Here is a 228,062-nt window from a genome sequence, read left to right on the forward strand (position 1 = left end):
CGCGTCCACCCGCCCTTTCCGACTCGCCCGCCGCCCGGTGACGGCACGTCAGCCCCATCGTGCACCACACCCGGCCGTCCGCCGTCCCGGCTCACGGCTCCGACGCCCGGATCGGCCCCGGGGCGGCTGCCACCGGGGCCGACGTGCACGATCGGGCCGTCGGCTATTTCCCGCCCGGTCCGTTCGCCGAGGCCGCGAGGTCGTTGAGCGCGGCGTTCACCACCTGCCAGCAGATGCCGAGGGTGTCCCGGTCCGGGCGGTGCGCTTCGCGGGACTCCTGGTCCGGGTGGACGAAGTTCCGGTAGTGGCGCAGCACATGGCTGAACTTCTGGGCGTCGCCGTCGATCCACCCTGCTTTGTGGCAGAGGTCGATCAGGGTCTCGAACCTCACGTTCCGCGGTGCCGTGTTGCCCAGCAGTGTCCGGTCCCGTTCCACCACGGTCTGGAGCAGGACGCCCTCCATCAGGCTGCCCAGCATGACGATGGCCGCCACGTGCGCGCCGTGGGCGTAGCAGGTGCGCGCCTCGTCCAGGCGCCGTTGCAGCAGCAGGACCATCGCGGGGTCGTGGACGATGTCGGTCATCGCCGCTTTGAGTTCGGTCGCCCCGTACTCGGAGGGATGGGCCAGTGCCGGATCGCACACCAGCAGCCGGGGGCCGCTGCCGCGCGACTCCAGTCGGAGTCCTTCGTGCACCAGGAAGGAGTTGATCGCGGCGATCACCTCTGTCAGGAGTTCGGGTTCGTCGAGGTATTCGCGGGCGTCGGCCAGGCGGAGCAGCACCTTCTCGATCTCGTCCGGCGGTCGCGTCGTTCCATCAGCAGTTCGAGGGCCCACTCCCGCCGGTACTGACCGTCGTACGCGGGGACGTCCTGCCAGCCGGCCCGGCGCAGGAAGCCCTCGATCTCGTAGCCCTTCCGGTAGTAGAGGTCGTCGTCGCCGGTGACCACCCTGGCGAGTTCGGCCACGGTGTTCTCGTCGAGCGGCAGGGTGCGGTCGGTAGTCATCGGGTTCCTTCGTCAGGAGTGCGGTCGGAGTGGCCGGGGCGGTCGGAGTCGAGGTCGGCCGGGCGGCCGGCCGGCTCCTCCCCTGGTCGTCGGCCTGGTCGTCGGCCTGGTCGTCGGTCTCGGGCAGGATCAGCGGCTGCCAGGGTGGCGGCTGTTCTCCGGCGGGTGCCTCACCGTGGCGGGGCCGGTAGGTCGCGGGGGTGATGCCCAGCCGGTCGAGTTCCTGCCAGAGGCCGAGCAGCGCCTGGTCGGGGTCGAACGGAATTCGCTCTCCGGGACCCGCCAGAAACGCCAGCCGACGCGCTGCAGTTCGCGGTCGCGTTGCTGGTCGTGCCGGAGCTGTTCCAGCGTGGAGTGGTAGTGGTCACCGTCGCACTCGACGCCGAGCCTGCCGCGGGCGCCGATCACCACCAGGTCGATCCGCTTGTTCCCCGCGGGGTACTGCGGGACGACGTGGTAGCCGCGTTCCTTGATCCGCAGGTAGACCTGTTGCTCGAACAGCGAGTCGAAGGGCTTGCGCGGCACGTCGGGGAGCACGGTGCCGAGGTCGTCGGCCTCCGCCAGCGCGGCCGGCGGGTTCTGCATGTAGCCGAGCAGGCTCAGCCGCAGGTCTCCCGGCTTCATCCGGTCCGGGGGAACGGAGTAGAACAGGATCATCTGGTCCTGGGCCCGGCTGGCGGCCACGTTGTACGCCTGCTGCTCGCTGCGCAGTCCTCCGGCGATCTTGCGGACCTTGTCGACCACCATCGACAGCAGGATGACGTGGCGCTCGTCGCCCTGGAACATCGCGGGGGTACCGACCCGGATGCGGTGCTTCTCCCGGACCGGTGCGGGGATCCGCTGCTCGATCAGCTGCTCCAGCAGTTTCACCTGGCCGCCGTAACCGCCCTGGAGCACGATCACCCCCATGGTCCGGCCCTCGTAGGCGGGATCGGTGGTGAGCGCGGTCAGCCGGTCGACGATCGCCTCGGCCTCCGGGGGTTGCGGATGCGGTGGTCCCGGCCTTCGGCGACCCCGTCGGCCACATAGTGGGTCAGCAGCGGGTCGAGCCGTTCACCGCCGTACTGCCGCAGCGGGATCAGCCCGGGCGGGTTGTAGAACATCGCCGAGGACCAGCCGATGATCTCCGGCATGCAGCGGAAGTGCTCCTGGAGCCGGATCGTCGAGGGGAAGAAGGTGGACAGCAGCTGATAGAGGTTGGACTGTGGTGTGTAGAGCTGCCGCAGGTGCCGCGGGACGTCCGGGAGGTGCGCGGTGAGCCGGTCCTGGATCTGCTGGATGCGGCCGAAGCCGGCCACCGCCGGGGTGCACTGCTTGTCGTCGCCGACCACAATGATCCGCGGGGCAAGCCACAGCAGGAACAGCGCGTCCATGCCCGCTTGGCTGGCCTCGTCCACGATCACCACGTCGAAGGCGTCCTGGCGCGGTTCGATCATCTCGGCGACCCGGGAGATCGGCATCACCCAGGCGGGTACGGCTCCCTGCGCGACCTGCATGGCGCTGCGGGCGGCCGCCCCGAACTGAGCGGCGATCTTGCCCTTGCCCTTGCCGTACGACGCCATGTGGCTGCGGTACGCCTGCAGGGCGGAGCGCTGTTCCGGGGTCATCCGCTGCAGGCAGTGCAGTCTGCCCTTGGCGGCAGCCAGGTCCCCGGTCAGTTCCTCGAGCTTGGCCTCGCACTCGGTGAGTTCCGCGTCGAGCCGTTGCTCCCGTCCGGGGGCCCGCTCCTCGTGCACGAAGCGGCAGGCTCCCGCCCATGCCCACGCGTCGGCGAGGCGCGCCGTCCGGTCGTCCCACGCGGGGTCGTGGCACTCGCGCGACCATCCGGTTGGCCAGCGCGGGGGACGCCGCGCGCAGGGCGTCTAGCAGTTCCGCGCAGCGCCGTGCCTGCCGCTGCCTGGTGTGGGCCGTCGTGTAGGCGTCGAGTTCCTTGCTGTAGCGGTCGAGGTCCCGGTCGGCGAGGGCCTGGGCCATGGCCAGCGACTCGGGGGTCGGGGGTGGCTCTCGCTCCCGCCCCGCAGGGAGCGCTCCCAGACGGTGAGCCGGGCGGCGGCGTCCTCGGCGCGCTGGCGGCCGGCCAGGGCGGACACCGCGGAGGTGAAGTGGTCCCACTGCCGAGGGGTCGTCAGGTCGAGGTAGACGCCGCGTCCGACCAGTAGGTCGTCCACCCGTTCCCGGAGGCCACCGAAGGCCGCTACCGACTCCAGGTGCCGGTAGCGCTCCCGCAGGGTTGCCAGGCGTACTTCCAGCGGCCCGTCTTCCAGCGGAGCGTCGACCTGCGCCCAGCGCACGGCGATGGTGGCCAGGGTGCGATGGGCCTGCAGGTGGGCGTGCACGGCGTCGAGATCGGCGGCGTCGGCGGGCGGGCGCCCGTCGACCCGACAGGTGTCGAGCAGTTCCCGGACCTGGCGCTGGGCCTTCGGGACGATCAGACCGCGTAGACCGCGCCGGCCGGCCAGGTGCGCGCGCAGTTCGGGGACGGCCGCACCGATCAGGCTGGCCTGCTCGGCGGTGAGGGTCTCCGGCAGGACGACAGTCCGGACACCTGCCCGGGCGAGTCCGTCGGCGACGGCGGCGAGCGCCGTCCCGGCCTCCGCGACCCGGTCCCACAGGTCGCTTCGGCGGCGGGCCAGCCGGTCGGCGAGGGCACGCCGGGACCATTCGGCGCCGCCCCAGCGCGCGGCCTCCCATGGCGCGCCGATCCGGTGCAGCAGGGCCCGGCCGGAGGCGAGCAGTTCGACCAGGTGGTCGGTGGTCGGGGTGTCGAGCGCGGTGAGCCGGTTGCGCAGGTCGGCGGCCTCGTCCGGGAGGCCGGTGTCCGGTGACTCGTCCGCCACGGCGGTGGCCACCTGTCCGGGGGTCGGCAGGGTCGCCGGGGAGGGCGGCAGCGGTCCGGCGGCCAGGTCCGCGGTGCCTTCCCGGAGGAGGACCAGCAGTTCCTCCGCTTCGAGCGCGGTGAGCGGCGGTGCGGACGGCGCGTGGTCGGAGAGGCTGCCGATCCACGACAGGGCGGGAGCGGCGTCCTGGACCTGCCGGACGATCGCGGCGAGGGTGCCGGAGTATCCGGGCGCGCTCCGGGCGTAGACGGTCCGCGGCGAGTTCGCCCGCGCCGTCCTGCGGGCACCGCGAGCTCTTCGCAGTACGCACCTGGTCGCGGACGGCCGGCGGCGCTTGCGCGCAGCACGGTCAGGGCGTGGTCGCGGGGCTGGTGCGAGTACCCGCTGGCCCTGCGCGAGCAGCGCGCTGAGCAGGTTGGCGATGGTGTGGGTCTTGCCGGTTCCGGGCGGGCCCTGGACCACCACGCCGGTGTCGCGCTGGAGGCGGTCGAGCACGGCCCGCTGCTGGGCGTTGGTCTTGCCGGGAAGAGCGGTTCCTCGTCGAACAGGCCGCGGGCGGAGTCGGCGCTCCACTCAGCCGGGCCTGCGGGCCGATGGTCATGACCAATTGGGCCAGGCCGAGCGGTGCCTGGCGTTCGCCACCACGGTCTGGGCGATCCGTTCGTAGCAGCAGCGCAGCACCGCGTTGCGGTTCATCGGGCGCAGCATCAGCGCGGGCGCGAAGGTCAGGCGGAAGGCCACTTCCGGTGGCGGCGGGCGGGCGCCAGCCGCGTGGAAGGACACCGGGCGGGGCAGCACCAGTTTGCCACCTGGTCAGGCACTCGAGCGCTTCCTCGCTCAGCGGGTGCACCGGGTCGGCCGACAGTTCCTCGGCCAGGGCCGTGGAGCGTTCGGGCACCAGGCCGTCGTCGCTGTCGAGGAAGTCCTGGTCCTCCAGGCGCATCTCGCCGTCGCCGGACAGCTGCAGCGGTGATCCGTGCGGTGCGCCGGTCCACCTCGGTGACCGCCGGGGGTGAAGACGTGCCGGTGCAGTACCGCCCACGCGGGTCGCTCCACGTCAACAGGCCGGTTCCCAGGACCAGTTCGACCTGGTCGTCCTGCTGCACCAGGCGCTGGTGCCAACGATAGATGGTCTCGTACAGCTCCGCAGCGGCCGGTCCGCGCGTTCGCGTTCGGCCCACCGCCGCCAGCGGGTCAGCCAGTTTCCGTACGAGCGCAGCACTCGTCCGCGACGCGCCGCTCGAGCGTCGCCCCGGTGTCTTGCCACTGCCCGCGGTCCGCGGCCGGCTGGCGCTCCGGGCCCTGCTCGGCGAGCGGCGGGTCCGTGTCCGGGTTCTCCACGTCCCTGGAGTCCAGCCAGCCGAGCAGTTGGCGGGATCTCGGCGGGGCGCTCTGCGGGACGTGGTCGAGGACGAGCAGCGGTCGGTCGGGTTGCCCATTGGGCGGCGTCACCGCCGCGGCAGGTCGCACAGCCACAGCTGTCCCCAGGAACGGGTGTCCCTCGAACGCTGCGTCCGCTCTGCACCACTTCGCGCAGGAATCGCGAGCAGCGCGGCCGTGCGGCCGATGACTTCCGGGTTCCGTGCATGCAGGTGTGGAACGTCCACCATTCTCCCTCTGGGCGGCGTCACCGCCGCCGGCAGGTCGCACAGCCACAGCTGTCCCCAGGAACGGGTGTCCCTCGAACGCTGCGTCCCGCTCTGCACCACTTCGCGCAGGAATCCGAGCAGCGCGGCCGTGCGGCCGATGACTTCCGGGTTCCGTGCATGCAGGTGTGGAACGTCCACCATTCTCCCCTCGGTCGGTGACGAACGTTCCAGGATGGCGAGCGGCCCGGCCGGAAGCAGCTCTCGGGAAAGTGGCTCGATCCACCCTGTGCAATGGCTTGGACACGTTGCGTTTCCACCTGTTGCGCCATTTCCCGCCCGGACTGGGGCCGGGCAGCTCGGGAGACCACGGGTGCCGGAGTTCGAGGAGTTCGTCGCTTTCCGGGAGCGGCACCTGTTGCGGCCGGCGTTCCGCCGACCGGCGGGGATGCGCACCTGGGGAGGACCTGGTGCAGGAGGCGCTGGGGCAGGTCTTCCTGAAGTGGCACCGGATCGCCGGCTGGAGAACCCGAGCGGGTAGGCGCAGACCGTGCTGGTCAACACCTTCCCGTCGTACCGGCAGCGGCGAGCGGGTCACGGGTGCTGCCGGACAGCGGCGTGGACGACCCGGACCCGACGCTGCGGTTGACGCTGCTGCGGGCGCTGGCGGAGCTATCGCCGGCGGGCCGGGCGGTGCTGGTGCTGCGGTTCCGGGAGGACCGCGGCGTCGAGGAGACCTCCGGGGTGCTGCGGATCGGCGACAGTGCGGTGCGCACCCGGACCAGGCGGGCGTTGGTGCGGCTGCGGGCGGCGCTCGGCGACGACCTGGACGCCCCGATGGGGCGCCCGGCTCCGGTTCCCGCTTCCCGCCCTCCGCTTCCCGCTCCTCGCTCCCCGCTCCCGCTCCCCTCCCCGCTCCGGCGACGATTCCCAGAAGGCGGTGCGCACCGTGCCACTGACGACGAACTGACCGTGGCCCTCTCCCAGGTGCTGGGCGACGCGGCCGAGTTGACGCCGAACGGTACACAGGCAGCTGAGCAGCGACGCGAGCGGTCGTCGCGGGAGTCCTGGCGTGCCCGCAACTGTCGGAGCAGCGGTTCAACCAGCTGCCGGTACTACTCCCGGGCGGGACGATCCGGCCGGTGGGCGGCTCATGGCCGGGAAACCGCGACCCGCACCGGCTGGGGACAGTGCTGACCTTCGGCGACGGGTCCGGTGCGAGCCTGATCGAGGTCACTGTGCAGTACACCGCCGACCGGATCGACCAGTTGGGCTACCTGGACGCGTTCCAGACGCCGATGGACTCCTGCGCGCGGACGGTTCTCCCGGACGGCTCGCTGCTGGTGATCGACCAGCTCCGCAGCCGGATCACCGACGGCGGCCTGGAGTGGCGGGCGTTCTGGGCCGCGCCGGGCGGCCGCCAGGTGCACGTGACCGAGTCCAGCGGCGAGCCGAGCCAGGTGAGGCGGCCCACGCCGCCGCTGACGGACGCCCAGCTCATCGCGATGGTCACCGCCCGCGCAGTGGGGCGAGGCGTTCGCCGCGCTGACGCCGGTGACCGGCGCCCCGGACGGCGCCGCCGCCGAACTGGCCGCCGACCTTCGCCGAGACCGCGAACGCCCTACTGGACCGGCTGGCCGGGCTGCCCCCGGCCGGGACCGCGTACGACACCGCACCCGGCGACCCGGCGCTGGGCCCGGACACGGTGAAGGCGGTCGCGCTCTTGCCCGGCTGGCGGTCCTGATCCTGGCCGGGGGACACGCGTGGGCCGCCCCCGTCGGGTGGGCGGGGGCGGCCTCGGCGTGCCGTCAGCTCTGCTTGATCGCGAGACGTCGAACTCCAGCACCACTTGTCGCCGACCAGCACGGCGTTCCAGGTGATGCCGAACTCCTTGCGGCTGATGGTGACCGAGCCCTCCAGGCCGACCCGGAGGTTGCCGTAGGGGTCGACGGCGTTGCCGGTGTACTCGAAGTCGATGCTGACCGGCTTGGTGGTGCTCTTGATGGTGAGGTCGCCGGTGACCCGGTACTCGCTGTCGGACTTCTGCTCGACCTGGGTGGTGCGGAAGGTGATGTCGGGGAAGTTCGGCGCGTCCAGGAAGTCGTTGGTGCGCAGGTGCTGGTCGCGCTGCTCGACGCCGGTGTCGATGCTCTGGGCCTTGATCACCACCTGGCCGGTGGACTTGGCCGGGTCGGCGCCGTCCAGGTGCGCGCCGCCCTCGAACTGGTGGAAGGCGCCGCGCACCTTGGTGACCATGGCGTGGCGGGCGACGAACCCGATCCGGGTGTGGGTCGGGTCGAGGACGTAGTCCCCGGTGAGCTCGGGCAGGCTGACGGTCATGGTCTGCGCTCTCTTCTCGCGGCGGTGCGTGGGCGGGGGCCGGCGGCTGCTCGCCCGGTCCCCCGCAAACGCTAGGCGTTCGGCCGCCGCCGACCCCCTGTGACACGCGGTCGGCGGGCCGGCGACGGACCGCTGAAAGGTCGCCGGCGGCTCGTCGGTGGGCTCAGCCGAAGCGGCCGTTGACGTAGTCGGCGGTGCGCTGGTCGGCCGGGTCGGTGAAGAGGCGTTCGGTGGGGCCGGACTCGACGATCCGGCCGGGGGTGTCGTGGTGGCGAGGAAGAACGCGCAGGACTGGGAGACGCGTTGGGCCTGCTGCATGTTGTGGGTGACGATGACGATGGTGACCCGGTGGCGCAGTTCGGCGATGGTCTCCTCGATCCGGCGGGTGGAGGTCGGGTCGAGGGCGGAGCAGGGTTCGTCCATCAGCAGGATCTCCGGGGAGACCGCGAGCGAACGGGCGATGCACAGGCGCTGCTGCTGGCCGCCGGAGAGCGCGCCGCCGGGGGTGCCCAGGCGGCTGCTGACCTCGTCCCACAGTCCGGCCTGCCGCAGGCTGGACTCGACCAGGTGGTCGCGCTCCTCGCGGCCCGCCCTGATGCCGTTGAGCCCGCTGAGTTGTCGTACAGCGACATGGTGGGGAACGGGTTGGGGCGCTGGAAGACCATGCCGATCCGGCGGCGGACCTCGGCGGGGCGGCGGCCGGGGGCGTAGACGTCCTCCCGGCGAGCAGCACCTCGCCGGCCAGCGCGGCGCCGCGCACCATCTCGTGCATCCGGTTGAGGATGCGCAGGTAGGTGGACTTGCCGCAGCCGGACGGGCCGATCAGCGCGGTGATCTCGCCGGCCCGCATCGCGAACGAGACCCGTTCGAGGACCTTGCGCTGCCCGAACCAGGCGGTGACCTCGCGGGTCTCCAGCCCGGACAGCGGGCGCCCCGGCGGCGCGGCGGCCACCGGCGGCAGCGGCACCGTGGGCGGATCGTCCTGGTCTCCGAACTTCTGTACGGGGAAGGGGGGTTGGGCGGTCTCGGTCATCGGGGGCGGTCCTTTCCCGGGAAGCCGGAGGGTGTCAGTAGACGTTGGGGAGCAGCGCGGCGGCGTTCTCGTACACCGACCAGAGCAGGGTGGCGACCACCGGCGCGAAGCACAGGTAGGCGGCGGCGCGGCGCCAGCGGCGGGCCGTGACGACGGCCGTGACGACGGCCAGCAGCAGGGCCAGCGACCAGAGTTGGAGCGCGGACAGGGCGCCCTTGTCGGCGGCCAGCGCCTTGTCGGCGCGGTGGTGGCGGGCCGCTTCGCGCCGGCCGGTTCGGGGTCGCCGTCCAGCCGGGCGCCGACCAGCACGGTGCTGGTGGGGACCCAGTCGGAGTCGCCGGTGACCAGCACCAGCCGGTTGGGCGCGGTGTCCTGGATCGGGTGGTCGCCGTCGCCGTAGGTGTTGACGGTGTAGTGGAAGCTGCCCTGGCCGGTGGTGACGTCGATCCGTCGCCGACCTCGAGCCGCCGAGGTCGGCGAACGGCGCGCCGAACGCGGTGGAGCGGCCGAACAGGACGGCCACGCCGGGCTGTCCGGGCAGCACGGTGTCGCGCCGGTGCCCGGGGCCGCGCATCAGGTCGCGGCCGGTGGTGCCCTCGACCACCACGGCCTGGCGCAGGCCGAGCGCCGGGATGTCGAGGACGGCCAGCGGCGCGCCGTCCTCGTGGGGCCGGTCGGTGCGGTGGCGTTGGCCAGCCGGTCGCGCAGGGTCGCGTAGGCGGTGGACTGGTGGCGGGCCTCCTGGAGGCCGGACAGCGCGAACAGGTAGCCCGCGAAGCCGAGCAGCAGCACGGCCGCCAGCGTCACCGCCCGGGCGACGGCCGGCAGCGGCGCCACCGGGCCCGCCGGGGCCCGGCTCGGAGCCGGACCCGTCGGCGTTCTTCCCCGGCACCGGTACCGGCGCGGACGCGGACGCAGGCGCGGGCGCGGGCGGCGGTACCGGTACGGCGCGGAGGGCCGTTCGAGGGCGGGCGCGGTCATCTGCGGGTCTCCTCGACTGCGGCGGATGCGGCGGATGCGAAGTGTGCGGCGGATGCGAAGCGTGCGGCGACTGCGACACCTGCGGCAGGCCCAGCGGGTACGGCAGGCACCACCGGTACGGCGGACCCCACGGGTACGGCAGGCACCACCGGTACGGCGTCCGCGGGCGGGTGGCGGTCCTCGCGGCGGGGTTCACCGGCTGCCGCCCGCCGGCCGGTCGCGGCGGCGCCACCAGGCGGCCAGCAGCGGGGGAGCGGCGGCGACCACGCCGAGCAGTTCGAGCGCGGTGAGGGTGGAGAGCAGCCAGTCCTGCGGCCGTCCGCCGAGCGCGACCACCGCGGCGGGCGCGGCGCCGCCGGTGCCCCCGCCGGTGCCGGAGCCGCCGCTGCTGGCGTCGAGCACCTCGCCGGTCTGCGGGTCGATCACCGGCTGGGCGGCGTCGGCCCCGCCGGTGCCCGTCCCGCCGGTGTCGCCCGTACCGCCGGTGCCGCCGCCCGTCCCGCCGGTGCCGGTGCCGCCGCTGCCGGAACCGCCTTTTCCGGAGCCGGAGTTGGCGCTGCCGGTCTTGACCGGCTGGCCGTTCTGCACGGTGCAGTCCAGCGGGCTGCCCTTCCTGTCGCAGGGGCTGGGCTGCGGGGCGTTCTTGAGCACGGTCAGCTCGCCGGCGGAGTTGAACGTCGGGTTGGGGCAGTTGGTGAGGGTGTTCGGGTCGACGGGGCTGGCGTTGCCGGGGATGTGCTGGGTCTGGAGCAGTCCGCCGCGCACCAGGTTGCGCGGGATCGGCGAGTAGCCGAGGTCGTCGGCCTCGCCCTGTCCGGCGCACAGCACGTACGCGAGGTAGCGGCTGAGCGCGCTGCCCTTGGCGTCGTTGAAGCGCGGCGGCACCGGGCGGGAGGCGTTCGCCCGGGGCACGATCAGGTAGCTGTAGGAGGAGATCGGGTAGGAGCGGGCGTCACCGTTGTTGTAGACGCCGTCGAGGTTCTGCTGGAGGTAGTCCGGGTCGTCGGGCGAGGTGCCGTCGTCGACGCCGCGGATCTTCGCGGCGGTCAGCGCCACCGCGACGTTGGAGGCGGTCGGCAGGGTGTAGTACCCGGCCGGGTTGAGCACCTTGACGACGGGCCAGTTGCTGCGCTTGGCGAAGGCGTACTCGTCGTAGCCGATCGCGCCGATGCCGGTCGGCGACTGGATGTAGCCGGCGACCACGTCGGAGCCGTTCTGCGCGGTCATCCGGCCGGACGGCGGGAAGAACTCGGTGTAGTCGCCGCAGCCGACGCCGTTGACCTTGGTGCAGTACGCGTCCCACTCGGCCTGGTGGGTGTGCTCCATCCAGCGGGTGAACTGGGCGGTGGCGCCGGAGCCGTCGGAGCGCACCACCGGGGTGATCGGGATCTTCGGCAGCGCCTTGCCGTAGTCGGCGGTGATCTTCGGGTCGTCCCAGGAGGTGATCCGGTTGGTGAAGATCCCGACGACGGTGTCGGGCGACAGCCGCAGGTCGGTGATCTTCTTGCCGCCGAGCTCCAGGTGGTACATCAGCGCGGTGCCGCCGGCCGTGATCGGGACGTAGGAGAAGCCGTACTGCGGGTTCTCCGCGCCGCCCAGGCCGCTGCCCTGCTTGCCCGGGTCCACCCCGCTGTCACCCTTGCTGCGGAACGGCACGTCGGAGGCGGTGAAGTCGTCCTGGCCGATGGACCATTGGACGCGCCCGGCGGCCGAGCCGACCGGGTTGAAGTCGATCTCGATGCCCATCGGGCCGACGTCGCGCCGCCACTGGTCGATGGCCGGCCCGGCCCAGCTGGAGCCGTCCGCGTTCAGCGAGGTCGCGGCGTGCGCGGGGGTCGCCCCGAGCAGCGCGGTGGGCAGGGCCAGCGCGGCGGTGAGCAGCGCCGAGGCCAGGTGACGGAGTCGCACGGGACGGGTCTTCCTTCTGTGACGTGTCATCGGTCCTCCACCGCCGGCGCGGTCGTGACCAGGACGGGTGCGGCCGCGGGTACGGGGACGGCTGCGGGTGCCGGTACGGCTGCGGGTACGGCCACGGGCGCGGTGTCCGCGGTGCGGGCCCGGCGCGGCGGGCGGCGGGTGGGCCGGTCGGCGGGGGCGCGGTGGCGGCCCAGCACCCGGGCGGTGACGAACAGCACCAGCACCACGGCCATCAGGGTCAGCGCGCCGGCGAACGCCCGGGCCACCATGTCGGGGTAGGGCTGCTTGACGTAGTTCCAGACGTACAGCGGCAGGCTGGCCTGGTTGCCGTGCAGCGGGTCGAGGTTCATCCGGGCGGTGAACCCGGCGGTGAGCAGCACCGGGGAGGTCTCGCCGACGCCGCGGGCCATGCCGAGCACCACGGCGGTGGTCAGTCCGGGTCGGGCGGTGGGCAGCACCACGTGCCACACGGTGCGCCACTGGGAGGCGCCGAGCGCGTAGGACGCCTCCTTGAGGGTGCCGGGGACGAGCCGGACGACGACCTCGGCGGCGCGGGTGACGATCGGCGTCATCATCACGGTGAGGGCGAGTGAGGCGGCCAGTCCGCTCTTCTCGGCGCCCAGGGTGAGGATGACCACGCCGAGCACGAACAGGCCGGCCACGATGGACGGCAGCGCGGTCATCGCCTCGACCAGCACCCGGACCGGCTTGACCACCCGGGCGCCGCGCCGGGTGTTCCCGGCCTCGACCAGGAAGACGGCGGTGAGGATGCCCAGCGGCACCGAGAACAGGGTGGCCAGGCCGAGCTGTTCGAGCGAGCCGACCACGGCGTGCAGGCAGCCGCCGGAGGTGATCGGCGACAGCGGGGCGGTGGTGCGCATGGTCTCGGTGAAGAAGTTCCAGTGCCGGGCGGCGTCCAGGCCGCGGACGGCGACGTAGCCGATCTGCTCGACGATGACGGCGAGCACCAGCAGGCCGGAGCTCCAGGCCAGCGCGGTGGCCAGCCGCTCGCGGACGGTCAGGGCGTCCCACTGGAGCCGCCCGGCGGCGGTGTACACCGCCAGGAACAGCAGGTACCAGCAGAGCAGGAAGCCGAACGCGCCGCTGAACGGCAGCACCCGCTCGTACAGCGCCCAGTCCAGGGCGAGCGAGCCGGTGGCGGCGCCCAGCAGGGTGAGCACCTCCTCGCGGGTGGTGCCGCCGAGCCTGATCCGCCGCTGCTCGGGCGGGGCGACGGTGTCGGCGGTGGCGGTCTCGACGGTGGCGGGAGCGGCGTCGGCGGTCTCGGCGGCGGCGGTCTCGGCGGCGGCGGGAGCGGCGTCGGTGGGAGCGGTGTCGGGGGTGTGGGGTGCATCGGGGTCCTCCGGTCAGTCCGAGGTCGAGGCGCCGGACCGGGACCGGCTGATGACGAACCCGGCGGCCACGTTGACCAGCAGGGTGAGGGCGAACAGCACCAGGCCGGCGGCCATCAGCGCGGACAGCGAGAGGCCGTCGGACTCGCTGAAGCGCAGCGCGATCAGCGAGGAGATCGAGCCGCCGCCGTTCTCCAGCACGTGCCAGGAGATCCGGAACACCGGGGAGATGATCAGCGCGACGGCGATGGTCTCGCCCATCGCCCGGCCGAAGCCGAGCATCACCGCGCCGATCACGCCGCCGCGCCCGAACGGCAGCACCACGGTGCGCACCATGCCCCAGCGGGTCGAGCCGAGCGCGTAGGCGCCCTCCCGTTCGCCCGCCGGGGCCTGCGAGAACACCTCGCGGCTGAGCGAGGTGATGATCGGGATGATCATCAGCGAGACCACCGTCCCGGCGATGAACGTCGAGGAGGTGTACGAGGTCGGGGTGTCGCCGGTGCGCACCTCCAGGAACGGCAGCGGCCCGCCGAGGTGGTTGGCCAGCCAGCGGCACAGGCCGACGAACCGCGGCTGGAGGAAGAACAGGCCCCACAGCCCGTACACGATGCTGGGGATGGCGGCCATCAGGTCGACCAGCGAGACCAGCGCGGGCCGCAGCCGCACCGGCGCGTACTCGGAGATGAACAGCGCGGCGGTGAGCGAGACCGGCACCGCGATGCACAGCGCGATCACCGCGATCAGGATGCCGTTGGGCAGCACGGCGGCGATGCCGAAGGTGTGCGCGGCGGTGCGCCAGTTCTGCTCGGTGAGGAAGGACCAGCCGACGGCGCGCAGCGCCTCGGTGCCGCGCATCAGCAGGAAGAAGGCGATCAGCCCCATCAGGACGAACACCGACAGGCCGGCGGCGCGCAGCACGCCGCGGAAGGCCCGGTCGGCGGGCGAGGCGGGGGCACTGATCGGGCGGGGCCGGTCGGGGTCGGGCGTCGGCGGTGGGACGCGGGTGTCCGTCGGCTGGACGGCGGCTGTCATGGTGTCAACTCTCGGCGCGGTGAGGGTTCCTGGGGTGTTCCGGACGGGCCGGTGGTCGCCGGACGGGCGCGCGGGGCGCCCGTCCGGCGGGGCGGGGTCGGCCGCGGCGGGTCAGCTACGGCGGGTCAGCCGCGACCAGAGCCGCCCGGTGCCGCGCCGGAGGTTCGCGCCGGCGGCGGTGCCGCCGAGGAACAGCGCGGCGGGTCCGCCGACCAGCAGGACGGCGCCGGTGGCGAGGATCACGGGCAGCAGCAGCCGGGCCATCCCGGCCCGGTCGGCGGCGGCCTGCCCGACCGGGGCGGCGGCCAGGCCGGGCGAGGGGCTGCCGCCGGGCGTGCCGGGGGCGGCGGCGCTCTGCGCGGTGGTGCCGCCGGGGCCGTCCGCACCGCCCGTCCCGCCGCCGGCGGTGGTGTCGCCGACGCTGCCGTTACCGTTGCCGCCCGAACTCCCGCCGGAGCCGCCGCCGTTGGAGCCGGACCCGGAGCCGGAGCCGTCCCCGGTGCCGGTGTCGGCGGGCTTGCTCGGCGTGCCGCCGTCCTGCGCGGCGACGTGGGCGGCGGCGGCCTTCGCCTGGGCGAGCTGGGCCTTGGTCAGGCCCGCGTACCCGAGGGCGAGCTGTCCGGCGGCCCGCCCGTAGACCTGGCCCTTGGCGGGGTCGGTGACGTCGCGCACGAAGGTGCTCACCGCGGCGCTCCTGGCCTGGCCGAGGCCGTCGGTGGGCAGCATCGCGTACTGCACCATGGTCAGCGGGTACGCCTTCGGGTCCTTGGCGTAGGCGGAGCCCGCGTCGCCGTACGGGAGCTGCTGGGTGCCGGTGGCCTCGTCGAACGGCATGTCGTCGGCGGCGGCCTGCATCGCGGTGATCGTCGGCGTGGTGAACCCGCCCGCCGGGTTGGGCAGTTCGGCCTCGGGCAGGCTCATCGCCTGGGCGTTGCCGCTGTCCATGACGGCGAACAGCGCCCGGCTGCCCGGGGCCATGGCGCGGCACTTCTCGTGCTGGCCGTCCGCGTTGACGTAGGGCAGCTGGCAGGACAGGCGGTTCTCCAGCACCATCCGCAGCACCTGGCCGAGGCCGCCCAGCACGGGGTTCCACTCGTACTGCTTGTGGTTGTTCTGGCCGGTGTAGTCCAGCGCCTGGAACGAGTCGACCGGGTAGCCGGTGAAGTTCGACGGCAGGAACTTCGTGTTGACGTGGGTGCCCCACGGGTCGGGGCGCCCTGGAGGAACTGCGCGGCGTCCGGGTCGGCGACGATCCACTCGGTCAGCCGGTGCACCAGGTCGGTGGTCCCGCCGACCACCACCGGCTCGGTGTTGGCGAGGTTGCCGCAGCCGGGCCAGGTCACGCCGGGCGAGACGTCGGCGTTGAGCTCGCGGAACTCCTCGTCGTCGAACATGCAGAGCGGGTTGCCCCGGACGGTGTCGGTGTCGTCGTCGTTGTAGTAGCGGTAGGTCTGGGTGAGCATCTTGGCCAACAGCCGCTGGTTGAGCCGCACCCGGCGGACCTGCCGGTGGGTGGCGCTGTCGTCGACGACGAAGACCACCGAGATGGCGCTGTTGGCGAGCGGCGCGTAGACGTACGGGCGGGTCGGCGGGTCGGTGCTCGGCAGCGAGGTCAGCGCGACGTCCGCGCCGGACCTGCGCAGGAAGGCCGCCCGGGCCTGCGGCTCGCCGTTGCCGACGGAGTACTGCACCCGCAGCGGGTCGCGGGCCAGGCAGCTGCCGGTGCGCCACTGCTGCACGGCCCGGTCGGCCATCTCCAGGCCGATCGCGGAGAAGTCCGCGTCGCCGGCGGTGCAGGCGTCGGGGGTCGGCGCGAACTCCAGCGGGACGGTGACGTGCCGCTTCCAGGCGCAGGACTCGCCGGAGAGGAAGCTGGTGCCGCTCGGGCGGAGCAGGAACGAGGCGTCCGTGGCGGTGTCGAAGGTGAAGTCCATGTCGATCGAGTGGTCGTCGCAGTTGATCACCACGTCGGGGTAGCTGGTGGCGCCGATCGAGTCGCCGCCGTAGTTCGGTTCGATCACCAGCGAGCACCTGTGGGTGGCGTCGCAGCCGAGGCCCTGGCTCTGCGCCGCGGTCCAGAGCTCGATGTCCGCCTCGCCGGTGCCGTCCGGGTGGGTCGCCGCGATCACCATGTTCGACGGGAACTCCGGGGCCGGTCCGGCCGCGGGCGGCTCCTGCAGGAAGCCCCCGGCCGGGTCACCGCCGTACAGGGTGGAGCCGTAGCAGTCGGTGACCTTCGGGTCCTCGCCCCGGCACTGGTAGATCCGGACCGGGTAGTAGGCGTCCCGGGCCAGCGGGGCGATGACCTGGACGGGCTGGCCCATGTAGTCGACGGTCGGCGTGAGGCCCGTCCAACTGACGTGCACCACCTGGTTCCTGAGGTCGTTGACCTGCGAGACGGTGACGGTCCCCCGCGGGCCGTCGGTCCAGGTGTTCGGGTCGAACCGGGCCGGTCCCTCCACCGTCTTCCCCGAGGCCGCCAGGGCGGGCTGGACCCCCGGTCCGCCGAGCGGCAGGAAGACTACGGTGGCGGCCACCGCCCAGGCCAGCACGGCCGCCAGGTAGGTCCGCGACGGACGCGATCCGGTTCTCGGCCCCCAAGGGCGGGTTCTCATCGGCGCAGCACCTCCGGCGACGGCGCGCCGAATCGGGCACGCACGGGTGACAGGGAGCGGAGCCGCCGTCCGGCCGCCCCGACGCCATTCGGCCAGTCCCGCCTGGCCGCTCGCTGTCCACCAGGTGTACGAGACCCCAATTAGTGCTCGAATCAAGCCAATTGGCGTACCGTCAGAAACGCGGACCGCCCGTCCGGAATCAGCCGCAGGGGCGTCGGACGGGCGGGGGCGCTGCGCCTGCCGCCCGGCGTCAGTCCTTCCCCTCCCCTGCGCCGCCCCCTGCGCCGCCCCGTCCGCCGCCCCGTCGGGGCCGGTCTCGTCCCGGTGGGTGAGGGCCAGGGCGCTGCCCGCGATGCCGATGACGATCAGTGCGACGGCGATGCTGACCCAGCCGGCGTTCTCCCAGTAGACGTCGTCCAGGTCGATCAGGTTGGCGGTCTCGTCGACGACCAGGGCGGCGCCGATGCCGTAGGCCAGGCCCATCCAGGTCCGCCAGCGCGCCGACCGCTCGACCAGGCCCAGCGCGCCGACCACCATCAGGATGAGGATGCCCCAGACGTAGTGGTGGATGTGGACGCCGCCCGCCGAGACGTTGCCCACCCCGGCGGCGTCGATGTGGATCAGCCAGGTCAACAGCCGCAGGAAGCCGAACGTGAGGGTGAAGCCCCACCACGCCAGCACCAGGCCGCGCCGGGTCGGGGAGACCTCCCGCCAGCGGCGGGGGCGGCGCCCGCTCCGCTTCGACGCGGGCGGCCGGTCCCGCGCGTGCTGCTGCGCGTGCTCCTGCCCGGGCTCCCGCTCGTGCTGCTGTCCGTGCTCCGGGGATGCGTCCACCCGGCGACCCTAAGCCCGTCGCACCGCCGCACCGAACCGGCACGCCACGGGCCGCCGCCGTCCCGACCCCTCCCGGCGCCCCCTCCCGCCGCCCCGTCCCGTCCGTTCCGTCCGTTCCGTCCGTCCTGTCCGTCCGGTCCGTCCCGCGGAGGCATGATCGACCGGGTCGGGGGCAGTCGAGTGTCCGGCAGACGATCGACGCACACCGACGAGGAGGCAGCTGTGACCAGCGGACTGTGGGGCTACGAGGGCGCCGAGGGCTACACCGCGGGCTCGGACCTGACCGGCTACCGGGTCGAGGCCACCGACGGCCACATCGGCAAGGTCGACAAGCACACCGAGGACGTCGACGCCGGTTACATCGTGGTCGACACCGGCCCGTGGATCTTCGGCCACGAGGTGCTGCTCCCGGCCGGCACCATCACCCGGATCGACCACGAGGACCGGGCGGTGTACGTGAACCGCTCCAAGGACGAGGTGAAGAACTCGCCCGCCCGCGACGCGGGCCACCACACCGACGATCCGGCCTACCGCGACCAGCTCGGCGGCTACTACAGCGGCGGAACCATCTGACCCCGCCCGTCCCCCACCCGCCGGGGCCCCGCGCGTACCACGCGCGGGGCCCCGGCGCTGCCGTGCCGTCGGGCCGACCTGACGAATCGGTCGGGCGGAGCGTCAGGAGGCGGGCGTGTAGGCCACCGTGAAGGAGCCGACGCTCTGGCCCGCCGCGAAGAAGGTGGTGTGCAGCTTGGTGTCGAGGTACTGGGCGCCCGCGGCGTCCAGGACCAGCGAGGTGGCGGTCAGGTTCTGCGTGGTGCCGCTGTAGGTGATGGCGTTGTCACCGGCCGGGTCGAACAGCGCCACCGGGGTGGTCGAGCCGTCCGGGACGGCGGTCAGCGTCCAGTCCTCGAAGGAGAAGGCCAGCTGGTAGAAGGAGACCGCGCTGCCGGTCTTCGCGTCGACGAACAGCAGGCCGCCGCCGAGCTGGACGCCGCCGAAGAAGTCGCGCAGGCCGCCGGTGCCGTCGGTCACCGGGAAGCTCGCCGACAGGCCGGTGGTCGCGTTGTAGCCCGCGGTGGCGGTGGGCAGCGGCACGGCCACGATGCCGGCCTGGGCGGCCTGCTGGAAGAAGGCGTTGCTCTCGTTGATCACCGCGTTGCCGGCCGCCGGGGCGGCGGAGGCGGAAGTGGCGGAGGCGGCGGTGGCGACGAGGGCGAGGCCGGCGGCCGCGGCGGCGATCCGGACGGTGAGACGGGACATCGTGGCTCCTTCGGACGGGGTGCGCGGTGGCACCCGGTGCATGGTGGCGCGTGGTGCGTGGCGGCGCGGGGCGCGGGACGGTGCTGCGCGGTGGCGCGTGGTGCGTGGTGCGTGCTGACACGTGGTGCTTGATGGTGCGTGCTGACGCGTGGCGCGTGATGGTGCGTGGTCGTACCTGGTGCCGCGAAGGGCCGCCGCCCGTCCCGGGTGTGGCCGGGACGGGCGGCGGGTGGTGCGGGGGTGACGGACCCGGGGCGGGAGCGTCAGATGGTCGAGCCGCAGGACGCGGCGGCCAGGTTGAGGTAGCCGTAGCTGGTGATGCTGGCGCGGCCGGCGGTGGAGCAGATGTAGCCGGTCGGGCCGAAGATCGCGCGCAGGGCGGTGCTCTGGGTGGTGGCCGGGCTGGCGTTCCACTCGCCGGCGCGGACCACGTTGTAGAGCACCCGGCCGTAGGTCGGGTTGGCGAACGCGGCGTTCAGGGTGCCGGTGCCGGTCAGCGGGGCGACGCCGTTGATGTTGCGCAGGGTCAGGTTGCCCTTGTCGTCGGTGGCGGTGGTGTGACCGTTGGCCTGGCCCACCCAGTGGCCGACGGAGTACGGGAAGATGACGTTCGGGTCGTTCAGCGCGGCGTCGGTGCCCTCGTTCTCCTCCGGGCCGCTGACGACGCAGGCGCCCAGGACCGGGTTGCCGATGGCGCCCAGGAAGAAGGAGCGGGTGCCGGAGCTGAGCTGCGGCAGGTAGGGCTTGATGGTGCCGGCGGTGCCGCCGAAGTTCGACCAGTTGGTCTTGCCGGCCTTGCAGGAGTAGATGTCGTTCAGGTCCTGGGTGGTCAGGTTGGTCGGGGCGTTGCCGCCGGACTTCGCCGACCAGGTCACCGCGTCCTTGGCGAACGCCACGAACAGGATGGTGGCCGGGTCGGTGCCCTGCCGGGTGCGGGAGGAGCGCGCGAAGTCCAGGGTGGTGCTGGTGGTGGCGTTCAGCGTGGAGATGCCGGCGCCGGAGCCGTTCGGGCGGGTGATGCTGCCGGCGCCGGCCTTCGGGGTGATGGTGGCCGAACCGGTCGCGTCCCAGCTGTACAGGTGCGGCAGGGTGGAACCCGCGCCCAGGGTGGCGTTGTAGTCGACCGAGAACTGGTTGAGCAGAGCCTGCGTGGTGTCCGAGCCGGCACCGACGATGTCCTGGGCAGCCGGGGTGACACCCGTGGCCGGGTCAGCCATCGCCGGGACGGCGACGGTGGCGAGAGCGGCGGCGGTCATCGCGGCGGCCGCGAACGCCTTGGCAGCGGTGTGACGCATGGTCCTGTTCCTCCATCAAGGAAAGTCCTAGCAGGACCGGGCCTGGCGGGGCCCGGTGCCGGAGAGCTCCGCGGCTTCCCGGCGGAGTGATCCTCGCCGCGACCGCCCGCCGTCCGGAAGCACCGCCTCCCCCGGCCGACCCGCCGCCGACGCTCCGCCGTTTCTCTCGAAACTCCTGCTCAGCAAGGTGGTTGACGGCCCGTCGACCACCCTTCGCACCACGGAGGCGTTCTTCTCCAGGTGTGCCCACGGGGTCACCCCGGCCATCTCCGCTTCACTCCCGCTGCACCGGCCCCGCGCAACCCGCACCACCGGCCCGCATCCGTCCGGGCGACACCCGGCCCCGCGCCGGAGGCCGAAGACAACTCTGGCCGACAGTAGGCGGGTTGACGGCCGAGCGGCCATGCCGTCCACTTCCGCGAGCAGCCCCGCCCGGGGGGTGGGAGGAAACCTCCACCACCCTCGGGGGTACGCCAATCGGCCCCAGCCACAAGGGGGTTGGGGGAGCCCCGGTACGCCTACCAGCCGGGCGACAGGGCCGAGCCGCCACCCAGGCGGCGCAACCGCTGGACGTGGTCGGCGCCCTGGAGGAAGGCGGTCACGCTCTGCCGGCACTGGTCGCGGCGCAGGTAGCCCCGGGCGCTGCGGGCGATCGCCTCGCCGCCGCCCGCGCCGACCCGGGTGGTACGGGCGGGCAGGTGCGCCGTCCAGACCCAGAGCCGGTCCTCGCGCTGGCCCAGGACGAACCGCAGGGCCGCCCGTTCGGCCAGCAACTCCCCTATTCCGGCGGCCAGTTCGCGGTCGTTGCGGTAGGCGCGGACGGCCGAGGCGAGCCGCCTGCCGTTCGCGGCCACCAGCGACCAGCCGACCCGGCCGTCCGCCCCGCGCACCGGCACCAGCCGGGGGCCGCGGCCGGTCTCCACCGTACTCACGAACCGTCCCCGGCCCGGGGTCCGGGCCCGCCGCCGGGCCCGCCGCCGGGTCCGACGCCGGGTCCGACGGGGGCGGGGGCCTCCGCCGCCGCTTCCGCCTCCGCCGCTGCCGCCTCCCCCGTCTCCGACATCCGGGCCACCAGCGCCATGAACCGCCGGAACGCGTTCTGGCAGGTCGCGTAACGCTCGTACGCCCGGCTCGACTTGACCAACGGATTACCGCGCGGCCCGGGCACCACCCAGGTCCAGCCCAGCCCGTCGCGGACATGGGTGATCCGCGCCACCAGCGCCGGCCCCAGGGCGACCAGCTCCGCGAACGCCCGCTCGGCGTCGACGGACGACTCGTGGACGGAGGAGGACACCGCCACCACCCGGCCGTTCATCGCCTTGAGCTGCCACTGGAACCGCCCGTTCGGCGCCCGCTCCGTGAACAGGCCCTCCCCGCGCACCGCCGCTACCCCCGGATTGTCTGCCGGACCACGGCCGTTCCCCGGCCGCGCCACCGAACACCCTGCCGCCCCGCGTGGACCACGGACCGGACGCACATCGTCACGCCGCGAACGCTATGTGTGCACAGAGGAGGTCCGGAAGTGGAATCCCTCCCACGCCGACGCTGTTCGCCCCGAAGTTCTCCCTCGTTAATGCGGGACGCTCCGGACCGGACCCCTTGCGCGCCGCGCCCCGCCGCCGTCCGGCCCTTCCCGTTCACGCGCCGGGCCCCGACGGACCAGCCGTACGCGGACGCTACCGCGGCGATACGCCGGTCCAGCAGCATGACCGCGGGGGCCGGGAGCGATCACCCCGCCGGTACGACGTCGGCCGCCCGCCGGATCACAGCAGCGGACAAGGACAGGTGGAATCATGAAGAAGCTCCTCAAGCGGGCCGCCCTCACGACGGCGGTCACCGCGCTCGCGGCCACCGGAGTCGCCGTCACCCCCTCGGTGGCCCAGGCGGCCACCTACAACGGCGTGTGCGGTTCCGGCTACGGCGTCATCGACACCCTGCCGCTGCTCGACGGGACGGTCTTCCTCACGTACAACAGCTCCAACGGCTACAACTGTGTCGTGACGGTCCGTAACCACCCCAGCTCCTACCTGCTGGAGATGGAGGCGTCGATCAAGAAGAGCGGCACCACCCAGTGGAAGCAGGACCTGGACTTCTACACCACCTACGCCGGTCCCGTGTACCTGTACGCGCCGGGGACGTGCATCGACTGGCAGGGTGGCATCAACGGCGAGATCAACAACCAGCTCCACTCCCACTGCAGCTGACCCACCGCAGCTGACTCCGCTCGCCGCGCACCGCGTCCCGTCCTCCGAGTGGGCGGCGCCCGGCGTTCGCCGCCGTGAGGTCCACCGCCTGCTGCTCCGCAGGCGGGGACGGAACCGAGGGGCCGTCACCTGACCGGGTGACGGCCCCGGCGCGTTCCGGGAACCGGACGTCCAACCGCCGGGCAGCCGCAGGCACCCGGCACTGCTTCCGCCCCGGCCCTGCCGCGCCCCCCGGGGCAGGGCCGTCCGGGCCGGACCGCCTCGCACTCCGCCTACGCCGAGCTGTTCGGCCCCGCCCGTTCGACCTGGCCACCTTCCCCGACGACGAGGGCCACGACGCACTCGTCCTCGTACTCGTCCTCGTGCACTCGATGTCCCCGACTCGCTCCGGCCGGCACCAGCCGGGCCATCGAGCGGACCGTCGCCCGGCTCGGCGGACTCCGCCGGTTCCACCGCCACCGCGTACGCACGAGCACCCACTTCGCGGCCTCCGTCACCACCGCATCGCCGCCGCCCTCGGCTGCCGCCGCGGACCGCCGACTGACATGACTTCGTGCCCGGTTGCGGCCGTCACCGACTGCCTGCCGCCCGGGGGCCTCCGGGCCGCACGGCGTCCTTCGCGGGCTCGTTCCCGGCCGGGCTGCGGCATCGGGTGCTGGACGACTGGACGGCGTACGGCTTCTCGGCGCACCGGGTGCGCGCCCGGTGGGCCACCAGCGGCCACCAGCAGTCACCAGCGGCCACCGGAAGGTTTCGTTCGGATGCCGAATGTTGCGGTGGTGCTACGCCGCGCAACCGCCCGGGCCGGGGCCCCCGCCGGGGACGGTCCCCCGTTCGCGCGCCGTCCCGCTGCGGCTCCCGGGGGCGCTACTATCCGTGCCATGAGCGCTGCAGAACTCGAACCCGACCCCGCACCGACGCTGTCGGAGATCGCCCGGGCGGCCGGCGTCTCGGCGCCGACAGTTTCGAAAGTGCTGAACGGCCGGGCCGACGTCGCGCCCGCCACCCGGGCCAAGGTCGAGGAGATCCTGCGCCGCACCGGCTACCAGCGCCGCCGCACCGCCGCGCCGCCGTCCCGGCTGCTCGACCTGGTCTTCCACCAGCTCGACAGCGCCTGGGCGATGGAGGTGATCCGGGGAGTGGAGAACGTCGCCCGGGACGAGGGGCTGAGCGTGGTGCTCTCCGAGTCCGCGGGACGGCTCACCCCGGGGCAGACCTGGGTGGACGGCGTGCTGGCCCGCCGACCGGCCGGGGTGGTGCTGGTGCTGTCCGAGCTGGACGCCGCCCAGCGCGACCAACTCACCAGCCGCGACATCCCGTTCGTGGTGCTGGACCCGGCCGGCGACCCGGCCGAGGGAGTGCCCGCCGTCGGCACCGGCAACTGGCAGGGCGGCCTCGCCGCCACCCGCCACCTGCTCGACCTGGGCCACCGCCGGATCGCGATGATCTCCGGACCGTCCGGCATGATGTGCAGCCGCGCCCGGATCGACGGCTACCGCACCGCACTGGGGACCGCCCGGCTGCCGGTGGACCCGGAGCTGATCCACGAGGGCGACTTCCACCACGAGGCCGGGTACGCCGCGGCCCGCGCCCTGCTCACCCGGCCCGACCGGCCCACCGCGATCTTCGCGGGCAACGACCTGCAGGCCCTCGGCGTGTACGAGGCCGCCCGTGAACTGGGCCTGCGGGTGCCGGAGGACCTCTCGGTGGTCGGCTTCGACGACCTGCCGCTGGCCCGCTGGGTCGGGCCGCCGCTCACCACGGTGCGTCAGCCGCTGGTGGAGATGGCCGAGACCGCGGCCCGGCTGGCCGTCGGCCTGGGGCGCGGCGAGCACCCCTCCGCCACCCGGGTCGACCTCGCCACCAGCCTGGTCGTCCGCGCCAGCACCGCCCCGCCGCCCGCCGACGCCTGAGCGGCGCCCCGCCCACCCTCGCTCACCCGCACTCGCCCGCGCGCGGTCCGGACCCTCCGGGCCGCGCGCGGGTGGTTGACGCCCTCGCCGGGCTCCCCTACCGTCGTCCGGGTCGCGCCGTAACATTCGGCCGGAGTTCGAAATTTTCGATCCGTCAGGAGGGGGCACCATGGTCGAGCCCGCGCCCGACGCCGCAGGCCCGCCGCCGTCGGCCGGCACCCTCACGCTGACCTTCGACGACGGCCCGCACCCGGACTCCACGCCCGAGCTGCTCGCCGCGCTCACCGCCGCCGGGCACCACGCCACCTTCTTCCTGTGCGGCGCGCAGGCCGAACGCCACCCCGAACTGGTCCGCGCCCTGGACCGGGCCGGCATGGCGATCGGCAACCACAGCTGGTCGCACCCCTCCCTGCCGGGCCTGCCGCGTTCCGCCGCCCGGGACGAGATCGAGCGCACCAACCGGCTCCTGACCGCGCTCACCGGCCGCCCGCCGACGCTGTTCCGACCGCCGTACGGGGACACCGACCCGGCGATCCGCTCGCTCGCCGCCGCAGCGGGCCTGACCGAGACGCTCTGGGAGGTCGACACCCGCGACTGGGACGGCCCGCCGCCCGCCGAGATCGCCGCCGCGGTGGCCGCGGCCCGCCCCGGCGACACCGTACTGCTGCACGACCACGGCAACCGCAACACCGTCACCGCGCTGCCCGGCGTCCTGGCCGCCCTCACCGCCCGCGGCCTGCGCTCGACCCCGCTGCCCCGCTGACCCTCCCGCCGCCTTCCGGCCCCTCCCCCGCACTCCGGTGGCCGGGCGCACCCGCCCAGCACCACGCGCCCGGCCACCGGTGAACCCGCCGCACCGCACCACGCGGCCGGAGGGCCCCGGCCTGAGCGGTGGAGGCGCGTCCGGTCAGGCGGTCTCGGCCAGCCAGAGGCCCGCCGGGTCGGAGTGCAGGCTGCGGACGGTGACCAGGGCCGCGCCGAGGACGGGGCCGCGGCGGCCCAACGGCGAGGCGCGCAGGGCCTCTTCGGGCCAGGGGCGGACCCGGATCAGCGCGGCCAACTCGGTCCGCATCGCGGGCAGCAGCCAGTGCGCCAGGTCGGCGTAGCCGCCGCCGAGGACCAGCGAGTCGGGGTCGACCAGGTTGACCGCGGCGGCCAGCGCGGTGCCCAGCGCGGTGCCGGCGTGCCGGAGCGCGCGCCGGGTCGCCGGGTCGCCCTGCTCCGCACGGCGGGCCAACTCGGCGATGGGGTCACCGTTCTGACGTCCCGTCAGGCTCGTCGCACCGGGCGGCCCGCTGGAACCGTCCGGCCGGTCCTGCCGGTCCGACCGCTCCAGCCGGTCCGGCTCGTCGAACCTGTCGGGCCCGTCCAGTGCGTCCAGTTCGTCCAGTTCGTCGGTGAACCCGGCGGAGCGGAGCACCGCGGCCAGGCCCGCGTACGGTTCGAGGCAGCCGCGGGCGCCGCAGGAGCAGGGGCGGCCGTCGGGGCGGACGGTGAGGTGGCCGAGTTCGCCCGCGAAGCCCTGGACGCCGCGGAACAGGCGCCCGTCCAGGACGAGCGCGCCGCCGATGCCCTCGCCGGCCGAGACGTGCACGAAGGTGCCGCTGCCGGTGCCCTGCCAGAGTTCGGCCAGCGCGCCGAGGTTGGCCTCGTTCTCGACGGCGGGGGCGCTGCCGGGGCCGGGCCACAGCTCGGTGACGTCGACCTGGTGCCAGCCCAGGTTGGGGGCGTGCTCGACCTGGTTGGCGGGGCTGCCCAGCGGGACGCTGCCGGGGACGGCGAGCACCCGGCCGACCACCCGCAGGCCGAGCGCGGTGGCCTCGCGTTCGGCCCGGTCGGCGAGTTCGGCGAGGTCGGCGAGGGTCTGCTCGGCGGAGCGGCCCGCGTTCGCGGCGGGGCGGTGCAGTTCGACCCGGACCTCGCCGCGCAGGTCGAGGACGCAGGCGCTGAGGTGCTCGACGCCGATCTCCAGGCCCAGCCCGGCCGGTCCGTTCCCGTTCGGCACCAGGGCCCGGCCGGGGCGGCCGACCCGGCCGCTGCGCTCCAGTTCGCCCTCCAGCAGCAGGCCGCCGCCGATCAGTTCGTCGACCAGGCTGGAGACGGCGGTCCGGGTCAGCCCGGTGCGGCCGGCCACGTCGGCGCGGGAGAGCGGGTGGGCGGCGGCGACGGTGCGCATCACCAGGGCGAGGTTCTGCCGCCGCATGTCCTGCTGGGAGGCGGGGCCGCGCCTGGTCGCGGGGTCGCCGTCAGGCGGCTGCTGCTGCCCGTCCTCTGTCACGTCCGCCCTGTCCCTCCGCGCCGCTGTCCGCCGCACCGTCTGTCCGCCGCCTGCTGTTCACTGCTCGTCCGGTGGACCCGTCCGGTGGGCCCGGCCGGGCCGTGGTCGCCGCCGCCCGGTGGACCCGTCCCCGCCGGCCGCCCCGTCCCGTCCGGTCGGGGTGGCCGCCCGGTGGGGTGCGGCCACCCCGACCGGACGGTCCGGTTCCGGTCACCGCGGGCCGTCCCCCTGGAGGGCGGCCGTCTGCGAAATGGTAGTCCCGATCCGTTCGAGTGCCGCGTCGTCCCGGGCCAGGGCGGGCAGCACCGGGCCGTCGGCGGTGCCCCAGCGGCGGGCGACGGCGTCGGCGCGCTCGCCGGTGAGCAGCGCGGCGGCCTGGGCGGCGGCGCCGAGGGCCACCAGTTCGCGGGCGGCGGGCAGTTGGACGGGGCGGCCGGAGAGCCGGCGGACGGTGTCCTGCCAGGCCCGGCCCCGGGCGCCGCCGCCGATCAGCAGGATCGGCCGTTCGGGGTCGGCGGCGCCGGGGCCGTCGACGGCGAGGACGTCGTCGAGGGCGGCGAGCAGCGAGTACGCGGCGCCGTCGTAGGCGGCCTGGAGGAGTTGCCCGGCGGTGGTGTCGTGGCGCAGGCCGTGCAGCAGGCCGCTGGCGTGCGGGAGGGCGGGGGTGCGTTCGCCGTCGAGGTAGGGCAGCAGGACGGCGCTGCCGCCGGGTTCGACGTCCTGGCGGTCGCGGCCGAGCAGGGCGGCGATCCGGTCGACGGCGAGGGTGCAGTTGAGGGTGCAGGCGAGCGGGAGCCAGCCGTCGAGGGCGTCGGCGAAGCCCGCGACGGTGCCGGTGGGGTCGGCGGGGCGGTGGCGGGCGACGGTGTAGACGGTGCCGGAGGTGCCGAGGCTGAGCACGGGGGTGCCGGCGGTGAGGCCGAGGCCGAGGGCGGCGGCCATGTTGTCGCCGGTGCCGGCGGCGACGAGGGTGCCGGGGCGCAGCGGTCCGCCGGGGCGGGCGTGGCCGGCGGGCGTTCCGGCGGGGATGACGGCGGGGAGCAGGGCGGGGTCGAGGCCGAGGTGGTCGAGGACGGCGGGGTGGTAGCCGTCGGGGGTCCACCAGCCGGTGCCGGAGGCGTCGCCGCGGTCGGTGGTGGCGGTGCCGGTGAGCCGTTCGGTGAGGTAGTCGTGCGGGAGGCGGACGGCGGCGGTGCGCGCGGCGTGCTCGGGTTCGGTGGCGCGCAGCCAGGCCCATTTGGCGGCGGTGAAGGAGGCGCCGGGGACGCTGCCGAGTTCGGCGGCCCACCGGTCCGGGCCGAACTTCCGCACCAGTTCGGCGGCCTGGGGTGCGGAGCGGACGTCGTTCCAGAGCAGGGCGGGGCGGACGGGGGCTCCGGCGGCGTCCAGGGTGACCAGTCCGTGCTGCTGGCCGCCGACGGCCAGGGCGTGGGCGCGGTCGGCCCAGCCGGTGGCGGCGACGGCGGCGGTGAGGGCGTCCCACCACTGGGCGGGGTCGCTCTCCTGGCCGTGGCGGGAGTCGACCCGGTGGGGGGCGCGGCCCTCGCCGAGGACGCGGCCGGTCTCGGCGTCGACGGCCAGTGCCTTGGTGGACTGGGTCGAGCTGTCGACGCCGATCACCACCTGCGGGTGTGCCATGGGGGCGTGCTCCTGTCTGCGGTCGTCCGGTGCCGGTGTGCGGCCGTCCGGGGCGGGGTTCCCTCGGGTCCGGGTTCCCTCGGGTCCGGGTTCCCTCGGGTCCGGGTTCCGTCGGGTCCGGGTTCCGTCGGGCGGGGGTTCCGTCGGGTGTTACGCGCGGGGGCTTCCCTCCCGGGCTCGGCCATATTAATTTGTCTTTCGGCCTGACGAATAGACCCCGATCCGGGTTACCGTCGGTTCCGGCCCCGATTCGCGTCGGGCCGCCGGTCGATCCCTCGGTCGATCCACCCGGTCGATCACCAGCGTTTGGAGTACGAGATGAGCCAGCTCACCCCCACCCCCGCCGACAAGTTCACCTTCGGCCTGTGGACGGTCGGCTGGCAGGGCCGCGACCCGTTCGGCGACGCCACCCGTCCGGCCCTGGACCCGGTCGAGACGGTGGAGAGGCTCGCCGGGCTGGGCGCGTACGGCGTGACCTTCCACGACGACGACCTGGTCCCGTTCGGCTCCTCGGACGCGGAGCGGGAGGCGGTCGTCAAGCGCTTCCGCGCCGCCCTGGAGTCCACCGGCCTGCGGGTGCCGATGGCCACCACCAACCTGTTCACCCACCCGGTCTTCAAGGACGGCGCGTTCACCGCCAACGACCGCGACGTGCGCCGCTACGCCCTGCGCAAGACCATCCGCAACATCGACCTGGCGGTCGAGCTGGGCGCGAGCGTGTACGTCGCCTGGGGCGGCCGGGAGGGTGCCGAGCACGGCGCGTCCAAGGACGTCCGGGTCGCCCTCGACCGGATGAAGGAGGCCTTCGACCTGCTCGGCGACTACGTCACGGAGCAGGGCTACGACCTGCGCTTCGCGATCGAGCCCAAGCCGAACGAGCCGCGCGGCGACATCCTGCTGCCGACCATCGGCCACGCCCTCGCCTTCATCGAGCGCCTGGAGCGCCCCGAGCTGGTCGGCGTCAACCCCGAGGTCGGCCACGAGCAGATGGCGGGCCTGAACTTCCCGCACGGCATCGCGCAGGCGCTGTGGGCGGGCAAGCTGTTCCACATCGACCTGAACGGCCAGTCCGGCATCAAGTACGACCAGGACTTCCGGTTCGGCGCGGGCGACCTGCGGCAGGCGTTCTGGCTGGTCGACCTGCTGGAGTCCTCCGACTACCAGGGCCCGCGGCACTTCGACTTCAAGCCGCCGCGCACCGAGGACATTGACGGCGTGTGGGCCTCCGCGGCCGGCAACATGCGCAACTACCTGCTGCTCAAGGAGCGCGCGCTGGCCTTCCGCGCCGACCCGCAGGTGCAGGAGGCGCTGCGCGCCGCCCGCCTCGACCAGCTCGCCCTGCCGACCGCCGCCGACGGCCTGTCCGCGCTGCTCGCCGACCGCTCCGCGTTCGAGGACTTCGACGTCACCGCCGCCGCCGAGCGCGGCATGGCCTTCGAGCACCTCGACCAGCTGGCCATCGAGCACCTGCTCGGCGCCCGCTGAGCCGGGGCGGCGGCCGGGGCGGCAGCCGGGGCGGCCGGAACGGCCGGTAGCCCGAACGGCTCCGGTCGGCCCTCCGTCACTGGGGGCCGACCGGAGCCGTTCCTGCTCAACTCCCTTACTTGACAACCCTACTGACGGAGCATCACCCGGCTGCACCGACGCCCCCCGACCGGACGGGGACGGGCTCCCGCGAGGCCGGCCCGCGCGGGAGCCCGCCCCCGGCGTTCGTTCAGCGCGGGAGCGCCCCCGGCCGGTAGTCGTGCAGCCAGCCCGTCGACCGGGCGTAGCCGCGGGCGAACACCAGCGGCATCACCGCGTCCCGCACCCGGGCGGCGAACGGGCCCGCGGTCTTGGCGTCCCGGTTGGCCGCCGCCGTGCGGGCGAGCTTCCCGGCGCGGGCCGTCCGTTCCCGGTCGAACGCGGCCAGGGCGGTGGCCCGGTCGGGCCCGGCGTGCAGCGACCGGGCCAGCGCCACCGCGTCCTCCAGCGCCATGGACGCGCCCTGCCCGGCGCCCACCGGGTGCGCCGCGTCGCCGACCAGCACGTGCCGCCCGTCCTGGCGGCGCGGCACCGGCGGCAGAACGTGGAACAGTGTCGCCGCCTCGACCCGGGCCGCGCCGAGAATCCGCCGGGGCACCTCCTCGGTCGCGAAGACCTCGGCCACCTCCGCCGCCCCGAGCGCGGGCCCGCCCGGCGGCACGGGGCCGACGAGCTGCGCGGACCACCACACGGTGCCGTCCGGCGCGGGCAGGTGCAGGAACGTGCCGCGACGCCCGAAGGTCAGGTTGAACGTCCGGCCCGGGCCCGCCTCCGGCACCCCCTCCGCGACGCCCGCGACCCCGTACAACCCGGCGTACGAGGGCTCCGGCCCGCCCGGGTCGAGCACCTGCCGGACGGTCGAGCGCAGCCCGTCCGCCCCGACCACCAGGTCCGCACCGGCCACCGCCGCCGCCACCGGACCGCCCGCCGGACTCCCCTCCGTCCCGTCGCCCGGCCCGGGCAGCCGTTCGCCGAGCACGATCCGCGCGCCCGCCCGGACCGCCGCCGCCCGCAGCGCCGCGACCAGGTCGGCCCGCATCAGCGTGACCGCGCGCAGCGGGTCGTCCGCCGCCCGGCCGCGCGGCACGTCGCCCAGCAGCCTGCCGCGCCCCGACCACATCAGCTGCCGGTCGACCTCGAAGCCCGCCGCCCGCACCTCGTCCAGGCAGCCAAGCGACTCCAGCGCCCGCAGCCCGTTGACGGCCAGGCCCAGGAACGCGCCGACCCGGCCGGCCGGGTCCGGGTACGCCTCGTACACCGTCACCTCGGCGCCGATCCTGCGCAGCGCGATCGCGCTCGCCGCGCCGGCCACCCCCGCGCCGATGACTACCGCCTTCATGGGCCCACCCCTCGCTGAATCATCATTCAATGAATAGTCATTCATCGAACTGGACGTCAGTATGCTGTCGGCACTGACGGCGGGTCAAGGCTGCGGGTCAAGGCTGCGGGTCAAAGCGGGTCAAGGGAGGTTGGACGCGATGGGCGTGCGCAAGGAGCAGGCGGCGGGGACCAGGGCGGCGCTACTGGAGGCCGCCCGGCAGCAGTTCGTCGAACGCGGCTACCTCAACACGAAGATCACCGACATCACCGCGGCCGCCGGCCGGGCCACCGGCTCGTTCTACGCGCACTTCGCCGACAAGGACGAGTTGCTGCACGCCCTGCTCGACGACGTCCGCACCCAGGCCCGCGGGCAGGTCGTCGTCCAGGTCCACCCGCGCGAGCACGACCTCGGCGACCGGGACCAACTGCGCGCCCACCTCGGCGCGTCCTGGCAGGCCATGCGCGACCACCTCCCGGTCACCATCGCCCTGTTCGAGTCGATCGTCGCCGCGGGCCCGCGCTCCGGCCGGGCCTGGCAGCGCCTCACCACGGACACCGACGTCCTCCGCGACCACCTCGAATACCTCCGCGAGCAGGGCCGCCCCCTCCCCGGCGACCCCGCCCTGCTCGCCCCCGCGATGGGCGCGATGCTCGGCCTGCTCTCCTACGCCCTGCTCACCGCCGACCACCCCGCCCACGACGACACCGAAGTCGTCGACACCCTCACCGACCTCCTCCTCCACGGCCTGGCCGGCCGCCCCGCACCACCGGAGCAGCCGGACCAGCCGGGCCGACCGGCATCCGGAACGGCGAGCTGACACCCGCGCCCCTCAGCACTTCCCCCTCAGCACCTCCCGGACGACCCGACCGGCGCGGGCACCGCATCGACCAGCCGGTCGAGTTCGGCCTCCGTGTTGTAGTAGTGCGGCGAGGCGCGGACGAGCGACGCGAGGCCCCGGGGCCCGAGGTCCCAGCGCGCGTACTCGGCGAGGGAGACCGAGACGTTGATCCCGCTGTCGCGCAGCGCGCGGGCGACGTCCTCGCTGTCGCGGCCCTCGACGGTGAAGGTCACCAGAGCGCACTGCCGCGCGCCCCGGTCGTGCACCCGTACCCCGGGCAGTGTCCGCAGGCGGGCGCGCAGGGCCGCGCCCAGCCGGGTGACCCGGTCCCCGATCGCGTCCGGGCCGAGGGCGAGGGCGTACTCGGCGGCGACGCCGAGGCCGATCCGGGCCGCGCAGTTGCCCTCCCAGCTCTCGAACCGCCGGGCGTCGGCGCGGACTTCGTAGGCGTCCGCCGAGGTCCAGGTCGCCGCGTGCAGGTCCAGGAACGGCGGTTGCAGCTGTTCGCGGATTCGCGGCGAGCAGTACAGGAAGCCGGTGCCGCGCGGGCCGCGCAGGAACTTGCGGCCGGGCGCGGTGAGCAGGTCGCAGCCGATCTCGCTGACGTCCAGCGGGAGTTGGCCGACGGACTGGCAGGCGTCCAGCAGGTAGACGACGCCGGCCTCCCGGGCCACCCGCCCGATCTCGGCGGCCGGGTTGACCAGTCCGCCCTGGGTGGGCACGTGCGTGACCGCGATCAGCCGGACCCGCTCGTCGATCATCGCGCGCAGCGCGTCGACGTCGAGCTGCCCGTCGGCGTCGTCGGGCACGACCTCGACCCGCACCCCGTGGCGGCGGGCCGTCTGGAGGTACGCGATGGCGTTGCTCGCGTACTCGGCGCGGGCGGTCAGGATGCGGTCGCCCGGCGCCCAGGGCAGCGCGTGGAACGCCATGTCCCAGGCCCTGGTGGCGCTCTCCACCACCGCGACGTCCTCCCGCCCGGCCCCGACCAGCCGGGCCAGCGCGTCGTACGTCCGCTCGATCCGCCCGGCTCGCGCGTCCGCCGCCTCGTACCCCCCGATCTCCTCCTCCAGCCGCAGGTGCTCCACCACCGCGTCCACCACCACCCGCGGTTGCAACGCCGCCCCGGCGTTGTTGAGGTGCACCACCCGCCCGACCCCCGCCGTCTCCCGCCGCACCCGCTCCACGTCGATCCCCGCCACCGGCGCCCACCCCTCCCGGAACCGCGCCCGCGCGTCCTCGCCCCGGGCGGCGCGCGAAACTCTTCGGCGCCCGGGGGTAACGCGCCGCCGGTGGCGGCCGGTTCCCGTCGCGGCGGGGCATCGGGGCTGGGGTGCCGGGCGGCAGGGCGTGGGCGGGGAGGGCGGACCGGAGGGCGGACCGGAGGGCCCGGGACGTCGACGTCCTGACGGACCGTCCGGCGGGCGGTGCTACGCTCGGGGCACCGCCCGCCGCCGCACCGCGCGCCTCTTCTCGCACCTGCTCGCGCCCGGCCGGCCGGTCGTTCCCTCGGTGTCGACGCCCCGGTCCGCTGTCCTGCCGACCGCCGGGCCGACGCCGCCTCGGTCACCGCCCGCGCCAAGGCCCGTGCCGGTGGCCGCCGTTCCCTCTCCCCCGTCCCGGAGGTCCGTGCCGTCATGCGTCCCACCCTGTTCACGATCGAGCGGCCCGGCCCCGGGCTGCTGAGCACCATGGCCCGGCCGCGCGGCGGCGACTGGCTCGCGGAGGAGGTGGCGGGGCTGGCAGCGCTGGGGGTGACGGAGGTGGTCAGCGCGCTGACCGTCGCGGAGCGCGCCGAGCTCGGGCTGGACGCGGAGCCGGAGTTGGTCCGGGCCGCCGGGCTGCGCTTCACGGCGGTGCCGATCCCGGACCGCGCCGTCCCCGTTCTGGCCGAAGTCCGGCCACTGATCGACGAGTTGGTGCGACGGCTGGGCGCCGGCGGCCACCTGGCGGTGCACTGCCGGGCCGGGATCGGACGGTCCTCGTTGCTGGCGGCGGCCGTGCTGGTCCGCTGCGGCACGGAGCCGGATGACGCGTGGGCGCGGATCGCCCGGGCCCGCGGCCTGCCGGTACCGGACACCGCCGAACAGCGGGCCTGGACCGACCGACTGACCAACTGACCGGCCGACCAACAGACCGACTGACCAACTGACCGGCCGACCAACAGACCGGCCGACCAACTGACCGGCCGACCAACAGACAAGCAGACCAATTGACAGATCGACCAACCGACAAGCCGATCAATCGACCGACCGGCACTCGTACCGGCCCGCCCGACGGGTGGGGTGGCGGCGTTCGGGTGGGCCTGGCCGTGTCGCGGGGCGGCGGGTCGGGGCGGGGGCGGGGGCGCGTCTACCGTCGGGGTTCGGTCACCGTGCGCGGGTGGTGGCGTTGTGCCCCTGGGAGGGTTGATGTCTTCGTCCGGCAGTACGTCAGCGTCGGCGTCGGAGCCCGGTCCGGCAGGAGCGTCCGGGCCGCCGTCCCGGGGGCGGCTGTGGCGGCTGGGCGGGTGGTGCGCCCGGCATCCGGTGGTGGTGCTGGTGGGGTGGCTGCTGGTGCTGGTGGGGGCGCAGGTCGCGAACCACGCCGTGGGCGGCGCGTACTCGGACGACTTCTCGCTGCCGGGCACCCAGGCGCAGGACGGCGCGGACGTGCTGTCCGCGCACGAGCCGGCCGTGGGCGGGACGGGCGCGCAGGTGGTGCTGCACGACGGGCAGCCGCTGACGCAGTTCCAGGCGCAGGTCGACCAGGCGGTGACCTCCCTGCAGCACCTGCCGCACGTGCTGTCGGCGCAGAACCCGCTGCCGCCGCCGGGGCAGGCCCCGCAGCCGGGCGGGCCGCTGGCCGCGGACGGGCTGACGGGGTACGTCACGGTGCGTTTCGACGGCGTACTGGCGACCTTCGGCGACGACTACCTGGACCGGGTGGACGCGGCGGTGGCGCCGCTGCGGCAGGCGGGCGTGGAGGTCGAGTACGGCGGCCCGCTGGGCGAGTTGGCGCGGCCGGAGCCGAGCGACCTGGTGAGCGAGCTGATCGGGTTCGGGGTCGCGGTCGTGGTGCTGCTGGCCGGGTTCGGCAGCGTGGTCGCGGCGGGGCTGCCGCTGGTGAGCGCGCTGGTCGCGGTGGTGCTGGGCCTGGGGCTGCTGGGTCTGCTGGCGGCGCTGACCACCTTCGCGACGGTCGCGCCGACGCTGGCGACGATGATCGGGCTGGGCGTCGGCATCGACTACGCGCTGTTCCTGCTGACCAGGCACCGGCAGAACCTGATGGACGGCCGGGACCCGGGGGCGGCGGCCGGGCACGCGGTGGCGACCAGCGGCCGGGCGGTGCTGATCTCCGGCACCACGGTGGTGGTCGCGCTGGCGGGCCTGTCGGTGTCGGGCATCTCGTTCATGGCGAAGCTGGGCCTGGCGGCGGCCGTGACGGTGGTGACGGCGGTGTGCGGCGCGCTGACGCTGCTGCCCGCGCTGCTGGGCGTGGTCGGCCGCCGGATGGACCGCTTCACGGTGCGCCCGCCGGTGGCCGAGGGCACCGGCCCGGGCGGGGCGTCGGCGAGCGGCCTGTGGCACCGGTACGCGCGGCGGGTCGAGCGCCGGCCGTGGTGGTACCTGGCGGCGGGCCTGGTCACGGTGCTGGTGCTGGCAGTGCCGCTGCCGTCGATCCAGCTGGGGCACGTCGGGGACGGCGCCGACCCGACCTCGTTCACCGACCGGCGGGCGTTCGACCTGATGTCGGCGGCGTTCGGCCCGGGCTCCAACGGCCCGCTGACGGTGGTGGTCGACCAGAGCGCGGTCGCCGCGTCCGACCGTCCGGCGCTGGCCACCGCCGTCCAGCAGGCGCTGACCGGCGTGCCGGACACGGCGGGCACCGCGCCGCTGCAGACCAGCGCGGACGGCGACGTGCTGTTCACCACCGTCACGCCCGCACAGGCCCCGCAGAGCCGGCGGACCACTGACCTGGTCGGCCACCTCTCCGACACGGTGCTGCCGGACGCGGTCCGGGGCACGCCCGCCACCACGTACGTCACCGGCACCACCGCCGCCCAGGTCGACTTCCTGGACCTGATCGCCGCCCGGCTGCTGCCGATCATCGCGGTGGTGGTCGCGCTGGCCTTCCTGATCATCCTGCTGGTGTTCCGGGCCCCGCTGGTCGCGCTGAAGGCGGCCGTCCTCAACCTGGTGTCGATCGCCGCCTCGTACGGGGTGCTGGTCGCCGTGTTCCAGTGGGGCTGGGGCGGGCCGGCGCTCGGGGTGGCGGGCAAGGTGCCGATCGAGAGCTACGTCCCGATGATGATGTTCGCCATCGTCTTCGGCCTGAGCATGGACTACGAGGTGTTCCTGCTCTCCCGCGTCCACGAGCACTGGCGGCGGACCGGCGACAGCCGCGGCGCGGTCGCGCACGCCCTGGAGACCACCGCGCGGGTGATCGGCTGCGCGGCCCTGATCATGGTCAGCGTGTTCGCCGCGTTCGTGGTCAGTGACGACGTGGTGGTCAAGATGATGGGCCTGGGCCTGGCCGTCAGCGTGCTGATCGACGCCACCGTGGTCCGCCTGCTGATGGTCCCCGCCGCGATGACGCTGCTCGGCGAAGCCGCCTGGTGGACCCCGCGGCTGCTGGACCGACTCCTCCCGGACATCGACGCCGAGGGGAGTAACGTCTCTTCCAGGTAAAGAGATTGATGCACCATCAGCACTGCGCCGGACGCCCCTTCCGCTCCACCCGCCCCGCCCGCCCCACCGCTCCCGCCGGTCGGCCGCCGGTGCGGAAGCGGTCCGTCCGCCCCCTTGTCAGGTGCGGCGTTCCTGCCTACCTTCGTGCCCCAGGACTTCGGCCCGACCGGGCCGGGCGGTCCACGGCGCCGGGCGCAGACCCGCGGCCGCGCCGGACGCGCGACAAGACCTGGAGGCGTCACATGCCCGTTGCCACCCCACCGCGATCCGCGACGCCGGCCCGCTGGCCGTGGACGACGAGACCCTGGTGTTCGAGGACGACGACCGCACCGACCACGGCCCCACCGCCTGTCTGTCCGACCCGTGGGTGACCGCGACCACCCGCGTGGCCTGCGACTTCAACTCCTGACGGTGACCGGCCCCATCGCCGGCCGCCGCCCCTGGTCCGACGACACCTGGTCGTACCTGAACGATCCGCGGATGCCGGCGATGGAGCACGGCTGGAAGCTCCACGTCTCCGCCCGCCCCGGCACCCTGGACGCCGTCCTCGCGCTCGTCCTGCCGGTGCTGGCCCGACACGTCTGCCACGCCAAGTGGGCCCGCGACCCCGAGGTGCTGCGGACCCTCAACTCCGGCGCCCGGGACGCCGCCTCGGTCGGCAAGGCGATCACCGTCTATCCGCCGCCGGACGAACTCCTGCCGCTCGCCACCGAGTTGGCCACCGCCCTGCGCGGCCGGGAGGGGCCGCCGGTCACCGGCGACCGCCGCCTCGACCCCGACGCGCCCGTCTACTACCGCTACGGGCCGTTCACCGGCGACTACCGCACCGGGCGCAGCGGGCGCCTCGAATCCGTGATGACCGGCCCCGACGGGCGCCTCTTCGACGGCCTGGCGGGCACCGCGTACCGCTGCCCGCCGTGGGCCGCGGACCCGTTCGCCCGCCCCGCGGACGCCACCCCGGCCGGGATCGGCGAGTCGTCCGGGCGGGTGGACGGGCCGTCCGGGCCGGCGGGGGCACAGGCGGGGCGGCCCGGGTTCGGCGGCGGGCGCTACCGGGTGACCGGCGGGATCGCCCGCAAGGCGCAGGGCAACGTCTACCGGGCCCTGGACCTGGCCGGCGGGCTGGCCGTGGTCGTCAAGCAGGCCCGCGCCCACGTCGCCGAGGACGCGGACGGCTCCGACGCCCGCGACCGGCTGCGCAACGAGCACGCCGTGCTCACCGCGCTCGACGGCGCCCCCGGCGTCCCGCGCGCCGTCGACTACTTCCGCCACCGCGCCGACGAGTACCTGGTCACGACCAGTTGCGGCAGCCGCGACCTGCGCCGCGAGGTGCAGGACCACGGCCCCTTCGCCGCGGCCGGACCGGACCACCCGCGCGCGCCCGGCCCGCTCGCCGTCCGGCTGCTGCGGGTGCTGGACGGCGTCCACCGGCGGGGCGTGGTGGTGCGCGACCTCAAGCCCGACAACGTCGTCCTCGACGCCGAAGGGCGCTGCCACCTGGTCGACTTCGGCATCAGCGCGCACCACGGCACCGGCCCGGACGGTTCCACCCCCGGCTACAGCGGGCCGGTGCACCGGCCCGGCGTCCCGGCCGAACCCGCCGACGACTACCACGCGTTGGGCATGACCCTGCACTTCGCCGCCACCGGCCTGGACCCGGTCGTCCTCGACCCCGACCCGGCCGTCAACCGCGAACGCACCCTCGCCTGCCTGGAGTTCGCCCTACCCGGCCACGCCCACCGCCGACTCCGGACCCTGATCGGCGAGTTGACCAGCCCCGACGCGGAGACTCGGGCCGCCGGCGCGGAGCGGCTGCGCCAGGGCAGTCTGTCGTCCACCGGCCACCACCCTTACCGGCCGGCGGAGTTCACCCCGAAGGCCGCCGCGTCCGACCCGTCGCGCCCTCCCGAGCCCGCACCCCGCACCGCGCCGACGGCGGTGGCGGCGTTGACGGTGGGGCGTTGGCGGTGGGGGTCCCGCCCGACCGGGACCGGCTGGCGGAGATCGTCGAGCACACCGTCGCCCGCTGCGTCGCCCAGGCCCACCGGATAGCCGACCCGGCGCGCGCCGACCGCTCCGGCGTCCCCACCCCGCTCGACGTCTACGGCGGGAGTTCCGGTCTCGGTCTGGAACTCCTCCAGCACCTGCACCGCCCCGGCGTCCCGGCCGCCGTCGCCGCGCTCGCCGACTGGACGGCCCGCCAGAACCGCACGCTCCCGCCCGGGTTCTACTGCGGGCGGGCCGGTGTCGACCTGTTCCTGACCGCCGCCGGGGCCGCCGCCGGGACCCCGCCCCCGGAACGTGCGACGGACCGGCCGGACCTGCGGAACCTGCCGGGTCTGCCGGACCTGCCGGACCTGCCGGAGCAACGCCCCGGCGGCGGACCGCCGGAGGCCGACCTGATCGACGGCGTCGCCGGGACCGGCCTCGGCCACCTGCTCCTGGCCCGCCTCCTCGCGACCGCCACCGCCACCGCCGCCGCCGCCACCGCCGCCGACCGGCACCTCGCCGCCGCCACCGCCTGCCGCGACCGACTGACCACCGGCCGCGCCCGCCTCACCCCGCCCGCCGTACCGCGCCCCGGCGACGCCGCCCTCACCCGGGGGATCGCCCACGGCGACGCGGGCGTCGCCCACTTCCTGCTCGCGCACGCCCGCGCCACCGGCGACCCGGACTCCCGGCGCCACGCCGCCCGGGCCTGCGCACGCCTCGCCGAGGCCGTCCCCGCACTGCTCACCGCCGCCGCCCGACCCGGCGCCACCCGACGCTACGGCTCCTGGTGCCGAGGGCTGGCCGGGATCGGCGCCGTGCTGGCCCGCGCCGCCGAACAGCTCGACGTCCCCGCCCACCGCGCCCTCGCCGAACGGTGCGCCCGCGCCTGCCTGGCGCTGGCCCCGCGCATGCCACTGGTCACCCAGTGCTGCGGCCTCGCCGGAGTGGGCGACCTGATGCTCGAACTCGCCCCCGGAGCAACGGAGTTCCACACCGCCGCAGGAACTGTCGCCACCCTCGTCCTGGCCCGCTCGGCCGGCCCCGCCACCCACCCGGTCTTCCCCGACGCCGGCCTGCTCCGCGAGTCCTTCGGCCACGCCACCGGCACCACCGGCGTCCTCTCCTTCCTCCGCCGCCTGCACTCCCCCGGCGGCCCCCCGCTCGGCGTCTTCCCCTGACATCCGCAGAACGCCGGAGCGGCTGGTGCCGCCGCTACGCCGGGGCCGGACCAGCCCCCTGACCGGACGTCACCCCGCGTCTCCGGCCGCCGCCGCCATCATCCGCAGCAGGGGTGTGACGTCCCGCTCGAAGGTGAACTCCCGCAGCAGGGTGGCCCATCGGCCGTCCGCCCAGCGCCAGACGAAGGTGTAGCGGGCCGGCACGCCGTCCTCGCAGCGGTGCACGACGACCGTGCCCTGGTCGCCGTGCCGGGTGGTGGCCAGGAACCGGACGTCCTCGGTGCTGCCGCCGACCGCCTCGCCGCGGGCGGCCAGGGCCCGGAACCGGGCCATGAAGTGCGCCTTCGTCAGCCGCGCCACCTGGCCCGCCTCGTCGATCCGGAGGTTCTCGAACTCCTCGTCGTACAGCGCCTCCAACGCCTCCAGATCCGTCGCCGCGCCCGCCGCCAGGTACTCCCGCATCCGCGCGACCAGCGTCCCGTCCAGCTTCTCGTCCATCGTCCCGCCCCGCTCCCGCTCGTTCCCGCTCGTTCCCGCCCACGCTCTCCCGTGCCGGTGCCTCCATCGTGACGGCCCTCACCGGCAGATCGCTCTCGGCACGCTCTCGGTCCGCTGTCACCGCACCGCCGTCGCGCCGTCACGCGGTCGCGGCCGTCCCGCCGATCCGGTTGCCCCGCACGGCATTTCGTGCCCCTCGCCGGGGGCACGTACGGTCCCGTTCCATGGAGAAGTGGACGCACGCGACAGCGGAAGAACTGACGGCGGCCCTGCGGTCCGGGGAGGTCAGCTCGGTGGAGCTGACCGAGGACGCGATCGGCCGGATCGAACGGGAGGACGGGGCGCTGAACGCGATCTGCGTGCCGGACTTCGAGCGGGCCCGGGACGCCGCCCGGGAGGCCGACCGGGCCCGGGCGCGGGGGGAGGAGCGGCCGCTGCTGGGCATCCCGGTGACGGTCAAGGAGTCGTACAACGTGGCGGGCCTGCCCACGAGTTGGGGCATGCCGCAGTTCCGGGACCACGTCCCGGCCGAGGACGCCCTGCCGGTGGCCCGGGTCAGGGCGGCGGGCGCGGTGGTGCTCGGCAAGACCAACGTGCCGCTCGGGCTGCAGGACATCCAGACCTTCAACGAGATCCACGGCACCACCACCAACCCGTGGGACCGCACCCGCACCTGCGGCGGCTCCTCCGGCGGCTCGGCCGTCGCCCTGGCCGCCGGGTTCGGCGCGCTGTCGCTGGGCACCGACCTCGCCGGTTCGCTGCGCACCCCCGCCCACTTCTGCGGCGTCTACGCGCACAAGCCCACCCTGCACTTGGTGCCCACCCGCGGCATGGTCCCGCCGTCGGCCCCCGCGCTGCCCGCCGACATCGACCTGGCCGTCGCCGGGCCGATGGCCCGCTCGGCCCGCGACCTGTCCCTGCTGCTCGACGTGATGGCCGGGCCCGACCCGCTGACCGGCGGCCTGGCGCACACCCTGCGCCTGCCGGCCGCCCGGCACGACCGGCTGCGCGACTTCCGGGTCCTGGTCCTGGACGAGCACCCGTTCATCCCGACCGGCGCCGACGTCCGCGCGGGCCTCGCCCGGGTCGCCGACGCGCTCACCGCGGGCGGCGCCCGGGTCGAGCGGCACAGCCCGCTGCTGCCCGACCTCGCCGACGCCGCCGAGCTCTACACCCTGCTGCTGTTCTCCGGCCGCACCGCCCACTTCCCCACCGGCCTGCAGAGCGAACTGGCCGCCCGCGCGGCCGGGTTGAGCGAGGACGACCACAGTCTGGACGCCGCCCGGCTGCGCGGCATGACGCTCTCCCACCGCGACTGGCTGGCCGCCGACCACCGCCGCGAACTGCACCGCCACGGCTGGCGGGAGTTCTTCGCCGAGTTCGACGCCGTGGTCGCCCCGATCACCCCCACCCCGGCCTTCCCGCACGACCACGACCCCGACCTGATGCGCCGCCGGATCACCGTCGACGGCACCGACCACCCCTACTTCGACCAGCTGGTCTGGGCCGGGCTCGCCACCATGCCGGGCCTGCCCGCCACCGCCGTCCCCACCGGCCCCTCCGCCGGGGGCCTCCCGGTCGGCGTCCAGCTGATCGGCCCGATGTACGAGGACCGCACCCCGCTGCGCCTGGCCGAACTCCTGGAGGAACGGCTCGGCGGCTTCCGTGCACCGCACTAAGCCAGCGCGCCGAGCCACCGGCGGACCGCCCGCCGGACCCCCGCCGCCCGCCGCCCGCCGCCCGCCGCCCGCGTGCGCAACGGGTCGGCGGGCGGAACGGCGTCACGGCGGAGCCGTCAGCGGGCGGCCTGGTACGCGCGTCCGGCGGCGGTGGCGGTCGTCCCGTCGGTGAACAGGCCGCTGCTGAGCTTCGCCGGGTCCGCGCCGAGGCCGAACCAGGCGTAGCGCTGGAGGTAGGGCAGCGCGTCGAGGGCCTTGGTGGAGGCGGTGACGAAGGCGGCCTGCTGGTCGGCGGTCGGAAAGCGGGTGCCCTGGGAGAAGTCGATCAGGGCGTACTCGGTGAGCCAGATCGGCTTGTGGTAGCGCTGGTGGACCGCCTCCAGGTAGGAGGTCAGCTGCTGGACGGCCTGCGGGGTGCGGAAGTCACCGCCGTACCAGTGCAGCGTGATGAAGTCGACCCGGTAGCCCTTGGCGGCGGCGCCGGTCATGAAGCGGTCCAGCCAGCCGCCGGGCGTGTCGGCCCCGTACGCGACGGCCGGGCTGCCCAGGGTCTGCCCGGCCTGCATCAGCTTCGGCCACAGCTCCAGCGCCTGGTCGACCGTCATGTTCGACTGGGCGGCCATGTCGGGCTCGTTGAACCCGAGCAGGTAGGGGCCGTTGGCGCGGGCCTGGGCGAGGGCGGCGTCGGTGACCGAGGACGCGCCCCAGATCATCGGGACGAAGGAAGCCGAGGCGGGCGTGGTGATGCCGGGGTGCTGCGGGGCCCAGGTGTAGTACCAGCCCGCGCCGGAGGCGGCGAGCGCCTGGTTCACCCCGGTGAAGGACCACACGCCGACGCCCTTGCGCGCGGAGGTGGCGACGGGGTTCTGCTGCGCCGGGGCGGCCGCGGGGGACGACGCGGACACGGACGCCGACGCCGACGCGGAGCCGGACGGCGAGGACGAAGGCGAGGACGAGTCGGACGGCAAGGACGAGTCGGACGGCGAGGGCGAGTCGGACGGCGAGGGCGACGGTGACGTTCCGTCGAGGACCGGCAGCGCCGTCGCCTCGGCGGCCGTGGGCGGCGCGACGGCCCCGGCCGGTACGGGCGCCGCCGCCGGGGCGGCGCCCTGCCCCGGCACCAGCTCGGCCCCGGTCAGGACGGCGGCGGCCACCAGCGCCACCGCCGCCACCCCGCCCAGCACCGGCTTGGAGAGCAGCGGCTTCGTCCGGGCGGAGCGCGGCCGCCGGTGGCCGGAGCCCCGCCGGGGCCGCTGCCCGCCCGGAGCGCCGCCGGAGGAGCCGGAGGAACCGGAGGAACCGGACGGGCCGTCACCGGCCGGGCCGGAGGGACCGGCAGGATCGGAGGGCGCGCCGGGGTGCGTGCCGTCCAGGGCGAGCGCGGCGAGGATGCGGGCCGAGTCGAGGCTCGGCGGGACGGCCAGCAGCGGCAGGCCGTACAGCAGCCGTTCGGCGGGGAGCAGTTCGCTGCGTCCGCCGGTGCAGCGTTCGCAGTCGCGCACGTGCCGGGCCAGGCGCTTGCGCCACAGCGGGCCGGGGGTGCCGTCCCAGGTGGCGGCGGTCTCGGCCAGTCCGGGGCAGCGCGGGTCGGCGGCCAGGGCGCGCACCAGCAGGCGGGAGAGGTCCAGTTGCTTCTTCATCCGGCCGGTCCGGACGGCGGCGTGGCCGGAGCTGAGGCCGAGCGCGGCGACCAGGTCGGCCTGTTCGAGTTCGCCGGTCTCCTTGAGCCACCAGAGCGCGAGCAGTTCGCGGTCGTCGGGGTCGAGCCAGCGGGTGGCCTCGGCGATCTCGCGGCGCTGTTCGGTGAGGCCCAGGCGCAGGACGGTCAGCCCGGCGAAGTCGAGCGCGGGGTCCGGTATCGCCTCGGCCTCCTCCAGCCGGGCGGACCGGTCGAGGGCCGCGGCCCGGTCCTGCTGGCGGTTGCGGACCTGCCGGACGGCGATGGCCACCAACCAGGACCGGAAGGCGGCCGGGTCCCGCAGGTCGGGCAGTCCGCGGACCGTGCGCAACAGCGTCTCCTGTACGACGTCGTCGGTGTCGGCGTGGCCGTTCAGCGCGCGGCCGACGATGTTGTAGACCAGCGGCAGGCTCTGGGCCACCAGGTGTTCCAGCGCCTGCCGGTCCCCGGCGCGCGCCGCCGCCACCGTTGCGGCGTCGGGTCCACTGCGTCTGGTGTGCGGCATGGGTCCATTCCTCTACGTGGGGTGGGAGCTGCGGCGGGATCGCGCTCCGTCCTGGGAGACCGGCCCCGGGGGTGGCCGCCAACAGAAATTCTCCGCCCGGGCCGGAATTTGTGTTGGCGGGCGCCCCCGGCCGCGGTCTCCGATACGTGCGCGACGCACCCCGGGAACGTCCCGGGAACGTCCCGGGAACGTCCCGGGAACGTCCCGGGAACGTCCCGGGAGCACCCCGCCGAGCGCCCCGAGGAACAGGAGGAGGACCGAGGATGGCACGCCGACCCCGCCGCCCCGCCTCCGGCACCCCTGAACCAGGCGGCCGGGCGGCCCCCACCGCCCGTCCGCCCCCACCCCTGCCGGCCCGGGCCCCACCCGGTCCCACCCCGGCCCGGCAGGGCACGCCGGGCACCGCGCCCTTCCCCCTGCACGGGGCGCGGTGCCCGGCTTCTCCGCGTTCGCGCCCGGTGCGATCGGCCCGGTCCGCCCGGTCGACGCGGTCAGCGCGGTCGGCGCGGTCCGCGCGATCGGCCCGGTCCGCGGGACAAAAACGGTGGCGGCCACCGCCCCGGGCATGGGGACGGTGGCCGCCGGTTCCGTACTGGCCGTGGTTTCCGGTTACGGGTAGGAGACCAGGTTGGAGGGGACGGTCCCGGTGCCGGAGGTCCCGGCGCCGGTGTTGTTGACCACGTGCAGGAACTGGCCGTTGCCGCCCAGCGAGTTGACCAGGACGTCGTGCAGCTTGACGCCGGGTGCGTTCGGGACCTCGAAGCCGTGGTCCATCACGATGGTCGGGTCGACGTTGAAGTAGCAGTAGCTGCCCAGGCCCCAGCCCTCGTGGGTGGTGACGTTGTTCTCGACCTTGTAGGCGGCGTAGCCCTTGGTGCTGCCGTTCTGGATCGCGGCCTGGTTGGGGGCGTCGTACGCCTTCTCGTTCTGGAAGAAGATCGTCCGGCCGCCGTTGCCCTTCCACCACACGTCGTACTTGTTGAAGTGCTCGACGAACAGGCCGGTGGCGAGGACGTCGTTGCCGCCGACGACGAAGCCGTAGTCGGAGCGGTTGCTCTCCCAGCCGACGCCCGCGCCGTGGTCGGCGCGCCAGATCCAGGTGTGGTCGACGATGGTGTTGTTGCTGTTGATCACCATGCCGTTGGTGGCCTTGCCGGCGGTGACGCCGCCGACCCGGACGAAGACGTCCTGGATGACGATCGGGTCGGCCGCGTGGTTCGCGCCCGGGGTGTCGTTGCCGACCTGGAGCAGGGCCGGGGAGTTGACGGTGCCGGCGTCCAGCAGCAGGCCGGAGACCTTGACGCCGTCGACGTCGGCGACCTTGAGCGCGGTCACGCCGTTGTCCGGGATGACGGTGGCGAGGCCGAGGCCGAGCACCACGGTGTCCGGACGGGTGATGTTGATGCTCTGGTCGACGTGGTAGACGCCGGGGGTGAAGAGCAGGTTCAGGCCCTGGGCGAGCGCCTGGTTGATGCTGGCGGCGGTGGCGCCGGCCTTCACCACGTAGAACTGGCTGAGCGGCAGCGAGGCGCCCTGCGGGGTGCCGTTGCCCCAGGAGGTGCCGCGGGCGTTGGTGCGCTTGGCGGGCACGAACACCTTGTAGGCGTTGCCGTCCAGGTACAGGAACGGCTTCTCCTGCGAGATCGGCGTGGTGTCGAGCGTGGTGTACGGCGGGTTCGGGAAGCCCTGGGCGGGGGCGCCCTGGACACCGGAGAAGGTCTGGTTCCACACGCCGTTGGAGAACCCGCCGATGGAGCTGTCGCGGGTGTACCACTGCTGCTGCGAGTAGTTGCCGACCTGGCCGTCGATCTTGGAGTCGGCGATGTAGCCGCCCGACGCCCAGCCGTAGCTGGCGGGGCGAGGTTGAGGCCGCCCTCGACGTGCATCCGGCGGAACGGCGCGGCCTGCGAGACGGCCCAGCGGTCGGTGCCGCTGACCGGCTTGAGGTGCAGGTTCTCGGCGGAGCGCCAGAAGTTCTGGGTGGCGTTGCCGTTGAACCAGCCCGCGTCGACGGTGACGTCGCCGTTGAAGGTGGTGTCGTCCGGGTTCAGGCCCAGGCCCGCGATCGAGGTGTAGAAGCCGATCTGGGCGTTGATGTTGTTGTACGTGCCCGGCTTGAACAGCAGCGCGTAGCGGTCGGTGCCGAACTGGTTCGACTCCTGCTTGGCGAAGACCTGGTCGACCGTGGCCTGGATGTTCGGCGTGGACGGGTCGAAGACCAGCACGTTCGGGCCGAGGTCGCCGCCGCCCTGCACCGGCGGGACGGTGGAGGTGCCGCCACCGGTGTGCACGCCCAGCTCCCACAGCGAGTAGCCGTAGTTGGTGGCGCGCTGGGTGCCGTACAGCCGCACGTAGCGGCCGGAGCCGGAGACGTTGAGCGTCTCGTTGCCGCCGGCGCCGGTGGTGGTGGAGTAGATCGTCGCCCAGGTGGTGCCGTCGCTGGACGCCTGGATCTGGTACGACTTGCCGTACGCGGCCTCCCACTTGAGGTCGACCTTGCACAGCTGCTGCACGGAGCCGAGGTCGACCTGGAGCCACTGCGGGTCGGCGGCGGCCGAGGACCAGCGGGTGCCGAGGTTGCCGTCGACCGCGGCGGAAGCCGGGGTGCCGCCGTTCTCGGTGGAGGAGGCGGTGGCGGTCTTGCCCTGGGCCGCGTTGTCGGTGGAGCAGGTCCCGCCCGTCGGGGTGGACGGGTTGCCGGTGGGCGTGCCACCGAGGGTGCCGTACACCTGGAACTCCCAGAGGGAGTAGCCGTATCCGGTGCCGCGGGTGATGCCGTTCATCCGCACGTAACGGCCGGAGCCGGAGACGTTCAGCACCTCGGTGCCGCCGGCGCCGGTGGTGGTGGAGTAGATCGTCGTCCAGGTGGTGCCGTCGTTGGACGTCTGGATCTGGTACGCCTTGCCGTACGCGGTCTCCCAGTTCAGCTGGACCTTGCTGATACTGGAGACGGAACCGAGGTCGACCTGCAGCCACTGCTGGTCGGAGGCCGCCGAGGCCCAGCGGGTGCCGAGGTCACCGTCGACGGCGCCGGCCGCGGTGGTGCCGCCGTTCTCGATGGACGACGCGGTGACCGCCTTGCCCTGCGAGATCAGCGAGTCCGCGGCCTGCGCGGTGCCCGGGATCGTCATGACGGCACCGGCGACCAGGGCCGCGGCGGCGAGTACGGCAGGCGTCCGGCGCATGGGGGCACCGGAAGGGGGAGGGGCGAGCCGCATGGCTCCTCCTGCTGTGAGCGGTGGGTGGGGTGGGGTGGGGAAAACAGCGGAGAGCGCTCTCCAGGCGGAGTGTCACGCCAGGATGCACCGGGCGTCAAGCCTGCCGTGGGGGTGGCTTGAAACCTCGGCTTCACCTGGGGGAAACGCCGCCGCATCAGGTTAGTTCATGGCGAGAGAAAAGTAGAGACCCTGACGCCAACATCTCGATTTCCCGGGATCACGCCGGAGAGCGCTCTCCCATATCGCGGTTCGGGGAGCTCCACTGGAGCCGACGCCCCGCCCCGGCCCGCCACCGACCGGGACCGGACGGGAGACCCGGTCCCAGGCCGAACGGGAGACCCGGCCCGGACCGGACGGGAGACCCGGCGTGGGGAAGGTCACCCTCTTGGGAATACCTTTACCTTTGGTGGGCCCTTACGATCTCGGGCCCACCTCTGAAAGGGTGGGACGACCGCCCCGACCTGCACCCGAAGGAATGCACCGTGCCCGTCTCGCGCATGCAATCGACCCGCTGCCCGGCATCGGCGTGCGGTACGACCTGACCACCCGAGAACGCCAACACGTCTCGGTCATCGCCCACCGCGACGGCACCCGCACCGTCAACACCTACCGGCGCGAGGACCCGGACGCCTGCGCCCACTCCCTGCACCTGACGGAGGGTGAGAGCGCCGCGCTCATCGACGCGCTCACCCCCACCCACCACAGCCCCAACCTGCTGCACACCTCCGGCCTCGGCCTGGTCGCCGAACGCGTCGAACTGACCGGCTCCTCGCACTGGAACGGACGCGCCTCGGCGAGACCCGGATGCGCACCGAGACCGGCGTCTCCATCGTCGCCGTCCTGCGCCGCACCGGCGCCGTCCCCTCCCCCACCCCGGACTTCCGGCTGGCCGGCGGGGACACCCTCATCCTGATCGGCACCCGCGAAGGCGTGGACGCCGCCGCCGTGATCCTCGGAAGGGAGTGAACGCTTGCACACCGCCACCGTCTTCATCGAACTCGGCGCGATCATCCTCACCCTGGGGCTGCTCGGCCGAATAGGCTCCCGCTACGGTCTCTCCCCCATCCCGCTCTACCTGCTCGGCGGCCTCGCCTTCGGCCACGGCGGCCTGCTCCCGCTCAGCGCCAGCGAGGAGTTCGTCGCCACCGGCGCCGAGATCGGCGTCATCCTGCTGCTGCTGATGCTCGGCCTCGAGTACACCGCCGCCGACCTGGTCACCAACCTCAAGAGCCAGTACCCCGCCGGACTGGTCGACTTCGTCTTCAACGCCCTGCCCGGCGCCGCGATGGCCCTGCTGCTCGGCTGGGGCCCGGTGGCCGCCGTGGTGCTGGCCGGCGTCACCTGGATCTCCTCCTCCGGCGTCATCGCCAAGGTCCTCGGCGACCTCGGCCGGCTCGGCAACCGCGAAACCCCGGTCATCCTCAGCATCCTGGTCCTCGAGGACCTCGCCATGGCCGTCTACCTGCCCATCCTCACCGCCCTGCTGGCCGGGGCCGGACTCCTGGTCGGCAGCGTCACCCTCGCCATCGCCCTGGCCACCGCCGGCGCCGTCCTGTTCGTCGCCCTGCGCTACGGACGGCTCATCTCCCGCTTCGTCTCCCACGACGACCCGAGAAACTGCTCCTCGTCGTCCTCGGCCTGACCCTGCTGGTCGCCGGCATCGCCCAGAAACTCCAAGTCTCGGCCGCCGTCGGCGCGTTCCTCGTCGGCATCGCCCTGTCCGGCGAAGCCGCCGAGGGGCCCACACCCTGCTCAGCCCGCTGCGCGACCTGTTCGCGGCCGTCTTCTTCGTCTTCTTCGGCCTCAACACCAACCCCGCCAGCATCCCGCCCGTCCTGCTGCCCGCCCTCGCCCTGGCCCTCACCACCGCCCTCACCAAGATCGCCACCGGCTACTGGGCCGCCCGCCGGGCCGGCATCGCCACCAAGGGCCGCTGGCGCGCCGGCGGCGCACTGGTCGCCCGCGCGAGTTCTCCATCGTCATCGCCGGACTCGCCGTCACCGCCGGCATCGAACCCTCCCTCGGCCCGCTCGCCACCGCCTACGTCCTGCTCCTCGTCATCATCGGTCCCCTCGCCGCCCGCTGGACCGAACCCCTCGCCGCCCGCCTCACCCGCCGCGATCGGACCGCCACGACCGAACCCCACCCCCACCCCGAAACCGAAGAACCCGGCATCCGGGTCTGACCACCCGCGCCGCCGACGGCCACGTGCCGCCGCCCGCCCGCCGCCCGCCGCCCGAAGGGGCCGCGGGCGGTCGGCGTCTGACGTCCCGTCGGCACCCACCGCCCCCGACGGCCCGCCCGCTGGGCCGAGTTCGGCGACCGCCACCCTGGCCCGAGCACAGCGCGACGCGCCCCCACCGGAACCCCCCGGCACCGGGGGTTGAGGAACATCGGAACGAAAACCGGCGCCAAGCCCTCCGTGCTCTTCGGAGCCCGTTGACCTGCGGTTCCGTGGTGGTTGAACCTTCGGCAGTCGTGTTGATCAACTGCCTGGAGGTCCGGGGTGCCGGTCGAGTTTCCGACGGATGAGCAGGCCGCGGGGTACGCGGCGTTCCGAGGGGCGTCGGCCCGCGCGGAGCTGGAGCGGTTCTTCTTCCTGGACGACGCGAACCGGGAGCTGGTGGAGTCGAAGCGGCGCTCGCACAACCGGCTGGGCTTCGCCGCTCAGCTGACGACGGTGCGCTACCTCGGGGCGTTCCTGGACGACCCGACCGACGTACCGGTGGAGGTCGCGGACTACCTGGCCGAGCAGCTGGACATCGAGGACGCCTCGGTGCTGGAGGCGCACGGCGAGCGGGAGAACACCCGGCTCGACCACGTGCGTGAGCTGCGGCGGCTGTTGGAGTACCGGGAGTTCGCCGAGGTCGAGCCGGAGCTGCGGGCGTGGGTGGACGCGCGGGCCTGGACGACCGGGGAGGGGCCGAAGGCGCTGTTCGACGCCGCGGTGGGGTGGCTGCGCGAGCGGAGGGTGCTGCTGCCGGGGGTGACGACGCCGGCCCGGCTGGTGGCGTCGGTGCGGGAGACGGCGAACCAGCGGCTGTGGGAGACGCTGCACGGCCTGCTGACGGCCTGCTGACGTCCGGCCGGCGGGCGGTGCTGGACGAGTTGCCGGCGGTGCCGGCCGGGGCGCGGGTCTCGGAGCTGGACGGCTGCGGCACGGGCCGGTGCGGGTGTCGGGCCCGCCGGAGAAGCCAGGCGTTCAGGGGGTGCTTCGAGGTCATGCCGAGCCTCCTGCGGAATGGGTCCGGGTGCCGCCAGGCGGCGGTCCGCCTCGCGCAGGGCGGAGCGCAGACGGTCGGCCTCGGTCCTGAGCGACTGTTCTCCGTCCGGGGTGAGGGTGAACACGCGTCGGGGCGTCCGTCCACCGTCTCCTCGCGCTCGACGCGGATCAGCCCCTCGGCCAGCAGGCAGCAGGCAGCAGGCGGCCAAGGGTGCCGTAGAGACTGCCTGCGCCCAGTCGCACCCGACCGTCGGAGATCGCGGCGACCTCGTCCCCGAGCGCGTAGCCGTGGCGCGGCCGGTCGGCGAGCGCGGTGAGGAGGAGGAAGGTCGGCTCCTGCATGGAGCGTTTGTTCTTCACCCGGCGCACCGCAGTACGGTCACCGTAGTATCCGGCAAGAGGCGCCCCCCGTTCTTCTCGGCCGACTGCGGGCCGCCCGCCCGGCGGCCCTCCGCTTCGCCGGGCCCCGCCCGCACCCCGGGCGGCAGCGGCGCGAGGTCCTGGGGCACCCTTCCGTCCCGGCTGTGATTCACGTCACTTCCAGCGGCTCGGTGCAGCACCCGGCCCCGTTCCGCCGTCATGGGGGCAGTGATCGGGACGGGACGAGGAGAGGAGGTCGGCGGGTGAGGTTTCGCAGGAGCGGTCCGGGCATCGGATTCACGGAGTTCGTCGCACAGCGGTCGGGAGAGTTGTTCCGCGCCGCGTATGCGCTGACCGGTGACGTGCACGTGGCCGAGGATCTGGTGCAGGAGGCGCTGGAGCGGGCGTGCCGACAGTGGCGGAAGGTCGCGGTGGCGGACTCGCCGGAGGCGTACGTGCGCAAAGTGCTGGTCAAACCTGGCCAAACGACCGCTGGCGGCGGCTGTCGCGCCGGGGCGAGCGCCCCGGGCTGTCGGGGGTGCCCGAGACGGCCGACCCCCGGGACCGGTTCGGGCAGGTGGATCTGCGCGCGGAACTGATCGAGGCACTGCTCGGGCTGCCGATGGGCATGCGCAGCGTGGTGGTCCTGTACTACCTGCACGATCTGGACGTCCGGCAGATCGCCGACGTCCTGGACATCTCTCCGAGTGCGGTGAGGTCCCAGCTCGCCCGCGGCCTGGCCAAGCTGCGCGATTCCGTATCGGGCGCCCAGGCGCCGCACACGCCGTCGGCCGCTTTCGGAGGTACGAAGTGAGGAACACGTCGTCAGGACCGGCCCCCGTTCGAGCCCGGCCTCGAAGCCGAGCTGCGTGCCGCGGTGGCCTCCTTCGCCGACGGGCCGACGGCGCCGGTCGTCGACGCGGCCGCGATCGAGCGAGCCGTCAGCCGCAGCCGCACCCGCCGGGCGCTCCTCGGCACCGCTGCGGCGTGCTGCGTGCTGGCGTGCGCCACGGTGGGGTTCTTCGCGCTGAAGCCCGTGCCGCCCGCGCCCGGTTGCCTCCCGTCCCTGTCCCCACCGGCGAACGGGGCGTGCACCCCGCTCGCCACCGGCACCCCCAGGAGCGGAAGCGCCGATGCGACTCCGACACAGGAGCAGGAGCAGACCGCGGGAGGGGGCATCGCGCTGCCCGACCTGGCCGGCATGCCGGTCGAACAGGCCGGAAGTCTGCTGCGCGGACTCGGACTGAGCTGCACGATCATGCGGCACACGGACTGGAACGCTCCCGCCGGGCAGGTGATCAGCAGTCAGCCCCGGGGCGGCGCAGAACCGGTGGCACCGGGCTCGTCCGTCCTCCTGCTGGTCTCGACGGGCAAACCCGGCGGAACCTGATCGACCGGGCCCTTCGGCCCGCGCACCGGCCGAGTGACCCAGGGGCCGGTGCCGGGCAGTCCGTCGACCGCGGCGCACCGGCTGGATGCCCGCCCCTCCGGGCCGCTGCTGGACTTTTCCGAGGGGCGCATGCGGGGAGGGGAGCGGGGGGCTCCTGCCGGTGGGGCGCAGGGCCGTGGCGTCGGCGGAGCATGCGCGCACAGACGCTCCGCCCGTGCGCGGCCGACCGCCGACTCCCCGTCCCGGCCGCGCCATGGCCTCGTCACGGTCCAGCGACAACGGCACCGCCATACCCTCGCTGCTGACACCGTGTCAGTCATGAGACTCCGACTTCTCACGGTCGGCCTGACCGCCGCCGCACTCCTCACCCTGACCGCCTGCGACGACGACGGCAGCGGCAGCGCCTCCGCCACCAGCAGCGCCCCCGTCGCGCCCCCACCCGCCACCACCAGCGCGGCCCCGGCCGGCAGCGCCGCCTCCCCGGCATCCAGCGCACCGACCGCCGCCGGCGCACCGGCCATCGGCAGCGTCCCGTCGCCCAACGTCGCCCGGACCGCAGGGCTGATCGCCGCCCTTGAGGCCGTCGACCCCGCCCTCGCCGCCGACCAGGCCAAGGCCATCGGCAAGGCCCTCGACGTCTGCCAGGAGATCAAGGCCGGAAAGGACGACACCACCCTCGCCGACAACGCCGCGCAGCGCTTCAGCGGCGGCAGCGTCACCCTCACCCCCGAGCAGGGAGCCGTCATCGTCGCCGCGGTGAAGGCGTCCTTCTGCCCCTGACCGCCCGACACCGACGAGCCTTCGGGGGTGTCCCTATGAGTAGGTGTGCATCGTGACCTGCCACTTCACGATGCACACCACTCAAAGGCGCGCCGCGGTCCGCCGGCGCGGGGATGGCCCCTTGTCCGGCAGCAGCACGGCCACTACGGCAGCCTGCTCCCCGCCTGCGCGGAGCTGGAGCGGTTCTTCTTCCTGGATGACGCGGACCGGGAGAAGGTGCAGGCGAAGCGGCGGGCGCACAACCGGCTGGGATTCGCGGTGCAGCTGACGACGGTGCGCTTCCTGGGGCGGTTCATGCCGGACCCGCGGCAGGTGCCGCACGAGGTGGCGGAGTACTCGGCCGAGCAGCCGGGAATCGAGGACGCCTCGGTGCTGGCGGAGTACGGAGAGCGGGACGGCACGGCCCACTCGCACGCCGGGGAGATCCAGCAGGACGGCGGCTGGCGGGACTTCGCCCAGCACCGCATCGATACGGCGACGCACGTCCCGCACGTCCCGCAGGTCCAGGGGGTCAGGGGGTCAGGGGGTCAGGGGGTCAGGGGGCAACCGCACGACGTTCACGCTCCTCCGGCCAGCCTGTGGCCCGTCACCGGGTAGCCGGTGTCGGCGTGAAGGGCGGTGCACCGCGGGGCCTGGCCGTGAACCAGTTCACCAGCCCCGTCACCAGGACGAACAGCCCTGCCGGGGTGCGCGCTGGAGCGCACACCAGCGCGCACCGCTCCGCGCGCGGGTCAGCGGCGGGCGTCCCGGGTGCGAGCAGAGCGGTGACGTCCGCGATGGCGTCCGCCGAGGGTTTGAAGTACCGGCGGACGTTCTCGACCTTCTTGTGCCGGGACTTGGCCATCAGCATCAGCTCGGAGGCGCCCTGCTCGCCGAGGTGGGTCAAGCCGGAGTGGCGGTACTCGTGCAGGTCCCAGCCGGTGCCCGGCCCGGCGTGCGCGGTGTGCTGGTCGAGCAGCGCGCGGGCCTGGCCGTAGGAGAGGCGGGCTGGGCCGGTGTCTGGGCAGACGTCCCGGGCTGAGAGCATCTTGCCGGGTCCGGGGCGGCGGTGGGTGACGAACACCGGCCCGCGGGTGCGGCCCTTGAGCAGGCGCGGCAGCAGCCGGGCGGTACCGGCGTCCCAGAACACCGTCTCCAGCACGTAGTCGGCGCGAACCGTGCCGCGCCGGCGCACCAGCCGGTCCAGGAGAGGACCGCGCCGCGGCGGGCGTTCCAGGTGTTCACCGCCGAGCTGCCCCAGAGGAGTTCCAGCGCCCCGCCGATCTCGTCGTCCGCGACGGCGGCCAGCGGGCGGCCCTCGCCGAGGTGCTCGGCGGTCTTCTCGAGGGCGATGCCGTAGTTCCGGACGGTGTTCGGGTTGGTGAGCGGGTAGAGGAAGGCGTCGGCCGCCGTCCGGACGGTCAGCTGCCGACCAGCGGCGATCCGGGCTCAGCGCCGGTTTTCGTTCCGATGTTCCTCGACCCCCGCACCCCTCCCCTTCCCACTTCCTCCCACCCCTCAGGCGAGTTCGGCGACCGCCACCCGGCCCGAGCGCAGCGAAGCGCGGGTGGCGGCCGGGGTGTCGAGGGACCGGGCGAGGGTGAGCAGGTCCTGGTCGGAGCGCGTCCGCAGGCCGTGTTCGGCGAGCAGGGCGGTCATCCGTTCCGGCTTCCACAGGGAGCGCCAGGGTTCGCCCGCGGTGATGGAGTTGCGCAGCAGCCGGGTCAGCAGCCGTCCGGCGGTCGCTGCGGCCGAGGGTGCCTGGTAGTTGAGGACGAGTGCGCTGCCGGGGGCGGAGCGGGCGGTGAGCGCGGCGAGGGTGGCGCGGACCTGGTCGCGGGTGAGGTAGGGGACGACGCCCTCCCAGAGCCAGGTGGTCGGGGCGGCGGCGTCGTGTCCGGCGGCGGCCAGGGCCGCGCCGAGGTCGTCGACGGCGAAGTCGACCGGGGTGAAGCGCACCGACCGGGCGACGGGCCGGACTTCGGCGTCGGCCAGGCGGCGGCGCTTGTCCTGCTGGGAGGCGGGGTGGTCGACCTCCCACACGTCGGTGCCGGCGAGTGCGGCGAGCCGCCAGGCGCGGGTGTCCAACCCGGCGCCCAGGACGACGAGCTGACCGTCGGCCCGTTCCCGGAGGGCTTCGTCGATGGCGACCGTCCGGGGCACCGCCACCTCGGCGCAGGCCCGTACGCTCTCGTAGCCGGTGCGGGCCTGCCAGCCCTGCGGCGGGGTGCCGGCCCGTACGGCGTCGACCACCGCCCGTTCCGCGGGGCGCAGCAGCCGGACGGCGACCGGGTCCGCGAAGTGTCCCGTCGCGGTGCGGCCGTCGGCGACCGCCCGGCCCTGGCAGACCAGCACCGCGGTCCGGCTGGCGGCCCGTCCGTTCCCGTCCGTGGAGTCTCTGGAGTCCCTGGAGTCCATGGGCCCATTGAACACGCCGGGCCCCGCCCCGGCGGGGGGCGGGGCCCGGTGGACGGGGCGGTCAGTCGTCGGAGTAGCTGAGGTCGCCGACCGACCAGGCGCTGATGTCGGCGATGGCGATCCGGTACATACCGCCGGTGTGGGGCAGTCCGAAGTCGCCCTGGAGGATCTTCGCCCGGTGCAGGTGGAGGTGGGTGGGCGGGGAGGGCGCGGGCTCGGCGGGGTGGCTGAACAGGGTGGCGAACGGTTTCAGGTGGTCGGACGTGCGCAGGACGTCCGCCACCCGCTCCCACCACAGGGCGGCCGGCGCGAGCCTGCCGGTGATCACCGCACCGGGAACCACTACTGTCACGGACATCTGGTTGCTGTGCTCGGATTCGACCGTCGCGGCGATATCGACGAGCAGCCCGTCGGGGTTCGACATGCCTCCGAGCCTAGGCCACCGCCCGGCCCCGCGGTACGCGGTCGCGCGCATCTCCGGTTTTCGAGTCGCCGTCCGGGTCCGGAGGGGCGGGGCGGGTCCGGAGGGGCAGGGCGGGGCGCCGGCTACCGGTGCTCGGGGTTCTCGAAGTCGAAGCAGCAGCCGGCGTCCTTGAGCATCGTGGACGCCTCAGATCCGGCCCCCTTCGTCGACTGCCGAGGAGCGGTCACCACAGGATGTCGTGAGGGTCGGGTCAGGAGGGCACCACGACGTCGGCCTTCATACATGATCTTGCTCCAAGCCAGTTATTAAGGATCATCCTATAAGCGACGTGCGCGAATCGCCCTCCGGGCGGAACCGACGGACCCTCCCGCCACCGCCTCCGGCCCCGGGCGATTGCACCCCGGTCCTCGTCCTTCGGGAACGCGTTCTCCGGGCGAAGGCGACCAGCGCTGTCAACGAGGAGAAGGAGAACGATGGGTTCCCCAAGGCCCGATCCGCCCGGCCACGAGCGCCGGAGTGCGGAAGGTGCAGGCGGAGGCGGTCGAGGCGCTCCCGACGTCCGGACCGGGTCGGCCCGGGTGCGCCCGCAGCGAGGCGGTCGCACGCGTCCCGGCTGCGGGCCGGGCATCACGCCGTCCATCGGGGGTACGCGCCGACGGACCACGGCCCATCGGCACGGTGCGGTCGGCCATCCGGCGACGGAGAGTGGCATGAGCGTGACAACAGAGGACACCGGCGGCACGGCGCTGTTCGCCGACCGGTACCGGATCGAAGGCACCCTCGGCGAGGGAGGCGCCGCCGAAGTGCTGCGGGCCGTCGACCTGCGCCTGGGCCGGGACGTCGCGCTGAAGGTCCTGCGCCACGGCGTCCCCGAGGACTTCGCTCGTCGGTTCACCGCCGAAGCACGGACACTGGCCGGCCTCCAGCACCATGGCGTGGTCGCGGTCTACGACCACGGCAGCACCGGCGACCGCCCCTACCTCGTCCTGGAACTCGTGGACGGACGACGCTGGCCGAGGTGCTGCGCACGTCACCGCTGTCCCCCTCCACCACGCTCCGGCTCGGCCGGGAACTCGCTCGAACCCTCGCCTTCGTCCACGCCCACGGCGTCGTCCACCGCGACGTCAAACCGTCCAACGTCCTGATCGACGCGTCCGGAACCCCCCGGCTCACGGACTTCGGCATCGCGCGCCGCCCCTCGGACGAGTACGCCGAGGACGCCGACGCGACCAGGACCGGCTTCGTCGTCGGCACGCCCGCCTACCTGGCACCGGAGCAGATCCGTGGCGAGGGCGCCCGGCCGCCCGCCGACGTCTACGCCCTGGGCCTGCTGCTGATCGAGTGCCTCACCGGACAGCGCGCCTACCCGGGCGGCCCCATGGAGGCGGCGGTGGCCCGCCTCCTGCACTCCCCCACCGTTCCCCCGGGCACACCCGCGCCACTCGCCCGGACCCTACGCGCCATGACCCGGACGGACCCCGCGGCCCGCCCGACCGCCGCGGCCTGCGCGGACCTGCTCGACCCCCGAACGGCCACCGCCCCGACGCCGAACACCGAACCCCCGCGCGCCGGTACACCACCCGGCGCAAGCGCATCGCCCTGTCCGCGGGAACGGTCGGCCTGCTGCTCGCCGCCGGAGCCGGAAGCATGGCCTTCGGCACGGGACACCCTGCGGGACCGTCCGCACAGCACCCGCAGAACACCTCCCCCTCCGCCCCGACACCCCCGCCCACCCCTACGCCCTCCCCCTCCTCCCCGACACCCGTGCCCACCACCGCACCCGCGCCGGCACCGGCGGCCGACACCACCGTTGACCGCACGTCATCCGGGTCGGCCCCGCGGGTCGCGCCACCGCCCGGGCCCGCCGCACCGGCCGGACCTGCGGAAGCACCCCACGACAAGGGCCCGAAGAAGGAGAAGAAGGACGAGAAACCGCCCCACAAGGGGCAGAAGCCGTGACAGGACACCGGTGACCCCACCCGTCCCGCCCGGAACGCGGCGCGCCGGACATCTCCACGCCCCGGCGCCCCGTCAGGTGAGCTCTTCACCCCGGTACTCGGCCCGGCCCCCCACCACGAGGTACCGCGCGCTCGGCTCGGCCGTCCTGGACGAGCTGCTGCGCGCCGTCGCCGACGAAGCCGCCCTCGGCGACGGCCTGACCGTCCCGCTCGCCGGCCTCACCGCGAACAGCGCCGACCGCGCCGACGTCCACCAGTGGCTGAGCGACATCCGGGTCTTCGACGGGGCCCGCGCCCTGACCGTCGCCGATCTCGCCACCGCCGTCATCACCAACGCAGCCGCCGATTCTCCCTCGCCGTCGCGGCCGTGAGCGCATCGCCGGCCAGGACCACCAGGTCCGACGAAGAGCCCTACCGGTGCTCGGGGTTCTCGAAGTCGAAGCGGCAGCCGGCGTCCCACGCGGAACGCTGGTTGCCGTGGGCCGGGAGGCCGCCGGCGTCCTTGAGCATCCGGGCCAGGTGCAGCTGGTTCCAGTCATGAAGGTCACGTTGCGATTGGTGAAGTCGTTCTCGGGGCCGCCGGAGCCCTCGTCCAGGTAGGACGGCCCCGGCCCGGCCTCGCCGACCCAGGCCGCGTCGGCCTGCGGCGGGATCGTGAAGCCCAGGTGCTGGAGGCTGTAGAGCACGTTCATCGCGCAGTGCTTGGCCCCGTCCTCGTTACCGGTGATCAGGCAACCGCCGACCCGGCCGTAGTAGGCGTACTGGCCACGGTCGTTGAGGACGGACGAGCAGGCGTAGAGCCGCTCGATCACCCGCTTCATGACGGAAGAGTTGTCGCCGAGCCAGACCGGCGGAACACTCTGGCACCTTACCTGACCTGCAGAGTAGAAGGTGCAGAGCTACGCACGCCGCTTCCGTATACCGAGAGGCAGACTCATGCGGCGAACGAGCAACGCACCTCACGCATCGACGCCGGTCCGGAGCCGAGCCAGCGAAGGAATCCCCGCACGGGAGCAGGACATCATCGGCGGCAACTTCTCCTTCATCGTGGGATCATCCCGCGCGCGGTCCCCTTCCACCTTCTACAACGGATCGCCGAGCGACGCCGCAGCGAGGTGATGGTCACCTTTCAACCTTCGTTCCTCGTCCGCTTCGCAGAGACGGGTCAGGTGGCGATGCAGTACTCGGCATGAGCCAGCGTGTTCCGGAAGTTCCCGGACCCGGGCGCCGATGGAGCGGAGCAACTCCGTCACCGCGTCGGCGGTCCGGGTGCCGAAGTCCTCAGGTCCGTACGGGCCGCTCGGCCGTTAGGAGGAGACAGCGACGTCGGTCCGAAGTCACGCGCCGCTCGGGGCAGCGTCGTCCAACCATGTCCCGATCCGTTGGGAGGCCTGGAACGCATCACCGTGTCGGTGGTCCGGCGTCCCGGTCAGCGCGCGCCAGATCGCCAGACCTTCCGCGTGCGCCACGCGGGCGTCCTCGTATCGGCCCATGGAGCCGAGCCGAACGGCGAGGTTGTCGAGGGCCGTGGCGAGTTCGGGCAGTCCGGCACCGCGCTCCTGCTGCACTGCCTCCCGGTACAGCGCCACAGCTTCCGTGGCTGTGTCGAGAGCGTCCGTCGCGAGCCCTGCGTCGCCCAGTCGGTTCGCGAGGTTGTTCAGCGCCCTGGCCCGGTCCGACCGGATTCGCCACACGTCGGGCAGGGACGGCGAGCGGTACAGGTCCTCGGCTTCGCGGGCCAAGTCTAAGGCCTCCGCCGTTCGCCCCGCCTCGGCCAGCAGGTTCGAGCAGTTGGTCAGGGCGAGCGCGAGGTCGGAATGGTGCGACTCCGGTTCTGACAAGCGCGCCTCCCGGTGAAGGGCGACCGCCTCGGCGATGGCCTCCTGCGCCTCGCCCAAGCGGCCTGCGGCACCCAGGCGGACCGCCAGGTTGTTCAAGGACCGTGCAAGCTCGGACCGGAAGACGTGGGGATCGCGTTCGGCGAGCCGGCGGAAGATCCCGATGGCTTCGGCACCGGCGGCTTCTGCCGCCTCCGGTCGACTCGCCTCGGCCGAGCGGTCGGCCAAGGCGTTCAGTGCTCGGGCCAGCGCAGGCTGGAAGCGCTGCGCGTCCTGGCTCGCCAGCGTCCGCAGCCGGTCCACCTCCCGTTGCACGCCTGCGAGGCAATCCACTTGGGGACCCGACTCCGGCGGGGCCGCGGTGACCCGGTCGAAGTCTGCGATCAGGTCGGCGGCGGGCGGGCGGGCCGCCGGGTCGTCGCTCAGGCACCTCCACAGGAGCCAGGCGAGGTCGGGGTCGACGTCTGAGTCGGCGAGGGCCGCCATGGTGGCGGAATCGGGCCGGACCTCGTGCCACCGGCCGGTGGCGAGAGCGATCAACACCGCACCCACCGAATACATGTCCCCCTCAACCGTCGGGCCCGGCCCGACCGCGACAATCACCTCCGCTGTCCGATCGCGCGGGTTCTCCGGGTACTGCGTGAGGGGCCCGTCCTTCACGTACAGCCGGTTCCGTTGGAAGCCCGGCCGGTAGCGGCTGTGCGCACCGTCGACCGAGGCCGTGATCCAGCCGATCAGCTGGACTCCGTCGTCGGTTGCCAGTACGGCCCTCGGGGTCAGGGCGCCGTGCACCAGACCCAATCGGTGAGCCCGGTGCACGGCGGCGGCCAGGCTGCGGCCGATCTGCCCGAAGCGTTCGGCCGTGACGGGACCGCGGCTTCTCTCGTACACGTCCTGCAGGTTCGGCGCCGGCGCCATGATGGCACCGGTGCTGGCCTGGAGGCAGGCGGCGGCCAGCCACGGGGCGTCCCGGCCCGGGGCCGCGTGCCAGTCGAGCAGCGCAGGGGCGGAGACTCCCGCCATGCGATGCAGGCAGGCGGCCTCGGTGCGGATGAGTTCGCGGGCCTGCTCCGGGTCGTCCTCGAACAGGCGCTCCGTGGTGCGTACGGTGGCCAGCTCGCCGTTCGGTCCCCATGCCAGGTAGAGCGACAGCGCGCCCCACCCGCTGTGGTTGCGTGCGAAGAGGTCGAACGCACCGAGGCGCGCGGGGTCGGTGGGCGAGGTCGGCGACCAGTCGGGCGACAACGCGCTCAGCTCGTGGTCGGGGCCCGCGGCCCCGTCGGCGGCGGCTGTGGTCCTGGGCCCGATGGGTTCGACGTCGGCCGTCGGGCCAGCCGGGGGTACCCCGAGGTGGACGAGCAGGCGGTCGGTCATCCAACCGAAGGACGGCTCGCCGTCCGTGATCAGCGCGGAGCCGCCGGGGTGGCCGACCCAGGCTGGGAAGTCCGGGGACCGGCCGACGGAGGCTTCCAGGAGGTCCGCGACCGTCCGGGTGGTGCGCAGTAGTTCGTGCGGCGCGAGTGCTCCCAGCAGTCCGCGCCGGATGTGCGGCGCGAAGTCGAACTGGCGCTGATGCGGAAGCAGTTCCGTCGCGGGCGGGTTGGTCTGGTGCATCAGTCCGCCGAGGAAGACCTCTGCCAGGTGTCCGCCGTCGGTCGGTGGGCCCAGTGCGCTGCGCACCAGTCGCATTACCGGTGGGGTGATGGGTGCGACGGCCGCGAGATGCGCGGCGAGCCGGTAGGCCTCCGGCGATGCGGCGGCCCTGAACCGCAGGACGGGGTCCGTTTCGCCCTCGGACGGTACGGCGGAGCCCGGCGCCGGCGTATCGCTCCACAGCGGGAGCAGCGCCGAGGCGCCCGGCGCGGCGAGGAGCCGCGCCCAGGTGGCGATCGCGGCGGGCGCCGGTTCGAGGACCGGTACCGGGACGGGGGCGAAGTCGGCCAGCCCTGGAGGAAGGATCGGGTCGGCGACCTGCCACTGGGCGGTCGGGCCGCCACGGCGGTGCGATCTCACGTGCCACGTTCGGGCGGCGATTCCGGAGCCGCGCCAGAGGCGAGTGGGCAGCACGTGCACGATGGCGGTCGGGCCGCGGCGGGCCCACAGGTCGACGGCCTGTCGCATCCGACCGTCCCGCCAGGCCTCGCCGACGCCGTCGCTGACGATCAGCACCAGGGTGTCTCCCGTGGGGTCGCTCAGGCTCACGGGTGGCCGGTGCGGCCCGCTGTCCCGGTAGGGTCGGGCGCTGAGCAGCGGTGCCCTGCTGGTCCGGGTGTCGAGTCCGTAGACCCTAACGTCGCGGAACGCGCCCGCTCGTTCCATCAGTTTGCGGAGGTCCGAGGCCAGTCGCTGCCACAGGAACATGGAGACACCGTCGTCGATGACCAGCGCGAGGGAGAGCCAGCGGTCTCGTTGCGGTCTGGTGGTCGTGATCGGCAGTCCGGTCTCCGCCATGGCGGCCACTGTCCGGGCGAGGTCGAGTTCGGGTCGGCGGTGGTTCGGGAAACGCTGACGCAAGGGACGCAGCGACCGGCCGGAGCGGCGTTCGCCGACGTCTACCGAAGGGGTGTCCGGCACGCGGACGCCGTGTGCCGTGGTAGGCACGACGACCGGTGGGCGCTGTTTCGCGCCGACGTGCAGCGGCCGTTCGGGCGAACTGGGTTCGAGTTCTGGGGTGGGGCGCGGGTCCGTGTCCGGCGGGTCGGGGGCACGGGTGTGGTCACCTCGGAGCGGGGGTGGGTGACGGGCCCGGGGTCAGTGCCGGCGGCTGCCCTGGCCACGGGGCCGGTGCCCCTTGGCAGTGTTCTGGCGAGCCAGAGCGCGTCGAGGAGTTCTTCCGCGGCGAGGTCCACGCCGCTGTTGGCCAGTACCTCCGTCAGCCGTCCGAGCATGTGTCAGACCGCTCCGCCGAGCTGGTGCAGTACGGCCTCCAGCAGGCGTCCGGCGTCGAGGTCGACGCCGCTCTGCCGCAGGAAGACGGCATTCAGCAGCTGGTCTGTGGCGAGCTCGCCCGGTGCTCGGCGGCCGAGGAACTGGGCGATGAGGTCGTCGATCTCGCCCAGGGCGTTCGGGCCGAGATGAGCGGTGACGATGTCGCGCAGGCGCTGCTCGTCGGGCTCGGGCAGGTCGAGCCGGACACAGCGTCGCAGGAAGGCGGGCGGGAAGTCGCGCTCCCCGTTGCTGGTGATCACCACGACGGGGAACTCGGTGCAGCGGATCCGTCCGCGGCTGACCGCGACCGGGCGGTCGAGGTCGTCGGTCTGGACGTCCACGGGGGCGTTGCCGTCGATCAGGCGGACGAGTTCCGGGATGGTGAACTCGCCTTCCTCGAACACTGTCAGCAGGTCGTTGGGGAGATCGACATCACCCTTGTCCAGTTCGTCGATCAGCAGGACCCGCGGGCGGTCCTGCGGCACGAGGGCGTTGCCCAGCGGGCCGAGCTGCAGGTACTGGCCGACGTCGGGTTCCCGGCCCTGGCCGTCGCGTCGGAGATTGGCCTCGCGGAGGCGGCCGACGGCGTCGTACTGGTAGAGGGCGTCCTGCAGGGTGGACCGGCTGTTCACGGGCCAGTGGAGGACCCGTCCGAGGCGGAGCTCGTGCGCGATGGCGTAGGCCAGCGAGGACTTGCCGGTGCCCGGGTGCCCAGTCACCAGCAGTGGCCGGCGCAGGTGGAGGGCCGCGTTGACGATATCCACCTCGTCGGGGCCGATGAGGTACGGCCGAGGTGCGGGGGCGGCGGACTCCGCCGTCCCGAACCGCCGCCACGGCGGGGCCGGGGGAAGGCAGTCGCCCTGATCGTTCCGTCGCCCCGAAACAGCTTCCAGGCGTTTTCGGGCCTGTCGGCCCCGCCGCTGGCACCGGGTTCAATGATGGTCATGTGGCGTGTGTCCTTCCAGGGTCCGTCAGATGCAGCGGTTCGGGCTGTGGGGTCCCGTTGCCGTCCTCCCAGACGAGGGACGGGCGGGCCGGGGCGGCTTCGGGTCGGACGAAGGTCGCGCCCCGGAAGGCCCGAAGGCGCTCGGCAAGGTCGGGCAGCGGACCGACCGGTTCGAGTCGGCCGAGTTTGTCGGCGTCCTCGAAGCAGGCGGCCTGGCGGTCCCACAGGATGACCGGTACGCCCAAGGCCAGACAGTACGTCAGCATGGTCGTGCGCTGTTCGGGAGGACCGTGCAGGACCACCCGGGCGGTGTCCCGGTGGTCCGTCTCGAGACGGTGGCGAAGTTGGTCGGCGGTCGCGGTGGTGTGGTCGGTGGTGAGCGCCGCTGACGATCCGGCGGCCCACCGGCGCCGCTGGTCGGCGTCGCGCCGCCTGACGATCTCGCTGATCTCCGGACAGCTCATCGTGACGCGGTAGTCCACGCCGATCGGCTGGCCCGGGAGCAGCTCGTTGGGCGCGCCCGGGTTCCACTCGTCGACGGCGACGTGCAGCCCCTGCCGGTCGACGACGACGGTCACCCAGGGCACGCCCATTCCCCAACTGGGTTCGGCGTCCACGGACTCCACCGCGTCCTGCAGGCAGCGGGCGATCTGCTCCGGGGTCCGCGGCACCGTCTCCGGCTCGTGCAGGACGGTGCGCGTGCCGTCCTGTCGGACCAGCAAGATCCGGCAGGTGTAGCGCTCGTCGGCGGACCCGGGGACCCCGGTCAGCTCCATGACCACTCGGCTGACCGGTGACAGCGACCTGGCCGCCCACTGGCGGGCGTCGGCACGGCGCTCACCGAGCGCCGTCAGGTGGATGCCGGTGCGGCGCGCCACCGTGTCGGACCAGGTACGCAGTTGGTCGCCGGTGGCCGCGTCGACGGCGGCCGCGACGTACTCGACCACCCTCACCAGGGCTGGCACCGACGGTGTGCCCACCGGCCCCTGTTCGCCGTCGGGCATCGCCTCCAGCCCCTCGACCGCGGCCCTCAGGTCGTCGGCCGAGAACCCGGGCCGGGTCAGCGACTCCGGGAGGACCGCGTAGCGCAGCGCCTCGCGCGACGCGTGCGGCAGCAGCGCGGGACGCTCCTTGGCGACCCGGCCCAGCAAATCCAGCAGGCGGTCGTGCTCATCGATCGACAGCAGGGGGGAGCCCTGCAGCGCCCGGGCTCGGACCAGTAGCCGGGCCACCTCCTCGCGGTGGTCCGGGCGCAGCGCCGCCACCAGAGTGCCGCTGAGCGAGGCGAGTCCGCGCGGGTGCGCGGTGACCATGGCTGTCAGGCGTTCGATCGACGGCTGCTCGCCGTACGGGATCCGGTAGCCGAACTTGTCGGCCAGCGAGCGGTACTGGGCGACCTGGGCTGCCGCCTCGGGGACCCACTGCCACAGAGCCCGCTCGATCTCGCGCTCCCAGTCCGTGTACTGGGCCGCCGGGCGCTCCGCGGGCAGCGCCGCCCCGATGTCGACCAGCTGCGGCGGTCCGGCGGCGTACTCGGCTAGCACCGGTCCGAAAAACCCGTCCGCCAGGAGGGCCTGAGCCGAGCACGCACGCAGCCGCCCGGTTCCAAACGATCCGCCCGCCCGGACCACCACACCGACCAGGTGGTCCTCGCAGAACACCGCGGCCCCGGAGGCCCCCGCCCACGGTGTCGTCCGGTCGGCCCGGGAGTCGGGCACCGGATCCTGGTCCAGCACGTAGTGGCGCTCGGAGCCGGAGGAAAGTGGCGGGAGCTCCCCGCGCAGGTGCTCAACCTCGCGCTCGTCAACGAGACTGGCCAGCGGGAAGCCGAGCCCTTCGTACCGCAGCGGGGCCTGGCCGACGGGCCGGCCCCAGCTCACGGTTCCCTCGATGCCGGTGTCCGCGTCGAGCAGCACCAGGGCGACGTCCAGGCTCGGGTGCTTCCAGACCTCCGCCGCCGCGCCGTTCAGCATCCCGCCGCGGTTGGGATGCCCCACCCGCACGCGGACCTCCGGCCAGCGCGAACCGCTCTCGCCGTCGACCAGGACATGACGGGCGGTCAGTACCAGTCGAGGGGCGACCAGGTAACCGGACCCCACGCTCCGTTGCTGCCCCGCCGTACCGGTGCGGATCAGCGCCAGTCTGCGCGGATCCATCTCAGCCCTCGGTCCAGGCCCTGGTGTCGTTGTGGCTGATCTCCGGGTTGGCATCACCGGCGGCACGGTCGCGGATCGCGAGCTTCAGCGTCAGCTTGTGCGTCCGGACCGTGGCATGCTCGCCGGCTGCCCCCACAGCGGCGACGCCGAATGTCAGCTTTCCATCGGCCTTGCCGGTGTTCCGCAGCTCCAGCAGGAGTTCCAACTGGGCCTCGTTCACGACGAAACCGAACTGCTCACCAGCACTCCGGTCCTGAGCCTCGTAGAGCTCCTGCCGCAGCTCCTCGAGCGCCGCAGCCAACCCGATCTCCGTCATTCCCGCCCCCAGTGGTGCATGCCGCTCCGCGGCGGAGCCTGACCTGGCGCCACGTTACAGCGCGTCCGAAGGGTATCGTCAAGCGGCGGTCGGAGGTCCTGACGGCGTGAGGAGGTACCCGTCGATGCCCGCTTCCCCTGCGGACCTGAACCGCTTGTTGTGGTCGGCAGCGGACGCCCTCCGCGGCAGCTTCAACGCGAGCCAGTACAAGCACATCATCCTGTCGGTGGTCTTCCTGAAGTCCCTCTCCGAGGCCTTCACGGAACGACGCGCCGCCGTGGCGGCCGAGCTCCACGCGCTCGGGATCGAAGGGGAACAGTTCGACGAGTTCCTGGAGGACCCGGACGAGTACACCTCAGTCGGCGTCGCCTGGCTCCCGCCCGCCGCGCGTTGGTCGGAGATCACCGCCGGGCGGCCGGCCGCCGAGACGGGCACCCGGCTCAACGAGGCGCTCGCAGCCATCGCTGTGGCCGTGCCCGCACTCGCCGACGCGTTGCCGCGGCCCTTCCCGCTCGGCAGCGCTGAACAGCGGGCCCTGGCCGAGGTCGTGCGACTGGTCGGCGGAGCGCGGTTCAACACCGCCGCGGCCTGGTCATCGCGGGACGACTACGCTCTCCCAGACTTCTATTCCGACCTGCTGGCTGGCTTCGCGGAGGCCGAGGGCCGTCAGGGCGGCGAGTTCTTCACCCCGGCTGGATCGGCCAATGGCTCGTGGAGCTCCTGGAACCGGTCCGTGGAGAGGTCTACGACCCGGCCTGCGGCGCGGGCGGCATGCTGCTCCAAGCTGCATCCTTCGCCCGGGCCCATGGCGCGGATCCGGCGGACATCACCCTTTTCGGTCAGGAGGTCAACGAGCAGACCGCGCTGCTGGCCCGGATGAACCTCACCGTTCACGGCTTCGAAGGCACCAGCCAGCGGATTTCCCGGGGCAACTCACTGACGGACGACCGTCATCACGACAGGCAGTTCGACTTCGTCTTGAGCCATCCGCCGTTCGATCTCCGCCACGTGCAGGTCCACCGGGACGATCCCCGGTGGGAGTTCGGCGTCCCCCGACAAGCAACGCCAACTACGCCTGGCTCCAGGACGCGGTCTCCAAACTGAACAGCCAGGGAACGGCGTGTGTGGTCCTGACGGACAACTCCCTAGTACCCACGACCGACAACGAGCGCCGGATCCGGCAAGGGCTGATCGAAGCGGACCTGGTGGCAGCGGTCGTGGCGCTCCCCGCCGGCGTGTTCATCAGCACCAAGGCTCCCACCTGCTGCTGGATCCTGGCGAAGGACAAGTCCCGGATCGGCGGGCACCGCACGGACCGCAGGGGCCAGGTCCTCCTCGTCGACGCGCAGTACATGGAAACGCACACCTCGCCTGCCCTACGTGAGCTGCGCACAGACGAGATCTCACGGATCTACCACTCCTGGCGGGGCACCGGGTCCGGACCGGATCCCGACGGGCCGTACCGCGATCTGCCGGGCCGCTGCGTCTCGGTCAGCACGCCGACACTTCGCGACCGCGGCTATGCCCTCACCCCTGCCCACTATGTCCTCCCCGGCAGCACGGCGCCCGCAGGCATCTACCGGTCCCGGCGACCAGGAATCTTTATGGGCTGTTCAACTGACCCGCCGGACATCCGGGCGGTGGGCTGCGGTGCCGAGGTCCGGGCGCGTGGCCATCGGGGTCAGTCCTGGCGGCGCGGTGGAGGCTAGCTCATCCGGTTGGCGGCGGCCGGCGCCGCCTCGACGCAGGCAACCGAAGCGGACATCTGGGACACCGTCCGCCACTTTCCAGGCAGTGGCTGACGTGGCTCACCAGCCCCAGCTCGGATAGCTGCGCCACTGATCAGCTCTCAAGCATTTGCCAATCTTCACCTTGACCTCGACGATCAACGGCGTCAGCTAGCCTCGGCTACCACTGGTAGCCTCGGAACCGGAACCACAGGGCCGCATGACGTCTTACCCGAGGTGACCGGATGTTCGACCTCCGCCTGCGCACCCTGCTCGGTGTCCATCGCCTCCAGGACGCGACCTGGGAGCAACTGCTCAGTCTGAAGGACAACGAGAACGCCGCCGAGGGCCCGGACATCGACTACAAGGCCGGCCCCGTGCCTTACGGGCGGGGCACCGAGGGCGCAGGCGAGTTCGTCAAAGACGTCTTGGCGCTCGCCAACACCTCGGGCGGAGTCCTGGTCCTCGGGATGGCAGAGGATCGCACTACCTCCATCCCCACAGTTCCGGTGCCGGTCCAGCTGACCGACCAGGCCCGCAAGCAGTACAACGAGTACCTCGCCCAGCGGGCCGAACCGAACGTCGAGTGCGTCATCCACTTCGTCCCGAAGGAACCCGGAGGCACGGAAGGCATCATGCTGGTCGCCGTGCCGCCGAGCGCGCATGCCCCACACGCGGTAATCGGCACGCGCGACCTGCGGGACGGCACACTTCGCTACCCCTGGCGCAATGACAACCAGGTAGCTTTCATGAACCCAACCAGGGTGAAGAGCACCATCATGGCCTCCATGACTGCCACTGCTGCCCGCCAGGACGTCCTCCGAGGAGCGGAGCACGACATCCGCAATGCCGCATACCTCGGCTACCCGATCATGTCGGTGACCCTTATCCCCGACATTCCCGGCTCCTTCTCTGTCAACAAGGCGAGCCTGGAAGACTTCGCCCAAGAGACTAAGGGTCCGTTCATCTGGAACGGGGCCGATCTCTTGCCACACACCTCTGTCGGCCCCCGACGGCTCACAGCGTCCGACGCCGAGATGAAGGGCCGTCACATCGTCCACTTGCACTCGGACGGCAGCGGCGCATGGGGTTCCAAGGTGCGGCTGGCGCACATCCTCGACCGCTTTGATGACGAAGCGACTGATTCTGTCCCTTGCTGGGACAGCCGACGCATCGCCGAGGCAGCCCTGGAAAAAACCTGGTACCTCGCTCGTCACGCGGTTGATCGTGCTGGTGCGGCTGGCACCGCCACCCTCCAGATCACGCTCTTCTGCGCCCCTGCAGAGCGCATGCCTCTGGGCGGGGGCAGCCATCCGGTTACCCTTGGCCCCCACGCCCACAGTGATGTCACTGGCAGCGCCAGTATCCTCCTGGACAACGTCGTCGAAGGCGGCCGCGACCTGGTTGCAGGAACTGCCGCAGCCCTCGCTGACCTCTACCAACACTTCGGGTTGTTGAAGCCGAGGAGATCACGCTGGACGGCAAGATCATCCCCTCGAAGTGGCCCGAGCACGAACGGGTATACGTCGAAAGGTGGGCAGCTTCAGCGGGCGTCGAGGCCGTCTGACAGGGTCAGGCGGCGCAGCACGCCCCGGCTTCCCAACGTCAGCACCGGGTTGGTCCGGCCGAAAATCCCGTCTACTGTCTCGCCTCGTTGAGCAGATTGACCGAACGCTGCGCCAACGGCGGCGAATTCGGCCCCCGATCACCCGCATGGCCAGCACCGATAACAGGTATCACCGAATCAGACCGGGCCGGCCAGGGTGAGGATGTCGGCGTCCATGAGCCGGGAGTAGAGGACGGGCCACTCGTCGGTGTCCCAGCCGTGGTCGGTCATGTCGGGCCAGACGCCGGTGGCGATGTCGTGGTCGACGGCGCGGATCTCGTCGACCCGGACGCCCTGGCGGCGCAGGATGCCGGCGCTGAGGTCGATGAGGCCCTGGGTGTGGCTGCGTTCGGGGCTGCGCTTGAGGGTGCAGTTGAGGAAGACCGCCCGCAGGTCGGAGTACTAGGTCATCGCCGTCCGTCCGTTCGTCTCGCCGCTGTTCCGGTGGCCCATCGGACCACGCGGGCCGCCGTCCGGCGGGGACCCTCCGCCGGACGGCGCAGCGGCCGAGGTGTCGGGCGTCCCGGCGTCCGGGCCCGGACGGGGGGTAGGTTCGGGGGCGTTGGTGTGTCGTCGTACAGGAAGCAGGTTCAGGTCATGGTGGATTCGCTGTTCGATCTCCCGATCCGGACGCTGGCGGGCGAGCCGTCCTCGCTGGGCGAGTACCGGGGCAAGGTGCTGCTGCTGGTGAACGTGGCGTCCAAGTGCGGTCTGACGCCGCAGTACTCGGGTCTGGAGCAGTTGCAGAAGACGTACGGGGAGCGCGGGTTCACCGTGCTCGGGTTCCCGTGCAACCAGTTCATGGGGCAGGAGCCGGGGTCGGCGGAGGAGATCCAGGAGTTCTGCTCGACCACGTACGGGGTGTCGTTCCCGCTGTTCGAGAAGATCGACGTGAACGGGGCGGAGCGCCACCCGCTGTACGCGCGGCTGACCGAGGTCCCGGACGGGGCGGGCGAGGCCGGGGACGTGCAGTGGAACTTCGAGAAGTTCCTGGTGTCGGCGGACGGCGAGGTGGTCGGGCGGTTCCGGCCGCGGACCGAGCCGGAGTCGGCGGAGCTGGTGGCCGCGATCGAGGCGCAGCTCGGCGGCTGAGCGGGGCGGCCGGGGCCGGGCGGCGCCCGGCCGGACGGCAGGTCCGGGGCCCGGACGGTCCGGCGGTTCGAACTGTACAGGTAACCTGCACAGTGGAACTGGACAGTCCGGGCTCCGGCCTGTCCGCACGCCCTCCCGCCCCTCCCCCGAAAGGTCCGCCGTGTCCGTCACCGCGCTCGACCCGACCACCGCCCTGGTCGTCATCGACCTCCAGCAGGGCATCCTCGCCATCCCCGGCGCCCCGTACCCCACCACCGAGGTGCTGGAGCGCAGCGTCGCGCTCGCCCGGGCGTTCCGCGCCGCCAAGCTGCCGGTGGTGCTGGTGCGGGTGTCCTTCGCCGCCGACGGCGGGGACGTGCCGCCCGGCCGCACCGAGCAGAACCGTTCCGGCGGCGGGGCCGCCCGCCCCGAGGACTGGGACCGGCTCTCCGCCGAGCTGCACGACCCGTCCGACCTGGTCGTCACCAAGCACAACTGGGGCGCCTTCCACGGCACCGACCTGGACGTGCAGCTGCGCCGCCGGGGCGTCACCCAGATCGTGCTGACCGGCATCGCCACCAGCATGGGGGTCGAGTCCACCGCCCGGGCCGCGCACGAGCACGGCTACCACGTGACGCCGGTGGTGGACGCGATGACCGACATGGACCCGGAGGCCCACCGCAACAGCGTGGAGCGGATCTTCCCGCGGCTGGGCGAGACCGGCACCACCGAGGAGGTCCTGGCGCTGCTGGCCGCGGGCCGCTGACGTCCGGACGCGGCGGAGCCCGCACCCGCCGACCCCCGCGAGGGCCGGTGGGTGCGGGCTCCGCCGCGTCGGGTCGGGCTCCGCCGGGGCGGGTCGGGCTCCGCCGCGTCGGTCAGGCTTCGCCGGGGCGCCAGGCGGGCCACTCCCAGGGGCGGTCGTCCCAGTGCACCCGGGCGGGGTCGCGCGGGTCGAGGTCGGGGAAGTGGTGGCGCACCTCGGGTTCGAACTCCTCGGGGGCGAGCGGCTTCCAGCCCTCCCCCTGGAAGTGGACCAGCCGGTAGCGGCTGTCGGTGCGGAACTCGGCGACCCGGACCAGGGGCTCCTCGGTGCTGCTGCTGTTCGTGTGGCTCGTCATGCGGCCAGCATCGGCCGGGCCGCGGCGCGACGCACGCCCGCTCCGCCACCCGCAGCGTGTCGCGCCACCCCGAGCGCCGCCGCGGGCGCCTTCGCGGGCACCGCCCCGAGCGCCGTCGCGGGCACCGCCCCGAGCACAGCCCGAGCGCCCCCGGAGCGTGGGCGGCGTCCCGTACCGTGGAGGGTCGGCAGCGGAACGGCCCGGCAGCGGAGTCGGCCGGACGTGCGGGGAGGACCGGATGGGCAAGGGACGGGGCAAGGGCGGCACCGGCGGCGGGGCCCGGGTGCGCGGACTGGACGGGGTGGCGGTGACACGCTCGGCGTGGGGGCTGTACCGGGAGACCCGGCGGCCGGGCGCGCCCGGGCTCGGGGCGCGGGTGCGGGCGCTGCCGCGGCTGCTGCGGGACGCGCTGACCGGCCGCTACCCGGGGGTCGGGCCGGGGAAGCTGGCGGCGCTGACGGTGGCGGTGGGGGTGTACCTGCTCAGCCCGGTGGACGCGGTGCCGGACTTCCTGCCGGTGATCGGCTGGGGTGACGACACGGCGCTGCTGCTGTGGTTCCTGATGGGGCTGACCCGGGAGTCGGGCCGGTACGTGGAGTGGGCCGGGAGCCGATCGCATCGCAATGATTGACCTTCGCTCCGCAAGAATCTGACATCTGTAAGAAATTTCTACGCAACTCTCTTGTGGTGGTGCGGCGCGTCCCCCTACTGTCGGCTCACTTCCACCACGCCTTTCAGAGAGCCGGTCCCCGATGACTGCTGCCCCCGCATCCCCCCACCGTTCCGTGCTGTCCCGTCCGGCCCGCGCGGGAGCGGTGGTGGTCGCCTCCGTGCTCGGGCTGGGGTGGCGCTGTGCGCCCCGGCCGCGCAGGCCGCGTCCGCGTCCGCGTCCGGCTCCGCCGGGAGCGCCGCCGCGGTGACCCGGGCCGGGATCGACCCGGCGCTGACCGCGGGCCGCGGCGCGCGGGTGGACTTCCTGGAGCAGGAGGCGGAGCACGCCGCCACCAACGGCAGCGTGATCGCCGCCGACCGCACCGCGTACACCCTGGCCGCCGAGGCGTCCGGCCGCAGCGCGGTGAAGCTGGCGCCCGGCCAGTACGTGGAGTTCACCCTCCCCAAGGACGCCAACGCGATCACCGTCCGCTACAGCCTGCCGGACGCGGCGAACGGCGGCGGCCTCACCGCGCCGCTGGACGTCACCGTCAACGGCAAGGACCGCCGGCAGCTCTCGGCCACCAGCCAGTACTCCTGGCTGTACAACCAGTACCCGTTCAGCAACGACCCGAAGGCCGGGCTGCTGCACCCCGACTGGTGGATCACCGAGTGCGGCTGCGTGCCCGCCGCGACCACCCCCGCCCCGGCGATCTCCACCCCGTTCCGGCCCGGCCACATGTACGACGAGCAGCGGCTGCTGCTGGGCCGCACCTACAAGGCGGGCGACAAGGTCCGGATCGCGCTGCCCGCCGGGTCCAAGGCCCCTGGGCGGCGATCGACCTGCTGGACTCCCAGCTGGTGGCCGCGCCGCATGTCGAGCTGAAGGCCGTCAACGTGCTCGCGCTGGGCGCCGACCCGACCGGGCGGCGCGACTCCGCGGACGCCATCGACCGGGCCGTCCAGCTCGCCAAGCTGCTGCACCTGCCGGTGTACCTGCCGCCGGGCGTCTTCCAGGTCAACCGCCACCTGGTGGTCGACGACGTCACGCTGATCGGCGCGGGCAGCTGGTACACCGTGCTCAAGGGCAGCCAGCAGACCCTGTCCGCCCCCGCGCGGACGGCAGCGTGCACACCGGCGTCGGCCTCTACGGCAAGGACGCGGCGCAGGGCGGCAGCCGCAACGTCCACCTGTCCGGGTTCGCGATCGAGGGCGACGTCCGGGAGCGGATCGACACCGACCAGGTCAACGGCATCGGCGGGGCGTTCAGCGACTCCAGCATCGAGGGCCTGTACATCCACCACACCAAGGTCGGCATCTGGCTGGACGGCCCGATGAAGAACCTGCGGATCACCGGCAACCAGATCGCCGACCAGATCGCCGACGGCATCAACTTCCACACCGGCGTGGCCGACTCGGTGATCCGCGACAACTTCCTGCGCAACACCGGCGACGACGGCATCGCGCTCTGGTCGGAGAAGACCGAGGACGCCCGCACCGTCATCGACCACAACACCGTGCAGTCGCCGACCCTGGCCAACGCCATCGCGGTGTACGGCGGCACCGACACCACCGTCTCGAACAACCTGGTCGCCGACCCGGTCCGCGAGGGCTCCGGCCTGCACGCCGGTTCCCGCTTCGGTGCCGAGCCGTTCACCGGCTACCTGCACTTCACCGACAACACCACGGTGCGGGCCGGCACCTACGAGCTGAACTGGAACATCGGCCTCGGCGCGATCTGGTTCGAGGTGCTGGACCGGGACATCGACGCGGACGTCAAGGTCACCGGCGACCACTACCTGGACTCCACCTACAACGCGATCATGGCGGTCGCCGAGTGGGGCGTGAAGGACCAGTACAAGCTGTCCAACCTGGCCTTCAAGGACGTCCGGATCGACGGCACCGGCACCTCGGTGCTCAGCGCCCGGGTGGCCGGCTCGGCCAGCTTCCAGAACGTGGTGGCCCGCAACGTCGGCGCCGTCGGCGTCAACAACTGCGGCACCTTCCACTTCACCCCGGCCGGCTCCGAGTTCTCGGTCGCCGACCTGGGCGGCAACTCCGGCGGCGGCACCACCGGCGACTGGCTGGCCTCCTGGGAGCTGCCCAACACCCTCACCTGCGACGACCGCCCGCCGGTGGTCGCCCCGCCCGCCCCCTCCGCGTGGTGACGGACCGTCACTCCCCCTGCGGCTCCAGCGGCTTGACCAGCCTGGCGAACCGCAGGTCGGGGCGGAGCGGCACGCCGAAGCGCTCGTTCCCGTAGGGGAAGGGCTCGAACTCGCCGGTACGGGCGAAGCCCCGCCGCTCGTACCAGGCGATCAGGTCGGCGCGCTGGTCGATGACCGTCATCTCCATCGCGGTCGACCCCCACGCGGCCCGGGCCCACTCCTCGGCCCGGGCCAGCACCCGCCGCCCCAGCCCGCCGCCCTGGACGGCGGGCGACACCGAGAACATCCCGAAGTACGCGGCCGGGCCGCGCCGCTCCAGGTGGCAGCAGGCCACCGGGGCGCCGTCCCGCTCGACCAGCAGCACCACCGAGTCCGGACGGCCCAGCAACTCGGCCACCGCGGCCTCGTCCGTGCGCTGCCCCGCCAGCAGGTCCGCCTCGGTGGTCCACCCGGCCCGGCTCGCCTCCCCCCGGTACGCCGACTCCACCAGCGCCACCAGCGCCGGCACGTCCGCGGGCCCCGCGGGCCGCAGCGCCAGGTCGGTGGCCGGGCGGACGTCGGCTCGGCGGCGGTCATCGGTGCTCTCCTCGAAACGGGGTGCGGTGGTACGGGCGCGGCCCAGGCGGACACCGCGCCACGGCGGGACGCCGGAACCGCCATGGTGCCACAGCACCCACCCCGCCGGGCCACCCCCACGGCCCGGCGGGGACCCCCCGACCGGCGCGGTCGACCCCGGGCCGGGGGCCGACCGCGCCGCACCCCTCCCCCGCCGGGAGGCCCGGCCGTCGCCGCGCACCCCATGAGACCGGACCCTCCACCCGCGCGGGGAAGACGCCCGCACCACGCCCGCGTTTTCCTCCTTCGACGGCTGACCCCCGCTCGCGCGGGGGTCAGCTGGCGCGTTCGTGATCCCGCCGGGACAGTCCGTCGTCCTCCCCGCGTGAGCGGAGGGGTCAGCCGGCGTACACCGAGCGCCCCGGCCAGGCCGGGGCGCCCTGCCAGCGGGAGCGGGGTCAGCCGGCCATCGACGTCGTCGGCATGCAGGTCTGCTGGTTCACCCTGGAGTCGCTGACCACCACCCTCGGCCGGGCCACCGTCGACAACTCCGTGGCCCGGGCCGTCACCAAGATCACCCGATGCGACCTCATCGTCGACGACATCGGCATGCTGCCCCGCGGCCAGATCGCCGCCGAGGCATTCTACTGGGTGATCGATGCAGCCTACGAACGCCGCTCCGTGATCGTGACGTCGAACCTTCATTCGTCAGGATTCGACTCGATCATGCCCAAGACGCTCGCCACCGCGGCCGTCGACCGGCTCCTGCACCACGCCCACATCATCCTGACCGAGGGCTCCAGCCTCCGCCTCACCCAGGCCACCACCGGCAAGCGCGTCGTCCCGCTCGCATAGGGGCGCAGACGCCAACGGCCCGGTCAGTGCCCTGAAGGCAGCTACTTCTGTAGGGGAGGCAGTCCGTCGACAAGCTCACACAGCACCCAGCCTGCAAGTGTCCACAGCAGGGCGAAGAGCACGATACAGGCGGCCGCCGAGATGGCGAACTGCCCCGTCACACTTTTCGCGAACCGTTTCATGTGCTCTCCTCGCCGTCCGTCCTGCATCGGTCACAGGGACGTCTTCTGTGTCCGGACGGTTCCTCGCAGGCCCGGTGCCGCATGCTTCGTCAGCGGAAGGCGTCTCCGATGCCATCGACACGTCCGCCTTCTCCACACCGATGCAAACAGCTACCACCAGGCCCGATCGGGTGACAACTCGTCATACCGGGCAGGGAGATCAGATGTCCGCAGGGAGAGACCTGAAATGTCCGAGAAGAGGAATTCGGGCGTGTCCGTTGACAGTCCGGGGCGCCGTCCCCGCGCGAGCGGGGTTGGCTCCTCGTGCGCGATCTCGCCGTAGACGTCGACCGCTTCTCTTCTCCCCGCGCCGACGGGAATGCAAGGCCGAGCTGTGTTGTCCGCGGACAACACGGTGCCCTTCTCTAAGTCTGGGAGCAGTGGCCGTTGATGGGTGATCAGGTCGGGTTAGGCCAGCGTGGGCCGTGGTCGGGGTCGGTGTGCCAGATCCACTGCCGGTCCGGGGTGACGGTCATGCCGTAGTCGTAGACCGTCGGTCGGCCGAGCTGCTCCCATTGTGTCCAGGCGTCGTCGAGCAGGTCGGCGAGATGTCGGGGGCCGCCCTGGGCGCGGTAGACGCCGTCGGGCGTGGAGGACAGGGTGGCCCAGGACTCGTGGCCGTCGTGGATCCAGGCGCTGGTTCCGTCCTGGTCGACGGCGGTGGTGATCACCAGCTCGGGCAGGACGACGCGCAGGTGGAACAGCAGGCCCCAGTCGGTGCGCAGGTCTTCGGGGTCGCGGGTGGTGTGCTGTTCGGGGCCGGAGGGCGGGGTGTGGGTGCGGATAGCGGTGAAATCGGGAGAGGACGGCGGGATGGCGGTGCGGTCGGGCATGAACTGGGCGAGGCCCTGCATCCAGCCGGTGGCGTGGGTGTGGTCGGGTGCGACGGTGAGGGCGGCGTGGCCGAGGCGGCCCCAGGGGAGGACGAGGCGTCCACCGGGGCGGGTCTGCTCGATCCAGGCCCAGGGCACCCGGTCGACGGCGTAGGTGGCGATGGCCCGGTCGTACGGGGCGCCGGCCGGGTGGCCGAGGCTGCCGTCCCCGGCTACTACGTCGACGTCGAGGCCGGCTGTCTTGAGCCGGGTGGCGCCGGCGGCCGCGAGGCCGGGGTCAACCTCGACGGTGGTCACCCGGCCGGGCCCGGCCCGGTGGGTGAGCAGGGCGGCGTTCCACGCGGAGGGGCTGGTGCCGAGTTCCAGGACGCGCTGCCCGGGTTCGAGGCGGAGGGAGTCGAGCATGTCGACGACCAGGGCCTGGGCCGAGAGGCTGGACGTCGGCAAGCCTGCGGTGACCTGGGTGACCGCGGCGCGGTGCGGGTCCACGTACAGCAGCTCCAGCCACCGGCCCGGGTCCGATCCGCGATCAACCGGCTGCCAGGCACAGCCGTCCCAGTCCCACAGCCGCTCCGGGGCGAATTCGTCGCGCGGGAAGCGGGCGACCGCGTCACGGAGCCACGGTGAACGCTGCGGCCACAGCCCTCCGGCCACCATCGCCTGGTCCAAGCGCACCCTGGCCTCGGCTGTGGCCCGAGCGGTGGCATCGTCGGCCGCGGTCACCCGGTGCACCCCTACTTCTTGTGCTTGCCGTCGCCGGGCGGCGGCGGGGGGACCTGGCCGTCGGAGTTTCCCGGCGGTGGTGTCCCTGGCCCGGATCCGGCGCGGGCTTCTCGTGCTCGCCCAAGGCGTGCTCCCTCCCCGATCGGCAGCCGGACCGCCCGGCTGCCCGCCACTCATCCTCCCGCCCCTACTACGTACGCGGTAGTACGCGTCAGAACGGATGACAGGTCGGCACGTTGACGCCAACCTTCCGCACTCCGCCCAGCGGAACCCACCTCACACCGTCGTACCACCATGCCAAGACGCACCCACACCGCTCCTTGACTTCTGAACGCATCACGCAAGCATGCGTGGCGAAGAAACGGCAGAGCCGTCACAACGCCGCAGGTCGCGAAGGGTCGTCCCCGCACCGCCCGCGCGGGGTACCGGGCGGGCGGGTCAGGGGTGCGGGCCGACGCGTACCGTCTTGATGGCACCGCCGCTGCTCCAGGTGCGGTGGATGCGCCGGCCGTTACCGGCGCGATGCGGCTGCCGTGGACAAGCTCGCCGAGGTAGCCGGGCAGAGCATGGTGGCGGTGAGTGCGTAGTCCAGGGGGCGGAGGCCGATGGGGTGCGGAACGGGCGGGGCCCCGCGTCCTGTGCGGACGCGGGGCCCCGATCGGTGCGGGTGCGGCAGGTCAGATGCCGGTGCCGTTGCCGTAGTAGTCGCCGACCTGCTGGCGGTAGGCCGGGTCGTCGGCGTGCTGGTCCTTGTCGTACTCGGGCGAGTTCTTGACCTCGTCCCGGGTGCGGTTGACCCACACCGTCTTCTCCTGGTCGTCGACCCGGGTGACGGTGCCCGCCGGGAGCAGCACCTCGCGGCCGAAGATCCACGGGCCGGTGTCCACCACGAGGTAGCCGGCGCCGACGTCCACGGTGTGCTTGTCGACCTTGCCGATGTGGCCGTCCGTCGCCTCGACCCGGTAACCGGTCAGGTTCGCGCCTGCGACGTAGCCCTCGGCACCCTCGTAACCCCACATAGCCTCGGTCATCCACTGCCTCCTCGTCGGCGTACCTGGTCCTGCGTGCGACAGGCCGCCTGCCCCGGTCCCCGGCGAACATGCCACGCATCGGACGCGCTCTCCGGGAGGCTCCGCGTCGCCACCCGCTCTCGGGCCGGGCGGTACCGGCAGGAGTCCGGACTGCCGGACCGGGCATGCGCTGCCCGCGGACACGGCGGGACAATTCCGGGAAGCAGGAGGAAGAGACGTTGGAAGAAGAGCGGAAGAAGCGGAGCCGCGGGGCCCCCGCCGCCCCTGGCAGGAACTCCGGCAGGAACTCCGGCGGGGGCTCCGGTGGGAGGAGTGCCCGCCCGGGACGGGGGGATTTCCCTGCGCACCTGCCGGACGGGCTCGTCCGCCTGGCCCTGTACCTCGGCTACGGCGCGTTCTGGGCGCTGGACTCCCGGCTGCTCCTCGGTCACGGAATCTGGAGCGCCCTCGTCGCGGTCGGCGCGCTCGCCGGCGCGGCGGCCCTGTGGTTCGTCCCCTCGTGGTGGAGGAGGGCACGCCGTCGCGAGGGCGGCAGGTCGCCTTCCGCCGGAGGTCCGCACGGTCCGCGCGGCGGCAGGACGGGGCCGGGCTCGCGGCGCCCGCCGCTCCCGCCACGGCCCCGGGCGGGACGACGCCCGCAGCCCGGTCAGGTCTGGTACGCGTACGTCCCCTTCGAAGAGGGCGGCGGCGGCAAGGACCGGCCCTGCCTGGTCGTCGGCGCGGGACCGACGGGTGCGACCGTCCTGAAGATCACCAGCCAGGACAAGAGCGACTTGCCCGAGCACTACTGGCCGATCGCCAACACGGGGTGGAACCGTTCGGGGCACGAGAGCAGTTGGCTCCAGAACCACACGCCGCTGCGCGTACCCTACGACGGGTTCCGCCGACCGCTGGGGCTCTGCCCGGCCGACCTGTGGCGCGAGGTCACCGACCGTCTAGACCTGTCGGCGGCCCGCTGACCCGGGCCCGCCCGGGCAGCCCCCCTACGGAGTGAAAAGCCGTTCCATGGACCGGGTGAGGGTTGGGCCGGGAGCCAGGGGAGAGACGGTGTCTGTGCATCTGAGCCCCTCCGGCCGGGCCTGCCCGCGCTCAACCGGTCCGTGGGGACGACCGAAGGAGCGAACCGCATGGCCGCCGACCCCGTCACCGCCGCCGAAGTCTCCGCCGACATTGGTGGTGACGGCCTGGCCCACTGGCTGCTGCGCGCCTGCGCCGAGGACGCGGCCGCCCGGAGCACCACCGCCGCCGAGCTGCCCGACTGGCGGATCGTCGACACGCTCACCGCCGTCCTGAACGGCTGGGAGCGGCGTGCCGTCCTGGCGACGGAGGCGACACTGGCCACCGCTGTCCTGGCCCTGCAGTCGACCGCCTGTCTGCTGCGCCGCTTCGACAACGATCACGACCTCGCCCGGGAGTGGCTGCTCGACTTCGGCCACCGGTTCGCCGGGAAGCAGGGCCACCCGCACTCCGCCGGCCCCACCGCGATCGAGGTGCTGGACATCGCGGTCCTCGAGGTCCGGCAGCACCCCGGGGCGCCGTCGGCCGCCGCGCTGGTGCACATTGGTGCGCCGGTGCTGGATCACATGCGTCCGGCGTCCCGGGCGGAGGATGCCCGCGAACTGCTGCTGACCCTGGGCCTGTGGGCGGGCAACGACCTCGCCCGGCTCGCAGACTGGGACGGCACCCGGATCGCCGCCCACACCCGTCCGAGGACCGGCTGACATCGGCCGATGTCGCGCGTCGGACGGCGGGTGCGGGATCGGTCAGCAGCCTCGGGCGCCCTTGGCGGACTTGGCGGACTTGGCCGGGCTGTGGTGCAGGAGTCGGACGAAAGAGGACCAGGACGTCCGGCCGCACCTCCGCCCGGCCAGCCCCAGCGGTAGCCGAACGTCCGCTCCTCGACCGGGATGCTGACGTCCACGCCCCGGGGCAGGCCGCGCAGCACCAGGCCGCACGGCAGATCCACCACCGCGGCCGGCGCGGCGGACATGCCGGTCGAGACCCTCTCCGCACTCGCCCGCCGCCGGCACGAACACCGCGCCCGCACCGACTCCCGTCACGGCATGCAGAGCGTCACCGACAGCACCAGCCGCCTCGGCGGCACCGACTCAGGCCAACGGTCGGCCGCCGGACTGCGCGTCGATCAACTTCCTTGCACTCCTCACCAGTTCGGCATTGTCACGAGCGGGAGATCCGTCCGGCAGGTGGAGGACGTCCTCCAAGCCGATCCGGGTGTCCAGGCCCCGGGCGGCGGCCATCGCCAACACCGGCCAGGCCGAGCCGTCCTCCCCGTGGAGCAGGACCGGCAGATCCGTTCCGGCCCGCAAGGTGTCCAGTAGCGTCTCGGCACCGACCAGGGCGGCTGCCGGTTCCGTCTCGGTGATCTCGGCCAGCACCCGCAGCGCGCGGTGGGCCCTCGGCCAGGCGAGGAAGCGGCGGGCTGCGTCGGTGCCGGAGAAGATCCCGACCTCGATGCCGACCCCCCGGGCCAACAGCGCGTCGGCGACCAGGTCCGCGCCGTCCTCGTGCCAGTTCACCGAGGCGTGGTCGGGCAGCACGGTCCAGGCCCGCACGTGCGCGGCGCGTCGCTCCGGGTCCGGCGCGGCCCACGCGCCTGTGGTCACACCGATCCGGACGCCGGGCACCGCCGCGCGCACCGCCGCGACGGCGGCAGCCACGTGTTCCGGCTCCAGCGTGTCCCGGCCCGCGGAATCCTTGGGGTGCAGGTGCGCGTCCTCGGCCCCGGCGCGCACCGCCGACCGGACCTCGGCCGCCAACTCCGTTGCGGTCAGGGGGAGACGATCGCACTCGACGCGGCTCCTGGCCCCGTTCGGGCATACCTGCAGCATGCGGACGATCCTCTCGGAAAGTGCTGGGTGGCTGATCAACCGCTTGGTGCGATGCGGGACCATCCCCGCTCACCCGGGGAGGACGGTGTCCACCCCGTACGTGCCGGTGCTGGGCGGGGCAGACCTCCGCGCGAGCCGGGGGCGGCCTTGGTGCTGTAGCGGTGCTGGTGGGGACGGGGCGTCAGCTCTTGGGCCGTGGAAGCGTTCCGGCAAGCAGCGCTGCCCTGCTAGCCGTCGGTGGACCAGCGGACGGTCAGGTCCGGGGTGTTCGTGGCGGTGGCGAGGCGGGTGAGGGCCGGGGTGAGGGTTTCGGTGGGTGGGCGGTGGGTGAAGGGGGTGAGGGTGAGGGTGGGGCCGTCCTGGTGCCAGGTGCCGGTGATGCGGCCGTCGACCAGGAGGAGCGGGGCGATTCGGCCGGCGGTGCGGCTGACTGCGGGGCGGTGGGCGGGTGGGAGGATTTCGGTGGCCTTGGTGCCGGGGCCCAGGACGTACTGGTCGAACGGGCCGAGCAGGTGGACCGAGCCGGTGGTGGGGGCGGGGGCCGTGAGGTCGTCGAGGTGTTCGGTGAGGGTGTAGGCGGGGGTGCCGTCGACGGTGACTTCGGTCAGTCGGTCGCCGAGGGCGGCGGCGAAGTTCTTGAGGACGCTCCGGCGCAGGCTGTTGCGGGAGAGCCAGGCGTCGAACCGGTCCAGGTCGGCCGGGCCGTACGCGCCGAGGTAGGCGGCGAGCAGGCGCGGGCCGGCCTGGTCGACCGGGGGGAGGCCGGGCCAGGTGGGGCTGTGGCCGGCCGGGTGGGTGAAGGCGGTCCGGCCGTGGGGGGCGGGCGCGTGGCAGAGCACGCCCTGCCAGGCGAGCGGTTTCAACAGCGTTCCCCAGCCGGAGCGCAGTTGTTCGGCCAGCGGGGCGAACCGGGGGTCGGCGGCGAGGGCGGCGGTCAGCTCCTCCCTGGTCAGCACGGTGCCGTCGAGCAGTTCGGCGACGGCTTCGACCAGGTGGGCGACCTGGGCCGGGGTCGCGCCGAACTCCCTGGTCCAGGCGGGCTTCTCCCAGGTCCGGGCGGAGCCGATCAGGGCCAGTGCGTCGGCGGCGGTGGCGGGGTCGAGCAGGTGCAGGGTGCCGCGCTGGGCCCAGGTGCGCAGCAGGCGGCCGTCGGCGAGGGCGGTGCGCAGTTGCGCGGTGGCGCCGGGGCCGGTGCGCAGGGCGACGGCGAGTTCGGCGGCGGCCGGGACCTGGGCCTGCACCCCGGCGAGGCGTTCGACCACGGCGACCGGCCCGTCCGGGGGCGGTGCCGTGCCGAGGTGTTGGCGGCGCAGGCGCCAAGCCAGTACCTGGTCCGTCGTCAGTTCGACTCCGCCCACCGCGCGTCCCCCTCCGTGCCGGTTCCCGAGGGCGCCGATCCTAGCCGCCGGTACTGTCAGCGGCCGTCCGCGGCAGGGGCGTTCAGGGCGCGGGCGAGGCGGGCGCGGGCGAGGCGGGGACGGGCTGCTCGGGCGGGCCGGGGTAGGGGAGGATCTGGCGGAGCAGTCCGCGCGGGTGGCCGCGGCGGCGCCACTCGCGGGGGTAGCCGATCGAGACCTCCTCGAAGCGGACGTCCTCGTACCAGGTGGTGCGGGGGATGTGCAGGTGGCCGTAGACCACGGCGGCGACGTTGAAGCGGCGGTGCCAGTCGGCGGTGCGGTCGGTGCCGCACCACTGGGCGAAGTCGGGGTAGTGCAGGATGTCGGTGGGGCGGCGGTCGAGCGGCCAGTGGCTCGCCAGGACCAGCGGCAGGCCGGGGTCGTGCGCGGCGAGCGCCTTCTCGGTGGCCTCGACCCGTTCGCGGCACCAGTCGTCGACGCCGGCGTAGGGCGCGGGGTCGATCCGGTACTCGTCGGTGCAGACCACGCCGTTCTCGTGGGCGCGGGCGAGCGACTGCTGCTTGTCGGTGACGCCGGGCACCCGCCAGCTGTAGTCGTAGAGGGTGAAGACGGGGGCGACGGCGTACGGTCCGCCGGGGCCCCGCCAGACCGGGAACGGGTCCTCGGGGGTGTGGACGCCGAGGGCGCGGCAGCGTTCGACCAGGAGCTGGTAGCGGGCGGGGGCGGAGAGGTCGACCTGGTCGTGCGCGGTGCTCCACAGTTCGTGGTTGCCGGGCGTCCAGATCACCTGGGCGAAGCGGCCGGTGAGGAAGCGCAGCGCCGCCTCGACGTCGCGGACCTGTTCGGCGACGTCGCCCGCGACGATCAGCCAGTCGTCGGGACCGGTGGGGTGGAGCGCTTCGAGGGTGTCGCGGTTGTCGGCGATGCCGACGTGCAGGTCGCTCACCGCGAGCAGGCGTCCGTCCGGCACCGTTCCCCCGTCCTCGTCTCGGCCCGGCGTCCCGGCAGCGGGACGCGCGTTGACACGCTACCGCCGAGGCGGTGGGGCGCGCCAGCGGGCCGTTCTCCGGTCGGCGCGTCAACGCCCGGCGGAACCACGGGCGTTCAGTTGTCACATGTATGGCTGTTCGCTCTACATACGGTCATTCGATGTGTAGTTTCAACACTCTGTTGACTGACGGGGCCATGACTATATCTTCTCGGCATGCGGCCGATCCGGCCGCCACCACCGGATTGAGGAGTCGTCATGCCCGCTTCCGGCACCACCCGGATGCTCCGTCGCGCCGCCACCGCGGCCGCCTCCGCCGCCCTGCTCGTCGGCGCCGTCGCCGCCGTCCCCGCCCAGGCCGCCGCGCCGGGCACCCCCGCCGGCTTCCACCCCGAACGGGACTTCGCCGGCTCGACCGTCGCCGGCCACGAGGGCCGCGCCGACACAGCCGACACCGCGAGCACCTTCGCAGCACTGGCCGCCACCCAGACCAAGGGCATGGACGTGTCCAGCTACCAGGGCAACGTCGCCTGGAGCACCGCGTACGCCAACGGCGGCCGGTTCGCCTACGTCAAGGCCACCGAGGGCACCAGCTACACCAACCCGTACTTCTCCCAGCAGTACAGCGGCTCGTACAACGTCGGGATGATCCGCGGCGCCTACCACTTCGCGCTGCCGAACGTCTCCAGCGGCGCCACCCAGGCCACCTACTTCGTCGGCCACGGCGGCGGCTGGTCCAAGGACGGCAAGACCCTGCCGCCCGCCCTGGACATCGAGTACAACCCGTACGGCGCCACCTGCTACGGCCTGAGCCAGGCCGGGATGGTCAGCTGGATCCGCGACTTCTCCAACACCGTGCACAGCAAGACCGGCCGCTACCCGACGATCTACACCACCACCGACTGGTGGACCACCTGCACCGGCAACAACTCCTCCTTCGGCGCCACCAACCCGCTCTGGATAGCCCGCTACGCCTCCGCCGTCGGCACCCTGCCGGCCGGCTGGTCCTACCAGACCATCTGGCAGTACTCCGACTCCGGCACCCTGCCGGGCGACCAGAACTACTTCAACGGCGCGCTCGACCGGCTCAAGGCCCTCGCCAACGGCTGACCCACCGCTCCCCCGCCCGCTCCCGCCCGCCCCCGCCCGCCCGCAGCCGTCCGCAGCCGGACTCCGCCCCGCACCGGCTGCGGACGGACGGGCGGACGGGCAGACGGACGGACGGGCGGACGGACGGGCAGACGGACGGACGGGCGGACGGGGGTGCTCAGTCGCGGCGCAGCACCAGCAGGTCCATCCAGCTGACGGCCTCCTCCTCCGGCCGCTCGGCCGCCGCCCGGCGCAGCCGGTCGAGCCCGGCCTGCCACGCCTCGTCGGGCAGGGCGCGCAGCTTGCTGTCCGCGTCGCGGCGCAGTCCGGCGGCGAACGCGGCCAGGGTGGGCGCGGAGCGCTGCGGCAGTGAGCGCAGGGCGACCGGGGTGAACCCGGCCGCCTCGAACGCCGTCGTGACGTGCTCGACGGTCGGGTAGTCGGCGATCCCGGCGGCGGTCTCCGGGAAGTACCGCACCCGCAGGTCGCGTTCGCACCGGCCGGGGAAGGCGTTGCGGATCAGCACCGTCCCGCCGGGGCGCAGCACACGGTGCAACTCCCGTGCGGCGGCGGTGAGATCGCCGATGTGGTGGACCACCGAGCCGAGCCAGGCGGCGTCCGCCCCCGCGTCCGCGACCGGCAGCTGCTCGGCCCGGCCGTCCAGGACCGTGATCCCCTCCCCACGGGGATCAACTCCCGCATGGCCGGGGCGGGTTCGACGGCCACCACGTGGACGCCGAACCAGTCGCGCAGTGCGGTGGCGAAGGCCCCGGTGCCCGCCCCGACGTCGAGGACGGTGGCGCCGGGGCTCGGCGCGGCGTGCTCCGCGATCGCCTCCCGCCAGGCGGTCAGCCCCTCGCGGGGGATCTCGCGGGCCGCCCGGTAGTCGGCGGCGGTGCTGGCGTCGTACACGGTGTCGGCCACGGCGGGCTCGCTCCTCAGGTGAGTCGTTCCAGGACGGGGGTGAGCGGGGCGGGGTCGGCGTCCCCGAGCGCCGCGAGGAACAGCCAGCCGCGCGGTGCGGCGAGCGTACCGGCGGCCAGCGGGAGCAGGCCCGGCCCGCCGGCGGCGGGCAGCAGCCGGGCCTCGTCCAGGGCGTTGACCAGCCGCTCGAACCAGCCCTCGCCGTCGATCGGGACGAGCCGCAACTCCAGCCGGGCGTCCAGCTGCTGGGCGATCATGCCGGGCGAGAGCCGGGCGTTGGCCTCCAGCACGGGGACGAGTGCGCCGTCGGCGGTGGTCATCGAGTCCACCGACAGCGGCCCCCGGTAGCCGGCCGCGGCGGCGGACTCGGCGACGGACTCCGCGGTCTCCCGGTAGCCCGCCCGGTCCAGCCGGGCCAGCAGTTCGGGGCTCGGCCGGTCCGAACCCCGGTACGCGTGGCCGTCGTTGAGCACCTGCCGGATGCCGTGCCAGTGCGGCCGGCCGGACGGGTCGATGGTGAAGTGCGCGGCGAAGTCCTCGGCGGGCCGGTGCAGCGGCTCGACGATCAGCTCGATCCGGGCCGAGCGCCGCTCCACCTCCCGGGCCAGGTGCCGTTCCAGGAAGGCGAGCCGCTCGGGCGACTCGACCACCAGGTTGCCCTGGCCGGAGACCCCGTACGGGTCCTTGACCACGCACGGGCCCAGCGCCCCGGCTGCGGCCCGCAGTTCGGCGAGGCCGGTGACGACGGTGCCGGCGCCGGGGTGGCCCAGTTCCGTCGTCCAGGTCTTGGAGTTGACCAGCCGGACGGCGTCCGGCTCCGGCAGTCGCCCGGCCAGCCCCTGCCGGGCGAGCGCCGGCGCGGTGCCGGGCAGCACCGCGTACGGCGCGGCCACCGCCCCGGCCAGGCCGGGGACGGGGTGCGCGGCGAGCCGCCGCTCGACCGGCTCCGCCGGGTCGCCGGGGACGGCGAGGTGCCGGGCCCCGAAACCGGCCGCGTGCATCAACTCGGTGAACGCGGAGGGTGGTTGGCGGTTGGTCAGCAGGACGTCGCCGGGCCCGCAGAGCACCGCCTGGAGCTGGTCCATCTCCCGGGTCAGGCGTTCGCTGTGCGGGTTGCGCAGCGCGGGCAGGGTGGCCAGCTCCGCGGGGCGCCAGTGGGCCTCGGCGTCGCAGCTGCCGAACCGGACGGTGCCGGACCGGACGGTGCCGCTCACGCGGCGCCTTCGGCGGGGGCGAGGAAGCGCTCCTCGATCCGCTCCAGCGTCCGGAAGTCGTCCACGGTGACCTCGGCGAGGTCGATGGGTCGGCCGGAGACGCTCTCCAGCAGGTAGATGAACTCCAGGAAGTCGAGCGAGTCGATCAGCCGGCCCTCGATGAGGTCCTCGGCGGGTTCGACCTCCCGGCCGAGCTTCGGGTTCTTGCCCTGGATCCAGTCGGCGATCTGCTGCACGGGGTGACTCCTCGGTGGGATGGTCGGGGACGGGCGGAGGGTGTCGGACGGGCGGGGGGTGGTCGGGGAGGGAAGGGGGGTGTCGGTCAGGGCGGCGGCGACCGCGATCGCCCACTCGCCCTCGTGGGTGATGCTGAGCGTCCACTGCGCGAGGCGTTCGGCGCGCAGCCGGCGCAGGGCGGTGCCGTGCGGGTGGACGGCGGGGGCGCCGCCGGGGCCGCGGAGCACTTCGATGTCCCGCCAGCGGATCAACTCGTCGACGGGGGTGAGCAGTTTGAGGAACGCCTCCTTCGCGGCGAGCCGCCCGGCCAGGGTGGCGTCGGGGTGCCGTCGGCAGCGGCGAGCTGTTCGCGCTCCCGGGGGGTGAACTGGTCGGCGAGCCAGCGTTCGCCGTGGCGGCGGGCGACAGCGGCGGCGCGGGGGACGTGCACCAGGTCGACGCCGACCCGCAGCCGGGGGTCGGCCCCGTCGGGGGTGTCGCCGAGCATCCGGTGCAGGGCCGCCCGCAGGGCGTCCTCCCCGGTCACCGGGCCGCGACCGGGGCCGCCCCCGGTCCGGGCGGCGCGTCCTGTGCCGCGTCCCGTGCCGCATCCCGTGTCGCGTCCCGCGCCCGCGCGTACTGCTCGCGCAGCCGGGCGAGGATCGCCGCCGCGGGTTCGACGGCGGTGACGGCGCCGCAGCCGAGTCCCGCGTAGCGGGCCATCTCGCCGACCCGGCCCTCGGCCTCCGCGGTGGGTGCGGCGGCGGAGCCGCGCGGGACGGGACGCCGGCTGCCCATCACGGTGGTCCAGGCGATCAGTGCGGAGGGCAGCGGGGCCGGCGCCTCGGTGACGGCGCTGCGCAGGACGCGGTGGGTGCGGCCGGGCCAGCCGATCGAGAAGCGGTCGGTGATGACGGTGTCGGCCGGTCCGGCGGCGATCAGGTCGCGCCGGTAGTCGGGGTGGGCGGCGGACTCGGCGGCGGCGACGAACAGCGTGCCGCACATCGCCCCGTTCGCCCCGGCGGCCAGGACCCGCAGCAGGTCGGCACCGGTGCCGACGGCGCCCGCGGCGAACACCGGCAGGTCGAAGCCGGGGTCGGCGCGCAGTTCGGCGAGCAGGTCGGCGAGCGGCCGCTCGCCGAGGTGGTGGCCGCCGGCCTCGGTGCCCTGGACGGTGACGGCGTGCGCGCCGAGCCCGGCGGCGGTGCGGGCGTCGTGGTGGCTGCCGGTCTGCACCAGCAGCCGGTGTCCGGCGGCGCGCACCCGTTCGGCGAAGGGGCGCGGCGGCAGGCCGTAGCTGTTGACGGTGAGCTGCCGGTCGGCCCGGTCGAGGACGGCGTCGAGCTGCTCGTCGAGCAGCCGGTCGGCGACCTCGGGGATGACGTTGACGCCGAAGGTGCGGGTGGTGCGGGCGGCGGTCCGCTCGACCAGGGCGGCGGCCAGGGCGCGGTCGCTCTTGTAGAGGGCGACGGTGCCCAGGGCCCCGGCCTCGCTGACGGCGGCGGCCAGCTCCGGTCCGGCGATGCCGCCCATCCCGGCCTGGACCAGCGGGAGTTCGACGCCGAGCGCGGCGGCGCCCACTGCGGCGGCGGCGTCGACGGCGGTCAAGGCGGCGTCGACGGCGGCACCGGCCAAGGCGGCGGCACCGGCCAAGGCGGCGTCGGCGTCAGCGGCGCTCATCGCGCACCTCGCGGACGCGTTCGAGCGCGGCGTCGGCGCTGCCGTGGGTGAGGATCGCGGCGTGCACCCACCGCTCGGCGCCGAACGCGGTGCAGCCGCTGTGCGCGGCCTCGCCGCCGGAGGTGATGCCGAGGCGGTCGCCGAAGAAGTTGCGGTGCCGGTTGACGGAGGCGATGGCGGTGCCGTCGACGGCCAGGAACTCGTACTTGACCGGGTCGAGGGCCATCAGCTTGGCGCGCGAGCCGGTGCGGTCGTAGAACGGGTCGTTGGCGGGCTGGTAGTCGAGGACGATGCCGAGGGCGGCGGCGAGGTCGAGGACGAACTCCTTGGAGCGGGCGAGGTGGTCGCGCACGCCGTCGGGGGTGCCGAGGTAGAGCACCTCGCGCATGTGGAAGCCCCACAGGCGGCGCAGCCCGTCGTAGTGGTCCTCGTTGCGGAAGCAGCGGCCGATGGCGGTGACCCGCTGCCCGTCGCCGACCTCGGCGCCGGAGAGCGAGAGCAGCAGGCCGTAGCAGGTGGCGGAGGGCAGCAGGTAGCCGGTGGGGTGGACGCCCTGCTCGGCGGGGGGCTCCCCGGCGGCGAGGGCGTCCAGGGTGTCGCCCTGGTAGCGGCGGCGGCGACGCCGAGGTGCGGGAAGTTGCGAAAGTAGTCGAGCTTGGCGAGCCCTTCGGCGGGCAGCAGCGGCGGGCCGATCACGGCGGGGGCGTGCAGGTGCTCGGCGAGGCCGGTGAACAGCGCGTCGAGTTCGGTCAGCAGCGCGGCGTGGACGGGGTCGAGGACGACCAGGCCGGGGCCGGGCTCGCGCAGCGGGGGCAGGTCGGTGGTGCGGGTGCTCATGCGGGTTCCCTTGCTGGGCGCGGAGGTCGGCGGGTTCTCAGGCGGCGTCGAGCACGCCGATGCGGCGGTAGAACGCGGTGGTGCGGGAGGTGATGGCGGCGTGCGCGGCCTGCCGGGCGGGGTCGGCGATGACCCGGGCGCGGAAGGCCAGCGGGTCGGGGATGCCGGCGTCGCGGTAGGCGTCGACGCTGTACAGCTGCTGGATCGAGGACTGGACGTACTTCTCGACGTACTGCCGGCCGCGCTCGGTCTCCCGCTCGTCCCCGGCCTCGACCAGGCGCTGCCACAGGGCGCGCACCAGTTGGGCGCCGAACGCGATGTGCCGGGACTCGTCCTGGTGGTGGACCCGGTTGATGGCGCGGATGGTCTCGGGCAGCGCGGTGTCGGCGGCCATCCTGCTGTTGAAGTGGTCGACGATCTGCTCGAAGATCAGGATGCGGCTGAACACCACGAAGTTGTCGAGCCGCGCGGAGTGCTTCTCGGCGGAGAAGGCCATCGACCGGTCGGGGAACAGCCGGCCGCCGTAGCGCAGGCAGAACTCGGCGAAGAACCACATGTGTTCGTTCTCCTCGCCGAGGAAGTGGTGGAAGAACGGGGTGGGGATCTCGTAGCCGGGGGCGTGGATGCGCCGGACGACCTCCTGCATCAGCTCGCGGATGCCGTGCACGTTGAGGCTGTAGAAGTTGATGCTCTCCCACTTCGACAGCGCCAGGTACTGCTCGCGGCTCAACTCGGCCGCGGCGGCGGTGCCGTGGACGGTGAGCAGGTCCTCGCTCATCCACAGGGCGCCCTCGGGGATGCGCTCGGGCCAGTCGAAGGTCTGGTAGGGGTTGTAGTACTCGTTCTCGGCGGCGGCGGTCAGCCGGGTGACGGCGGCGGCCACCTCCTCGTCCCAGACGGGCGCGGTGTCGGCGGTCGGGGCGGCGGTGGTCATGCGGGGGTTCCTCTCGGTACGACGGTCGGAGGGGGTGACGGCCGGGGGGTGACGGCCCGCGCTCGGCGGCTACGCGGCTCAGCGGCCGAAGGCGACGGCGACGACGGGCTGGACCGGCTCAGCGGTCGAAGTCGAAGGCGACGGCGGCGAGTTCGACCGGCTCGGCGGCGGCGGCCACCAGCAGGCCCTCGAAGGCGCGCAGCACCCGTTCGATGTCCTGGCGGGGGATCAGTGCGGTGTCGGCCATCAGGTACAGCAGTGCGGTGTCGGGCGCGTAGGTGGTGTGGACGAAGAACAGCGCGTCCTGGCGCTCCCAGGAGCCGACGTGGAAGATCCGGGTCTTCGCGGTGAGCGGCGCGAGGTCCTCCGGGGTCGCGGGCACGTCCGGCAGGTCCTCCCAACGGTCGTGCATCCGCTTGTCGTTGAAGAAGTGGCCGAGTTGCAGCACGCCGCCGTTGCGCTCCCGGGCGGCGTCGAGCACCTCGTCGACGGCGATCGGGTCGTAGTGGGCGTGCCGGTAGGCGTTCATGCCGGCCAGGAAGGCGCGCTTGACGGCCTGGTCGAAGGTGCCGGTGCCGACGTCGAGGGAGAACAGGGCGTTCTCGGCCATCGCGGCGACCAGCCGGCGGGTGCGGTCGTCGTGCCGGTTCACGGCGATGAGTTGCAGCGGGACGAGGGGGTGCCCAGTCCAGGCGCCGAGCACCGCGGCGGTGGCGGCGAGCAGCACGGTGCCGGTGGAGACCTGGCAGCGTTCGGCGATCGCGGTGGCGGCGACGGCGGCGGCCGGGGAGTCCATGCCGAGGCGGACGAAGCGCTCGGGCGCCCCTGGTCGTCGACCGGCGGGAACAGCGCGGGCGGGGTCTTCTCCAGGGTGCGCCGCCAGTGCTCGACGGCGGCGGCGCCGCGTTGGGCGCCCTCCCCCTCGCTCTCGTACCCGGCCTGGTCGAGCGGCTGCCAGTCGGGGCGGGGCCCGGCTCCCCGGCGAGCAACTCCCGCAGGTCGCGCTCCAGTTCGCGCACCGCCCAGAAGTCCACGCCGAGGTGGGAGAAGACCAGCACCAGGTGGGCGGGGCGGCCGCCGTCGCGCACCAGGGCGCAGCGGAACGGGATCTCCTCGGTGTGCCGGAACGTCCGGGCGACCAGCTCGTCGGCGACCCGGGCGGCGGTGTCCGCGGCGGTGCCGGGGCGGCGTCGACCACGGGGTAGCGCAGGGTGCCGGTGTCGGTGAGGTGCTGGCGCCAGCCCTCGGCGCCCTCGTGGAAGGTGGTGCGCAGCGCCTCGTGCCGCTCCAGCAGCGCGGCGATCGCCGCGTCCACCTGCAACTGGCTGGTTCCGTACGGCAGTTGGGCGATCCGGCGGATGTTGAAGTAGTGGGCGCCCTCGTCCAGCCAGCGGATGGACTTCCAGATCGCGCGCTGGCCCCAGGTCATGGGCGCGGTGCCGGTCCTGGCACCGCGGTAGGCCACCGTACGGGTGTCAACGCTCTCCACAGCAGCGGGTTCCTCTCCGGTACGCGCCGGTGGGACGGCGCGCGGACGAGGGCCGTCGGCGGGAAGGAGGCGACGGCCGGGCGGAAACGGGGCGTGCGACCGGGGGATGCGTTCCGGGCGGCCTGCCTGATGGGCGCGGCGGCGCGGCGGAACAACCCTCCCGGCAGCGGGCCTGCCGCAGCCCGGGAACATGCGCCAACCCCCGTCGAGCGCAAGGAGAACGAGTACCGGCGGTGTCCGGCCGGCCCCGATCCGGACAGGACGCTAGCCCGGATGTCGATCAAATGTCTAGACCAAATGGAAGACCCACCCACGCTTCCGCCGTCGTTCGCAACCAACTCCGAGTGACTGTCAGGTGAATTCTTGACGGACTTGACGGCCCTGCAGCAGACTCGGGGACCCGTGCCCCCCGGCGACATCGACGTCCCGGCTGTCGGGCACCCTCCCGCGTTCCCGCCCCGCGCCGCCCCTCCGCCCCGCGCCGCCCCTCCGCCCCGCGGCGCTCCCGGGCGCACCCCGTCCCGTTCGACGAGACCCACCGAAACCCGGAGGCACCCGCCCGTGCCCTCTCCCGCCCCGCCGTCCGCATCCGCGCCCGCCGCGCCTCCCCCGCTCGCCGCACCCTCCCCGCCCTCCGGGCCCGCGCCGACGGCGGCCGGAGCCCCGCCCGCCCCCGGCCTGCCGGAACGGCTGCGCCGCCGCGTCCGGCACCGGCTGGCCGCCGCCCGGCTGCTGCGCCTGCTGCACCCGGCCCTGCTGGTCGGGGCGACCGTGCTGCACCTGGCGGTCGGCCTGCTGCCGATCGGCTTCATCGCCGCCACCAGCCACCTGATCGCCGCCCTGCCCGCCGCCCGCACCGGTGGTGGCGGGCCGACCGCGGCGCTGCTGATCGCCGCCGCCGCGTTCGTCCTGCACCAGGCGCTCGCCCCGTTCCAGTCGCTGGTCGGCGAACTGGTGGCCCGGCAGGTCGACGGCGCCCGGATCGCCGACCTGATGGCCTGCGCCCTGGACGGCCTGGACAGCGCCGCACTGGAGGAGCAGGACGTCCTCGACCTGCTCGCCGAGGCCCGCGGCGGCTTCGACCGCCTCTCGCCCACCCCGGGCGAGGCCGCCGCCGGGACGCTGGCCCTGCTCGCCCGCTACGCCCAACTGCTCGGTGCGGCCACCGTGGTGGGCATCGCCCTGGGCTGGCTCCCGGCCCTGCTGGTGACCGCCGCCGCGCTGGTCATCCGGGCCGGGCAGCGCGGCGCGCTGAGCCGCTTCGGCGCGGCCCGCGCCACCATGACCGGCCGCCGCCGGCGACTGGCGTACCTGCGCAGGACCGCCACCGGCACCGGCATCGCCAAAGAGGCCCGGATGCTCGGCCTGGTCCCCTGGCTGCGCGAACGGCACACCGCCGAGGCCCGCCGCTACCTCGAACCGCTCTGGGCCACCCGCCGCCGCCTGCTGTTCCGCCCCTTCCTCGGCCTGGCCGCGGTCGGCCTGCTCGGCGGCGGCGCGGCCCTCGCCCTGCTCGCCCGGGGCGGCGCGGCGCACACCCTGACGCTGTTCCAGCTCTCCGCGGCCCTCCAGGCGGTGCTGGTGCCGATGCGGTTCGGCGTGTTCTTCCCCGAGAGCGACATGCAGACCCTGTACGGGCTGACCGCCGAGGACGCCCTGCGCACCCTCGAACAGCGCCCGTCCCGCGTACCGGCACCCGCCGACGCCACCGCCGGTGCCGGTGCCGGTGCCGGTGGTGGTGAACCGCCGGCCGACGGGACGATCCGGCTGGAGGACGTCTCCTTCCGCTACCGCCCCGACGGCCCCGACGTGCTGCACCACCTCGACCTGGAGCTGCCGCCCGGCCGCTCCACCGCCGTGGTCGGCCTCAACGGCGCGGGCAAGACCACCGTGGTGCGGCTGCTCGCCCGGCTGCGCGAACCCGGTGCCGGACGGATCACCGTCGGCGGCGCCGACCTGGCCCACCAGCCGGTGGCCGACTGGCACCGGCGGATCGCGGTGATCTTCCAGGACTTCGCCCGCTACGAGCTCACCGGCGCCGAGAACATCGCCCTCGGCCGGCCCGCCCTGCTCACCGACCGGGCCGCGCTGCGGGCCGCCGCCGACCGGGCCGGGGTCCTCGACGTGCTCGACGCGCTGCCCGACGGGCTGGACACCGTGCTCAGTTCGCACTACCGGGGCGGCAGCGACCTGTCCGGCGGGCAGTGGCAGCGGGTCGCCCTGGCCCGGGCCATGCTGGCCCTCGCCGACGGCGCCTCCCTGCTCGTCCTGGACGAACCCACCGCCCAGCTCGACGTCCGCGCCGAGGCCGCGTTCTTCGACCGCTTCCTGGAGATCACCCGCGGCGTCACCAGCGTCATCATCGCGCACCGCTTCTCCAGTGTCCGGCGCGCCGACCACATCGTCGTCCTCGACGGCGGCCGGGTCGCCGAGTCCGGCACCCACGACGAACTGCTGGCCCTGGACGGCGAGTACGCCCGCCTGTTCCGCGCCCAGGCCGAACGCTTCACCGCCGACGCCGACGCCGACGCCAGCCTCGTCACCCCTGCCACCGGCGCCGCTGCCACCACTGCCGACGCTGACGCCACCATCCCCGACTCCCCGGACGCCACCGGCGCCGACACCCCGCCCGCCGAGGAGGCCCCGCGGTGACCGACCTGATCCCGGCCCTGCGCCACCTGCTGGTCCTCGCCTGGCGGTGCGACCCGCGCCGACTGCTGCGCGCCGCCGCCATGATGGCGGTCGGCTGCCTCGCCACCCCGCTGATCGCCCTGTGCCTGAAGGGCCTCACCACCGAGACGCTGGCCGGGCACGGCGGCAGCGCCGTCCTGCTCGGCCTGGCCGCCGCCGTCCTGCTGGTGCTCGAACTGATGATGGGCCACTTCGCGCACCTGGCCTACTTCGAGCTCGGCGACCTCGGCGAGGTCGAGCTGCAGAACCGGCTGGTCGCCCTCGCGCACGGCGCGCCCGGCCTGGAGGACCTCGACACCCCCCGGTTCGCCGACACGCTCGCGCTCGTCCGCGACGACCTGCCGCGCACCCGGGCCTCGCTCGAAGCAGCCCTGCAACTCGCCGGTCTGGCCATCCAGTTGGGCCTGACGGCGGTGCTGCTCGGCCTGCTCGACCCGTGGCTGCTGCTGCTCCCGCTGCTGGGGGCCGTCCCGGTGCTGGCCGGCCACCGGGCCCAGCGCCTGCTGGACGCCGCCAAGGAGTCCGCCGCCCCGCACCAGCGCCTCGGCCGCCACCTGCTGGACGTCGCCACCGGCCACGCCACCGCCAAGGAGGCCCGGCTGGCCGGTGCCGCGCCCTTCCTGCTCGACCGCCACCATCGCGAGTGGCGCGCCACCACCCGCCTGCTCGGCGGCGCCCACACCCGGGCCGCCGCCCTGCGCGCGGGCGGCCAGCTCTGCTTCGCGCTCGGCTACGCCGCCGCGATCTGGCTGGTGGTCCGGCAGGCCCGGCACGGCGTCTCGCCGCTCGGCGACGTCATCCTGGTGATCACGCTGGCCGCCCAGCTCTCGCTCCAGGTCGGCACCGCGATCCAGCTGCTCACCGTCCTCCAGGACGCCGGCCGCACCGCCCACCGCCTCGACGCCCTGAAACCCTCGACTCCCTTCCGCTCCAAGCTTCCTGACGGCACGTCAGCCCCGCTCGTCCTGGCCCGCGGCATCCGGCTCGAACACGTCTCCTTCCAGTACCCGGGCAGCACCCGGCGGGTGCTGGACGACGTCACGCTCGACATCCCGGCCGGCACCGCGCTCGCCGTGGTCGGCGAGAACGGCGCCGGCAAGAGCACCCTGATCAAGCTGCTCTGCGGCCTCTACCGGCCGACCGGCGGACGCGTCCTGGTCGACGGCGTCGACCTGACCGCCGCCGACCCCGCCGACTGGCAGCGCCGGATCGCCACCCTGTTCCAGGACTTCGCCCGCCTCGAACTGCGCCTGCGCGACAACACCGGCATCGGCGACCTCGACCGGATCGACGACGACGCGGCCCTGGCCGCCGCCCTGGACGCCGCCGAGGCCGCCCCGGTGGCCGCCGCCGTCCCCGGCGGCCTGGACGGCCTGATCGGGCGCAGCTACGGCGACGGCGTGGACCTGTCCGGCGGGCAGTGGCAGAAGCTCGGCCTGGCCCGCGCCCTGCTGCGCCGCGACCCGCTGCTGCTGGTCCTGGACGAGCCGGCCTCCGCACTGGACGCGGCGGCCGAGCAGGCCCTGTTCGAACGGTTCGCCCGGCTGGTCGCGGACTCCCGCTCCCGGACCGGCGCGGTCAGCGTGCTGGTCTCGCACCGCTTCTCCACCGTCCGGATGGCCGACCTGATCCTGGTCCTGGAACACGGCCGCCTCGCCCAGGCCGGCACCCACGAGGACCTGCTCGCCGCCGGCGGCCTGTACGCGGAGCTGTACCGCCTCCAGGCCCGGGTGTACGCCTGACCGATCCCCCGGCGCCGACGGGGACGGGAGCCGCCGACCGACATGCCCCCGTCCCCGCACCCGCACCCGTCGGCCGTCAGGAGGTGGGCAGGACCAGGGCCCAGGTGTCGACGGAGAAGTCGACCTCCATGCCGTGCTTGCGGTACAGCTCCGGTGCGCCGGTCGCGTTCTCGGTGTCGACGCCCAGGCCGACGGCGGAGCGGCCGTCGGCGGCGTGCACCGCGAAGAAGTGCCGGAGCAGGTAGCCGCCGAGGCCGCGGCCGCGGGCGGCGGGCAGGACGCCGATGTTGAACGCCCAGGCCAGGGTGGGGAGTCGGACGCCGGTGCGCAGCACACCGACGTCGCCCTGGCCGTCGAGTTCGGCGACCCAGACCCGGGACCAGTCGACGGTGTCGGCGTGGATGTCGGCCAGCCACTGCTCGTAGCCGCGGGGCTTGAAGTCGTAGTGCTCGGCGAAGGTCTGCTGGAGCAGCCGGTGGGCGATCCGCCGGTCCTCCTCCCGGGCGCAGTCGCGCAGCCGCACTCCGGCGGGGGGTTCGGGCAGCGGGTCGGTCTCCGGGGAGACGTCGCGCCGCAGGGCGTGGTGGCGGCGGGCGAGCCGCCAACCGCGGGCCCGCATCGCGTCGGTGTCGGTGGTGGGTTCGGCGTTGAGCAGCAGGTGCAGGACGGCGCGGTCGGCGCCGTTGCGGCGGGCGAGTTCGGTGGCGCGGGCCTCCATCAGGTCGAACAGGTGCAGGCCGCCCGCGAGTTGGCCCGGCAGCAGGTACTGGTCGAGGTCGATCCGCTCGCCGCCGGAGCGGTCGCGGACCAGCCCGTACCCGACCAACTGCCCGTCGGCGTCGTGCAGGAGCCAGGTGTCGCGCGCCAAGTCAACGTCTGGTCGGCCGAGTTCGGACTCCACCTCGTCGGGTTCGGTCTCCGCCCACCCGATCTCCATCTCGTCCACCTGGTTCAGCAGCGCGCAGACCGCCGCCGCGTCCCCGGCCGCCGCGGGCCGCACCGTCATACCGTCCGGGAGTGCCATCGCCGCTCCCCCTCCTCCGTCGTCGACTTCTCCGGCAAACCCACCCTTTCTATCCGGCCGACCGACTCCGCCTCACGGCTTTCCCGTTTCCCGCCCACGATCGCCCGTCATCGTCCCCGTCCGTCCACCGGATCCGCGTAGCCGTCGACGATGATCCCCACGGCCGCACCGGCGTGCAGTTCTCCCCCGGTGCTTGCGGCTAGCGGCGGACCTGGATCAGCGCGTGCCGCCCGTCCGTGCGCCACGGGGTGCCGGTGGCGTCGAGGCGGGGCGGGAGGTCGGGGGCGAGGCCGACGGCGACGTCGGACTTGAGGGTGCGGAGGGTGGCGACGGGGGTCGGGAAGTAGGCGGTCAGGGCGGCGAAGGGGGTGGTGGGGGCCAGTGGCGGTCGCCCACCAGGCGGCGGTGGTTGAGGTCGCCCTTGAGGATGGTCAGGGTGGCGCCGGAGAGTTCGTCCCGCAGGTCGGCGGGCATCGCGTCGAAGGGCAGCGGGGCGCAGAAGAACGGGTGGGCGCCGATCGTCAGGGTGCCCGCGCCCATCGCCCGCCACAGCCGCTCGCCGATCGCGGCGGCGGCGCTGCCGGGGGCGGTGCGCAGCCGGGTGAGGGCGGCCAGGGTGTCGGCGGTGGTGGCGTCCGAGACGAAGTGGGGCTGTGGTTTGACGTGCAGGGTGACGCGTCCGGCCAGGCCGGAGGTGAGCAGGTGGTCGATCAGGACCAGGTCGGGGAGGAGTTCGCGTCCGGCGTTGTCGGCGACGAGGTCGACCCGACCGCCCCGGCCGTGTTCGAGCACGGACCAGAGCGCCGCGCTGTCGTCGGCGACCAGCGCGGCGGCGGACGTCCCGTCGTCCCCGGCCGTGAGCCGGAAGCTGAGGTCGGCGCGGTTGCCCCAGAGCGCGGCGGACAGCAGCGCCTGCCGCGAGGGCTCGGCGGCGTCCAGCGCGGCCAGTTCCCCGGCCACCGCCGGCCCGGCCAGTTCGGCGGCCTTGACCGGGGCGAACGGGTCGACGCCCTGCCAGGGGCCCGGCCGGAAGTAGCCGGTGGCGTCCAGCAGTCGGCGGTAGAAGTAGCTCTCGGCCCACAGGAACGGCGCCTCGTCCCACCGCCTCCCCCACAGCCCGGCACCCCACTCCCGCCACCGCGCCGCGTCCGGGTCGTCCCCGTCCGGCGGTTCCAGCACGCCGCCGCCGGTGCTCTGCGCGAGCAGCGCCGCCAGCCGCTCCCGCTGCGCCGGCCCGTACGGCAGCGCGTCCAGCACCTGCCGGATCAGCACCGGGTGGCGCTCGTGGAAGACGCCCCGGGCGAAGGACCCGGGCACGTCGATCCGGATCACGGGCGCGTCGGGGAGGTTCGGGGGGTTCGGCACGGGCGGGCTCGGCTCTCTCGCAGCGGCACGGACGGACAGGGCGGACGGACGAACGAACGGTCAGACGGACGGGCGGTCAGGCGGCGTCCCCCGCGATGCTTTCACGCCGCGCCCGACCGCCCCGGCAGGGCCGCGCCCTCCGGCGGCCGGGCTACCGCCACAATGACCGCATGAGAGTGATCTTCACGCTGGCCGGGGCGGCGCTGCTGCTGACGACGGCGGCCGGCATCCTGCGGACCCTGGTGGTGCCGCGCGGGCTGTACTCGGCCCTGGTGATCCGGCTGTGGTCGGTGCTGCGCCGGGTGCTGCGGACGGTCGCGGCGCCGTTCGGCGGTTACCGGGCGATCGACCGGGCGCAGACCTGGCTGGCGCCGCTGATCCTGCTGGGGATGCTGGGCTGCTGGCTGGCGTCCACGCTGCTCGCGTACACCCTGCTGCTGCAGGGGACGTCCGGACTGCCGTGGCGGGTGGCGTTCCGGGAGGCCGGGTCGAGCCTGTTCACGCTGGGTTTCGCCAGCGGCGACCGGCTGCACCTGTCGGTGATCGACTTCCTGGCGGCGGCCAACGGCCCGCTGATCATCGCGCTGCTGATCGCCTACCTGCCGACGCTCTACGGGGCGTACAACCGGCGGGAGTTGGAGGTGACGCTGCTGCAGTCCCGGGCGGGCGAGCCGGCCTGGGGGCCGGAACTGCTGGCCCGGCAGGCGCTGGTGCGCACCGAGAGCGGGCTGCCGCAGCTGTACCGGGACTGGGAGCGGCTGGCCGCGGACCTCGGCGAGGGCCACTCCAACTACCCGGTGCTGATCTCGTTCCGCTCCCCGCAGCCGTACCGCAGCTGGGTGGTCGGCCTGATCGCGGTGATGGACGCGGCCGCGATGCAACTGGCGCTCGCCCCGCGCTCCGCCCCGCCCGAGGCCCGCCTGCTGCTGCGCGCTGGGTTCACCGCGCTGCGCGACATCGCCACGGCGCTGCGCATCCCGTTCGACCCGGACCCGGACCCGGACGGTCAGATCCGGCTGACGTACGCCGAGTTCGACGCCGCGGCGGCCCTGGTCGCCGCGTCGGGCATGCCCCTGGAGCGGACGGTCGCCGAAGCCTGGCCGCACTTCCGCGGCTGGCGGGTCAACTACGAGGCCGTCGCCTACGAACTGGCCCGCCGCGCCGACGCCGTCCCCGCCCTCTGGACCGGCCCGCGCGACTTCCCCGCCACCCCGATCCCACCCCGCCGCCCCGCCGACCGCCGCCCCACCGGCCCCTGACCCGACCCGACCCGACCTGACCCGACCCGACCCGACCCGACCCGACCTGGCCTGGCCCGGCCTGACCTCAGCTGACCTGTCCGGCCCGACCCGGAACTGGCCCGTCCCGCGCACCGGGGCACCTCCGGAAAGCACGGACGCCACGGAAAGCACGGGCACCGCAGATGCCCCGGCGCAGGCGGAAGGGGAGCGCTCCGAGTCGCGGTGACCCCGGAGCGCTCCCCCGTCGGACTCGCCGACTAGCGGCCGCCGCGCAGCAGTTGTTCCTCCGCGGTGGCCAGGACCTCCACCACCTGGCGGCCGAAGCCGATGTCGCAGGGATGCGGGTCGCCGGTCTTCGCCGCGGTGAGGAGGGCGTCCAGGGCGCGGGCGAAGGCGGCGGTGGGGTGTTCGTCGCGGTGGGGGAGGGTGGTGACGCCGGAGGTGCCGCGCAGTTCGACCGCGACGCCGTGGGCGGAGGCGGCGGGCGGGGCGGTCAGGCTGAGGGTGACGGTGCTGGAGGCGCCGCCGCGGTGGCGGAGCACCAGGTGGGTGGTGTCGCCGGGGCCGGGGGCGGCGGTCAGCCGGTCGACCTCGCCGAGGACCGGCAGCAGGACGGACAGGGCGTGCGGGCCGACGTCCCAGAGCGCGCCCTTCTGCTGGCGCCAGGGGGAGGCGGCGTAGGGGCTGTCGGTGGTGAAGACCGAGCCGATCCAGTGGCAGTGGGCGGTGAACCAGCCGTCCTGGGCGGCCTGTTCGGTGATCCACTCCTCCTGGACGGTGCCGAACCGGGTGGTGAAGAAGACCACCGAGGCGACGCCGGACGCGGCCACCGCGTCCTCGACGGCGCGGGCGGCGTCGACCGTCGCGGCGACCGGCTTGTCGAGCAGCAGGTGCTTGCCGGCCTGCGCGGCCCGGGCCGCGTACTCGGCCTGCACGTCCGGCGGGAGGGCGATCGCGACCGCGTCGACGTCGGCCAGCAGGGCGTCCACCGTCGGGTAGGTCGGGACGCCGTGCACGGCGGCGAGTTCGGCGGCGGCCTCGGGGCGGCGGCCCCAGAGTCCGGCGAAGGTGACGTCGGGATGGGCGGCGAGGGCGGGGGCGTGCACGAAGCCCGCCCAGGGGCCGGTGCCGAGGAGTCCGATGCGCATGGTGCTCAGTCTTCCACTGCGGCGTCGGCGACCCGGATCAGGGTGAACCCGTCGTACCCCTTGGCCCCGACGGTCTGCACGGTGGTGGCGTCCAGCCGCTTGTCGCCCGCGAGCAGCTCGTGCATCCGCCGCACGCCGCGCACCGCCTCGTCCGTGCTGTCGGGGTCGGCGAGCTTCCCGCCGCGCACCACGTTGTCGACCACCATCACCGCGCCGGGCCGGGCCAGGGCCAGGGCGGCCTCGACGTAGTGCGGGATGTTGGCCTTGTCGGCGTCGATGAAGAAGAAGTCGTACGGTCCGGCGCCCTGGTCGATCAGCTGCGCCAGGCTGTCGCGGGCCGGGCCGACCCGGACCTCGACCTGGTCGGCCAGGCCGGCCCGGTCGAGGTTGGCGGTGGCCACGGCGGCGTGCGCCGGGTCGATCTCCAGGGTGGTCAGGGTGCCGCCGACGGGCAGGGCGCGGGCCAGCCAGATGGTGCTGTAGCCGGCCAGCGTGCCGATCTCCAGGATGCGCCGGGCGCCCTGGGTCAGGGCCAGCAGGTGCAGCAGTTTGCCCTGGTTGGCGGCCACCGCGATCTGCGGCAGCCCGGCCTCGTCGGCCGCCGCGAGCGCCGCGTCCAGCACCTCGTCCGGCCCGATCAGCCGCTCCTGGGCGTACGCGTCCACCGCGGTCCACACCTGCGGGTCGTTCTGCTGCATGCTCTTCCCCATCCCTTCCCCACCTCCGTGATCGGGCCGTGATCGGCTCGCGGGTGCGACCCTACTCCGCCGCGTCCCGGCCCCGGCACGACCCGGCCCCGGCCTCAGCGTGTCCCGGAACACGCCGGGGCCGCCGCGCCCGGCGAGGGGTGCGGCGGCCCGGGTGAGGTGCGGGGCTCTGCGGGGGGGTCAGTCGGTGGCTTCGGCGAAGGTCTCGGCGAGCGGTTCGCCGCTCTTGCCGCCGGACTGCTCCGGGTGCTCGGCGCGGGACTTCTTCGCCTTCCCCTTGAGCACCAGCGCCGACCCGGCACCGAACAGCACGGCCGCGCCGAGCCCGATGTACGAGGCGCCCTGGAGGTACTTCTCGGCGACCTTGCCGACCTGGTAGACCAGCAGCGTGGTGCCGCCCGCCCAGACCACGCCGCCCAGCACGTTGGCGATCAGGAACTTCCAGTACGGCATCCGCAGGGTGCCGGCCAGCGGGCCCGCGAAGATCCGCAGCAGGGCGACGAACCGGCCGAAGAACACCGCCCACATGCCCCAGCGCTGGAACTGCCGCTCGGCGGTGGCCAGGTGGTCGGGCCCGAAGTGCTTGGGGAACTTCCGGCCCAGCCGGTCGAACAGCGGTCGGCCGCCCTTGTGCCCGATCGCGTAGCCGATCGAGTCGCCGATGATCGCGCCCGCGATCGCGCAGAGCGCCACGCCCCACGGGCTGACCGTGCCCTTGGCGGCCAGCAGCGCGGCGGTGACCAGGGCGATCTCGCCGGGCAGCGGGATGCCCAGGCTCTCCAGACCGATGATCAGGCCGATGATCGCGTACACCAGGGTCGGTGGGACGTCGTTGATCCATTGGTCGACGTGCAAGGCGGAGTACCTCCGTCTGGGCAGGACAAGGCCGTCGACACGTCGTACGGCACAGTCGTACGGCACACAGGAAAATTTCAGTAAAGAACCAGCCGGGTCAGCCTATCCGCTCCCGCACACCGCGCCGAGTGCCTCCTCCCGGCCCCGGCCCGGCCGCCTCCCCCGCAGGTGCCGTACACCGGAACCAACGCGGCGCGCCGAGCCGTTCGTTCCCGTCCCGGATGTGAGATCACTCAACGTCCGCGGCCCTGTCGGGGCCCTCCGGTGCGGGCCCATACTCCGTCACCTGACCGCCGTGGCACCGGCCGCGGCACACCGACGGCAGGGGGACGACATGACCGCGCACGCCTCGGCGGCGGGCGACTGGCAGCTCGGCGACCGGCGGGTGAACCGGCTCGGCTACGGCGCGATGCGGCTGACCGGCAACGGGATGCACGGCAACTCCGACGGGCCTCCGATCGACCGGGCGGCGGCCGTCCGGCTGCTGCACACCGCGTTCGAGCACGGCGTGGACCACGTCGACACCGCCGCGTTCTACTTCTCGCCGCTGCGCTCCGCGAACGGGCTGATCGGCCGGGCGCTGGCCGGCTGGCCCGGCGCCGACCGGATCACCGTGGCCACCAAGGTCGGCCCCGGCCGCACCCCCGACGGCGCCTGGTACACCATGGCCCGGCCCGAACAGCTGCGCGCCCAGGTCGAGGAGAACCTGCGCCAGCTGGGCACCGACCACCTCGACCTGGTCAACCTGCGCCGCAACGGACCGGACGCGGAGTCCGTCGCCGAGCACTTCGGCGCGCTCGCCGACCTGCGGCGGGCCGGGCTGATCCGGCACCTGGGCCTGTCGAACGCCCGCCCCGAGCACGTCCACCAGGCCCGGGCGATCGCCCCCGTGGTGTGCGTGCAGAACTCCTACGGCCTGGACCGTCGGCTCGCCGACGACAACGGGCTGCTCGACCTGTGCCGGGGCCTGGGCATCGCCTTCGTCCCGTTCTTCGCCATCTCCGGCCGGGCCCGGGAGGGCGCGCCCGCCGCCGAGCGGGACGCCCGGGTGCGCGCCGTCGCCGCCGCGCACGGCGCCACCCCGCCCAGGTCCGCCTCGCCTGGACGCTGCACCGCGGTCCGCACGTGCTGGCCATCCCCGGCACCTCGAACCCCGCCCACCTGGCCGAGAACCTCGACGCCGGGGCGCTGCGCCTGACCGCCGAGCAGCTCGCCCTGCTGGACGGCCAGGACGGCCAGGACGGGCCGGACGGGCCGGACGGCCAGGCGCCCGGCCCGGGCGTCAGGACGTGAGGAAGTCGAGCAGGTCCTGGTTGAACCGCTCCTTGTCGCCGGGCACCAGCGCGATGCCGTGTGAGCCGCCCTCGTAGACCTTGAGGACCGCGCCGGGGACGAGTGCGGCAGTCTTGCGGCCGGTGGCGTCGATCGGGACGACCTGGTCGTCGTCGCCGTGGACGACCAGCAGCGGGATGTCGAACTTCTCCAGGTCGGCGTGGAAGTCGGTGTGCGCGAACGCGTCCACGCAGGCCACGGCGCCCTCGATGGTCTCGGCCATGCCCATGTACCAGAAGGCGTCCTTGTTGCCCTCGGTGGCCTTGCTGCCGGGCCGGTCCGCGGAGAAGAAGCCGACCGCGGTGTCCTTCCAGAACTGCGAGCGCTCCTTGAGGATGCCCGCCTTGATGCCGTCGAAGACGGACTGCGGCACGCCCTCGGGGTTGTCGGGGCCCTGGAGCATCAGCGGCGGGATCGCGGAGAGCAGCACCGCGGAGCGAATCCGGGCGGTGCCGTGCCGGCCGATGTAGCGGGCCAGCTCGCCGCCGCCCATCGAGTGCGCCACCAGCGTGACGTCGCGCAGGTCGAGGCTGGTGAGCAGGTCGTTCAGGTCGTCGGCGAAGGTGTCGAAGTCGTAGCCGTCGTACACCGGGGTGGAGCGGCCGTGGCCGCGCCGGTCGTGGGCGATGGCGCGGAAGCCCGCGTCGGCGACGGCCTTCAGCTGGTCCTGCCAGGCGTCGCCGTTCAGCGGCCAGCCGTGGATGAAGACGACCGGTCGGCCGTTCCCCAGTCCTTGTAAAAGATCTCCACACCGTCGCGGGTCGTGCAAACAGGCATGAGTGTCTCCGATCCGGGGCCAGGCGGCGCCGGTCGGCCAGTCCTGGCGGGGAGGGGTGGGTCGGGTGCGCCGGTCCGGCCGGGGTCGGCGGGACGGCGTCACCTCGACCATTCAAGGCACAGTCCGGGGCCCCGCGCACCCGGGCCGGGCCCGCGCCCGAGCCCGAGCCCGGGCCGCGCGCCGGCCGGTGGTCGCGGCGGCCCGGTCAGTGGTCGCGGCCCGGCCGGCGGTCGCGGCCCGGTCAGTGGTCGCTGCCCGGTCAGTGGTCGCTGCCCCAGGCGAGGTGGAGGACGGCGAGGTCGTCGGTGTGCCGGCCGGCGTTCAGGGTCTGGGCCTGTTCGATGAGCCGGTCGATCCGGGCGGCCGGGTCGGCGGGGTCGGCGGCGGCGGTGGTGCCGATCAGGGCGAGGAGTCCGTCGACCTGGAGCCGCCGTCCGGTGCCGCCGTTGTGCCCCTCGACCAGCCCGTCGGTGTAGATGGTCAGGGAGCCGCTGTCGGGGAGCGGGACGGTGGTGTGCGGCCACTGCCGCAGCCCCGGCAGGATGCCGAGGGCGATGCCGTGGGCGGCGGTCAGCTCCCGGGTGCCTTCGGCGGTGGTGAGCAGGGGTTCGTGGTGGCCGGCCAGGTGGAGCGTCGCGGTGCGGTTCTCCTGGTCGAGGGTGAGCAGGGTGCAGGTGGCGAAGAGCGAGGTGTTGTCGCGTTCGGCGACCAGCACCCGTTCCATCAGGTGCAGCAGGTCCTCGCCCCGGTGGCCGCCGAGGATCAGCGAGCGCCAGGCGATCCGGAGCAGGACGCCGAGGGCCGCGGCGTCCCGGCCGTGCCCGCTGACGTCGCCGACGACGGCGTGCAGCAGGCCGTCGTCGCCCTCGACCACGTCGAGGAAGTCGCCGCCGAGCAGCGCCATGGGGGCGCCGGGCAGGTAACGGCTGGTCACCTTGACCTTGGAGGTGCCCAGGATCGGCGGCGGGAGCAGGCCGCGCTCCAGCCGGGCGTTCTCCTCGGCGCGCAGCCGCCCGGCCTCGGCCTGGATGCTGGCGCGCTCGGTGCGGCTGCGGTAGACGGCGTAGCGCAGCGAGCGGCGCAGCAGTTCGGCCTCGACCTTGCCCTTGACCAGGTAGTCCTGGGCGCCGGCGGCCATCGCCTCGGTGCCGGCCCGGTCCTCGGACAGGCCGGTGAGGACGATGACGGCGCTGTGCGGCGCGAGTTCGCGCACGGCGGTGACGGCGGCGGTGCCGGAGACGTCGGGCAGGTGCAGGTCGAGCAGGATGCAGTCGATCCGCTGCTCGGCCAGGGCGGCCCGGGCGGCGGCGAGGGTGGTGCGGACGGTGAGTTCGAAGGGCATCCCGGTGTCGTGCAGGAGTTCCTCGACCAGGATGGCGTCCGCCTCGTCGTCCTCGATCAGCAGGACGCGGTAGGCCGGTTCGTCGGGGTCGCTGCGGGGCGGGCTGGTGACGGTGGACGTCATCGCGTTTCCCGCCCTGGATCGGCGTCGGCGGTGTCCGTCGCGGCAGCGGTCTCCGTCCCGTCGGGGGCGTGCGCGACAGCGGCGGGGCGCGTCGCGGCGGCGGGGTACGTCGCGGCGGCGGTCTCCGTCACGGGGACGGCGGGGAACTCCGCCTCCTCGGGGTTCTCCGTCCCGGCGGGGATCGCGGGCGGCTCCGGGGAGATGCTGAAGGCGATCCGGGCGCCCTCGCGGTGGTACGGGTCGACGGCGATCGTCCCGCCGTGGAACTCGACGATCTTCTTGCACATGGCCAGGCCGATGCCGCTGCCCGCGTAGGCGTCCTTGGTGTGCAGGCGCTGGAAGATCACGAACACCTTGACGGCGAACTCCGGGGGATGCCGATGCCGTTGTCGGTGACGGCGAAGTGCCACAGCTCGTCGCGCTGTTCGGCCGAGACGTGGATGCGCGGGGCGATGCCGGGGCGGCGGAACTTGACGGCGTTGCCGATCAGGTTCTGCCAGAGCATCCCCATCTGGGTGAGGTCGGCGAACAGGGTGGGCAGCGGGTCGTGGGTGATCTCCGCGCCCGACTCCGCGATGCTGTCGCTGAGCACGTCCAGGGTGCGCTCCAGCACCTTCTCCAGGTCGACGTCCTGGTGGTTGCGGTGCACCCGGCCGACCCGGGAGAAGTCCAGCAGGTCGTTGATCAGGACCTGCATGCGGTTGGCGCCGTCGACCGCGAAGTCGATGTACTGGTCCGCCCGGGCGTCGAGTTGGCCGCCGTAGCGGCGCTGGAGCAGCTGGGTGAAGCTGGAGACCTTGCGCAGCGGCTCCTGGAGGTCGTGCGAGGCGACGTAGGCGAACTGCTCCAACTCGGCGTTGGAGCGCTGGAGGTCGGCGGCCTGGGCGTCCAGGCGCAGGCGGGCCTGCTCGGTGAACGCCAGCTCCCGCACCAGCCGTCGGCGCATGGAGTCGATCTCGGCGCTGAGGCGGCGCAGGTCGGCGGGGCCGCTGCCGACGATGGAGTGATCGAAGTCACCCGCGGCGATCCGGCGGGCGTCCGCGCCGAGCCGCTCCAGCGGGTCGGTGATGCCGCGGCGCAGTCCTTCGAAGACCAGCACGGTCAGCACGGCGATGACGACCGCGATCGCGGTGAACACCCAGTTGCGGACCCGGGTGGTGGCCAGCAGGTCGGCCCGGGCGGCGGCGCGGTCGGCCCGCAGGTGGTCCTGCTGGCGGGTCAGTTGGACCCGGATGCGGTCGAAGGCGGCCTTGCCCGCGTCGGCCGAGGCGGCGGCCTGCGGCACGGGCGCGCCGGGGGGCGCGGCGGCGATCGGCTCGGCGATCTGCTGCTGCCACTGCCCGACCGCGGCCTGGACCGCGGCGAGGTCGGCGAGCCCGGAGTCGTTGCCGTGCAGGAGGCCGAGCAGGGTGTCGGTGTGGGTCTTCTGGTCGACCAGGCCCTGCCGGTAGGGCTGGAGGAGCTCCGGGTTGCCGCTGAGGGCGTAGCCCCGGATGCCGGTCTCCTGGTTGAGCAGCACCGATTCCAGGCGGAACGCGGTGGACATGGCGGGCGAGCGGGTGTCCACCAGGTTCGTGCTGATGTCCTGGGTGCGCTCCAGCGCCCAGAACCCCGCGACACCCAGCAGTGCCAGGACGGCCAGGGACAGCGCGGCACCCACCCGCAGCCAGCGCCTGGTCGTCCACGTGGACAGCGAGCGTCCGCGAGTCGGCCTGCGGTCGTCGTGCATGGTGTGAGCCCCTCCGGGAAAGGCCGACCCGGAAGGGCGGCGCAGCACACTGTAGAGGCTGTCCGACAAGCGTTGTTGTCGAGGGGTGAAATCAGGGCCTATTGTTTCGACCATGCCTGGCAAGAACTTCGTGCTCCGCTCCACCCCGCAGGAGACGGCCGCGATCGCGGACGCCGCGGTGGCGCGGCTCGCACGGCGCCTGGTCGCCGAGCTGCTCCAGGAGAACGGCGGCGAGCTGAGGCAGGCCCTCAGCACGCTGCACGTCCTGAACCAGCTCCAGCAGGCCGCGGAACGCCTCCAGCGGGACGCGGCTGCGACCGCTGCCAGGGCAGGGGCCGGTTACCCCCAAATCGGCTCCGCATGCGGCATGACCCGCCAGGGGGCCCGGCAGCGTTGGCCCGGCCTCTACGACCATTCCGACGAAGCACCTACGGAGACCCCGACCATGACCAGCCCCGCCCGTGCCTTCGACGTGTTGCTGGTCGAGGACGACGTCGCCGACGCCATGCTCATCGAAGAGGCGCTGACCGAGCGTGGCACCCGGAACCTCGTCCAGGTCACCGACGGCCTCGCCGCGCTGGAGCACCTGCGCGACCCGGGCACCGTCCGACCCGACCTGATCGTCCTGGACCTCAACATGCCCCGGATGAACGGCCGCGACCTGCTCCGGGTCCTCAAGTCCGACGAGGACCTGCGCACCATCCCGGTCGTGGTCCTCACCACCTCCGCGGCCCCCGACGACGTCACCGGCGCGTACAGCAGCCACGCCAACGCCTACGTCACCAAGCCGGTCAACCTGGCGGAGTTCGAGCAGGCGGTGCAGAGCATCGACGCCTTCTACCTCGACACCGCCACCCGCCCGCCCCGCGACTGACCCGCGCCACCCCCGGCCGGGCCCACCACCACCGGTGCCCGGCCGGGGCTGCGCACTCCCCCGCGTCCCGCGCCGTACCGGCCGCCTGCGGGTCACCGCGCCGCCGGGTCCCCGCCGCGCCGCGGCGGGACGGCTGCTGGTAGCGTCGCCATCTTCGCCGGACGCCCCGGCGGAGTACCCCTCGGCAGGGACCGGCATGACGACCGCGCAACAGCGCCTGCACCACGCCCTGGACGCCCTCGACCGCACCGCCCGCCCCGGACCGGCGGTCGGCGGCTGCGACCACTGCTACACCGCCGGGCAGTTGGCGGCCCTGGCCGGTCCGCCGGCCCTGGTGCCGAACGGTCTGCTGCACTCGGTGGCCGCCAAGAGCCCCGACCACTGGACGGACTTCCCGACCCTCTACCGGCGCCTCGCCCCGCGCATCCTGCGCCAGTTGACCACCGGCACCCTGGCCGTCGACGGCCCGCTGGTCGCCGACCGCCTGGTCGCCGCCGGCTGGCCGGACTGGCACCGCGCCGAACTCGTCCGGGAGGTCCTGGACGCCTGGTGGCCCGCGGCCCTGGCCGACCCGGGCGCGGACGCCGCCGAGGTGCTGGGCACCCTCGCCGTCGCCACCGGGACGGTCACCCCCTGGCTGCGCACCTGGGCCGAGACCCCCACCCCCACCGCGAACCGCCACCTCGCCGACACCCTCGACCGGTGGCTGACCTACGGCGAACTCCCCGACCTGCGCCTCGGCTTCCACCGCGACCTGCCGGTCGGCCCCGAGGTCGCCGCCTGGATCTCCGACCTCCCCCCGCACCGCATCGGCGAGGACCGACGGTACTGGCTGGAACTGGCCCTCCGGGACTGAGCCCCGGCCGCCGCCCCGGGGCCCCGCCCCGCCGGCAGGTCACCATCCTGTCAGGCCCCTGCCACGCTGCGGTGCGGCGGCTCCCGGTAGCGTCGCCATCTTCGCCGGATGTCCCGGCGGAGTACCCCTCGACGGAGACCGGCATGACGACCACGCAGCAGCTCCTGCCTCGCGCCCTCGACCGCACCGCTCTGCGAACGGCCCGTCGACTCCGAGTCCAGCGCCTGGCCGCACTCCCCTCCTGAGCCGAAGAGAGCGGGCACAGGCCGGATCGCCCTGCCTGACGGACGAGGTAGTCGCCCGGGCTGAACACGCCTGTACAGCAAGGAAGTCAGCGATCCGGCCGCCGTCGCCAGAGTGAAAAAATGGAAAAAAATCGCCCAAAAATCTCTCGATCTGGCTTTCTCGCAGGCTTGTTGAGTCACCGTCAGCACATGAAGGAGCATGCGAGTGAGGCGATTGACTCGTGGATGTCGGGGGCACCGCGCTGGAAAATAACGGCCAAAACCTGACGGCAGGTCAGTTCTTGACAGATGTTTTTGCTGTCGCAACCCTTTTCCCCGAGAAGGCACTTGAACCAATTGCACCGTCGACCCGAATGACCGACGGCGAGCAGAGCGCCGCCGACCGGGGCGAGGGCATGGGTGATGCCGGAGACGTTTCTGCCAGTGGTGAATTTGGGCAGATGCCACCGCCGCAGACCAGGTGGTGCCTGCTGCCCGGCTCCTCACAGCTCCGCGTCCGGTCGACCCAGCAAGCCCGGCGACCGCTCCAACTGCGTGGGCAGGCCCGGAACAGTCGGCACCCACAACTCGTCATCGGCTAACCGCAATAGCACTCGACACGCCACTTGACACGACCTGGGGCGACTCGCCCGATATATTACCTATGCAGCTCCATGTCCAGATGCCCAATCACCGTAAAGAAAAGGGGTGTTGACAAACCATTAAGGATTAAATAAGGATCGTGCTCCGCTTGTGAGAAGCTCTATATCCATGGGGATGTGACGTGCGAGAGAGATTCGCGCGGAGACGGTTTGGGCGCGGTCTGACCGCTGCTCTGCTCTCCGCCGGGGTGGTGGCGGGGGCGGCCGGTATACCGGCAGTGGCTCCCGCGGTGGCGGCCGAGGAGGCCACGCCGGCGGTGAATCCGACGGTGTCGGTTCCGGCACAGGAGACGGCGGAGACGCTGGCGGTCGCGGAGGCGAAGCGGACCGGTAAGCCGGTGGAGGTCGATGCCCTGCGGCGCGAGAGTTCGGATGTCGTGGCGCAGCCGGACGGCCGGTTGGTGTCGACGACGTATGTGCAGCCGAAGCGGGTGCGTCGGGCCGGTGGCTGGGTGGATGTCGATCCGGCGCTGGCGGTGCTGGCGAGCGGTGCGGTGGCGCCGAAGGCGGCGACGGCGGACATCGAGTTCTCCGGTGGCGGCAGCGGGCAGCCGCTGGTGCGGATGTCGCGGGCCGGCAAGGAGTTGAAGCTCACCTGGCCGAAGGCGCTGCCGAAGCCGGTGCTGGACGGGGAGACGGCCGAGTACCGCTCGATCCTGCCGGACGTGGACCTCAAGCTGACCGCGTCGGCGACGGGCTTCAGCCAGGTCCTGGTGGTGCACACCCCCGAGGCCGCCAAGAACCCCGAACTCGCCTCACTGCGGCTGGGGTTGCAGGCTGACGGCCTGACGGTGAAGCAGGAGGGCGACGGTTCGCTGAAGGCGGTGGACTCCTCCGGCGGCGGCACGGTGTTCCAGGCGCCGGTGCCGGTGATGTGGGATTCCGCGACGGCGGCCGACGCCGCGCCGGCGTCCGCGTCCCCGTCGGCCGGTGCGTCGGCCGCGGCGAAGGCTCCGCTCGCGAAGTCGAAGTCCGCGGCCGCCCCCGCCGCCCCGGCCGCTTCCGAGGCCGAGCCCGGCACGGTGCCGGGCGAGGGCGCGAAGATGACCCGGCTGAAGGTGGATCTGCCCAAGGACTCGATGGTCCTGACGCCGGACCGGACCATGCTGGAGGACCCGTCCACGGTCTACCCGGTGATGATCGACCCGGCGTGGAACACCCCGAACGCGGCTGACTGGGCGGGCGTCTCGCGCGCGTACCCGAACCAGGCGTACTGGCACTTCACCTATACCTCCACCTACGTGCACGACTGGGGTGTGGGCTATTGCGGCGACACCTCGCGGTGTGCGCCGACGGACGTGAAGCGTGCGTTCTTCCAGGTCCCGAGCGGTTCGTTCGTGGGCAAGCAGATCCTCAGTGCGGAGTTCGGCACGTACGAGAGCCACTCGTACTCGTGTGACGCGCGCACGGTGGAGCTGTGGAACACCGGCTACATCGCCAAGGGCCTGAACTGGAACTCCCAGAACGCGTCCGGGTTCTGGAGCCGGCACTTGCAGGACATCAACACGGCCAAGGGCTGGAGCGGCAGCTGCCCGGGCGGCTGGCTGGAGTTCGGCGGTACCTCCGGTGCGGTCAAGGACCTGGTGCAGGACGCCGCGAACTGGGGCTGGTCCTCCATCACCTTCGGCCTCAAGGCGCAGAACGAGAGCGACACCCTGGCCTGGAAGCGGTTCACCGACGACGCGTTCCTGCGGGTCTACTACAACCTGCGCCCGAACCAGATGCCGATGGGCGACATGAACTCCACGCCCGGCGGCTCCTGCCAGTTCGAGCCGGTCGGCGTCAACCAGCTGCCGAAGGTGAACACGAAGGCCAGCGACCCGGACGGCGACGCGATCGGCGTGCAGTTCGCGGTCAACTGGGACGCAGGTGACGGCCTGCGCCGCCGCTGGTGGTCGACCGGCGCGGAGAACACCCCGCCCGCGTCCGACAGCTTCAAGGGCTCCGGATCGATCTTCTCCTACCAGCTGCCCGACTCCTTCCCGCACAACACCCGGCTGAGCTGGGAGGCCCGCGCCTGGGACGGCAACGCCTGGGGTCCGTGGTCCTCGGACGGCGACCCGACCGCCTGCTACTTCACCGTCGACACCGCCATCCCGGGCGGTCCGGAGATCACCTCCGCCTCCTACCCGGGCTCCGCCCAGCGCGACGCGGACCTGCCGCCGACCGACGGCGTCGGCCGGTACGCCTCCTTCACCCTGAAGGGCGGGTCCACCATCGCCAAGTACCGCTGGGCGATGGACGATTCGGCGTTCACCGAGCTGCCCACCACGGGCGGCGCCGCGCAGACCGTCAAGGTCCTCCTGCAGTCCCCCGGCGTGCACACCCTGACCGCGCAGACGGTCAACGGCGTCGGCACCGTCTCCCAGCCCGAGACGTACTCCTTCAAGGTCCTCAACGGGCAGGGTCAGCGCTCCGGTTGGTCGATGGACGGCAACCTGAACGGTTCCGGCGCGGAGATTCCGGCCACCCTCGGTTCGGGTGCCACCGCCGGTGCACCCGGCCACCTCGGCAGTGCGCTGTCGTTCAACGGGGACGCGCAGAGCGGTTACGCGCAGACCGACGCGGCGGTGCTCGACACCTCCAAGAGCTACTCCGCGTCCGCCTGGGTGAAGTTCGACGGCGCCGCGAGCAGCCGCATCGCGGTCAGCCAGAACGGCCAGAACTACTACGCGTTCACGCTCGGCGCGAACACGGTCGGCACCGAGAACCGCTGGACCTTCAAGGTCCAGAGCCTCGCCGGCGACTCCGACAGCACCACCTTCGCGGTGAGCGCGCCGACCGCGGCCCCGACCGGGCAGTGGACCCACCTGACCGGTGTGTACGACTCGGCGGCGAAGACCATCGTGCTGTACGTCAACGGCGCCAAGGCCGGCTCCACCAACGTCCCGTCGGCGCTGTGGGACGGGCACGGCTCGGTACAGATCGGCCGTGACCGCTGGAAGGGCCAGTGGTCCGCCGCGTGGCCCGGCGCCGTCGACGAGGTCAAGCTGTGGGACCGCCCGCTGAGCGCCGCCGAGGCCGCCAAGGTCGCCGCCGACCAGCCGGTCACCACCGGCACCCCGGCCAAGGCCGTCTGGCACCTCGACGAGAGCGCCTCCCCGGTGGTCGGCACGCCCGAGAGCGACGCGCTGACCGCCTACAACGGCCCGCAGGCCAACGCGACCGGCATCACCGGCCAGGCCGTCCACCTCGACGGAACGGACGACTACCTGCGCACCTCGCGTCCGCAGGTCGACGGCACCCGGGACTTCTCCGTCTCGGCCTGGGTGAAGCTGCCCAAGCTCGCCGACAGCGACACCGCCGCCCGGATCGCGATCAGCCAGATCGGCCAGCACAACAGCGAGTTCTCGCTGTACTACTCGGCCGCCTGGAAGCGCTGGTCCTTCGGCCGCTACAAGGAGGACACCGCCGTCGACACCCTGGTGCGCACCTGGCAGCCCGACTGCACCCCCGGCACCATGGTCGGCACCGTGCCGTGCTTCGCGGGCACCACCGGCGAGTGGACGCACCTGATCGGCGTCAACGACACCACCGCGAAGAAGACCCGCCTGTACATCAACGGCTACCTGGTCGGCGAGGCCGACTACACGCAGAACTCGCCGTGGGCCAACCCCGGCCCGCTGCAGATCGGCTCCGCCAACCGCGAGGGCGCCAACACCGAGTTCTTCGGCGGCGACATCGACGACGTCCGCGTCTTCGACCGGATCATCACGAACCCGGAAGCCACCGCGATGGCCCAGCAGCACCCGGTGCTGGCCGGCCGCTGGAAGCTCAACACCGCCACCTCCGGCACCACCCCCGACGAGAGCCAGGCCCACCGCAACGCGACCCTGGGCGGCGGTGCGTCCATCGACACCACCAGCATGGGCATGCTGATGACGCCGGGCTTCCTCCAACTGGACGGCACCGACGACTACGCCACCACCGCCGCCGCCCCGGTCCACACCAACCAGAGCTTCACGCTCGCCGGCTGGGTGAACACCCCGGGCACTCCCACCAAGGACATGACGGCGCTGTCCCTGAACGGTGCCAACAACAGCCCGGTCACGGTGCGCTGGCACTCCCTGGGCACGGACCCGACGGGGAAGCCCCTGGGTCAGTGGCAGGCCGAGCTCCGCACCACCGACGCCGCCACCGGCTTCACGCGCACCCTCGTGGCCCACACCCCGCAGGAATCACTGTGGGAGAACTGGGCCCACCTCGCGGTCAGTTACGACGCCTTCACCAGCCGGCTCGTGCTGTACGTCAACGGCGTGGCCGAGAACAACACCTGCGCCGACAGCGCCCCCGGCTGTGTGCCGAACGTCTCCTCCACCGGTGCCCCGCAGCCCTACGAGGCCACCGGCGGGCTGCAGTTCGGCCGCAACCGGGCCGGCGGCGCCTGGGGCGAGTACTTCTCCGGGCAGCTCGACGACGTCTGGTTGTACCAGGGCGTGCTGAGTCCCGACCAGGTCTACGCGCTCGCCAGCAGCCCGGACGAACCGGCGAACCCCAGCACCTGACCTCTCCTCCGATCCGGGCCGGGCAGCACCCAGCTGCCCGGCCCGTCGTCCCTTCACGCCCGGAAACGGGCCCGCACCCAAGGAAACCCATCGTGAGAACGGACAGGTCCGCCGAACGGCGGACCCGAGGAAGGGTCGCCGCCGCCGTCGCGGCCACCCTGGTGGGATCGCTGATACCCACCCTGTCACTGGCCTCGGCGGTCGCCGACACCTACCGGAAGCCGTCGGCCGTCTCCCCGGAGAAGCCGGTCAAGGGCCACGACACCAAGCCCAAGCCAGCCAAGGCCGACACCACCGTCAGCAAGACCGACGGCAAGAAGGGCAGCCTGCCCGGCCAGGGCAGTGCCACTCTCGACCTGCCCGGCGAGCGGGGCAAGGCGGTGAAGGCCGGCAAGCTGCCGGTCTCCCTCACCTCCTCCGGCGCGGCCGCCAAGGACGCCAAGGTCGAGGTGCTCGACCAGAGCGCGGCGGCCAGGGCCGGGATCAGCGGCCTGGTCCTCACCGTCGCGGGCGTGAGCGACAGCTCCGGCGTCAGCGTGGACTACTCGTCGTTCGCCCAGGCGGCGGGCTCCGGCTTCGGCTCGCGCCTGAAGCTGGTCCGACTGCCCGACTGCGCGCTCACCACGCCCGAGCTGCCCGAGTGCCGGGTGCAGACCCCGCTGCCGGGCGGCAACGACGTCGAGGCGCAGACCGTCAAGGCCGACGCGCTGACCGCCGCCACCGCCGGCTCCACCCGCCTCCAGGGCACGGGCGGCGCCGTCGTGCTCGGCGTCACCGCCGGGACGGCCGGGCCCAGCGGCGACTACAAGGCCACGCCGCTGTCCTCCGCGTCCTCGTGGTCGACCTCGCTCAACAGCGGGTCGTTCACCTGGTCCTACGACATGCCGCTGAGTCCCATGCCGGGCGCCCTGACGCCGAAGGTCGGCCTGTCGTACGACTCGGGTTCGATCGACGGGCGCACCGCGAACAGCAACAACCAGGCGTCCTGGGTGGGTGACGGCTTCGACCTGTCGCCCGGCTTCGTCGAGCGCTCCTACAAGGCGTGCGCGGACGACGGTGCCCCCAAGACCAACGGTTCCAACCCCGGTGACCTGTGCTGGGGCACCGACAACGCCACGATCAGCTTCGCCGGGCACTCCGGCGAGCTGATTCCCGTCTCCGCCGACGAGTGGCGCCTGAAGGACGACGATGCGACGAAGGTCGTCCGGGTCCGCGACACGGGTCGTGGCAACGGCGACAACGACGGTGAGTACTTCAAGGCCACCACCACTGACGGCACCGCTTATTACTTCGGCTACAACCGCCTGCCCAACTGGGCCAGCGGGAAGCCGGAGACGAAGTCGGTCTACACGGTGCCGGTGTTCGGCAACAACGCGGGCGAGCCGTGCAACGGCGCGAACTTCGACGCGTCGTGGTGCCAGCAGGGCTGGCGGTGGAACCTCGACCTGGTGGTCGACGCCCACGGCAACGACATCACCTACTGGTACACCCCCGAGACCAACAACTACAGCCGCAACCTCAAGACCGCCAACCGCACCCCCTACATCCGCGGCGGGCACCTCGACCACATCGAGTACGGCCAGCAGAAGACGGACCTCTACTCCGCGACCGTCAAGCCGATGGCCCGGGTGGAGTTCGGCACCGCCGAGCGCTGCCTGGAGAGCAACGCCGCTCTCTGCGCAGCGAATTCGATCGACACCAACCGGCAGTACTGGTACGACACCCCCTGGAACGAGAACTGCAAGGACGGCACCGACTGCACCACGCAGTTCTCGCCGACCTTCTTCACCCGCACCCGCCTGACCCAGGTCGTCGCCAAGACCCTCCAGGCAGGCGGCACCTACGCTCTGGTGGACACCTGGGACCTGACCCACAAGTGGGGCACCGCCGACTACGACTACCAGCTCCTGCTGGCCTCCATCACCCACACCGGCAACTCCGCCACACCCGCCGTCCCGCTGCCCCCCACCACCTTCGCCTACAAGCAAATGGCCAACCGGCTCGACAAGACCGGCGACGGACGCGCCCCCTTCATCAAGCAGCGCCTGGGCACCATCACCGACGAGATCGGCGGCCAGGTGGACGTCAACTACTCGGCCGCCCCATGCGACTGGGCCAGCCTGCCCACCCCGCAGACCAACACCACCCGCTGCTTCCCCCAGATGTACCAGGCCTCCGACGAGTCCCCGGTCACCACGGAGTGGTTCAACAAGTACGTCGTCGACGCGGTCATCCAGACCGACCGCACCGGCGGCGCACCCGACATGGTCACCCACTACAGCCTACCTCGGCGACGCCGCCTGGCACTTCGACGACGAGGACGGCCTGACCAAGGAGAAGCTCAAGACCTGGTCGCAGTGGCGCGGCTACGCCCACGTCCGCGTCCAGACCGGCGGCAGCGCCGCGATGTCCACCCAGGCCGACCACTTCTTCCTGCGCGGCATGGACGGCGACCGCAACAACCCCACCGACAAGAACAGCAAGCGCACCGTCACCGTCAACGACGGCCAGGGCACCACCCTGACCGACGACCAGGCCTGGGCCGGCTACGAGTACCGCACCGAACAGTACGACAAGCCCGACGGCGCGATCCTCAACAAGACCGTCAGCACCCCCTGGAAGAAGCAGACCGCCCAGCGCGTGCGCGACTGGGGCACCACCACCGCCAACCTCACCGGCACCAGCACCACCCGCACCTTCACCTCCCTCGACAAGGGCGCGGGCACCACCTGGCGCGAGACCCGCACCAACACCACCTTCGACGACTACGGCCGCCCGACGATGTTGGAGGAGCTCGGTGACAGTGGGCTAAGCGACGACGACACCTGTACCCGTGTTACCTACGCGGACAATACCGGCGCCTGGGTCCTCTCCGGTGTGATTCGCAAGGAGACCGTCGCGGCGAACTGCTCCGCGACCGTCGACCGCGACACCAAGGCCGACGGCACCTCCGCCGTGCTGTCGGACGTCCGCTACCGCTACGACGGCCAGGACTACGGCACCGCGCCCGTCAAGGGGGACGTCACACTCACCCACACGCTCAAGTCACGAACCGGAAGCAGCGCCACCTACCTGGACAGTGCCGCCACCCACGACACGTACGGCCGGCCCCTGACCGCCACGACCCTGGCGTCGACCACGGTCTTCGACACCACCGACGCGAGCAAGTCCACCACCACGGCCTCTTCGCTCGCCCGGACCACCACCACCGCCTACACCCCGGCCACCGGCCGGACCACCAAGATGGTGGTGACCACGCCGCCGGCCACCGTCGGCAACGCCGCCACCACCCGGAACACGACCACCGACTACGACCTGCTGCGCGGCCTGGCAACCGACTCGATCGACACCAACAACCGCCGCACCGACATCACGCACGACGCGCTCGGCCGCACCCTGAAGGTCTGGCAGCCCGACCGCTCCAAGACCAACGGCCAGACCCCCGACCAGGAGTACGCCTACACCGTCGCCGACGGCCAGATCACCGCGGTCTCCAGCAAGAGCCTCAACGAGGACGGCTCCCAGCAGACCGCCTACACCCTCTACGACGGCTTCGGCCGGGTCCGGCAGACCCAGTCTCCCGGTGACAGCGGCGGCCGAATCCTCACCGACACCTTCTACGACGAGCGCGGCCAGACCGCCCTCGCCTACGCCCCCTACTACGCCACCGGCGCCCCCTCGGCCACCCTGCGCGGCGTCGACGACACCACCGGGGTCGAAACTCAGACCAAGCAGGAGTTCGACGGCCTCGGCCGGGTCGTCAAATCCACGGCCCTGGCGGGCAACGGCGTCGGAACCCCGCTGTCCACCACGCTCACCGAGTACGGCGGCGACCAGGTCACCGTCACCCGCCCACCGGCGGCACTCCCACCACGGTGATCAGCAACGTGGCCGGCCAGATCGTGGAACTACGCCAGTACAAGTCCGCGACGCCCACCGGCGCCTACGACTCCACCAAGTACGTGTACGACTCGGCGGGCAACCTGTCGAAGCTGACCGATCCGGCCGGCACCGTCTGGAGCTGGACCTACGACCAGCGCGGCCGGCTGACGAAGTCCGTCGACCCGGACGCCGGAACCTCGTTGACGAGCTACAACGACCGGGGCGAGGTCAGCAGCACCACCGACGGACGCGGCAAGACTGTGGCCAGCGTCTACGACAACCTGTCGCGGCGGCTGGAGACCCGTGACGGTTCGGCCACCGGCCCGCTGCTGACCTCCCAGGTCTGGGACCCGGCCAACAACAAGGGCCAGCTGTCCAGCACGTCGCGCTTCAGCACGGTCGGCGGGGTCACCCGCGAGTACAAGACCGCGTACTCGTTCTTCGACAGCATGGGCCGTCCGACCCGCACCACCGTGACCGTCCCCTCCGTCCCCGGCCAGGAAGCACTCGCCGGCAACTACCTCACCAGCACCACCTACCGCTTCGACGGCCAGATCGGCTCCCTCTACTACCCGGCAGCCGGCAACCTCACCGCCGAAACGGTCGCGTTCACCTACGACGGCCTGCACCGGCTCACCGCCGTCGGCAACTCCCTCACCAACCAGACCTACCAGACCGGACAGACCTACAGCCTGACCGGCAAGCCGCTGCAGACCACGCTCTCCAACGGCACCGCCAACAAGCAGGTCTACGTCACCGACTCCTACGAGTGGGGCACCCAGCGCCTGGCCTCCAGCCGCACCGACCAGTACGGCATCGCCACCCCGGCCCGCGCCGCCGCCTACACCTACGACCAGGCCGGCAACGTCACCTCCCTGACCGACACCTCCTCCTCCGGCACCGACCGGCAGTGCTACCAGTACGACTACCTGGCGCGCCTGACCCAGGCGTACACCCCCAACACCGGTAGCTGCACCGCCCCCAGCGGCACCCAGCTCGGCGGCCCCGCCCCCTACTGGACCAGCTGGACCTACAACACCAACGGCACCCGGGCCACCGAGACCCGCCACGACCCGGCGGGCAACACCGCCCAGGACGCCACCACCAGCTACACCTACCCCGCGAACCGTCCCCACGCCCTCGCCTCCACCAGCACAACCACCGGCGCCCTCGGCACCCCCGTCGTGGAGAGCTACGGATACGACGACGCGGGCAACACCACCACCCGCACCCTCAAACCCGCCCCGAACCAGACCAGCGACCAGACCCTGACCTGGAACACCGAGGGCAGACTCGACCAAACCGTCACCACCAGCAGAACCGGCACCACCACCACCGGCACCACCACCACCGACTACCTCTACGACGCCGCCGGTAACCGCCTGATCGGCCACACCGCCGACACCACCAACCCGACAGCCGAGAACTGGACGCTCTACCTCGGCGCCACCGAGCTCAAACTGGTCAAGGGCGCCAGCAAGGCCACCGCCACCCGCTACTACTCCCTCACCGGCGCCACCGCCGTCCGCACCGACGACAACAAGATCACCTTCCAGATCACCGACCACCATGGCACCGCCACGGTCGGCATCGACGCCACCACCGGCACGGTGAACCAGCGCCGCTCACTCCCGTTCGGCGCCACCCGCGGCACCGCACCCACCACCTGGGCCGGCACCCGCGGCTTCCTCGGCGGCACCGACGAACCCACCGGCCTCACCCACCTCGGAGCCCGCGACTACGACCCCACCACCGCACGCTTCCTGAGCGTCGACCCCTCCTGACCTCCACCGACCCCCAATCACTCTCCGCCTACACTTACAGCGACAACAACCCACTCACCCTCAGCGACCCCACCGGCTGATGGCGTGGGACCCGGAAACGGGTATCGCCGCCGGAACGAACGGCCAGCTGAGCGCCGCTGTCGCAAAAGCGTACAAAAATGGCTTCAAGCCCGGTCCGGCCTATACCCCGAACACTACGGTCCATGTAAGTGCCCATGTCATCGTCTCGACCGACAACAAGAATCTCGCACGCATCCAGAAGCGGTGGGATGCGGAGGTCGCCAAGTTCGGCCAGCCCAAGAATGCGGCGGATGAATACAGATTCTGGCGATCCATCTGCCGGACCGATACTTCCGGGTTCTGCGAGGGACAGTTCAACAAAACCTTCGGACTGACCGCCGGAGGAGAGGACCAGCCCGACCTCCTGCAGGCAGGAGCGGTTTCGGTCGGTGCAAGCGGGGTGGTTCGAAACCTCAAGGACCTCCAGTCCCTGCGCGGGATCTCCCGAGAGGATTTCCGGGAGATGATGGAGGCCGCCGGGTACGAGCGAGCCCCGATGAACGAGAACGCGGCCTACGGAAAGTTCGGCGAAAAGGACTTCGGCGACCTTTACACCAAGGGGGACAGGGGCGTCAGCTTCATGTACGAGGCCGGCGACGAATCGACAGCGACTGCGGGTGACGTGCACGCGGGACCATACGTCAAGATCCAGGCGAAGTTGAAGCTCTACAAGGAACAGATCAACGGGAAGGGAAAGCCGAAGGAGTGGTCACGACGCATTCCGGGGGCAGGCAACCCCAACCCGCTGTCCGGGCTCGCCGAAGAGGTACCGGCCCCGGTCCAGGGATGGCTGAACGAGAACATCCCGGGCCCCGCTGCTCCGCGAACCGGCCTGAACATGCCCGAAGTCGACCCCGCAGCACCATAGATGATGGGAGTTGAAAGTGAAGAATGCCAGAGTTGATCTTTCTGCGGCGCGCGAGGATCTGTACGAGCCGCTCATGCGGGCCGTGTGCCCCTCCTCGCAAGGCGAGGCGGCATTCCGGCTCGTCTACCGAGTCGAGCCGCTGTGGGAATGGCTCCTCTCGCACGGGTTCATCGAACTGAAGTCGCGCGAGCACTACGACCTGGTCGACATCGACCTGAGATCCGCTCTCGCCCGCATGCGGGAGGACGGGGGGAGTTCCGGGAGCGAAGGGAGCGGCCCCGAGATCGACGGTTCCTCCCGTGCGGTCCTGGCGGTCGCCGCGAACCTGGCCGGCAGCGATCACGGGAGCCTGCGCAACGTCCTGCCCGAACTGGACGGGGAACACGTGGCGTTCGTGGCCGAGGCGGTGATGTACGCCGCAGGGTATTTGGACGGCTCCGCGGACCCCTGGGGCAACGAGGACCCGAGGACGAGCACGGGCTGGGGCCGAACGGTAACGCGAGGGAGGAGCGCCTGGAGAGCCTCTGACAGTGAAGACGTGAAGTAGTGGAAACGTGATTCCGGTGTGGCCCGCAGACTCTCCGCGGGCCACACCGGCCGTTTCGGGCCCCGGCCGCCGCCCGGGGCCCCGCCGCCGGACTCAGTCCGGCGGCGGGGTCTCGCCGGAGCCGCGCGGGACGAGGAGGGTGGGGAGTTCGAGGCGGGCGGGCGGGGTGGTGTCGCCGGTGAGGCGGTCGAAGAGGCGGCGGGCGGCGAGGGCGCCGAGGGCGACCGGGTCCTGGGCGACGACGGTGAGGCCGGGGGTGAGCAGGTCGGCGAGTTCGAGGTCGTCGAAGCCGACCAGGGCGGGGCGGCGGTCGGCCGGGAGCCGGTGCAGGGCGACGAGGGTGACGCGGTTGTTGGCGGTGAACAGGGCGGTGACGGCGTCGGGGCCGGTGGTGAGGCGGTGCACGGCGGCGGCGACCCGGGCGCGGTCGGTGGGGCCGCAGTCGACCCAGCGTTCGTCGACGGGCAGTCCGGCGGCGGCCATCGCCGCGCGGTAGCCGCGCAGGCGTTCGGCGGCGGTGTGGATGGACGGGAGGTCGCCGACGAAGCCGATCCGGCGGTGTCCGTGGGCGATCAGGTGCGCGGTGCCGGCCTCCGCGCCGCCCGCGTTGTCGCTGAGCACGGCGTCGGCGTCGATGCGGCTGCCGGGGCGGTCCAGGAAGACCACGGGCGTGCCGGACTCGATCTCGGGCAGCAGGTAGCGGTGGTCGTCCCCGGCCGGGACGACGATCAGCCCGTCCACCCGCCGGGCGCAGAACGCCAGCGCCAACTCCCGTTCGCGCGAAGGGTCCTCGGCGCTGGAGCCGGTGAACAGCAGACAGCCCTCGGCCGCCGCGACCTGTTCGACGGAGCGGGAGAGCGCGGAGGAGAACGGGTCGCTGATGTCCTCCAGCAGCAGCGCGACGCTCGCCGTCCGGCCGGTGCGCAGCAGCCGGGCGCTGTCGTTGCGCCGGAAGCCGAGCGTCTCGATCGCGGTCCGCACCCGGGCGGCCATCTCGGGCGTCACCCCGCTCTCGCCGTTCACCACCCGGGAGACCGTCTTCAGCCCGACCCCGGCCGCCGCCGCGACGTCCTTCATGGTCGGGCGGGCACCGCGAGGGCTACTGGCAGGGCTGCTGGTCATGCCAGGGAGGATAGTGCGGGCCCGGCGGGCCCCGGCACGCCCGAGGTCCGGTCCGTCCTCCCGCCACCGCCACTACCGCCCCCGTCACCGCAGCTACGGGCAGTGAGCACCACCGGCAGAGCGGCAGGCGGACGGGGGTGACCGACCCCACGGGCCGCTCGGCACCGGAGGCACCGGACCGTGACCGAGGGCGCTGGACAACGTTGTCAGATCGCGTCAGAATCACCGGGTACGACCCGGCAGCGCCCTGCCCAGCACCACGGCGCTCCCCTGCCACACCTGCGGAGACGTCACGATGAGTTACGAAACGGCCGGTACCGCCGTCGCCCCCGGCTCCCACGGGTCCGCACCGGACGGCGCTCCCGGCCCCGGGCCGGTCGACGGGCCGCTGATCGCGGCCCTCGACATCGGCGGCACCAAGATCGCCGGCGGGCTGGTCGACACCCGCGGCACCCTGCACCACCGCCTCCAGGTGCCCACTCCCGCCGACGGCGACCGGCACGAGCTGATGACCGCCGTCGACCACGTCCTCGACGACCTCGCCCGCCACCCGGACTGGCACCGCGTCCAGGCTCTCGGCATCGGCAGCGCCGGGCCGGTCGACACCGCCCGCGGCACCGTCAGCCCCGTCAACATCCCCGGCTGGCGGGAGTTCCCGCTGCTCGACCAGGTCGCCGAACACCCCGCCGTCGGCCGCCTGCCGCTCGCCCTCGGCGGCGACGCGCTCGCCATGACCGCCGCCGAGCACTGGCGGGGCGCCGCCCGCCCCTACCGCAACGTGCTCTGCCTGGTCGTCTCCACCGGCGTCGGCGCCGGACTCGTCCTCGACAACGCCCTGCACACCGGCACCACCGGCAACGCCGGGCACCTCGGCCACATCACCATCGACTACAACGGCCGCCGCTGCCCCTGCGGCTCCCGCGGCTGCGTCGAGACGCTCGCCTCCGGCACCGCCATCGCCCGCACCGCCGCCGAACTCGGCTGGACCCCCGGCCCCGGTCGGGACGCCGACGCCGGTGCCGTCGCCCGCGCCGCCCGCGCCGGCGACCCGCTCGCCCTGGCCGCCTTCGACCACGCCGCCCGCGCCCTCGCCGCCGGCATCGCCGCCACCGCCACCCTGGTCGAGCTCGACGCCGCCGTCGTCGGCGGCGGCGTCGCCCAGGCCGGCCCGCTCCTCTTCGACCCGCTCACCCGGCACCTCGCCGACTACGCGACACTCTCCTTCACCCGCCACCTCACCCTGCACCCGGCCCACCTCGGCACCGACGCCGGACTCATCGGCGCCGCCGCCCTCACCCGCCACACCTGGCCCGCCGGCCCCCGCTGACCGCGCCCGCAGCCGAGCGCCGGACCCCGCGCCCCGGGTGCCGAGGACGGTCGGGTCGCCCCGGCGCTCGTCCCGGGGCATCGCGTCGGCGAACCGGCTGCCCGCGCGGTCGAACACCGTGGCGCGCAGCACGAGTCGGCCGTCCGGCTCGGTGGTGCCGTACCCGGCGACGGGGCGGTTGCCGTATCCGCGCAGCCCGGGCAGCAGGCCGCGTTCCGCGGTCACCTCGCGCCGGGTGCGCGGGTGGTCGGCCTGCTCCGGCAGCGCCGCGGTGGGGCGGTGGCGCGGTCGCCCCGGCGGCACTCCGCCCGAGGACGCCCGCGCCGACGGCGATCAGCATCTCGCCCGTCCCGAACACGCACCCGGGGCGGTCGATCCCGAGCCGGGCGAGTCCGGCGGCGGGCAGGACCGTGCCGTCCGCGGGGACGACGGTCCGCTTCGCGGCGGAGACCGGCCCCCGGGGCAGCGGGACGTCCCCGGGCACGTCCTTGGCGCAGGGCACGGCCGGGTCGACCGCGCCGTCCCGGCGCGGGGCGTCGATCTGCTCGGTGGAGGGGCCTCGCCGCCGAGCGGGGCGAGGTCGCCGTGCCGCAGGTCCGCCTCGGCGGTCACCGGGACGACCTCGGCCGCCAGGTCCGGCAGGTGCGCGCGCAGTGCCGCGACCGCCAGGTCGATCCGGGCGAGGGCGGGCGGTGGGCTACGGGTGCCGGTCCGCAGGGCCCGGCCGGGGTGCTCGGCCGTCGTCACGGCGGTCCGTCCGCTCGTCGCGCGTCTCCTGGTAGGTGACGCTCCCGGGCCACCGGAGCGGCGATCCGATCCGCAGGGCGACGGCGGGGTGCAGCAGTCGGCGGGTGTCGTCGGCGTCCGCCCAGCGCCAGGCGGACAGTTCCCGGGGTCCAGCACGATCCGGTCGGTGTCGGCGCTACCGAGCATCGGGCCGCCCCAGAGGAAGGCCAGTCTGTCCCGGACGCCCTCGCGGCAGGCCGGCGCCCACTCGATCCCGAGCAGGTCGTCGGCCAACAGGTCGAGTTCCAGGCCGAGTTCCTCCCACGCCTCGCGCCGGGCGGCGACCAGCGGCGACTCCCCCGCCTGCACCACCCCGCCCGGCAGGTGCCACGTCCCGGCCCCGGCGGCCTGCACGATCAGCAGCCGGGACGCCGGATCGGTGCACAGCACGTACGAGGTGACCGGATGTCCGGGCGCGCGCCCCCTTCCGTGCCCCCTCATGCCGGTGCGCCCGGCCGCCCGCGCCACCACGGCCGCCGGTACCAGCGCCCGGCCCGCCGGGCCGCCCGGTACGCGTCGGCGGGCGGGCGGCGCAGCCCGGTGCGGCCCCCGGACATCAGGTGGTCGAACTCCCCGCTCACCAGGGCGTCGCGCAGCCCGGCGAGTTCGTGCGGCCGGAGGAAGAGGACGGCCCGCCGCTCGTCGATGTGCCCGAGCGCGACCCAGCCCTCGTTCGCCTCCGCCAGCACGATGCCCCGCACCTCGTCCTGCTCGTCCACCGCCGTCGCTTCCCAGTGCAGCCCGTACACGCCGTACGGGTAGTACTCGACCAACTCGCCCGGCCCGCCGGGCCCGTCCGACCCGCCCACTCAGGACTCCCCGCCCGCCGGGGCGGCCCCGCCGGCCTCGGTCCAGACGGACTCCCAGTGCCCCACCCGCCGATGCCCGTACCGCTCGCCCCGGGCCAGCGCCACCAGGACGGCCGCCGCGAGGTCCCACTCGTGCATCTCCCGCACCCGCACGGACACCCGTACCGCGCCCCCGGCCGCCCACGTCACGGAGGGCCGCTCCCCGGTCAACTCCCGTAGTTCCAAGGCTGTTCGCCCGGCCCAGGCCCGCAAATCCCCTTCCTTGCAACGCACTCCGACGCCCACGCCTCCGCCACCGACGAGCGGCGGCTCGGCACCCTTCTGCTGACTCTCCGTCATGCCCTTTTCTCCGCACTGCTGTTCGCATCCTGCGCCGATTACTTTCCGTGCCCCAATCCTCACCGTTCGGCGCTACGCTGAGAAGCGCCGGCTCGTTGGCCTGCGAGGTCACAACGTCCGGACATGCGGCTGTCGCCGCGCACACCATCACGAGACGTTTCAGGGGAAGGGGCAGACGTGGCCTGGCAGGAACGCGAGGTGAATCCGAGCCGGAGCGCACGGCACTTCTACGGTGCCGAGACGCGGCGGCTGCGCAGCGAACGGGGGTGGGCCCTGGCCAAGCTGGCCGCCGAGGTCCACTACTCCCCGAGCACGCTGTCCCGGGTCGAGAACGGCGACATCAAGGTGCCGCTCGGCCTCTCGGAGGAGCTGGACCGGGTCTTCGAGACGGACGGCTTCTTCCTCCGGCTGCTCCCGCTCGCCCGGCAGGAGGTGCACCCGGCGAAGTACCAGGAAATCCTGGCCACTGCCGATCAGGCTGTCAGTTACGAGTCCTACAGCCCGATGGTGCACGGGCTGCTGCAAACCCCGGCGCACGCACGGCGGTTGCTCCGCGCGGGCGATCCGTTCGCGTCGGAGGAGGAGGTCGAGGAGCTGGTCCGGGCCAGGATCGGTCGGCAGCTGCGGCTGCACAGCCAGGAGTGCAAGTACTGGTTCATCCTGGACGAGTCCGCCATCCGCCGGGTGGTCGGCAACCGGGCGGAGATGGCGGAGCAGTTGCGGGCGATCCTGGAGATCGCGGAGCAGCCCAACGTGATCGTGCAGGTGCTGCCGTTCGCCGCCGGGGCCCACTCCGAGTACGCCGCGATGTCGCTGCTCACCCTGCAGGACGGGCAGCAGATCGCCTACGAGGAGAGCAGCCGCGCCGGAATGATCTTCGACGAAACCCAGGATGTCGGGAAACGGCAGTCGCTCTACAATCTGCTCAGGGCCCGGGCGTTGTCCCCGGAGGACACCGAGCTCCTGATCAGATCCGCGCTGGAAGGACTAGCACCGATGCAGCCCAACGACTCCCGCACCTCCACCGAGCAGCACCAGTGGCGGAAGAGCAGCTACAGCAACGGCGACGGCGGTGAGTGCATCGAGGTGGACGACGCCCACCCCGGCCACGTCCGGGACTCCAAGGACCCCAGCGGTCCCGTCCTCGCCTTCGCCCCCGCCGACTGGGCGGCCTTCGTCACCGCGACCGCCTCCGGGGAGTTCGGCAACGTCTGAACCCGGCGAGCAACCACGGCCCCGTTCCACCCGCCTGGGTGGAACGGGGCCGATGCCGTGTCAGGAGGCTTTCCCTACGCAGAGGTTGACCATGTTGCGGACGGCCGGGACACCGGTCCGGCCGGCGCCGCCCACGGCGCGGGCGGGGTTTCCGGCCGCGTCCGGGCTGGAAGGATTCGGCCATGACGACACCTGGTACCGCCCGATGGCGGAAGAGCAGCTACAGCAACGGCGACGGCGGCGGATGCATCGAGGTGGACGACGCCCACCCCGGCCACGTCCGGGACTCCAAGGACCCCGGCGGCCCCGTCCTCGCCTTCGCCCCCGCCGACTGGGCGGCCTTCGTCACCGCGACCGTGTCCGGGGAGTTCGGCAACGTCTGAGCACGGCCTCCGGGGCGCGCCCCTCGCCTCCGCGGGGTGCGCCCCTTTCCCTCCGTGCTCCCCCTCGGGTGGATCGGGGGCTCCCTTAGGATCGGGAGGACACCCCTGCCGAGACGGGAGGACCACCGCATGACGGAACGCAAGCCACCCGGTGTGACCTTCGAGAGCTGGGTCGACCGGCAGATCCGGGAGGCCGCCGAGCGCGGCGCGTTCGACGACCTGCCCGGCGCGGGGAAGCCGCTGGCGAACGAGGGGCAGCCGTACCACGAGATGTGGTGGCTGCGGGAGAAGATGGCGCGCGAGGGCCTCTCCTACCTGCCGCCTTCGCTCGCCCTGCGGGCCGAACTGCGCGAGGCCCTGGACGCCGCCCGCCTGGCACCGACCGAACCGCTGCTGCGCAGCCGCCTGGCCGAGACCAACGCCCGGATCGAAGCCGCCCTGCGCCGCCCGATCGAGGGCCCGCCCCTGGGAGTCGCCCCGGTGGACGTGGAGGCGGCCGTCACGGAGTGGCGCCACTCCCACCCGTGACGAACGTGACGGGCGTAACGGGCGCGACGGGCGCGACGGGCGCGACGGGCGCGACGGGCGCGACGGGCGGTTCCCGGGGGCGGGCCGGTCACGCGCCGGGTTCTTCGTCCAGCCGGGTGCGCAGGGTGTGCGCGAAGTCCTCGGCGCGGGCGAGTTGGACGCGCAGGCGGTCGACCTGTTCGGCGGCGGCGCGTTCGTAGGTGCGGACGAGGGCGAGCAGCGCGGGGCGGCCGCCCTCGCCGTAGGGGCCGTCGGCGTCCAGGCGGTCGGTGGCGTCGAGGAGTTCGCGCATCTGGTCGAGGGTGAAGCCGAGCGGTTTCATCCGGCGGATCACCATCAGCCGGGCGACGTCGCGCTCGGTGTAGAGCCGGAAGCCGCCCCGGGAGCGGGCGGACGGGACGACCAGGCCGGTCTCCTCGTAGTGGCGGATGGTGCGCAGGGAGAGTTCGGTGCGGGTGGCGACCTCGCCGATCTGCATGTGCCGGTCCGCGCCCGCGCTCCCGTCCGTGCCCTCGTCCGCGCGCACGGCCCCGTCCACGTCCACGTCCTCGCCCACGCTGCGTCTTCCTCCGTCCACCGGGCGAACCCTACCCTCACGTTAGGGTAGAGTCCGGCTTCCCTCCTTCATTCTCCCCTCTCCGCCCCCCTCCACGACGGGTTGCCGCCTCTTGTCCTCCTCCGCCCTGTCCCGGTCCCTCCGCCTGCCCGCGTGGTGCTCCGACCCGAAGGTGTGGCGCACCGAGGTGCTGGCGGGCCTGGTGGTCGCGCTGGCGCTGATCCCGGAGGCGATCTCGTTCTCGGTGATCGCCGGGGTCGACCCGGAGATCGGCCTGTTCGCGTCGGTGACGATGGCGGTGACCGTCTCGGTGGTGGGCGGCCGGCGGGCGATGATCTCGGCGGCGACGGGCGCGGTGGCGCTGGTGATCGGGCCGCTGAACCGGGAGCACGGCCTCGGCTACCTGGTGGCGGCGGTGATCCTGGCGGGGGTGTTCCAGATCGTGCTGGGCGCGCTGGGCGTGGCCGAGCTGATGCGGTTCGTGCCGCGTGCGGTGATGGTCGGGTTCGTCAACGCGCTGGCGATCCTGATCTTCCTGGCCCAGCTGCCGCAGCTGACGCACGTCCCGTGGGCGGTGTACCCGCTGCTGGCGGCCGCCCTGGCGCTGATGGTGTGGTTCCCGAAGCTGACCCGGGTGGTGCCGGCGCCGCTGGTGTCGATCGTGGTGCTGACGCTGGTGACGGTGGGCGCGGGCGTCGCGGTGCCGACGGTCGGCGACCAGGGCGCGCTGCCGTCCTCGCTGCCGGTGCCGGGCCTGCCGGACGTGCCGTTCACGGCGGACACCCTGGCCACCGTCGCCCCGTACGCGCTGGGGATGGCGCTGGTGGGGCTGATGGAGTCGCTGATGACGGCGAAGCTGGTGGACGAGATCACCGACACCCGTTCCGACAAGCGCCGGGAGTCGATCGGGCAGGGCGTCGCCAACATCGTGACCGGGCTGTTCGGCGGGATGGGCGGCTGCGCGATGATCGGCCAGACGATGATCAACGTGAAGGTGTCGGGCGCCCGGACCCGGGTGTCGACCTTCCTGGCCGGAACGTTCCTCCTGGTGCTCTGCCTGGTCTTCGGACCGGTGGTCTCGCGGATTCCGATGGCCTCACTGGTGGCCGTGATGGTGATGGTCTCCTTCGGCACCTTCGACTGGCACTCGATCGCCCCGGCCACGCTGCGCCGTCTCCCGGTCGGCGAGTCGGCCGTCACGGCGGTGACCGTGGTCGTGGTGGTCGCCACCGGCAACCTGGCGATCGGCGTCGTGATCGGCTCACTGCTCGCCATGGCGCTCTTCGCCAAGCGGGTCGCCCAACACGCCGACGTCACCGCCGCCCCCGACCCGGACGGCGGCCGGGTGGTGTACGCCGTCACCGGCGAACTGTTCTTCGCCTCCGCCAACGAACTGACCACCCGCTTCGACTACGCCGGCGACCCCGACCTGGTCGTCATCGACCTGACCGCCGCCCACGTCTGGGACGCCTCCTCGGTCGCCGCCCTCGACACCGTCCGCGCCAAGTACGCCCAGCGCGGCAAGCAGGTCGAGATCACCGGCCTGAACCACCCCAGCGCCGCCCTGCACGACCGCCTCAGCGGCGAACTCGCCGTCACCCACTGAACCCCGGCCGTCGGCCCCCGGCCACTTCGACGCTACTTCAACCCGCCGCTGCTCTGGAGGAGTTGGCCGTTGATCCACTGGCCCTGCGGGGAGCAGAGGAAGTCGATCAGGTGCGCGGCGTCCTGCGGGGTGCCGAGCCGGGCCAGCGGGGTGCGGGCGACCGTCTCGGCGCGCAGGGGACCGTCCATCCAGCCGGTGTCGGTGGGGCCCGGGTCCACCGCGTTGGCCGTCACGCCGAGGTGGGCGAGCTCGCGGGCGGCGGCGCGGGTGATCCGGTCGAGGGCGCCCTTGCTGGCTCCGTAGGGGAGGTTGCCGACGGTGTGGTCGCTGGTCAGGGCGACGATCCGGCCGGTGCCGAACGCGCCGGTGAAGCGGAGGCCGAACTCGCGGATCAGCAGCCAGCTCGCCCGGGCGTTGACCGCGAAGTGCCGGTCGAAGCTCTCCACCGTGGTGTCCAGCAGCCCGGAGTCGACGGACTCGGCGTGGCTCATCACCAGCGCGGTCACCGGGCCGAGCCCGGCCTCGACCCGGTCGAACAGCCGGGCGGGCTCCGCCCGGTCCGCCAGGTCGGCCGGCACCGCGAGGTGGCGCGCGCCGTGCGCGCCGATCGCCGCGCCGACGGCCGCCACCGCCCCGTCCTCGACGCCCCAGGGCATCCGGGTGTCGTACGGCGTCCAGTAGCTGTAGGCGACGTCCCACCCGGAGGCGGCCAGGCGCTCGGCGACGGCGGCGCCGATGCCGACCGTCCGGCCGACGCCGGTGACCAGCGCGACGGGGCGCTCGGCGCGGCCGGGATGCGGGTCGGTGGCTCTCACGGCACCGGATTCTGACAGCTCGTCAGCCCTCCTGACCAACCGTTTTCCGGCCCTGCCCAACAGCCCCCGTCCCGCAGCTCCCGTCCCGCAGCCCCGTGCGCTACTCCGCCGCCACCGTCGCCACGGCCTCGGTCTCGGTCTCGGCCTCGGCGTGCAGCACGGCCCGGACCGGCCCGTCGGGGTGCACGGTGAGCCCGTACCCGGCCCCGGCGGGGGCGTCCCGGATCTCGGCCCGGTACGCGGGCAGCAGTTCCTCCAGCAGCAGCGCCATCTCCCGGACGGCGAACTGCGCGCCCAGGCAGGCCCGCGGCCCGAGGCCGAACGGGAGGTACGCGCCGGGCGCCGGGCGCCGCTCGGCGTCCAGGAAGCGCTGCGGGCGGAACTCCTCCGGGTCGGGCCACAGCCCGGGGTCGCGGTGGGTCAGGTACGGGGAGAGCAGCACCGTCGTCCCGGCCTCGATCGGGATGCCGTCCAGCGTGTCCGGCTCGGCCGCGTACCGGGGCATCAGCCAGGCCACCGGGTACAGCCGCAGCGTCTCGTCGATCAACGCCCGGATCGCGGCCGCCCGTTCGGCCGAACCGGCCGGTCCGGCGGCCAGCGCCCGGGTCCGCTGCTCGGGGTGCGCATCCAGCAGCAGGAACAGCCAGCTGAGCGCGGTGGCGGTGGTCTCGTACCCGGCCACCACGATCGTCATCAGCTCGTCGCGCACCAGGCGCTCGGTGTAGTCCGGGAGTTCGGCCGCGGCCCGGAGCAGCACCTGGACCAGCCCCGGCTCCCCGGCCTCCTCGGCCAGCGCGATCGCGCGCTCGGCGACCCGGTCGACGTGCTCGTTGGCCTCCCGGAAGTCGATCGCGGTGTCGCCGGTGGCGGGCGCGAACGCCGGGATCGCCGCGAAGCCCTCCCCGGCCGCGACCAGCCGCCGGTGGGTGTCCGGGTCCAACGGGTGGGCGGTGAGCGAACGCCAGATCACGTCCAGCGAGAAGTACCGCAGGTCCGCGTCGATCTCCCGCACCTCCCCCGCCGCGGCGGCCACCCGCCAGCGCTCGGCGGTGGCCGCCGCCGCGGCCCGGATCTGCGGCTCGTACGTCCGGATGCCGCGCCCGGTGAACTGCGGCTGCAACAGCTTGCGTTGACGCCGCCACGGCTCACCCGCCGCGCACAGCAGCCCGCCGCCCAGCAGCGGCTTGACCCGGTGCCCGCGCTTCACGTACGTGTCGGGGCTCTTCGCCAGCACCTGCTGCACCTGCCCCGCCCCGGTCACCAGCACGACCTGCCGGTCCCCGAGCCGGAACCCCGCGACCGGCCCCAACTCCCGCGCCGCGCCCAGCAGATCGACCACCCGCCCCCCGCCGGCCCGCCAGCGGGCGAACGCCCCGGCGTCGAGTTCGGGAAGAACACTGCTGGCGGCCGTGGCCAAGGCACTCTCCTACCACGCTGGACTGCACCGTACGGACACCGACCACCCTAACGGGAGGACCGCCCCCCGCCGGCGGTTCGACACCGTCTCCGCTCCTCCCGCGCACCCCCTCTTGCTCGTCGAGCCCCCCTGACGACGGCCCTCCCTACAACCGGTAGTCGAGCGAGTAGGGGAAGGACTCCGCGCCGGGGCGGCAGGTGTACTCGCCGGTGCCGGTGAGCCCCGCCAGGTCCTCGGTGCCGCTGCCCGGGACGACGGTGAAGACGCAGTGGATGGTGCCGTCGGCCGCGAAGGTGCCGCGCTGCTCCAGGACGAAGGCGCCGTGACGGCCGTCGATGCTGCCGGTGACCAACTCCATGCCGGTGAACGCGCCTTCGTGGCCGGTGGTGTAGGCGATGCTGTAGTCGCAGGCGGTGCGGACGGCCTCGATGCCGCCGGTGAAGGTGTTCGCGACCGAGGCGCGCGCGGTCCGCGGGCCCGCCGGGCTCGCAGCCGCCTCCTGCTCCGTCCAGTCGGCGAAGCTGATGCTCCCGGTGGTCGTGCTGCCGGTGGTGGTGCTGATGGTGCTGCCGGTGGTGGTGCTGCCGGTGGTGTCTGCGGTGGTCATGGCGCCGTCCTTCCGTCCGGTGCGCGGCGGTTCCGCGCAGCGAGGGCCCGCGGTCGCGCCCCGCCGGGTGCGCCGCACCACCAAGGCTGGCGGCCATACCTGACACCTCCTGTCAGGTATTCCGGCCGGTCTGCGCGATGATGGCGGGGTGCGCGCCGACCGTCTCCTCGCCCTGCTCCTGCTGCTCCAGAACCGGGGCCTGTGCACGGCCACCGAACTCGCCGCCGAACTGGAGGTCTCGGTGCGCACCGTCCACCGGGACGTGGAGGCGCTGGGCGCGGCGGGCGTGCCGGTGCTGGCCGAACGCGGCCGGACGGGCGGGTACCGGCTGGTGGGCGGCTACCGGACCAGGCTGACGGGTCTGACGGGGGACGAGGCCGGGGCGCTGTTCCTCGCCGGGGTGCCGGACGCGGCGAAGGAGCTCGGCCTGGGCGCGGTGCTGGCCACCGCCCAGTTGAAGGTGCGGGCCGCACTGCCTGCCGAACTCGCGGACCGGACAAGGCGGTTGCAGGAGCGCTTCCACCTCGATCCGGCCTCCTGGTTCCGGGACGCGGACCCCGTACCGGAGTTGGCCCGGGTCGCCGAGGCGGTCTGGGAGCAGCGGGTCCTGCGCGTGCACTACCGGCGCTGGCGCGGCGAGGTGCACCGCGAACTGCGGCCGCTGGGGCTGGTGTTGAAGAGCGGCATCTGGTACCTGCTGGCGTCGTCCGCCACACCGGCCCCCGAGGGCTCCCCACCCGCCCCCGCAGCACGCACCTCACCCGCCCCCGCACGCACCTCACCGGCTCCCGGGAACGCCGCGCCGCCCGCCGAGGCCGCCGCCGCGGTCCGCACCTACCGGGTCTCCCGGATGCTGGCCGCCGAGGTCGCCGACCGGCACTTCACCCGCCCGCCGGACTTCGACCTCGCCGCGCACTGGGCCTCCACCACCCGCGAGTTGACTGGCATGCTGCACCAGGACACGGCCACCGTCCGGGTCTCCCCGCGCGCGCTGCGGCTGCTGCCCGCCCAGTTCGGCACGGCGGGCGCCGAGGCCGCCCGGCGGGCCGGCCCGCCCGACCAGGAGGGCTGGGCGGTGGTCGAACTCCCGGTCGAGTCCACGCCGGTGGCCGTCTCCGACCTGCTCCGGCTCGGCCCGGACGCGGAGGTGCTGGCCCCGCCCGCGCTGCGCGCCGCCATCGCCGAGGCGGTCGCCGCCCTGGCCCGCCGCTACGCCGACGCGAACACTACGGCTGCCCCGTCCTGATCCGGCCGCGGCCACCGAGCACCCCGTCCAGCAGGGCGGTGTGCGATTCTCCCGGGGCGGCCACCGCGCCGTGGTGGCACGGCACCGTCCGGGCGCACCGCAGATATCGGCGCACCGCGGATATTCGGGTGCCGATCGCCGGGCGGGCCGTTACGGTGGCGGGCATGAAGCGCGCCGCGATGCCGACGACGCCGGAGAGTGTCCCGGCGCGCTGACCGCTGTGCGTGTGCGAGCCCCGGGGCCGAGAGCTCCGGGGCTTTCGCGTGTGCGCGTGCGCGTCCTCCCCGGCGGTCCGGCCCCTCCCCGTGAATCCGTTCCGTGCATCCCCGAGGAGACCGCCGTGTTTGAAGCACCCGACGTGCCGGACATTCCCGACATTCCCGCCGTGCCCGCCGGGCCCGACCACCGCCGGCTGGGCCGCGCGCTGGGCCTGTTCGACACCGATCCGCTGATCGGCTCCGGCCTGCCGTACTGGCTGCCGGACGGCGCCGTGGTGCGCCAGAGCCTGGAGGACTTCGTCCGCGCCCTGGAGCGGCGGGCGGGCTACCGGCACGTGTACTCGCCGGTGCTGGGCAAGCGCGAGCTGTACGAGCTCTCGGGGCACTGGGCGCACTACCGGGAGGACATGTTCCCGCCGCTGGAGATGGGCGGCGACGAGCAGCTGGTGCTGCGTCCGAGCCTGTGCCCGCACCACGCGGTGCTGTTCCGGTCCCGTTTCCGCAGCTACCGGGAGCTGCCGCTGCGGATGGCCGAGCTGGGCGACATGTACCGCTCCGAGCGCTCGGGCGTGCTGGGCGGGCTGACCAGGGTGCGGGCGATCCGGCTGAACGACGCGCACGTGTTCTGCACCCCGGAGCAGGCGGCGGCGGAGGTGCGCGGCGCGCTGGAGCTGATCGCGGCGGCGTACCGGGCGATGGGCGTCGTCCCGTCCCGCCACCGGCTGTCGCTGCCGGGCCCGGGCGGCAGGTACGCGGCGCGGCCGGAGCTGTGGGAGCGGGCGACCGCGATCCTGGTGCGGGCGCTGGCGGAGCTGGGTCTGCCGTACGAGGAGGGGGTCGGCGAGGCGGCGTTCTACGGGCCGAAGATCGACGTGCAGGTGCTGGACGCGGCGGGGCGGGAGTCGACCCTGTCGACCGTGCAGGTCGACTTCCACCAGCCGGAGCGGTTCGACCTGCACTACGTGGGGCCGGACGGGGCGCGGCACCGGCCGGTGATGGTGCACCGGTCGGTGGTGGGCAGTGTGGAGCGGGCGGTGGCGCACCTGATCGAGCGGCACCGCGGGGCGTTCCCGGCCTGGCTGGCGCCGGTGCAGCTGGCGGTGCTGCCGCTGGGCGCGGAGCAGGCGGAGGCGGCCGGGGCGCTGGTCTCCCGCTGCCTGGAGCTGGACCTGCGGGCCGAGGTGCTGGGCGCGGAGCGCGGTTCGCTGGGGGCCCGGGTGCGGGCGGCGCGGCTGGTGCCGTACCAGGTGGTGCTCGGTCCGCGCGAGGCCGCCGACGGGAGTCTCGCGCTGCGGCTCCGGGACGGGCGGCGGCTCGGCCCGGCGCCGGCCGGCGAGGTGCTGGCGCGGATCGCCGGACGCGTCCGGTCGCACGCCGTCGAGCTGTGGTGAGCGCCACCCGGGGCACGTGACGCCGCCCACGCCGTGGCCGTCCGCGCACCGCCCGCACGCCGTCCCGGGGGTGTCCCCGGAACCGCCCGCCACCCGTGCCCCGTCCGCCCCGCACCCGTCCCGCGTCCGACCCGCACCCCCTTTACGCAGGGCTTATTCACGGTACGGGCGGTCGGGACGGGTGCCGTCCGACCCTCGTCCCCGGGACCTTCGGCGTGCCATACTCCTTCACCATGACCGGCATTCACGCGACCAAGGCCCTGCGGGGCGCGGTGTTCACCGCGCTCGCCGTGCCGCTGGCCGCGTTCGGCCAGGTGGCGATCACCGGGCGTGCCCTGCCGCTCACCCTGGTCGCGGCGGCGAGCGTCGCGGTCTTCCTGCTGGCGGTGGTCCTCGACGGGGCGCGCCGCCGTTTCCTGCTGCTGTCCTCCGTGCTGGTGCCGGTGGAGCTGCTGCTGAACACCACGTTCAACCTCGGCCAGGACGCCTGTGCGCGGCCCGCCCGGGGCGTGGACCTGCTGGTCTGCGGCGGCGACTCGGTGGGCGGCTCGGAGCTGTTCGCGCAGTGGACGCACGACTCGGCGGGCCTGCTGCGCCTGCTGGTGCTGGCCGTGCACCTGGCGCTGGCGCTGGCCGCCGCGGCCTGGCTGCGGCTGGCGGACGACGCGCTCAGCGGCGTCGCGGCGGCGCTGGACGCCCTGGCCCGCCTGCTGCCCGCGCCCTGGCGCGCGCTGCTGTCGGCCGTCCGCCCGGCCTGCCCGGCCGCGCTGCTGCCGTCCCCGGGCACCGAGCCCGCGGCGCGCCGTCCACAGGTGCTCGTCCTCTCCCCCGCTCCGCGTCGCGGTCCCCCGCAGCCGGCCCTCGCCAGCTGACGGACCGTCACCCGGACGCGTTCCGTTCCGGGCGCCCCGCCGAGGCGCGCCCCTCCCCTCCCCCTTCTTTACCCGCACCCCGCCGTGCCGTGTGCCGTGTCCCGCCCCGTCCCCGTACGGGCGGCGTACCGCGCTGCCGCCGGGTGCCGAGGAGACGACGGATCACCATGACCAGCAACCACCCGAACCAGCAGTCCCAGCCCCAGAAGTCCCAGGCCCAGGCCCAGTCGCAGCAGCGCGCCACCGCCCGCGAGCGCCTCAAGCAGGCCCAGCAGGCCGAGGCCCGGGCCGCCAAGCGCCGCCGCGGCCTGACCATCGGCGTGTCGGTGGCCGCCGCCGTGGCCGTGATCGCGGGCGGCACCGCGCTGGCGGTCGCGGGCGGCTCGAAGGGCGACGGTTCGTCCACGGCCGCCGCCGTCGCGCCGGCCCACACCAGCGCCACCGACGACACCGTGGTCGTCTACGGCAAGGCCGACGCCCCGCACACCCTGGCCGTCTACGAGGACTTCCGCTGCCCGGTGTGCCAGGCGTTCGAGACCTCGGCCGGCAAGAGCGTCCAGCAGCTCGCCGACCAGGGCGACTACAAGATCGAGTACCACCTGGCCGCGTTCCTGGACAACAACCTGGGCGGCAAGGGCTCGAAGACCGCGCTGGCCGCGGCGGGCGCGGCGCTGAACGAGGGCGTCGACAAGTTCAAGGCGTTCCACGACGTGCTGTACGCCCACCAGCCCGCCGAGAGCGAGGACGGCTTCGGCGACGTCAACCACCTGCTCGACCTGGCCGGCCAAGTGCCGGGCCTGAAGACCGAGGCGTTCACCAAGGCCGTCACCGACGGCACCTACAAGGGCTGGGCGGCCAAGGTCGCCACCGCGTTCAACCGCAGCGGCGTCTCCGGCACGCCGACGGTCAAGCTCGACGGCAAGCAGCTCGCCGTGATCGGCCAGGACGGCAAGCCGCTCACCGGCGACCAGTTCACCGCCCTGGTCAAGCAGACCATCGGCGGGTGACCCGGATGACCACGGCCCTCACCACCGCCCCCGCCACCGCGCCCGCCCCCGGAAGACCCCGATCGGCGCCTCCCGGGGCTACGCCTGGATGCTCCTGGTCGCCGGCCTGGTCGGCCTGGCCGCCTCGGCCGTCCTCACCCTGGACAAGCTCAGGCTGCTGGAGAACCCGGCCTACCAGCCCAGCTGCAACATCAACCCGGTGATCAGCTGCGGTTCGATCATGCGCACCGCCCAGGCGTCCGCCTTCGGCTTCCCCAACCCGCTGATCGGCCTGGCCGCCTTCGGCGCCCTCGCCGCGGTCGGCGCGGGCCTGGTCGCCGGCGCCGCCCACCGCCGCTGGTTCTGGCTCGCCCTCCAGTCCGGCACCCTGCTCGGCCTCGGCTTCGTCGCCTGGCTGGTCGACCAGGCGCTGTACGAGATCGGCGCGCTCTGCCCCTACTGCATGGTGGTCTGGGCCGTGGTCATCACCGCCTTCTGGTACACCACCGTCCACAACCTCCGCACCGGCGCCCTCCCCGCCCCCGCCCCCTCCGCCGCCTGGCCGCCCTCCGCTTCCAGTGGCTCGTCCCGGTCGCCGCCTACCTGGTGATCGCCCTCCTGATCCTCAACCGCTTCTGGTACTACTGGTCCACCCTCCTCTGACCCCCACCCCGCACAACGGCCCCCACCTGCACTTCTCCCGGGTGGGGGCCGTCCGCGTCCGCCCGGGACCGCCCCCGGCTGCTCGGTACGGGGTGCCCGGAGGTCCGGAGGATGATCGTCGCGCCGGCGGTGCCCCGGGCACACACCGAGTGCCCGGGCGAGGTGCGCGTCCGCTTCGTCGGTGATTTCGGCGAGCTCGATCAGATGCCGCGGACGGTGCCTTGGGTGGTCCAGCCGTCGCCGTTCCAGTCACCGGTGACAGGGGTGTCCCCGCTGTCGCCGTAGGTGACGGAGGTGACGCTCGCATCGGCGTGCCGGAAGTAGAAGGTGCGGTTGCCCGGGTTGTAGACACCGATCTCGGTACGCCCGGTACGGTCCCAGTCCCCTACCACCGGAATGTTGTCCGGATTGCCGAAGGTCAGGGTCCGATCCGCCGCACCGGCCGTGAGACTGTCACGCAGGTAGAAAGTCGAGGTCGCCGGATCGTAGGCACCCACCGTCTCGGCACCGTCACCGTTCCAGTCCCCCGCCAGAGGCCGCCAGTTGCCGCCATTGCCGAACCCGAACACCCGCACCGAACCGTCACTCATCCGCAGATGGAACTTCCCGTCCGCCATGTAGACACCGATCTGATCCGTACCACCGTCCCAACGCCCCAGCACCGGACGGTTGCCGGACACCCCGAACACCAACGTCGACTCCGCCACACTCCCCGAGTTCGCCAGGTAGAACGTCGACGTCGTCGGATCGTAGGCACTCACCGAATCCGCACCGTCCCCATCGAAATCACCCACCACCGGCACCATCGGCGTGCTCCCGAAATCCACCGCCGGCCGCGTCGACACACCCGACCACCCCTGATCCGACAGGAACCACCGCAACACCTTGGAGGCCGGCGGCGGCGGACTCGTGGGCGCACAGGCGTTGTTGCTGGTGAAGGTCCGGGTACCGCCGGCGTAGGCGACCCCGTCGAAGGTGGCCTGCTGGCCGACTCCGTTCAGGGTCTGTTCGAAGTGCAGGTGCGGGCCGGTGGAGTTGCCCGTGCTGCCGACCCGGCCGACCGCCTGACCGGCTTGCACGCTGGCGCCCACGGCGACCGTCACGGCGGAGAGGTGGGCGTAGTGGGTCGTCCAACCACCGCCGTGGTCGATGCGTACCTCGTTCCCGGCCCAACCGTTGCTGGCTCCGGCCGCCACCACGGTGCCCGGCGCGCTGGCGGAGACCTGTCGGCCCAGGTCCTCGGGGTAGTAGTTGAAGTCCACGGAGTTGGCCGGGCTGTGCCCGGAGTAGGTGGTGGCCGTCCACGTCTCCCCGCACGGGAAGGGGAGTTGGAAGGTCGGGCGGCCGGCGGCCTGGGCCGCCGGACCGGGCAGGCCGAAGGCGGCCGAGGCCACGAGCACCGCGAGCGAGATGGAGAAGGAGCGCCTGGACATGGAATCCCCCGGTACGAGAAGCCGCCGCGGCAACCGCACGGCCGGGTGCCGGAGAAGCCGGCCGGCCGTACGTCGCTGCCGCCGTGCGGAACTGGCGTGCGGATAGTCTTCGGACGTGTTCGAAGGCCGCCCGCGAGGGCGGCCGCACGGGACGGACACAGTGGCCCGGCCCGTCGGAACGATCTTCCCGACGGCCACGCAAAGGCGACTCAGATTCGGATCACAGCCGGAGGCCCGCGCTGTGCGCAGCACCCGTCAGGGGGATGACATGGAAGTTCGGTTCGCGCTGCTCGGCCCGCTGCGGGTCGAGGTGGGCGGGGTGGACGCGGAGGTGACGGGTCCGAAGGTGCGGCTGCTGCTGGCCGTCCTGCTGCTCAACGCCAACCGGGCCTTGGCGGTGGACCGGTTGGTGAGCCTGCTCTGGGAGGGCGAGCCCCCGCGTAGCGCGGTCTCCGCCCTGCACAACCACGCGGCCCGGCTGCGCCGCGCCCTCGCCCCGGCCGGCTCCGACCGGCTCCGCTCCACCCCCCACGGCTACGTGCTCGCCGTGGGTCCCGGCGAACTCGACCTGGAGGTCTTCGGCAGCGCTGCCGACCGGGCCGCCGCAGCCCGGCTCTCGCAGGACTGGGACGCGTGGGGAACCGAGACGGAACGGGCCCTGGCACTGTGGCGGGGGAACCGTTCACCGGACTGCCGAGCCTGCTCGACTCGCCGACCGCGGTCCGGCTCGTCGAGACCCGGCTGCGCCTTCTGGAGTGGTGCGCCGACCTCAGGCTGCGCGGCGGGCCGCAGCCGGGCCTGGTGGCCGAACTCGCGGCACTCACCGCAGAGCACCCGCTGCGGGAGGTGTTCCACCGGCAGCTGATGCTGGCCCTGCACCGCGCCGGGCGGACTCCCGAGGCCCTGGACGTCTATCACGCGCTGCGCCGACGGCTGGCCGAGGAACTCGGCATCGACCCCGGTCCGGAAGTGCGGGACGCCCTCCAGGTCCTGCTGGCCCCCGGCCGGGAGAGCGCGTCCCCGTCTCCCGCGACCGCCACGCCTCCCGCGACCGCCACGCCTCCCACGACCGCCACGCCTCCCGCGACCGCGACCGCGACCGGCCGGACACCGAAGCCGTTCCAACTCCCCCGTGACACCGCCGATTTCATCGGACGCGAGCAGCCCCTGCGGCTCCTCCGGGACGCCCTGCTGCGGGTCGGCGACGCGACGGCGTCCGGCGGTGCGGCGTCCGGCGGTACCGCGAGCGGCGCGACGGCGTCCGGCGGTGTGGTGGTGATCTCCGGCATGGGCGGCGTCGGCAAGACCGCCCTCGCCGTCCACGCCGGCCACCTCCTGCGCGCGCACTACCCCGACGGGCAGCTCCACGCCGACCTGCGCGGCTACTGCGGCGACGCGCCCCGCGACCCGCACGGGCTGCTCGGCCGCTTCCTCACCGACCTCGGTGTGCCCGGCTCCGCCGTCCCCGACCACACCGACGACCGGGCCTCGCTCTACCGGGCCACGCTGGCCGACCGTCGCGTTCTGATCCTGCTGGACAACGCCCGCGAGAGCGCCCAGATCGACCCGCTGCTCCCCGGCGTCGGCCCGTCCGCCGCTCTCGTGACCAGCCGTCACACCCTGGCCGGCACCGAGGCCGTCCGGATCCCGCTGGCCCCGCTCGGGCCGGAGGCGCACACCCTGCTGGCCGGGATCTGCGGCAGCGAGCGCATCGCGGCCGACCCCGTCTCGGCCGACCGCATCGTCGCCGCCTGCGGCGGGCTGCCCCTCGCCCTGCGGATCGCCGGGGCCCGGATCGCCACCCGACCGGCCTGGCCGCTGAGCGCCCTCGCCTCCCGGCTGGCCGAACCCCGCCACCGTCTGGGCGCCCTGGCCCTCGACGACCTGGCCGTCCGCGACGCCTTCGCGATGAGCTACCACGCCCTGGCGACCGGTTCCCGCCCGGTCGAACAGGAGGCGGCCCGGCTGTTCCGGCTGCTGGGGCTCTGGTCGGCCACCCCGCTCTCCCTGGAAGCCGTCTCGGCCCTCGCCGACCGGGACCCGGTGGAGACCGCAGACCTGCTCGATGTCCTCTACGACGCCCACCTGATCGAGGCTCCCACCGCGCACTCCTACCGCTTCCACGACCTGCTGGCCGGGTACGCGGCCGAGCTCGTCCGCGCCGAGGAGGCCCCCGGCGAGCGGGACGCGGCCACCCTGCGACTGCTGACCTGGTACACCGCCGCCGTCGAGCACGCCGAATCGCTCTGCTGGCCCGTCCGCACCCCGCCGGAGGAGACCTGCGTCCCGCTGCCCGAGCTGGGCAGCGCCGAGGACGCCCTCGGCTGGCTGCGCCGGGAGATGCCGGCGATCCGGGAGGGTGTGGCCCGGGCCGGCGGGTCCGGCCGCCCCGAGTTGGCCTGGCGGATCGCGACCCACCTGAACGGCTACGGCAACAGCTACTGGTGGGAGGGAGCCTGGCAGGCCGTCGTCTCGACGGCCCTGGACACCGCACGGGCGGTCGGGGACCGCGAGGCGCAGGCCGGACTGTACGGCTGCCTCGCGGCGGCGCTCGGGTGCGCCGGCCGGGACGACGAGTCGCTGGAGCACCTGCTGACCGCCGAACGGATCCTGACCGGGCTCGGCAAGTCCCGCGGCGTGGCCTGCATGGTGGCGAACCAGGCCCTGGTGCACAAGGAGGCCGGCCGCCTCACCGACGGCTTCGCCGCCGTACGCCGGGCCCTGCGGCTCTTCGAGGCGGCCGGCGAGACCGAGCCGGCGCTCGCCCTCCACACGCTGGCCGGCCTGCACCTGGCGGCGGGTGACGCCCGGGCCGCCGAACGGACCTACCGCCAGGTGCTCGGCGTGTTCCGCCGCCGGGGCCTGACCGGCCCGACCGGGGCCACCCTGGTCGACCTCGGCGACACCCTGCGCGTGCTCGACCGCCGGGACGAAGCACTCGCCGCCCTCGGCGAGGCGCTCGCCACCGCCCGGACGCTCGACGACCGGCACGGCATCGCCGCGGCCCTGGAAGCCACCGCCCGCACCCACGCGCACTTCGGCGAGGCCGAACAGGCCCGCCACTGCCGGCTGCTGGCCTTCGAGACCGCCCGAGCCCAGGAGTCCGACCACACCGTCACCACCGGCACGGCGGGTCCGACCCGCCCTTGACCGGTCCTGCGCCGCCCGCTGACCCCGAGCCCCGCCCCGGCAGTGGTCGACGCGGGCCCCGGGGCCGCCACCGTGTCCGACGTGGCCGGACCGGTCCTGTTCCTGGAGACGACGGTCCCGGAGGGGCGGCGGACGGCCGGGACGGTTGAACTCCCCTCCCGAAGCGTGGGCCGCGTCACGGGCCGGGCCGGGGCCGTCCTCGGGCGTATCCGGCCCGCAGTGGGCCGCCGACCCGGTCCAGGACCTCCTCGACCGCGGCGGTGAAGCGGCCCGGGCCTTCCGGGTCGGTGCAGCCGCGCAGGCCGTCCAGCGTGTCGGTGAGCGCGTACCGCCGGTCCTCCGGTGCGACGGCCGGGGGCGGGGGCGGGCCGGCGGCCAGTCGCGACCGCACCTCTCGCTGGAGCGCCGCTCCGATCCCGTCCGCGTCGGCCGACAGGGCCCCTCGGCGCACATGGCCGGCAGCGGGAGCACCGGGCGGCCGTCTCGCGGTGATCCACCGCACCAGTGTGGCAGTGGCCCCGGCGGCCGTTCACAGCGCGGCGAGGAGTTCCTCGGTGGCGGTGTGCAGGCGCAGCGCGGCGGCGGGGTCGAAGGCCGGGGTGTCGGTGGGGACGCGGCGGCCCTCGAGGACGGCGGTGAGGGGGGACGGGGGTGCGTCGAGGTAGGGGAGGATCTGGGCGACGGCCTGGGCGGGGGTCTTGGCGTGGGCGCGCAGGTGGGCGACCTGGGCGGCGGTGGCGGGGTCGTACTCGCCGGCGAAGCTGGTGGCGACGGTGCCGGGGTGGTTGACCAGTTGGGGGACGTCGGGGTGGGTGGCGGCCAGGTGGGCGGCGAGCAGGTCGCAGAGCGATCCGCTGTGGCCGAGGGCTCCGGTGCCGGGGTAGTCGTGGCGCAGTTGGAGGTCGTCCCAGCGGACGGGGCCGGTCAGTCCGGCGCCGCCGAAGTTGAGCACCACGGGCCGTTCGGCGCGCCGGAGTCGGGGCAGCAGGCCGTGCGAGAGCAGGTGGCGGCTGAGGTAGAAGAGGGCGAAGTTGGCCTCCAGGCCGTCGGCGGTCTCGGCCCGGGTGGAGCGGTGGTAGCGGGCGCCGAGCACCAGGACGTCGACGGCCGGGTGATGGGCGGCGACGTGGTCGATCAGGCGGTGGTTCTCGGCGACCAGGCTGAGGTCGGCCGCCAGGAAGTGCGCCCGGTCGCCCGCGCCGTGCCGGTGCGCCTCGGCCCGGAACGCCGCGCCCTTGGCCGGGTTGGTGCCGACCACCAGGACGTGGTGCCCGCGCTCCAGGTAGACGGTGGCGAGGGCGCGGCCGATGCCGTCCGTCCCGCCGGTGATCACTGCGGTGGCCATGGTTCCCCTTCACGCCCGAAAATGCTTTGAGGTATCAAAGCATTCGACCGGAGGGGACGACAACTGCGCTGCTCGGTGCCGCAGTTGCCGGAGCGTCAGGTGGGCGCGGCCGGGCCCGGTAGGCTGGCCCGGTGATCTCACCCCCCACCCCACCGTCCGCCGCCGTCGTCGCGCCGGAGCTGGCGCGGCTGGAGACGGCGCTGTCCGCGCTGGTCCGGTGGAGCGAGAGCAGGCACGTCCGCGCCGAGGTGGCCCGGCTGGCCGGGTGCGACATGCCGCCCAGCGCGCTGCGGCTGCTGGAGCACTTCGCGGCGGCGGGCCCGATGCGGGTGTCCGACATCGCCGAGTGCCTGCGCATCGACGTCTCGACGGCCTCGCTGCAACTGCGCCGCCTGCGCGCCGACGCGCTGGTCAGCCGCAGCGCCGACCCGGCCGACGGCCGCTGCGGCGTCATCGCGATCACCGCCGAGGGCCGCCGGGTGCTGGACGCGGTCCGGGCCGCCCGCTGCGGCCTGCTCGCCGAGGTGTTCGGCGCGACGCCCCCGGAGCAGCTCGGCCGCGCCGCGGACGTGCTGGGCCTGGTCCAGGAACACATGCTGGCGGGCGCGGCGGAGCCCTCCCCCGGCGGGGACCGGCCGTGACCGGACGCCAACTCGCGCCCGGTCTCACGGTGTTCGGCCCCGACACCGCTCCCCCGCTGGTCCTGGTGCACGGCATCCGGCTGTCCGGCGCGATGTGGCGCCCGCACGCCCGCCGCCTCGCCCCCGACTTCCGGGTCAGCACCCCCGACCTGCCCTGCCACGGCGCCCTCGCCGACCGCCCGTTCACCCTGGACGCGGCCGTCGACACCGTCCGCCGCGCCGTCCGGGAGGCGTACGAGTCGACCGGACGCCGCCCCCTGCTGCTCGGCCTGTCCCTGGGCGGGTACGTCTCGCTGGCGCACGCCGCCCGCCACCCCGCGGACCTCGCCGCGCTCGTCCTGCACGGCTGCACCGCCCGCACCGGCGGCGCCCAGGCCGCCGTCTACGCCGCCGCCGGACGGCTGAACGACCGGCTGGGGCAGGCGCGTTCGGCCCGGCTCCAGGCCCGGGCGATGCGCCGGCTGCTCCCGCCGGAGTCCGCCGAAGCGGTGCTGTCCGGCGGCTTCCACCTGCCCGCCCTCACCCAGGGCGTCGCCGAACTGCGCCGCCACGACTTCCTGGCCCTGGCCGGCCGGCTGACCACCCCCACGCTCCTCCTCAACGGCCGATCCGACCTGCCGTTCCGCGCCGACGAGCGGCTCTTCCTGACCGCCGCCCGCACCTCCGGCGCCCCCGTCCGGCTCTTCCACACCTCCGGCGGGCACCTGCTCAGCCTCACCGACCCCGACCGCTTCACCACCCTGCTACGCCGCGCCCACCACCTCCTACTACCGGACGAATCCGGCCCGCAGCAAGGGAGTTGACGTCCGGTCAGCCTCTGGCCAGCCGGTACACCACCGCGTGCTGCTGCGGCCCCGGCGGGACGCTCGGGTCGAGGAAGTCCGCCGCCGGGTCGTGCACCATGCCGAGCCGCCGCGCCACCGCCCGCGAGGGCGCGTTCCCGGCCGCGATCACGGCCAGGATCTCGGGCAGCCCCAACTCCTCGAAGCCGTACCGGAGGACGGCCCGCCCGGCCTCGGTGGCGTAGCCGTGGCCCCAGGCGTCGCGGTGCAGCCGCCAGCCGGCCTCGACGCCGTCGAAGGGCATCCCCTCGTCCACCGGGTCGAGCCCGGCGAAGCCCAGGAACCTTCCCTCCGAGCGGAGTTCGACCGCCCACCAGCCCCAGCCGCGCCGCGCCAGCTCGGTCCGGAAGTGCTCCAGCGAACCGGCGGCCTGCTCCCGGTCGAGCAGGGTGCCGAAGTACCGGCGCACGTCCGGGTCGGCGTTCAGCTCCGCCCAGCGGTCCAGGTCGCCGTCCCGCCACTGGCGCAACAGCAGCCTGGGCGTGGTCAGTTCGGTCACGGTCACGGTGTTCCTCCCGCTCCGGCCAGCACCTCGCCGGCCAGTTCCTCCGCCCGGTCCAGCAGCGCCGCCAGGCTCGCCGGACCGGTGCCGCCGACGGCGAACAGCTCCTGCGCGCGCCGCTCGAACTCCGGTGGCGCGCACGGCAGTCGACCGGCCGAGGCGATCGCGCCCTTCTCGTTGACCAGCCACCGCCCGGCCCGCGCGTGCAGCGCGTGCACCAGCAGGCCGACGGCCCGGAACAGGCAGCCCGCGACGTACCCGGCGTCCCCCCGGCCCGCGCCCTTGCGCGCGTTGGCCAGCACGAACGGCACCTCCCAGGCCGCGTCGGCCTCCAGCGTCCGCCTCAACCCGTCCGGGAAACAGGGGGTTTCGCCCCGCAGCGCGGCCAGCTCCCCCGCCGGGTCGGCCAGCACCCGGGCCAGCGCCAGCTCGCCGACGTACGCGTAGGACGGCACGCCGTACGGGTGCCCGGGCTGCTGGCCGGAGACGTACCGGCCCCGGCGGGCCTCGGCCGCGTAGTGGCGGACGCGCTCGACGTCCCGGTAGATCCAGTCGACCCGGGCCGGGCCGATGTCCAGCCAGGCGCCGCCGTCCACCCAGGGGCCCCAGCCGCCGGGCTCGGCCACCTCCACCGGACGACCGCACAGTTCGGCGGCCAACTCCCGCAGCGCGCCGGTGTCGAGCCGCCCGGGGCGGTAGTACAGGCCGAGGTCGTAGTCGGACCCGGCGGTGTGCGTGCCGCGCGCCCGGCTGCCGCCGAGACAGACCCCGACCACCCCGCCGACCCGCGCCAGCCGCTCCGCGATCCGCCCGAGCCCGGGCCCGGGGCCACCCTCGCCCTCGTCCCGCTCCGCCGCCGCACCCGCGCCCTCGTTCGTCATCACCCGCCACCCTGCCCCACCGCACCGCCCGCCGCCAGGCATTTTCGCCCGACACGCACCGACACGCACCGGGCCGCACCGGAAGGCACCGGCACGTCCCGCCGTGCGGGCGGCACCCGGACGCGCAAGGGGGCAGCACGCAAGGGCGCGGTGGGGGCGCCGCACCGCCCCCACCGCGCCACCGGTCGCCGCCCGCACGGCGCCCGGCCTGAATCGGTCGCCCCGGCCCCGCCCGGCCCTGGGCCGACCGACCCGGTCCCGCCCGGATGATCGGCGCACCCGGCTCAGCCCGTCCGGTTCGGCCCGGCGGACTCAGCCCGGCGGGCCCGGACCGTCCGGACGGCCGTCCGGCTCAACCGGCCGCGCAGGCCACCCCGTTGAGGGCGAAGCCGCTCGCCGCGGCGGCGTTGCCGGTGTGGTTGGCCTGGAAGCCGAAGGTGGTGGAGCCCCCGGCCGGGATCGCCGCGTTGTACGACAGGTTGCTCGCGCCGACCTGGCCGGCGGCCGGGCTGACGGTGGCGTTCCAGGCGTTGGTGACGCTCTGCCCGCCGGGCAGCGCGAAGGTCAGCTTCCAGCCGTTCACGGCGCTGCCGCCGGTGTTGGTGATCGTGACGTTCTCGGTCAGGCCGGTGTTCCAGGCGCTGACCTGGGTGCTGACCTTGCACGCCGCGCCGGTCGGCGGCACCGACGGCGAGGAGGAGGGCGACGAGGACGGCGACGAGGACGGCGAGGGCGAGGCGGAGGAGGACGGCGACGGGGACGGCGAGGAGGTGCTGCCGCCGAGCGCCGTCACCACCGCGTTGTAGGCGGCCTTCGGCTGGTAGTTGTTGTCGTACATGGTGGCCGCGCCGTAGCCGGAGAAGAAGTCCGGAATCCACGAGTCCGGGTCGCCCACGCCCCACTGCGAGACGCCGACGCAACCGGTCACCGCCAGGCAGGAGTTGACCACGTTGGCGTAGTCGGTGGCCTGCTGGGCGAGGTTGGCGGCGCTGGCCGGGACGGGCATCCGGTCGTCCAGCTCGGTGATGGCGACGTTCACGCCGAGCGCGGTGAAGCGCTGGATGTTGGCCTTCAGGGTGCTGGGGACCTGGCCGACGATGAAGTGGCTCTCGAAGCCGACGCCGTCGATCGGCACGCCCTGCTGCTTGAGCGAGGAGACCAGCTGGTACATGCCGTCGCTCTTCGCGCCCAGGCCCTCGATGTTGTAGTCGTTCAGGTAGAGCTTGGCGTTCGGGTCGGCGGCGCGCGCGGTGCGCAGCGCGTCGGCGATGTAGCCGGAGCCCATCGCGTTGGTGAAGGCGTCGGTGCGCAGCGTGCCGTCCTCGTTGAACGGCTCGTTGACGACGTCCCAGGAGTAGACCTGGCCCTTGTAGTGGGTGGCCTCGGTGGTGATGTGGTTCTCCATCGCGGCCTTCACCTGGGCGGTGGGCAGGCTGCCGACCCAGCCGGGCAGTTGGCTGTGCCAGACCAGGGTGTGGCCGCGCACCCGCATGCTGTGGGCCTTGGCGAAGGAGACGATCTGGTCGCCGGGGCCGAAGTTGAAGTTCCCGGCGGAGGGTTCGGTGGTGTCCCACTTCATCTCGTTGCCGGGGGTGACCATGTCGAACTGGGTGCCGGCGATCGCCGTGATGGTGGAGCTGTTCAGGTTGGACTGGGTCAGGGCGGTGCCGAAGTAGCCGCCCTTGGCCTCGGCGAGGTCGCGCAGGGTGGTGCCCGCGGCGCCGGCCGGTCCGCTGCCGACGGTGGCGGCGGCCAGCAGTCCGCCGGCGGCGGCGAGGGCCAGCGCCGCGAGGGCGCGCCCGGGCCGGCGAGCTGCGCGCAACTGTGCAGCCATGGTGGGTCCCTTCCGAGGGGGTGGGTGGGGTGCACGGACCGTACGGCGGCCCGCGCGGCCCCGGCAACGGAGCGCCGGGGCCGGCCGCCACCGGCCGCCGCCGGGCCGACTCCGAAAATTTCGACGGACGTTCGACCGTCCTTCGACGCCCACCGCCCCGACCTGCAGCGGGAGCCGGAAACGACGCGGCGGCCGCGGCCCCGGCCCCGGGTCCGCGGCCGCCCCGACCGGCTCCGCCGTCAAGAAAGTTACAGCTACCGCACGTCAGCGGGCTGCGCCACGGGGACGGCGACCAGCTCCTTGCCCATGCAGACGCTCTGCTCGTGGTCCTTGTAGTAGCCGAACTTGCGGATCTCGGCGTAGCCCTCGGAGGTGTAGAGCGCGATCGCCTCCGGCTGCAGGGTGCCGGTCTCCAGCACCAGCCGGGTCCGCCCGGCGGCGACCGCGGCGGCCTCCAGGTGGCGCAGCACCGCGCGGGCGTGGCCCCGGCCGCGGGCGTCGGGGACGACGTACATCCGCTTGAGTTCGGCGTCGCCGTCGCGCAGCCCGTCCGCGTCCCGCTCCTTGGCCCGCCAGCCGCCGCAGGCCACCGGCCGCCCGTCCTGGTAGCCGATCACGAACAGCCCGGCGGGCGGGTCGAAGTGGTCGGTGTGGACGGCGGTCTGGTCGCCGTCGCCGTACCTGCGGACGTACTCCTGCTGGACCTCGGCGGCGAGTTGCTGGGCGTCGGGGTGTCCGAAGCCGGTGGTGCGGATCTCCATGGCGCCCAAGGGTACGGGCCCGCCCCCGGCCCGCCCGGCGCCGGGGGCGGGTGAACCGCCAGGTGAGGAGCCGCGCAGGAACCGGGCAGGAACCGGGTCGGGGTCCTACCGGAGCCGCGCAGGAGAGCCGGGCCGGGGCTCAGGCGCGGGTGAGGCGGGCGATCAGGTCGTCCTTGCCGAACATCCGGGCCGCGTCCAGCGCGGAGGGCGCCCCGGCCCGCGGGTCGGCGCCGTGCGCGAGCAGGGCGTCGACGACCTCGGTGGCGCCCTTGAAGACGGCGCCGGCCAGCGGGGTCTGGCCGTGGTCGTTGGCCCGGTTGGCCCGGCGCCGCGCTCCAGCAGGGCGGTGACGGCGGCGGCGTGGCCGTGGTAGGCGGCGAGCATCAGCAGGGTGTCGCCGCGGTCGTTGGTGAGGTCGGCGGGGTGCCGGCGTCGAGGTAGGCGGCGAGCAGCGCCGCGTCCCCGGTGCGGGCGGCCTCGAAGAGCCGCCCGGCCAGGGCGATGACGTCCTCATCGGGCTGCACGGTGGGATCGGTCATGGGGTGTTCCGCCTTCCGGTGGGCGGCCGCGCGGGCCGCTGATCGTCCTGGTGGTGCCACGCGAACGCTAGCGGACGCCCCGCGGCGCACCGTCCGGCGCGGCGCGGCACGGCCGTTCGGGCGAATTCCGGGTGCGCGGAGCGCGGTCGCGCCAGGCGCGGGGACGCCTGAGTGCGCCGGTGCGATCCACTGGCCCTGTGCATCCCCGCCTCGCGGAACGTATACCGCCGATCCGGGTGCTCGGGTGAGATCCACCCGTTTGCCGCACCCCATCATCTATTACTTCTTGTCACCATGAAGGCACTTTCTGTACACACTGTCCCCGCCCCTCGTGAGGAGCAATCCCGTGATTCTCTCCATCTCCGGCATCGTCCTGTTCGGTGTGATCGCTTTCCTCTTCTTCCGCCGGGACGGGCTGAAGATCTCCCACGCACTGGTCTGCGCGCTGTTCGGCTTCTACGTCGCGGGCTCCTCGATCGCGCCGACCATCCAGGCGGGCGGCGCGAGCCTGGCCAGCCTGATCGGCGGCCTGAAGTTCTGAGCGGTCCCTGCTCCTTACGGCCCGGGCGCGGACATCCCACCGCCCCGGGCCTTCTGCCAGCCCCGCCGGGCTGATCACCCGTCAGCCCGCCACCGCCGTTCCCGGCGGCCGTCCCCGCCGCCGCTCCCCGCGCCCGTCCCCGTGCCCGTTCGTTCCCCTCCCCGCCCTCCGGAGCCCGCATGTCCCTCACCCGCCACTTCACCCGGGGCCGCGACCTCGCCCGCAGCGCCGGCGACCACGCCGCCGACGTGTTCGCCCCGCTGGCCCTGATCGGCCGCGGCCTGCGCCGCCACGCCGAGTGGGCCAAGGACCGCTGGGCGGCCACCCCGAAGGAGCGGCGCGGCCCGACGCTGCTGGTCGGCGCGGCCGTGGTGCTCGGCGTCTTCCTGCTGCCGCACGGCCCGCTGCTGGCGATCGTCGCCCTGGTCGCCTCCGCCGCCTGGTCGGCCGCAGCCCCAAGTCCCCGTCGGTGCCCGAGCCAAAGGCCGCCGACGTCAAGCTGCCCGCGCTGTACGCGGCGCTCACCCCGTACTTCGGCGGCTACGACGACCCGGGCGCGCTGTACCGGGTGGACGGCGAGTGGAAGGCGGTGTTCGCGGACTGGGCGTTCGACCGGACGGGCGGCTGGCCGCTGGACATCGTCTACCGGCGTACTTCACCGACACCGAGCCGGCCGCCCGGGCCCGGATCGAGCAGGTGGTGCAGGGTAAGGCGGGCCGCTCGCGCGAGTACCGCTTCGACTGGGACGAGGAGTCCAACCGGCTGCGGTGACGGCGCTGGCCCCGCTGCCCGCCGACATCGCCGCGCAGCGCTTCGTCACCGCGCCGGGCGAGATCGTCCTGGGCTTCACCGACGGCGCGGGCAGCCCGCGCACCATCCCGGTCGAGCAGGGCGGCGTCACCGGCAGCAGCCGCCGGTGGTGTGGGCGGGTCGGGCCGCGCTCGGCCGAGCGCACCTGCTGGCGCTGGGCGCGCCCGGCCACGGCACCTCGACGCTGCTGCGCTCGATCGCCCTGCAGGCGCTGCCGCACGGTGACCTGGTGGTGGTGGACGGGGCGAGCACCGGCGAGCACGCCTGCCTGGTGAACCGTCCGGGCGTGCACACCGTGGAGACCAGCCTGCACGGGGCGCTCGCCGCGCTGGAGTGGTGCGCGCAGGAGACGAGCGCCGGCTGGTCGCGCTGAACGCCGCCCGGCACCACGGGCTGGCCGCGCCCGCCGACGTCACCCGCCCGCTGTGGATCCTGCTCGACCACCTCACCGAGCTGTCCGAACTCGCCCACGCCGAGGGCCGCGGCGACCCGCAGGAGCTGCTGGAGGTGCCGCTGCGGCACGGCCGGGCGGCCCGGGTCACGGTGGTGTTCGTGGACGCGCTGGACGCCCGGGACCGGATCTCCGCGACCGTCCACGCCTGCGCCCGGGCCCGGGTGGTGCTCGGCCGGTCACCGTCGACTCCGGCGCGGCGGCGCTCGGCGGCCCGCTGGACATCGCGCCCGCCGCGCACACCCCGCCCGGCCGCGGCTACGCCCGGATCGGCGCCGCCGCGCCGGTCCGGCTCCAGGTCCCGGTCACCGTCGACCCGCTGGACGAGGACGCCCCGGCCGCGCTGCGGGACGCGGTGGTCGCCCTGCTGCCGCACCGCGACACCCGCACCGAGGCGGCAGCCCCGGCGGTCGCCGATCCGGTCGGTGCCGGGTCGGCCGCGCGCCGAGCCGGTCGGCGCGCGAGCCGCAGCCACGGCCGACCGATCTGACGAAGGACGCGGCGCAGGTTAGTCCGCGCCCGGTCTGGTAAGAAGACCGGTCGGGCCCGACGCCCTTCGGCGGACCATAAGTGCACAAAATGTGACACGCCGGGTGATAACACCGCCCAGATGTGACAAAACGGGCGACCATGGGTACAAACAGGGGCGGCACGACAGGCGACGTATGTCCCGGACGGGAATCTTCGTCGGAGGTCGCGCGTTGGACCCAGCGACGAAGACAGCGACCACTAGTCCTGTGGGCAAGAAGCCCGGGAGGCACGATTCATGAGCGAGCGAGCTCTCCGCGGCACGCGACTCGGGGCGACCAGCTACGAGACCGACCGCGGTATTGACCTGGCACCCCGCCAGACCGTTGAGTACGCATGTCAGAACGGACACCGCTTCGAGGTCCCGTTCTCGGTGGAGGCGGAGATTCCCATGGTGTGGGAATGCCGTTTCTGCGGCCAGGAGGCCGCCCTCCTCGACGGCGAGGAGCCGGAGGAGAAGAAGACCAAGCCCACCCGCACCCACTGGGACATGCTGATGGAGCGCCGGACTCGCGAGGAGCTGGAGGAGGTCCTGGCCGAGCGCCTGGCCGTCCTGCGCTCGGGCGGGATGAACCTGGCGATCCACCCGCGCGACTCGCGCAAGTCCGCCTGACGGACCGGCGCCGCACCACCGCCGAAGGGCCCCGGGGAACCGGGGCCCTTCGGCGTTCCCGCGTACGCGGGAGGAGAGAGAGTGCGCGGGAACGCCCGACGGAGCGTCAGGGCGCGATCGGCGGGCGGTACCCGGTGTCCGGGCCGGAGGGACCGGACGGGTCGGCGGAGCCGTGCGGGCCGGCCGGCGGGTCGACGACCTCGCCCTGGACGACCTTGCCGTCGGGCCGGTGGATGCGCAGCTGCTCCTGCAGGCGCACCGCGTCGGCGAACCGGTCCGCGCCGACCGGGGTGGTGGAGCGCAGCGCCGAGCCGGTGATCCGGCGGCCGACGGCGCGCCACACGGCCCGGGTCGGCGGCAGCAGAAAGGTCACCGCCAGCAGGTCGGACAGGAAGCCGGGGACCATCAGCAGGAGGCCGGCCAGCACCGTCATCGACGTGCCGGTCTGCGGCTGCGCGGACTGCGGGTCCCTGGACAGCTCGACGGCGGCCCGGAAGGCCCGCGCCCCGGCGCGCTTGATCACCGCGCCGCCGAGGAACACCCCGGCAACCAGTAGCAGCAGGGTCGGGAACCAGCCGATCCAGCCGGCCACCACGGTGACCAGCCAGATCTCCAGCACCAGCCAGGCGACGACCAGCAGCGGCACGGTTCGGGCGAGCCGGCCGCGGCGGGCCGGGGTTGCTTGCCGGGACACGGTACGAATCCACTCCTCGCGGTGCCCTCCGCGGCGGCCGGCCTCTCCGGCCGCGTCCACGCACCACCCAGCACAACGGCCCCGGGGCCCGCCGTGTTCCGCGGCGCGCACCCGGGGCCGTCGGCCCGCGGCCGGTCAGGCCGCGCGCTCCACCCTCCGCCCCCCGCCGGCCACCGCGAACGCGCAGGCCAGCACGCCGCCGAGGGCCAGCGTCCACTCCGGCGCGGCACCGACCCGGTCCGCGACGGTCCTCCCGTCGCGCAGCGGCACCACCGCGTTCAGCACGGCCTGCTCCATCTCGCCGGTGCGCTGCTGCACCGCGCCGTCCGGGGTGATCACCGCGGAGACGCCGCTGGTCGCCGCGATCAGCACCGCCCGCCCGTGCTCGACCGCCCGCAGCCGGGACATCGCCAGCTGCTGCTCGGTCTGCCCGGTGTTGTTGTACGTGGCGTTGTTGGTCTGCACGACGATCACCGCCGCCGCTGGTCGACCGCGTCCGGACGATCTCGTCGTACGCCACCTCGAAGCAGATCACGTCACCGATCCGGGCCGGGCCGAGCTGCATGACGCCGTTGTGGTCGCCGGGGTAGAAGTCCCGGGCGACCCGCTGGAGGCGGCTGATCACCTTGGACAGCTCGGTGCGGAACGGCACGTACTCGCCGAACGGGACCGGGTGCTGCTTGGTGTAGGAGGCGCGCGGGGCCGGTCGCCGGGTCCCAGACGATGCCCTCGTTCTGGACGTGCTGCTCGTCGGGGCCGTCGACCAGCGCGCCGACCAGGGTGGGGACGCCGCGACCGCCTTGACGCCGCGCGTCGATCCGGGCGTAGGCCGCCGGGTCGGTGAACGGGTCGAGGTCGGAGGCGTTCTCCGGCCAGATCACGACGCGTCCGGCTTGGGCGCCGTGCCCGCGGCGACGGGGCGGCGAGCTTCTCGGTGGCGGTGGCGTGGTTGTCCAGCACCTCCATCGGGCGGCCCAGGAAGTCCATGCCGGGGCGGTCCACGTTGCCTGGACGAGGGCGACCTTCACCGTGTCGTCGCGAGCGGCGTGAACGGGCTGGCGGTGTTGGCGAACGCCAGCCGGCCCCACGGGAAGCCGCCGAACGGCAGCCGGTCGCGCATCCACTCCTGGGTGACCCAGAGCACCGGCCCACAGCGGCCAGCCGCGCAGCTTCGAGTCAGCGCCGTGCCCGCGCCCATCAGCGCCAGGAACAGCGCCTCGATCAGCGACAGGCCGACGGCGGCGTCCCAGCCGACCGGGCGCAGCCAGGACAGCAGCACCACGAAGAACGGGACGCCGAAGGCGAAGCCCAGCCAGGCGCCGTGCCGGGCCCGGCGGCCCGGGTCAGCAGCGCCAGGCCGGCCACCGCGAGGACCGACAGCGGCCACCGTCGAACGGCGGGAAGGCCAACGCCAGGGCCAGGCCGCAGAGCGCGGCCAGGACGGTCCGGCCCCACCAGGCGCGCGGCCGTCCGCCCCTCCCGCCCCGCGCCGCCCGGCCGGGCGCCGGCGGCTCCGCGTCCTGCTCGGCCACCGGCTGCTCCTGCGAAACGGGCAGTGCCACTGCGCACCACCTCTCTACCTCGGATCGTCTCCGCGCCGGGGAGGGGCGCACGCGCGTTCCACTCGTTCGACGTCCCAGGAAAGGTACCTCACTCCCCGGCCGCCCCGCGCGGCCGACGGCCCGTCAGCGGCCGACCGGCGGGCGGCGTCCGGACCAGGGCAGCGCCTCCTCCAGGGTGCGGGCGACCTGGAGCAGCAGGTCCTCGCGCCAGGGGGCGGCGACCAGCTGGACGCCGACCGGCAGGCCGGTGGCCGGGTCCTGGTGCAGCGGCAGCGAGAGCGCGGGCTGGCCGGTGACGTTGAACACCGAGGTGAACACGCCCATCGGGTAGGCGTTGCGGAGCGCGGCCGCCGGGTCCTCGGCGGTCCCGGCCCGCCAGGCGCCGATCCGCGGCGGCAGGCAGGCCATGGTGGGGGTGACCAGCAGGTCGAACCCGGCCAGGAAGCCCTCCACCAGGGCGCGGGAGAGCCGCTGGGCGCGCTGCACGGCCTGCGCGTAGGCCCAGGAGTCGACGGCGTGCGCGGCGTCCCGCAGGGCCCGGTTGTGCGGTTCGACCCGGTCCGGGTCGGTGAGCGGGACGCCCGCCGCGCCGGTGTTCCAGACGGTGGTGAAGGCGCCGACCAGCTCCTCGGTCGGCGGCAGCGGCAGCGCGGTGTCGACCACGTGGTGCCCGGCGGCCTCCAGGGCGTGCAGCGCCCGCTGGACGGCCGTCCGGCAGGCCGGGTCGACGGTGATCGGCGATCGGGGAGTCGGTGAGGTGGCCGATCCGCAGGCCGGTCGGCGGGCGCCGCTCCAGCGCGGCGCGTAGTGCTGCGCGGGGGCGGGCGGCGACCACCAGCTGCCCGGGTCGTGCCGGGCAGCACGTCCAGGGCGGCGGCGGTGTCCGCCACGGTGCGGCTGACCACCCCGCTGGCGCCAGGCCCTCCACCAGCACGGTCTCCTCGGCGACCCGGCCGCGGGTCGGCTTCAGCCCGACCAGGCCGGTGCAGGAGGCCGGGACCCGGATCGACCCGCCGCCGTCCTCGGCGTGCGCGATCGGGGCCATACCGGCGGCGACGGCGGCCCCGGCGCCGCTGGAGGAGCCGCCGGGGGTGCGTCCGGTGTCCCACGGGTTGCGGGAGATCCGAGCGCCGGGCTCTCGGTGAACGGCAGCGCCCGAACTCCGAGGTGGTGGTCTTGCCCATCAGCACGAACCCGGCCGCCACCAGCCGCCGCACCACCGCCCCGGTCGGGGGGCCGGCTCCCGCGAGGTGCCCAGCGAGCCGTAGGTGGTCGGCCAGCCCGCGACGTCGGCGAGGTCTTCACCGGCAGCGGCACCCGGAACGGCGGCAGCCGGTCGTCCTTCCCCGCCCGGCGCACCCGGGCCTCGGCCGCCGCCGCGGCGGCCAGCACCGCGTCGTCGTCCCGGAGGCAGAAGGCGTTCAGCCGGGTCGAGGCGGTCGCCGCGCAGGTAGTTCTCGGCGACCTCACCGGTCCGCCTCCGCCGCCGGACGGCGGCGGCCAGGTCGAGCGCGGAAACGAACGGGTCCATCGGGTCGGCGGGCATCCCACGCGTCCTCTCTCCTCGGGTGATGCCCCCACCCTGGCGCCGGGGCCGCCCCCGGGTCTTGGACGAATGTCCGCGCCGGGACGGGCCCTACGCGGTGCGGCGGTGGACGGTGCGGCCGCGGACGACGGTGCGCAGGCAGGTGGGGAGGGGGTGGCCGGGGGTGAGGTCGGGCAGGCCGGGGTGCCGGAGCGGGGGTCGGTGGACCAGCCGCGATGCGGGTGTCGGGGGCCTGGACGACCAGGTCGGCGGTGTCCCAGACGGCGTAGGAGGCGATCGGCGGGCAGGCCCGTCGGCGTCGTGGCCAGGGCGCGGTGGCCGCCGCGGGTGTGGGCGTGAGGCGGCGCGGACGAGGACGGTCGCGGTGCCGAGGGTGCCGGTGGAAGGCGGCGGCGTGCCGGAAGGCGGCGGCCCGGACGGTGCCCCAGGGGTCGAGCGGGGTGACGGGGGCGTCGGAGCCGAAGGCCAGCGGGAGGCCGGTGCGCAGCATCGCGGCGAGGGGGTTGAGGGCGGCGGCCCGCTCCGCGCCGAGGCGTTCGGCGTACATGCCGTCGGGGCCGCCCCAGGCGGCGTCGAAGGCGGGCTGGACGGAGGCGGTGAGGCCGAGTTCGGCGAACGCGGCGAGCGTCTCGTAGGTCAGGGCCTCGGCGTGCTCGACCCGGTGGCGGGCGGCCTTGACCCGGTCGAGGCCGAGCTTGTCGGCGGCGGCGCGCACGCCCGCCACGACGGCGCCGATCGCGGCGTCGCCGATGGCGTGGAAGCCGGCCTGGAGGCCGGCCTCGGTGCAGGCGGTGACGTGGTCGGCGATCTCGGCGGCGGTGAGGTAGGCGACGCCGGTGTGCGGGGCGTCGGTGTAGGGGTCGTGCAGGCAGGCGGTGTGCGAGCCGAGCGCGCCGTCGACGAACAGGTCGCCGCCGGCGCCGACCGCGCCGAGCCGCCGGGCGGTCTCGATGCCCTCGGGCCGAGTTCGCCCCAGTAGCCGTAGACCTCGGGGCCGTCGGTCTCGGCGGCGAGGGCGAGCAGGGCGGCGAGGTCCTCGGCGGAGGAGATCTGCGGTCCGGCGCACTCGTGCAGGGTGCCGATGCCGAGTTCGGCGGCGCGGCGCAGGGTGGCGTGCTGGGCGGCGCGGCGCTGGGCGGGGGTGAGGTGGGCGAGGGCGGCCTGCCGGACGGCGTGGTGGGCGTCGCGGGTGAGCGGGCCGTCGGGGTGGTGGCCGGGGAGCGCGTCCAGGCCGGGCACCAGGGCGCGCAGCGCGGTGGTGGCGAGGGCGGAGTGGACGTCGGTGCGGGAGAGGTAGAGCGGCACGGGGCCGGCGGCGGCGTCGAGTTCGGCCGGCGCGGGGGCGCGGTGCTCGGGCCAGCGGGTCTCGTCCCAGCCGTGGCCGATCAGGGCGCCGCCGCTGAAGGAGGCGGCGAACGCGGCGATCCGGTCCAGCGCCTCGGCGAGCGAGGCGCAGTCGGTGAGGTCGAGGCCGGTGAGCGCGAGGCCGGTGGAGGTGGCGTGCACGTGGGCGTCGACGAAGGCGGGGGTGACCAGGGCGCCGTCCAGTTCGACGATCTCGTCGACGGTGTCGGCGTACGCCTCGGCGGCTCCGTCGCTGCCGACCCAGGCGACGTGTTGCCCTCGACCAGCATGGCGGTGGCGAAGGGGTCGGCGGGGCTGTAGACGTTGCCGCCGCGCAGCAGCACGGTCCGGTCGGTGCGTTCGGTCATGGCGTCCAGTCTCGCACCGCGGACACCGCGCCCCCGACCGGGTCAGAGCTTGGGCGGGCGGGCCTCGTACGGGGTGGACAGGACGACGGTGGTGCGGGTGGAGACGCCCGCGGCGGAGCGGACCCGGGCCAGCAGGTCCTCCAGGTGGCCGGGGCCGGGGACGCGGACCTTGAGGATGTAGTTCTCGTCGCCGGCGACGCTGTGGCAGGCCTCGATCTCGGGCAGGCCGACGAGCCGCTCGGGGGTGTCGTCGGGCGCGCTGGGGTCGAAGGGCTTGACCGAGATGAACGCGGTGAGTGCCAAGTTGACCGCCTCGGGGTCGACGATGGCGGTGTAGCCGCGGATGACGCCGCGCTGTTCGAGGCGGCGCACCCGCTGGTGCACCGCCGAGGTGGACAGGCCGGTGGCCTTGCCCAGGTCGGTGTAGCTCATCCGTCCGTCCTGGAGCAGCAGCTGGACGATGCGCTGGTCGAGTTCCTCCACAAGGCGTCAACCTACTCGATCGCGGCGGGCCGTGCAGACAGCTCGCTGGGGGGCGCATCCGGGGGGCACATGCCAACGGAATGTGGCGAGGAACACAAGGAATGCATCACCGTGCGCCGGAGTGCAGGGTTATGACGTGCCGTCACTGGGAAGTGCTGCTGGTGGCCCGGACGACGAGAGGTTCCGGCCCGATCCGAGGGGGATCACGATGCCTTCCATCGACCAGCGTTCCGACGTCGAGGACGAACCCGGCGCGCTCGAGGCGCCCTTCGGGGCGGACTCGGGCGCGGCCGACACCTGGGAGAGCTTCCGGGTGCACTGCCCGGAGTGCGACCGCCCGATCGCGTTGATCGGGGACGAGGAGCGCCTGCCCCAGCACGCGGTGCTGACCTCCGCGTGGAACCCCTTCCAGCCGGCCATCTGCCCCGGCACCGGCCTGCCGACGGCCGAGCTGCCCGAGTGCGAGGAGCCGCCGCGGTCGGACGGCCCGGACAACCTGGTGGCGCTGCCGTCCGCGCTGGACTGGCGCACCCAGCCGTTCTCGCACGCCGGGGCGCACCGCCCGGTGCGGGCGCTGGTGCCCGCGCAGCGCGACCGCCGCGCGGCCTGACGGCCGCGGCCCGCAGAGCCGGACCGGCCCGGCCGGTCCGACGTCCCGGCGAGGGTGCCGCCCGCGGCGCCCTCCGGGATCACCCCCGGCGTACGGGACCGGGCCTTCCGACGTCCTGACACCAGGAGCCCGGAGCCGGGAGCCCGGAGCCGGGAGCCCGGAGCCCGGCCCGCGTACCCTTGGCCGGATGGACGCCGACCTCCCCGCCGGCCCGCGGAGCTGTCCGCACCGGCCGCGGCCCTGCTCGCGCTGCCCCTCGCTGGGCCCGGTGCGGCTGGTCGCGGTGGACGGGCACGCGGGCTCCGGCAAGACCACGTTCACCGGCCGGCTGGCCGCCGCGCTGGGCGGTGCCCCGGTGGTGCACCTGGACGACCTGGCCACGCACGAGGAGCCGTTCGGCTGGACGGAGCGGCTGCGCGCGGGCGTGCTGGAGCCGCTGGCGCGCGGGGTCGCGGCCGGCACCCGGTGTACGACTGGACGGCGCGGGCCTTCACCGCCGAGCGGGTGGTACCGGTGGCGCCGGTGGTGCTGCTGGAGGGGGTGGGCGCGGGCCGGCGGGAGGTGCGCCCGCACCTGGCGGCGCTGCTGTGGATGGAGCTCGATCCGGCCGCGGCGCGGGCCCGCGGGCTGCGGGACGGGCCGGAACTGGCCGAGTTCTGGGGGTTGGTCGCGTGCGGAGGACGCGCACTTCGCGGCGGACCCGAGCCGCCCGCACGCAGCGCTGCGGGTCGACGGGGTCACCGGGCGGATCTCCGGGAGCACCCTGAGTGAACCGGGCGGACCGGTCTTGACCTGCGACATCATCAGGATTTAAGTTCTGCGTGTCGCGGAAATCAGTTGAATCCGCAACCACAGACACGGCGCCTCCGGCTTGTTCCCCCGTGAGCCGGAGGCGTCGTCCTGCCCTCCGCCCGGCCCCGCCCCCGCCGGGATGCGATCGTCTCGCGCCATTCGAGCCGCGCGGCACCCTTCCGGATCAGCGCCGCGCCGGTACCATGCCACGCAGGCGCGCAGAGGAGCGCCCCGAGGTCTGGCGGGGGGCGTCAGTGACGGTGGAGAGTTCCGGCGGCGAGGGTCCCGCCGCGGCGGGTCCCGACCCGGACGCCGACCGCGCCTGGTCGCGGGCCATGGACGCCTACACGGCCGGTTCGTACGCCGCGCGGAGGAGGAGTTCCGCGCCGCGGTCTACGTCGACCCGGGCATGGCGGACGCCTGGCTCGGGCTGCACGCGCTGCGCAGCGACACCGCGGGCGCGCTGCTGGCGATGCACCGGCACCGCGACCGCTTCGGCGAGCAGCGCGAGCGCCACCGCCGTCCGCTCAGTTCCTGGTACTGGCTGGGCTGGTGGGTGCAGCCGGTGCTGGAGACCCCGCAGGACCTGGCGCTGGCGCACGCCTCGCACTGGCTGGACGGCCGCCACCTGGCCGAGCTGGAGCAGGCGCTGACGGACTGTCCGCCGCCGGAGCGGGACCTCGCGGTGCGCTTCCTGCACGCCTGCCGCTCCTACCTGCTCAAGGACTGGGAGCAGCTGATCCGGGACACCGACCGCCTGCTGGACGACCCGGTGCTGGGCATCGAGGCGGGCCTGTTCGCGGGCATGGCCCGGGTCCGGCTGGACATGTGCGCGCAGGCCCAGCGCCCGCTGGCGGCCTCGCTGGCGCGCTGCCGCTCCGAGCAGCCGCAGCGCAAGGAGCTGCGCTACTGGCTGGCCCGGGCGTACGAGGGGGCGGGGCGCAGCGCGGCGGCGCTGCCGCTGTACCGGGCGGTGCACCGGGCGGACCCGGCGTTCATGGACACCGCGCAGCGGCTGGCGGCGATCGCGGCCGAGGACGGGCTGCTGGACGGCGAGGCGTTCGGCGAGTACCGGGGCGCGGCGGGGCCGGCCGGGGCGCTGGAGGAGCTGGAGCCGGTGGAGTTCCGCAGCGGGTCCGGCGGGGTGAGCGAGGAGGCGTGCGAGGAGGACGGCGCCCCGGGCGCGGCCGAGCCGGGCCGGGCCCAGCTGGCCGAACGGGCCTCGGGCGCCTCGCCGTTGACGCCGCGGCTGGGCAACTGGCCGATGGCGCAGGCGATCCCGCCGGCCGGCCCGAACCCGGCCCCGGCCGCCCGGCTGGAGCTGGACCAGGCGCTGGCCGAGCTGGAGGCGATGGTCGGCCTGGACCCGGTCAAGCGCCAGGTGCGGGCGCTGTCCGCGCAGTTGCGGATGGCCCGGCTGCGCGCGGACCGCGGGCTGCCGGTGCAGCCGCCCAAGCGGCACTTCGTGTTCTCCGGGCCGTCGGGCACCGGCAAGACCTCGGTGGCGCGCATCCTCGGCCGGGTCTTCCACGCCCTCGGGCTGCTCTCCGGCGACCACCTGGTGGAGGCCCAGCGGGCGGACCTGGTGGGCGAGTTCCTGGGCCAGACGGCGGTGAAGGCGAACGAGCTGATCGACTCGGCGCTGGACGGCGTGCTGTTCATAGACGAGGCGTACTCGCTGGCCAACTCCGGCTACAGCAAGGGCGACGCGTACGGCGACGAGGCACTGCAGGTGTTGCTCAAGCGGGCCGAGGACAACCGGGACCGATTGGTCATCATCCTTGCGGGGTACCCGGACGGCATGAATCGACTACTGGCAACGAACCCGGGCCTGAACTCCAGGTTCACCACCCGGGTCGACTTCCCGTCCTACCGCCCCGCCGAACTGGCCGACATCGGCCTGAAGTTGGCCCAGGCCGACGGCGACGGCTGGGACGTGGACGCGGCCGAGGAACTGTCCTCGATCTGCGGACACGTGGTCGCCGAGGGCTGGATCGACCAGCTCGGCAACGGCCGCTTCATCCGCACCCTGTACGAGAAGTCCTGCGCCTACCGGGACCTGCGGCTCTCCGGGCAGCGCGGCGTGCCCTCCCGGGAGGATCTGGCGACCCTGCGGTTGCCGGACCTGCTGCAGGCGTACGGCGAGCTGATCGACGGCCGCCAGTGAAGGGCATCCGGGAGGAGCGCGCCGGCCGGGAGGACGACGAGGACCCGGCGCCGAGAGCGGAACGCGTACGGACGGCCGGGCCCCGCCGGGTGCCCTGGTACGTCTCCCTGCCGGTCACGCTGGCCGTGATCCTGGCCCTGTTCCTGGGGCTCGGGCAGCTGGGCTGGCTGCCGGCCTGCCGAACCCGTTCGCCGAGAAGAGCGTGGACCGCAGCCAGCCCGCGGTGCTCAAGTCGGTGCAGAACATGAGCCGCTACAACGCGGCCACCGGCAACTTCCAGGTCATCGTGGACCTCGCCAACGAGGCCAAGTTCCTGCCGTCGGCGATCCTCGGCACCCGCAGCCTGTACGTGGGCGCGGGCACCGTCGGCGCCTACGTGGACCTGGGCAAGCTCGGGCCGGACTCGGTGAAGGTCTCCGACGACCGGCGCACCGCGTCCATCACCATCCCGCACGCGCAGCTCGCGGACGCCGCGCTGGACGTCAAGCACTCCTACATGTACTCGCAGGAGCGCGGCCTGTTCGACCGGCTCGGCGACCTGTTCTCGTCCAGCACCTCCGACGACCAGCACAAGGTGGAGCTGCTGGCCGTGGAGAAGATCGACAAGGCGGCGAAGGACACCGAGCTGACCGCGACCGCGGAGAACAACACCAAGGCGATGCTGTCGGGCCTGCTGGGCTCGCTGGGCTTCACCTCGGTCACGGTCACCGTGGCGTAGCACCGCCCCCGCACCCCCGGGGCCCCCGTTCCTGCGGCCGCGCGGCCGCAGGAACGGGGGCCCTCTCAGCGCTGGGCGGCGGCGGGCGGGCGGTGGTCGGGGTCGTGGACCTCGCCGACCAGCTCCTCCAGGACGTCCTCCAGGGCGACCAGGCCGAGCTGGCGCCCGTCCGGGTCGACCACGGCGGCCAGGTGGGCGGCGGCCCGGCGCATCGCGGCGAGCGCGTCGTCCAGCGGCAGGCCGGCCCGCAGCACGGTGATCGGCCGCCACAGCCGCTCCGGGATCGGCGCGGCCAGGTCGTCGGCCTCCAGCGAGTCCTTCAGGTGCAGGTAGCCGAGGACGGCGCCGTGCTCGTCGGCGACCGGGAAGCGGGAGAAGCCGGTCCGCACGGCGAGGCGCTGGATCTCCTCGCCGGTGACCTCGCGGCCGACGGTGACCAGCTGCTCGGGGTCGAGCAGCACCTCGGTGACCGGGCGGCTGCCCATCTCCAGGGCGTCCTCCAGGCGTTCGCGGCGGCTGTCGTCGAGGAACCCGGCCTCGCCGGAGTCGGTGAGCATCAGCAGCAGCTGCTCGCTGGTGGCCACCGAGTCGACCTCGTCCTTGGGCTCGACCCGGAACAGCCGCAGCACGCCGTTGGCGAAGGCGTTCAGGAAGGCGATGAACGGGGCCAGCCAGCGGGCCAGCCGGTCCAGCGGCGGGCCGAGCAGCAGCGCGGCCCGCTCCGGCCCGGCCAGGGCGAGGTTCTTCGGCACCATCTCGCCGATCACCATGTGCAGGAACACCACGATGCTCAGCGCGATGGCGTAGCTCAGCGGGTGCATCGCCGACTCGGGCACGCCGAGCGCGTGGAAGGCGGGCTCCAGCAGGTGCGCGATGGTCGGTTCGGCGAGCGCGCCGAGCAGCAGCGAGCAGACGGTGATGCCGAGCTGGGCGGCGGCCAGCATCGCGGAGACGTTGGACAGCGCGTGCAGCACGGTGCGGGCGCGCTTGTCGCCGGCCTCGGCGAGCGGTTCGATCTGGCTGCGGCGCACCGAGATGACGGCGAACTCGGCGCCGACGAAGAAGGCGTTGCCGAGCAGCAGGAGCAGCGAGAAGGCGAGTTGCAGGGCGCTCATCGGTGGTGGTCCCGCTCCTCGTCGTCGTTCTCGTCCTCGTGCACCCGGCGGACCTCGACCCGGCTGGTGCGGTGCCGGTCGACGGCGGTCACGGTCAGCTCCCAGCCGGGCAGGTGGGCGCGCTCGCCGACGGCGGGGAGCTTGCCGAGCAGGTCGGCGAGCAGGCCGCCGAGGGTCTCGTACGGGCCGTCGGGGGCGTGCAGGCCGATCTTGGCGAGCTGGTCGAGCCGGGCCCGGCCGTCGGCGTCCCAGACCGGCAGGTCGTCCCGCGGGGGGAGCGGGCGCAGGTCGGGGGTGTCGGCGGGGTCGTGCTCGTCCTGGACCTCGCCGACCACCTCCTCGACGATGTCCTCGATGGTGGCGACGCCGGCGGTGCCGCCGTACTCGTCGACCACCACGGCCATCGGCTCGCGGCGGCGCAGCAGGTCGAGCAGCCGTTCGGCGGACATGGTCTCGGGGACCAGCAGCGGCGGGGCGCACAGGTGGCGGACCTTGGTGTGGTCGCGCCGCGCGGCGGGGACCGCGAGGGCGTCCTTGAGGGTGACGGTGCCGGTGACCTCGTCCAGGCTCTCGGCGTACACCGGGAAGCGGCTCAGCCCGGTGGCCCGGGTCAGGTTGAGCACGTCGGTCGCGGTGGCGTCCTGCTGGAGGGCCGCGACGTCGATCCGCGGGGTCATCACGGACTGGGCGGTCAGCTCGCCCAGGCCCAGGGTGCGGACGAACAGCGTCGCGGACTGCTCGTCCATGACGCCGGCCTGGTACGAGTGCCGGGCCAGCGCGACGAGTTCGTCGGCGGTGCGGGCGTGGCCGAGCTCCTCCTGGGGCTCGACGCCGAAGGCCCGGACGATCCGGTCGGCGGAGCCGTTGAGGAAGGCGATCAGCGGCCGGCAGGCGGCGGAGAACGCGCGCTGCGGGCCGGCCACGGCGTAGGCGACCCGGATCGGGCGGGAGATCGCCCAGTTCTTCGGGACGAGTTCGCCGATCACCATCTGGATCACGGTGGCCAGCACCAGGCCGACGGCCACCGCGGTGCCGCGGGCCGCCGAGTCGGGCAGGCCGACCGCGGTGAACACCGGCTTCAGCAGGACGGACAGCGCCGGTTCGGCCAGCATGCCGACCACCAGCGAGGTGATGGTGATGCCGAGCTGGGCGCCGGAGAGCTGGAAGGACAGCTTGTGCAGGGCCTTGGAGAGTCCCTTGGCCCGCCGGTCGCCGTCGGCCGCGGCGCGTTCGACGGTGCCGCGGTCGGCGGTCACGAACGCGAACTCGGCGGCCACGAACAGGCCGTTGGCGAGGATGAGCAGGAACGCCGCGAGCAGCAGGAGCCAGGCGGTGGTCATCGGGCCGCCCGCCTTCCCCGGCTGGAGACGTGCGCGGCGGCGCGGGTACTACCGGACGGATCGTCCATCGAGGGGAGGTGTCACTCCTCTGGTCGCGGGTGGAGGCGGGCAGCCCGGTTCTCGAGTGGGCTTTGCCGCGGTTTTACCAGCCTAGACGATACCCGAACGCTTCTCCGGGCCGGTCCGCCCCGCCCGTCCGGGGCGTGTCAGGGCCGCCCGGCCGGAGGCGGGTCGGACTCGCCCGGCCGGGGGCGGGTCGGACTCGCCCGGCCGGGGGCGGGTCGGGCCGGTCTGGGCGGGGGCGGGCCCGGGCGTCCGGGATGGGTCAGGCCCGCTGCTCGCGGCCGGCGCCGCGCTCCTCGACCAGGTCGCGCAGGGCGCGGGCGGCCCGGATCGCCTGCTCCCGGCCGCCGCCGGGCTGGATGCCGACGGCGGCCAGCGCGGTGCCGTCGGCGAGGTCGAGCACCACCCAGGGGTCACCGGCCCGGAAGTTGACCCGGACCACCTCGGCCCAGGAGAGCCGGCGGCTGCGGACGAAGTTGACCACGGTCAGGCCCTCGGCGTCGGCGACCACCTTGGGGCGGGCCAGCATCAGGCCGACCGCGGCGAACAGCAGGCCGGAGCAGGCCATCATCACCCGGTCGTTGAACTGCCAGCTCTCCGGCAGCACGACGGCGAGCACCGAGAACAGCACCACTAGCACGGCGCACAGCGCGTACAGCACGGCGCGGTTGCGGCGGGGCGTCCAGGTGACGGGCAGGGCGGCGGGTGCGGGGGTGGACACGGGTGGCTCCAGGAGGGGCGGGACCGGGGGTGCCGGCCCCGCCCGGTGGCGGGTCAGATGCGGCAGGCGTGGATGTTGGTGACCAGGATGGCCCGGGCGCCGATCGCCCACAGGTCGTCCATGATCCGCTGCGCCTCCTTGCGGAGCACCATCGAGCGGACCGCGACCCAGCCCTCGGTGTGCAGCGGCGAGACGGTCGGCGACTCCAGGCCCGGGGTGAGGCCGACGGCCTCGCCGACCTTCTCGGCCCGGATGTCGTAGTCCATCAGCACGTAGCGGCGGGCCACCAGCACGCCCTGCAGGCGGCGCAGGAACTGCTCGACCGCGGCGTCCTCGCCGGCCCCCTTGGAGCGGATCACCACCGCGTCGGAGACCAGGATCGGCTCGCCGAACACCTCCAGGCCCGCGTTGCGCAGGCTGGTGCCGGTCTCCACCACGTCGGCGATCACGTCGGCGACGCCCAGGTGCACGGCGGTCTCCACCGCGCCGTCCAGCTTGGTGACGGTGGCCTTCACGCCGTGCTCGGCGAGGTGCTGCTCGACCAGGCCGGTGTACGAGGTGGCGATCCGCAGGCCGTCCAGGTCCCGGACGCCGGAGAGCTCCGCGCCGACCGGCCTGGCGAAGCGGAAGGTCGAGCCGGCGAAGCCGAGCGCCAGCACCTCCTCGGCCTCCGAGGCCGAGTCGAGCAGCAGGTCGCGGCCGGTGATGCCGACGTCCAGCCGGCCGGAGCCGACGTACACCGCGATGTCGCGCGGGCGCAGGAAGAAGAACTCGACCTGGTTGTCCGGGTCGACCAGGACGAGTTCCTTGGCCTCCTTGCGCTGCCGGTAGCCGGCCTCATGGAGCATCTCCGCCGCGGGACCCGAGAGCGAACCCTTGTTGGGGACGGCGATGCGGAGCATGAGTGGCGGACCCTTCGCGTTGGCGAGCAGTGGAGCGATCGGACGGGCGGTGGAACGGAACGGCTGGAGGTGCTTGTGCAGGGGTGCGGGTCAGAGGTGCTTGTAGACGTCTTCGAGCGTCAGCCCGCGGGCGAGCATCATCACCTGAACGTGGTAGAGGAGCTGCGAGATCTCCTCCGCCGCCTCCTCGGACGACTGGTACTCGGCGGCCATCCAGACCTCGGCGGCCTCCTCGACGACCTTCTTGCCGATCGCGTGGACGCCCTGCTGGACCAGCTGGGCGGTACGGGAGGACGCGGGGTCGCCGGTGGCGGCCTTCTGCTGGAGCTCGGCGAAGAGCTCCTCGAATGTCTTGGAAGCCATGATGGGCTCACCTTACGGGGTGCGGGCTGACGGGCGGTAAACGGTTCCGCACCGTGGACGGTCCGGTGGACGGCGTCCACGGTGCGGGAGGCCGCCGTCCGCGGTGGTGCGGAGGGGCGGGGTCAGCTCCGGGGCGCGAGCGCCGCGCGCAGCGCGGCGGCGGTGGCGACGGCGGCGGTGACGGCCTCGTGGCCCTTGTCCTCGGCGGAGCCGGGCAGCCCGGCCCGGTCCAGCGCCTGCTGCTCGGTGTCGCAGGTGAGCACGCCGAAGCCGATCGGGACGCCGGTGTCCACCGAGACCTCGGTCAGGCCGACGGTGGCGGCCTGGCAGACGTAGTCGAAGTGCGGGGTGCCGCCGCGGATCACCACGCCCAGCGCGACCACCGCGTCGTACCCGGCGGCGGCCAGCCGCTTGGCGGCGACCGGCAGCTCGAAGGTGCCCGGGACGCGGACCACGGCCGCGTCACCGATGCCCAGGTCCTTCAGGGCGCGCCGGGCGCCGTCCAGCAGGCCGTTCATCACCTGCTCGTGCCACTGCGCGGCGATCACCGCGACCCGCAGGTCGGCGCAGTTCTCCAGGCTCTCCGGGGACAGGACGGGGGCTCCGTGGCCGGCCATGTTCGTCTTCCTCTGTTCGTTGCTGGCGGTGGTTCGTTGCTGGCGGTGGTGCGGGGCGTGCGGCGGGTCGGGGCTCGCGGTGGTGCGGGGGCGGCGGCTACTTGCCGTCGTCCTCCTCCAGCCACGGCAGGTCGTGGCCCATCCGGTCGCGCTTGGTGCGCAGGTAGCGCAGGTTGTGCTCGCTCGCGGCGGTGGGCAGCGGGCGGCGGGCGGCGACCTTGAGGCCGTGGTCGGTGAGCGCGGTCTGCTTGGCCGGGTTGTTGCTGAGCAGGGTCAGCGAGCGGACGCCGAGGTCGGTGAGCATCTGGGCGCCGATCGAGTAGTCGCGGGCGTCGGCGGGCAGGCCCTGGTCAAGGTTGGCGTCGACGGTGTCCAGGCCCTGCTCCTGGAGCTGGTAGGCGCGCAGCTTGTGGGCCAGGCCGATGCCGCGGCCCTCGTGGCCGCGCAGGTAGAGCACCACGCCGCGGCCGGCCGCGGCGACGGCGGCCAGCGAGGCGCTCAGCTGGGGGCCGCAGTCGCAGCGCAGCGAGCCGAACACGTCGCCGGTCAGGCACTCGGAGTGCAGCCGGACCAGCACGTCCTCGCCCTCGGGGAGCCGGCCGTCCGCGTCCAGGCCGCCGGCCACCAGGGCCAGGTGCTCGGTGCCGTCGATCGTGCCGCGGTAGCCGACGGCGGTGAACGTGCCGTGCTCGGTGGGCAGTTGGGTGACGGCGGCGCGGTCGACGTGCAGTTCGGTGCGGCGGCGGTAGGCGATCAGGTCCTCGATCGAGATGATCGCCAGGCCGTGTTCGCGGGCGAAGGCGTGCAGTTCGGGCAGCCGGGCCATGGTGCCGTCGTCGTTGACCACCTCGGCGATGCCGCCGGCCGGGGGGAGCCCGGCGAGCCGGGCCAGGTCGACGGCGGCCTCGGTGTGGCCGGGGCGGACCAGCACGCCGCCGTCGACGGCGCGCAGCGGGAAGACGTGGCCGGGGCGGGTGAGGTCGGTGGGCTCGGTGCCGGCGGTGGCGAGCAGCTTGACGGTGCGGGCCCGGTCGGCGGCCGAGATGCCGGTGGAGACGCCGTCGCGGGCGTCGACCGAGACGGCGTACGCGGTGCCCTTGCGGTCCTCGTTGACCCGGGTCATCGGCGGGAGCTTCAGCCGGTCCAGTTCCTCCCCGGTCATCGGGACGCAGATCACGCCGGAGGAGTGCCGGACGGTGAAGGCCAGCAGTTCGGGGGTGGCGGCCGAGGCGGCGAAGACGATGTCGCCCTCGTTCTCGCGGTCCTCGTCGTCGACCACGATCACGGCGCGGCCGAGCGCGATGTCGGCGACGGCGCGCTCGACCGGGTCGAGGGCGAGCGGCCCGGCGGCGGGGCCGGAAGCGGCGGGCCGGGGGGTGGTGGGCTGGGCGCTCATGCGGCGGCTCCGGTGGGGATCGGGGCGGTGCGGGCCGCCCGGGCCTTCGTCCACCAGCTGGCCAGGCCGGCCACCACCAGGACGAAGTAGATGCTGAAGGTGAGGGCCGAGAAGACGTAGCCGTGGGTGTACGAGTACGGGACGCTGATCAGGTCGACGGCGATCCAGGCGAACCAGAACTCGACCCAGCCGCGGGCCTGGGCGTACATCGCGGCCAGCGTGCCGACGAAGATGTACGCGTCCAGCAGCGGGTTCCAGGACAGCTTCGGGAAGGCGTGGAAGAGCGCGGCGACGGCGGCGGTGCCGGCCGCGGTGGCGACGACCAGCACGGCCCGTTCGCGCCAGTTGGCGAAGCGCACCTCGACCTGGCCGGTGTCGCGGCGGCCCCGGCTCCACTGCGTCCAGCCCCAGACGGCGGCGACGATGACGATCACCTGCTTGCCGATCAGGCCGGGCACCTGCCCGCCGAGGAAGGCGGTGATCAGCACCGCGCCGGCCAGCAGTTGGGCGGGCCAGGTGAGCACCGAGCGGCGCCAGCCGAGGGCCAGGGCGCCGAGCCCGATCAGGTTGCCGGTCATGTCGGCGACCTTCACGTGCTCGCCGAAGGCGGTGAAGGCCAGGTCTCCGAACGCGCTCACTTGGAACCCCCCAGGGTCTCGGGCAGGGCACGGGTGTCGAGCAGCCGCTCGACGTACTTGGCGAGCACGTCCACCTCGAGGTTGACGGGGTCGCCGACCGCCTTGGCGCCCAGCGTGGTGAGGGCGAGGGTGGCGGGGATGAGCGAGACGGTGAACGAGTCGAGGGCGGCCTCGACGACGGTGAGGCTCACTCCGTCCACGGTGATCGACCCCTTCTCGACCAGGTAGCGCGAGATCGGCTGCGGCAGGGTGAAACGCAGCACCTCCCAGCGCGGGTTCCCGTCCGGGTCGAGGTCGCCGGGCTCGCGGGAGAGCAGCGTCCCGGTGCCGTCGACGTGCCCCTGCACCAGGTGGCCGCCGAGCCGGGCGCCGAGCGCCATCGCCCGTTCCAGGTTGACCCGGGAGCCGGGGCGCAGCACGCCGAGGCTGGAGCGCAGCAGCGTCTCGCGCATCACGTCGGCGCTGAACTCGCCGGGGAGGTCCGCGAGTTGCTCGTTGTCGTCGAGGACGGTCAGACAGACGCCGTTGACCGCGATGGAGTCGCCGTGCCGGGCGTCGGCCGTGACGACCGGACCGCGCAGGCGGATGCGCGAGGATTCGCCGATCTCCTCGATGGAGACGACCTCGCCGAGCTCTTCGATGATGCCGGTGAACACCCGGGTTCTCCTCGCGCTTGGGGCGCGGACTCCGGGGCGGCTCACGGGAGTTGACTGCGGACGGCACGCCGGACGCGGCTCCCCCGGAGCGCCTGGGCTTCCTCGCCGAGGCACGGGTTCGCTGCCGTCCTGCTGCGCACCCCGGCCCTCGGGTGGGCCGCGGTACTGACACGCCTGGTCCGCCGCGCACGCCTCCCATCCGGACTTTAACCGTCGGTCCAGGAATTTCACCTGGTCAACCGCCCGCTGGCTGCGGACGGGTCGCGGACTGTAACCGCCGGTTCGGATTTTCACCGACCCCGGAGTGCGCTGAACGTCACTGGTACTGCACCCACATTGTTGCACGCGCCGGTGGTCCGGCCGCAAGGACGCGTGCTGTGGCCTGGTTCACGCCGGCGGAGCGGGGCGGGAGGGAATAGGTCCCGGTACGGAGGAATCCCGGCCGGGGAGTTGGGCCCGGAAGTCGGTGCGGGTCGGTGCGGGTCGGTGCGGGTCGGGCCGGGCCCGGGGAGCCGGGTCGACGCCGCCCGTCGGGCGCGCGGTGAGCGGGGGTAGCGTCGGGCGGGTGATCTTCGACGCCCTGGCCGCGGACGCGATCCGCGGACCGGCCCGCCTGCGGGCCCTGTACGAGCAGCCGAGCGCGCTGGTGCGGCGCAAGCAGGTGGACCGCCTGCACGAGGCGGACCGCCGGCTGATCGGCTGCGCCTCGCTGGTGTTCGTCGCCACCGCCGACGCGGACGGCAACTGCGACGCCACGCCGCGCGGCGGCCCGCCCGGCTTCGTCGCGGTGCTGGACGAGCGCACCCTGGCGATCCCGGACGCCACCGGCAACCGGCGGCTGGACACCCTGCACAACGTCGCCGCCACCGGGAAGGCCGGCCTGCTCTTCGTCGTCCCCGGCCGGGCCGCCACCCTGCGGGTCAACGGGCGGGCCTGCGTGAGCGAGGACCCGGAGCTGCTGGCCCGGCTGACGCCGGTGGGCAAGCCGCCGCGCACCGCGATCGTGGTGGCCGCCGACGAGGTGTACGGGCACTGCCCGAAGGCGCTGCTGCGCTCGTCCGCCTGGCGGCCCGAGCGGTGGCTGCCCGCCGACGCGGCGCCCGGTTCGGCCGAGATCACCCTCTCCCACGTGGGCGATCCGGCGCTCACCCTGGAGCAGGTGGTGGCCGCCGAGGAGGAGTCGCTGCGGCTGCGCTACGAGTGATGCGGGGCCCGCGAGGGGGGTTGCGGGAGGGGGGCCGGGAGGGCTTCGCGGCGGGCTGGTGCATGCTGGGAGGCACGGGATCTCCGCATAGGCGGAACTTTGGGGGGCCATAGCTTCGGCTTATGACGACATAAGCCGAAGCCCGGTACCGGGCGCGCCCGCCGGCCGCGAGGCTGGGCGGTACGCGCCCCGAGTCGAACAGGAGTACCTGCCCATGCCCCGCCCCGTCCGGGTGGCCATCGTCGGTTCCGGCCCCGCCGGGATCTACGCCGCCGACGCGCTGCTGAAGTCCGACCTGGCCGCCGCCCCCGGCGTCTCCATCGACCTGATCGAGCGCCTGCCCGCCCCCTTCGGCCTGATCCGCTACGGCGTCGCCCCCGACCACCCCCGGATCAAGGGCATCATCACCGCCCTGCACCAGGTCCTCGACAAGCCCCAGGTCCGCCTGCTCGGCAACGTCGACTACCCCGGCGACCTCTCGCTCGACGAACTGCACCGCTTCTACGACGCGGTGGTCTTCGCCACCGGCGCCGAGGCCGACCGCGACCTGAACATCCCCGGCATCGGGCTGGACGGCTCGTACGGCGCGGCCGACTTCGTCTCCTGGTACGACGGCCACCCCGAAGTCCCGCGCGAGTGGCCGCTGGAGGCCGAGCAGGTCGCCGTCCTCGGCGTCGGCAACGTCGCGCTCGACGTGGCCCGCATCCTGGCCAAGACCGCGGACGAGCTGCTGCCCACCGAGATCCCGCCGAACGTGTACGAGGGCCTGGCCGCGAACCGCGCCGTCGAGGTGCACGTGTTCGGGCGGCGCGGGCCCGCGCAGGCCAAGTTCTCCCCGATGGAGCTGCGCGAACTCGACCACTCCCCCACCATCGAGGTCGTCGTCGACCCCGAGGACATCGACTACGACGAGGGCTCGATCGCCACCCGGCGCGCCAACAAGCAGGCCGACATGGTCGCCTCGACCCTGGAGAACTGGGCGATCCGCGACGTCGGCGACCGGCCGCACCGCATCCACCTGCACTTCTTCGAGAACCCGGTCGAGGTGCTCGGCGCGGACGGCAGGGTCGTCGCGCTGCGCACCGAGCGCACCGAACTCGACGGCACCGGCAACACGGTGGGCACCGGCACCTTCCGCGACTGGCCGGTCCAGGCCGTCTACCGGGCGGTCGGCTACCGCTCCGACGAACTGCCCAAGCTGCCCTTCGACACCCTGACCGCGACCGTCCCGCACCAGGCCGGCCGGGTCCAGGAGAACGGCGCCCACCTGCCCTCCGTCTACGTCACCGGCTGGGTCAAGCGCGGCCCCGTCGGCCTGATCGGCCACACCAAGGGCGACGCCAACGAGACGGTCGCCTGCCTGGTCGCCGACCACGCGGCGGGCCTGCTGCGGCCCGCCGCCGAACCCGCCGAGGACGCCGTCGTCGGCTTCCTGCGCAGCCGCGGCGTCGACTTCACCACCTGGGAGGGCTGGCAGCACCTCGACGCCCACGAGAAGGCCCTCGGCGCGGCGGAGGGCCGCGAGCGGGTCAAGGTCGTCGACCGGGTCGGCATGCTCGACGCCTCCCGCAGCGACCGGGCGGCGGACCGCAACCCGCGGTAGCCGCCGTTTCGACCACGGTGAACGCCCGGCCGGACCGTCCAGGACCACGTCCTGCGGCGCGCCCGGCCGGGCGTTCGCGCGCGACCGCGCGGAAGGCCGCGGGGCCCGGGCCGGTCAGTCCTGCGGAGCCGGTCAGCCCTGCGGGGCCGGTCAGCCCTGCGGGGCGGGGCCGGTGCGTTGGCGGTCGTAGTGCCGGGCGACCCGGGCCCGGTTGCCGCAGGAGGTCTTGCACCACTCCTGGCGGCCGTGGCTCTTGACGAAGTACCGCACGCAGCGCGGCGCCTGGCAGGCCCGCAGCTGTTCCCGCTCGGGCCCGGCCAGGAACTCGATCACCGCGCGGGCCAGCGCGGCGAGCAGCCGGGCGCGGGCGTCCCCGGTGGAGGAGAGCGGACGCATCCGGGCCGGTGACTCCCCCGCGTCCCAGCCGAGTTGCGGGGCGACCGGGTCGAGCGCGGCCGCGGCGTTCAGCCGTTCCAGTGCCCGGTCGGCGGGCATCAGCCGGTGCGCGTCGGCGCGGCTGGCGGGGCCGGGGCTGACGGCCCGGGCGAACAGGGCGCGGGCGGCGCGGCGCAGTTCGAGCATCTCGGTGTGCAGGTCGGCGTCCAGGGCGGGGAGTTCGGCCGGGCCGGTGAAGCGGGTGCCGTGTTCGGCCAGCCAGGCGGCCGCGTCGTCGGCCTCCGCCAGATCGTCCAGCACGCCGCCGTCGCCGTCGTGGCGGATGGTGCCCACCAAGTCCAGTGCGGGCCACCGCTGCCGGGTGCCGCCCTCGTTCGCCATGCCGTCGCTCCTCGTTCGCGCCACCAGGTCACCGGGCCGGTGGGCCGGTGGGCATTCTCCCTTGCCCGGTCGGCCGTTCCTACCCTAGATTCCCTAACGCCAAAGCGAAAGTTATCCGTTAGGACAAGGCCGAGGAGTCCCCATGCCCCTGCTGTTGGCCCAGATCAGCGACCTCCACCTGGACGGCACCGCGCGCGCCACCGAACGCGCCACCCGCGTCGTGCAGCACCTGCGCGGCCTGCCCCGGCCCGTCGACGCGCTGCTGGTCACCGGCGACATCGCCGACCACGGAACGGAGGACGAGTACCGGGAGGCGGCCGAACTGCTGGCGGACACGCCCTTCCCGGTGCTCTGCTGCCCGGGCAACCACGACGCCCGCCCCGCCTACCGCAAGGCCCTGCTCGGCGAGGAGCCGGACACCGCGCCGATCAACCGGGCGCACCTGGTCGGCGGCACCGCGATCCTGATGGTCGACTCGACCGTGCCCGGCCGGGACGAGGGGCTGCTGGAACGGTCGACGCTCGACTGGATCGACACCACCCTGGCCGAACTCCCTTCGGGCACAGCCGCGTTGATCGCCTTCCACCATCCGCCGGTGGCCCTCCACCACCCGATGCCCGACGGGTACTCCCTCCAGCGCCCCGAGGACCTCGCCGCGCTGCTCGACGCCCACCCCGAGGTGGCCGCCGTCCTCACCGGGCACGCGCACACCGCCGCCGCGACCGGCTTCGCCGGACGCCCGCTGCTCGTCGGACCGGCCGTCACCTGGACACTTCAACTCCCCTGGGAGAGTGAGGACTTCGTCGGTCGTGACCAGCCGCCCGGGCTGGCCTACCACGTGCTGGACGACGCCCGCCGGCTCACCACCCACTACCGCGTCGTGCCCTGACGGCCCGCGCCGTGGCCGACCCCCGCGCCGTCGCCGCCTTCCTGGTCGCGCTCCTCCCGCTGATCGCCACTCCCGGCGCGAGCCTCGCGCTGCTGCTGCGGCAGGTGGCCGAGCACGGCCGCCGCCGCGCGGCCCCCGTCGTCCTCGGCACCGTCACCGGCCTGGCCGTCCACGCGGCCCTCGCCGCCGCCGGACTGGCCCGCCTCACCGCGCACCACCCCGGCGCGCTCGCCGCCGTCCGGTGGGCCGGCGGCGCCTACCTGATCGGTCTGGCCGTCCTGACCTGGCGCTCCGCCGACCGCCCGCCGGGGCGCGCCGTCCGCACCGGGCGGGCCCGGTCCCGGTCCAGGCCCTGCTGGCGAACGTCCTCAACCCGAAGGCGGCGTCCATCTACCTCACCCTCGTCCCGCAGTTCCTGGATCCCGGACGTCCGCTGCCCGGCCAGGTGCTCACCCTGGCGGCCGCCCACGCCGCCCTGCTCACCGCCTGGCTGCTCGCCTGGACCGCCCTGCTCGGCCGCGCCGCCCCGCGCCCCGGCCCGCACCGCCGGACCACCCGCGCCACCGCCGCCGTCCTGCTCGCCCTGGGCCTGCACGCCCTGCGCTGAGGCCCCGGCCCGGCGCGCCTCCGTTCGGGCGACCGGCGGTGCGTCGGGGGCGGAGGTGTGCCGTCGGGCCCGGTCGGCGTGCTTCGCTCGGGCGGTCACTGCCCCCGACCGGACGGGTCGTCATGCGCCGACTGCGGTTCCTGCTCGCCACCGCCGCCCTGCTCGCGGCCCTCCCCGGCCGGGCCGGGGCCGCCCCCGATCCGGGGGACCTGCTGGTCACCTACGTCGCCCGGGTCTGCGACAGCTACGACCAGGTGATGGCCAACAAGGCCCGCAACAACGTCCAGGAGTCGCTGCGCGACCTCGGGCCGGACTCCAATTACGCCCGCACCGAGACGGTGGGCGCCGCCAAGGAGGCCGCCGGGACACCGCTGCCGCCCTGCCGCCCGCTGCCGGGCTGGACCTTCTCCACCGGGCGCGGCTTCACCGGCCGCAGCCCCGCCACCCGGAACCTCAGCACCGTCTCCACCCCGCTCCGGCAGGACATCACCACCACCGCGAGCACCCCCGAGCTGGACGCCGCCGGGAACCCCACCGGCCGCACCCTGACCGGCGCGGTCACCGTCGCGCTGACGGCCTCCGAGCGCGCCGCCGCCCAGGTCGGCAACCTGGTCGCCCAGGGGGGCACCAAGGCCGACCCGCTGAACGGCCGCGCGGACACCTACAGCTTCGCCGCGCTGCGCTGCGCCCAGGACGCCGTGAACGGCGACAACGTCGAGTACCTGAGCTACCCGTCCGGTGCCCGGCACGTGTTCTGCTACTACTACGCGGTCACCCCGCCGTCCGGCGCGGGCACCATCACCGTGGTCAAGCAGGTCGCCCCCGGCAGCAACGGCTCGGGGACGTTCCGCTTCGACGGCGACATCTCCTACGCGGACACCAACGGCGACGGCGTCAACGACTTCACGCTGACCGCGAGTTCGGCCAAGCCGGCGTCGATGGACTTCATCCGTGCCGCGACCGGGCCGAACGACCCGCCGTGGACCTTCCAGGAGCAGATCGACCCGGACAGCGGGTGGGCCCCGCCCGGCGCCCCGAGCTGCACCGCCGTGGACGCGGACGGCGGCCCCGGGCGCAGCGCGCTCACCACGGACTCCACCGGCCGGGCCGGCGTCTCGCTGGTCGGCGGGGAGCACGTCACCTGCACCTACACCAACCGGCGGAGGCCGGAAGGTCGCTGCTGGAGAAGGAGACGATCGGCGGCACCGGCACCTTCGACATCGCCCTCACCCCGCCGCCGGGCTCCGACGTCCTGGTCGTCAGCCCCGTCACCACCACCACCGAGGGCGAGCCCGTCACCGTCGCCTCCGCCGCCCACCCGCTGGCCGGCCACTACGCGCTCACCGAGACCGTCCCCGCCCCCGACGGCACCGGCCGCTGGGACACCCCCACCGCGTACTGCAACGGCACCGAGCTGCCCGTCACCACCGGGCCCGCCACCGGCGCCGCGCCGCGCGGCACCTGGAACGCCGGGTACGACCTGCCGACCGACGGCGAGACGCACTGCCTGCTGACCAACCGGTTCGTCCCCGGCGGGCGGATCACCGTCGAGAAGACCACCCTCGGCGGGACCGGCACCTTCGACTACCTGATCACCCCGCACCCCGTCGGCCGCACCGCCGAACCGGAGGACGTCACGCTGCGCGCCAGCGCCACCACCACCGCCGAGAACACCCCGGTGACCGCCGTGCCCGCCGCCGAACAGCTCCGCGTCAGCGACCAGGTCCGCTACACCGTGCAGGAGTTGATGCCGCCGGCGACCGCCGACGGCCGGTGGGAACTGGAGAGCGCCGACTGCGGCCCGAACACCGGCCCGGTCGACCGCGAGCGCGCCGTCACCGACGTCCTCCTCACCGCCGCGGACCCCGCCCCCACCTGCCGGTTCACCAACCGCTTCCACCGGTTCGCCCGGCTCGACGTGGTCAAGCTCACCACCGACGACACCGCCCTGCGCCCGCTCGCCGCCCGCCTGGAACTGCGCTGCACCGGCGACGACGCCCCGACCGCGCTCCGCGTCGAACCCGGCCGCGCCCGCGGCGACCTCCCGCGCCGCACCTTCGCCGCCCCCGCCGCCTGCACCCTGACCGAGCCCGCCACCGGCGGGGCCGACGGCATCGACACCGCGACCGAGGCCGTCCTGCGCACGGACGACGGCGCCGAGCAGGCGATCACCCTGGGGCGCGAGTTCACCGTCCCGGCGGAGCGCACCAGCACGGTGACCGTCACCAACCGGCTGACCCGGCCGTCCCCCTCGCCCTCCCCCTCGCCGTCCCCGTCCGCCTCCGGCTCCCCGTCGCCCTCGCCGTCCGCCGGGCCGTCCTCCCCCGCGCCCACACCGCCCCCGCCGCCCGCCGGGGGCCTCCCGGACACCGGCACCTCCCCGCTCGCCCTGCCGGGCGCGGTCTGCGCCGTCGCCCTGCTCGTCGCGGGAGCGGTCCTGTGGGCGGGCAGCCGCCGGAGCCGGGGCTGACCGGGCGAGCCGGGCGTCAGGGCGGGCCGGGTTCCCGTTCCGCCCGGCCCGCCGCGTCGGAGAGTTTGAGCAGGACGGCGGTGAGCAGCCAGTTCGCGGTGAGGGAGGAGCCGCCGGCGGCGAGGAAGGGGAGGGCCTTGCCGGTGAGCGGGATGAGGCCGGTGACGCCGCCGACGACGACGAAGACCTGGAGGGCGAGGGCGGCGGCCAGGCCGGTGGCGAGGAGTTTGCCGAAGGGGTCGGGCAGGGCGACGGCGGTGCGCAGGGCGCGTTGGACCAGCAGGCCGTAGAGGAGGAGGACGGCCATCGAGCCGGCCAGGCCGAGTTCTTCGCCGATGGTGGTGAAGATGAAGTCGCTGCGCCCGGCGAAGCCGATCAGGAAGGGGCGGCCCCGGCCGAGGCCGGTGCCGAGGACGCCGCCGGTGCCGAGGCCGAAGAGGGCCTGGGCGGGCTGCTGGGAGATCAGCGCCGGGTCGTGGACGGGTTCGTAGACGTCGAGCGGGTGCAGCCAGGCTTCGACCCGGCCGTGCACGTGCGGTTCGAGGTCGCCGACCACGGCCGCGCCGCCGACGGCCATCAGCAGGCCGATGAGCACCCAGCCGGTGCGTTCGGTGGCGGTGTAGAGCATCACCACGAAGACGCCGAAGAAGATCAGCGAGGTGCCGAGGTCCCGTTCGAAGACCAGCACCAGCAGGCTGACCACCCAGATCGCCAGCACCGGCCCGAGGTTGCGGCCGCGCGGCAGGTGCAGGCCCCACGCCTTGCGGCCGGTGAGCGCGAGGGCGTCCCGGTTGGCGGTCAGGTACCCGGCGAAGAAGACCGTGATGGCGACCTTGGCGAACTCGTCCGGTTCGAAGGAGAGTCCGCCGATCCGGACCCACCGCTTGGCGCCGAAGCTGTCGCCGGGGAAGAACGCGGGTGCGGCGAGCAGCACCAGCGCGCCCGTCATGATCAGGTAGACGTACTTCTGGAACAGCCGGTGGTGCCGGACCGCGGCCAGCACGCCGACGGCCAGCAGCGCGGCGATCACCGTCCACCGCACCTGGGCGGGCGCGGCCGGGAGCTTCTGCCAGTCGCCCTTGTCCGGGTGCCAGAGCGCGTAGGAGCGGTCGAGGCGGTCGAGCAGGACGAGTCCGAAGCCGGTGAGCAGGACCGCGAGCGGCAGGATCAGCGGGTCCGCGTACGGGGCCCAGCGGCGGACGGCGAGGTGCAGCAGCAGGGCGAGCGCGCCGAGGCCCGCACCGTAGGGCAGCAGGCCGGGCGGGACGGTGCCGCGCAGGGCCAGACTCGCGGTGGTCCAGCCCGCCAGGCAGACGGCCACCGCGAGGAGCAGCAGGGTGAGTTCGCTGCGGCGGCGGCGCGCGGCGCGGCGGCGGCCGGCGCTGCGCGGGGCGGCGTTCACCCGGGCTCCCCCACTCGTAGATTCTACAGCGGTGTAGATGCTGGAGCCGGGTCCGCGGTCGCGGGCCCGACCCTGCGACGACGCCCGGAACCCCGCCCCGGGTTCCACCGCCGGGCCCCGCCCCCGGCACCGCCGCCCGAAGGAGGCCCCCGGCATGACCCACCCCGCGGCCGTCGCGCCCTGGCACTGGTCGGCGCTGGCCGACACCTGGACGCTCGAACCGGCGGTCACCGCCCTGTCCGTCCTGCTCGCGGCCGGCTACCTGACCGGCGCCCGCCGCCACCGCACCGGCGGCGCCGGCCGCTGGCCCTGGTACCGCACCCTGGCGTTCCTGGGCGGCCTCGCGGTCTGGGTCTGGACCACCTGCTCCGGCCTCGGCGCGTACGAGCGGGTGCTGTTCACCGACCGCGCGGTGCAGTTGGTCCTGCTGCTGATGCTGGTGCCGATGCTGCTCGCCCTGGGCGCGCCCGTCTCGCTGCTGGCCGCCGCCCTCCCGGCGGCGGGCCGCGCCCGGCTGCGGGCCGCGCTGTCCGGCCGGGTCTCCCGGGTGCTGATGTTCCCGCTGGTGTCCACCGTGCTGCTGGTCGCGCCGCCCTGGCTGCTGTACTTCACGCCGCTGTACGCCCGGACGCTGACCGACCCGGCCTGGAACACCGGCTTCCACCTGGTCCCGGTGCTGCTCGGCCTGCTCTACTTCTGGCCGCGCCTGCAACTGGACCCGGTCGCGCACCCGTACCCGCTGATGATCGGCGTGGTGATCACCTTCGTCGAGGTGGTCTTCGACGCGGCCCTCGCCCTGGTGCTGCTGTACGGCGGCCACGTGATCGCCGAGCCGTACTACGCGGGCCTGGCCCGCGACTGGGGCCCACCCTCGCCCGCGACCAGTTCGTCGGCGGCAACGCGATCTGGGTCCTCGGCGACCTGGTCGGCCTGCCCTTCCTGTGCGCGCTGATCCGCCGGCTGATCGTCACCGGCGCGCCGAGGCGGCGGCGGTGGACGCCGCACTGGACGCGGCGGCGGAGGCCCGGGCGGTGGGGTCCTCCTCGGCGGGCGCCGCCCCGGGCGCTCCGGCGAGCGCTGTCGCCGGGGACCGGCCGTGGTGGCTGGACGATCCCAACCTCCGGCACCGCTACGGCGGTTGAGCCCCCGCGCCCCGCGCTGCCGCCCGGCGCCCCGTGCCGCCCCGCGCTGCCGCCCCGGCCCGGGCTACCCGACCGGCTCGCCGGCGTTCAGCACCCGTCCGGCGAACTCCGGGTCGAAGGCGACCCGGACCAGGGCGTCGGCCAGCCGGTGCAGTTCGGCCGGGTCGACCAGGGCGGCCAGCTCGGCCGGGTCGGTCGGGAGCCGGAGCAGTTCGGCACCGGCCAGCACCCGGGCGTCCAGGGCCGGGCGCAGGTGCGGCCAGACCGCCTGCGCGTCGCGGCAGAACGCGGCGGCGCCGGCCGGGCCGATGCCGGGGAAGCGCTGGAGCAGGGCCCTGGTCCGGTCGGGGCGGTGCTGGGCGGCGACGGCGAGCTTGCGCAGGTCGCCGCCGTACTCGTCCTGGGCCAGGCGGGCGCAGTCGTTGAGGCGGGTGGCGGTGCCCTCGGCGAAGTGGCGGTAGTGCCCGGCGATCAGCGCGTCCTTGCAGTGCTGCCGCCCCAACTCCAGGGTGCCGTAGGGCGTTCCGGCCCCGGCGGCGATCAGCGCGGCCGTGCCGGTGACGGCGATCGCGCCCTGGACGCGGGCCGACACCAGGTTGCTCAGCACCAGGAGCTGCCAGAGCGGTTCGGCCCGGTCCGCGAGCACGATGCCCGCCTGTTCCGGGTACGTGCCCCCGGCTGCCTCCACCAGCACCGCCACCCGTCGCCGCGCGTCCATTCCGGCCCTCCCGCCGTTGATTCGCTGACGAACCGCCAGCCGTCGGGCCCGACGGTACGCGGCGGCGGCCCCGACCGGCCCGCAGCCACGCCGCGAACGCCCCGGTTCGGCCCGCGCCCGCGCCACCGGGAAACGGCGGGCGGGCGGGGCGGGGGACGGCGGCGGGACGGGGGACGGTCGGGGCTCCGGGGGTCTCAGCCCAGCAGCGCGGCGACCTCGGCCAGCGAGTGCACCCGCGGCACGGCGCTCTCCTCGCCGCTCGGCTCGCGGTCCAGCCAGATGCCCAGCAGCCCGGCCTCGGTGGCGGCCTGCGCGTCCACGTCCAGGCGGTCGCCGACGTACGCGGCGCGCTCGGGGGCGACACCGAGGGTGCGGCAGGCGAGGTGGAAGATCGCCGGGTCGGGCTTGGCGCAGCCCGCCTCGGCGGAGGCGGTGGTGTGCGGGACGAGCACGTCGAGGCCGACGGCGCGCAGCTTGCGCCGCTGAATGTCGCCCTCCCCGTTGGTGATCACGCCCGTCCGCCGTGACGCGCCCAACTCCCTTACCGCGCGCGGCACTTCCGGGTAGGCCCGCCAGGAGCGCTCGTAGCGCCGCAGGTAACCGGCGAACCAGGCGTCGGCCCGCTCGGCCGGCCACTCCCCCAGCCCGAGGTGCGCGGCCAGCCCGACGGCCCGGTTGCGGCGCTGCTGGTGGACGGTCGACTCGCCCGCCAGGTAGCGGTCGTACTCGACTCGTTCGAGGCGGCGCCAGAACCGCAGCACCTCGTCCCGGTCGAACTCCCGCCCGGACAGCTCCGCCGCGACCCCGGCCAGCACGGCCGCCTCGGCCGCCCCCTCGTGGTCCAGCAGCGTGCCGTCGAGGTCGAACAGCACCGCTTCGATCACCGCCCGCCTCCCGTCCTCGCCCGTTTCACCCTACCGGCCGCTGACGTGCCGTCACCACCCGGCCACCGGGCGCTCACCTCGCGGTACCGGGCGCCCCGTCCCCGGCTCGGACTCCGGTTCCGGTTCCGGTTCCGGTTCCAGCTCCAGCTCCAGCTCCAGCTCCAGCTCCAGCTCCAGGAGGACGTCGAGCAGGCGCGCGGGGCCGGACCGGTGGGCCGGGTGGGCCTCGGTGCGGGCGGCGCGCGGGTACCAGTGGCCGTCCGGGGCGGGGGCGAAGTCCAGGGCCCAGAGTTCGTGTCCGGTGTCGGCGCGGTGCAGGTGCAGGGTGCCGTCGGCGGTGTGGGTGAGCCAGCGGGGGGTGCGCAGTCCGGCCCGGTAGCGGTGCCACTGCCGGTCGGACCAGCGCAGCTCGGGGACGGGGTGGGGGCGCGGCAGGCGCATCGGCGTCAGGTGGCCGGGGGCGGGGCGGACACCGCCGGGGGTGGGGAACGCCCAGCCCGGCAGCGGTTCGCGGGCGGCCAGCCAGGGCCCGGGGATGCCCCCGGTGCCGGTCCGGGCGGCGACCACGCCGCCGGTGATCGCGGCCACCGTGTCGACGTCCCCGCCCGCGTCGATCGCCGCCCGGAGCGCCGACGGGTAGTCGGTGAGCCAGTGGGCGGCGCACCACAGCGCGTAGGGGACGGTGTCGGCGGCGCTGGTGCGGCTGCCGTTGCCGAGCACGGCGGCGGCCGCCCGCGGGTCGGAGCGGTCGGTCAGCCCGGCCGCCTCCAGGACGCCCCGCCGCACGGCGCCGTGCGGGGTCAGGTCGGCGACCTCGCGCAGCAGGCGCTCCGGCGTGGTCGCCGCGGTGCGGGCCCGGACGGCGAGGGCGGCGGCGACGGCCACCGCGATCGCGCCGTCCACGGCCTGCGGGTGGGTGTGGGTGATCACGGCGGTGTCGGCGGCCGGGCGGACGGCGGCGGCCGGGTCCTCCGCGTACCAGGCGCCCAGCGGGGCCACCCGCATGGCCGCGCCGTTGCCGAACGAGCCCTGGCCGTCGAAGAGTTCGGCCGCCAGGCGGCGGGCGTCGCCGCCCTCCCGGACCAGCCGGAGCATCCGGTTGGCGGCCGGCCCGTAGCCGCGGTCGAAGTCGTGCCGGCGGGCGAAGGCGTGGGTGAGGTCGAAGCTGTCGATCGCGCCGCGCTCGCACTGGGCGGCGTACACCGAGCAGGCCATCTCGGTGTCGTCGGTCCACGGCCACGGGCCGGGCGGTGCGGTGCGGGCGTCCAGGTGCGCGCGGGCGACGGCCGGGACGAAGAACTGGGCCCCGAGCGCGTCGCCGACGGACAGGCCCTGGAGCGCGTCGAACGCGGGGCCGCCGTGCGGGAACGGGCTGTGCGGGGAGGTGTCGGGCGGGAACGAGCCGCGCGGGGAGGTGTCGGTCATACGTGTTCCACCGAACCGTGCGGGCGGGGCGGGTGTCAAGCCCCGTCCCGTGGCGGCCCGGTGGCTCGGCGGCTCAGTGCCTCAGCGGCTCAGCGGCTCAGCGGCTCGGCGGAAAGGTCGGGCCGCCGGTCGCGCGTCGCCCGGCCGGGGCGGCGGTGGCCTGGGACGATCGGACGGTACGTTCCGGAACGGAAGGTGGACCCCATGGTCGGCGCGGTTCTGATCGTCGTCCTGCTGCTCGTGCTCGGCGGCTGCACCTGCGTGGTGTGGGCCGCGCGCGGCGGCCCCGACTGGGTGCGGGCCGTCGCCCGGGTCACCCTCGGCGTGGGCAGGATGATCCGCCGGACCGAGCGCAACCGGCGGCGCTACGGCCTCACCAGCGGCCGGTCCGGTACCAGCAACGGGGACTGACCCGGGCGCCGGCGGCTCCCGGCGGGGCGTCAGTCGGACAGGCCCAGCGGGTCCGGGGTGCCGGTGAGCAGCTCGGGCCCGTTCGCGGAGACCCGGTTGACGGCGGTCGGCACCGCCCGGACCAGGATGTCGCCGTCGGCGGGGCGGTGCAGCAGGTCGTGCAGGTCGGCCGGGTCGGTGTTGGCCGGGTCGAGCCAGCCGGCCAGGTCGTCCCGGTCGATGATCAGCGGCATCCGGTCGTGCACCCGGCCGGCCCGGTCGGTGGCGTCCGTGGTCAGGATGGTCGTCGTGGCCAGCCAGGCCGCCGGGTTGTCCTCGGGCAGGCTCGCGTCCCGCCAGAACTCGTACAGCCCGGCCATCAGCATCAGCCCGCCGGTGGACAGGAAGTAGGGCTGCTTGTACGCCTTGCGGCCGTCGGCGGCGGGCACCGGGCGCCACTCGTAGTACCCGTCGGCCGGGATCACGCAGCGGCGCTTCGCGAAGGCCCGGCGGAACGAGGGCTTCTGGTCGACGGTCTCCGAGCGGGCGTTGATCAGCCGGGCCGCGCCCGACCGGTCCTTCGCCCAGGACGGCACCAACCCCCAGCGCAGCGTCCGCAGTTGGCGGACCACCTCGCCGGTCTCGGCGTCCACCCGCTCCAGCACGGCGGAGACCGGCTGGGTCGGGGCCACGTTCCAGTTCGGCGCCGGGGCCTCGGTCGGGTCCCAGCTCGCCACGTCGAGCAGGGGGACCAGGTCGGCGGGATCGGTGGTGGAGACGAAACGACCGCACATGCGTCCCACCCTGCCACCGAACCCCGACAACCGCACGCGTCGGCGCCGGGCGCCGGGCGCCGGGGGCGCCTCACGGGAGTACCTCAGGAGTAGAAGTTGCGCTCCCAGCGGTGCCCGGCCAGCACCTTCAGCTGCCGCTCGTCCAGCGGCACCCCGTCGGCCACCGCCGCGTTGCGCTCCACGTTGCGCACCGTGCGCATGCCGGGGATCACCGTCGACACGGCGGGCGCGCTGAGCACGAACCGCAGCGCCGTCTCGGCGAGCCGGTCCGGCTCGATGCCCAGGTCGGCGGTGATCGCCGCGATCCGCCGGGCCACCTGCGCGGGCCGGTCGTCGCGGAAGTACCGGCGCCGGAAGTCGCCCTCCGGGAAGGTGGCGTCGGCGGTGATCCGGCCGGTCAGCCCGCCCTCGTCCAGCGCGACCCGGACGATCACCCCGACGCCGTGCTCCTCGCAGGCCGGGAACAGCTCGTCCAGCGGCGACTGGTCGAACACGTTGAAGATCACCTGCACCGCGTCCACCTCCCCGCTGCGCACCAACTCGACGGCGCTGTGCGGCTCGTGGTCGTTGATCGAGACGCCGAACAGGCCGATCAGGCCCTCCCGCTTCAGCTCCCGCACGGTCTCCAGCCAGTCGCCCCGGCCCAGCCACTCGTCGCTCCACACGTGGAACTGGAGCAGGTCGAACCGCTCCAGCCCGCCGGCCGCCAACGAGGTCTCCAGGCTCTGCCGGATGTGCGCCCCCGGGAAGGTCTCCGCCGGGTCCACCCCGGCGCGGGCCGGCCACTGCCCGTTCAGCGGCGGCACCTTGGTCGCCACCCGCACCTGCTCGCCGTTGGCCGCCCGCTCCCGCACCACCCGGCCGACCAGCCGCTCGCTCTCCCCGTACCCCCGGGCCGTGTCGACGAAGTTCACCCCCAGGTCGACCGCCCGGTGCAGCGCCGCCAGCGAGTCCTCCTCGCGGGCGCCCACCCAGCTGGACGCCCCGATCCCCCACGCCCCGTAACCGACCTCCGAGACCTGCACACCGCTGCGCCCGAGCTCGCGGTACCGCATCCGTTCTCTCCCTCACCGGTGAACCGACCGTTCCGGGACGGGACCCTAGGCGGCGGGGCCGGGCGGACGCCAGGGGGTTACCCGGACTGCTGGGTGCCGTTCGTCGGCGCGGGTGCCTGCTGCGGCTGGTACTGGTGCTGGTGGATGCCGCCGTGGACCTTGCCCTGGATCGTGATGCCGCTGAACGTGCCGCCGTTGATCACGTTGTGCAGGGTGTCGCCGCTCAGCGCGGCCTCGGCCTGGCGGTGCCAGCGCTCCAGCGCGGGGCCGAACTCCGGTTCCAGCGCGGCGCGGACGGCCAGCGCGCTGTTCAGCCGTCCGGCCAGTTCGGTGTTCTGCGGGTCGCGCTCCAGCGCCGCCAGCTCGGCCTCGCCGCTGCTGACCGAGGCGGCCGCCGCGTGCTGGAACGGCCGACGGACCAGTGCGGTCAGCCCGTTCCAGCACTGCTTGCCGAGCTCCCCGCCCGCGCCCCCGGCCAGTGCCGCCAGCAGTCCCAGCGAAATCGGGTCCATCGGCCCGCCCCCTCCCTCGATCTGCCGCCCGCGTCGGGCGGCTTGCCACACTACACTCCGCGATGTGCCCCTCACCTGCGATTCGCCGACGTCGTCCCGGCCGTCCCGACCGTGACGGCCACCGATCCGCGCGCCGCGCTCGGCCCGTACTTCGCCGTCCGCGCCGACGCGTCCCCGCCGCCCGGGTTCCGTCCGTTGCCCGAACTGTCCGCGGCGGACGGCCCGTTGGCGGCGCGGATCGCCGAGGTGGGCCGGGTGCTGGGGACGGGCGAGCCGCGGGTGGCGGCGTCGACGGCGCACCTGGGGCTGGCGGCGCGGCTCTGGTCGGTGGCGCTCGGGGGCGGCTGGTGACGGGGCGGGTGCCGGAGCTGGACGGGGCGTGGTTCGCGCTGCCGCCGCAGGGGCCGTTCGACCTGTGGCTGCCGTCCGCGCCCGGCCGGGAGGCCACCGCCGCGGCGCTGGAGGCGACGGTGCTGACGGGCCGACTGGCACCGCTCGCGGGAGCCGTGCGCGCCGTCACCCCGCTCGCCCCGGGCCTGCTCGCGGGCAACGCCGCCTCCGCGCTGGTCGGTGCGGCCCGCCAGGCGGCGACCGTTCCGGCCTTCCGCGCCCCGGCCGCCGCGCTGGCCCGCGCCCTGCTGGCCCGCCCGGCGCTCGCGTCCACCGGGACGGTCTCCCCGCCCGGGCGTCCGCTCGCCTTCCGCCGGGCCTCGTGCTGCCTGTACTACCGCACCCCGTCCGGCGGCCTGTGCGGCGACTGCGTGTTCACCCGGGCGCCCCGCCGCTGAGCCGCGCTCCGGGCGGCCGGGGTCGTGAACCCGGGACCGGCGGGTAGCAGGCAGGGTGAGGGCAGTGGGCGGCGCATCGCACGAGGGGGGGCGGGGCAGTGGCGGGGGAACTGGCGGGGGAAGCAGCGGGGGAACTGGCCGGGGCAGGGGCGGCGGAGCCGGGCGGCAACCGGCGCGGTCGGCGCGCGAAGGAGGAGATCCTCGACGCGACGGCCCGCGTGATGGCCCTGCGGGGCTACGCCGCCACCACCATCTCGACCATCACCGCCGAGACCGGGCTGCCCCGCAGCGCGATCTACCACCACTTCCGGTCCAAGGGCGGCCTGCTCTCCGCCGTGATGGCCCGTGGCGCCCGCGACTTCTTCGCCGCCATGCGCACCGCCCACCGCGATCCCCCCGAGGGCGGCAGCCACCGCGAGCGGATGGCCTGGTACCTGGACCGGACCGCCGAAGTCCTCGCCGCCCAACCCGACTTCATGCGGCTGCACTTCCTGCTGCTGCTGAGCGACGAGGCCACCGAGGCCGAGGTCGCGGAGATGAACCGGCGGGTGCGCGACGAGGCCCGCGCCCACATCCGGGCGATGATCTCCGCCGTCTTCGCCGACCGGGGCCCGAGACCGCCCGGGCGGTCGCCGAGGAACTCGACCACTTCACCCTCGCCGGCTTCGACGGCGCCTTCCTCACCTCCCAGGCCGACCCGGAACGCACCGTCGCCACCCAGACGGCCCGCCTCGCCGACGCCCTCGTCGCCCTCGGCGAGGCGACCGCTGCCCGATACAAGGGGCTTTCCCGACAGCCGAGTTGACCACCCGCCGGGACGGTCGGGGCGTTCGGGCGGTCAGTGGCGGCGGCGGTCGGCGAGCTGGGCGGCGAGGACGGTCGGGGCCTGGGCGAGCGAGGGGCCGTACCAGGTGAGGTGGCGGCCGTCGAGGAGGGCGTACGGGAGGCCCGGGAAGGCGTCCGGCCCGTCGGTGGCGGTGAAGCGGTAGGGCTCGTCCGGCAGGAGGAGCAACTCGGGCTCCAGGGCGTGGAGTTCGGCGAGCGGGAGGCGCGGGTAGCGGTCGGGGGCGCCGGGGCCGTCGGGGCGATCGGGGCCGTCGGCCGGGAGCAGGTCGACGCCGAGGCGGCGGAGCAGGTCGGCGGCGAAGGTGTCCCGGCCGAGGACCATCCAGGGGCGGCGCCAGATCGGGGCGACGGCCCGCACGGTGCGGGCGGGCGGCTCGAAGGACCATGCCTGTCGGGCGGTCACCAGCCAGTCGGGGCAGGGGAGTTGGAGGACGTCCACGAGCAGCCGGTGGAGCGAGGCGAGGGCCTGGTCGAGGTCGCGGACGCGGGTGGTCCACACCGGGAGTCCGGCGGCGCGCAGCGCGGCCAGGTCGGGGGCGCGGTTCTCCTCCTCGTTGGCGATCACCAGGTCGGGGCGGAGCGCGCAGATCGCCTCCACCGAGGGGTTCTTGGTGCCGCCGATCCGGGCGACGTCCAGCCCGGCGGGGTGGGTGCACCAGTCGGTGGCGCCGACCAGCAGGCCGGGGGCGCTGACGGCGACGGCCTCGGTGAGCGAGGGGACGAGGGAGACCACCCGCCGGAGCCCGGGCGGCAGCCGTACGTCGTCGCCCTCGTCGTCCGTCAACCGCCGCGCCGCGTCCATGTGGGACACGCTACTGAATTCGGCGGCCAATGACGTATTTTTCACGAATTCGGAATGGCCGGGTGCCCGAATTTTCCCGACATCACGCCGGAATCGGATTCGACCGCCGCCACTACCGCGCGGAGATGCCCGCGAACCCCGGGTGTACGGAACGGGAACAGGCAGGGCGCATTTCCGGTTCGGGGCCACGGTTGGGGGCCACGGTTCGGTCCCGCGATTCGGGGCCGACCGCTGCGCGGTCGCCCGGGCAACGGTTGCATCCGGTAACCGGGTACGGGTTTACCGTCGAAGACGTCCCCGGCCGGGGGCCTGGTGACGGGAGTGAGCGAGATGAGCGGGATGGGTGGTCCGGACTGGGTGCCGGCCTCGTGCACGCTGCCCGTGGCGGAGCGGCCGCTGCGGGTGGCGGAGTGGGACGCGCTGTTCGCCGAACGACTGGAGCGGGTCTCGCGGCCGGAGCCGTTGCGGCTGCGCCTGGTGCTGCGCGGGGGCGAGGGCGTCGAGGAGCGGGTGCGGGAGCTGGCCGTGCGGGAGGGCGGCTGCTGCTCGTTCTTCGCCTTCGACGTCGCGGCCGACCGGGGCGCGGTGGTGCTCGGCATAGCGGTCGGCGCGGCGCACGCGGCGATCCTGGCGGCGCTGGAGCGCCGGGTGACGGCGGCCGGGAGGGCGCGGTGAGCGGGCAGTTGCGGACCGCGCAGGTCGCCCGGGCGGCCGGGGTGAACGCCCGGACCCTGCGCTCCTACGAGCGCCGCGGCCTGCTGCCGGAGCCCGACCGCTCCCCGGGCGGCCACCGCCGTGACGACGGGCGGGCCGTGACCGCACTGCGGGTCGCCAAGGCCGCCCAGCGCCTCGGCTTCCCCCTGGAGGAGGCCGCCGAGTTGCTGGAGACCGGCCGCCACCGCCACGGCCGTCCCGTTCCCGGGCTCCAGGAGCGCACCCGGTGCAAGCCGGCCGAGGTCGAGCGGAGGATCGCCGACCTGGCCGCCGCCCGCGGAGTCCTCACCGCGGCCCTCGACGCCGGCTGTGACGACCTCACCCGGTGGGCCAGGACCCCGGGCCGCCCCGTTCCCTTCACCGGCCCCGCCGCGACGGACGACGTGCCCCGGTAGTACACCGGTAGTGCCCCGGGGCAGCCGCTCCGGGGCGGCCGCCGCGGGGTCAGAGCCAGTCGTTCCGGACGGCCTGGGCACCCGCCTGGAAGCGGCTCTCGGCGCCCAGCCGGTTCATCAGGTCCTGCATCATCCGGCGCACCGTCCGCAGGGACAGGCCCAGCTTGCGGCCGGCGGACTCGTCGGTGTGGCCTTGGCTCAGCAGTTCCAGCAGGGCGCGCTCGGACCCGGTGAGGTCCTGGCCGTCACGGGGGTGGGCTGCCCGAAGTCGGTTCCGCTGCGCCAGAGTTCGTCGAACAGCGCGCACAGCGGCTGGATCAGCGCCGCCCCGTGCAGCTCCAGTGCGCCGCGGCGGCCGTCGCTGGGGTCGATCGGCACCAGGGCGATGCTGCGGTCGACGATCACCAGCCGGATCGGCAGCAGCGGCACGGTGCGCGTCAGACCGCCCAACTCGGCCAGCCACCGGGCATATCGCAGGGTGTCGGGGTCGTTGCGGAAGCTGTCCTGGAAGATGCTGCGAATGACCACTCCGCGTTCCAGCGCCAGCTGATTGGGGTGCTTGCCGGCCTGGATGGAATCGGGACGAACTGCTCCCCCCCGCATCAGGGAGAGGCATTCCCGGGTCGCGGTCGCCGCGAGTTCCTCCAGGCGGTCGCGGACGGCATCGAGGGATTCCAGCCGCAGGACCTGCTCGTCGTCGGGCCGCCGGTCGACGTACTCGGCGGAGAGGGCCGCGATCTCGGACCGGGCGCTCTCCAACTGCTGCTGTCGGAACAGCAGTTGGTTCTGATTGCGGGCGAGTAGCCTGGTCAGCCCGACCTCCGGGCTGACGGCCCGTAGCGCGTGGGCGCCGCCCGCGGGCCGAAGCAGCGTCAGTTCCAGCAGCTCGTCCAGTGCTTCGCGCACCTGCGCCTCCGTCAGGCGCAGGCTCGTGGCGATCCGCTCGACCCCCGCGTCCGGCTCGGCCAGCAGGGCCCTGTAGACACCCTCCGTCAGGGCGTTCAATCCCAGTACTTGCAACACCGCGACACCCTCCCCGTATCGATGATCATCATCGGTGCACGGCGGCCGGGGACGCAATGCTTTCGCAGGCGAAATGATCTGGCACTTAGATGCCGAGTGACTTGATGCCACTTCTGTAGTCGTGACATCGCCTTCCGTAGGCGGCAAGCTCTTCCTCGTCAGCGGAAAACGCCGCAAAAACCGGGACGAGTTCCGCGAACCACTCACTGACACAGCAACCACTCACGGGTACAGCATGGGTACGAAACAGGAGAGAACAGTCGTGGCTCACTCGATACGCATCGTATGCACCGGTCTGATCGCCGCATTCACCGTCGGTCTGGTCTTCGTCGCCGCGGACGGCCTCGCGGCCGATCACTCGGACGTCCGACACTCCGTCACCGCCTCGGGCTTCGACTGGGATTCCGCTCCTGCTTCACCCCCCGCACAGAGTTGACCGGACCTCGTGCAGTTGGTCGCGGTGACTCTCGTCCGTTCCGATCCGGCGCCCTCGCAACTGACGGCTGAAGCGGTGACCGACCTGATCTGGGTCCACAGCCGGCACGAAGACCGAGTGGAACACATCCGCACCCGCGTCGACCTCAACTGCTACCGCATCGCCGCCGCGATCATCGCGGACACCCCGGACGCGGCGACCACGAACCTGCGCCACGTCTGCGAACGCGCTCTGCAGCAAGCGCCGGCCCTGCGCGGCTGGTGCCTCGCCCTCACCTGAGCCTCCGCCGAGAGCTCGACCGGGGCCTCCACCGAGGGCCCCACCGAGGGCCCTACCGAGGGCCCCGCCCAGACTTCCACGCAGACCTCCAGGGACCGAGCCCGCGGCTCTCCCGGCCGCACGAGGCCGTCCCGCCCGGAGGTCGAGCACCACCTGCCCGCCGCCGCCGTCCGAACTCCTCGGTCCAGCCCGGCACATGACGTCCAGTCGGGAAGAGACGACCCCGACCGCGACAGCCCCCGATGGCCGACGCAGCGGTCGTCACAGGCTCCTCGGCCCCGCCCGCCGGTCTCCGCACGCCCTGAGCGGCCCGGCCCGTCCCCGGCGGAACCCGCTCCGGCGCCCCGGCGACGGCCGAGACACCTCCTCCCTTCCCCTTTCCCGAAAAGAAGGCTCCTCGCCATGCGCATCCTCGCCAAGATCGCCACCGCCGCGGCCGTCGCCGTGCCGCTGCTCGTCGCCATCCCCGGAGCGGCCAACGCCGCGGCCACCCCGTCCGGTTGTTCCAGCGTCACCCAGATCGGCAGCACCGCCTACCTCAACGTCGGCGGGCAGACGATGGCGTCGGTGAAGCAGTACAAGGGCTGCGGGAAGAACTACTCCTACCTGTACGTGTGGGAGGGCTACCGCAACACCCACAGCAGCTGGGACGTGTGCACGGCCATCGTCACCGGCGGCGGGCACGACGTCCAGGACCCCCGGTGCGGCCACAACTCCGTGGAGCTGTGGTCCTTCGGCGCCGCGACCCTGGCGGAGTGCACCCAGGGCCTGGGCTGGACGGGCTACGGCCCCATCCCCTACCCCAGCGACGGCGACATCGCGGTCAAGACCGACGTCCGCTGCTGACCGTCCCACCCACGGCGACCGCCGTGGCACCGGCTCCCGGAACACCGGCGACGACCGTGACGGCCGTGACGACCGTGACGGCCGTGACAGCCGCGACGGCCGCACCGGCCGGCCGCACCGACCGGCGGTGCCGCTGAGCGCCGCTCCGGCCGGGAGCTCCTTCGACTGAACCCCCGCCCGCCCGCTGCCCGCTGCCCGACACCGGGACGGGAGCGGGGCCGGGGTCGAGATCCAACCTCCACCGAACCAGAAGGAACCCTCGCATGGCATCCGCCATCAAGACCCGCAAGACCGCCGTCCGACTGCTCACGGCCGCCGCCGTCCTGAGCGGCCTGGTGCTGAGCGCCGCCCAGGCCAACGCGGCGACCCCGCCGCCCCGTACCGAGGCGGCGGCGGCCACCGCACTGCCGACGGTGAACATGGAGGCCACCGTGCTGGCCGCCCAGATCGACCCCCGGCGCGCCGACAACACGCTGACCCCGGGCGCCAAGGACTCGGTCCTGGCCGTCGAGCGGGCCCTGCAGGCCCGCGGCCTCCTCGACGCCAAGTGGGTGGACGGCTACTTCGGCACCACCACCATCGCCGCCTACGCCGCCTACCAGCGCTCCCTCGGCTACACCGGCCTGGCCGCCAACGGGCTGCCCGGCACCACCTCCCTCACCTCGCTCGGGCAGGGCCGGTACACCGTCACCCAGCAGATCGGCCCCGGCGCCCACGTGCAGCGGAACGGCTACACCATCGACACCCGCACCCAGAACATGCTCACCGAGGCCGAACGCCTCCTGGGCTACAAGCTCACCCTGGACCAGGGCTCCTACAACCCCGGCGGCGACCCGACCTCGGCCGGCACCCACGACGGCGGCGGTGTCGTGGACATCAACGTCGACGGCATGACCAGCGCCACCCGCACCGCCGTCGCCAAGGCCCTGCGCCAGGTCGGGTTCGCCGCCTGGGTCCGCAACCCCAACCAGGGCGACTGGCCGTGGCACATCCACGCCGCCGCGATCAACGACACCGACCTGTCCACCCAGGCCCAGAACCAGACCGGTGACTACTACCTCGGCCTCAACGGCCTGGCCAACCACGGCGCCGACGACGGCCCCCACGTCCCGATCCAGACCTGGGAGGAGTACCAGCGCACGCACTGACCGCGCGGTACCTCCCGAGCACGACCCACGCACGGCCCGAGGCACGGCCCGAGCACGACCGGGGCACGGCCCGAGCACGACCGAAGCACGACCGAAGCACGACCCAGGCACGACCCGATCGCCCGTCAGCACCCGTTGACGGCACGTCACCGAGAGAGAAGACCGTGAAGAACATACGCAACATGATCACCGTCGCCGGCACCGCCCTGGCGCTGGCCGTCCCGCTGATCGCCACCACCTCCGCGCCCGCCTTCGCCGCGTCCCGCGACGGAGTTTGCAGCTCCGGCGAGTTCTGCTACTACTACAACAGCGACGAGGCGGGCTCGGTCTCCGACTTCACCGGCTCCCTCAGCAACTACGGCGACACCCAGCCGGACTGCTACGAGTTCAAGGGGTCCGGCGCCGGCCAGGGCATCTGCGTCAAGAACAACGCCGCCTCGGTGTGGAACCGCAGCAGCCAGACCGTCCGCGTCTACTACAACAGCGGCTACGCCGGCTCCTACCAGGACTTCGCCCCCGGAGCCAAGGGCAACCTCAACTCCACCCTGAAGAACAACGACGCCTCCCACAAGTTCCTCAGCAGCTCCAGCAACGACAACGAGAGCCCCACCAACGACTTCGACGGCGGCACCCGCGGCTTCGCCGCCAAGAACTGCACCGCCTTCGCGGCCTTCCGCATCGCGGACCGCCTCGGCATCCCGAACTTCAGCAACTCCTACGGCGGCACCACCTGGGGCAACGCCAGCACCTGGGACGACGCCGCCCGCCGCCTCGGCATCACCGTCAACAGCACCCCGGCCGTCGGCGCCATCGCCGTGAACGACACCCACGGGGTCTACGGCCACGTCGCCTACGTCAACGCGGTGTACTCCGACGGCTCCTTCGACGTGGAGGAGTACAACTGGAACAACCCGCTCGCCTACGGCACCCGCAGCCACCTCAAGGTCAGCAGCGCGGAGTCGTCCTTCCAGCACATGATCCACTTCTAAACCGCCACCGACCGGCCCCCGGCAGCGCCGGGCCGATCAGCTGAGCGCGCGGTCCACGGCGGTGTGACGAACCCCGCCGGAGCCGCAGCGGTACGCACGGCACGTACGGCACGTACGGCACGTACGGCACGTCTCGAAGCCCCGTCGGGCAGGTGACCCCTCCAGGTCGCCTCCGCCCGGCGGGGCTTCGACGTGCTGCCGTGGTGCCGGTGCGCTACTTCAGGTACGGGCCGTCGGTGCCGACCTTGCCCGGGGCGGCGTTCCTGCCGCCCAGGTCGAGGACGTAGACCCGCAGGTTGCCCTGGCCGGGGGCGGCGACGGACAGGGTGCCGTCGGTGACGGTGCGGACGGCCCCGGAGACGGCGTCCCGGTACGTGCCGTCGGGGACGCCGGTGAAGGTGGCGGCGTCGGTGACGGTGACCAGGGCGAAGGAGTCGACCCCGGCGGCGGCGTCGGTGTAGCGGCGCTTGAAGGACATGCCGCCGGTGACGCCCTCGGTGGAGTACTGCCCCATCTGCAGGGCGGGGATCGCCCGGCGGATCTGGTTGAGCCGCTGCACCTGCTTGACCAGTGGCTGCTGGAGCGTGGCGGCGACGGCACCGCTCGCGCCGGAGACGACGGAGAAGTCGGGGGCGGTGACGCTGCCCTCGACGTGGTCGCCGTAGTACGCGCGGCCGGTGCCGGCGAGCGGGCAGGACGGGCCGCAGTCGATCTGCTTCCCGGCCTGGAACTCGATCTCGGAGCCGTAGTACAGGGTGGGGATGCCGCGGAAGGTCCACATCAGCGCCATGTTCTCGGCCCAGGCGTCGGTGCCGCCGGTGTAGCGGACGCCGGACTTGTTGGGCCCGTAGTCGTGGCTGTCGACGTAGACCACGTTGTAGGTGGCGTCGTTGGTGGAGTCGTCGGAGTCCTTGCCGTTGTTGTACGCGTTGTGCGCGTCGCCGAAGTTCATGTGCATCCGCATGTCGATGATGTTCATGCCGGAGAACTTCGAGTGGTCGGGCGCGTGGTAGGCGTTGCCGTCCAGGAAGGCGTTGGCGGACGTCGGCTGGTTGCCGGTGCCGAGCTGCTCCTCGTAGGCGTACTGGTCGAGCGCGGCCTGGGCGTCGTCGGCGGTGTAGTCCTTGCGCTCCTTCCAGGTGTAGAACTGCGCGGAGTGGTTGACCGAGCCGCGGTTCCACTTGTCGTTGACGAACGCGGCGACCTCGCCGAAGACGAAGAAGTTCTGCGCCTTGGCCGGCCCCCAGTCCCGGGTGACGCGCTGCTGGATGGCGGGCAGGAAGCGCCGGTTCCAGGTGACGCGCGGGACGTGCACGGCGGTGTCGACCCGGAAGCCGTCCACGCCCATGTCGATGTACTTGTCGTAGGCGCCGATCAGGTAGTTCTGGACGTCGGCGTCCTCGGTGTTGAAGTCGGCCAGATCGTCGGCCAGCCAGCAGGAGCGCGAGTCCTCGCCCTCCCAATTTCCTATCCAGCAGGCGTGGTAGTACTTGGACGGGAACATGCCCGAAGTCGGGCTCGGCCACTGGCAGTTGTAGATGGTGTAGCCCTCGGGGCTCCTGTACTGGGTCGGGGTGCCCCAGCCGACGCAGGTCTGGCCGCTGGGCTGGGTGGTCGACCACAGGTCGCCGTTGTAGTACGACTTGCCGCTCTTCGGCTCGACGGTCAGGCCGTCGTACTCGAAGCCGGGCTGCTTCTCGTCGTAGTACCAGGACCACTGCGCGTCCCGGACGCCGTACACGGTGGGCACGTACAGGCCCTTGGCGCCCCAGCGGGAGCTGTGGTTGTAGACCACGTCCTGGTAGACCTTGATGCCCTTGGCGTGGGCGGCGTTGATCAGGTCCTGGTAGGAGGCCCCGGCCGACTCCAGCCGCGGGTCGACCCGGTAGAAGTCGTAGCCGTGGTAACCGTGGTAGTCGTAGTCGGAGCGGTTCAGCACCACCGGGGTGATCCAGATCGCCGAGAAGCCCAGGCCCTTGACGTAGTCGAGCTTCTGCACCAGCCCCTTGAAGTCGCCGCGGAACATCGGGTCGCCGTTGGCCGCGTTGCCGGACTTCACGTCCTGGTTGCCGCCCCGGTCGTTGGACGGGTCGCCGTCGTAGAAGCGGGCGGTGAGCACGAAGTAGATCGGGTCCTTGCGTGGGTCGGTGCCGATCATCTCCCCGGGCCGGGCGGCCGGCGGGGCCTCCCCGGTGGTGGCGACCGCGGCGGCGGAGGCGGCGGAGACGTTCCCGGCCGCGTCCAGCGCCTTGACGGTGTAGGTGTAGACGGTGCGCGGCTCCAGGCCGCTGTCCGCGTACACCGTCGAGCCGACGTTGATCACCGAGGTGCCCTTGGTGCCGCCGCTGCGGGTGACCCGGTAGCCCGTCACACCCACATTGTCGGTGGCCGGTTCCCAGGTCAGCACGACGGAGGTGTCGGTCGCGGCGGCCGCCACGCCGCTCGGCGCGCTCGGCGCGGTGGTGTCGGGGACGACGGCCGCGCACGGGTCAGCGGCGTTCGCGGTGACCTTGCCGTTCTGCACGGTGCTGACGCCCGACGGGAGGACGTAGTTGACGCCGTTGTTGTTGTCCCAGGTGCCGTTGCCGTTGTTGAACGTCGCCGCCAGGGTGGCCGCGCCGCTCAGGTCGACGGTGCGCCGGTACCAGCCGGGGCAGGCGGGCGTCATCCCGACACCCGGCACCGCCGTCCACGCCCCGCCCGCCGGGGCGTAGTGCAGGTTGACGATGCTCCAGCCGACCACGGCGGTCGAGTAGAACACGGTGGCGCTCTTCCCGGCGGGCGGGCTGCTGCTCGCGGACGGGGACGGGGACGCGGACGCGGACGGGCTGGCGGAGGTGCTGGTGGACGGGCTCGGACTCGGACTCGTGGTCCCGGCGGAGCACGGCGCGGTGCTGCCGACGACGCCGTCCTTGACCGTCACCACGCCCGTCCCGAGGGCGTAGTTCCTGCCGCCGTTGTTGTCCCAACTGCCGGAGCCGTCGGTGAACGTCGCCTGCAACCCGGTGGCACTGCCCAGGTCGACGGTCCTCTTCACCCAGTCCGTGCAGGCCGCCTCCATCGCCACGCCCGGCACGATGGTCCACGTCCCGCCGTCGGGGGCGTAGTGCAGGTGGTAGGCCGACCAGTTGCGGGACTTGGTGGAGTAGTAGACGGTCGTGCTCGCGCCGGTGCCGCCCTGACGGCTCGGGCTCGGGCTCGGGGTCGAACTCGGCGTGCCGGTACCGCCGTTGTCGGTGCCGCACGGGTCGCTGTGGGCGATCACGCCGTCCTTGACGACCACGGTGCCGGTGCCCAGGGCGTAGTTCTTGCCGCCGTTGCTGTCCCAGGTACCGGAGCCGTCGGTGAACGTCGCCTGCAACCCGGTGGCACCGCCCAGATCGACGGTCCTCTTCACCCAGTCCGTGCAGGCCGCCTCCATCGCCACACCCGGCACGGTGGTCCAGGCCCCGCCGTCGGGGGCCCAGTGCAGCTTGTACGCAGACCAGTTGGTGGTCCTGGTGTAGTAGAAGACGGTGGTGGTGTTGCCACCGACCGCCGCAGTGCCGGCCGCCGCGCTCGCGGCGGCGCCGAGTGGGGCCGTGGACAGCAGACCGGCGGTGAGCGCCGCTACCGCGGTGAGGACGACGGCGATGGGGCGCCGTCGGTGCCGTGCTCGTCTGGTCAAGGGAGTGTCCCTCGTACGGGGCCGCAGGCGGTGGGGAACTGCCTCGCGGCAGGAGGTGGGTGGGGGAACTTGCGCAAGAACCTGCAAGAACTTCCAGGAGGTTACTGAGACATGACCGGCCTGTAAAGACTCCTTGACCTCCCCCGCTGCCGGGCATTCCGCCAGGAATCCACCCCACTCGCCGAAAAGACTTTCCGCAAACACCAGTCGGCACAGCAGAACTGACGCTTCGTCAACTTGCCACAATCGGAAGCCCCTTTGGCTCCCGCAGCGCGCGGGTGGTGGCCACCGCCACTGCCACCGCGCCGGTGAGCGCCGCGCAGCCGAGCAGCGCGGCCCGGACGCCGACCGCACCCGCGAGCGCGCCCCAGATGGGGTTGGCCGCGGTGAGGGTCGCGCTCTGGACGAGCGCGAGCAGCGCCTGCACCCGCCCGAGGTGGGTCGCGGGCGCACCGGCCAGCACGAGCGGGCCCAGGTGGCAGGCGAAGACGCTGGAACCGGCCCCGACCAGCACCGCGGCCGCCCCGGCCCAGGCCGGGGCGGGGGCCAGGGCGAGCGCGGCGGTGCCGAGAGCGGCGATCCCCAGCCCGAGGACGACGCCGCACCCGGCCCGGCGGAGCACCCCGTACCGGGCGGCGGCCAGCGAGACGCCCAGCACACCGAGCGCCTGTCCCCCGGCCGACAGCCCCACGGCACCCGCTCCCCAGGCATGCGCCCGGACCAGCAGCGGTCCGAGCAGCCCGACCACCGGCAGCACCCCGGCCGCCGCGACCGCCGCCACCGGCAGCGCGACCCGCAGCGTCCGGTCCCGCCGCACCACTCGCAGGCCGTCCGCCAGTCCCGCCACCAGACCGCCCCCGCTCCGTCCGCTCTCCTCCCCCGCCCGTAGCCTCAGCGTCACCGCGAGGACCGCGAGGAAGGTCACCGCGTCGGCGACCGCCGCCCCCGCAAGGCCGACGCCCCCGACCAGCAGCGCGCCGACCGGGGCACCGAGCAGCACCGCCACCTGGCCCCCGGCCTGACGCAGCGCCAGTGCCCGGGACAGCTGGGCGGGGACGACCAGCAGTCGCGGCAGCGCACCGCTCGCGGGGAGCTGGAAGGCGTCGACGGTGCCGATCAGCAGCACGAACCCGATCAGCGTCCACCGGCCGCCACCCGCCGTCCGGTCCACCACCGCCAGCGCCAGGACGACGACCACCATCGCCGCGTCCGCGAGCAGCGCCACCCGCCGGGGCCCGTACCGGTCGACCACCGCCCCGCCGAGCAGCAACAGGACGGTGCGCGGCACGGTGACCGCGGCCAGTACCAGCCCGGCGGCCGACCCGCCGTAGCCGGCACCGGCCCAGCCGAGGGCGGTGGCGAGGGCGGCGTCCCCGACGGCGGAGACCCGGGTGCCCGTGAGCCACCACAGGTACGCCCGGGCAGCCCGGCGGCATCGGTATCGGTATCGGCAGTGCTGGTTCCCATGGCGGCCGACGCTAGGAACCTCGACCCACTCGAAGGCAAACCCCGCCCCCGCGTGCCGTCGGTCCACCACCGGGGTCGGGCCTCCACACTGGCGGGATGTGCCACTACTGCGGGTGCCGCGAGATCCCGCTGATCAAGGACTTCATCCGGGAGCACGAGGCGGCCACCGACCTGACCGGGGAGATCGCCCGCCTACTGGAGTCGGACGACCCGATCTCGGCGGGAGCACTGCTGGCACCGCTGGCCGCCGAACTCGCCGCGCACTGGCGGGGCGAGGAGGACGGCCTGTTCCGAGTGATGCGCGCGGACCCGGAGTTCACGGCGTACATCGACGCCCTGGAGACCGAGCACCGCGCCCTCGCGGACCTCCTCGCCATCACCGACCTCGCCCGCCCCGCCGACCGTTCCGCCCTGCTGACCGCCTTCGCCGAGCTGCACGCCCACATCGCCAAGGAGGAGGACGGGCTCTTCCCCGCCTCCCTGATCGCCCTGACCGCCGCCGACTGGAACACCTCGATGGCCGCCTGGCAGGCCGCCCACCCCGACCGCCGCCCCTCCCCACCGGGCTGACCCGCCCTCGCGGGCACCCGGCGCGACGCCCCCGGACAGCGGGTCCGGTGGTGCGGTGCCGGACCTCGGCGCCCGGCGCACCACCCCGGCGCGCGTCAACCTGCCGAGTATCCATGCGGATACGCAGTGTCACTACGTGCCCGTATGATCTCTGCCGGTGGCACCGTCCAGGGGAGATCAGTGAGCGAGCAGATCAGCGTGGACCCGGCCGAGTTGAGGGCTTCGGCCGCCGCCTCGCGGAGCATCGGGGAGGAGTTGCGGCAGCCGGTCGCCGTGGCGACCGGTGCCAGCCGGGCGACCGGCGGGGAGTTGGCGGGGTGGTCGGTGGGCGCGGAGTTGCAGCGTCTCGCGAACGGGTGGGCGCCGCCGCTCGGCGGGCTGGCGGAGCGGCTGGCCGCCACGGCCGCCGCCCTGGAGGCCAGTGCGCAGGGGCACGAGTGGAACGACGACCGGATCGCCGGGACGTGGCGGAAGCCGGGGGCGCGGTGAGCGGCGACTTCGCGCTGCTGCGGCGTTTCGACCCCGGCGGACTCCGGGACGCGGCCGAGGGCTGGCGTCGGCTGTCCGCTGCGGCGGAGGACGCCAACGGCCGGCACCGGCACCGGGTCAACGGGCCGCTGCGGGCGCACTGGCAGGGCAGGGACGCGGACAGCGCGTTCTTCACGATGGAGTCCACCGAGCAGGAGCTGGAGGTCGTCCGGGTGGAGGCCGAGTCGGTGGCACTGGTGCTGGACACCGTCGCCGACCGGATGGACCAGGCCAGGACGAACCTGTCGAACGCGCTCCGGCGGGCCGACGAGTGGAACCTCCCGGTGGCCGACGACGGCACGGTCGGCCTCCCGCCGCAGGCCGCGGCGGACCGCCACGACCCGGACGCCCGCGACGAGCGGCAACGCCGGACCCTGCTGCGCGCGCAGCTCCAGGGCCGTATCGACACCGCACTCGCCACCGCCCGCGAGGCCAGTGACCAGGGCGCCCGCGCGCTCGGACGGCTCGGCGCGGACATCCTCACCCAGCCCCGGGTGTTCGGGGCCGCGGGCGAGTCGGCGCAGGACGTCCGGGACGTCGCCGCGGACCTCGGCCTCGCCGCCCCGTACCTCCCGGCGAACGAGGACCCCGCACGGGCCGCCCGGTGGTGGCGGTCGCTGACGCCCGAACAGCAGCAGCGTCTCCTCGCCCTGCACCCCGAGGAGATCGGCCGCCTCGACGGCCTCCCCGCCACCGTCCGGGACCGGGCCAACCGCCTCGTCCTGGAGCAGCGGCTCGACGCCCTGAAGGCCGGCGACGCCAGGGGCTCGGGGCTGACGGCCGACGAGTACGGCCGGCGCGAGACCGCCCTCCGCGTACTGAAGGAGACGCTCGACCGGCGGGACGGATCGGACGAGCAGCACCGCCTGTTCCTGCTGAGCCTGGACCCCCGGGGCGACGGCAGGGCCATCGTGTCCACCGGCGATCCGGACACCGCCGACCACACCGCCGTCCTGGTGCCCGGCACCGGCACGACCGTCGAGGAGATGCCCGGTCAGATCGAGCGCATCGGCAGGTTGCAGGACGCGGCGCGAGGAGAACTCACGGACACGGGGCAGAAGGTCGCGGTGGTGTCCTGGCTCGGCTACGACGCGCCCGAGGTGAGCGGCAGCGTCCTCACCCGCGGCCGTGCCGAGGCCGGCGCCGAGGACATGCGTCGCTTCACCGACGGCCTCCGGGTCGCTCAGGGCGACCACCGCAGCCACCTGACCGTCATCGGCCACAGCTACGGCACCACCGCCGTCGGGGCCGCCGCAGCAGGCGGTCAGGGACTACAGGCGGACGACATCGTCGCCATCGCCAGCCCCGGCATGTCCACCGACAGCGCCTCCGACCTCCACATCGATCCCGACCACTTCTGGGCCGGGACCGCGGCCGACGACAACATCGACCTGGCCACCGGCCTGACCCTCGGCCCCGACCCGGCCCTCGGTGCCTTCGGCGGGAACACCCTCGCCATCGACACCTCCGGCCACAGCGGCTACTGGGACCTCCACAGCGAGAGCCTGGCCAACCAAGGGAAGATCATCGTCGGCCGGCCGCCGAACACCGTCGACAACCACCGGGGCGAGCCCGATGCACTCGTGCCCGGTCTCTGAGGCCCGAGTGTCGTCCGAGAGACCTCCGATGAACCGATCGAGCAGCCCCTCCAGGCGTCGCACCCTGGCAGGCGTCGCCGCCCTGTCCCTGTCACTCCTCCTGGGAGGCTGCGTGAACAGCCCCGATCCGAACGAGCCGCTGCCCGTCCTAGCCAAGAGCGACGCCGAAACCTGGGCGCAGCACCTGACCCGGTACCTGGCCCAGACCGCCGGCGTCACCCTGACCGCGGAGAGTGCCACGCCCTACTTCAGCACCTGTGAGGGCAGGAACGGCGAAGTCGCGGACGACGGCCGCTACACCCTCGCCTACCACGTGGCGAGCACCACTCCCCGGGCGCAGCACCCCGATGCCGTCCGCAGGATCAGGGCCGCCCTCGAGAAGGAGGGCTTCACCGTCACCGGCTACCGCGAAGCATGGGAGAACCAGCCCGACGTGCTCCTGTACGCCAGGCACGCCGAAGGCCGCTACTTCGTCGACGTCAGCACCGGCGTCAACACCGACCGGCTCACCTTCACCGTCAACACCCGCTGCCTCATGCCGCCTCCCGCCCCCTGACCGTCGTGCACCGGGTCACTCCAGGGGGTCGCGGACCACCTCGGGGAGGTGGAGGACGGCCTGGAGGGCGATGTAGAGCTCGGCGGAGTCGAGGCGGCGTTCGGTGGAGCGGCCGGAGAGCTGTTCGATGCGGCGCAGGCGGTAGCGGACGGTGTTGGGGTGGCAGTGGAGGAGTTTGGCGGCCTTGTCGGCGGAGCCGTCGACGGCGAACCAGGTGGAGAGGGTGGTGAGGAGTTGGTCGCGCTGGCCGTCGGGGAGTTCCGTGACGTGGCCGAGCACCTGGTTGCCGATCCGGGAGGCGGTGGAGGGGGCGCTGGCGACCAGCATGGGGAGCGGGTTGGCGTCGAAGAGGGTGACCGTCTCGTCGGGGCGGGCGGAGCTGGCGAGGGCGACCTGGGCGAGGTGGAGGGCTTGCGGGGTCTGGTCGAGGCGGGTGTAGCAGGGGCTGACGCCGGCCCGGCGGACGGTCTGGCTGCGCAGGGTGTCGACCAGCAGGTCGATCGCGGCGGCGGCGCGCATCGAGACGATGCCGATGTGGGCGTCGGGGGTGAGCCGCCAGGCGGAGCCCATGTCGTGGGCGCGCAGGGTGGGTTCGATGTCGGGGAGGGCCTGCCGGGCGAGACCGGGGGCGTGGGCGACGACCACGGCGAAGGTGCCGTCGTACGGGAGGGTGAGCATGTCGGCGGCTTCCAGGACGGAGCCGGGGTTGCCCATGCCGCCGCGCAGCACCACGTCGACGAGGGCGGAGCGCTCCTGGTCGCGGCGGACCATCAGCAGGGCGGTGGTCTCGTTGAAGGCGTTCATCATGGCGGTGGTCGACTCCTCGTTGAACCGCCAGACGTCGGTGGCCATCTGCACCAACTCCTCGTTGGTGGCGAGGCCGTGGCGCTGCGACTCGGCGGCCATGGTCTCCCAGAGGTGGGCGAAGCCGACCCGGAACGCGGACTGCACGGTGGCCGACGGGACGCCCTGCTCGGCGCGCAGCCGTCCGGTGCGGCGGGGGGCCTCCAGGCTGAGGCCGTCCTCGTGGGCGAGCCGGCGCAGGGTGAACTCGATGTTGCTGCGGACGGATTCGGCGAGGTCCCCGGCGGGCAGTGGTCCGGCGCTGCGGTAGACGGTCATGGCGCCGCGAATCCGGCGGACCGTCTCCTCGGTGAGCGCGGTGAGTCGGTTCAGCAGGTGGCCGGCCAGTCGCGCGGCCGAGTCGGGCGGCGCGTCGGTGAGTCGGGTGCCCATGCGGTGAGCCTAGGCGGCGCGCGGTGGCGCGCGGTGGCGCGTCCGGTGGGTGCGGGGGGCGCGCCGGGCGGCCGGGTGCGGCGTGGGGTGCCGGGACGGGCGGCGGCCGGACGGGCGTTCCCCGGGTGAGGGCGGGGGCGGGTGTTGACGCGGTGTCAGGCCGTTGGCGGAGCGTTTTGTCGCGGCCCACAGGCCGGGCCGGGCCGCGGCTGTCCGTCCGGACAGCGTTGGTGCCGGCGGGGCCCGGGGTGCGCCGGGCGGCTCTAGTGTGCTGCCCAGACCGGACCGGACCCGCCGGGCCGGACCGAGTGGAGAAGGCACCCGTGATGGAGAGCCCCGCCGAACTGCGCCTCGACCTGGTGATGGACCTGCTGCTGTCGCCGGAGGCGGCCTTCCCGGTTCCGGCGCGGTTGGTGTACCGCACCGACGACCCGTACGCGGTGCACGTCGCCTTCCACGTGGACTCGGCGCAGCCGATCGGCTGGTTCTTCGCCCGGGACCTGCTGGCGCAGGGGCTGCTGCGGCCCACCGGGCTGGGCGACGTACGGGTCTGGCCGGCCTCGGTGGACGGGCGGCGGACGGTCACCCTGATGCTCTGCTCCCCGGAGGGCGACGCCTTCCTCCAGGCCCCCGCCGCCCGGGTGGCGGCCTGGGTGCGGCACACGCTGCACCTGGTCCCGCCGGGCGGGGCGGCCGAGCGCGACCGGGTGGACCGGGCGCTGGACGCCCTGTTCGCGGCGAACGCGGCGAACAGGGCGGGCGGCGCGGGCGGGGCGTTCGAGCCCGGCTGCTGAGGCCGGGCCGCGGGCGGTGCCGACGGCCCTCGGCGGGCAGCGCTCAGCGGGCCAGCCGCCCCAGCAGTGCGGAGGCCGCGGTGATGCCGGCGCCGGTGGCCAGGGCGAGTACGCCGAAGTCGAGGGCGAGGTGGGACGGGGTGCCGATGAGCAGGCCGCGCAGGGCGTCGACCTGGTAGCTGAGCGGGTTGGCCCGGCTGACGGCCTGGAGCCAGCCGGGCATCAGGTCGACGGGGTAGAGCGCGTTGGAGCCGAAGAACAGCGGCATGGTGATGGCCTGTCCGATGCCCATCAACCGGTCGCGGGTGAGCACGATGCCCGCGATGGTCATCGACAGGCAGGAGAAGAAGGCCGAGCCGAGCACCACCGCGACCGCGACGCCCAGCAGCCGCAGCGGGTTGGCGGTCATGCCGACGCCGAGCACCGCGGCCAGCACCACCACCACGGCGGCCTGGATCACCGCCTTCACCCCGGCGGCGAACGCCTTGCCGGTGACCAGCGCGGCCCGCGGCGTCGGGGTGACCAGCAGTTTGGTGAGCACCCCGGAGTCCCGCTCCCAGATGATCATGATGCCGTAGAAGATCGCGATGAACATCGCGGACTGCGCGATGATGCCGGGCGCCAGGTAGTCCAGGTACGGGATGCCGCCGGTCGGGATCGCCTTCAGCCGGGTGAAGGTCTCCCCGAAGATCAGCAGCCACAGGGCGGGCTGGACCGCCCGGGTGTACAGCTCGGTGCGGTCGTGCCGCAGCTTCTGCAGCTCGACGGTGCACATCGCGACGACCCGGGCCGGGACCACCCGCCAGCCCGTGCGGGCCTTCGGCGGTACCAGCAGCAGGCCCAACTCGGGCCCGGCGGACGGACGTTGCTCAGCCGACTCGGCTTGCGGTGCGGCGGGTGCGGCGGACATCCGAGAACTCCCCTTCCTTGGCGTCGTCGGTCAGCGCACGCCCGGAGAAGTGCCGGAACACGTCGTCCAGGGTGGGCGCCTGCTGGGCCGGGTCCTCGGCCCGGACCCGGGCCTTGAGCTCCTCGGGGGTGCCGAGCGCGCGAATCCGGCCGCGGTCCATCAGGGCGATCCGGTCGCAGTGCCGGTCCGCCTCGTCCATGTAGTGGGTGGTGACCAGCACCGTCATGCCGGTGGCGCGGCGGACCGCCTCCACCCGCTCCCAGACCCCGGCCCGGGCGATCGGGTCCAGTCCGATGGTGGGCTCGTCCAGCACCAGCAGCCGGGGCGCGCTGACCAGGGCCTGGGCCAGTTCGAGCCGGCGCACCATGCCGCCGGAGTAGGTGCCGGCCATCCGGTCGGCGGCCTCGGTCAGGTCGACGGCGGCCAGCGCCTGGGCGACCCGTTCGGCGCGCTCGGCGCGGGAGACGTCGAAGACCCGGGCGAACAGGGCGACGTTCTCCCGCCCGGTCAGCCCGGCGTCCGCGGACAGCGCCTGCGGGACGTAGCCGAGCAGGCGCCGCACCCCGGTGCGTTCGGCGGCGCAGTCGTGGCCGAACACCCGCACCATGCCGCGGGACGTCGGCAGCAGGGTGGTGATCGCCCGGATCGTGGTGGTCTTGCCCGCGCCGTTCGGCCCGAGCAGCCCGAACACCTCGCCGGGGCGCACCGTCAGGTCGACGCCGTCCACCGCCCGGGTGGCCGGGCCCTTCCCCCGGCCGTGGTGGAAGCTGTACACCAACTCCCGGCACTCGACGGCCGGTCGGTCCTGTTCGCTCATGCCTCCGCACTCCCCTCTCCGGCCGCCCTGGCCCGCAGGCCGGCCGCGACCGCGCGCAGGGCGGGCACCGCGGCCGCCAGGGCCGCCCGCTCCGCCCCGTCGAGTTCCGCCACCACTTCGCCGACCAGTTCGGCCCGCCGGACCCGCCAGGCGGCCAGCCGCTCGACCGCCTCGTCGGTGACGTACAGCAGCGCCGCCCGCCGGTCCGCCGGGTCGGTCTCGCGGCGCAGCAGGCCCTGTCCGACCAGCTGGTTGACCAGCGTGGACACCGAGTTGCCCGCCAGGAACAGCTCCTCGGCCGCCTCCGAGACCCGTGTCCCGGGCGTGTCCGCCACCAGGCGCAGCAGTTCGACCTGGGCGCCGCGCAGCCGCGGCACGGCCAGCCCCGCCCGCAGCTGGCGGCGGATCAGCCGCTGGATGCCGACCAGGAGGACGGAGAGCTCCTCCGCCTCCGCCGCCGTTCCGGCCTCGGCACCGTTCGGCACCGCCCGTCCACCGGGTTCCGGGCCCTTCGCCAGGTGTTCGCTCACCCTTCGATTTTAGCTCTGAATGAGAGGTATCGGTCGAGGGGTGTCCGGTAAAGAGTTCCGCAAGCTTCCGGGAGCGCCGCGCCGGAACGCCGCACCGGAGCACCGCGCCGAAAAGCCGTCGGGCCGGAACGCCGTCGGGCCGGGCCGCGTTGCGCGCGCGGACCGGCCCGGCGGGAGGGGTGGAACGGGCGGGGTGTGGGACGGGAGCGGGCTCAGCAGTCGTCGAACGCGGTGCACACCGCGCCGCCCAGCGGGTTCAGCACCGCGTCGTCGGAGCCCCCGGACCAGGCGGTCTTCGGGTGGCCGCCCTTGGGCAGCTGGGCGTGCAGGGTCAGTTCGGCGAGCGAGCCGTCCTTCGCCGTCAGGTACTCGCGCACCTCGGTGCTGCCGCCGCCCGACTGTGGCACCGTCAGGGTGGCGGCCACCGACGCCCCGTCCTCGACGGTGACCTTGACGGTGGCGCCCGGCACGGTGGAGGCGCAGCCCTTCAGCCCCTCCGTGACGCCGGTGAGCAGGGCGTACGCGCTCTGCGCCGCGGCGCTGCTCTTCGCGGACGAGCCGAAGCTGGCGATCGTCTCGTCGGCCGACCAGTCCCCGGCGGCACCGCCCAGTGCGGCGGTCTCCACGATCGGCACCTCGGCGAAGGAGTCGTCGCGCGGGATCTTGCAGAGTTCCTCGATCCGCAGCCTGCCCTTCTCGCCGAGCACCTTCGCCGGGCCCGCCTTCCAGTGCAGCGCGGAGTTCAGCGGCACGGACTTCGGGTCGATCCACACCCCGGCGGGCAGCCGTCCGGCCTTCCCGGGGGTGGCCTCGGGCGCGGCCGGGGTCTTGGACGCGGCCGGGGACTTGGCGCCGTCGGCGGACGGCGCGGCGGAGGCGGTCGTGGCGGTGGCGCTGGACGCGGTGCCGGGCGCGGCGGAGGCGGCGGAGTCACCGGTGTCGGTGCCCTCCGGGTCGCACGCCGACAGGACGGCGACGGCGGACAGGCAGGCCACCGTGGCGGCGGCGAGGCGGAGCGAACGCACGGATGTATCCCTGGGGAGTTCGAGGACGGTGGAGAGAGGAGCGGGAACGGGGAACGGGCCCGGCCGGGACGGGGCGCGGCGGCCGCCCCCGGGCGGGAACGGCCGTCCCGGCGGGGGCCCGGTCAGTAGCCCTGCGGCTTGTGGTGCGGGTTGGCCTGCGGCACCTTGCTCGCCAGGTCGTGCCCGTCCGGCGCGACCTTGTACCTGCTGCGGATGTACGTCATGGACGCCGCGACGTTGGCCACCGGGTCGTAGATGTCGGTGGAGGTGCCCTTGACGTGGTTGGCCGCGAAGGTGCTCGGGATGCACTGCCAGCCGCCGCGCGAGCAGTTCGCGGGCTTGCCGTCGCCGACGATGGCGCCGTGGGCGTTGCTGTCCCAGGCGTTGATCTGCGAGCCGGGCGCGTTGTACGAGGACTCCCGGGAGGCGATGGTCAGCATGCCCTCGGTCCAGGCGGCGCGGGCCTTCGGGTCGGTGACGCCCATCGCGTCCAGGGCCTGGGAGATGTACTCGCGGCAGGCGGCCTCGCCGCTCCGGTACTTGCCGGCGCCCTGGTAGCCGACCTGGCTGACCTTGATCGCGCCCTCGTGGGAGACCGTCGGCGCGGGGTCCTCGCCGTGACCGCCGTGACCGCCGTGACCGCCATGGCCGCCGTGACCGCCGGTGGGCTTCTTCGGGCTGGTGGGCATCGGCTTCTTCGGTCCGGTGGGCCCGGTCTCGTGCGTGCCGCCGTGGCCGCCGACGGGCTTCTTCGGGTCGGCCGGCTTCCCCGGATGGCCGCCCTGGCCGGGCTTCCGGACGCCCTCGCGGGCGCGCCGCTCGGCGTCCGCGTACTGCTTGACGATGACGCCGATCTTGTTGACGTCGCTGCCGAGGTTCTTGGTGAGCTTGTTCTTGGTGGCTTCCAGGGCCGCGACCTGCCGCTCGATCGCGCCGACCCGTTCACGCACCTGGGCGACCACCGCGCCGAACCCGATCACGCCGCCGAGGGCGCCCGCCGCGAGGTCGGTGGTGACGGCCCTGGCCATCACGCCCTTGATCCGGCCGGTCCGCTGGGACAGTTCGCCCATCCGCTGCTGGATCGCCTGGAAGTCCTGCTGAATCCGCGCCAATTCGCCCGGTTCGTAACCGAAACCCGCTGCCATTCCGTGTCCCCCCGTAGGACCTGACCTGACGTCTGCTGAGGTCGTTTATCCCATCACATCGCGTCGTGACGCAATCACCGGACCCTCCGGTTCGGCCACCGCGCATACCCTTTGCCCGGGTTTTGCAAACCCGCCGAACGGGTGTCCGTCGAGATGCCCGGGCTCCCCCGGCACGCGATCATGGCTGGTGCGGACCGTCCCGTCGGCGGGCCCGTGTACGGCTCACCGCCGTCGACCGCCGGCGCCCGACCGGAAAGGCTGGGTCTCGATGTTCCAACTCCTCTGGATTCTGTTGATCGGTTTCGTGCTGGGCGTGCTGGCCAAGCTGATCCTGCGTGGACCGCAGTCCATCCCGTGGTGGCTGACCATGCTGCTCGGTGCGGCCGGCGCACTGCTCGGAAACCTGGTGGCCGGCTGGATCGGCGTCCGGCACACCGGCGGCATCGACTGGATCAGGCACCTGCTCCAGATCGGTTTCGCCGTCGTCCTGGTGGCCTTCGTCGCCCCGGCCTGGAGCAAGTCCCGCTCGGGCAGGTAGCCCCCGCGGTCCACGGCCGACCCACCCACTGCCCGCCCGGCTCCCTGCCGGGCGGGCAGTGGCGTGCCGGGGGGCCCTTCGGGGACCGGACGGCGCGGCGGGCGACGCAGCGGCCGGTCAGGCGAAGCGGGAGCTGCGCACCGGCCCGGCCGAGCGGATTCGGTCCCGGCTGCCGGTCGCCCAGGTGGCGGCGGCGCGGGCCGCGAAGCCCGCCAGCGCCGCGTCCGGGTCGGGCGGGGTCGCCCCGTCGCCCGGGTCGGGCTCGGCGGAGGCGGCCAGGATCTCCCGGGCCAGCTCCTCGGCCGGGCGCTCGTCGGCCGGGGACGAGGTGACATCGCCGTCCTCGTCCACCACCGTCCGCGGCTCCCAGGGCGCGACGATCCGCTGCACCAGCAGGCCGCAGACGTCCGCCGACACCGCGGGGGTGTCCGTCCAGCAGGTGGCGTGCTCGTACAGCAGCTCGCCCGGGGCCCGCTCGTGCAGCGCGGCGAGCACCTCCCCGTCCAGCTCGTTCAGGTCGTACGCCACCACCAGCGTGTCCGGCGTGCCCGGCCGGTACGGGGCGGCGGGCAGGCCCAGCAGCTCGGCCGCGGCCAGGCCGAGCGCCCGGCTGCCCCGGTCGGGCAGCAGCGCGACGGCGGCGGGGCGGCGGCCGGTGGCGTCCAGCACGACGCGCAGCCGCTCCAGGCCGAGCCGACAGTCGTCCCAGCCGCCCTGGAAGTACGCCCAGCGGCCGGTCATCCCGGCGTCGTGGCCGTACGGGGAGAGGGTGGCGAGCAGGCCGCCGGTGAGCACGTGGTGCCAGCCGCGCAGGTCGGCCGGGCCGGCCGGCGGGACGGCGGCGGCCCGGGCCAGGGTGCGGCCGATCCGGTCGGCGGCGGGGCGCCAGGTGTCGTCGGGCGCGGAGAGCTGCCCGAAGACCTCCCGGGCGAGGTCGAGGTCCCCGGCCATCAGCGCGTTGTGCACCAGCAGGTAGCGGTCGGGCCAGTCGCCGGTGACGTCCCGGTGCTCCCGGAGCAGCTCGACGGCCTCGTGGTGCCGCTCGCCGTCCTCCAGCGCGACGGCCAGCTCCAGCAGCACCTGCCGCGGGTTCACCGCCGGCCCGGCCGGGCGGGAACGGCCGAACAGCCGCCGCTTGGCCGTCTTGGCCTCCGGCTCGGTGGCGGCCTGCCGCGCGCCGCGCAGCGCCTGGCGCAGCGCGGGGACGGCGAACTCGGACAGGCCGTGCTCGATGCAGGCGTACCCGTACGCGTACAGCGCGGCGGGGCCGGACGGGTCGGCGGCCAGTTCGGCGGCGGCGCCCGCCAGGTCGCCGATCCCCACCAGTTCGGCCAACTGCCTGACCGCCGGGGCGAGTTCGGCGGCGCTCAGGCCGTCGGCGACGCTCCGCAGTTCCCGGACGGCGCCCTGCGGGTCGCCGGCGTCGAGCAGTTCGCGGGCCTTGGTGAGGTCGGCGTGCACGCAGTCTTCTCCTGGAGTTCGGGGGTTCGGGGGTGGTCCACGGGGCGCCTCGGCACCGGCCGGGGCGCGCACCCGCCCGATCATCGCTGCGGCGCGCCGCCCGGCCAAACGGTTTTCCACCCGGCGGCCCGGCGGCCCGGCGGCCCGGCACCGGTGCGCCCCGTCCCTCTCCGCTACGACCGGCCTGCCGGTCTGCCGGTGTGTCACCGTCCGGTCCCGATGCGGTCCGGAATCCGCGTCTTCGCCCCGGCGGCCCGACGGACGGCCGTAGCGTCCTGCCCCGTACCGCCGCACGGGGTCCCAGCCGCCCCGTCCGGTCGGCCGCTCCGCCACCACGCACCCGGGAGGAACCCGCCATGACCAGACGCCGGCCGCTCGCCGCCCGCACCCTGCTCGCCACCGCGGCACTGGCCGCGACGATCACCCTCGCCGCCTGCGACCCGGAGGGCACGGACGCCGACGCCGCCCCGCCCACGTCCACTTCGGCCTCCGCGTCGGCTTCGGCGTCGGCTTCGGCGTCGGCTTCGGCGTCGGCTTCGGCGTCGGCTTCAGCGTCGGCATCCGCGTCCGCGTCCGCGTCGGGTGGCAAGCGCGCCCTGACCGAGGCCGCCACGGCGGGCGGGCTGGCCCGGGCCACCGGGGACGCGCAGCTGAGCGACGTGCCGGTCGACCCGGGCGAGATGCGCGAGGGGATGACCCTGGTGGAGGCCAACTACCGTCAGACGAAGGGCAGTTCCGGGCGACCGGTGCTGTTCGCCGGGGTCGACAACGTGCCCGAGGACCCGAGCAAGCGCCGCGAACACCTGTGGCGCGGCCTGATCGACTACGCGCTCGGCGAGGGCTCCACCGGCAGCCCCGGCACCTCCGTCGCCTACCCGGCCGGCCCGCTCGGCGGCAACCTGGAGTGCTTCCCGCTCGGCGCCGACGCCCTGTGCGGCTGGGCGGACGCCTCCACCGCCGCCGTCGCGCTGTTCCCCGCCACCTCCCCGGCGGACGCCGCCGCACGGTTCGTCCGGATGCGCGCCGACCTCGAGCACTGAGAACGCCGACAACGCCGAGAAGACCGACCCGCCGGACCGACCCGGTAGGCCGTCGGCACCGGGTCCAGGATGTTCTACCAGCCCAAGCGCCTTTCCGGAGAACGGAGTTGCCCGCTCTTCGCCCGTAGCCGAGTTCACCGTCCGGCCGGACGTGCGCGCCGGTCGCCCCGGCGTCCGCCGGGAAGACGGGAAGGGAGGGCTCCTTGTCGTGGCCCGGGCCGGAAACCTAAGGTCGTCAGGCACCCCGTCCCCGCCCGCAGAGGAGTCCGTTCCCCATGAAGCTGCTGCGCATCGGCGCGCCCGGTGAAGAGGTGCCGGCCGTCCTGGACGCCGACGGCACCGCGTACTCGCTGGCCGGGCTGACCCGTGACATCGACGGGGCGTTCCTCGCGGGGGGCGGGGTCGAACGGGTGCGGGCGGCGCTCGCGGCGGGGTCGCTGCCGGTGGTGGAGAGTGCCGGGGTGCGGCGGGGGGCGCCGGTCGCGCGGCCCGGGAAGGTGGTCTGCGTCGGGCTCAACTACCGGGACCACGCGGAGGAGACCGGGGCGGCGATCCCGGCGCGGCCGGTGGTGTTCATGAAGGACCCGGCGACGGTCGTCGGCCCGGACGACGAGGTGCTGGTGCCGCGCGGCTCGACCCGGACGGACTACGAGGTGGAGCTGGCGATGGTGATCGGGCAGCGGGCCCGCTACCTCGCCGACCCGGCCGGGGCCGCCGCGTGCATCGCCGGGTACGCGGTCAGCAACGACGTCTCGGAGCGGGAGTTCCAGCTCGACTTCTCCCCGCAGTGGGACCTCGGCAAGTCCTGCGAGACCTTCAACCCGCTCGGCCCCTGGCTGGTGACCCCGGACGAGGTGCCCGACCCGCAGGCGCTCGGCCTGCGGCTGAGCGTCAACGGCGAGTCGCGGCAGGACGGCAGCACCGCGCGCATGATCTTCGATGTGCCGTACCTGGTCTGGTACTTGAGCCAGTACATGGTGCTCAACCCCGGCGACGTGATCAACACCGGCACGCCGGCCGGCGTCGCCCTCGGCCGCCCCGACAAGCCGTACCTGCGGGCGGGCGACGTGGTCGAGCTGTCCGTCGACGGCCTCGGCACCCAGCGCCAGACCCTCGCCGACGCCTGAACGGGCCGACGGTCGGCCGGGCCGGGGTGCTAGAAATCCCTGGTGGACGATCCTTCCGAGCCCCCGGCCCTGCGTGCCTTCGTGGCGCTCGCCCCGCCCGACGAGGCCAAGGACGAGCTGGCCCGGGCGCTGCGCCCCGCCTACGAGGCGTACCCCGGGCTGCGCTGGAACCGGATCGAGGACTGGCACATCACGCTGGCCTTCCTCGGTGAACTCCCGTCCAGCGCCGTCCCGTTGCTGCGTTCCGCGCTGTCCGGCGCCGCCGTCGGGCGGCCCGCGCTGCGGCTGGGGCTGCGCGGCGGGGGCCACTTCGACGGGCGGCTGCTGTGGAGCGGCGTCGACGGGGACCTGGCGGGGCTGCACCGGCTGGCCGAGGAGGTCCGGGGCCTGGTGCGCGCCCGGGGCATCGGCTTCCGGGAGCGCCCGCTGCACCCGCACCTGACGCTGGCCCGGGCCCGCCGCGACGACGCCGGCAGCGTCCCGGCGAGCGCCGCCGTGCTCGCCGGGTTCACCGGCCGGAGCTGGTGGACGGCGCGCCTGCACCTGGTCGGCAGCAACACCGCCCGCGGCCCCGGCCCGATCCACTACCGCGACATCGAGTCCTGGCCCTTCGCCGCCGTCGGCCGCCCCGACCGCACCGCCTGAGGCCGCGCCGCCCGAAACCCCACCGCCCGGACCCCCGCCGTCCGAGGCCGCGCCGCCCGAAACCCCACCGCCCGCGACCCCGCGAACGTTTCACCCGCCCCGGCGGCCCCCGGAGCTGCGCGGACGGCCGGGGGCGCGGGCGCGGGATTGACAGCCCCGGCCCGCCTTCCCACCATGGGAGCGCTCCCAAGGCGGTCGGCGCACGCACCGGCGACCGCCCCGCGGCACCGTACGCCGCACCGCCCTCACATCCCCCGCCCCCGTCCGGACCCGGGGCCGCCGTGGCGCGGCCCCGGGCCGGCGCCCCACCCGGGAGGAACAACCCCCATGCTGTTCCGCAGGAGATCAGCCGGGCCCCGCCGCCCGCTCGCCGCGACGGCCCCGGCCGTCCTGGCCGTGCTCGCGGCGGCGCTGCCGCTGTCCGCCCCCGCCGCGGCGGCCGACCCCGTCCCCGTCGGCGACACCACGGTCACGGTGAACGCGAACGCGGGCCTGGGCACCGTCGGCCCGGCCGCGCTCGGCGTCAACACCGCCATCTGGGACTCCTCCATGAACGACCCGCAGGTGGCCTCGCTCTACCGGGATGCCGGGATCGGCGCGCTGCGCTACCCGGGCGGCTCGTACGCGGACATCTACCACTGGGCCGACCACACCGCGCCGGGCGGCTACGTCGCTCCGGGCACCGGGTTCGACGCGTTCATGGGGACGGTGCGGGCGACCGGCGCGCAGCCGATCCTGATCGCCAACTACGGTTCGGGCACCGCCCAGGAGGCGGCGGACTGGGTCCGGTACGCCAACGTCACCAAGGGCTACGGGGCGAAGTACTGGGAGATCGGCAACGAGATCTACGGCAACGGCGTCTACGGCAGCGGCTGGGAGAACGACACCCACGCCGACAAGTCGCCGGACCAGTACGCCCGGGAGGTCAAGGCGTACGCCGCGGCCATGAAGGCCGTCGACCCGACGGTGAAGATCGGCGCGGTGCTGACCATGCCCGGCAACTGGCCGGACGGCATCGTCGCGGCCGGCGACGGCGGCGACTGGAACCACACCGTGCTGGCCGCCGTCGCGCACGACGTGGACTTCGTCAGCGTCCACTGGTACCCGAACGCCGGCGGCGGCGAGCAAGCGCTGGCCGCCGTGCGGCAACTGCCCGGCGAACTGCGCGAGGTGCGCAGCCTGCTGGACCGGTACGCGGGCGCGGACTCGGCGCGCATCGGCATCGCGATGACCGAGGTGAACTCCGACTCCGGCAACGGCGCCCTCACCAGCCGCCCGAACGGCCTGTTCGCGGCGGAGGCGGTGAGCACCGCGCTGGAGAACGGCGTGTTCAGCGTCGACTGGTGGGACACCCACAACGGCGCGGGCCCGATCACCACTGTCAACGGGGAGACCGACTACGGCGACATGGGCCTGCTGTCGAACGGCAGTTGCACCGGCAGCGTCTGCGAGCCGGCCGTGAACACCCCGTTCGCGCCGTACCACGGCATCAAGGCGGTGGGCGCGCTCGACGACCCCGGCGACACCCTGCTGGCCTCCGGCGCCTCCGGCCCCGACGTCTCCTCGCACGCGGTGCTGCGGGCCAACGGCGACCTCGGCGTGCTGCTGCTGAACAAGAGCCCGTCCACCAGCCACGCCGTGGACCTGCGCTACCTCGGCTTCACCCCCGGCACCGCCGCCCCCGCGGTGCAGCGCTGGGCGCCCGGCGACCCGGGTCTGGTGGACGCCACCGGCACCGCCACCGCCGCCTCGGTGACCCTGGCCCCGTACTCGATCACCGTGCTGACCGTGCACGCCAAGCCCGGCACCGGCTCGACGGCCGCCACCGTCGGCACCCCCGGCGCGCCGCGCGCCACCGCGGTGGACGCCACCACCGCGACCCTGTCCTGGCCGGCCGCCACCGGTGCGGCGGACCGCTACGAGGTCTACGAACAGCTGGGCACCACCGTCCAGTTGATCGGCTCCGCCACCGGCACCTCCACCACCCTGCGCAACCTGCCGCCGGGCTCCCGGCACACCGTCAACGTGCTGGCCCGCGACCAGGCCGGACGCCTCTCCCAGCCCTCCGCCCCGCTGACCTTCACCACCGGCACCCCGGACGACAGCACCTGCACCGTCTCGTACCGGGTGACCAGCGGCTGGGGCAACGGCTTCGTGGCCGACGTCGTGGTGAGCAACACCGGCCCGGCGGACCTGAACGGCTGGACGCTGGACTTCGACTGGCCCTCCGCCGGACAGTCCGTCGGCTCCTGGTGGAACGCGGACATCGCCGCCACCGGGCAGCACGTCCGGGTCACCAACGGCCGGGACAACGCCCGCCTGGCGCCGAACGGCGGCACGTCCGCCGAGTTCGGCTTCGTCGGCGGCAACAACGGCGCCAACCCGTCCCCGACGGTGTTCCGGCTGAACGGCACGGTCTGCCGCACCACCGGCTGACCCTCCGCACCGGGCCGCCGCCCGCGTACCCGGCCGGGAGCCCCGCTCCCGGCCGGTCGGGCGCCGTTGACGGGCGAGTCAGGTCTCGTTGCCGACCGGAGCCGGGGACGGAACCGGGGACGTGGACGGAACCGGGGACGTGGACGGAGCCGGGGACGGGGCCCGGGTCGCGGTGGACGGGGAGAGGGCGGCGGCGGTGAGGGCCAGGAGCAGGACCGGCAGCATCGCGGCCCGCAGCCCGTGGTGCTCGCCGAGGAAACCGAGCGTCGGGGGGCCCGCGAGCAGGGCGACGTAGCCGATCCGGGAGGTGAGGGCGATCCGGGCGGTGGTGTCGGGGCCGGACTCCCCGGCGGCCGAGAGCGCGAGCGGGAAGCCGAGGGCAGTGCCCAGGCCCCAGAGCAGGACGGCGCAGCCCGCCGCGGCCGGGGAGTCGACGAGCGAGACCAGCGCGATGCCCGCGGCGGTGAGGAGCGCGCCGCCGCCGAGCACCAGGGGGCGGCCGAGGCGGGCGACCACGGGGCCGCCCGCGAAGCGGCCGGCGGCCATGGTGGCGGCGAACCCGGCGTAGACCAGCGAGCCGAGGCCGGCCGGCATGTCGTGGCCGTCGACCATCAGCAGCGGCAGCCAGTCGGTGGCGGAGCCCTCGGCCAGCGTCATCGCGAACACCACGCCGCCGATCAGCAACAGCCGCGGGTCGAGGGAGGGCCGCCGGCCCGCCGCCACCGCCGCCGGGGCACTGCCGGGAACCGGCGCGTCGGTACCGGCGTCGGCACCGCTGGCGGCACCGGCACCGGCACCGGCACCGGCACCGGTGGCGCGGCCGAGGCCGGGGCGCAGGCCCGGCAGGGCGAGGGCGAACAGCACGGCGGTCACCAGCAGGACGGCGGCCAGGTGCCAGGGGACGGGCAGGCCGATCGCGGCGCCGCCCGCGCCGAGGGCGGCGCCGATCAGGGTGCCGAGGCTGTAGCAGCCGTGCAGGGCGGGCAGGACGGGGCGGCCGTACGCGCGTTCCACGTCGGCGCCGTCGACGTTGCTGGCGACTTCCGAGAGGCCCACGCCCGCGCCGATCAGCAGCAGGCCGAAGGCCACCAGCGGGGCCGAGGAGAGGGCCGCGCCCAGGGCGGTGGTGCCCGAACTGGCCAGCACCAGGCCCATGCCGGTGATGATGACGGGCCGGGTGGAGAACCGGGCCACCAGCGCGCCGGCCGCCAGGATGCCGAGCATCGAGCCGATCGACATCCCGAAGAGCACCAGGCCCATCTCGGCGGTGGAGGCGTGCAGCCGGTCCCGGACGTCGGGGGTGCGGGTGACCCAGGTGGCGAGCGCCAGCCCGGGTATCCCGAAGCAGAGTTGCAGGGCCCGGCGGTGCCGGCGGACCGCCGCGCCGGGTGGCCGGGGTCCCGAGCGGTCCGCCGGAGGAACCCCCGGCGGGGCCTGCACGGGGACACGGGACTCCGGGTTGGACTCCATGGGAACGCGGGCCTCCGGGGGACGGGACAGGCGGAACGGGCGGAACGCACCGAACGGGCTGAACGGACCTGGGAAGCGGACCGGTCGGTGCCCCCACGCACCCTAGCCGCGCCCCGTCCCGACCCTCCGCCCGGGGCGGAATCCCGCGTTCCGGTGCGCCCGGCCGACCCCTCCGACGTGCCGGTTTCAGGTCGTCTCCGAGCCTCACAATGGGAGAGCGCTCTCCCGCTTGACATGCATTCTCCCAGCTCCGCACACTGCTGGGGCGAGAGAGCGCTCTCAGCGCTCCCCTCTCTCTCGCTGCGCGCCCGCACATCCCACCCCCCACCTGCACGCGCACCCGAGGAGCCGTCAGATGCTCGCGCCACGCCCCCACCTCCACTGGAGGACGCCGCTGTGCGCCCTCCTCGCCGTCGCCGCCCTGCTGGCGAGCCTGTTGCTCGCCCTGGCCCCGGCGCCGACCGCCCACGCCGCCGGGACCCTGCTCTCGCAGAACAAGCCCGCGACCGCCTCCAGCACCGAGAACGCCGGAACGCCCGCCTCCGCCGCCGTCGACGGCAACACCGGCACCCGCTGGTCCAGCGCCGCCGCCGACCCCCAGTGGCTCCAGGTCGACCTCGGCTCCAGCCAGGCGATCAGCCAGGTCGTCCTCCAGTGGGAGACCGCCGCCGCCAAGGCGTACCAGCTCCAGTTCTCCGCCAACGGCTCGACCTGGACCACCGCCTACTCCACCACCACCGGCACCGGCGGCACCGAAACCCTGAACGTGACCGGCACCGCCCGCTACGTCCGGATGTACGGCACCGCCCGCACCACCCAGTACGGCTACTCGCTCTGGGAGTTCCAGGTCTACGGCGGCTCCTCCGCGCCCGGCACCTGCGGCACCCAGAACGCCGCGCAGAACCGGCCCGCGACCGCCTCGTCCACCGAGAACGCCGGGACGCCCGCCTCCGCCGCCGTCGACGGCAACACCGGCACCCGCTGGTCCAGCGCCGCCGCCGACCCCCAGTGGCTCCAGGTCGACCTGGGCACCGTCCAGACCGTCTGCCGGGCCGTGCTCCAGTGGGAGACCGCCGCCGCCAAGGCGTACCAGCTCCAGCTGTCCACCGACGGCACGAACTGGACCACCGCCTACTCCACCACCACCGGCGCGGGCGGCACCGAGACACTCAACCTCACCGGCAGCGCCCGCTACGTCCGGGTGTACGGCACCGCCCGCACCACCCAGTACGGCTACTCGCTCTGGGAGTTCCAGGTCTTCACCACCGGGACGGGCTCCTCGCCCAGCCCGAGCCCGACCTCCGGCACCGACCCGTTCTGGGGTGACACCAGCACCATCCCGCCGGCCTCGAACGTGCTGACGGTCAAGGTGCTGAACCGCACCAACGGCGCCTACCCGGACAGCCAGGTCTACTGGAGCTTCAACGGGCAGACCCACTCGATCGCCGAGCAGCCCTACCTCGACATGCCCGCCAACTCCTCCGGCCGGATGTACTTCTACCTCGGTTCGCCGACCAGCCGGTACGCCGACTTCATCGAGTTCACCGTCGGCGCGAACGTGTTCAACGGCAACACCACCCGGGTCGACGCCTGGGCCCTGCCGCTGGCGATGCGGCTGCACACCACCGACGGCTACGACGTGCAGGTCGGTGACGCGCAGTCGGTGTTCAACGAGAGCCGCACCCAGCTGTTCCAGGACTTCGCGAACGCCGTGCCGCAGGAGTTCAAGGTGCTGGCGCAGACCGAGGCCCCGTACCGGATCATCGCGCCGGGCAGCGACCCGAGCTTCCGCACCGGCGGCGTGAACGCCAACTACTTCACGGCGTACGCGAATTCGGTCGGCGTGAACGAGCCCACCTCGAACATCTTCGGCTGCGCGGGCACCCTGGCCGGCGACCCGGGCATGTGCGCGGCGCTCAACCGGCACGTCGCCACGCTGCCGCAGAGCCAGTGGTCCGACCCGAGCAAGTACTACGCGGCGGGCCCGGCCAACTACTACGCCAAGTTCTGGCACGACCGCGCGATCGACTCGCTGGCGTACGGCTTCCCGTACGACGACTACGCGAGCCAGTCCTCCTACATCTCGCACGCGAACCCGCAGTGGCTGGAGGTCGCGGTCGGCTACTGAGCCCGGCCGCCCGTCCGTCCCTTCGACCACCGTCCGCGAGGAGAACCGTGAACGCACGCGCAGCACGCCCACCGGGCTTCACGCCGGTGCCCCGACCCACCGTCAGAACGCTGTGGACGGCGGCGCTCGCCGTCCTGGCCCTGCTCACCACCCTGCTGGTCTCCGGCGCGCCCGCCGCGCAGGCCGCCCCGACCCTGCTCTCGCAGAACAAGCCCGCGACGGCCTCGTCCACCGAGAACGCCGGGACACCGGCCTCGGCCGCCGTCGACGGCAACACCGGCACCCGCTGGTCCAGCGCCGCCGCCGACCCCCAGTGGCTCCAGGTCGACCTGGGAGCCGTCCAGACGGTCAGCCAGGTCGTCCTCCGGTGGGAGACGGCCGCCGCCAAGGCGTACCAGCTCCAGTTCTCCGCCAACGGCTCGACCTGGACCACCGCCTACTCCACCACCACCGGCGCGGGCGGCACCGAGACGCTCAACGTCAGCGGCACCGCCCGCTACGTCCGGGTGTACGGCACCGCCCGCACCACCCAGTACGGCTACTCGCTCTGGGAGTTCCAGGTCTACGGGACGGCCGGGAGCGGCGGGGGCGGGGCTGTCTGCGGCACCCAGAACGCCGCGCAGAACCGGCCGGTGACCGCCTCCTCGCAGCAGAGCGACGCCTTCCCGGCCGCCGCGGCCGTGGACGGCGACGCGGGCACCCGCTGGTCCAGCGCCGCGGCCGACCCGCAGTGGCTCCAGGTCGACCTCGGCTCCGCGCTGACGCTCTGCCGGGCCGTGCTGAGCTGGGAGGCCGCGTACGCCACGGCGTTCCAGCTCCAGACCTCGACCGACGGCACGAACTGGTCCACCGCCTGGTCCACCGCCACCGGCACCGGCGGCACCCAGACCGTGGACCTCGCCGCCACCGGCCGGTACGTGCGGGTGTACGGCACCGCGCGGGCCACCCAGTACGGCTACTCGCTCTGGGAGTTCCAGGTCTTCACCGGCGGCAGCGGCGGCAGCACCAGCCCCTCGCCGTCCCCGTCCCCGTCACCGTCCCAGTCCGGCGGCGGCGGCTGCGGCACCGTCAACGCGGCGCTCGGGCACCCGGCCACCGGGTCCTCGGTGCAGGACGGCAACCCGGCGTACGACGCGTTCTACGCGACCGACGGCAGCACCCTGACCCGCTGGTCCAGCGAGGTCGGGGAGCCGCAGTGGATCGTGGTGGACCTCGGCGGGAACCTGCCGGTGTGCCAGGTGGTGCTCCAGTGGGAGAACGCGTACGCCAGCGGGTTCCGGATCGATCTCTCCCCCGACAACGCCACCTGGACCACGGTCTACTCCACCACGACCGGCACCGGCGGCACCCAGACCGTGAACGCCTCCGGCACCGGCCGCTACCTGCGGCTGTACGCCACCACCCGGGCCACCGGGTACGGCTTCTCGCTCTGGGAGCTGGCCGTCCGCACGGTCGGCAACCAGACCGTCACCATCCCCCCGCCGCCGCCGAAGCCCGCACCGGGCAGCTGCCCGTGGATCAACCGGCCGGACGTGCCGGTCGCCACCCGGGTCGCCCAGCTGATGGGCGCGATGACCCAGGAGCAGAAGGACCGGATGCTGTACGGCGACGGCTCGGAGGTGTACATCGGGCAGATCGCCGGGCAGCCCGCCCTGTGCATCCCGGACGTCAACTTCGAGGACGGGCCGAGCGGCGTCGGCGACGGGCTCGGCGGCGTCACCCAGTTCCCGGACGGCGAGGTGTCCGCGGCCACCTTCGACACCGACTACGTGCACGAGTTCGGCGTGGCGGTCGGCCAGGAGTTCGCCGGCAAGGGCGTGCACGTCTCGCTCGGCCCGACCGTCAACATGGTGCGCGACCCGCGCTGGGGACGGGCCTACGAGACCTTCGGCGAGGACCCGTACCTGAGCGGGCAGATCGCCAGCGCCGACGTCCAGGGCATGCAGAGCCAGGGCGTGATGGCCGAGGTCAAGCACGTGGCCGCGTACAACGTCGAGCAGCCCTCGGCGCCCGGCAACGAGATCGTCGACACCCGCGCCCTCCAGGAGATCTACCTGCCGGCCTTCCAGACCGCGATCGAGAAGGGCGGCGCGGCGGCGCTGATGTGCGGGTACAGCATGGTCAACGGCGAGTACTCGTGCCAGAACCCGGCGCTGGAGAACGTCGCGATGTACCAGCAGGCCGGCTTCCAGGGCTTCATCACCTCGGACTGGGGCGGCATCCACTCCACCGTGCCCTCGGCCAACGCGGGCGAGACGGTCGAGATGCCGTTCAGCGGCTTCTTCGCCACCGCGCTGCTCCAGGCCGTCGCCAACGGCCAGGTCACCCAGGCGACCTTCGACACCATGGTCTCCCGGGTGCTGACCCAGATGTTCCGCTTCGGCCTGTTCGACAAGGCGCCCAGCGGCTCCAAGACCGCCATCGTCGCCACCCCGGCGCACCGGGCGGTCGCGCTGCGCGGCGCCGAGGAGGGCACCGTCCTGCTGAAGAACAACGGCCTGCTGCCGCTCGACGCCAACGGCGGCCGCTCGCTCGCGATCATCGGCACCCAGGCCGGGCCCGGCACGCTCACCTCGGGCGGCGGCAGCGGCAACGCCACCAGCTCCGGCACCTACACCCCGCTGTACGGCATCCAGCAGCGCACCGCGGGGACGAACACCACCGTCGCCTACAACGACGGCACCGACCAGGCCGCCGCGGTCGCGCTCGCCAGGTCCTCGAACGTGGCGATCGTCTTCGCGGCCGACAACTACGGCCACGAGACCGCCGACACCACCACGCTCACCCTGCCCGACAACCAGGACGCGCTGATCTCGGCGGTGGCCGCGGCCAACCCGAACACCGTCGTGGTGCTCAGCAACAACTCCGCGATCATGATGCCCTGGCTGAATCAGGTCGCGGGCGTGTTCGAGGGCTTCTACCAGGGCCAGGAGTTCGGCGAGGCGATCGCGGCGCTGCTGTTCGGCGACGTCAACCCGTCCGGGCACCTGCCGATCACCTTCCCCGCCTCGCTCTCCCAGGTCCCGGCGAACACCCCCGCGCAGTGGCCGGGCACCGGCGGCACCGTGCAGTACTCGGAGGGCCTGAAGATCGGGTACCGCTGGTACGACACGAACAACCTCACCCCGCTGTTCCCGTTCGGCCACGGCCTGTCCTACACCAGCTTCGCGTTCGGCAACCTCCAGGTGGGGCCGCTGACCAACGGCAGGGCGACGGTCACCGCGACCGTCACCAACACCGGCAGCCGGGCCGGGACGGAGGTCGCCCAGCTGTACGTCGGCGCCCCGGCCGCCACCGGCGAACCCCCGCACCAGCTCAAGGGCTTCCAGCGGATCACCCTGAACCCCGGCGCGTCCGGCACCGTCACCTTCACCGTGACGGCGCACGACCTGGCGCACTGGGACACCGCGAGCAGCAACTGGACCGCCACGGCGGGCAGTTACCAGATCCTGGTCGGTGACAGCTCGCGCAACCTGCCGCTGACCGCCACCCTCGCCAACCCGACCACCGTCGTCGCCAACGCGATGGACTGACCCCGTCCCCTTCCCGCCCCGGCCGGGGGCACCCTCCTCGGGGTGCCCCCGGCCCTCGTCTTCTCCGCTTCCCCGCTTCTCCGCTTCTCCGCTTCTCCGCTTCTCTTCGGCGGCTGCGGTGGCTGCGGCGGCCTCTCCGACCGTCCGGGTGTCGGGTGTCAGGCGTCGGGCGTCAGGCGTCAGGCGTTGGGGTCGAACGGGATGCCCGCGGGCATCGCGTGCGCCAGCGCGTACGCGAAGTCCCCGTCGCCGATCTTGATGGTGGCCGCGCCGAAGTCGGCCGCCAGCAGCTTGTCGCGGTAGCCGGCCGGGTAGCCGTCCCAGCCGACCAGGCGCGGGTAGAACCAGTTGCCGGTGGCGTTCTCGGCCGGCTCGTCGTTGGCGTTGGCGAACCGGAAGTCGTGGGTGGAGACGCCGTCCTTGTGGTAGACGATCTTCGGGTGGGTGCCGTCGAAGCGGATCGCCGAGCGGGCGGCGACCTGGTAGCCGCTGTGCTGGGAGACCGACACGTACTGGACCTGGTCGTCGTGCACCCACACCAGCACGTGCTCCCAGTCGTGCCGGTGCCCGATCGCCGCCGGGCCCAGGGTGGCCTGGTCCTTCTCGAAGTAGCTGGCGTACATCAGCGCGCACCAGCCGTTGTTGCACCTGGTGCGCGAGTAGGTGTTGGAGTCGGCGAGCTGGGCGTAGTCGCGGCAGTGGCCGTTGACGTCGCCGCCGAGCTTCAGCCCCGGGTTGATCGTGCCGTCGGCGCCGATCGCGGCCGTGGCGTAGCAGCCGTCCTTGTCGTAGTCGTACGCCGGGGAGAAGGTCTGGTCCAGCCCCGGGGCGTTCTGCGGCAGCCGGGTCAGCACGTTGGCCCCGGCGGAGGTCGGCAGCGCCACGACGAGCGCCGTCGCGGCGGCCAGGCCGAGCAGGGCCCTGACCGGAGAACTCGGCTTGCGCATGGTGGCTCCTCGTCAGCCGTCGCGTGCGGTGCGGTCCGCCGCTCCGGGCGGCCGACGGGCCGTCAACTCCGGTGCGGGCACGGCGAATCTAGAGCGGGCACCCACGACCGTCAAGGCGTGGACCGGGGCGTCGGACGACCCCCGCGCCGGGCGCGCCGACGCGGGGGTACGGGGGTGCGGGGGTGCGGGGTGGTGCCCGAGAGGTGGCCTGGCGGGGAACGCCGGTCGAGGCGGGGCGGCGGCGCGCCCGCGGGCTCGGGTGCCGCGTCCCCCCGGGCTCCGCTGCCGCGCCCTCGGGCTCCGGTTCCGGCTCCGGCTCCGCAGCCTCAGGCTTCGGCGACGCGCTCCAGCCAGTCGCCGAACAGTGCGCTCTCGTGCGGGGTGAACACCTCCAGGCCGGGCAGCGCGGCACGCAGGGTGACCGCGGCCGTGGCCGGGACGGAGAGGGCGAGTTCCTGGGGGTCGACCAGGACCGTGCTGCGGACCGCCTCCCAGGCCAGGTCGGCCAGGGTGGTGTCGCGGCTCTCCTCGGGCTGGTCGATCAGGGTGAGGACGACCCCGGTGCCGGCCGCCCGGATCAGGTCGACGGCGCGCCGTTCGGGGACGCGCAGCCGCCCGGCCCGGGCGACCCGGCCCACCCGCTGCCGCAGGATCCGCAGCCCGGCCTCGGCGGCGGACCGCCCGTCCGGGCTCGGCGCCGTGGTGTGCATCAGCCGGAACAGCGCCGGGTTGACCAGGCCGAAGCCGATGTGCAGGTCCCAGCCGGCGCGCAGCCCGCGCACCGGGTCCTCGTCCGCGTCGACCGGCGGTTTGCGCGCCATGTAGGTGGCGAAGCCGTGCTCGGCGACGGCGTCCAGCAGGCCGTCCTTGTCGCCGAAGAGGCGGTAGATGGTGGGGGCCTGGACGCCCGCGGCGAGCGCCACCGAGCGGGTGGTGACCGCGTCGGGGCCGTCGGCGGCGAGCAGTTGGGCGGCGACCTCGACCAGCCGGGCGCGGACGGCGTCGCGCGAGGTCTGCGGGGGGCGGGGACCGGCATCGTTCACGTTTCCAATGGTATCTCACGTTTGTTATCGATGAATTTCCAGTGCTAACGTTAAAAGCGAAACACCGATAACACGTGGAGTGGACCATGATCGTCATCACCGGAGCCACCGGCGCGCTCAACGGCGCCACCGTCGACCACCTGCTGGCCCGCGTCCCGGCCGCGGAGATCGTCGTCGCCGTGCGCGAACCCGCCCGGGCCCGGCGGTTCGCCGACCTCGGCGTGCGGGTGCGCCGCGGCGACTACGCCGACCCGGCCTCGCTGCCCCGCGCCTTCGAGGGCGCCGACCACCTGCTGCTGGTCTCCGCCAGCGACCCGGGCGCGGACGCCGTCGCCCTGCACCGCACCGCGATCGACGCCGCCGTCGCGGTCGGCGTCGGCCGCGTCCTCTACACCAGCCACCAGGGCGCCCACCCCGACAGCGCCTTCAAGCCCGCCCGCGACCA

The 228,062-nt window shown here is 73.9% G+C and carries 190 protein-coding genes, 30 pseudogenes and 1 riboswitch (1 of these 221 only partly in view); of the genes and pseudogenes, 100 read left to right on the forward strand and 120 right to left on the reverse strand.

Annotated elements, in window-relative coordinates; all coding sequences use genetic code 11:
- Window positions 1–163 precede the first annotated feature (163 nt).
- From QMQ26_RS05010 to QMQ26_RS05040, 7 genes are all read right to left on the reverse strand, one after another.
- Window positions 164–781: a hypothetical protein gene (locus tag QMQ26_RS05010; protein WP_282204889.1), complete on the reverse strand. Its 618-nt coding sequence runs from the start codon at window positions 779–781 to the stop codon at window positions 164–166.
- Entirely contained in the window at window positions 727–1,005 is a 279-nt protein-coding gene (locus QMQ26_RS05015) for a hypothetical protein (protein ID WP_282204890.1), read from the reverse strand. Before QMQ26_RS05015 ends, QMQ26_RS05010 begins: the two co-directional genes overlap by 55 nt.
- A gap of 129 nt (window positions 1,006–1,134) precedes the next feature.
- Window positions 1,135–1,968: an AAA domain-containing protein gene (locus QMQ26_RS05020; RefSeq protein ID WP_318552261.1), complete on the reverse strand. Its 834-nt coding sequence runs from the start codon at window positions 1,966–1,968 to the stop codon at window positions 1,135–1,137.
- Window positions 1,953–2,741 (reverse strand): DEAD/DEAH box helicase family protein, encoded by a 789-nt coding sequence (locus QMQ26_RS05025; RefSeq protein ID WP_282204891.1) that lies wholly within the window; start codon window positions 2,739–2,741, stop codon window positions 1,953–1,955. Before QMQ26_RS05025 ends, QMQ26_RS05020 begins: the two co-directional genes overlap by 16 nt.
- A 126-nt stretch (window positions 2,742–2,867) precedes the next feature.
- On the reverse strand, window positions 2,868–4,415 hold the full coding sequence (locus tag QMQ26_RS05030) for an AAA domain-containing protein (protein ID WP_282204892.1): 1,548 nt from the start codon (window positions 4,413–4,415) through the stop codon (window positions 2,868–2,870).
- A gap of 24 nt (window positions 4,416–4,439) precedes the next feature.
- A complete protein-coding gene (locus QMQ26_RS05035; protein WP_282204893.1) occupies window positions 4,440–4,583 on the reverse strand; it encodes a hypothetical protein in 144 nt (47 codons plus the stop codon).
- Window positions 4,584–5,036: 453 nt separating this feature from the next.
- Window positions 5,037–5,318, reverse strand: coding sequence for a hypothetical protein (locus QMQ26_RS05040; RefSeq protein ID WP_282204894.1), 282 nt, complete (start codon window positions 5,316–5,318; stop codon window positions 5,037–5,039).
- Window positions 5,319–6,127: 809 nt separating this feature from the next.
- Here QMQ26_RS05040 and QMQ26_RS05045 point away from each other — a divergent pair.
- Entirely contained in the window at window positions 6,128–6,625 is a 498-nt protein-coding gene (locus QMQ26_RS05045) for an RNA polymerase sigma factor sigma-70 region 4 domain-containing protein (RefSeq protein ID WP_282206424.1), read from the forward strand.
- 76 nt (window positions 6,626–6,701) lie between these two features.
- Here QMQ26_RS05045 and QMQ26_RS05050 read toward each other — a convergent pair whose 3' ends face one another.
- The 9 genes and pseudogenes from QMQ26_RS05050 to QMQ26_RS05090 all read right to left on the reverse strand — a co-directional run bounded on the left by QMQ26_RS05050 (window position 6,702) and on the right by QMQ26_RS05090 (window position 17,532).
- Window positions 6,702–6,929: a hypothetical protein gene (locus QMQ26_RS05050; protein WP_282204895.1), complete on the reverse strand. Its 228-nt coding sequence runs from the start codon at window positions 6,927–6,929 to the stop codon at window positions 6,702–6,704.
- Window positions 6,930–6,937: 8 nt separating this feature from the next.
- Window positions 6,938–7,768, reverse strand: coding sequence for a YceI family protein (locus QMQ26_RS05055; RefSeq protein WP_318552200.1), 831 nt, complete (start codon window positions 7,766–7,768; stop codon window positions 6,938–6,940).
- A gap of 163 nt (window positions 7,769–7,931) precedes the next feature.
- Window positions 7,932–8,801, reverse strand: a pseudogene (locus QMQ26_RS05060) (phosphate ABC transporter ATP-binding protein).
- Between the two features lie 34 nt (window positions 8,802–8,835).
- On the reverse strand, window positions 8,836–9,408 hold the full coding sequence (locus QMQ26_RS05065; RefSeq protein ID WP_282204896.1) for a sortase family protein: 573 nt from the start codon (window positions 9,406–9,408) through the stop codon (window positions 8,836–8,838).
- Entirely contained in the window at window positions 9,375–9,782 is a 408-nt protein-coding gene (locus tag QMQ26_RS05070; RefSeq protein WP_282204897.1) for a hypothetical protein, read from the reverse strand. The genes QMQ26_RS05065 and QMQ26_RS05070 overlap by 34 nt, the downstream gene beginning before the upstream one ends.
- Window positions 9,783–9,974: 192 nt before the next feature.
- Window positions 9,975–11,690: a substrate-binding domain-containing protein gene (locus QMQ26_RS05075; protein WP_282204898.1), complete on the reverse strand. Its 1,716-nt coding sequence runs from the start codon at window positions 11,688–11,690 to the stop codon at window positions 9,975–9,977.
- Between the two features lie 26 nt (window positions 11,691–11,716).
- Entirely contained in the window at window positions 11,717–12,880 is a 1,164-nt protein-coding gene (gene pstA / locus QMQ26_RS05080) for a phosphate ABC transporter permease PstA (RefSeq protein ID WP_282204899.1), read from the reverse strand.
- 186 nt (window positions 12,881–13,066) lie between these two features.
- Window positions 13,067–14,083: a phosphate ABC transporter permease subunit PstC gene (gene pstC / locus QMQ26_RS05085; protein ID WP_100835057.1), complete on the reverse strand. Its 1,017-nt coding sequence runs from the start codon at window positions 14,081–14,083 to the stop codon at window positions 13,067–13,069.
- A 917-nt stretch (window positions 14,084–15,000) separates the two neighbouring features.
- Window positions 15,001–17,532 (reverse strand): hypothetical protein, encoded by a 2,532-nt coding sequence (locus QMQ26_RS05090; protein ID WP_282204900.1) that lies wholly within the window; start codon window positions 17,530–17,532, stop codon window positions 15,001–15,003.
- Between the two features lie 222 nt (window positions 17,533–17,754).
- On the opposite strand from QMQ26_RS05090, the gene QMQ26_RS05095 reads away from it, so the two are divergent.
- Complete coding sequence (locus QMQ26_RS05095; RefSeq protein WP_100835059.1) at window positions 17,755–18,105, forward strand: PRC-barrel domain-containing protein; 351 nt, start codon at window positions 17,755–17,757, stop codon at window positions 18,103–18,105.
- Between the two features lie 102 nt (window positions 18,106–18,207).
- Here the strand turns inward: QMQ26_RS05095 and QMQ26_RS05100 are convergent, their stop codons facing one another.
- The 4 genes from QMQ26_RS05100 to QMQ26_RS05115 all read right to left on the reverse strand — a co-directional run bounded on the left by QMQ26_RS05100 (window position 18,208) and on the right by QMQ26_RS05115 (window position 21,468).
- Window positions 18,208–18,792, reverse strand: a complete 585-nt coding sequence (locus QMQ26_RS05100) for a hypothetical protein (RefSeq protein ID WP_282204901.1) — start codon at window positions 18,790–18,792, stop codon at window positions 18,208–18,210.
- A 263-nt stretch (window positions 18,793–19,055) separates the two neighbouring features.
- Window positions 19,056–20,087 (reverse strand): substrate-binding domain-containing protein, encoded by a 1,032-nt coding sequence (locus QMQ26_RS05105; protein WP_282204902.1) that lies wholly within the window; start codon window positions 20,085–20,087, stop codon window positions 19,056–19,058.
- Window positions 20,088–20,605: 518 nt separating this feature from the next.
- Window positions 20,606–21,019, reverse strand: coding sequence for a hypothetical protein (locus QMQ26_RS05110; protein ID WP_159072999.1), 414 nt, complete (start codon window positions 21,017–21,019; stop codon window positions 20,606–20,608).
- Window positions 21,016–21,468: a hypothetical protein gene (locus QMQ26_RS05115; RefSeq protein ID WP_282204903.1), complete on the reverse strand. Its 453-nt coding sequence runs from the start codon at window positions 21,466–21,468 to the stop codon at window positions 21,016–21,018. The genes QMQ26_RS05110 and QMQ26_RS05115 overlap by 4 nt, the downstream gene beginning before the upstream one ends.
- Window positions 21,469–21,880: 412 nt before the next feature.
- On the opposite strand from QMQ26_RS05115, the gene QMQ26_RS05120 reads away from it, so the two are divergent.
- The 3 genes from QMQ26_RS05120 to QMQ26_RS05130 all read left to right on the forward strand — a co-directional run bounded on the left by QMQ26_RS05120 (window position 21,881) and on the right by QMQ26_RS05130 (window position 24,967).
- Complete coding sequence (locus QMQ26_RS05120; protein WP_282204904.1) at window positions 21,881–22,291, forward strand: spore-associated protein; 411 nt, start codon at window positions 21,881–21,883, stop codon at window positions 22,289–22,291.
- Between the two features lie 881 nt (window positions 22,292–23,172).
- Window positions 23,173–24,204: a LacI family DNA-binding transcriptional regulator gene (locus QMQ26_RS05125; protein ID WP_282204905.1), complete on the forward strand. Its 1,032-nt coding sequence runs from the start codon at window positions 23,173–23,175 to the stop codon at window positions 24,202–24,204.
- Window positions 24,205–24,373: 169 nt separating this feature from the next.
- Window positions 24,374–24,967, forward strand: a complete 594-nt coding sequence (locus tag QMQ26_RS05130; protein ID WP_282204906.1) for a polysaccharide deacetylase family protein — start codon at window positions 24,374–24,376, stop codon at window positions 24,965–24,967.
- A 144-nt stretch (window positions 24,968–25,111) separates the two neighbouring features.
- Here QMQ26_RS05130 and QMQ26_RS05135 read toward each other — a convergent pair whose 3' ends face one another.
- On the reverse strand, window positions 25,112–26,482 hold the full coding sequence (locus QMQ26_RS05135; protein WP_282204907.1) for an ROK family protein: 1,371 nt from the start codon (window positions 26,480–26,482) through the stop codon (window positions 25,112–25,114).
- Window positions 26,483–26,692: 210 nt separating this feature from the next.
- Window positions 26,693–28,120 (reverse strand): xylulokinase, encoded by a 1,428-nt coding sequence (gene xylB, locus QMQ26_RS05140; RefSeq protein WP_282204908.1) that lies wholly within the window; start codon window positions 28,118–28,120, stop codon window positions 26,693–26,695.
- Window positions 28,121–28,438: 318 nt separating this feature from the next.
- Here xylB and xylA point away from each other — a divergent pair, with 318 nt between their 5' ends.
- A complete protein-coding gene (xylA, locus tag QMQ26_RS05145) occupies window positions 28,439–29,605 on the forward strand; it encodes a xylose isomerase (RefSeq protein WP_282204909.1) in 1,167 nt (388 codons plus the stop codon).
- 229 nt (window positions 29,606–29,834) lie between these two features.
- Here xylA and QMQ26_RS05150 read toward each other — a convergent pair whose 3' ends face one another.
- Entirely contained in the window at window positions 29,835–30,983 is a 1,149-nt protein-coding gene (locus QMQ26_RS05150; protein WP_282204910.1) for an FAD-dependent oxidoreductase, read from the reverse strand.
- Window positions 30,984–31,122: 139 nt separating this feature from the next.
- On the opposite strand from QMQ26_RS05150, the gene QMQ26_RS05155 reads away from it, so the two are divergent.
- A complete protein-coding gene (locus QMQ26_RS05155; protein ID WP_282204911.1) occupies window positions 31,123–31,782 on the forward strand; it encodes a TetR/AcrR family transcriptional regulator in 660 nt (219 codons plus the stop codon).
- A 26-nt stretch (window positions 31,783–31,808) separates the two neighbouring features.
- Here the strand turns inward: QMQ26_RS05155 and QMQ26_RS05160 are convergent, their stop codons facing one another.
- Window positions 31,809–33,005 (reverse strand): aminotransferase class V-fold PLP-dependent enzyme, encoded by a 1,197-nt coding sequence (locus tag QMQ26_RS05160; protein ID WP_282204912.1) that lies wholly within the window; start codon window positions 33,003–33,005, stop codon window positions 31,809–31,811.
- A 435-nt stretch (window positions 33,006–33,440) separates the two neighbouring features.
- On the opposite strand from QMQ26_RS05160, the gene QMQ26_RS05165 reads away from it, so the two are divergent.
- The 5 genes from QMQ26_RS05165 (at window position 33,441) to QMQ26_RS05185 (ending at window position 39,643) form a co-directional block, all read left to right on the forward strand.
- Entirely contained in the window at window positions 33,441–33,923 is a 483-nt protein-coding gene (locus QMQ26_RS05165; protein WP_282204913.1) for a protein-tyrosine phosphatase family protein, read from the forward strand.
- A gap of 291 nt (window positions 33,924–34,214) precedes the next feature.
- Window positions 34,215–36,473, forward strand: a complete 2,259-nt coding sequence (locus QMQ26_RS05170) for an MMPL family transporter (protein WP_404814070.1) — start codon at window positions 34,215–34,217, stop codon at window positions 36,471–36,473.
- A 289-nt stretch (window positions 36,474–36,762) separates the two neighbouring features.
- Window positions 36,763–36,882 carry an SflA family class IV lanthipeptide gene (locus QMQ26_RS05175; RefSeq protein WP_282204914.1) on the forward strand — a complete coding sequence of 40 codons (120 nt, stop codon included), beginning with the start codon at window positions 36,763–36,765 and terminating at the stop codon, window positions 36,880–36,882.
- A 2-nt stretch (window positions 36,883–36,884) separates the two neighbouring features.
- A complete protein-coding gene (locus tag QMQ26_RS05180; RefSeq protein ID WP_282204915.1) occupies window positions 36,885–38,525 on the forward strand; it encodes a class III lanthionine synthetase LanKC N-terminal domain-containing protein in 1,641 nt (546 codons plus the stop codon).
- Window positions 38,441–39,643 (forward strand): lanthionine synthetase C family protein, encoded by a 1,203-nt coding sequence (locus QMQ26_RS05185; RefSeq protein WP_282206427.1) that lies wholly within the window; start codon window positions 38,441–38,443, stop codon window positions 39,641–39,643. The genes QMQ26_RS05180 and QMQ26_RS05185 overlap by 85 nt, the downstream gene beginning before the upstream one ends.
- A 69-nt stretch (window positions 39,644–39,712) precedes the next feature.
- On the opposite strand, the gene QMQ26_RS05190 is transcribed toward QMQ26_RS05185, so the two are convergent.
- A complete protein-coding gene (locus QMQ26_RS05190) occupies window positions 39,713–40,141 on the reverse strand; it encodes a nuclear transport factor 2 family protein (RefSeq protein WP_282204916.1) in 429 nt (142 codons plus the stop codon).
- Window positions 40,142–40,365: 224 nt separating this feature from the next.
- On the opposite strand from QMQ26_RS05190, the gene QMQ26_RS05195 reads away from it, so the two are divergent.
- Window positions 40,366–41,820 carry an amidase gene (locus QMQ26_RS05195; protein ID WP_282204917.1) on the forward strand — a complete coding sequence of 485 codons (1,455 nt, stop codon included), beginning with the start codon at window positions 40,366–40,368 and terminating at the stop codon, window positions 41,818–41,820.
- Window positions 41,821–41,936: 116 nt separating this feature from the next.
- On the opposite strand, the gene QMQ26_RS05200 is transcribed toward QMQ26_RS05195, so the two are convergent.
- Together QMQ26_RS05200 and QMQ26_RS38145 are read right to left on the reverse strand one after the other, a co-directional pair.
- Entirely contained in the window at window positions 41,937–44,003 is a 2,067-nt protein-coding gene (locus tag QMQ26_RS05200; protein ID WP_282204918.1) for a sigma-70 family RNA polymerase sigma factor, read from the reverse strand.
- 609 nt (window positions 44,004–44,612) lie between these two features.
- A pseudogene (locus QMQ26_RS38145) lies at window positions 44,613–47,188 on the reverse strand (discoidin domain-containing protein).
- A gap of 508 nt (window positions 47,189–47,696) precedes the next feature.
- Here QMQ26_RS38145 and QMQ26_RS05215 point away from each other — a divergent pair.
- From QMQ26_RS05215 to QMQ26_RS05225, 3 pseudogenes are all read left to right on the forward strand, one after another.
- Window positions 47,697–48,187 (forward strand): annotated as a pseudogene (locus tag QMQ26_RS05215) (cation:proton antiporter regulatory subunit).
- A 4-nt stretch (window positions 48,188–48,191) separates the two neighbouring features.
- Window positions 48,192–49,406 (forward strand): annotated as a pseudogene (locus QMQ26_RS05220) (cation:proton antiporter).
- Window positions 49,407–49,727: 321 nt separating this feature from the next.
- A pseudogene (locus tag QMQ26_RS05225) lies at window positions 49,728–50,427 on the forward strand (DUF4158 domain-containing protein); the annotation flags it as partial.
- 185 nt (window positions 50,428–50,612) lie between these two features.
- On the opposite strand, the gene QMQ26_RS05230 reads toward QMQ26_RS05225, so the two are convergent.
- Window positions 50,613–50,804 (reverse strand): PadR family transcriptional regulator, encoded by a 192-nt coding sequence (locus QMQ26_RS05230; RefSeq protein WP_404814071.1) that lies wholly within the window; start codon window positions 50,802–50,804, stop codon window positions 50,613–50,615.
- A 368-nt stretch (window positions 50,805–51,172) separates the two neighbouring features.
- Here QMQ26_RS05230 and QMQ26_RS05235 point away from each other — a divergent pair, with 368 nt between their 5' ends.
- The 5 genes from QMQ26_RS05235 to QMQ26_RS05255 all read left to right on the forward strand — a co-directional run bounded on the left by QMQ26_RS05235 (window position 51,173) and on the right by QMQ26_RS05255 (window position 53,571).
- Entirely contained in the window at window positions 51,173–51,403 is a 231-nt protein-coding gene (locus QMQ26_RS05235; protein ID WP_282206429.1) for a SigE family RNA polymerase sigma factor, read from the forward strand.
- A complete protein-coding gene (locus tag QMQ26_RS05240) occupies window positions 51,343–51,618 on the forward strand; it encodes an RNA polymerase sigma factor (protein WP_282204921.1) in 276 nt (91 codons plus the stop codon). The genes QMQ26_RS05235 and QMQ26_RS05240 overlap by 61 nt, the downstream gene beginning before the upstream one ends.
- A 63-nt stretch (window positions 51,619–51,681) precedes the next feature.
- Complete coding sequence (locus QMQ26_RS05245; protein WP_282204922.1) at window positions 51,682–52,194, forward strand: PASTA domain-containing protein; 513 nt, start codon at window positions 51,682–51,684, stop codon at window positions 52,192–52,194.
- A gap of 318 nt (window positions 52,195–52,512) precedes the next feature.
- A complete protein-coding gene (locus tag QMQ26_RS05250) occupies window positions 52,513–52,974 on the forward strand; it encodes a DUF732 domain-containing protein (protein WP_282204923.1) in 462 nt (153 codons plus the stop codon).
- A 45-nt stretch (window positions 52,975–53,019) separates the two neighbouring features.
- The gene (locus QMQ26_RS05255; RefSeq protein WP_282204924.1) at window positions 53,020–53,571 is read left to right on the forward strand and encodes a DUF4158 domain-containing protein; all 552 of its coding nucleotides are present in this window, start codon (window positions 53,020–53,022) and stop codon (window positions 53,569–53,571) included.
- A 148-nt stretch (window positions 53,572–53,719) separates the two neighbouring features.
- On the opposite strand, the pseudogene QMQ26_RS05260 reads toward QMQ26_RS05255, so the two are convergent.
- The 3 genes and pseudogenes from QMQ26_RS05260 to QMQ26_RS05270 all read right to left on the reverse strand — a co-directional run.
- A pseudogene (locus tag QMQ26_RS05260) lies at window positions 53,720–54,378 on the reverse strand (site-specific integrase); the annotation flags it as partial.
- 93 nt (window positions 54,379–54,471) lie between these two features.
- Entirely contained in the window at window positions 54,472–55,371 is a 900-nt protein-coding gene (locus QMQ26_RS05265) for a class I SAM-dependent methyltransferase (protein WP_282204925.1), read from the reverse strand.
- Window positions 55,372–55,432: 61 nt separating this feature from the next.
- A complete protein-coding gene (locus QMQ26_RS05270) occupies window positions 55,433–55,795 on the reverse strand; it encodes a hypothetical protein (protein WP_100835085.1) in 363 nt (120 codons plus the stop codon).
- Between the two features lie 710 nt (window positions 55,796–56,505).
- On the opposite strand from QMQ26_RS05270, the pseudogene QMQ26_RS38150 reads away from it, so the two are divergent.
- Together QMQ26_RS38150 and QMQ26_RS05280 are read left to right on the forward strand one after the other, a co-directional pair.
- Window positions 56,506–57,248, forward strand: a pseudogene (locus QMQ26_RS38150) (serine/threonine-protein kinase); the annotation flags it as partial.
- A gap of 582 nt (window positions 57,249–57,830) precedes the next feature.
- Window positions 57,831–58,124, forward strand: a complete 294-nt coding sequence (locus QMQ26_RS05280; protein ID WP_282204927.1) for a hypothetical protein — start codon at window positions 57,831–57,833, stop codon at window positions 58,122–58,124.
- A 40-nt stretch (window positions 58,125–58,164) separates the two neighbouring features.
- Here QMQ26_RS05280 and QMQ26_RS05285 read toward each other — a convergent pair.
- From QMQ26_RS05285 to QMQ26_RS05310, 6 genes and pseudogenes are all read right to left on the reverse strand, one after another.
- Window positions 58,165–58,604 (reverse strand): annotated as a pseudogene (locus tag QMQ26_RS05285) (flavodoxin family protein); the annotation flags it as partial.
- Window positions 58,605–59,090: 486 nt separating this feature from the next.
- The gene (locus tag QMQ26_RS37340) at window positions 59,091–60,965 is read right to left on the reverse strand and encodes a tetratricopeptide repeat-containing protein kinase family protein (RefSeq protein WP_318552262.1); all 1,875 of its coding nucleotides are present in this window, start codon (window positions 60,963–60,965) and stop codon (window positions 59,091–59,093) included.
- A 141-nt stretch (window positions 60,966–61,106) separates the two neighbouring features.
- A pseudogene (locus QMQ26_RS05295) lies at window positions 61,107–62,252 on the reverse strand (SAV_2336 N-terminal domain-related protein); the annotation flags it as partial.
- Window positions 62,253–62,482: 230 nt separating this feature from the next.
- A pseudogene (locus QMQ26_RS05300) lies at window positions 62,483–63,465 on the reverse strand (AAA family ATPase).
- The gene (locus tag QMQ26_RS05305; RefSeq protein ID WP_282204928.1) at window positions 63,462–65,621 is read right to left on the reverse strand and encodes a VMAP-C domain-containing protein; all 2,160 of its coding nucleotides are present in this window, start codon (window positions 65,619–65,621) and stop codon (window positions 63,462–63,464) included. The pseudogene QMQ26_RS05300 and the gene QMQ26_RS05305 overlap by 4 nt, the downstream one beginning before the upstream one ends.
- 1 nt (window position 65,622) lies before the next feature.
- The gene (locus tag QMQ26_RS05310; protein ID WP_282204929.1) at window positions 65,623–65,937 is read right to left on the reverse strand and encodes a trypco2 family protein; all 315 of its coding nucleotides are present in this window, start codon (window positions 65,935–65,937) and stop codon (window positions 65,623–65,625) included.
- A 124-nt stretch (window positions 65,938–66,061) separates the two neighbouring features.
- Here QMQ26_RS05310 and QMQ26_RS05315 point away from each other — a divergent pair.
- From QMQ26_RS05315 to QMQ26_RS05325, 3 genes and pseudogenes are all read left to right on the forward strand, one after another.
- Window positions 66,062–66,376 (forward strand): annotated as a pseudogene (locus QMQ26_RS05315) (type I restriction-modification system subunit M N-terminal domain-containing protein); the annotation flags it as partial.
- A 272-nt stretch (window positions 66,377–66,648) separates the two neighbouring features.
- A pseudogene (locus QMQ26_RS05320) lies at window positions 66,649–67,646 on the forward strand (N-6 DNA methylase).
- Between the two features lie 263 nt (window positions 67,647–67,909).
- Window positions 67,910–69,322, forward strand: a complete 1,413-nt coding sequence (locus QMQ26_RS05325) for an AlbA family DNA-binding domain-containing protein (RefSeq protein ID WP_282204930.1) — start codon at window positions 67,910–67,912, stop codon at window positions 69,320–69,322.
- Between the two features lie 89 nt (window positions 69,323–69,411).
- Here the strand turns inward: QMQ26_RS05325 and QMQ26_RS05330 are convergent.
- Window positions 69,412–69,663, reverse strand: a pseudogene (locus QMQ26_RS05330) (flavodoxin family protein); the annotation flags it as partial.
- A gap of 204 nt (window positions 69,664–69,867) precedes the next feature.
- On the opposite strand from QMQ26_RS05330, the gene QMQ26_RS05335 reads away from it, so the two are divergent.
- Window positions 69,868–70,362: a glutathione peroxidase gene (locus tag QMQ26_RS05335; protein WP_282204931.1), complete on the forward strand. Its 495-nt coding sequence runs from the start codon at window positions 69,868–69,870 to the stop codon at window positions 70,360–70,362.
- Between the two features lie 160 nt (window positions 70,363–70,522).
- Window positions 70,523–71,107, forward strand: coding sequence for an isochorismatase family protein (locus QMQ26_RS05340; protein WP_282204932.1), 585 nt, complete (start codon window positions 70,523–70,525; stop codon window positions 71,105–71,107).
- A gap of 112 nt (window positions 71,108–71,219) precedes the next feature.
- On the opposite strand, the gene QMQ26_RS05345 is transcribed toward QMQ26_RS05340, so the two are convergent.
- Entirely contained in the window at window positions 71,220–71,462 is a 243-nt protein-coding gene (locus QMQ26_RS05345; RefSeq protein WP_282204933.1) for a hypothetical protein, read from the reverse strand.
- A gap of 238 nt (window positions 71,463–71,700) precedes the next feature.
- Here QMQ26_RS05345 and QMQ26_RS05350 point away from each other — a divergent pair, with 238 nt between their 5' ends.
- Together QMQ26_RS05350 and QMQ26_RS05355 are read left to right on the forward strand one after the other, a co-directional pair.
- Window positions 71,701–72,093, forward strand: a complete 393-nt coding sequence (locus QMQ26_RS05350; protein WP_282204934.1) for a YkvA family protein — start codon at window positions 71,701–71,703, stop codon at window positions 72,091–72,093.
- Window positions 72,094–72,312: 219 nt separating this feature from the next.
- Window positions 72,313–74,281, forward strand: a pseudogene (locus QMQ26_RS05355) (glycosyl hydrolase family 28-related protein).
- 7 nt (window positions 74,282–74,288) lie between these two features.
- Here QMQ26_RS05355 and QMQ26_RS05360 read toward each other — a convergent pair.
- Window positions 74,289–74,819 carry a GNAT family N-acetyltransferase gene (locus tag QMQ26_RS05360; protein ID WP_282206431.1) on the reverse strand — a complete coding sequence of 177 codons (531 nt, stop codon included), beginning with the start codon at window positions 74,817–74,819 and terminating at the stop codon, window positions 74,289–74,291.
- A gap of 473 nt (window positions 74,820–75,292) precedes the next feature.
- On the opposite strand from QMQ26_RS05360, the pseudogene QMQ26_RS05365 reads away from it, so the two are divergent.
- Window positions 75,293–75,691 (forward strand): annotated as a pseudogene (locus QMQ26_RS05365) (ATP-binding protein); the annotation flags it as partial.
- 41 nt (window positions 75,692–75,732) lie between these two features.
- Here QMQ26_RS05365 and QMQ26_RS05370 read toward each other — a convergent pair.
- From QMQ26_RS05370 to QMQ26_RS05380, 3 genes are all read right to left on the reverse strand, one after another.
- The gene (locus tag QMQ26_RS05370; RefSeq protein ID WP_282204935.1) at window positions 75,733–75,873 is read right to left on the reverse strand and encodes a hypothetical protein; all 141 of its coding nucleotides are present in this window, start codon (window positions 75,871–75,873) and stop codon (window positions 75,733–75,735) included.
- A gap of 437 nt (window positions 75,874–76,310) precedes the next feature.
- Window positions 76,311–77,420 carry a methyltransferase domain-containing protein gene (locus QMQ26_RS05375; protein ID WP_282204936.1) on the reverse strand — a complete coding sequence of 370 codons (1,110 nt, stop codon included), beginning with the start codon at window positions 77,418–77,420 and terminating at the stop codon, window positions 76,311–76,313.
- A 725-nt stretch (window positions 77,421–78,145) separates the two neighbouring features.
- On the reverse strand, window positions 78,146–78,499 hold the full coding sequence (locus tag QMQ26_RS05380; protein WP_282204937.1) for a PRC-barrel domain-containing protein: 354 nt from the start codon (window positions 78,497–78,499) through the stop codon (window positions 78,146–78,148).
- 218 nt (window positions 78,500–78,717) lie between these two features.
- Between QMQ26_RS05380 and QMQ26_RS05385 the strand changes: the two genes are divergently transcribed.
- Both QMQ26_RS05385 and QMQ26_RS05390 read left to right on the forward strand, forming a co-directional pair.
- Window positions 78,718–79,458, forward strand: coding sequence for a type II toxin-antitoxin system PemK/MazF family toxin (locus QMQ26_RS05385; RefSeq protein ID WP_282204938.1), 741 nt, complete (start codon window positions 78,718–78,720; stop codon window positions 79,456–79,458).
- A gap of 168 nt (window positions 79,459–79,626) precedes the next feature.
- A complete protein-coding gene (locus QMQ26_RS05390) occupies window positions 79,627–80,220 on the forward strand; it encodes a protein-tyrosine phosphatase family protein (protein ID WP_282204939.1) in 594 nt (197 codons plus the stop codon).
- 387 nt (window positions 80,221–80,607) lie between these two features.
- Here QMQ26_RS05390 and QMQ26_RS05395 read toward each other — a convergent pair whose 3' ends face one another.
- The 3 genes from QMQ26_RS05395 to QMQ26_RS05405 form a co-directional block, all read right to left on the reverse strand.
- Window positions 80,608–81,348 carry a 3-keto-5-aminohexanoate cleavage protein gene (locus tag QMQ26_RS05395; RefSeq protein ID WP_282206432.1) on the reverse strand — a complete coding sequence of 247 codons (741 nt, stop codon included), beginning with the start codon at window positions 81,346–81,348 and terminating at the stop codon, window positions 80,608–80,610.
- A 227-nt stretch (window positions 81,349–81,575) separates the two neighbouring features.
- The gene (locus tag QMQ26_RS05400; protein WP_282204940.1) at window positions 81,576–82,706 is read right to left on the reverse strand and encodes a winged helix DNA-binding domain-containing protein; all 1,131 of its coding nucleotides are present in this window, start codon (window positions 82,704–82,706) and stop codon (window positions 81,576–81,578) included.
- Between the two features lie 82 nt (window positions 82,707–82,788).
- A complete protein-coding gene (locus tag QMQ26_RS05405; protein WP_100835099.1) occupies window positions 82,789–83,676 on the reverse strand; it encodes a metallophosphoesterase family protein in 888 nt (295 codons plus the stop codon).
- A 276-nt stretch (window positions 83,677–83,952) separates the two neighbouring features.
- On the opposite strand from QMQ26_RS05405, the gene QMQ26_RS05410 reads away from it, so the two are divergent.
- Entirely contained in the window at window positions 83,953–84,804 is an 852-nt protein-coding gene (locus QMQ26_RS05410; RefSeq protein ID WP_282204941.1) for a lysozyme, read from the forward strand.
- Window positions 84,805–84,961: 157 nt separating this feature from the next.
- On the opposite strand, the gene QMQ26_RS05415 is transcribed toward QMQ26_RS05410, so the two are convergent.
- The 9 genes and pseudogenes from QMQ26_RS05415 to QMQ26_RS05460 all read right to left on the reverse strand — a co-directional run bounded on the left by QMQ26_RS05415 (window position 84,962) and on the right by QMQ26_RS05460 (window position 92,077).
- On the reverse strand, window positions 84,962–85,330 hold the full coding sequence (locus tag QMQ26_RS05415) for a hypothetical protein (RefSeq protein WP_282204942.1): 369 nt from the start codon (window positions 85,328–85,330) through the stop codon (window positions 84,962–84,964).
- A gap of 30 nt (window positions 85,331–85,360) precedes the next feature.
- Window positions 85,361–85,627 (reverse strand): annotated as a pseudogene (locus QMQ26_RS37345) (hypothetical protein); the annotation flags it as partial.
- Between the two features lie 94 nt (window positions 85,628–85,721).
- Window positions 85,722–86,921, reverse strand: coding sequence for a hypothetical protein (locus tag QMQ26_RS05425; protein WP_282204943.1), 1,200 nt, complete (start codon window positions 86,919–86,921; stop codon window positions 85,722–85,724).
- Window positions 86,918–87,157: an acyl carrier protein gene (locus QMQ26_RS05430; protein ID WP_282206433.1), complete on the reverse strand. Its 240-nt coding sequence runs from the start codon at window positions 87,155–87,157 to the stop codon at window positions 86,918–86,920. Before QMQ26_RS05430 ends, QMQ26_RS05425 begins: the two co-directional genes overlap by 4 nt.
- A gap of 248 nt (window positions 87,158–87,405) precedes the next feature.
- Window positions 87,406–87,684, reverse strand: a complete 279-nt coding sequence (locus QMQ26_RS05440; protein WP_282206727.1) for a 4'-phosphopantetheinyl transferase family protein — start codon at window positions 87,682–87,684, stop codon at window positions 87,406–87,408.
- Window positions 87,681–88,817 (reverse strand): NAD(P)H-dependent flavin oxidoreductase, encoded by a 1,137-nt coding sequence (locus QMQ26_RS05445; protein ID WP_282204944.1) that lies wholly within the window; start codon window positions 88,815–88,817, stop codon window positions 87,681–87,683. Before QMQ26_RS05445 ends, QMQ26_RS05440 begins: the two co-directional genes overlap by 4 nt.
- A pseudogene (locus QMQ26_RS05450) lies at window positions 88,804–89,654 on the reverse strand (hypothetical protein). The gene QMQ26_RS05445 and the pseudogene QMQ26_RS05450 overlap by 14 nt, the downstream one beginning before the upstream one ends.
- A gap of 37 nt (window positions 89,655–89,691) precedes the next feature.
- Window positions 89,692–90,588, reverse strand: a complete 897-nt coding sequence (locus tag QMQ26_RS05455) for a diiron oxygenase (RefSeq protein ID WP_100835105.1) — start codon at window positions 90,586–90,588, stop codon at window positions 89,692–89,694.
- 118 nt (window positions 90,589–90,706) lie between these two features.
- Window positions 90,707–92,077, reverse strand: a complete 1,371-nt coding sequence (locus QMQ26_RS05460; RefSeq protein WP_282204945.1) for a hypothetical protein — start codon at window positions 92,075–92,077, stop codon at window positions 90,707–90,709.
- Between the two features lie 561 nt (window positions 92,078–92,638).
- Here QMQ26_RS05460 and QMQ26_RS05465 point away from each other — a divergent pair.
- Window positions 92,639–94,729, forward strand: coding sequence for an ATP-binding cassette domain-containing protein (locus tag QMQ26_RS05465; protein WP_282204946.1), 2,091 nt, complete (start codon window positions 92,639–92,641; stop codon window positions 94,727–94,729).
- Window positions 94,726–96,510, forward strand: a complete 1,785-nt coding sequence (locus QMQ26_RS05470) for an ATP-binding cassette domain-containing protein (protein WP_282204947.1) — start codon at window positions 94,726–94,728, stop codon at window positions 96,508–96,510. Before QMQ26_RS05465 ends, QMQ26_RS05470 begins: the two co-directional genes overlap by 4 nt.
- A 76-nt stretch (window positions 96,511–96,586) precedes the next feature.
- Here the strand turns inward: QMQ26_RS05470 and QMQ26_RS05475 are convergent, their stop codons facing one another.
- A complete protein-coding gene (locus tag QMQ26_RS05475; RefSeq protein ID WP_282204948.1) occupies window positions 96,587–97,534 on the reverse strand; it encodes a GNAT family N-acetyltransferase in 948 nt (315 codons plus the stop codon).
- Between the two features lie 199 nt (window positions 97,535–97,733).
- Window positions 97,734–98,899, reverse strand: a pseudogene (locus tag QMQ26_RS05480) (damage-control phosphatase ARMT1 family protein).
- A gap of 170 nt (window positions 98,900–99,069) precedes the next feature.
- Here QMQ26_RS05480 and QMQ26_RS05485 point away from each other — a divergent pair.
- The gene (locus QMQ26_RS05485; RefSeq protein WP_282204949.1) at window positions 99,070–100,158 is read left to right on the forward strand and encodes a hypothetical protein; all 1,089 of its coding nucleotides are present in this window, start codon (window positions 99,070–99,072) and stop codon (window positions 100,156–100,158) included.
- A gap of 239 nt (window positions 100,159–100,397) precedes the next feature.
- Here the strand turns inward: QMQ26_RS05485 and QMQ26_RS05490 are convergent, their stop codons facing one another.
- The 3 genes from QMQ26_RS05490 to QMQ26_RS05500 all read right to left on the reverse strand — a co-directional run bounded on the left by QMQ26_RS05490 (window position 100,398) and on the right by QMQ26_RS05500 (window position 102,850).
- Window positions 100,398–101,288, reverse strand: coding sequence for a Gfo/Idh/MocA family protein (locus QMQ26_RS05490; protein WP_100835109.1), 891 nt, complete (start codon window positions 101,286–101,288; stop codon window positions 100,398–100,400).
- 5 nt (window positions 101,289–101,293) lie between these two features.
- On the reverse strand, window positions 101,294–101,998 hold the full coding sequence (locus tag QMQ26_RS05495) for an O-methyltransferase (RefSeq protein ID WP_282204950.1): 705 nt from the start codon (window positions 101,996–101,998) through the stop codon (window positions 101,294–101,296).
- Window positions 101,999–102,175: 177 nt separating this feature from the next.
- Window positions 102,176–102,850, reverse strand: coding sequence for a DedA family protein (locus QMQ26_RS05500; RefSeq protein WP_282204951.1), 675 nt, complete (start codon window positions 102,848–102,850; stop codon window positions 102,176–102,178).
- Between the two features lie 334 nt (window positions 102,851–103,184).
- Here QMQ26_RS05500 and QMQ26_RS05505 point away from each other — a divergent pair.
- A pseudogene (locus QMQ26_RS05505) lies at window positions 103,185–104,143 on the forward strand (aldo/keto reductase).
- On the opposite strand, the pseudogene QMQ26_RS05510 reads toward QMQ26_RS05505, so the two are convergent.
- The 3 genes and pseudogenes from QMQ26_RS05510 to QMQ26_RS05520 form a co-directional block, all read right to left on the reverse strand.
- Window positions 104,133–104,959, reverse strand: a pseudogene (locus QMQ26_RS05510) (alpha/beta fold hydrolase). The pseudogenes QMQ26_RS05505 and QMQ26_RS05510 sit on opposite strands and share 11 nt — an antisense overlap.
- A gap of 260 nt (window positions 104,960–105,219) precedes the next feature.
- Window positions 105,220–106,425: a PP2C family protein-serine/threonine phosphatase gene (locus QMQ26_RS05515; protein WP_282204952.1), complete on the reverse strand. Its 1,206-nt coding sequence runs from the start codon at window positions 106,423–106,425 to the stop codon at window positions 105,220–105,222.
- Window positions 106,422–108,154: pseudogene (locus QMQ26_RS05520) on the reverse strand (sensor histidine kinase). Before QMQ26_RS05520 ends, QMQ26_RS05515 begins: the two are co-directional and overlap by 4 nt.
- 112 nt (window positions 108,155–108,266) lie before the next feature.
- Between QMQ26_RS05520 and QMQ26_RS05525 the strand changes: the two are divergent.
- The 7 genes from QMQ26_RS05525 (at window position 108,267) to QMQ26_RS05555 (ending at window position 122,416) form a co-directional block, all read left to right on the forward strand.
- Window positions 108,267–109,028 (forward strand): response regulator, encoded by a 762-nt coding sequence (locus QMQ26_RS05525; protein WP_282204953.1) that lies wholly within the window; start codon window positions 108,267–108,269, stop codon window positions 109,026–109,028.
- 196 nt (window positions 109,029–109,224) lie between these two features.
- On the forward strand, window positions 109,225–109,884 hold the full coding sequence (locus tag QMQ26_RS05530) for a hypothetical protein (protein WP_282204954.1): 660 nt from the start codon (window positions 109,225–109,227) through the stop codon (window positions 109,882–109,884).
- 1,338 nt (window positions 109,885–111,222) lie between these two features.
- Window positions 111,223–115,275 carry a LamG-like jellyroll fold domain-containing protein gene (locus tag QMQ26_RS05535; protein WP_282204955.1) on the forward strand — a complete coding sequence of 1,351 codons (4,053 nt, stop codon included), beginning with the start codon at window positions 111,223–111,225 and terminating at the stop codon, window positions 115,273–115,275.
- A 92-nt stretch (window positions 115,276–115,367) separates the two neighbouring features.
- The gene (locus tag QMQ26_RS05540; protein WP_282204956.1) at window positions 115,368–118,076 is read left to right on the forward strand and encodes a hypothetical protein; all 2,709 of its coding nucleotides are present in this window, start codon (window positions 115,368–115,370) and stop codon (window positions 118,074–118,076) included.
- Between the two features lie 1,074 nt (window positions 118,077–119,150).
- Complete coding sequence (locus QMQ26_RS05545; RefSeq protein ID WP_282204957.1) at window positions 119,151–120,941, forward strand: RHS repeat domain-containing protein; 1,791 nt, start codon at window positions 119,151–119,153, stop codon at window positions 120,939–120,941.
- Between the two features lie 79 nt (window positions 120,942–121,020).
- Entirely contained in the window at window positions 121,021–121,869 is an 849-nt protein-coding gene (locus QMQ26_RS05550) for a hypothetical protein (RefSeq protein WP_282204958.1), read from the forward strand.
- Between the two features lie 16 nt (window positions 121,870–121,885).
- The gene (locus tag QMQ26_RS05555) at window positions 121,886–122,416 is read left to right on the forward strand and encodes a hypothetical protein (protein ID WP_282204959.1); all 531 of its coding nucleotides are present in this window, start codon (window positions 121,886–121,888) and stop codon (window positions 122,414–122,416) included.
- A 93-nt stretch (window positions 122,417–122,509) separates the two neighbouring features.
- Here QMQ26_RS05555 and QMQ26_RS05560 read toward each other — a convergent pair whose 3' ends face one another.
- Window positions 122,510–123,538, reverse strand: coding sequence for a LacI family DNA-binding transcriptional regulator (locus tag QMQ26_RS05560; RefSeq protein ID WP_282204960.1), 1,029 nt, complete (start codon window positions 123,536–123,538; stop codon window positions 122,510–122,512).
- A 295-nt stretch (window positions 123,539–123,833) separates the two neighbouring features.
- On the opposite strand from QMQ26_RS05560, the gene QMQ26_RS05565 reads away from it, so the two are divergent.
- Window positions 123,834–124,865 (forward strand): ROK family protein, encoded by a 1,032-nt coding sequence (locus QMQ26_RS05565; protein WP_282204961.1) that lies wholly within the window; start codon window positions 123,834–123,836, stop codon window positions 124,863–124,865.
- A 333-nt stretch (window positions 124,866–125,198) separates the two neighbouring features.
- Here QMQ26_RS05565 and QMQ26_RS05570 read toward each other — a convergent pair whose 3' ends face one another.
- The 3 genes from QMQ26_RS05570 to QMQ26_RS05580 are packed head-to-tail and all read right to left on the reverse strand — an operon-like array spanning window position 125,199 to window position 126,598.
- Window positions 125,199–126,041 (reverse strand): NUDIX domain-containing protein, encoded by an 843-nt coding sequence (locus QMQ26_RS05570; RefSeq protein WP_404814073.1) that lies wholly within the window; start codon window positions 126,039–126,041, stop codon window positions 125,199–125,201.
- 47 nt (window positions 126,042–126,088) lie between these two features.
- Window positions 126,089–126,460, reverse strand: coding sequence for a hypothetical protein (locus QMQ26_RS05575; protein ID WP_282204963.1), 372 nt, complete (start codon window positions 126,458–126,460; stop codon window positions 126,089–126,091).
- The gene (locus tag QMQ26_RS05580) at window positions 126,461–126,598 is read right to left on the reverse strand and encodes a hypothetical protein (protein WP_282204964.1); all 138 of its coding nucleotides are present in this window, start codon (window positions 126,596–126,598) and stop codon (window positions 126,461–126,463) included. It lies immediately after the preceding gene.
- 378 nt (window positions 126,599–126,976) lie between these two features.
- On the opposite strand from QMQ26_RS05580, the gene QMQ26_RS05585 reads away from it, so the two are divergent.
- The 3 genes from QMQ26_RS05585 to QMQ26_RS05595 all read left to right on the forward strand — a co-directional run bounded on the left by QMQ26_RS05585 (window position 126,977) and on the right by QMQ26_RS05595 (window position 128,925).
- Window positions 126,977–128,014, forward strand: a complete 1,038-nt coding sequence (locus QMQ26_RS05585) for a helix-turn-helix domain-containing protein (RefSeq protein WP_282204965.1) — start codon at window positions 126,977–126,979, stop codon at window positions 128,012–128,014.
- Between the two features lie 182 nt (window positions 128,015–128,196).
- Window positions 128,197–128,397 carry a DUF397 domain-containing protein gene (locus QMQ26_RS05590; RefSeq protein ID WP_282204966.1) on the forward strand — a complete coding sequence of 67 codons (201 nt, stop codon included), beginning with the start codon at window positions 128,197–128,199 and terminating at the stop codon, window positions 128,395–128,397.
- A gap of 129 nt (window positions 128,398–128,526) precedes the next feature.
- On the forward strand, window positions 128,527–128,925 hold the full coding sequence (locus QMQ26_RS05595; protein WP_100835124.1) for a DnaJ family domain-containing protein: 399 nt from the start codon (window positions 128,527–128,529) through the stop codon (window positions 128,923–128,925).
- 88 nt (window positions 128,926–129,013) lie between these two features.
- Here the strand turns inward: QMQ26_RS05595 and QMQ26_RS05600 are convergent, their stop codons facing one another.
- Complete coding sequence (locus tag QMQ26_RS05600) at window positions 129,014–129,403, reverse strand: MerR family transcriptional regulator (RefSeq protein ID WP_282206434.1); 390 nt, start codon at window positions 129,401–129,403, stop codon at window positions 129,014–129,016.
- Window positions 129,404–129,593: 190 nt separating this feature from the next.
- Between QMQ26_RS05600 and QMQ26_RS05605 the strand changes: the two genes are divergently transcribed.
- Window positions 129,594–131,087: a SulP family inorganic anion transporter gene (locus tag QMQ26_RS05605; protein WP_282204967.1), complete on the forward strand. Its 1,494-nt coding sequence runs from the start codon at window positions 129,594–129,596 to the stop codon at window positions 131,085–131,087.
- 32 nt (window positions 131,088–131,119) lie between these two features.
- Here the strand turns inward: QMQ26_RS05605 and QMQ26_RS05610 are convergent, their stop codons facing one another.
- The 3 genes from QMQ26_RS05610 to QMQ26_RS05620 form a co-directional block, all read right to left on the reverse strand.
- Window positions 131,120–131,902, reverse strand: a complete 783-nt coding sequence (locus QMQ26_RS05610) for an SDR family oxidoreductase (protein ID WP_282204968.1) — start codon at window positions 131,900–131,902, stop codon at window positions 131,120–131,122.
- A 100-nt stretch (window positions 131,903–132,002) separates the two neighbouring features.
- Window positions 132,003–133,319: a cytochrome P450 gene (locus tag QMQ26_RS05615; RefSeq protein WP_282204969.1), complete on the reverse strand. Its 1,317-nt coding sequence runs from the start codon at window positions 133,317–133,319 to the stop codon at window positions 132,003–132,005.
- A gap of 145 nt (window positions 133,320–133,464) precedes the next feature.
- Window positions 133,465–133,926, reverse strand: a complete 462-nt coding sequence (locus QMQ26_RS05620) for a DUF3224 domain-containing protein (RefSeq protein WP_282204970.1) — start codon at window positions 133,924–133,926, stop codon at window positions 133,465–133,467.
- 148 nt (window positions 133,927–134,074) lie between these two features.
- Between QMQ26_RS05620 and QMQ26_RS05625 the strand changes: the two genes are divergently transcribed.
- Window positions 134,075–135,172: a helix-turn-helix transcriptional regulator gene (locus QMQ26_RS05625; protein ID WP_282204971.1), complete on the forward strand. Its 1,098-nt coding sequence runs from the start codon at window positions 134,075–134,077 to the stop codon at window positions 135,170–135,172.
- Here the strand turns inward: QMQ26_RS05625 and QMQ26_RS05630 are convergent.
- Window positions 135,153–135,338: a hypothetical protein gene (locus QMQ26_RS05630; protein WP_282204972.1), complete on the reverse strand. Its 186-nt coding sequence runs from the start codon at window positions 135,336–135,338 to the stop codon at window positions 135,153–135,155. The two genes, QMQ26_RS05625 and QMQ26_RS05630, sit on opposite strands and share 20 nt — an antisense overlap.
- 174 nt (window positions 135,339–135,512) lie before the next feature.
- Here QMQ26_RS05630 and thrS point away from each other — a divergent pair, with 174 nt between their 5' ends.
- The 4 genes from thrS (at window position 135,513) to QMQ26_RS05650 (ending at window position 139,249) form a co-directional block, all read left to right on the forward strand.
- A complete protein-coding gene (thrS, locus tag QMQ26_RS05635; protein WP_282204973.1) occupies window positions 135,513–136,781 on the forward strand; it encodes a threonine--tRNA ligase in 1,269 nt (422 codons plus the stop codon).
- 233 nt (window positions 136,782–137,014) lie between these two features.
- Window positions 137,015–137,653: a hypothetical protein gene (locus QMQ26_RS05640; protein WP_100835129.1), complete on the forward strand. Its 639-nt coding sequence runs from the start codon at window positions 137,015–137,017 to the stop codon at window positions 137,651–137,653.
- A 167-nt stretch (window positions 137,654–137,820) separates the two neighbouring features.
- Window positions 137,821–138,660 carry a DsbA family protein gene (locus tag QMQ26_RS05645; RefSeq protein WP_282204974.1) on the forward strand — a complete coding sequence of 280 codons (840 nt, stop codon included), beginning with the start codon at window positions 137,821–137,823 and terminating at the stop codon, window positions 138,658–138,660.
- An 88-nt stretch (window positions 138,661–138,748) separates the two neighbouring features.
- Window positions 138,749–139,249 (forward strand): vitamin K epoxide reductase family protein, encoded by a 501-nt coding sequence (locus tag QMQ26_RS05650; protein WP_318552201.1) that lies wholly within the window; start codon window positions 138,749–138,751, stop codon window positions 139,247–139,249.
- Window positions 139,250–139,502: 253 nt separating this feature from the next.
- Here the strand turns inward: QMQ26_RS05650 and QMQ26_RS05655 are convergent, their stop codons facing one another.
- Complete coding sequence (locus QMQ26_RS05655) at window positions 139,503–140,735, reverse strand: M23 family metallopeptidase (protein ID WP_282204975.1); 1,233 nt, start codon at window positions 140,733–140,735, stop codon at window positions 139,503–139,505.
- Between the two features lie 268 nt (window positions 140,736–141,003).
- On the opposite strand from QMQ26_RS05655, the pseudogene QMQ26_RS05660 reads away from it, so the two are divergent.
- Together QMQ26_RS05660 and QMQ26_RS05665 are read left to right on the forward strand one after the other, a co-directional pair.
- A pseudogene (locus QMQ26_RS05660) lies at window positions 141,004–141,189 on the forward strand (SARP family transcriptional regulator); the annotation flags it as partial.
- A 212-nt stretch (window positions 141,190–141,401) separates the two neighbouring features.
- The gene (locus QMQ26_RS05665) at window positions 141,402–143,885 is read left to right on the forward strand and encodes an ATP-binding protein (RefSeq protein ID WP_282204976.1); all 2,484 of its coding nucleotides are present in this window, start codon (window positions 141,402–141,404) and stop codon (window positions 143,883–143,885) included.
- A 175-nt stretch (window positions 143,886–144,060) separates the two neighbouring features.
- Here QMQ26_RS05665 and QMQ26_RS05670 read toward each other — a convergent pair whose 3' ends face one another.
- Together QMQ26_RS05670 and QMQ26_RS05675 are read right to left on the reverse strand one after the other, a co-directional pair.
- Window positions 144,061–144,276, reverse strand: a complete 216-nt coding sequence (locus tag QMQ26_RS05670; RefSeq protein WP_282204977.1) for a hypothetical protein — start codon at window positions 144,274–144,276, stop codon at window positions 144,061–144,063.
- Between the two features lie 138 nt (window positions 144,277–144,414).
- Complete coding sequence (locus QMQ26_RS05675) at window positions 144,415–145,230, reverse strand: SDR family NAD(P)-dependent oxidoreductase (protein WP_282204978.1); 816 nt, start codon at window positions 145,228–145,230, stop codon at window positions 144,415–144,417.
- A 131-nt stretch (window positions 145,231–145,361) separates the two neighbouring features.
- Between QMQ26_RS05675 and QMQ26_RS05680 the strand changes: the two genes are divergently transcribed.
- Both QMQ26_RS05680 and QMQ26_RS05685 read left to right on the forward strand, forming a co-directional pair.
- Window positions 145,362–145,871: a MarR family winged helix-turn-helix transcriptional regulator gene (locus QMQ26_RS05680; protein WP_282204979.1), complete on the forward strand. Its 510-nt coding sequence runs from the start codon at window positions 145,362–145,364 to the stop codon at window positions 145,869–145,871.
- Window positions 145,868–146,674: an alpha/beta fold hydrolase gene (locus QMQ26_RS05685; protein ID WP_282204980.1), complete on the forward strand. Its 807-nt coding sequence runs from the start codon at window positions 145,868–145,870 to the stop codon at window positions 146,672–146,674. Before QMQ26_RS05680 ends, QMQ26_RS05685 begins: the two co-directional genes overlap by 4 nt.
- A 7-nt stretch (window positions 146,675–146,681) precedes the next feature.
- Here QMQ26_RS05685 and QMQ26_RS05690 read toward each other — a convergent pair whose 3' ends face one another.
- From QMQ26_RS05690 to QMQ26_RS05710, 5 genes and pseudogenes are all read right to left on the reverse strand, one after another.
- Window positions 146,682–147,212, reverse strand: a complete 531-nt coding sequence (locus QMQ26_RS05690) for a GNAT family N-acetyltransferase (RefSeq protein WP_100838333.1) — start codon at window positions 147,210–147,212, stop codon at window positions 146,682–146,684.
- A 2-nt stretch (window positions 147,213–147,214) separates the two neighbouring features.
- A complete protein-coding gene (locus QMQ26_RS05695) occupies window positions 147,215–148,096 on the reverse strand; it encodes a nucleotidyltransferase domain-containing protein (RefSeq protein ID WP_100835137.1) in 882 nt (293 codons plus the stop codon).
- 352 nt (window positions 148,097–148,448) lie between these two features.
- Complete coding sequence (locus tag QMQ26_RS05700) at window positions 148,449–149,930, reverse strand: endo-1,4-beta-xylanase (RefSeq protein WP_282204981.1); 1,482 nt, start codon at window positions 149,928–149,930, stop codon at window positions 148,449–148,451.
- Window positions 149,931–150,184: 254 nt separating this feature from the next.
- Entirely contained in the window at window positions 150,185–150,691 is a 507-nt protein-coding gene (locus tag QMQ26_RS05705) for a GNAT family N-acetyltransferase (RefSeq protein WP_282204982.1), read from the reverse strand.
- Window positions 150,692–150,830: 139 nt separating this feature from the next.
- Window positions 150,831–151,230 (reverse strand): annotated as a pseudogene (locus QMQ26_RS05710) (ankyrin repeat domain-containing protein).
- A gap of 346 nt (window positions 151,231–151,576) precedes the next feature.
- Between QMQ26_RS05710 and QMQ26_RS05715 the strand changes: the two are divergent.
- The 5 genes from QMQ26_RS05715 to QMQ26_RS05735 all read left to right on the forward strand — a co-directional run bounded on the left by QMQ26_RS05715 (window position 151,577) and on the right by QMQ26_RS05735 (window position 154,173).
- Window positions 151,577–151,771: a hypothetical protein gene (locus tag QMQ26_RS05715; protein WP_100835141.1), complete on the forward strand. Its 195-nt coding sequence runs from the start codon at window positions 151,577–151,579 to the stop codon at window positions 151,769–151,771.
- Window positions 151,772–152,350: 579 nt separating this feature from the next.
- Window positions 152,351–152,542, forward strand: coding sequence for a hypothetical protein (locus tag QMQ26_RS05720; protein WP_282204983.1), 192 nt, complete (start codon window positions 152,351–152,353; stop codon window positions 152,540–152,542).
- A gap of 145 nt (window positions 152,543–152,687) precedes the next feature.
- The gene (locus tag QMQ26_RS05725) at window positions 152,688–152,954 is read left to right on the forward strand and encodes a hypothetical protein (RefSeq protein ID WP_282204984.1); all 267 of its coding nucleotides are present in this window, start codon (window positions 152,688–152,690) and stop codon (window positions 152,952–152,954) included.
- On the forward strand, window positions 152,918–153,544 hold the full coding sequence (locus QMQ26_RS05730; protein ID WP_282204985.1) for a hypothetical protein: 627 nt from the start codon (window positions 152,918–152,920) through the stop codon (window positions 153,542–153,544). Before QMQ26_RS05725 ends, QMQ26_RS05730 begins: the two co-directional genes overlap by 37 nt.
- A 254-nt stretch (window positions 153,545–153,798) precedes the next feature.
- Window positions 153,799–154,173 (forward strand): RNA polymerase-binding protein RbpA, encoded by a 375-nt coding sequence (locus tag QMQ26_RS05735; protein WP_282204986.1) that lies wholly within the window; start codon window positions 153,799–153,801, stop codon window positions 154,171–154,173.
- A 106-nt stretch (window positions 154,174–154,279) separates the two neighbouring features.
- On the opposite strand, the gene fxsA is transcribed toward QMQ26_RS05735, so the two are convergent.
- The 8 genes and pseudogenes from fxsA to QMQ26_RS05770 form a co-directional block, all read right to left on the reverse strand.
- Entirely contained in the window at window positions 154,280–154,867 is a 588-nt protein-coding gene (fxsA, locus tag QMQ26_RS05740) for an FxsA family membrane protein (protein ID WP_282204987.1), read from the reverse strand.
- A gap of 135 nt (window positions 154,868–155,002) precedes the next feature.
- Window positions 155,003–155,341, reverse strand: coding sequence for a carbon-nitrogen hydrolase family protein (locus QMQ26_RS05745; protein ID WP_282204988.1), 339 nt, complete (start codon window positions 155,339–155,341; stop codon window positions 155,003–155,005).
- Between the two features lie 550 nt (window positions 155,342–155,891).
- Window positions 155,892–156,254 carry a hypothetical protein gene (locus QMQ26_RS05750; RefSeq protein ID WP_282204989.1) on the reverse strand — a complete coding sequence of 121 codons (363 nt, stop codon included), beginning with the start codon at window positions 156,252–156,254 and terminating at the stop codon, window positions 155,892–155,894.
- Window positions 156,211–156,429 carry a hypothetical protein gene (locus QMQ26_RS05755; RefSeq protein WP_282204990.1) on the reverse strand — a complete coding sequence of 73 codons (219 nt, stop codon included), beginning with the start codon at window positions 156,427–156,429 and terminating at the stop codon, window positions 156,211–156,213. The genes QMQ26_RS05750 and QMQ26_RS05755 overlap by 44 nt, the downstream gene beginning before the upstream one ends.
- 123 nt (window positions 156,430–156,552) lie before the next feature.
- Entirely contained in the window at window positions 156,553–157,164 is a 612-nt protein-coding gene (locus tag QMQ26_RS05760) for an amidase family protein (protein WP_282206435.1), read from the reverse strand.
- Between the two features lie 253 nt (window positions 157,165–157,417).
- A pseudogene (locus QMQ26_RS38155) lies at window positions 157,418–157,552 on the reverse strand (amidase family protein); the annotation flags it as partial.
- Window positions 157,553–158,065: 513 nt separating this feature from the next.
- A pseudogene (locus QMQ26_RS05765) lies at window positions 158,066–159,687 on the reverse strand (amidohydrolase).
- Window positions 159,688–159,729: 42 nt separating this feature from the next.
- Window positions 159,730–160,170, reverse strand: coding sequence for an Lrp/AsnC family transcriptional regulator (locus QMQ26_RS05770; protein WP_100835145.1), 441 nt, complete (start codon window positions 160,168–160,170; stop codon window positions 159,730–159,732).
- A 208-nt stretch (window positions 160,171–160,378) separates the two neighbouring features.
- Between QMQ26_RS05770 and QMQ26_RS05775 the strand changes: the two genes are divergently transcribed.
- The 4 genes and pseudogenes from QMQ26_RS05775 to QMQ26_RS05790 all read left to right on the forward strand — a co-directional run bounded on the left by QMQ26_RS05775 (window position 160,379) and on the right by QMQ26_RS05790 (window position 164,457).
- Window positions 160,379–160,780, forward strand: coding sequence for a hypothetical protein (locus QMQ26_RS05775; RefSeq protein WP_100835146.1), 402 nt, complete (start codon window positions 160,379–160,381; stop codon window positions 160,778–160,780).
- Window positions 160,781–160,967: 187 nt separating this feature from the next.
- Window positions 160,968–161,594: pseudogene (locus QMQ26_RS05780) on the forward strand (uridine kinase family protein).
- Window positions 161,595–161,981: 387 nt separating this feature from the next.
- On the forward strand, window positions 161,982–163,739 hold the full coding sequence (locus tag QMQ26_RS05785; protein WP_404814074.1) for an AAA family ATPase: 1,758 nt from the start codon (window positions 161,982–161,984) through the stop codon (window positions 163,737–163,739).
- Between the two features lie 202 nt (window positions 163,740–163,941).
- Window positions 163,942–164,457 (forward strand): DUF4230 domain-containing protein, encoded by a 516-nt coding sequence (locus QMQ26_RS05790; protein WP_318552202.1) that lies wholly within the window; start codon window positions 163,942–163,944, stop codon window positions 164,455–164,457.
- Window positions 164,458–164,522: 65 nt separating this feature from the next.
- Here the strand turns inward: QMQ26_RS05790 and QMQ26_RS05795 are convergent, their stop codons facing one another.
- From QMQ26_RS05795 to QMQ26_RS05835, 9 genes are all read right to left on the reverse strand, one after another.
- Entirely contained in the window at window positions 164,523–165,572 is a 1,050-nt protein-coding gene (locus QMQ26_RS05795) for a hemolysin family protein (protein ID WP_100835149.1), read from the reverse strand.
- Window positions 165,569–166,912, reverse strand: coding sequence for a hemolysin family protein (locus tag QMQ26_RS05800; protein ID WP_282204991.1), 1,344 nt, complete (start codon window positions 166,910–166,912; stop codon window positions 165,569–165,571). The genes QMQ26_RS05795 and QMQ26_RS05800 overlap by 4 nt, the downstream gene beginning before the upstream one ends.
- Window positions 166,913–167,237: 325 nt before the next feature.
- Window positions 167,238–167,696 (reverse strand): PH domain-containing protein, encoded by a 459-nt coding sequence (locus QMQ26_RS05805; protein WP_100835151.1) that lies wholly within the window; start codon window positions 167,694–167,696, stop codon window positions 167,238–167,240.
- A 53-nt stretch (window positions 167,697–167,749) separates the two neighbouring features.
- A complete protein-coding gene (gene hisG, locus QMQ26_RS05810; RefSeq protein WP_100835152.1) occupies window positions 167,750–168,598 on the reverse strand; it encodes an ATP phosphoribosyltransferase in 849 nt (282 codons plus the stop codon).
- A 90-nt stretch (window positions 168,599–168,688) separates the two neighbouring features.
- Window positions 168,689–168,961 (reverse strand): phosphoribosyl-ATP diphosphatase, encoded by a 273-nt coding sequence (locus QMQ26_RS05815; RefSeq protein WP_100835153.1) that lies wholly within the window; start codon window positions 168,959–168,961, stop codon window positions 168,689–168,691.
- A 122-nt stretch (window positions 168,962–169,083) separates the two neighbouring features.
- Window positions 169,084–169,578 (reverse strand): 6,7-dimethyl-8-ribityllumazine synthase, encoded by a 495-nt coding sequence (gene ribH / locus QMQ26_RS05820; RefSeq protein ID WP_282204992.1) that lies wholly within the window; start codon window positions 169,576–169,578, stop codon window positions 169,084–169,086.
- Between the two features lie 97 nt (window positions 169,579–169,675).
- Complete coding sequence (locus QMQ26_RS05825; RefSeq protein ID WP_282204993.1) at window positions 169,676–170,974, reverse strand: bifunctional 3,4-dihydroxy-2-butanone-4-phosphate synthase/GTP cyclohydrolase II; 1,299 nt, start codon at window positions 170,972–170,974, stop codon at window positions 169,676–169,678.
- Window positions 170,971–171,552 (reverse strand): nicotinamide mononucleotide transporter family protein, encoded by a 582-nt coding sequence (locus tag QMQ26_RS05830; RefSeq protein ID WP_282206436.1) that lies wholly within the window; start codon window positions 171,550–171,552, stop codon window positions 170,971–170,973. Before QMQ26_RS05830 ends, QMQ26_RS05825 begins: the two co-directional genes overlap by 4 nt.
- Before the next feature lie 56 nt (window positions 171,553–171,608).
- On the reverse strand, window positions 171,609–172,268 hold the full coding sequence (locus tag QMQ26_RS05835; RefSeq protein ID WP_282204994.1) for a riboflavin synthase: 660 nt from the start codon (window positions 172,266–172,268) through the stop codon (window positions 171,609–171,611).
- Between the two features lie 183 nt (window positions 172,269–172,451).
- Window positions 172,452–172,579, reverse strand: a riboswitch (FMN riboswitch).
- Between the two features lie 254 nt (window positions 172,580–172,833).
- Here QMQ26_RS05835 and QMQ26_RS05840 point away from each other — a divergent pair.
- Together QMQ26_RS05840 and QMQ26_RS05845 are read left to right on the forward strand one after the other, a co-directional pair.
- Entirely contained in the window at window positions 172,834–173,472 is a 639-nt protein-coding gene (locus QMQ26_RS05840; RefSeq protein WP_282204995.1) for an MSMEG_1061 family FMN-dependent PPOX-type flavoprotein, read from the forward strand.
- A 214-nt stretch (window positions 173,473–173,686) separates the two neighbouring features.
- Window positions 173,687–175,075: an FAD-dependent oxidoreductase gene (locus QMQ26_RS05845; protein ID WP_100835159.1), complete on the forward strand. Its 1,389-nt coding sequence runs from the start codon at window positions 173,687–173,689 to the stop codon at window positions 175,073–175,075.
- 150 nt (window positions 175,076–175,225) lie between these two features.
- Here the strand turns inward: QMQ26_RS05845 and QMQ26_RS05850 are convergent, their stop codons facing one another.
- A complete protein-coding gene (locus QMQ26_RS05850) occupies window positions 175,226–175,852 on the reverse strand; it encodes an ABATE domain-containing protein (protein WP_282204996.1) in 627 nt (208 codons plus the stop codon).
- A 142-nt stretch (window positions 175,853–175,994) separates the two neighbouring features.
- Between QMQ26_RS05850 and QMQ26_RS05855 the strand changes: the two genes are divergently transcribed.
- The 5 genes and pseudogenes from QMQ26_RS05855 to QMQ26_RS38685 form a co-directional block, all read left to right on the forward strand.
- Window positions 175,995–176,741: a metallophosphoesterase gene (locus QMQ26_RS05855; protein ID WP_282204997.1), complete on the forward strand. Its 747-nt coding sequence runs from the start codon at window positions 175,995–175,997 to the stop codon at window positions 176,739–176,741.
- Between the two features lie 104 nt (window positions 176,742–176,845).
- Window positions 176,846–177,010: pseudogene (locus QMQ26_RS38670) on the forward strand (LysE family transporter); the annotation flags it as partial.
- A complete protein-coding gene (locus QMQ26_RS38675; RefSeq protein WP_449768968.1) occupies window positions 176,983–177,348 on the forward strand; it encodes a hypothetical protein in 366 nt (121 codons plus the stop codon). The pseudogene QMQ26_RS38670 and the gene QMQ26_RS38675, both read left to right, overlap by 28 nt.
- Before the next feature lie 122 nt (window positions 177,349–177,470).
- Window positions 177,471–178,862, forward strand: a complete 1,392-nt coding sequence (locus QMQ26_RS38680; protein ID WP_449768969.1) for a prealbumin-like fold domain-containing protein — start codon at window positions 177,471–177,473, stop codon at window positions 178,860–178,862.
- Between the two features lie 86 nt (window positions 178,863–178,948).
- Window positions 178,949–179,818 (forward strand): annotated as a pseudogene (locus tag QMQ26_RS38685) (hypothetical protein); the annotation flags it as partial.
- Window positions 179,819–179,834: 16 nt separating this feature from the next.
- Here the strand turns inward: QMQ26_RS38685 and QMQ26_RS05870 are convergent.
- Window positions 179,835–181,220 carry an FtsW/RodA/SpoVE family cell cycle protein gene (locus QMQ26_RS05870; RefSeq protein ID WP_282204999.1) on the reverse strand — a complete coding sequence of 462 codons (1,386 nt, stop codon included), beginning with the start codon at window positions 181,218–181,220 and terminating at the stop codon, window positions 179,835–179,837.
- Between the two features lie 154 nt (window positions 181,221–181,374).
- On the opposite strand from QMQ26_RS05870, the gene QMQ26_RS05875 reads away from it, so the two are divergent.
- Window positions 181,375–182,172, forward strand: a complete 798-nt coding sequence (locus tag QMQ26_RS05875; protein WP_282205000.1) for a cytochrome c oxidase assembly protein — start codon at window positions 181,375–181,377, stop codon at window positions 182,170–182,172.
- Window positions 182,173–182,212: 40 nt separating this feature from the next.
- Window positions 182,213–182,362 (forward strand): hypothetical protein, encoded by a 150-nt coding sequence (locus QMQ26_RS05880; protein ID WP_282205001.1) that lies wholly within the window; start codon window positions 182,213–182,215, stop codon window positions 182,360–182,362.
- A 64-nt stretch (window positions 182,363–182,426) separates the two neighbouring features.
- Here the strand turns inward: QMQ26_RS05880 and QMQ26_RS05885 are convergent, their stop codons facing one another.
- The 3 genes from QMQ26_RS05885 to QMQ26_RS05895 form a co-directional block, all read right to left on the reverse strand.
- Window positions 182,427–183,080, reverse strand: coding sequence for an HhH-GDP family DNA glycosylase (locus QMQ26_RS05885; RefSeq protein ID WP_282205002.1), 654 nt, complete (start codon window positions 183,078–183,080; stop codon window positions 182,427–182,429).
- Between the two features lie 194 nt (window positions 183,081–183,274).
- On the reverse strand, window positions 183,275–183,964 hold the full coding sequence (locus QMQ26_RS05890; protein WP_100835166.1) for an HAD family hydrolase: 690 nt from the start codon (window positions 183,962–183,964) through the stop codon (window positions 183,275–183,277).
- Window positions 183,965–184,015: 51 nt separating this feature from the next.
- Complete coding sequence (locus tag QMQ26_RS05895; RefSeq protein ID WP_282205003.1) at window positions 184,016–185,389, reverse strand: ADP-ribosylglycohydrolase family protein; 1,374 nt, start codon at window positions 185,387–185,389, stop codon at window positions 184,016–184,018.
- 204 nt (window positions 185,390–185,593) lie between these two features.
- Between QMQ26_RS05895 and QMQ26_RS05900 the strand changes: the two genes are divergently transcribed.
- Window positions 185,594–185,800, forward strand: a complete 207-nt coding sequence (locus QMQ26_RS05900; RefSeq protein ID WP_282205004.1) for a hypothetical protein — start codon at window positions 185,594–185,596, stop codon at window positions 185,798–185,800.
- Window positions 185,801–185,829: 29 nt separating this feature from the next.
- On the opposite strand, the gene QMQ26_RS05905 is transcribed toward QMQ26_RS05900, so the two are convergent.
- The 3 genes from QMQ26_RS05905 to QMQ26_RS05915 form a co-directional block, all read right to left on the reverse strand.
- Window positions 185,830–186,573, reverse strand: a complete 744-nt coding sequence (locus tag QMQ26_RS05905) for an SOS response-associated peptidase (RefSeq protein ID WP_282205005.1) — start codon at window positions 186,571–186,573, stop codon at window positions 185,830–185,832.
- 83 nt (window positions 186,574–186,656) lie between these two features.
- Window positions 186,657–187,628, reverse strand: coding sequence for an aldo/keto reductase (locus QMQ26_RS05910; RefSeq protein WP_282205006.1), 972 nt, complete (start codon window positions 187,626–187,628; stop codon window positions 186,657–186,659).
- A gap of 77 nt (window positions 187,629–187,705) precedes the next feature.
- A complete protein-coding gene (locus tag QMQ26_RS05915) occupies window positions 187,706–188,140 on the reverse strand; it encodes a hypothetical protein (protein WP_282205007.1) in 435 nt (144 codons plus the stop codon).
- Between the two features lie 111 nt (window positions 188,141–188,251).
- On the opposite strand from QMQ26_RS05915, the gene QMQ26_RS37350 reads away from it, so the two are divergent.
- The 3 genes and pseudogenes from QMQ26_RS37350 to QMQ26_RS05925 all read left to right on the forward strand — a co-directional run.
- On the forward strand, window positions 188,252–188,491 hold the full coding sequence (locus QMQ26_RS37350) for a hypothetical protein (RefSeq protein WP_318552203.1): 240 nt from the start codon (window positions 188,252–188,254) through the stop codon (window positions 188,489–188,491).
- Between the two features lie 8 nt (window positions 188,492–188,499).
- Window positions 188,500–188,928 carry a (2Fe-2S)-binding protein gene (locus tag QMQ26_RS37355; protein ID WP_318552204.1) on the forward strand — a complete coding sequence of 143 codons (429 nt, stop codon included), beginning with the start codon at window positions 188,500–188,502 and terminating at the stop codon, window positions 188,926–188,928.
- 221 nt (window positions 188,929–189,149) lie between these two features.
- A pseudogene (locus QMQ26_RS05925) lies at window positions 189,150–189,206 on the forward strand (hypothetical protein); the annotation flags it as partial.
- Between the two features lie 560 nt (window positions 189,207–189,766).
- Here the strand turns inward: QMQ26_RS05925 and QMQ26_RS05930 are convergent.
- Window positions 189,767–190,576, reverse strand: a complete 810-nt coding sequence (locus QMQ26_RS05930) for a helical backbone metal receptor (RefSeq protein WP_282205008.1) — start codon at window positions 190,574–190,576, stop codon at window positions 189,767–189,769.
- Window positions 190,577–190,906: 330 nt separating this feature from the next.
- Here QMQ26_RS05930 and QMQ26_RS05935 point away from each other — a divergent pair, with 330 nt between their 5' ends.
- Together QMQ26_RS05935 and QMQ26_RS05940 are read left to right on the forward strand one after the other, a co-directional pair.
- A complete protein-coding gene (locus QMQ26_RS05935; RefSeq protein WP_282206438.1) occupies window positions 190,907–191,251 on the forward strand; it encodes a hypothetical protein in 345 nt (114 codons plus the stop codon).
- Window positions 191,248–191,685, forward strand: coding sequence for a MerR family transcriptional regulator (locus QMQ26_RS05940; RefSeq protein ID WP_282205009.1), 438 nt, complete (start codon window positions 191,248–191,250; stop codon window positions 191,683–191,685). The genes QMQ26_RS05935 and QMQ26_RS05940 overlap by 4 nt, the downstream gene beginning before the upstream one ends.
- Window positions 191,686–191,827: 142 nt before the next feature.
- Here QMQ26_RS05940 and QMQ26_RS05945 read toward each other — a convergent pair.
- A pseudogene (locus QMQ26_RS05945) lies at window positions 191,828–191,899 on the reverse strand (hypothetical protein); the annotation flags it as partial.
- Entirely contained in the window at window positions 191,884–192,690 is an 807-nt protein-coding gene (locus QMQ26_RS05950; RefSeq protein WP_282205010.1) for a TrmB family transcriptional regulator, read from the reverse strand. The pseudogene QMQ26_RS05945 and the gene QMQ26_RS05950, both read right to left, overlap by 16 nt.
- A gap of 529 nt (window positions 192,691–193,219) precedes the next feature.
- Between QMQ26_RS05950 and QMQ26_RS05955 the strand changes: the two genes are divergently transcribed.
- The 4 genes from QMQ26_RS05955 (at window position 193,220) to QMQ26_RS05970 (ending at window position 196,406) form a co-directional block, all read left to right on the forward strand.
- Window positions 193,220–193,423, forward strand: a complete 204-nt coding sequence (locus QMQ26_RS05955) for a hypothetical protein (RefSeq protein WP_100835172.1) — start codon at window positions 193,220–193,222, stop codon at window positions 193,421–193,423.
- Between the two features lie 402 nt (window positions 193,424–193,825).
- Window positions 193,826–194,269, forward strand: a complete 444-nt coding sequence (locus QMQ26_RS05960) for a chromo domain-containing protein (protein WP_100835173.1) — start codon at window positions 193,826–193,828, stop codon at window positions 194,267–194,269.
- A 263-nt stretch (window positions 194,270–194,532) separates the two neighbouring features.
- On the forward strand, window positions 194,533–195,417 hold the full coding sequence (locus tag QMQ26_RS05965) for a peptidoglycan-binding domain-containing protein (protein WP_282205011.1): 885 nt from the start codon (window positions 194,533–194,535) through the stop codon (window positions 195,415–195,417).
- Between the two features lie 182 nt (window positions 195,418–195,599).
- Window positions 195,600–196,406 carry a CHAP domain-containing protein gene (locus tag QMQ26_RS05970; RefSeq protein ID WP_282205012.1) on the forward strand — a complete coding sequence of 269 codons (807 nt, stop codon included), beginning with the start codon at window positions 195,600–195,602 and terminating at the stop codon, window positions 196,404–196,406.
- A gap of 214 nt (window positions 196,407–196,620) precedes the next feature.
- Here QMQ26_RS05970 and QMQ26_RS05975 read toward each other — a convergent pair whose 3' ends face one another.
- Both QMQ26_RS05975 and QMQ26_RS05980 read right to left on the reverse strand, forming a co-directional pair.
- Window positions 196,621–200,073: a carbohydrate binding domain-containing protein gene (locus QMQ26_RS05975; RefSeq protein WP_282205013.1), complete on the reverse strand. Its 3,453-nt coding sequence runs from the start codon at window positions 200,071–200,073 to the stop codon at window positions 196,621–196,623.
- A gap of 232 nt (window positions 200,074–200,305) precedes the next feature.
- Window positions 200,306–201,610: an MFS transporter gene (locus QMQ26_RS05980; RefSeq protein WP_282205014.1), complete on the reverse strand. Its 1,305-nt coding sequence runs from the start codon at window positions 201,608–201,610 to the stop codon at window positions 200,306–200,308.
- 26 nt (window positions 201,611–201,636) lie between these two features.
- Here QMQ26_RS05980 and QMQ26_RS05985 point away from each other — a divergent pair, with 26 nt between their 5' ends.
- The 4 genes from QMQ26_RS05985 to QMQ26_RS06000 all read left to right on the forward strand — a co-directional run bounded on the left by QMQ26_RS05985 (window position 201,637) and on the right by QMQ26_RS06000 (window position 204,792).
- Complete coding sequence (locus QMQ26_RS05985) at window positions 201,637–202,110, forward strand: hemerythrin domain-containing protein (RefSeq protein ID WP_282205015.1); 474 nt, start codon at window positions 201,637–201,639, stop codon at window positions 202,108–202,110.
- 180 nt (window positions 202,111–202,290) lie between these two features.
- On the forward strand, window positions 202,291–202,599 hold the full coding sequence (locus QMQ26_RS05990; RefSeq protein ID WP_282205016.1) for a hypothetical protein: 309 nt from the start codon (window positions 202,291–202,293) through the stop codon (window positions 202,597–202,599).
- Entirely contained in the window at window positions 202,575–204,236 is a 1,662-nt protein-coding gene (locus QMQ26_RS05995; protein WP_282205017.1) for an alpha/beta hydrolase, read from the forward strand. Before QMQ26_RS05990 ends, QMQ26_RS05995 begins: the two co-directional genes overlap by 25 nt.
- 112 nt (window positions 204,237–204,348) lie before the next feature.
- Window positions 204,349–204,792 carry a hypothetical protein gene (locus QMQ26_RS06000; RefSeq protein ID WP_282205018.1) on the forward strand — a complete coding sequence of 148 codons (444 nt, stop codon included), beginning with the start codon at window positions 204,349–204,351 and terminating at the stop codon, window positions 204,790–204,792.
- A gap of 15 nt (window positions 204,793–204,807) precedes the next feature.
- Here QMQ26_RS06000 and QMQ26_RS06005 read toward each other — a convergent pair whose 3' ends face one another.
- The gene (locus QMQ26_RS06005; protein ID WP_100835181.1) at window positions 204,808–206,028 is read right to left on the reverse strand and encodes a PucR family transcriptional regulator; all 1,221 of its coding nucleotides are present in this window, start codon (window positions 206,026–206,028) and stop codon (window positions 204,808–204,810) included.
- A gap of 326 nt (window positions 206,029–206,354) precedes the next feature.
- Between QMQ26_RS06005 and QMQ26_RS06010 the strand changes: the two genes are divergently transcribed.
- On the forward strand, window positions 206,355–206,822 hold the full coding sequence (locus tag QMQ26_RS06010; protein ID WP_199847074.1) for an SsgA family sporulation/cell division regulator: 468 nt from the start codon (window positions 206,355–206,357) through the stop codon (window positions 206,820–206,822).
- A 43-nt stretch (window positions 206,823–206,865) separates the two neighbouring features.
- On the opposite strand, the gene QMQ26_RS06015 is transcribed toward QMQ26_RS06010, so the two are convergent.
- From QMQ26_RS06015 to QMQ26_RS06035, 5 genes are all read right to left on the reverse strand, one after another.
- Window positions 206,866–207,732: an ABC transporter permease gene (locus QMQ26_RS06015; RefSeq protein WP_100835183.1), complete on the reverse strand. Its 867-nt coding sequence runs from the start codon at window positions 207,730–207,732 to the stop codon at window positions 206,866–206,868.
- Window positions 207,692–208,549, reverse strand: a complete 858-nt coding sequence (locus QMQ26_RS06020; RefSeq protein ID WP_282205019.1) for an ATP-binding cassette domain-containing protein — start codon at window positions 208,547–208,549, stop codon at window positions 207,692–207,694. The genes QMQ26_RS06015 and QMQ26_RS06020 overlap by 41 nt, the downstream gene beginning before the upstream one ends.
- The gene (locus QMQ26_RS06025; protein WP_282206439.1) at window positions 208,546–209,034 is read right to left on the reverse strand and encodes a MarR family winged helix-turn-helix transcriptional regulator; all 489 of its coding nucleotides are present in this window, start codon (window positions 209,032–209,034) and stop codon (window positions 208,546–208,548) included. The genes QMQ26_RS06020 and QMQ26_RS06025 overlap by 4 nt, the downstream gene beginning before the upstream one ends.
- Window positions 209,035–209,291: 257 nt before the next feature.
- Entirely contained in the window at window positions 209,292–210,104 is an 813-nt protein-coding gene (locus tag QMQ26_RS06030; RefSeq protein WP_282205020.1) for a hypothetical protein, read from the reverse strand.
- Between the two features lie 122 nt (window positions 210,105–210,226).
- On the reverse strand, window positions 210,227–211,216 hold the full coding sequence (locus QMQ26_RS06035; protein ID WP_282205021.1) for a transglycosylase SLT domain-containing protein: 990 nt from the start codon (window positions 211,214–211,216) through the stop codon (window positions 210,227–210,229).
- Between the two features lie 301 nt (window positions 211,217–211,517).
- Here QMQ26_RS06035 and QMQ26_RS06040 point away from each other — a divergent pair, with 301 nt between their 5' ends.
- On the forward strand, window positions 211,518–211,787 hold the full coding sequence (locus QMQ26_RS06040; protein ID WP_100835188.1) for a GlsB/YeaQ/YmgE family stress response membrane protein: 270 nt from the start codon (window positions 211,518–211,520) through the stop codon (window positions 211,785–211,787).
- A 117-nt stretch (window positions 211,788–211,904) separates the two neighbouring features.
- Here QMQ26_RS06040 and QMQ26_RS06045 read toward each other — a convergent pair whose 3' ends face one another.
- Window positions 211,905–213,248: a hypothetical protein gene (locus QMQ26_RS06045; RefSeq protein WP_282205022.1), complete on the reverse strand. Its 1,344-nt coding sequence runs from the start codon at window positions 213,246–213,248 to the stop codon at window positions 211,905–211,907.
- Between the two features lie 356 nt (window positions 213,249–213,604).
- On the opposite strand from QMQ26_RS06045, the gene QMQ26_RS06050 reads away from it, so the two are divergent.
- The 4 genes from QMQ26_RS06050 (at window position 213,605) to QMQ26_RS06065 (ending at window position 218,496) form a co-directional block, all read left to right on the forward strand.
- The gene (locus QMQ26_RS06050; RefSeq protein ID WP_282205023.1) at window positions 213,605–214,288 is read left to right on the forward strand and encodes a hypothetical protein; all 684 of its coding nucleotides are present in this window, start codon (window positions 213,605–213,607) and stop codon (window positions 214,286–214,288) included.
- Between the two features lie 275 nt (window positions 214,289–214,563).
- Window positions 214,564–215,415, forward strand: a complete 852-nt coding sequence (locus QMQ26_RS06055; RefSeq protein WP_282205024.1) for a fumarylacetoacetate hydrolase family protein — start codon at window positions 214,564–214,566, stop codon at window positions 215,413–215,415.
- Between the two features lie 42 nt (window positions 215,416–215,457).
- Complete coding sequence (thpR, locus tag QMQ26_RS06060) at window positions 215,458–216,060, forward strand: RNA 2',3'-cyclic phosphodiesterase (protein WP_282205025.1); 603 nt, start codon at window positions 215,458–215,460, stop codon at window positions 216,058–216,060.
- A 327-nt stretch (window positions 216,061–216,387) separates the two neighbouring features.
- A complete protein-coding gene (locus tag QMQ26_RS06065; protein WP_282205026.1) occupies window positions 216,388–218,496 on the forward strand; it encodes a cellulose binding domain-containing protein in 2,109 nt (702 codons plus the stop codon).
- 78 nt (window positions 218,497–218,574) lie between these two features.
- On the opposite strand, the gene QMQ26_RS06070 is transcribed toward QMQ26_RS06065, so the two are convergent.
- Complete coding sequence (locus tag QMQ26_RS06070) at window positions 218,575–219,966, reverse strand: MFS transporter (RefSeq protein WP_282205027.1); 1,392 nt, start codon at window positions 219,964–219,966, stop codon at window positions 218,575–218,577.
- 355 nt (window positions 219,967–220,321) lie between these two features.
- Between QMQ26_RS06070 and QMQ26_RS38160 the strand changes: the two genes are divergently transcribed.
- Together QMQ26_RS38160 and QMQ26_RS06085 are read left to right on the forward strand one after the other, a co-directional pair.
- Window positions 220,322–222,094: a discoidin domain-containing protein gene (locus QMQ26_RS38160; RefSeq protein WP_404814075.1), complete on the forward strand. Its 1,773-nt coding sequence runs from the start codon at window positions 220,322–220,324 to the stop codon at window positions 222,092–222,094.
- Between the two features lie 134 nt (window positions 222,095–222,228).
- Window positions 222,229–225,627, forward strand: coding sequence for a discoidin domain-containing protein (locus QMQ26_RS06085; RefSeq protein WP_282206441.1), 3,399 nt, complete (start codon window positions 222,229–222,231; stop codon window positions 225,625–225,627).
- A 179-nt stretch (window positions 225,628–225,806) separates the two neighbouring features.
- Here QMQ26_RS06085 and QMQ26_RS06090 read toward each other — a convergent pair whose 3' ends face one another.
- Window positions 225,807–226,574 (reverse strand): NPP1 family protein, encoded by a 768-nt coding sequence (locus QMQ26_RS06090; protein ID WP_282205028.1) that lies wholly within the window; start codon window positions 226,572–226,574, stop codon window positions 225,807–225,809.
- Window positions 226,575–226,900: 326 nt separating this feature from the next.
- Complete coding sequence (locus tag QMQ26_RS06095) at window positions 226,901–227,617, reverse strand: TetR/AcrR family transcriptional regulator (RefSeq protein ID WP_100835200.1); 717 nt, start codon at window positions 227,615–227,617, stop codon at window positions 226,901–226,903.
- A gap of 86 nt (window positions 227,618–227,703) precedes the next feature.
- Between QMQ26_RS06095 and QMQ26_RS06100 the strand changes: the two genes are divergently transcribed.
- Window positions 227,704–228,062: the 5' end (the start) of an NAD(P)H-binding protein gene (locus QMQ26_RS06100; protein ID WP_282205029.1), read on the forward strand. The gene runs 589 nt beyond the window's last position; 359 of the gene's 948 nt are visible here — the first part of the coding sequence; it begins with the start codon at window positions 227,704–227,706; its stop codon lies off the right edge, out of view.

The sequence above is a fragment of the Kitasatospora fiedleri genome (assembly GCF_948472415.1).
GTDB lineage: Bacteria > Actinomycetota > Actinomycetes > Streptomycetales > Streptomycetaceae > Kitasatospora > Kitasatospora fiedleri.

Excerpts from the sequence above, each read along its gene's own strand:
- QMQ26_RS05155 (WP_282204911.1), top strand. The coding sequence starts at position 31,123 with ATGGGCGTGCGCAAGGAGCAGGCGGCGGGGACCAGGGCGGCGCTACTG.
- QMQ26_RS05305 (WP_282204928.1), bottom strand. The coding sequence starts at position 65,621 with ATGGATCCGCGCAGACTGGCGCTGATCCGCACCGGTACGGCGGGGCAG.
- QMQ26_RS05705 (WP_282204982.1), bottom strand. The coding sequence starts at position 150,691 with ATGGAGATCCGCACCACCGGCTTCGGACACCCCGACGCCCAGCAACTC.
- QMQ26_RS06070 (WP_282205027.1), bottom strand. The coding sequence starts at position 219,966 with ATGGAGTCCAACCCGGAGTCCCGTGTCCCCGTGCAGGCCCCGCCGGGG.
- QMQ26_RS05490 (WP_100835109.1), bottom strand. The coding sequence starts at position 101,288 with ATGCGCATCGGACTCCTCGGCACCGGCCCCTGGGCGGGCTTCGTGCAC.
- QMQ26_RS05170 (WP_404814070.1), top strand. The coding sequence starts at position 34,215 with ATGTCTTCGTCCGGCAGTACGTCAGCGTCGGCGTCGGAGCCCGGTCCG.
- QMQ26_RS05675 (WP_282204978.1), bottom strand. The coding sequence starts at position 145,230 with ATGGCCACCGCAGTGATCACCGGCGGGACGGACGGCATCGGCCGCGCC.
- QMQ26_RS05895 (WP_282205003.1), bottom strand. The coding sequence starts at position 185,389 with ATGACCGACACCTCCCCGCGCGGCTCGTTCCCGCCCGACACCTCCCCG.
- QMQ26_RS06065 (WP_282205026.1), top strand. The coding sequence starts at position 216,388 with ATGCTGTTCCGCAGGAGATCAGCCGGGCCCCGCCGCCCGCTCGCCGCG.
- QMQ26_RS05105 (WP_282204902.1), bottom strand. The coding sequence starts at position 20,087 with ATGCGTCACACCGCTGCCAAGGCGTTCGCGGCCGCCGCGATGACCGCC.
- QMQ26_RS05120 (WP_282204904.1), top strand. The coding sequence starts at position 21,881 with ATGAAGAAGCTCCTCAAGCGGGCCGCCCTCACGACGGCGGTCACCGCG.
- QMQ26_RS05595 (WP_100835124.1), top strand. The coding sequence starts at position 128,527 with ATGACGGAACGCAAGCCACCCGGTGTGACCTTCGAGAGCTGGGTCGAC.
- QMQ26_RS38680 (WP_449768969.1), top strand. The coding sequence starts at position 177,471 with ATGCGCCGACTGCGGTTCCTGCTCGCCACCGCCGCCCTGCTCGCGGCC.
- QMQ26_RS06005 (WP_100835181.1), bottom strand. The coding sequence starts at position 206,028 with ATGGGCACCCGACTCACCGACGCGCCGCCCGACTCGGCCGCGCGACTG.
- xylA (WP_282204909.1), top strand. The coding sequence starts at position 28,439 with ATGAGCCAGCTCACCCCCACCCCCGCCGACAAGTTCACCTTCGGCCTG.
- QMQ26_RS05590 (WP_282204966.1), top strand. The coding sequence starts at position 128,197 with ATGACGACACCTGGTACCGCCCGATGGCGGAAGAGCAGCTACAGCAAC.
- QMQ26_RS05485 (WP_282204949.1), top strand. The coding sequence starts at position 99,070 with ATGAGAGTGATCTTCACGCTGGCCGGGGCGGCGCTGCTGCTGACGACG.
- QMQ26_RS05070 (WP_282204897.1), bottom strand. The coding sequence starts at position 9,782 with ATGACCGCGCCCGCCCTCGAACGGCCCTCCGCGCCGTACCGGTACCGC.
- QMQ26_RS05830 (WP_282206436.1), bottom strand. The coding sequence starts at position 171,552 with ATGACCGGCAACCTGATCGGGCTCGGCGCCCTGGCCCTCGGCTGGCGC.
- QMQ26_RS05335 (WP_282204931.1), top strand. The coding sequence starts at position 69,868 with ATGGTGGATTCGCTGTTCGATCTCCCGATCCGGACGCTGGCGGGCGAG.
- QMQ26_RS05815 (WP_100835153.1), bottom strand. The coding sequence starts at position 168,961 with ATGGCTTCCAAGACATTCGAGGAGCTCTTCGCCGAGCTCCAGCAGAAG.
- QMQ26_RS05055 (WP_318552200.1), bottom strand. The coding sequence starts at position 7,768 with ATGACCGTCAGCCTGCCCGAGCTCACCGGGGACTACGTCCTCGACCCG.
- QMQ26_RS05855 (WP_282204997.1), top strand. The coding sequence starts at position 175,995 with ATGCCCCTGCTGTTGGCCCAGATCAGCGACCTCCACCTGGACGGCACC.
- QMQ26_RS05735 (WP_282204986.1), top strand. The coding sequence starts at position 153,799 with ATGAGCGAGCGAGCTCTCCGCGGCACGCGACTCGGGGCGACCAGCTAC.
- QMQ26_RS05645 (WP_282204974.1), top strand. The coding sequence starts at position 137,821 with ATGACCAGCAACCACCCGAACCAGCAGTCCCAGCCCCAGAAGTCCCAG.
- QMQ26_RS05970 (WP_282205012.1), top strand. The coding sequence starts at position 195,600 with ATGATCACCGTCGCCGGCACCGCCCTGGCGCTGGCCGTCCCGCTGATC.
- QMQ26_RS05250 (WP_282204923.1), top strand. The coding sequence starts at position 52,513 with ATGAGACTCCGACTTCTCACGGTCGGCCTGACCGCCGCCGCACTCCTC.
- QMQ26_RS05910 (WP_282205006.1), bottom strand. The coding sequence starts at position 187,628 with ATGCGGTACCGCGAGCTCGGGCGCAGCGGTGTGCAGGTCTCGGAGGTC.
- QMQ26_RS05345 (WP_282204933.1), bottom strand. The coding sequence starts at position 71,462 with ATGACGAGCCACACGAACAGCAGCAGCACCGAGGAGCCCCTGGTCCGG.
- QMQ26_RS05100 (WP_282204901.1), bottom strand. The coding sequence starts at position 18,792 with ATGTCCCGTCTCACCGTCCGGATCGCCGCCGCGGCCGCCGGCCTCGCC.
- QMQ26_RS06020 (WP_282205019.1), bottom strand. The coding sequence starts at position 208,549 with ATGAGCGAACAGGACCGACCGGCCGTCGAGTGCCGGGAGTTGGTGTAC.
- QMQ26_RS05850 (WP_282204996.1), bottom strand. The coding sequence starts at position 175,852 with ATGGCGAACGAGGGCGGCACCCGGCAGCGGTGGCCCGCACTGGACTTG.
- QMQ26_RS05380 (WP_282204937.1), bottom strand. The coding sequence starts at position 78,499 with ATGACCGAGGCTATGTGGGGTTACGAGGGTGCCGAGGGCTACGTCGCA.
- QMQ26_RS05190 (WP_282204916.1), bottom strand. The coding sequence starts at position 40,141 with ATGGACGAGAAGCTGGACGGGACGCTGGTCGCGCGGATGCGGGAGTAC.
- QMQ26_RS05785 (WP_404814074.1), top strand. The coding sequence starts at position 161,982 with ATGGCGGACGCCTGGCTCGGGCTGCACGCGCTGCGCAGCGACACCGCG.
- QMQ26_RS05915 (WP_282205007.1), bottom strand. The coding sequence starts at position 188,140 with ATGGACCCGATTTCGCTGGGACTGCTGGCGGCACTGGCCGGGGGCGCG.
- QMQ26_RS05655 (WP_282204975.1), bottom strand. The coding sequence starts at position 140,735 with ATGTCCAGGCGCTCCTTCTCCATCTCGCTCGCGGTGCTCGTGGCCTCG.
- QMQ26_RS05640 (WP_100835129.1), top strand. The coding sequence starts at position 137,015 with ATGACCGGCATTCACGCGACCAAGGCCCTGCGGGGCGCGGTGTTCACC.
- QMQ26_RS05795 (WP_100835149.1), bottom strand. The coding sequence starts at position 165,572 with ATGAGCGCCCTGCAACTCGCCTTCTCGCTGCTCCTGCTGCTCGGCAAC.
- QMQ26_RS05875 (WP_282205000.1), top strand. The coding sequence starts at position 181,375 with ATGACCCACCCCGCGGCCGTCGCGCCCTGGCACTGGTCGGCGCTGGCC.
- QMQ26_RS05845 (WP_100835159.1), top strand. The coding sequence starts at position 173,687 with ATGCCCCGCCCCGTCCGGGTGGCCATCGTCGGTTCCGGCCCCGCCGGG.
- QMQ26_RS05695 (WP_100835137.1), bottom strand. The coding sequence starts at position 148,096 with ATGACGAACGAGGGCGCGGGTGCGGCGGCGGAGCGGGACGAGGGCGAG.
- QMQ26_RS05410 (WP_282204941.1), top strand. The coding sequence starts at position 83,953 with ATGCCCGCTTCCGGCACCACCCGGATGCTCCGTCGCGCCGCCACCGCG.
- QMQ26_RS05930 (WP_282205008.1), bottom strand. The coding sequence starts at position 190,576 with ATGGACGCGGCGCGGCGGTTGACGGACGACGAGGGCGACGACGTACGG.
- QMQ26_RS05885 (WP_282205002.1), bottom strand. The coding sequence starts at position 183,080 with ATGGACGCGCGGCGACGGGTGGCGGTGCTGGTGGAGGCAGCCGGGGGC.
- QMQ26_RS38160 (WP_404814075.1), top strand. The coding sequence starts at position 220,322 with ATGCTCGCGCCACGCCCCCACCTCCACTGGAGGACGCCGCTGTGCGCC.
- QMQ26_RS05960 (WP_100835173.1), top strand. The coding sequence starts at position 193,826 with ATGCGCATCCTCGCCAAGATCGCCACCGCCGCGGCCGTCGCCGTGCCG.
- QMQ26_RS05515 (WP_282204952.1), bottom strand. The coding sequence starts at position 106,425 with ATGACGTCCACCGTCACCAGCCCGCCCCGCAGCGACCCCGACGAACCG.
- QMQ26_RS05620 (WP_282204970.1), bottom strand. The coding sequence starts at position 133,926 with ATGACCACCGCAGACACCACCGGCAGCACCACCACCGGCAGCACCATC.
- QMQ26_RS05350 (WP_282204934.1), top strand. The coding sequence starts at position 71,701 with ATGGGCAAGGGACGGGGCAAGGGCGGCACCGGCGGCGGGGCCCGGGTG.
- QMQ26_RS05650 (WP_318552201.1), top strand. The coding sequence starts at position 138,749 with ATGCTCCTGGTCGCCGGCCTGGTCGGCCTGGCCGCCTCGGCCGTCCTC.
- QMQ26_RS06040 (WP_100835188.1), top strand. The coding sequence starts at position 211,518 with ATGTTCCAACTCCTCTGGATTCTGTTGATCGGTTTCGTGCTGGGCGTG.
- QMQ26_RS05800 (WP_282204991.1), bottom strand. The coding sequence starts at position 166,912 with ATGACCACCGCCTGGCTCCTGCTGCTCGCGGCGTTCCTGCTCATCCTC.
- QMQ26_RS05390 (WP_282204939.1), top strand. The coding sequence starts at position 79,627 with ATGGCCGCCGACCCCGTCACCGCCGCCGAAGTCTCCGCCGACATTGGT.
- QMQ26_RS05530 (WP_282204954.1), top strand. The coding sequence starts at position 109,225 with ATGACGACCGCGCAACAGCGCCTGCACCACGCCCTGGACGCCCTCGAC.
- QMQ26_RS05905 (WP_282205005.1), bottom strand. The coding sequence starts at position 186,573 with ATGTGCGGTCGTTTCGTCTCCACCACCGATCCCGCCGACCTGGTCCCC.
- QMQ26_RS05445 (WP_282204944.1), bottom strand. The coding sequence starts at position 88,817 with ATGAGCGCCGCTGACGCCGACGCCGCCTTGGCCGGTGCCGCCGCCTTG.
- xylB (WP_282204908.1), bottom strand. The coding sequence starts at position 28,120 with ATGGCACACCCGCAGGTGGTGATCGGCGTCGACAGCTCGACCCAGTCC.
- QMQ26_RS06050 (WP_282205023.1), top strand. The coding sequence starts at position 213,605 with ATGACCAGACGCCGGCCGCTCGCCGCCCGCACCCTGCTCGCCACCGCG.
- QMQ26_RS05900 (WP_282205004.1), top strand. The coding sequence starts at position 185,594 with ATGGTCGGCGCGGTTCTGATCGTCGTCCTGCTGCTCGTGCTCGGCGGC.
- QMQ26_RS05015 (WP_282204890.1), bottom strand. The coding sequence starts at position 1,005 with ATGACTACCGACCGCACCCTGCCGCTCGACGAGAACACCGTGGCCGAA.
- QMQ26_RS05050 (WP_282204895.1), bottom strand. The coding sequence starts at position 6,929 with ATGAGCTGGGCGTCCGTCAGCGGCGGCGTGGGCCGCCTCACCTGGCTC.
- QMQ26_RS05130 (WP_282204906.1), top strand. The coding sequence starts at position 24,374 with ATGGTCGAGCCCGCGCCCGACGCCGCAGGCCCGCCGCCGTCGGCCGGC.
- ribH (WP_282204992.1), bottom strand. The coding sequence starts at position 169,578 with ATGGCCGGCCACGGAGCCCCCGTCCTGTCCCCGGAGAGCCTGGAGAAC.
- QMQ26_RS06015 (WP_100835183.1), bottom strand. The coding sequence starts at position 207,732 with ATGTCCGCCGCACCCGCCGCACCGCAAGCCGAGTCGGCTGAGCAACGT.
- QMQ26_RS05825 (WP_282204993.1), bottom strand. The coding sequence starts at position 170,974 with ATGAGCGCCCAGCCCACCACCCCCCGGCCCGCCGCTTCCGGCCCCGCC.
- QMQ26_RS05200 (WP_282204918.1), bottom strand. The coding sequence starts at position 44,003 with ATGCCGCACACCAGACGCAGTGGACCCGACGCCGCAACGGTGGCGGCG.
- QMQ26_RS05310 (WP_282204929.1), bottom strand. The coding sequence starts at position 65,937 with ATGACGGAGATCGGGTTGGCTGCGGCGCTCGAGGAGCTGCGGCAGGAG.
- QMQ26_RS37340 (WP_318552262.1), bottom strand. The coding sequence starts at position 60,965 with ATGACCGACCGCCTGCTCGTCCACCTCGGGGTACCCCCGGCTGGCCCG.
- QMQ26_RS05495 (WP_282204950.1), bottom strand. The coding sequence starts at position 101,998 with ATGGGGAAGAGCATGCAGCAGAACGACCCGCAGGTGTGGACCGCGGTG.
- QMQ26_RS05565 (WP_282204961.1), top strand. The coding sequence starts at position 123,834 with ATGAGTTACGAAACGGCCGGTACCGCCGTCGCCCCCGGCTCCCACGGG.
- QMQ26_RS06055 (WP_282205024.1), top strand. The coding sequence starts at position 214,564 with ATGAAGCTGCTGCGCATCGGCGCGCCCGGTGAAGAGGTGCCGGCCGTC.
- QMQ26_RS05965 (WP_282205011.1), top strand. The coding sequence starts at position 194,533 with ATGGCATCCGCCATCAAGACCCGCAAGACCGCCGTCCGACTGCTCACG.
- QMQ26_RS05370 (WP_282204935.1), bottom strand. The coding sequence starts at position 75,873 with ATGAAACGGTTCGCGAAAAGTGTGACGGGGCAGTTCGCCATCTCGGCG.
- QMQ26_RS05395 (WP_282206432.1), bottom strand. The coding sequence starts at position 81,348 with ATGCTGCAGGTATGCCCGAACGGGGCCAGGAGCCGCGTCGAGTGCGAT.
- QMQ26_RS05125 (WP_282204905.1), top strand. The coding sequence starts at position 23,173 with ATGAGCGCTGCAGAACTCGAACCCGACCCCGCACCGACGCTGTCGGAG.
- QMQ26_RS05455 (WP_100835105.1), bottom strand. The coding sequence starts at position 90,588 with ATGACCACCGCCGCCCCGACCGCCGACACCGCGCCCGTCTGGGACGAG.
- QMQ26_RS05580 (WP_282204964.1), bottom strand. The coding sequence starts at position 126,598 with ATGCACGAGTGGGACCTCGCGGCGGCCGTCCTGGTGGCGCTGGCCCGG.
- QMQ26_RS05265 (WP_282204925.1), bottom strand. The coding sequence starts at position 55,371 with ATGGACTCCAGGGACTCCAGAGACTCCACGGACGGGAACGGACGGGCC.
- QMQ26_RS05325 (WP_282204930.1), top strand. The coding sequence starts at position 67,910 with ATGTTCGACCTCCGCCTGCGCACCCTGCTCGGTGTCCATCGCCTCCAG.
- QMQ26_RS05550 (WP_282204958.1), top strand. The coding sequence starts at position 121,021 with ATGGCGTGGGACCCGGAAACGGGTATCGCCGCCGGAACGAACGGCCAG.
- pstC (WP_100835057.1), bottom strand. The coding sequence starts at position 14,083 with ATGACAGCCGCCGTCCAGCCGACGGACACCCGCGTCCCACCGCCGACG.
- QMQ26_RS06010 (WP_199847074.1), top strand. The coding sequence starts at position 206,355 with ATGGAGAGCCCCGCCGAACTGCGCCTCGACCTGGTGATGGACCTGCTG.
- QMQ26_RS05985 (WP_282205015.1), top strand. The coding sequence starts at position 201,637 with ATGTGCCACTACTGCGGGTGCCGCGAGATCCCGCTGATCAAGGACTTC.
- hisG (WP_100835152.1), bottom strand. The coding sequence starts at position 168,598 with ATGCTCCGCATCGCCGTCCCCAACAAGGGTTCGCTCTCGGGTCCCGCG.
- QMQ26_RS06090 (WP_282205028.1), bottom strand. The coding sequence starts at position 226,574 with ATGCGCAAGCCGAGTTCTCCGGTCAGGGCCCTGCTCGGCCTGGCCGCC.
- QMQ26_RS05630 (WP_282204972.1), bottom strand. The coding sequence starts at position 135,338 with ATGCCCGCCACCGTAACGGCCCGCCCGGCGATCGGCACCCGAATATCC.
- QMQ26_RS05150 (WP_282204910.1), bottom strand. The coding sequence starts at position 30,983 with ATGAAGGCGGTAGTCATCGGCGCGGGGGTGGCCGGCGCGGCGAGCGCG.
- QMQ26_RS05560 (WP_282204960.1), bottom strand. The coding sequence starts at position 123,538 with ATGACCAGCAGCCCTGCCAGTAGCCCTCGCGGTGCCCGCCCGACCATG.
- QMQ26_RS05600 (WP_282206434.1), bottom strand. The coding sequence starts at position 129,403 with ATGCAGATCGGCGAGGTCGCCACCCGCACCGAACTCTCCCTGCGCACC.
- QMQ26_RS05195 (WP_282204917.1), top strand. The coding sequence starts at position 40,366 with ATGGAGAAGTGGACGCACGCGACAGCGGAAGAACTGACGGCGGCCCTG.
- QMQ26_RS05775 (WP_100835146.1), top strand. The coding sequence starts at position 160,379 with ATGCCTTCCATCGACCAGCGTTCCGACGTCGAGGACGAACCCGGCGCG.
- QMQ26_RS05935 (WP_282206438.1), top strand. The coding sequence starts at position 190,907 with ATGAGCGGGATGGGTGGTCCGGACTGGGTGCCGGCCTCGTGCACGCTG.
- QMQ26_RS05165 (WP_282204913.1), top strand. The coding sequence starts at position 33,441 with ATGCGTCCCACCCTGTTCACGATCGAGCGGCCCGGCCCCGGGCTGCTG.
- QMQ26_RS05270 (WP_100835085.1), bottom strand. The coding sequence starts at position 55,795 with ATGTCGAACCCCGACGGGCTGCTCGTCGATATCGCCGCGACGGTCGAA.
- QMQ26_RS05475 (WP_282204948.1), bottom strand. The coding sequence starts at position 97,534 with ATGGCACTCCCGGACGGTATGACGGTGCGGCCCGCGGCGGCCGGGGAC.
- QMQ26_RS05525 (WP_282204953.1), top strand. The coding sequence starts at position 108,267 with ATGCCTGGCAAGAACTTCGTGCTCCGCTCCACCCCGCAGGAGACGGCC.
- QMQ26_RS05700 (WP_282204981.1), bottom strand. The coding sequence starts at position 149,930 with ATGGCTGCACAGTTGCGCGCAGCTCGCCGGCCCGGGCGCGCCCTCGCG.